Origin of the sequence: Burkholderia sp. JPY481 (assembly GCF_038900515.1) — a bacterium.
Taxonomy (GTDB): Bacteria; Pseudomonadota; Gammaproteobacteria; order Burkholderiales; family Burkholderiaceae; genus Paraburkholderia; species Paraburkholderia youngii.
This window is the reverse complement of the sequence record NZ_JAYMRT010000002.1, coordinates 344,164-570,840: the sequence shown is the minus strand read 5'-3', so window position 1 is coordinate 570,840 and position 226,677 is coordinate 344,164. Positions and strand designations below refer to the sequence as shown.

At 62.3% G+C, this 226,677-nt stretch carries 230 protein-coding genes, 1 tRNA gene and 2 pseudogenes (2 of these 233 cut by a window edge); 94 read left to right on the top strand and 139 right to left on the bottom strand.

All coding sequences use genetic code 11. The features are described 5' to 3' along the window. Together VSR82_RS08060 and VSR82_RS08055 are read right to left on the bottom strand one after the other, a co-directional pair. Positions 1 to 508, bottom strand: the beginning of a protein-coding gene (locus tag VSR82_RS08060; protein ID WP_429456063.1) for an ABC transporter ATP-binding protein. Its footprint begins 575 nt before the window's first position; 508 of the gene's 1,083 nt are visible here — the first part of the coding sequence; its start codon is at positions 506 to 508; the stop codon falls past the left edge of the window. 64 nt (positions 509 to 572) lie between these two features. Beyond that, on the bottom strand, positions 573 to 1,358 hold the full coding sequence (locus VSR82_RS08055; RefSeq protein WP_429456064.1) for an SDR family oxidoreductase: 786 nt from the start codon (positions 1,356 to 1,358) through the stop codon (positions 573 to 575). A 320-nt stretch (positions 1,359 to 1,678) separates the two neighbouring features. Between VSR82_RS08055 and VSR82_RS08050 the strand changes: the two genes are divergently transcribed. From VSR82_RS08050 to VSR82_RS08040, 3 genes are all read left to right on the top strand, one after another. Beyond that, complete coding sequence (locus VSR82_RS08050) at positions 1,679 to 2,911, top strand: ABC transporter substrate-binding protein (protein ID WP_018435768.1); 1,233 nt, start codon at positions 1,679 to 1,681, stop codon at positions 2,909 to 2,911. A gap of 174 nt (positions 2,912 to 3,085) precedes the next feature. Beyond that, positions 3,086 to 3,976, top strand: a complete 891-nt coding sequence (locus VSR82_RS08045; RefSeq protein WP_176121060.1) for a carbohydrate ABC transporter permease — start codon at positions 3,086 to 3,088, stop codon at positions 3,974 to 3,976. Then, a complete protein-coding gene (locus VSR82_RS08040; RefSeq protein ID WP_368583022.1) occupies positions 3,973 to 4,824 on the top strand; it encodes a carbohydrate ABC transporter permease in 852 nt (283 codons plus the stop codon). The genes VSR82_RS08045 and VSR82_RS08040 overlap by 4 nt, the downstream gene beginning before the upstream one ends. Before the next feature lie 46 nt (positions 4,825 to 4,870). Here the strand turns inward: VSR82_RS08040 and VSR82_RS08035 are convergent, their stop codons facing one another. Both VSR82_RS08035 and VSR82_RS08030 read right to left on the bottom strand, forming a co-directional pair. Next, positions 4,871 to 5,164, bottom strand: a complete 294-nt coding sequence (locus VSR82_RS08035) for a DUF1330 domain-containing protein (protein WP_176106837.1) — start codon at positions 5,162 to 5,164, stop codon at positions 4,871 to 4,873. Positions 5,165 to 5,265: 101 nt separating this feature from the next. Then, on the bottom strand, positions 5,266 to 6,270 hold the full coding sequence (locus VSR82_RS08030) for a nitrilase-related carbon-nitrogen hydrolase (protein WP_429456065.1): 1,005 nt from the start codon (positions 6,268 to 6,270) through the stop codon (positions 5,266 to 5,268). Between the two features lie 100 nt (positions 6,271 to 6,370). Between VSR82_RS08030 and VSR82_RS08025 the strand changes: the two genes are divergently transcribed. Together VSR82_RS08025 and VSR82_RS08020 are read left to right on the top strand one after the other, a co-directional pair. Beyond that, positions 6,371 to 7,276: a LysR family transcriptional regulator gene (locus tag VSR82_RS08025; protein ID WP_429456066.1), complete on the top strand. Its 906-nt coding sequence runs from the start codon at positions 6,371 to 6,373 to the stop codon at positions 7,274 to 7,276. A 105-nt stretch (positions 7,277 to 7,381) separates the two neighbouring features. Further along, positions 7,382 to 8,533, top strand: a complete 1,152-nt coding sequence (locus tag VSR82_RS08020) for a peptidyl-alpha-hydroxyglycine alpha-amidating lyase family protein (RefSeq protein WP_429456067.1) — start codon at positions 7,382 to 7,384, stop codon at positions 8,531 to 8,533. Between the two features lie 66 nt (positions 8,534 to 8,599). Here the strand turns inward: VSR82_RS08020 and VSR82_RS08015 are convergent, their stop codons facing one another. The 8 genes from VSR82_RS08015 to VSR82_RS07980 form a co-directional block, all read right to left on the bottom strand. Then, positions 8,600 to 9,040, bottom strand: a complete 441-nt coding sequence (locus VSR82_RS08015; RefSeq protein ID WP_368583028.1) for a hypothetical protein — start codon at positions 9,038 to 9,040, stop codon at positions 8,600 to 8,602. 435 nt (positions 9,041 to 9,475) lie between these two features. Beyond that, positions 9,476 to 9,700 (bottom strand): hypothetical protein, encoded by a 225-nt coding sequence (locus VSR82_RS08010; protein WP_429456068.1) that lies wholly within the window; start codon positions 9,698 to 9,700, stop codon positions 9,476 to 9,478. Between the two features lie 115 nt (positions 9,701 to 9,815). Then, on the bottom strand, positions 9,816 to 10,238 hold the full coding sequence (locus tag VSR82_RS08005; RefSeq protein WP_429456069.1) for a hypothetical protein: 423 nt from the start codon (positions 10,236 to 10,238) through the stop codon (positions 9,816 to 9,818). A 29-nt stretch (positions 10,239 to 10,267) separates the two neighbouring features. Continuing rightward, on the bottom strand, positions 10,268 to 12,217 hold the full coding sequence (locus tag VSR82_RS08000; RefSeq protein WP_429456070.1) for a putative bifunctional diguanylate cyclase/phosphodiesterase: 1,950 nt from the start codon (positions 12,215 to 12,217) through the stop codon (positions 10,268 to 10,270). Positions 12,218 to 12,547: 330 nt separating this feature from the next. Further along, entirely contained in the window at positions 12,548 to 13,489 is a 942-nt protein-coding gene (locus tag VSR82_RS07995; protein ID WP_368583036.1) for an ABC transporter substrate-binding protein, read from the bottom strand. Between the two features lie 119 nt (positions 13,490 to 13,608). After that, the gene (locus VSR82_RS07990; protein WP_013092574.1) at positions 13,609 to 14,637 is read right to left on the bottom strand and encodes an ABC transporter permease; all 1,029 of its coding nucleotides are present in this window, start codon (positions 14,635 to 14,637) and stop codon (positions 13,609 to 13,611) included. Between the two features lie 13 nt (positions 14,638 to 14,650). Then, positions 14,651 to 16,168, bottom strand: a complete 1,518-nt coding sequence (locus VSR82_RS07985) for a sugar ABC transporter ATP-binding protein (RefSeq protein WP_368583040.1) — start codon at positions 16,166 to 16,168, stop codon at positions 14,651 to 14,653. 90 nt (positions 16,169 to 16,258) lie between these two features. Further along, on the bottom strand, positions 16,259 to 17,020 hold the full coding sequence (locus VSR82_RS07980) for a GntR family transcriptional regulator (protein ID WP_368583041.1): 762 nt from the start codon (positions 17,018 to 17,020) through the stop codon (positions 16,259 to 16,261). A 192-nt stretch (positions 17,021 to 17,212) separates the two neighbouring features. Here VSR82_RS07980 and VSR82_RS07975 point away from each other — a divergent pair, with 192 nt between their 5' ends. The 7 genes from VSR82_RS07975 (at position 17,213) to VSR82_RS07945 (ending at position 23,863) form a co-directional block, all read left to right on the top strand. Next, the gene (locus VSR82_RS07975) at positions 17,213 to 18,508 is read left to right on the top strand and encodes an L-fuconate dehydratase (protein WP_429456072.1); all 1,296 of its coding nucleotides are present in this window, start codon (positions 17,213 to 17,215) and stop codon (positions 18,506 to 18,508) included. A gap of 80 nt (positions 18,509 to 18,588) precedes the next feature. Continuing rightward, the gene (gcvA, locus tag VSR82_RS07970; protein WP_368583044.1) at positions 18,589 to 19,500 is read left to right on the top strand and encodes a transcriptional regulator GcvA; all 912 of its coding nucleotides are present in this window, start codon (positions 18,589 to 18,591) and stop codon (positions 19,498 to 19,500) included. Positions 19,501 to 19,604: 104 nt separating this feature from the next. Next, complete coding sequence (locus VSR82_RS07965; protein ID WP_429456073.1) at positions 19,605 to 20,078, top strand: RidA family protein; 474 nt, start codon at positions 19,605 to 19,607, stop codon at positions 20,076 to 20,078. 27 nt (positions 20,079 to 20,105) lie between these two features. Then, positions 20,106 to 21,302, top strand: coding sequence for an aminotransferase class V-fold PLP-dependent enzyme (locus tag VSR82_RS07960; protein ID WP_429456074.1), 1,197 nt, complete (start codon positions 20,106 to 20,108; stop codon positions 21,300 to 21,302). 78 nt (positions 21,303 to 21,380) lie between these two features. Continuing rightward, positions 21,381 to 22,400 (top strand): D-cysteine desulfhydrase family protein, encoded by a 1,020-nt coding sequence (locus VSR82_RS07955; RefSeq protein ID WP_410850196.1) that lies wholly within the window; start codon positions 21,381 to 21,383, stop codon positions 22,398 to 22,400. A 207-nt stretch (positions 22,401 to 22,607) separates the two neighbouring features. After that, positions 22,608 to 22,886 carry a hypothetical protein gene (locus VSR82_RS07950; protein WP_498857618.1) on the top strand — a complete coding sequence of 93 codons (279 nt, stop codon included), beginning with the start codon at positions 22,608 to 22,610 and terminating at the stop codon, positions 22,884 to 22,886. A gap of 17 nt (positions 22,887 to 22,903) precedes the next feature. Then, positions 22,904 to 23,863, top strand: a complete 960-nt coding sequence (locus tag VSR82_RS07945) for a class I SAM-dependent methyltransferase (protein WP_498857617.1) — start codon at positions 22,904 to 22,906, stop codon at positions 23,861 to 23,863. Position 23,864: 1 nt separating this feature from the next. Here the strand turns inward: VSR82_RS07945 and VSR82_RS07940 are convergent, their stop codons facing one another. The 44 genes from VSR82_RS07940 to VSR82_RS07725 form a co-directional block, all read right to left on the bottom strand. Then, positions 23,865 to 24,446 (bottom strand): lipase family protein, encoded by a 582-nt coding sequence (locus VSR82_RS07940; protein WP_498857616.1) that lies wholly within the window; start codon positions 24,444 to 24,446, stop codon positions 23,865 to 23,867. Next, complete coding sequence (locus VSR82_RS07935) at positions 24,446 to 24,901, bottom strand: hypothetical protein (protein WP_498857615.1); 456 nt, start codon at positions 24,899 to 24,901, stop codon at positions 24,446 to 24,448. Before VSR82_RS07935 ends, VSR82_RS07940 begins: the two co-directional genes overlap by 1 nt. Before the next feature lie 31 nt (positions 24,902 to 24,932). Continuing rightward, positions 24,933 to 25,133 (bottom strand): hypothetical protein, encoded by a 201-nt coding sequence (locus VSR82_RS07930; protein ID WP_184142631.1) that lies wholly within the window; start codon positions 25,131 to 25,133, stop codon positions 24,933 to 24,935. Continuing rightward, positions 25,130 to 25,603, bottom strand: a complete 474-nt coding sequence (locus tag VSR82_RS07925; protein ID WP_498857614.1) for a lysozyme — start codon at positions 25,601 to 25,603, stop codon at positions 25,130 to 25,132. Before VSR82_RS07925 ends, VSR82_RS07930 begins: the two co-directional genes overlap by 4 nt. Then, positions 25,600 to 25,881 (bottom strand): hypothetical protein, encoded by a 282-nt coding sequence (locus VSR82_RS07920; RefSeq protein WP_498857613.1) that lies wholly within the window; start codon positions 25,879 to 25,881, stop codon positions 25,600 to 25,602. Before VSR82_RS07920 ends, VSR82_RS07925 begins: the two co-directional genes overlap by 4 nt. A 79-nt stretch (positions 25,882 to 25,960) precedes the next feature. Beyond that, entirely contained in the window at positions 25,961 to 26,176 is a 216-nt protein-coding gene (locus VSR82_RS07915) for a hypothetical protein (protein ID WP_498857612.1), read from the bottom strand. After that, positions 26,169 to 26,468, bottom strand: coding sequence for a hypothetical protein (locus VSR82_RS07910; protein ID WP_498857611.1), 300 nt, complete (start codon positions 26,466 to 26,468; stop codon positions 26,169 to 26,171). Before VSR82_RS07910 ends, VSR82_RS07915 begins: the two co-directional genes overlap by 8 nt. 10 nt (positions 26,469 to 26,478) lie before the next feature. Then, complete coding sequence (locus VSR82_RS07905; protein ID WP_498857610.1) at positions 26,479 to 26,940, bottom strand: hypothetical protein; 462 nt, start codon at positions 26,938 to 26,940, stop codon at positions 26,479 to 26,481. Beyond that, positions 26,937 to 27,758, bottom strand: a complete 822-nt coding sequence (locus VSR82_RS07900) for a tail fiber domain-containing protein (RefSeq protein WP_498857609.1) — start codon at positions 27,756 to 27,758, stop codon at positions 26,937 to 26,939. Before VSR82_RS07900 ends, VSR82_RS07905 begins: the two co-directional genes overlap by 4 nt. 215 nt (positions 27,759 to 27,973) lie before the next feature. After that, positions 27,974 to 29,989: a hypothetical protein gene (locus VSR82_RS07895; protein ID WP_498857608.1), complete on the bottom strand. Its 2,016-nt coding sequence runs from the start codon at positions 29,987 to 29,989 to the stop codon at positions 27,974 to 27,976. After that, positions 29,986 to 31,968, bottom strand: a complete 1,983-nt coding sequence (locus VSR82_RS07890) for a hypothetical protein (RefSeq protein ID WP_498857607.1) — start codon at positions 31,966 to 31,968, stop codon at positions 29,986 to 29,988. Before VSR82_RS07890 ends, VSR82_RS07895 begins: the two co-directional genes overlap by 4 nt. Position 31,969: 1 nt before the next feature. Continuing rightward, entirely contained in the window at positions 31,970 to 32,350 is a 381-nt protein-coding gene (locus VSR82_RS07885) for a hypothetical protein (RefSeq protein WP_498857606.1), read from the bottom strand. Positions 32,351 to 32,361: 11 nt separating this feature from the next. Beyond that, positions 32,362 to 33,579, bottom strand: a complete 1,218-nt coding sequence (locus tag VSR82_RS07880; protein WP_498857605.1) for a tail fiber domain-containing protein — start codon at positions 33,577 to 33,579, stop codon at positions 32,362 to 32,364. Then, positions 33,576 to 33,980 (bottom strand): hypothetical protein, encoded by a 405-nt coding sequence (locus tag VSR82_RS07875; RefSeq protein ID WP_498857604.1) that lies wholly within the window; start codon positions 33,978 to 33,980, stop codon positions 33,576 to 33,578. Before VSR82_RS07875 ends, VSR82_RS07880 begins: the two co-directional genes overlap by 4 nt. Positions 33,981 to 33,985: 5 nt before the next feature. Beyond that, positions 33,986 to 34,318 (bottom strand): hypothetical protein, encoded by a 333-nt coding sequence (locus tag VSR82_RS07870; RefSeq protein ID WP_498857603.1) that lies wholly within the window; start codon positions 34,316 to 34,318, stop codon positions 33,986 to 33,988. Then, a complete protein-coding gene (locus VSR82_RS07865) occupies positions 34,315 to 35,829 on the bottom strand; it encodes a hypothetical protein (protein ID WP_498857602.1) in 1,515 nt (504 codons plus the stop codon). The genes VSR82_RS07870 and VSR82_RS07865 overlap by 4 nt, the downstream gene beginning before the upstream one ends. Next, positions 35,829 to 36,512 (bottom strand): phage adaptor protein, encoded by a 684-nt coding sequence (locus VSR82_RS07860; RefSeq protein WP_498857601.1) that lies wholly within the window; start codon positions 36,510 to 36,512, stop codon positions 35,829 to 35,831. Before VSR82_RS07860 ends, VSR82_RS07865 begins: the two co-directional genes overlap by 1 nt. A gap of 4 nt (positions 36,513 to 36,516) precedes the next feature. Continuing rightward, positions 36,517 to 37,548, bottom strand: a complete 1,032-nt coding sequence (locus tag VSR82_RS07855) for a hypothetical protein (protein ID WP_498857600.1) — start codon at positions 37,546 to 37,548, stop codon at positions 36,517 to 36,519. 32 nt (positions 37,549 to 37,580) lie between these two features. Beyond that, positions 37,581 to 37,919, bottom strand: coding sequence for a carboxypeptidase-like regulatory domain-containing protein (locus tag VSR82_RS07850; RefSeq protein ID WP_498857599.1), 339 nt, complete (start codon positions 37,917 to 37,919; stop codon positions 37,581 to 37,583). 2 nt (positions 37,920 to 37,921) lie between these two features. Beyond that, positions 37,922 to 38,251 carry a hypothetical protein gene (locus tag VSR82_RS07845; RefSeq protein ID WP_498857598.1) on the bottom strand — a complete coding sequence of 110 codons (330 nt, stop codon included), beginning with the start codon at positions 38,249 to 38,251 and terminating at the stop codon, positions 37,922 to 37,924. Positions 38,252 to 38,259: 8 nt separating this feature from the next. Further along, positions 38,260 to 38,571: a hypothetical protein gene (locus VSR82_RS07840; protein ID WP_498857597.1), complete on the bottom strand. Its 312-nt coding sequence runs from the start codon at positions 38,569 to 38,571 to the stop codon at positions 38,260 to 38,262. 66 nt (positions 38,572 to 38,637) lie between these two features. Then, on the bottom strand, positions 38,638 to 39,297 hold the full coding sequence (locus tag VSR82_RS07835) for a hypothetical protein (protein ID WP_498857596.1): 660 nt from the start codon (positions 39,295 to 39,297) through the stop codon (positions 38,638 to 38,640). A 111-nt stretch (positions 39,298 to 39,408) separates the two neighbouring features. Continuing rightward, a complete protein-coding gene (locus VSR82_RS07830) occupies positions 39,409 to 40,389 on the bottom strand; it encodes a DUF5309 domain-containing protein (RefSeq protein WP_498857595.1) in 981 nt (326 codons plus the stop codon). A gap of 32 nt (positions 40,390 to 40,421) precedes the next feature. Continuing rightward, positions 40,422 to 41,489, bottom strand: a complete 1,068-nt coding sequence (locus tag VSR82_RS07825) for a hypothetical protein (protein WP_498857594.1) — start codon at positions 41,487 to 41,489, stop codon at positions 40,422 to 40,424. Positions 41,490 to 41,597: 108 nt separating this feature from the next. Then, the gene (locus VSR82_RS07820; RefSeq protein ID WP_498857593.1) at positions 41,598 to 41,879 is read right to left on the bottom strand and encodes a hypothetical protein; all 282 of its coding nucleotides are present in this window, start codon (positions 41,877 to 41,879) and stop codon (positions 41,598 to 41,600) included. Then, positions 41,869 to 44,013 (bottom strand): portal protein, encoded by a 2,145-nt coding sequence (locus VSR82_RS07815; protein WP_498857592.1) that lies wholly within the window; start codon positions 44,011 to 44,013, stop codon positions 41,869 to 41,871. Before VSR82_RS07815 ends, VSR82_RS07820 begins: the two co-directional genes overlap by 11 nt. A 12-nt stretch (positions 44,014 to 44,025) precedes the next feature. Then, complete coding sequence (locus VSR82_RS07810) at positions 44,026 to 44,217, bottom strand: hypothetical protein (RefSeq protein ID WP_498857591.1); 192 nt, start codon at positions 44,215 to 44,217, stop codon at positions 44,026 to 44,028. Further along, a complete protein-coding gene (locus VSR82_RS07805; protein ID WP_498857590.1) occupies positions 44,214 to 45,710 on the bottom strand; it encodes a terminase in 1,497 nt (498 codons plus the stop codon). Before VSR82_RS07805 ends, VSR82_RS07810 begins: the two co-directional genes overlap by 4 nt. Next, complete coding sequence (locus tag VSR82_RS07800) at positions 45,707 to 46,135, bottom strand: terminase (RefSeq protein WP_498857589.1); 429 nt, start codon at positions 46,133 to 46,135, stop codon at positions 45,707 to 45,709. Before VSR82_RS07800 ends, VSR82_RS07805 begins: the two co-directional genes overlap by 4 nt. A gap of 1 nt (position 46,136) precedes the next feature. Beyond that, entirely contained in the window at positions 46,137 to 46,268 is a 132-nt protein-coding gene (locus VSR82_RS07795; RefSeq protein WP_498857588.1) for a hypothetical protein, read from the bottom strand. Next, a complete protein-coding gene (locus VSR82_RS07790; protein ID WP_498857587.1) occupies positions 46,258 to 46,578 on the bottom strand; it encodes a hypothetical protein in 321 nt (106 codons plus the stop codon). The genes VSR82_RS07795 and VSR82_RS07790 overlap by 11 nt, the downstream gene beginning before the upstream one ends. A 172-nt stretch (positions 46,579 to 46,750) precedes the next feature. After that, complete coding sequence (locus VSR82_RS07785; RefSeq protein WP_498857586.1) at positions 46,751 to 47,173, bottom strand: hypothetical protein; 423 nt, start codon at positions 47,171 to 47,173, stop codon at positions 46,751 to 46,753. Positions 47,174 to 47,185: 12 nt separating this feature from the next. After that, on the bottom strand, positions 47,186 to 47,698 hold the full coding sequence (locus VSR82_RS07780) for a DUF2829 domain-containing protein (RefSeq protein ID WP_498857585.1): 513 nt from the start codon (positions 47,696 to 47,698) through the stop codon (positions 47,186 to 47,188). Positions 47,699 to 47,901: 203 nt separating this feature from the next. Next, a complete protein-coding gene (locus tag VSR82_RS07775) occupies positions 47,902 to 48,084 on the bottom strand; it encodes a hypothetical protein (RefSeq protein WP_498857584.1) in 183 nt (60 codons plus the stop codon). A gap of 23 nt (positions 48,085 to 48,107) precedes the next feature. Further along, positions 48,108 to 48,368, bottom strand: a complete 261-nt coding sequence (locus VSR82_RS07770) for a Gp49 family protein (protein ID WP_498857583.1) — start codon at positions 48,366 to 48,368, stop codon at positions 48,108 to 48,110. Further along, entirely contained in the window at positions 48,365 to 48,619 is a 255-nt protein-coding gene (locus VSR82_RS07765; protein ID WP_498857582.1) for a hypothetical protein, read from the bottom strand. The genes VSR82_RS07770 and VSR82_RS07765 overlap by 4 nt, the downstream gene beginning before the upstream one ends. Continuing rightward, complete coding sequence (locus tag VSR82_RS07760) at positions 48,616 to 48,828, bottom strand: hypothetical protein (protein ID WP_498857581.1); 213 nt, start codon at positions 48,826 to 48,828, stop codon at positions 48,616 to 48,618. Before VSR82_RS07760 ends, VSR82_RS07765 begins: the two co-directional genes overlap by 4 nt. Then, complete coding sequence (locus VSR82_RS07755) at positions 48,825 to 49,340, bottom strand: RusA family crossover junction endodeoxyribonuclease (protein WP_498857580.1); 516 nt, start codon at positions 49,338 to 49,340, stop codon at positions 48,825 to 48,827. Before VSR82_RS07755 ends, VSR82_RS07760 begins: the two co-directional genes overlap by 4 nt. Continuing rightward, positions 49,337 to 49,963, bottom strand: a complete 627-nt coding sequence (locus tag VSR82_RS07750; RefSeq protein WP_498857579.1) for a hypothetical protein — start codon at positions 49,961 to 49,963, stop codon at positions 49,337 to 49,339. Before VSR82_RS07750 ends, VSR82_RS07755 begins: the two co-directional genes overlap by 4 nt. Continuing rightward, the gene (locus VSR82_RS07745; protein ID WP_498857578.1) at positions 49,944 to 50,987 is read right to left on the bottom strand and encodes a DUF1376 domain-containing protein; all 1,044 of its coding nucleotides are present in this window, start codon (positions 50,985 to 50,987) and stop codon (positions 49,944 to 49,946) included. The genes VSR82_RS07750 and VSR82_RS07745 overlap by 20 nt, the downstream gene beginning before the upstream one ends. Next, positions 50,984 to 51,214, bottom strand: a complete 231-nt coding sequence (locus VSR82_RS07740; protein ID WP_498857577.1) for a hypothetical protein — start codon at positions 51,212 to 51,214, stop codon at positions 50,984 to 50,986. Before VSR82_RS07740 ends, VSR82_RS07745 begins: the two co-directional genes overlap by 4 nt. Before the next feature lie 74 nt (positions 51,215 to 51,288). Continuing rightward, entirely contained in the window at positions 51,289 to 51,486 is a 198-nt protein-coding gene (locus tag VSR82_RS07735; RefSeq protein ID WP_498857576.1) for a hypothetical protein, read from the bottom strand. Then, complete coding sequence (locus VSR82_RS07730; protein WP_498857575.1) at positions 51,483 to 51,710, bottom strand: hypothetical protein; 228 nt, start codon at positions 51,708 to 51,710, stop codon at positions 51,483 to 51,485. The genes VSR82_RS07735 and VSR82_RS07730 overlap by 4 nt, the downstream gene beginning before the upstream one ends. Before the next feature lie 26 nt (positions 51,711 to 51,736). After that, complete coding sequence (locus tag VSR82_RS07725; RefSeq protein ID WP_498857574.1) at positions 51,737 to 51,952, bottom strand: helix-turn-helix domain-containing protein; 216 nt, start codon at positions 51,950 to 51,952, stop codon at positions 51,737 to 51,739. A 76-nt stretch (positions 51,953 to 52,028) separates the two neighbouring features. Between VSR82_RS07725 and VSR82_RS07720 the strand changes: the two genes are divergently transcribed. The 20 genes from VSR82_RS07720 (at position 52,029) to VSR82_RS07625 (ending at position 63,144) form a co-directional block, all read left to right on the top strand. Further along, on the top strand, positions 52,029 to 52,523 hold the full coding sequence (locus VSR82_RS07720; protein WP_498857573.1) for a helix-turn-helix domain-containing protein: 495 nt from the start codon (positions 52,029 to 52,031) through the stop codon (positions 52,521 to 52,523). Positions 52,524 to 53,234: 711 nt separating this feature from the next. Continuing rightward, complete coding sequence (locus VSR82_RS07715; protein ID WP_498857572.1) at positions 53,235 to 53,399, top strand: hypothetical protein; 165 nt, start codon at positions 53,235 to 53,237, stop codon at positions 53,397 to 53,399. Positions 53,400 to 53,409: 10 nt separating this feature from the next. Further along, entirely contained in the window at positions 53,410 to 53,781 is a 372-nt protein-coding gene (locus tag VSR82_RS07710) for a hypothetical protein (RefSeq protein ID WP_498857571.1), read from the top strand. Between the two features lie 135 nt (positions 53,782 to 53,916). After that, positions 53,917 to 54,249, top strand: coding sequence for an XkdD/Y8K6 family phage-associated protein (locus tag VSR82_RS07705; RefSeq protein WP_498857570.1), 333 nt, complete (start codon positions 53,917 to 53,919; stop codon positions 54,247 to 54,249). Positions 54,250 to 54,322: 73 nt separating this feature from the next. Beyond that, the gene (locus tag VSR82_RS07700; protein WP_498857569.1) at positions 54,323 to 54,448 is read left to right on the top strand and encodes a hypothetical protein; all 126 of its coding nucleotides are present in this window, start codon (positions 54,323 to 54,325) and stop codon (positions 54,446 to 54,448) included. A gap of 76 nt (positions 54,449 to 54,524) precedes the next feature. Next, positions 54,525 to 54,671, top strand: coding sequence for a hypothetical protein (locus tag VSR82_RS07695; protein WP_498857568.1), 147 nt, complete (start codon positions 54,525 to 54,527; stop codon positions 54,669 to 54,671). After that, positions 54,668 to 54,943, top strand: coding sequence for a KTSC domain-containing protein (locus VSR82_RS07690; RefSeq protein WP_498857567.1), 276 nt, complete (start codon positions 54,668 to 54,670; stop codon positions 54,941 to 54,943). Before VSR82_RS07695 ends, VSR82_RS07690 begins: the two co-directional genes overlap by 4 nt. Positions 54,944 to 54,978: 35 nt before the next feature. Then, a complete protein-coding gene (bet, locus tag VSR82_RS07685) occupies positions 54,979 to 55,965 on the top strand; it encodes a phage recombination protein Bet (protein ID WP_498857566.1) in 987 nt (328 codons plus the stop codon). Beyond that, positions 55,965 to 56,555 (top strand): hypothetical protein, encoded by a 591-nt coding sequence (locus VSR82_RS07680; protein WP_498857565.1) that lies wholly within the window; start codon positions 55,965 to 55,967, stop codon positions 56,553 to 56,555. The genes bet and VSR82_RS07680 overlap by 1 nt, the downstream gene beginning before the upstream one ends. Beyond that, complete coding sequence (locus VSR82_RS07675) at positions 56,533 to 57,363, top strand: hypothetical protein (protein WP_498857564.1); 831 nt, start codon at positions 56,533 to 56,535, stop codon at positions 57,361 to 57,363. The genes VSR82_RS07680 and VSR82_RS07675 overlap by 23 nt, the downstream gene beginning before the upstream one ends. Positions 57,364 to 57,508: 145 nt before the next feature. Further along, the gene (locus tag VSR82_RS07670) at positions 57,509 to 58,321 is read left to right on the top strand and encodes a hypothetical protein (protein ID WP_498857563.1); all 813 of its coding nucleotides are present in this window, start codon (positions 57,509 to 57,511) and stop codon (positions 58,319 to 58,321) included. 82 nt (positions 58,322 to 58,403) lie between these two features. Further along, a complete protein-coding gene (locus VSR82_RS07665) occupies positions 58,404 to 58,757 on the top strand; it encodes an Lcl C-terminal domain-containing protein (RefSeq protein ID WP_498857562.1) in 354 nt (117 codons plus the stop codon). A gap of 29 nt (positions 58,758 to 58,786) precedes the next feature. Beyond that, entirely contained in the window at positions 58,787 to 59,272 is a 486-nt protein-coding gene (locus VSR82_RS07660; protein ID WP_498857561.1) for an Lcl C-terminal domain-containing protein, read from the top strand. 14 nt (positions 59,273 to 59,286) lie between these two features. Next, positions 59,287 to 59,661, top strand: a complete 375-nt coding sequence (locus VSR82_RS07655) for a four helix bundle protein (protein ID WP_498857560.1) — start codon at positions 59,287 to 59,289, stop codon at positions 59,659 to 59,661. Then, positions 59,654 to 61,006: an RNA-directed DNA polymerase gene (locus VSR82_RS07650; RefSeq protein ID WP_498857559.1), complete on the top strand. Its 1,353-nt coding sequence runs from the start codon at positions 59,654 to 59,656 to the stop codon at positions 61,004 to 61,006. The genes VSR82_RS07655 and VSR82_RS07650 overlap by 8 nt, the downstream gene beginning before the upstream one ends. Next, on the top strand, positions 60,990 to 61,415 hold the full coding sequence (locus VSR82_RS07645; protein ID WP_498857558.1) for a hypothetical protein: 426 nt from the start codon (positions 60,990 to 60,992) through the stop codon (positions 61,413 to 61,415). Before VSR82_RS07650 ends, VSR82_RS07645 begins: the two co-directional genes overlap by 17 nt. After that, entirely contained in the window at positions 61,412 to 62,074 is a 663-nt protein-coding gene (locus tag VSR82_RS07640) for an ASCH domain-containing protein (RefSeq protein ID WP_498857557.1), read from the top strand. The genes VSR82_RS07645 and VSR82_RS07640 overlap by 4 nt, the downstream gene beginning before the upstream one ends. Before the next feature lie 2 nt (positions 62,075 to 62,076). Further along, the gene (locus VSR82_RS07635) at positions 62,077 to 62,340 is read left to right on the top strand and encodes a hypothetical protein (protein WP_498857556.1); all 264 of its coding nucleotides are present in this window, start codon (positions 62,077 to 62,079) and stop codon (positions 62,338 to 62,340) included. An 11-nt stretch (positions 62,341 to 62,351) separates the two neighbouring features. Continuing rightward, positions 62,352 to 62,882 (top strand): hypothetical protein, encoded by a 531-nt coding sequence (locus VSR82_RS07630; RefSeq protein ID WP_498857555.1) that lies wholly within the window; start codon positions 62,352 to 62,354, stop codon positions 62,880 to 62,882. 52 nt (positions 62,883 to 62,934) lie between these two features. After that, entirely contained in the window at positions 62,935 to 63,144 is a 210-nt protein-coding gene (locus VSR82_RS07625) for a helix-turn-helix transcriptional regulator (protein WP_498857554.1), read from the top strand. Here VSR82_RS07625 and VSR82_RS07620 read toward each other — a convergent pair. Together VSR82_RS07620 and VSR82_RS07615 are read right to left on the bottom strand one after the other, a co-directional pair. After that, entirely contained in the window at positions 63,141 to 64,184 is a 1,044-nt protein-coding gene (locus tag VSR82_RS07620) for a tyrosine-type recombinase/integrase (RefSeq protein WP_498857553.1), read from the bottom strand. The genes VSR82_RS07625 and VSR82_RS07620 overlap by 4 nt on opposite strands. Before the next feature lie 153 nt (positions 64,185 to 64,337). Then, positions 64,338 to 64,422: transfer RNA gene (locus tag VSR82_RS07615), tRNA-Leu, on the bottom strand. 195 nt (positions 64,423 to 64,617) lie between these two features. Here VSR82_RS07615 and yfcF point away from each other — a divergent pair. Next, the gene (yfcF, locus tag VSR82_RS07610) at positions 64,618 to 65,250 is read left to right on the top strand and encodes a glutathione transferase (RefSeq protein WP_429456075.1); all 633 of its coding nucleotides are present in this window, start codon (positions 64,618 to 64,620) and stop codon (positions 65,248 to 65,250) included. A gap of 107 nt (positions 65,251 to 65,357) precedes the next feature. Here yfcF and VSR82_RS07605 read toward each other — a convergent pair whose 3' ends face one another. Further along, on the bottom strand, positions 65,358 to 65,516 hold the full coding sequence (locus tag VSR82_RS07605; protein WP_368583052.1) for a hypothetical protein: 159 nt from the start codon (positions 65,514 to 65,516) through the stop codon (positions 65,358 to 65,360). A 326-nt stretch (positions 65,517 to 65,842) separates the two neighbouring features. On the opposite strand from VSR82_RS07605, the gene VSR82_RS07600 reads away from it, so the two are divergent. Together VSR82_RS07600 and VSR82_RS07595 are read left to right on the top strand one after the other, a co-directional pair. Further along, positions 65,843 to 66,568 (top strand): cytochrome c oxidase assembly protein, encoded by a 726-nt coding sequence (locus tag VSR82_RS07600; protein ID WP_429456076.1) that lies wholly within the window; start codon positions 65,843 to 65,845, stop codon positions 66,566 to 66,568. Beyond that, the gene (locus VSR82_RS07595) at positions 66,565 to 67,077 is read left to right on the top strand and encodes a HemJ family protein (protein ID WP_429456077.1); all 513 of its coding nucleotides are present in this window, start codon (positions 66,565 to 66,567) and stop codon (positions 67,075 to 67,077) included. Before VSR82_RS07600 ends, VSR82_RS07595 begins: the two co-directional genes overlap by 4 nt. Here the strand turns inward: VSR82_RS07595 and VSR82_RS07590 are convergent. Continuing rightward, positions 67,041 to 67,553, bottom strand: a complete 513-nt coding sequence (locus tag VSR82_RS07590) for a DUF2231 domain-containing protein (protein ID WP_368583058.1) — start codon at positions 67,551 to 67,553, stop codon at positions 67,041 to 67,043. The genes VSR82_RS07595 and VSR82_RS07590 overlap by 37 nt on opposite strands. Before the next feature lie 51 nt (positions 67,554 to 67,604). On the opposite strand from VSR82_RS07590, the gene coxB reads away from it, so the two are divergent. The 5 genes from coxB to VSR82_RS07565 all read left to right on the top strand — a co-directional run bounded on the left by coxB (position 67,605) and on the right by VSR82_RS07565 (position 72,840). Beyond that, a complete protein-coding gene (gene coxB, locus VSR82_RS07585; RefSeq protein WP_429456078.1) occupies positions 67,605 to 68,291 on the top strand; it encodes a cytochrome c oxidase subunit II in 687 nt (228 codons plus the stop codon). Next, the gene (gene ctaD, locus VSR82_RS07580) at positions 68,288 to 70,825 is read left to right on the top strand and encodes a cytochrome c oxidase subunit I (protein WP_498857552.1); all 2,538 of its coding nucleotides are present in this window, start codon (positions 68,288 to 68,290) and stop codon (positions 70,823 to 70,825) included. Before coxB ends, ctaD begins: the two co-directional genes overlap by 4 nt. Beyond that, a complete protein-coding gene (locus VSR82_RS07575) occupies positions 70,822 to 71,157 on the top strand; it encodes a hypothetical protein (protein WP_429456080.1) in 336 nt (111 codons plus the stop codon). Before ctaD ends, VSR82_RS07575 begins: the two co-directional genes overlap by 4 nt. A gap of 193 nt (positions 71,158 to 71,350) precedes the next feature. After that, entirely contained in the window at positions 71,351 to 72,121 is a 771-nt protein-coding gene (locus tag VSR82_RS07570) for a tetratricopeptide repeat protein (RefSeq protein WP_429456081.1), read from the top strand. A gap of 20 nt (positions 72,122 to 72,141) precedes the next feature. Further along, entirely contained in the window at positions 72,142 to 72,840 is a 699-nt protein-coding gene (locus VSR82_RS07565; RefSeq protein WP_429456082.1) for a hypothetical protein, read from the top strand. Between the two features lie 411 nt (positions 72,841 to 73,251). Here the strand turns inward: VSR82_RS07565 and VSR82_RS07560 are convergent, their stop codons facing one another. After that, positions 73,252 to 73,494, bottom strand: coding sequence for a hypothetical protein (locus VSR82_RS07560; RefSeq protein WP_368583069.1), 243 nt, complete (start codon positions 73,492 to 73,494; stop codon positions 73,252 to 73,254). A 22-nt stretch (positions 73,495 to 73,516) separates the two neighbouring features. Here VSR82_RS07560 and VSR82_RS07555 point away from each other — a divergent pair, with 22 nt between their 5' ends. Both VSR82_RS07555 and VSR82_RS07550 read left to right on the top strand, forming a co-directional pair. Then, a complete protein-coding gene (locus VSR82_RS07555; protein WP_429456083.1) occupies positions 73,517 to 75,295 on the top strand; it encodes an arabinofuranosidase catalytic domain-containing protein in 1,779 nt (592 codons plus the stop codon). 267 nt (positions 75,296 to 75,562) lie between these two features. Beyond that, a complete protein-coding gene (locus tag VSR82_RS07550) occupies positions 75,563 to 75,946 on the top strand; it encodes a YunG family protein (protein ID WP_429456084.1) in 384 nt (127 codons plus the stop codon). 67 nt (positions 75,947 to 76,013) lie between these two features. Here the strand turns inward: VSR82_RS07550 and VSR82_RS07545 are convergent, their stop codons facing one another. Beyond that, complete coding sequence (locus VSR82_RS07545) at positions 76,014 to 77,369, bottom strand: MFS transporter (protein ID WP_368583075.1); 1,356 nt, start codon at positions 77,367 to 77,369, stop codon at positions 76,014 to 76,016. 266 nt (positions 77,370 to 77,635) lie between these two features. Here VSR82_RS07545 and VSR82_RS07540 point away from each other — a divergent pair, with 266 nt between their 5' ends. Further along, positions 77,636 to 78,748, top strand: coding sequence for an extracellular catalytic domain type 2 short-chain-length polyhydroxyalkanoate depolymerase (locus tag VSR82_RS07540; protein ID WP_498857551.1), 1,113 nt, complete (start codon positions 77,636 to 77,638; stop codon positions 78,746 to 78,748). A 27-nt stretch (positions 78,749 to 78,775) separates the two neighbouring features. On the opposite strand, the gene eutA is transcribed toward VSR82_RS07540, so the two are convergent. From eutA to ehuA, 5 genes are all read right to left on the bottom strand, one after another. Further along, the gene (gene eutA / locus VSR82_RS07535; protein WP_429456086.1) at positions 78,776 to 79,549 is read right to left on the bottom strand and encodes an ectoine utilization protein EutA; all 774 of its coding nucleotides are present in this window, start codon (positions 79,547 to 79,549) and stop codon (positions 78,776 to 78,778) included. Positions 79,550 to 79,552: 3 nt separating this feature from the next. Continuing rightward, positions 79,553 to 80,212, bottom strand: coding sequence for an ectoine/hydroxyectoine ABC transporter permease subunit EhuD (gene ehuD, locus VSR82_RS07530; protein ID WP_429456087.1), 660 nt, complete (start codon positions 80,210 to 80,212; stop codon positions 79,553 to 79,555). Between the two features lie 4 nt (positions 80,213 to 80,216). After that, the gene (gene ehuC / locus VSR82_RS07525; RefSeq protein ID WP_368583082.1) at positions 80,217 to 80,876 is read right to left on the bottom strand and encodes an ectoine/hydroxyectoine ABC transporter permease subunit EhuC; all 660 of its coding nucleotides are present in this window, start codon (positions 80,874 to 80,876) and stop codon (positions 80,217 to 80,219) included. A gap of 74 nt (positions 80,877 to 80,950) precedes the next feature. Then, the gene (gene ehuB, locus VSR82_RS07520; protein WP_429456088.1) at positions 80,951 to 81,793 is read right to left on the bottom strand and encodes an ectoine/hydroxyectoine ABC transporter substrate-binding protein EhuB; all 843 of its coding nucleotides are present in this window, start codon (positions 81,791 to 81,793) and stop codon (positions 80,951 to 80,953) included. 83 nt (positions 81,794 to 81,876) lie between these two features. After that, a complete protein-coding gene (gene ehuA, locus VSR82_RS07515) occupies positions 81,877 to 82,779 on the bottom strand; it encodes an ectoine/hydroxyectoine ABC transporter ATP-binding protein EhuA (RefSeq protein WP_368583085.1) in 903 nt (300 codons plus the stop codon). A gap of 332 nt (positions 82,780 to 83,111) precedes the next feature. Here ehuA and doeA point away from each other — a divergent pair, with 332 nt between their 5' ends. From doeA to VSR82_RS07490, 5 genes are all read left to right on the top strand, one after another. Then, complete coding sequence (gene doeA, locus VSR82_RS07510) at positions 83,112 to 84,332, top strand: ectoine hydrolase DoeA (RefSeq protein WP_368583087.1); 1,221 nt, start codon at positions 83,112 to 83,114, stop codon at positions 84,330 to 84,332. A gap of 65 nt (positions 84,333 to 84,397) precedes the next feature. Next, entirely contained in the window at positions 84,398 to 85,489 is a 1,092-nt protein-coding gene (locus VSR82_RS07505) for an alcohol dehydrogenase family protein (protein ID WP_429456089.1), read from the top strand. A gap of 224 nt (positions 85,490 to 85,713) precedes the next feature. Beyond that, on the top strand, positions 85,714 to 86,085 hold the full coding sequence (locus tag VSR82_RS07500) for a hypothetical protein (RefSeq protein WP_429456090.1): 372 nt from the start codon (positions 85,714 to 85,716) through the stop codon (positions 86,083 to 86,085). A 49-nt stretch (positions 86,086 to 86,134) separates the two neighbouring features. Beyond that, positions 86,135 to 86,641, top strand: a complete 507-nt coding sequence (locus tag VSR82_RS07495; RefSeq protein ID WP_368583091.1) for a lysozyme family protein — start codon at positions 86,135 to 86,137, stop codon at positions 86,639 to 86,641. Positions 86,642 to 87,782: 1,141 nt separating this feature from the next. Then, positions 87,783 to 88,217, top strand: a complete 435-nt coding sequence (locus VSR82_RS07490) for a hypothetical protein (protein WP_429456091.1) — start codon at positions 87,783 to 87,785, stop codon at positions 88,215 to 88,217. A 56-nt stretch (positions 88,218 to 88,273) separates the two neighbouring features. On the opposite strand, the gene VSR82_RS07485 is transcribed toward VSR82_RS07490, so the two are convergent. The 13 genes from VSR82_RS07485 to VSR82_RS07425 all read right to left on the bottom strand — a co-directional run bounded on the left by VSR82_RS07485 (position 88,274) and on the right by VSR82_RS07425 (position 107,361). Further along, positions 88,274 to 89,671: an aspartate aminotransferase family protein gene (locus tag VSR82_RS07485; protein ID WP_018433302.1), complete on the bottom strand. Its 1,398-nt coding sequence runs from the start codon at positions 89,669 to 89,671 to the stop codon at positions 88,274 to 88,276. Between the two features lie 44 nt (positions 89,672 to 89,715). Beyond that, the gene (locus VSR82_RS07480; RefSeq protein WP_410850179.1) at positions 89,716 to 91,239 is read right to left on the bottom strand and encodes an NAD-dependent succinate-semialdehyde dehydrogenase; all 1,524 of its coding nucleotides are present in this window, start codon (positions 91,237 to 91,239) and stop codon (positions 89,716 to 89,718) included. Positions 91,240 to 91,407: 168 nt separating this feature from the next. Continuing rightward, positions 91,408 to 91,899 (bottom strand): Lrp/AsnC family transcriptional regulator, encoded by a 492-nt coding sequence (locus VSR82_RS07475; RefSeq protein ID WP_368583099.1) that lies wholly within the window; start codon positions 91,897 to 91,899, stop codon positions 91,408 to 91,410. A gap of 7 nt (positions 91,900 to 91,906) precedes the next feature. Further along, positions 91,907 to 92,932, bottom strand: coding sequence for a N(2)-acetyl-L-2,4-diaminobutanoate deacetylase DoeB (gene doeB / locus VSR82_RS07470; protein ID WP_429456093.1), 1,026 nt, complete (start codon positions 92,930 to 92,932; stop codon positions 91,907 to 91,909). A gap of 53 nt (positions 92,933 to 92,985) precedes the next feature. Next, entirely contained in the window at positions 92,986 to 93,990 is a 1,005-nt protein-coding gene (locus tag VSR82_RS07465; protein ID WP_429456094.1) for a cyclodeaminase, read from the bottom strand. Further along, positions 93,987 to 95,024 (bottom strand): hydroxyectoine utilization dehydratase EutB, encoded by a 1,038-nt coding sequence (gene eutB / locus VSR82_RS07460; protein WP_429456095.1) that lies wholly within the window; start codon positions 95,022 to 95,024, stop codon positions 93,987 to 93,989. Before eutB ends, VSR82_RS07465 begins: the two co-directional genes overlap by 4 nt. A gap of 182 nt (positions 95,025 to 95,206) precedes the next feature. Next, positions 95,207 to 96,604 carry a MocR-like ectoine utilization transcription factor EhuR gene (gene ehuR, locus VSR82_RS07455; RefSeq protein ID WP_176106902.1) on the bottom strand — a complete coding sequence of 466 codons (1,398 nt, stop codon included), beginning with the start codon at positions 96,602 to 96,604 and terminating at the stop codon, positions 95,207 to 95,209. A 197-nt stretch (positions 96,605 to 96,801) separates the two neighbouring features. Then, positions 96,802 to 97,338 carry a chromate transporter gene (locus VSR82_RS07450; protein ID WP_429456096.1) on the bottom strand — a complete coding sequence of 179 codons (537 nt, stop codon included), beginning with the start codon at positions 97,336 to 97,338 and terminating at the stop codon, positions 96,802 to 96,804. Positions 97,339 to 97,382: 44 nt separating this feature from the next. Further along, a complete protein-coding gene (locus VSR82_RS07445; protein ID WP_429456097.1) occupies positions 97,383 to 98,006 on the bottom strand; it encodes a chromate transporter in 624 nt (207 codons plus the stop codon). 9 nt (positions 98,007 to 98,015) lie between these two features. Beyond that, on the bottom strand, positions 98,016 to 99,629 hold the full coding sequence (locus VSR82_RS07440) for an efflux transporter outer membrane subunit (protein ID WP_429456098.1): 1,614 nt from the start codon (positions 99,627 to 99,629) through the stop codon (positions 98,016 to 98,018). Further along, entirely contained in the window at positions 99,626 to 102,937 is a 3,312-nt protein-coding gene (locus VSR82_RS07435; protein WP_429456099.1) for an efflux RND transporter permease subunit, read from the bottom strand. Before VSR82_RS07435 ends, VSR82_RS07440 begins: the two co-directional genes overlap by 4 nt. Next, positions 102,934 to 106,074: an efflux RND transporter permease subunit gene (locus tag VSR82_RS07430; RefSeq protein ID WP_429456100.1), complete on the bottom strand. Its 3,141-nt coding sequence runs from the start codon at positions 106,072 to 106,074 to the stop codon at positions 102,934 to 102,936. Before VSR82_RS07430 ends, VSR82_RS07435 begins: the two co-directional genes overlap by 4 nt. Before the next feature lie 15 nt (positions 106,075 to 106,089). Further along, positions 106,090 to 107,361: an efflux RND transporter periplasmic adaptor subunit gene (locus tag VSR82_RS07425; RefSeq protein WP_429456101.1), complete on the bottom strand. Its 1,272-nt coding sequence runs from the start codon at positions 107,359 to 107,361 to the stop codon at positions 106,090 to 106,092. Between the two features lie 442 nt (positions 107,362 to 107,803). Here VSR82_RS07425 and VSR82_RS07420 point away from each other — a divergent pair, with 442 nt between their 5' ends. Next, on the top strand, positions 107,804 to 108,694 hold the full coding sequence (locus VSR82_RS07420; RefSeq protein ID WP_410850170.1) for a 2OG-Fe(II) oxygenase: 891 nt from the start codon (positions 107,804 to 107,806) through the stop codon (positions 108,692 to 108,694). A gap of 131 nt (positions 108,695 to 108,825) precedes the next feature. Here VSR82_RS07420 and VSR82_RS07415 read toward each other — a convergent pair whose 3' ends face one another. From VSR82_RS07415 to VSR82_RS07380, 8 genes are all read right to left on the bottom strand, one after another. After that, positions 108,826 to 109,833: a response regulator gene (locus VSR82_RS07415; protein WP_368583119.1), complete on the bottom strand. Its 1,008-nt coding sequence runs from the start codon at positions 109,831 to 109,833 to the stop codon at positions 108,826 to 108,828. After that, entirely contained in the window at positions 109,833 to 110,957 is a 1,125-nt protein-coding gene (locus VSR82_RS07410; protein ID WP_368583121.1) for an ATP-binding protein, read from the bottom strand. Before VSR82_RS07410 ends, VSR82_RS07415 begins: the two co-directional genes overlap by 1 nt. 8 nt (positions 110,958 to 110,965) lie before the next feature. Continuing rightward, positions 110,966 to 112,321, bottom strand: a complete 1,356-nt coding sequence (locus VSR82_RS07405; RefSeq protein WP_410850168.1) for a sensor histidine kinase — start codon at positions 112,319 to 112,321, stop codon at positions 110,966 to 110,968. 22 nt (positions 112,322 to 112,343) lie between these two features. Further along, positions 112,344 to 113,735, bottom strand: a complete 1,392-nt coding sequence (locus VSR82_RS07400; protein ID WP_368583123.1) for a class I SAM-dependent methyltransferase — start codon at positions 113,733 to 113,735, stop codon at positions 112,344 to 112,346. A 576-nt stretch (positions 113,736 to 114,311) separates the two neighbouring features. Then, positions 114,312 to 114,719, bottom strand: a complete 408-nt coding sequence (locus VSR82_RS07395; protein WP_013092622.1) for a DUF2000 domain-containing protein — start codon at positions 114,717 to 114,719, stop codon at positions 114,312 to 114,314. Between the two features lie 44 nt (positions 114,720 to 114,763). After that, positions 114,764 to 115,609, bottom strand: a complete 846-nt coding sequence (locus VSR82_RS07390) for an AraC family ligand binding domain-containing protein (protein ID WP_429456102.1) — start codon at positions 115,607 to 115,609, stop codon at positions 114,764 to 114,766. A 115-nt stretch (positions 115,610 to 115,724) separates the two neighbouring features. Beyond that, positions 115,725 to 116,252, bottom strand: coding sequence for a hypothetical protein (locus tag VSR82_RS07385; protein WP_429456103.1), 528 nt, complete (start codon positions 116,250 to 116,252; stop codon positions 115,725 to 115,727). Between the two features lie 82 nt (positions 116,253 to 116,334). Next, positions 116,335 to 116,931 carry a cysteine hydrolase family protein gene (locus tag VSR82_RS07380; protein WP_368583126.1) on the bottom strand — a complete coding sequence of 199 codons (597 nt, stop codon included), beginning with the start codon at positions 116,929 to 116,931 and terminating at the stop codon, positions 116,335 to 116,337. 175 nt (positions 116,932 to 117,106) lie between these two features. Between VSR82_RS07380 and VSR82_RS07375 the strand changes: the two genes are divergently transcribed. Further along, positions 117,107 to 118,102: an aldo/keto reductase gene (locus tag VSR82_RS07375; RefSeq protein WP_368583127.1), complete on the top strand. Its 996-nt coding sequence runs from the start codon at positions 117,107 to 117,109 to the stop codon at positions 118,100 to 118,102. Between the two features lie 93 nt (positions 118,103 to 118,195). After that, positions 118,196 to 118,594, top strand: a complete 399-nt coding sequence (locus VSR82_RS07370; protein ID WP_429456104.1) for a hypothetical protein — start codon at positions 118,196 to 118,198, stop codon at positions 118,592 to 118,594. Positions 118,595 to 118,604: 10 nt separating this feature from the next. Here VSR82_RS07370 and VSR82_RS07365 read toward each other — a convergent pair whose 3' ends face one another. Further along, positions 118,605 to 120,245 (bottom strand): DHA2 family efflux MFS transporter permease subunit, encoded by a 1,641-nt coding sequence (locus VSR82_RS07365; protein WP_429456105.1) that lies wholly within the window; start codon positions 120,243 to 120,245, stop codon positions 118,605 to 118,607. A gap of 203 nt (positions 120,246 to 120,448) precedes the next feature. On the opposite strand from VSR82_RS07365, the gene VSR82_RS07360 reads away from it, so the two are divergent. Continuing rightward, a complete protein-coding gene (locus VSR82_RS07360) occupies positions 120,449 to 121,690 on the top strand; it encodes a cystathionine gamma-synthase family protein (RefSeq protein WP_429456106.1) in 1,242 nt (413 codons plus the stop codon). 66 nt (positions 121,691 to 121,756) lie between these two features. Here the strand turns inward: VSR82_RS07360 and VSR82_RS07355 are convergent, their stop codons facing one another. Further along, complete coding sequence (locus VSR82_RS07355; protein ID WP_368583131.1) at positions 121,757 to 122,125, bottom strand: NUDIX hydrolase; 369 nt, start codon at positions 122,123 to 122,125, stop codon at positions 121,757 to 121,759. A gap of 241 nt (positions 122,126 to 122,366) precedes the next feature. On the opposite strand from VSR82_RS07355, the gene VSR82_RS07350 reads away from it, so the two are divergent. After that, positions 122,367 to 123,278 (top strand): CHAD domain-containing protein, encoded by a 912-nt coding sequence (locus VSR82_RS07350; protein ID WP_429456107.1) that lies wholly within the window; start codon positions 122,367 to 122,369, stop codon positions 123,276 to 123,278. 36 nt (positions 123,279 to 123,314) lie between these two features. Here the strand turns inward: VSR82_RS07350 and VSR82_RS07345 are convergent, their stop codons facing one another. Continuing rightward, a complete protein-coding gene (locus VSR82_RS07345; protein WP_429456108.1) occupies positions 123,315 to 123,668 on the bottom strand; it encodes a hypothetical protein in 354 nt (117 codons plus the stop codon). Between the two features lie 350 nt (positions 123,669 to 124,018). Next, complete coding sequence (locus tag VSR82_RS07340; RefSeq protein WP_429456109.1) at positions 124,019 to 124,660, bottom strand: glutathione S-transferase family protein; 642 nt, start codon at positions 124,658 to 124,660, stop codon at positions 124,019 to 124,021. A gap of 230 nt (positions 124,661 to 124,890) precedes the next feature. On the opposite strand from VSR82_RS07340, the gene VSR82_RS07335 reads away from it, so the two are divergent. Next, complete coding sequence (locus VSR82_RS07335; RefSeq protein ID WP_429456110.1) at positions 124,891 to 125,157, top strand: hypothetical protein; 267 nt, start codon at positions 124,891 to 124,893, stop codon at positions 125,155 to 125,157. A gap of 218 nt (positions 125,158 to 125,375) precedes the next feature. On the opposite strand, the gene VSR82_RS07330 is transcribed toward VSR82_RS07335, so the two are convergent. Next, the gene (locus tag VSR82_RS07330; RefSeq protein WP_498857550.1) at positions 125,376 to 126,980 is read right to left on the bottom strand and encodes a hypothetical protein; all 1,605 of its coding nucleotides are present in this window, start codon (positions 126,978 to 126,980) and stop codon (positions 125,376 to 125,378) included. 843 nt (positions 126,981 to 127,823) lie between these two features. On the opposite strand from VSR82_RS07330, the gene VSR82_RS07325 reads away from it, so the two are divergent. Beyond that, a complete protein-coding gene (locus tag VSR82_RS07325; protein WP_429456112.1) occupies positions 127,824 to 129,242 on the top strand; it encodes a UbiA family prenyltransferase in 1,419 nt (472 codons plus the stop codon). Positions 129,243 to 129,362: 120 nt separating this feature from the next. On the opposite strand, the gene VSR82_RS07320 is transcribed toward VSR82_RS07325, so the two are convergent. The 5 genes from VSR82_RS07320 to VSR82_RS07300 form a co-directional block, all read right to left on the bottom strand. After that, entirely contained in the window at positions 129,363 to 129,779 is a 417-nt protein-coding gene (locus VSR82_RS07320) for a plastocyanin/azurin family copper-binding protein (RefSeq protein WP_498857549.1), read from the bottom strand. A gap of 284 nt (positions 129,780 to 130,063) precedes the next feature. After that, complete coding sequence (locus VSR82_RS07315) at positions 130,064 to 130,780, bottom strand: O-methyltransferase (protein ID WP_429456113.1); 717 nt, start codon at positions 130,778 to 130,780, stop codon at positions 130,064 to 130,066. 22 nt (positions 130,781 to 130,802) lie between these two features. Continuing rightward, a complete protein-coding gene (locus tag VSR82_RS07310; protein ID WP_368583140.1) occupies positions 130,803 to 131,099 on the bottom strand; it encodes a 4Fe-4S dicluster domain-containing protein in 297 nt (98 codons plus the stop codon). A gap of 2 nt (positions 131,100 to 131,101) precedes the next feature. Next, a complete protein-coding gene (locus VSR82_RS07305; RefSeq protein ID WP_176120997.1) occupies positions 131,102 to 131,410 on the bottom strand; it encodes a hypothetical protein in 309 nt (102 codons plus the stop codon). A gap of 12 nt (positions 131,411 to 131,422) precedes the next feature. Continuing rightward, positions 131,423 to 132,004 carry an RNA polymerase sigma factor gene (locus VSR82_RS07300; protein WP_410850155.1) on the bottom strand — a complete coding sequence of 194 codons (582 nt, stop codon included), beginning with the start codon at positions 132,002 to 132,004 and terminating at the stop codon, positions 131,423 to 131,425. A gap of 105 nt (positions 132,005 to 132,109) precedes the next feature. Between VSR82_RS07300 and VSR82_RS07295 the strand changes: the two are divergent. After that, a pseudogene (locus VSR82_RS07295) lies at positions 132,110 to 132,640 on the top strand (type 2 periplasmic-binding domain-containing protein); the annotation flags it as partial. 54 nt (positions 132,641 to 132,694) lie between these two features. On the opposite strand, the gene VSR82_RS07290 reads toward VSR82_RS07295, so the two are convergent. Further along, complete coding sequence (locus tag VSR82_RS07290) at positions 132,695 to 133,882, bottom strand: TIGR03118 family protein (RefSeq protein ID WP_429456115.1); 1,188 nt, start codon at positions 133,880 to 133,882, stop codon at positions 132,695 to 132,697. A gap of 332 nt (positions 133,883 to 134,214) precedes the next feature. On the opposite strand from VSR82_RS07290, the gene VSR82_RS07285 reads away from it, so the two are divergent. Next, positions 134,215 to 134,547 (top strand): hypothetical protein, encoded by a 333-nt coding sequence (locus tag VSR82_RS07285; RefSeq protein WP_429456116.1) that lies wholly within the window; start codon positions 134,215 to 134,217, stop codon positions 134,545 to 134,547. Between the two features lie 219 nt (positions 134,548 to 134,766). On the opposite strand, the gene VSR82_RS07280 is transcribed toward VSR82_RS07285, so the two are convergent. Further along, the gene (locus tag VSR82_RS07280) at positions 134,767 to 135,984 is read right to left on the bottom strand and encodes an FAD-dependent monooxygenase (protein ID WP_498857548.1); all 1,218 of its coding nucleotides are present in this window, start codon (positions 135,982 to 135,984) and stop codon (positions 134,767 to 134,769) included. A 171-nt stretch (positions 135,985 to 136,155) separates the two neighbouring features. Between VSR82_RS07280 and VSR82_RS07275 the strand changes: the two genes are divergently transcribed. Next, a complete protein-coding gene (locus VSR82_RS07275) occupies positions 136,156 to 137,100 on the top strand; it encodes a LysR family transcriptional regulator (RefSeq protein ID WP_152853990.1) in 945 nt (314 codons plus the stop codon). Between the two features lie 510 nt (positions 137,101 to 137,610). Then, on the top strand, positions 137,611 to 138,615 hold the full coding sequence (locus tag VSR82_RS07270; RefSeq protein WP_498857646.1) for a DMT family transporter: 1,005 nt from the start codon (positions 137,611 to 137,613) through the stop codon (positions 138,613 to 138,615). 31 nt (positions 138,616 to 138,646) lie between these two features. Here the strand turns inward: VSR82_RS07270 and VSR82_RS07265 are convergent, their stop codons facing one another. The 6 genes from VSR82_RS07265 to murJ form a co-directional block, all read right to left on the bottom strand. Then, positions 138,647 to 139,714, bottom strand: coding sequence for a rhodanese-like domain-containing protein (locus VSR82_RS07265; protein ID WP_410850149.1), 1,068 nt, complete (start codon positions 139,712 to 139,714; stop codon positions 138,647 to 138,649). A 57-nt stretch (positions 139,715 to 139,771) separates the two neighbouring features. Then, positions 139,772 to 140,428 carry a peroxiredoxin gene (locus VSR82_RS07260; RefSeq protein WP_429456119.1) on the bottom strand — a complete coding sequence of 219 codons (657 nt, stop codon included), beginning with the start codon at positions 140,426 to 140,428 and terminating at the stop codon, positions 139,772 to 139,774. 377 nt (positions 140,429 to 140,805) lie between these two features. Further along, positions 140,806 to 141,705 (bottom strand): UTP--glucose-1-phosphate uridylyltransferase GalU, encoded by a 900-nt coding sequence (galU, locus tag VSR82_RS07255; protein WP_368583150.1) that lies wholly within the window; start codon positions 141,703 to 141,705, stop codon positions 140,806 to 140,808. A gap of 718 nt (positions 141,706 to 142,423) precedes the next feature. Continuing rightward, complete coding sequence (locus tag VSR82_RS07250) at positions 142,424 to 143,602, bottom strand: glycosyltransferase family 2 protein (RefSeq protein WP_429456120.1); 1,179 nt, start codon at positions 143,600 to 143,602, stop codon at positions 142,424 to 142,426. Positions 143,603 to 143,684: 82 nt separating this feature from the next. Continuing rightward, complete coding sequence (locus VSR82_RS07245) at positions 143,685 to 144,767, bottom strand: glycosyltransferase family 4 protein (RefSeq protein WP_498857645.1); 1,083 nt, start codon at positions 144,765 to 144,767, stop codon at positions 143,685 to 143,687. A gap of 56 nt (positions 144,768 to 144,823) precedes the next feature. Then, a complete protein-coding gene (gene murJ, locus VSR82_RS07240) occupies positions 144,824 to 146,188 on the bottom strand; it encodes a murein biosynthesis integral membrane protein MurJ (protein ID WP_410850145.1) in 1,365 nt (454 codons plus the stop codon). 353 nt (positions 146,189 to 146,541) lie between these two features. On the opposite strand from murJ, the gene VSR82_RS07235 reads away from it, so the two are divergent. Then, positions 146,542 to 147,819, top strand: a complete 1,278-nt coding sequence (locus tag VSR82_RS07235) for a hypothetical protein (protein ID WP_368583154.1) — start codon at positions 146,542 to 146,544, stop codon at positions 147,817 to 147,819. Positions 147,820 to 147,881: 62 nt separating this feature from the next. On the opposite strand, the gene VSR82_RS07230 is transcribed toward VSR82_RS07235, so the two are convergent. The 4 genes from VSR82_RS07230 to VSR82_RS07215 form a co-directional block, all read right to left on the bottom strand. Then, positions 147,882 to 149,069, bottom strand: a complete 1,188-nt coding sequence (locus tag VSR82_RS07230) for a glycosyltransferase family 4 protein (protein ID WP_429456122.1) — start codon at positions 149,067 to 149,069, stop codon at positions 147,882 to 147,884. After that, the gene (locus VSR82_RS07225; protein ID WP_429456123.1) at positions 149,066 to 150,286 is read right to left on the bottom strand and encodes a glycosyltransferase family 4 protein; all 1,221 of its coding nucleotides are present in this window, start codon (positions 150,284 to 150,286) and stop codon (positions 149,066 to 149,068) included. Before VSR82_RS07225 ends, VSR82_RS07230 begins: the two co-directional genes overlap by 4 nt. 21 nt (positions 150,287 to 150,307) lie before the next feature. Next, entirely contained in the window at positions 150,308 to 151,417 is a 1,110-nt protein-coding gene (locus VSR82_RS07220; protein ID WP_429456124.1) for a glycosyltransferase family 4 protein, read from the bottom strand. A gap of 225 nt (positions 151,418 to 151,642) precedes the next feature. Further along, entirely contained in the window at positions 151,643 to 153,880 is a 2,238-nt protein-coding gene (locus tag VSR82_RS07215) for a polysaccharide biosynthesis tyrosine autokinase (RefSeq protein WP_498857547.1), read from the bottom strand. Between the two features lie 278 nt (positions 153,881 to 154,158). On the opposite strand from VSR82_RS07215, the gene VSR82_RS07210 reads away from it, so the two are divergent. The 5 genes from VSR82_RS07210 (at position 154,159) to VSR82_RS07190 (ending at position 160,034) form a co-directional block, all read left to right on the top strand. Further along, positions 154,159 to 155,364: an MraY family glycosyltransferase gene (locus VSR82_RS07210; protein ID WP_498857546.1), complete on the top strand. Its 1,206-nt coding sequence runs from the start codon at positions 154,159 to 154,161 to the stop codon at positions 155,362 to 155,364. 144 nt (positions 155,365 to 155,508) lie between these two features. Beyond that, positions 155,509 to 156,711 (top strand): carboxylate--amine ligase, encoded by a 1,203-nt coding sequence (locus VSR82_RS07205; protein WP_429456127.1) that lies wholly within the window; start codon positions 155,509 to 155,511, stop codon positions 156,709 to 156,711. Beyond that, positions 156,711 to 157,973, top strand: a complete 1,263-nt coding sequence (locus VSR82_RS07200) for a SidA/IucD/PvdA family monooxygenase (protein ID WP_429456128.1) — start codon at positions 156,711 to 156,713, stop codon at positions 157,971 to 157,973. Before VSR82_RS07205 ends, VSR82_RS07200 begins: the two co-directional genes overlap by 1 nt. A 78-nt stretch (positions 157,974 to 158,051) precedes the next feature. Beyond that, positions 158,052 to 158,933, top strand: coding sequence for a polysaccharide deacetylase family protein (locus VSR82_RS07195; RefSeq protein ID WP_429457736.1), 882 nt, complete (start codon positions 158,052 to 158,054; stop codon positions 158,931 to 158,933). A 72-nt stretch (positions 158,934 to 159,005) separates the two neighbouring features. Continuing rightward, positions 159,006 to 160,034, top strand: coding sequence for a glycosyl hydrolase family 28-related protein (locus tag VSR82_RS07190; RefSeq protein WP_429456129.1), 1,029 nt, complete (start codon positions 159,006 to 159,008; stop codon positions 160,032 to 160,034). Positions 160,035 to 160,490: 456 nt separating this feature from the next. On the opposite strand, the gene katG is transcribed toward VSR82_RS07190, so the two are convergent. The 5 genes from katG to VSR82_RS07165 all read right to left on the bottom strand — a co-directional run bounded on the left by katG (position 160,491) and on the right by VSR82_RS07165 (position 169,203). After that, a complete protein-coding gene (katG, locus tag VSR82_RS07185; RefSeq protein WP_498857545.1) occupies positions 160,491 to 162,749 on the bottom strand; it encodes a catalase/peroxidase HPI in 2,259 nt (752 codons plus the stop codon). Between the two features lie 48 nt (positions 162,750 to 162,797). Then, the gene (locus tag VSR82_RS07180) at positions 162,798 to 163,460 is read right to left on the bottom strand and encodes an HD domain-containing protein (protein WP_410842407.1); all 663 of its coding nucleotides are present in this window, start codon (positions 163,458 to 163,460) and stop codon (positions 162,798 to 162,800) included. 44 nt (positions 163,461 to 163,504) lie between these two features. After that, positions 163,505 to 165,391, bottom strand: coding sequence for an amidohydrolase (locus tag VSR82_RS07175; RefSeq protein WP_368624116.1), 1,887 nt, complete (start codon positions 165,389 to 165,391; stop codon positions 163,505 to 163,507). A gap of 134 nt (positions 165,392 to 165,525) precedes the next feature. Then, positions 165,526 to 166,161, bottom strand: a complete 636-nt coding sequence (locus tag VSR82_RS07170) for a hydrolase (RefSeq protein ID WP_013092691.1) — start codon at positions 166,159 to 166,161, stop codon at positions 165,526 to 165,528. Between the two features lie 186 nt (positions 166,162 to 166,347). Continuing rightward, positions 166,348 to 169,203, bottom strand: a complete 2,856-nt coding sequence (locus VSR82_RS07165) for an ATP-binding protein (protein WP_429456131.1) — start codon at positions 169,201 to 169,203, stop codon at positions 166,348 to 166,350. A gap of 413 nt (positions 169,204 to 169,616) precedes the next feature. On the opposite strand from VSR82_RS07165, the gene VSR82_RS07160 reads away from it, so the two are divergent. From VSR82_RS07160 to VSR82_RS07145, 4 genes are all read left to right on the top strand, one after another. Continuing rightward, complete coding sequence (locus VSR82_RS07160; RefSeq protein WP_368583167.1) at positions 169,617 to 170,525, top strand: AraC family transcriptional regulator; 909 nt, start codon at positions 169,617 to 169,619, stop codon at positions 170,523 to 170,525. A 262-nt stretch (positions 170,526 to 170,787) separates the two neighbouring features. Further along, positions 170,788 to 172,218, top strand: coding sequence for an ATP-binding protein (locus VSR82_RS07155; protein WP_429456132.1), 1,431 nt, complete (start codon positions 170,788 to 170,790; stop codon positions 172,216 to 172,218). Between the two features lie 105 nt (positions 172,219 to 172,323). Then, the gene (locus VSR82_RS07150) at positions 172,324 to 172,707 is read left to right on the top strand and encodes a response regulator transcription factor (RefSeq protein WP_368583169.1); all 384 of its coding nucleotides are present in this window, start codon (positions 172,324 to 172,326) and stop codon (positions 172,705 to 172,707) included. Between the two features lie 53 nt (positions 172,708 to 172,760). Then, positions 172,761 to 173,432: a response regulator transcription factor gene (locus tag VSR82_RS07145; protein WP_368583170.1), complete on the top strand. Its 672-nt coding sequence runs from the start codon at positions 172,761 to 172,763 to the stop codon at positions 173,430 to 173,432. 42 nt (positions 173,433 to 173,474) lie between these two features. Here the strand turns inward: VSR82_RS07145 and VSR82_RS07140 are convergent, their stop codons facing one another. Continuing rightward, positions 173,475 to 179,006, bottom strand: coding sequence for a trifunctional serine/threonine-protein kinase/ATP-binding protein/sensor histidine kinase (locus tag VSR82_RS07140; protein ID WP_498857544.1), 5,532 nt, complete (start codon positions 179,004 to 179,006; stop codon positions 173,475 to 173,477). 283 nt (positions 179,007 to 179,289) lie between these two features. Between VSR82_RS07140 and VSR82_RS07135 the strand changes: the two genes are divergently transcribed. Continuing rightward, the gene (locus VSR82_RS07135) at positions 179,290 to 180,333 is read left to right on the top strand and encodes an MBL fold metallo-hydrolase (RefSeq protein ID WP_429456134.1); all 1,044 of its coding nucleotides are present in this window, start codon (positions 179,290 to 179,292) and stop codon (positions 180,331 to 180,333) included. Between the two features lie 68 nt (positions 180,334 to 180,401). Here VSR82_RS07135 and VSR82_RS07130 read toward each other — a convergent pair whose 3' ends face one another. The 11 genes from VSR82_RS07130 to VSR82_RS07080 all read right to left on the bottom strand — a co-directional run bounded on the left by VSR82_RS07130 (position 180,402) and on the right by VSR82_RS07080 (position 189,192). After that, the gene (locus VSR82_RS07130; RefSeq protein ID WP_368583173.1) at positions 180,402 to 180,719 is read right to left on the bottom strand and encodes a DUF3331 domain-containing protein; all 318 of its coding nucleotides are present in this window, start codon (positions 180,717 to 180,719) and stop codon (positions 180,402 to 180,404) included. Positions 180,720 to 180,872: 153 nt separating this feature from the next. Beyond that, a complete protein-coding gene (locus VSR82_RS07125) occupies positions 180,873 to 181,697 on the bottom strand; it encodes an alpha/beta fold hydrolase (RefSeq protein ID WP_429456135.1) in 825 nt (274 codons plus the stop codon). Between the two features lie 57 nt (positions 181,698 to 181,754). Beyond that, entirely contained in the window at positions 181,755 to 183,233 is a 1,479-nt protein-coding gene (locus VSR82_RS07120; RefSeq protein ID WP_429456136.1) for an alginate export family protein, read from the bottom strand. Between the two features lie 5 nt (positions 183,234 to 183,238). Further along, positions 183,239 to 184,132, bottom strand: a complete 894-nt coding sequence (locus VSR82_RS07115; protein WP_410842412.1) for a VOC family protein — start codon at positions 184,130 to 184,132, stop codon at positions 183,239 to 183,241. Positions 184,133 to 184,227: 95 nt separating this feature from the next. Continuing rightward, positions 184,228 to 184,974, bottom strand: a complete 747-nt coding sequence (locus VSR82_RS07110) for a YoaK family protein (RefSeq protein ID WP_368583177.1) — start codon at positions 184,972 to 184,974, stop codon at positions 184,228 to 184,230. Then, a complete protein-coding gene (locus VSR82_RS07105; RefSeq protein ID WP_498857543.1) occupies positions 184,956 to 185,204 on the bottom strand; it encodes a DUF1427 family protein in 249 nt (82 codons plus the stop codon). The genes VSR82_RS07110 and VSR82_RS07105 overlap by 19 nt, the downstream gene beginning before the upstream one ends. A gap of 59 nt (positions 185,205 to 185,263) precedes the next feature. After that, complete coding sequence (locus tag VSR82_RS07100) at positions 185,264 to 185,671, bottom strand: BON domain-containing protein (protein ID WP_429456137.1); 408 nt, start codon at positions 185,669 to 185,671, stop codon at positions 185,264 to 185,266. A gap of 41 nt (positions 185,672 to 185,712) precedes the next feature. Continuing rightward, entirely contained in the window at positions 185,713 to 186,138 is a 426-nt protein-coding gene (locus tag VSR82_RS07095; protein WP_429456138.1) for a DoxX family protein, read from the bottom strand. A gap of 45 nt (positions 186,139 to 186,183) precedes the next feature. Beyond that, positions 186,184 to 186,819 carry a hydrolase gene (locus tag VSR82_RS07090; protein ID WP_498857542.1) on the bottom strand — a complete coding sequence of 212 codons (636 nt, stop codon included), beginning with the start codon at positions 186,817 to 186,819 and terminating at the stop codon, positions 186,184 to 186,186. 157 nt (positions 186,820 to 186,976) lie between these two features. Next, positions 186,977 to 187,984, bottom strand: a complete 1,008-nt coding sequence (locus tag VSR82_RS07085; RefSeq protein WP_368583181.1) for an alpha/beta fold hydrolase — start codon at positions 187,982 to 187,984, stop codon at positions 186,977 to 186,979. 290 nt (positions 187,985 to 188,274) lie between these two features. Further along, on the bottom strand, positions 188,275 to 189,192 hold the full coding sequence (locus tag VSR82_RS07080; protein WP_429456140.1) for a LysR family transcriptional regulator: 918 nt from the start codon (positions 189,190 to 189,192) through the stop codon (positions 188,275 to 188,277). 330 nt (positions 189,193 to 189,522) lie between these two features. Here VSR82_RS07080 and VSR82_RS07075 point away from each other — a divergent pair, with 330 nt between their 5' ends. Next, a complete protein-coding gene (locus VSR82_RS07075) occupies positions 189,523 to 190,737 on the top strand; it encodes an MFS transporter (RefSeq protein WP_498857541.1) in 1,215 nt (404 codons plus the stop codon). A 357-nt stretch (positions 190,738 to 191,094) separates the two neighbouring features. On the opposite strand, the gene VSR82_RS07070 is transcribed toward VSR82_RS07075, so the two are convergent. Genes VSR82_RS07070 through glnH form a run of 5 tightly spaced genes read right to left on the bottom strand, consistent with a single transcriptional unit; the run spans position 191,095 to position 195,292 of the window. Next, a complete protein-coding gene (locus VSR82_RS07070; protein WP_429456142.1) occupies positions 191,095 to 192,093 on the bottom strand; it encodes a MurR/RpiR family transcriptional regulator in 999 nt (332 codons plus the stop codon). After that, complete coding sequence (locus VSR82_RS07065) at positions 192,029 to 193,114, bottom strand: C45 family autoproteolytic acyltransferase/hydrolase (protein WP_429456143.1); 1,086 nt, start codon at positions 193,112 to 193,114, stop codon at positions 192,029 to 192,031. The genes VSR82_RS07070 and VSR82_RS07065 overlap by 65 nt, the downstream gene beginning before the upstream one ends. 13 nt (positions 193,115 to 193,127) lie before the next feature. Next, positions 193,128 to 193,865: a glutamine ABC transporter ATP-binding protein GlnQ gene (glnQ, locus tag VSR82_RS07060; RefSeq protein ID WP_368583186.1), complete on the bottom strand. Its 738-nt coding sequence runs from the start codon at positions 193,863 to 193,865 to the stop codon at positions 193,128 to 193,130. Further along, positions 193,862 to 194,518 (bottom strand): glutamine ABC transporter permease GlnP, encoded by a 657-nt coding sequence (gene glnP, locus VSR82_RS07055; RefSeq protein WP_498857540.1) that lies wholly within the window; start codon positions 194,516 to 194,518, stop codon positions 193,862 to 193,864. The genes glnQ and glnP overlap by 4 nt, the downstream gene beginning before the upstream one ends. 27 nt (positions 194,519 to 194,545) lie before the next feature. After that, a complete protein-coding gene (gene glnH / locus VSR82_RS07050) occupies positions 194,546 to 195,292 on the bottom strand; it encodes a glutamine ABC transporter substrate-binding protein GlnH (RefSeq protein ID WP_368583188.1) in 747 nt (248 codons plus the stop codon). A 443-nt stretch (positions 195,293 to 195,735) separates the two neighbouring features. Between glnH and VSR82_RS07045 the strand changes: the two genes are divergently transcribed. The 15 genes and pseudogenes from VSR82_RS07045 to VSR82_RS06975 all read left to right on the top strand — a co-directional run bounded on the left by VSR82_RS07045 (position 195,736) and on the right by VSR82_RS06975 (position 210,464). Beyond that, positions 195,736 to 196,317, top strand: a complete 582-nt coding sequence (locus VSR82_RS07045; RefSeq protein WP_429457738.1) for a cytochrome b/b6 domain-containing protein — start codon at positions 195,736 to 195,738, stop codon at positions 196,315 to 196,317. A 3-nt stretch (positions 196,318 to 196,320) separates the two neighbouring features. Beyond that, complete coding sequence (locus VSR82_RS07040; protein ID WP_429456145.1) at positions 196,321 to 197,115, top strand: molybdopterin-dependent oxidoreductase; 795 nt, start codon at positions 196,321 to 196,323, stop codon at positions 197,113 to 197,115. A 49-nt stretch (positions 197,116 to 197,164) separates the two neighbouring features. Next, a complete protein-coding gene (locus VSR82_RS07035) occupies positions 197,165 to 197,779 on the top strand; it encodes a hypothetical protein (protein ID WP_429456147.1) in 615 nt (204 codons plus the stop codon). A gap of 282 nt (positions 197,780 to 198,061) precedes the next feature. Next, positions 198,062 to 200,446, top strand: coding sequence for a bifunctional salicylyl-CoA 5-hydroxylase/oxidoreductase (locus tag VSR82_RS07030; protein ID WP_429456149.1), 2,385 nt, complete (start codon positions 198,062 to 198,064; stop codon positions 200,444 to 200,446). Beyond that, positions 200,443 to 201,216 carry an SDR family NAD(P)-dependent oxidoreductase gene (locus VSR82_RS07025; RefSeq protein ID WP_368583193.1) on the top strand — a complete coding sequence of 258 codons (774 nt, stop codon included), beginning with the start codon at positions 200,443 to 200,445 and terminating at the stop codon, positions 201,214 to 201,216. Before VSR82_RS07030 ends, VSR82_RS07025 begins: the two co-directional genes overlap by 4 nt. Continuing rightward, positions 201,213 to 201,767 (top strand): MarR family winged helix-turn-helix transcriptional regulator, encoded by a 555-nt coding sequence (locus tag VSR82_RS07020; RefSeq protein ID WP_368583194.1) that lies wholly within the window; start codon positions 201,213 to 201,215, stop codon positions 201,765 to 201,767. Before VSR82_RS07025 ends, VSR82_RS07020 begins: the two co-directional genes overlap by 4 nt. Positions 201,768 to 201,786: 19 nt before the next feature. Next, a complete protein-coding gene (locus tag VSR82_RS07015) occupies positions 201,787 to 202,638 on the top strand; it encodes an enoyl-CoA hydratase family protein (RefSeq protein ID WP_429456152.1) in 852 nt (283 codons plus the stop codon). Between the two features lies 1 nt (position 202,639). Then, positions 202,640 to 203,851 (top strand): acyl-CoA dehydrogenase family protein, encoded by a 1,212-nt coding sequence (locus VSR82_RS07010; RefSeq protein ID WP_429456154.1) that lies wholly within the window; start codon positions 202,640 to 202,642, stop codon positions 203,849 to 203,851. After that, complete coding sequence (locus VSR82_RS07005; RefSeq protein ID WP_429456156.1) at positions 203,848 to 204,288, top strand: acyl-CoA thioesterase; 441 nt, start codon at positions 203,848 to 203,850, stop codon at positions 204,286 to 204,288. The genes VSR82_RS07010 and VSR82_RS07005 overlap by 4 nt, the downstream gene beginning before the upstream one ends. Then, the gene (locus tag VSR82_RS07000) at positions 204,288 to 204,683 is read left to right on the top strand and encodes a RidA family protein (RefSeq protein ID WP_013092722.1); all 396 of its coding nucleotides are present in this window, start codon (positions 204,288 to 204,290) and stop codon (positions 204,681 to 204,683) included. Before VSR82_RS07005 ends, VSR82_RS07000 begins: the two co-directional genes overlap by 1 nt. Before the next feature lie 84 nt (positions 204,684 to 204,767). Then, entirely contained in the window at positions 204,768 to 206,408 is a 1,641-nt protein-coding gene (locus VSR82_RS06995; RefSeq protein ID WP_368583199.1) for an AMP-binding protein, read from the top strand. Between the two features lie 33 nt (positions 206,409 to 206,441). Further along, complete coding sequence (locus tag VSR82_RS06990) at positions 206,442 to 207,665, top strand: dienelactone hydrolase family protein (protein ID WP_429456160.1); 1,224 nt, start codon at positions 206,442 to 206,444, stop codon at positions 207,663 to 207,665. Between the two features lie 33 nt (positions 207,666 to 207,698). Next, a pseudogene (locus tag VSR82_RS06985) lies at positions 207,699 to 207,962 on the top strand (glutathione binding-like protein); the annotation flags it as partial. 129 nt (positions 207,963 to 208,091) lie between these two features. Beyond that, a complete protein-coding gene (locus VSR82_RS06980) occupies positions 208,092 to 209,585 on the top strand; it encodes a DHA2 family efflux MFS transporter permease subunit (protein ID WP_429456162.1) in 1,494 nt (497 codons plus the stop codon). 45 nt (positions 209,586 to 209,630) lie between these two features. Beyond that, entirely contained in the window at positions 209,631 to 210,464 is an 834-nt protein-coding gene (locus tag VSR82_RS06975; RefSeq protein WP_410850114.1) for an AraC family transcriptional regulator, read from the top strand. A 58-nt stretch (positions 210,465 to 210,522) separates the two neighbouring features. On the opposite strand, the gene VSR82_RS06970 is transcribed toward VSR82_RS06975, so the two are convergent. Beyond that, a complete protein-coding gene (locus VSR82_RS06970; RefSeq protein WP_429456165.1) occupies positions 210,523 to 211,887 on the bottom strand; it encodes an MFS transporter in 1,365 nt (454 codons plus the stop codon). A gap of 354 nt (positions 211,888 to 212,241) precedes the next feature. Further along, positions 212,242 to 213,114, bottom strand: coding sequence for an AraC family transcriptional regulator (locus VSR82_RS06965; protein WP_368583204.1), 873 nt, complete (start codon positions 213,112 to 213,114; stop codon positions 212,242 to 212,244). A gap of 150 nt (positions 213,115 to 213,264) precedes the next feature. On the opposite strand from VSR82_RS06965, the gene VSR82_RS06960 reads away from it, so the two are divergent. Beyond that, positions 213,265 to 213,648, top strand: a complete 384-nt coding sequence (locus VSR82_RS06960) for a hypothetical protein (RefSeq protein WP_368583205.1) — start codon at positions 213,265 to 213,267, stop codon at positions 213,646 to 213,648. A gap of 5 nt (positions 213,649 to 213,653) precedes the next feature. Here the strand turns inward: VSR82_RS06960 and thrS are convergent, their stop codons facing one another. After that, the gene (gene thrS / locus VSR82_RS06955) at positions 213,654 to 214,871 is read right to left on the bottom strand and encodes a threonine--tRNA ligase (RefSeq protein WP_429456168.1); all 1,218 of its coding nucleotides are present in this window, start codon (positions 214,869 to 214,871) and stop codon (positions 213,654 to 213,656) included. Positions 214,872 to 215,560: 689 nt separating this feature from the next. Between thrS and VSR82_RS06950 the strand changes: the two genes are divergently transcribed. Then, the gene (locus VSR82_RS06950; protein ID WP_429456170.1) at positions 215,561 to 217,033 is read left to right on the top strand and encodes an outer membrane protein assembly factor BamB family protein; all 1,473 of its coding nucleotides are present in this window, start codon (positions 215,561 to 215,563) and stop codon (positions 217,031 to 217,033) included. A 137-nt stretch (positions 217,034 to 217,170) separates the two neighbouring features. Next, on the top strand, positions 217,171 to 217,668 hold the full coding sequence (locus VSR82_RS06945; RefSeq protein ID WP_013092731.1) for a GNAT family N-acetyltransferase: 498 nt from the start codon (positions 217,171 to 217,173) through the stop codon (positions 217,666 to 217,668). A 6-nt stretch (positions 217,669 to 217,674) separates the two neighbouring features. Here the strand turns inward: VSR82_RS06945 and VSR82_RS06940 are convergent, their stop codons facing one another. The 3 genes from VSR82_RS06940 to pdxR form a co-directional block, all read right to left on the bottom strand. Continuing rightward, entirely contained in the window at positions 217,675 to 218,256 is a 582-nt protein-coding gene (locus tag VSR82_RS06940; protein WP_368583361.1) for a flavin reductase family protein, read from the bottom strand. A gap of 173 nt (positions 218,257 to 218,429) precedes the next feature. Beyond that, on the bottom strand, positions 218,430 to 218,765 hold the full coding sequence (locus VSR82_RS06935) for a hypothetical protein (protein ID WP_176106988.1): 336 nt from the start codon (positions 218,763 to 218,765) through the stop codon (positions 218,430 to 218,432). Positions 218,766 to 218,958: 193 nt separating this feature from the next. Continuing rightward, a complete protein-coding gene (gene pdxR / locus VSR82_RS06930; protein ID WP_429456173.1) occupies positions 218,959 to 220,563 on the bottom strand; it encodes a MocR-like pyridoxine biosynthesis transcription factor PdxR in 1,605 nt (534 codons plus the stop codon). Between the two features lie 92 nt (positions 220,564 to 220,655). Here pdxR and VSR82_RS06925 point away from each other — a divergent pair, with 92 nt between their 5' ends. Beyond that, on the top strand, positions 220,656 to 221,390 hold the full coding sequence (locus tag VSR82_RS06925) for a GNAT family N-acetyltransferase (protein ID WP_429456175.1): 735 nt from the start codon (positions 220,656 to 220,658) through the stop codon (positions 221,388 to 221,390). Between the two features lie 209 nt (positions 221,391 to 221,599). Further along, a complete protein-coding gene (locus VSR82_RS06920) occupies positions 221,600 to 222,262 on the top strand; it encodes a VC0807 family protein (RefSeq protein ID WP_429456177.1) in 663 nt (220 codons plus the stop codon). 146 nt (positions 222,263 to 222,408) lie between these two features. Here VSR82_RS06920 and VSR82_RS06915 read toward each other — a convergent pair whose 3' ends face one another. Next, a complete protein-coding gene (locus VSR82_RS06915) occupies positions 222,409 to 222,714 on the bottom strand; it encodes a LysR family substrate-binding domain-containing protein (protein WP_498857539.1) in 306 nt (101 codons plus the stop codon). Positions 222,715 to 222,987: 273 nt separating this feature from the next. Here VSR82_RS06915 and VSR82_RS06910 point away from each other — a divergent pair, with 273 nt between their 5' ends. The 3 genes in view from VSR82_RS06910 to VSR82_RS06900 are tightly spaced (at most 54 nt apart) and all read left to right on the top strand, a layout consistent with a single transcriptional unit that may run on beyond the window. After that, the gene (locus VSR82_RS06910; RefSeq protein ID WP_429456179.1) at positions 222,988 to 224,505 is read left to right on the top strand and encodes an efflux transporter outer membrane subunit; all 1,518 of its coding nucleotides are present in this window, start codon (positions 222,988 to 222,990) and stop codon (positions 224,503 to 224,505) included. Positions 224,506 to 224,559: 54 nt separating this feature from the next. Continuing rightward, positions 224,560 to 225,711: an efflux RND transporter periplasmic adaptor subunit gene (locus VSR82_RS06905; protein WP_368583366.1), complete on the top strand. Its 1,152-nt coding sequence runs from the start codon at positions 224,560 to 224,562 to the stop codon at positions 225,709 to 225,711. Positions 225,712 to 225,727: 16 nt separating this feature from the next. Then, positions 225,728 to 226,677, top strand: the start of a protein-coding gene (locus VSR82_RS06900) for an efflux RND transporter permease subunit (RefSeq protein WP_429456182.1). 2,125 nt of this gene lie beyond the right edge of the window; 950 of the gene's 3,075 nt are visible here — the first part of the coding sequence; its start codon is at positions 225,728 to 225,730; the stop codon falls past the right edge of the window.

Genomic DNA, 226,677 nt, shown 5'->3' with positions numbered 1-226,677 from the left:
CGCGCAGCTTTGCGTCGAGATTCGACAGCGGCTCGTCGAACAGGAACAGCGACGGCTCGCGCACCACCGCGCGGCCCATCGCGACGCGTTGCCGCTGACCGCCCGACAGCGCGCGCGGCAAACGGTCCAGATAGCCGCTGAGGTTCAGCATCTTCGCGGCCGCATCGATACGCGGCTTGAATTTCTCCGACGACTCTTTGCGGATTCTCGGACCGAACGCGATGTTTTCATACACCGACAGATGCGGATACAGCGCGTAGCTCTGGAACACCATCGAGATATTGCGCTGCTGCGGCGCGAGCGTATTCGCGCGCGTGCCGCCGATCATCAGATCGCCGCCGCTGATTTCCTCGAGCCCCGCCACCATCCGCATCAGCGTGCTCTTGCCGCAGCCCGACGGACCGACCAGCACGACGAACTCGCCGTCGTCGATGTCGAGATCGATGCCGTGCACGACCTGGGTGTCGCCATAGCGTTTGAAGATGCCGCTCAGTTGCACTGCTGCCATGCTGTCCTCATCGTCTTGCTGCGTGTTGTATTGCGGGTGTCGTGATGCGCGCGCCGTGCGCCGCTCAGAACGACTCGAGCGTCAGCTCCTGCGCCATTAGCCGGTTGCCCGCCATCAAGCCGCCGTCGACCGGCAACGCGACACCGGTGATCACGCGCGCTTGCGGCGACGCGAGAAACAGCACCGCGTCGGCGATGTCGTCGGGCGTCGCGAAGTCGCGCAGCGGGTACCACTTCTTCAGTTCCTCGAACACCTGCGGATTCTTGTCGACGCGGGCCTGCCACGCCTGCGTCTTCACGGTGCCCGGACACACGATGTTCGCGCGAATGCCATAGCGGCCCAGCTCGATCGCGAGCGACTTCGTATAGCTGATGAGGCCGGCCTTCGCAGCGCTATATGCCGGGTGACCGAGCGCTGCAAGACCGTTCACCGAGCCGATCAGCACGAGCGCGCCGCGCTGCCGTTCGATCATCGACGCGCGCACCGCCTCGACCGTGTGATACGTGCCGTTCAGATTCAGATGGATGTCGCGGTGCCAGCTCGCGGCGTCGGTGGTCGCGAGCGACGCGCCGAGCGCGGCGCCCGCGTTCGCGACCAGCACGTCGACCGGTCCGCGCTGCGCGACCGCCGCTGCCACCGCTTGCTGCACCGCCGCGGCGTCGCCGAGATCGACCGCGACCGGCACGATTTTGTCTGCGCCCCGTTGTGCGCCGAGACGCGCGCTCAGCGCTTGCAGCGCGGCCACGTCGATGTCGAGCGCGAGCACGGTATCGCCCGCCTCGACGAAGCGCTCGCATAACACGCTGCCAATACCGCCGCATGCGCCCGTTACCAATACGACACGATCCATGTATTCCTCGCTCGTTCGTCCGGCCGATTCGGCCGTCTTGCCGTCGCCCTCCGCCACCCGGCTCGCGCCGCGCACACCGCTGTAAATTTCTTACAAAACGCGTTTTGCGAAAACTGTCCGGTCATCCCGAAGAGTGGGTTTTCGTACCATCGCGCACTGCAGAATACCCCATGCTTTCCAGCATCTTATGCACAAAATCAGCGAGGAAAAAATATCGCAGACCCTACGTGACAAGCTATTTTGCGTCATGTAGGATTTTTTCAAACAATGTACCCAAGGCGGCCGGCGACGGCAGCAAACCACCCACAGGAGAGAGAAAAATGTCGTTGCATGCCCGTGCTTCCCTCGCGCTAGGCAAAGTCGCCGTGGCGCTCGCGTTTGCAGGTATCGCCGTGTCGGCTCACGCCGAAACGGTCCGCGTGACGGTCGCTCACTACAGCGACGCGACCGCGCCGTACTTCGAGAAAATGGCCCGCAACTTCGAGAAGGCCAACCCCGGCACGACCATCAAGATCGAAGACGTGAACTGGGATACGCTGCAACAGAAGCTGCAAACGGACATCTCCGGGGGCGCCAACGCGGACCTCGCGATCGTCGGCACGCGCTGGCTGCTCGACTTCGTGAAGGACGACGTCGCCGAACCGCTGGACGGCTACATGGACGCGAACTTCAAGGCCCGCTTCATCGGTCCGTTCCTGGCGCCTGGCCAGATCAACGGCAAGACCTACGGGCTGCCGATCGCCGCGTCCGCACGCGCGCTGTACTACAACAAGGACATGCTCGCGAAGGTCGGCTATCCCGACGGCCCGAAGACCTGGAACGACGTGATCGATGCATCGAAGAAGCTGAAGGCGCAAGGCATCGCCGGCTTCGGTCTGCAAGGCAAGGAAATCGAAACCGACGTCTACTATTACTACGCGCTGTGGACGATGGGCGGCGACGTGGTCGGCAAGGACGGCAAGGCCGCGTTCAATTCGCCGGCGGGCGTGAAGGCCGCGACGATGTACAAGCAGATGATCGACCAGGGTCTCACGCAACCGGGCGTCACCGGCTATAGCCGCGAAGACGTACAGAACCTGTTTAAGCAGGGCCGCGTCGCGATGGTGATCTCCGCGCCGTTCCTCGCGAAGCAGATCAAGAAGGAAGCGCCGAACCTGAAGTACGGCATCGATCCGGTGCCGATGGGCACGACGCACGCCACCTACGCGGTCACCGACTCGATCGTGATGTTCAAGAACTCGAAAGCGAAGAAGACCGCGTGGAAGTTCCTCGACTATCTGTTCACGAAGGAGCCGCGCGTCGAGTTCACGACGACCGAAGGCTTCCTGCCCACGACGAAGGCCGAAGCGGCGGACCCGGCGTTCAACGATCCGGACATCAAGGCGTTCATCGCGTTGCTGCCCACGGCTCACTTCGCGCCGACCGTGACCGGCTGGGAAGACACCGCAAAGGCCGTGACCGACTCGATGCAAGCGATATATCTGAACAAGGCGCAACCGGCTGACGCGTTGAATGCGGCGGCTGCGCAGGCGAACAAGTCGCTCGGTCATTGATGCGCGGCTTGCGGCAGTAACGAGACGAACAGGGGACGCGCGGCGCCGTAGCTAAAGCGCCGCGCGTTGCGCCACGCCACCCCAACATTCGAGCCTATGCAGCACGATGCACCCACCGGCCCATTCCGTCGCGCCCGCCGCCAGAAAGCGGGCGCGTCTCACGATCGAGCACGCATGAGCCGTTCCGTTTCTCCGCGCGCGCATGCGCCCTGGTTGCTGATTGCGCCGAGCCTCGTGCTCGCGCTGTTCATCATCAGCTACCCGATTTTCAACATCGTGTGGCAATCGCTGCATGAGGTGTCGCGCTTCGGCGCGATTCGCGACTTCACCGGCGCGCAGAACTTCATCAACGTATTCCAGGACCCGGTGTTTGTCGCTTCGGTACGCCGCACGATCATCTGGACCGTGTGCGTGGTGGGTGGCACGGTGCTGATCTCGGTACCTGTCGCACTGATTCTGAATCAGGACTTTCACGGCCGCGGTGTCGCGCGCACGATCGTGATGCTGCCGTGGTCCGTGTCGCTGACGATGACCGCCGTCGTCTGGCGCTGGGCCTTCAACGACGACTACGGCATGGTCAACGTGACGCTGCAGCGGCTCGGCCTGATCAGTGGCCCGATTCACTGGCTCGCGACGCCCGAGTTCGCATTCCCCGTCGAAATCGCGGTCGGCATTCTGGTGTCGATTCCGTTCACGGTGACGATTTTTCTTGGCGGCCTGTCTTCGGTGCCGAGCGATATCTACGAAGCTGCGCGGATCGACGGCGCGAGCGCGTGGCAGCAGTTCCGTCAATTGACGATGCCGCTGCTGCGCCCGTTCATCAACATGGCGATCCTGCTGAACGTGATCTATGTGTTCAACTCGTTTCCGATCATCTGGGTGATGACGCAAGGCGGGCCGGACAACAGCACGCACATCCTCGTCACCTATCTGTACGAACTCGGCTTCCGGCTCGGACGCCCCGGCGAAGCGGCCGCCGTTTCGCTGATCATGCTCGTGATGCTGTTCGCGTTCTCGATCGCTTATCTGCGTCTGCAACGCACGAAAGAAGGAGTGCCGTCATGAGTCTCAGCGCGAAGACCAAACGCTCGCTGTGGTGCTGGATCGCGCTGACGCCGCTCGTGATCGTCATACTGTTTCCGTTCGCGGTGATGTTCTTCACCTCGGTCAAACCCGCGTCGGAGATCTTCGTCTATCCGGCGCGCTGGCTGCCGGTGCAGTGGCAGTGGCGCAATTTCGTCGACATGTGGGAGGCGGCCAACTTCGGCGTCGCGCTGCGCAACAGCGCGATCATCAGTTGCCTGTCCACCGCGCTCGCACTCGCGGTGAGCCTGCCCGCCGCTTACGCGCTCGCGCGCTTTCCGTTTCGCGGACGCGGTCTGTACAGGCAGTTCCTGCTCGTCACGCAGATGCTGTCGCCGATCCTGCTGGTGGTCGGCCTGTTCCGGCTCGCGGCGATGATTCCGTGGGGCGACGGCAACCTGGTCGATTCGAGGATCGGCGTGATCGTGTCGTACGCGGCGTTCAATATCGCGTTCGCGGTGTGGATGCTGTCGTCGTACTTTCAGACCGTGCCGCAGGATCTCGAGGAATCCGCGTGGCTCGAAGGCTGCAGCCGTACGCGCGCGGTGTTCAAGGTATTTCTGCCGCTCGCGGTGCCGGCGATCGTCGTCACTGCGATCTTCACGTTCATCAATGCGTGGAACGAGTTCGCGGTCGTCTATACGTTGATCCGCTCGCCGGAAAACAAAACGCTGACCGTGCAGGTGACCGATATGGTGGCGGGCAAGTACGTGGTCGAATGGCATCTGGTGATGGCCGCGACCTTGGGCGCGACGCTGCCGGTTTCGATCGTGTTTGCGTGGTTGCAGCGTTATATGGTGAAGGGGCTCGCGCTCGGCGCGGTGAAGTGAGTGGCTGCGCGGCGCATGCCGCGCAGTGTGGACATCGGCTTGCGCGTCAGTCGGCGCCGCGCACGATGCGCAGATCACGCTCGACGCCATCGCCCAATGCGGCCAGCGCCTTCTTGTACTCATCGCTTTCGTAAGCGGCCACGGCCGCTTCATAGGTCGGGAATTCGATCACGACCGTGCGTTCCTTCAGGCCCTGCTCGCGCGCCTCGTCCGCCACACCTCGCACGATGAACTTCCCGCCCGCCGCCGCCACCGCGGCGGGGGCGAGTTGCGCGTACGCGGCCAGTTTCTGCGGATCGTTTGTCTTGCGGTATGACGTCACCCAATAACCTTTGCTCATTCGAATCTCCTTGTGTGATGGAACAACGCGGGACGAAAGCGGACCATATCGGTCGCTGTCCTGCATGGTAGCAAAGCGGGCTGGCTCGCGATGCCCTGCCGTCACCGCACATTCCATCTGACTGTCAGCCGGTCGCGACCCACCACGGCGACGCTGAGCGGTACCGCGCCGCCGCGCGCCGCGACTGCGGTATGCGGTGGCATGGCCCGCGCTGCGCCAGCCGCCCGCGCCAGCGGACCGTAAAGTTCCGGGCGGCGGCTTTCGAGCCATCGGCGGCCGGCGCTCTCACCGATCAACGCCGTGTCGAGTTCGGCGGACACGAATGCGCTTTCACGGCCGACGCTGTCGGCGAGAACGCGGCCGCAAGGGTCGACGATCAACGCGGCGTCCGTTTCGCCGATGTTCTCGTTGCCTTTCTCCTTGTCTTTCTCGTTGCCTTTCTCGCAGCCGCCCTCGGTCGCTCCGCTGAATGCGACGAACATGCCGTTATCGGCCGCGCGCGCTGGCATCCAGCGGCGCAGCGCGCCAATCGAATCGCGCTCGTCGGATTGACTCGCGCTCAGATAGCGCCGGTGCGGCGCGACCAGCAGCGTTGCGCCCATCAGCGCGTTCATGCGCACGTTTTCGATCAGATAGTTGTCGGCGCCGATCAGCACGCCGATGCGCACGCCCCAGGCCGTGTCGAAGACGGTGAAGCGGTCGCCGCATTCGACGCGCCGATGCTCGAACGCATGCAGCTTGCGATGACAATGACGGATGCCGCCGGGCAGGCAAATCACGTAGCTGTTGAAAATACGCCCGTCCGGCGCGCGCTCGAACAGGCCGACACCGGCGGCGACGCCCGTCGCTTCGACCGCCTCGGCGACCGCGCTGACCGACGGTCCATCGAGCGGCTCGGCCAGCGCTTCGACCTCACGCCGACGCAGCTTCGCCAGACTCGCGCACTCGACCAGACACGCTTCGGGAAACACCGCCAGCCCGATCCCTTCGCGCGCGGCACGCGCAAGCCGCTCTGCGACAAGCGAAACGCGAGTGACCTGTGGCGGAATCCCCCGGCACGACAACTCCAACGGAACGGCGGCAACACGCAGCATCGAAGCAGACACGTCAAATACCTCACAAACGGTGATTCCGGATAGCCTCATTGGACCCGCCGTACATCGATAAGTAAAATGAATATTTCGATCCGTTCGATAGGCGAAGAGAATGGAACTGAAGTTATTGCGCGCTTTCGTGACGGTGGCCGAACAACGCCATTTCGGTCGCGCTGCGGACCATCTGTGCTTGAGCCAGCCCGCGCTGAGCAAGCAGATCGTTGCGCTCGAATCGAGCCTCGGCGCGCGCCTGTTCGTGCGCGGCCGGCATGGCGCTGAACTCACCGCGTTCGGCGAAGCGTTTCTGGCCGATGCCATCGCGCTGATCCGGGATGCCGATGAGGTTCTCGCGCGCGCACGCGAGGCGGGCAGCGGCAAACGCGGCGCATTGCGCATCGGGCTCGGGCTCTCCACTCTCGACTTCGCGCCCCCGTTGATCGCCGAGTTCCGGCGGCTCAATCCGAATGTTTCCGTCACGCTCAACGATCTGTCGTCGGCGGAGCAAAGCAGACGGCTGCTGGCCGGCAAACTCGACGTCGGCTTTCTACGCTTGCCCGCCGAGGGCGGACTGGCATCGTTCGCCGTGCTCGATGAACGACTGGCGCTCGCGTTGCCGCAAAACGCCAGCGTCAAGCGCTTGCCTGCCAATCTGGACCGGTTGAACGAGCCGGGATTCATTGCGCTCGCGCGTGGACGCGGGCCGGGTCTGGCTGCGCAGATCGATCGGTGGTGTGGCGCGCATGGTTTCGTGCCGCGCGTGATCCAGCAAGCCGACGACATCCAGACGGTGCTCGCGACCGTCGCCGCTGGCGTCGGCGCGGCGTTCGTGCCGTCGCGGGTGCAATCCCTGCTGCGCGATGCGACCGTCATACCGCTACGCGATGTGGCGGCACGCTGGCGCGTCGGACTCGCATGGGAGCCTACACGCGACGATCCGGTGACCGCGCGTTTCGTCGAGTTCGTGCGTGGCGCGGCGAAATCGACAGGACGCGCCGCAAAGAGCATGGGACGCGCATAACGGGAATTGTCTCTTCCAGCATCGCAAAACGACTTAGCTATTAAGCGTTTTGTGCACTAGGCTTGCCTTTGCACACTTCAAGCGATGGATCAAAGGAGACAAACAATGAGCGAGCGATACGAGTCGTTTTGTGCGTGCTGCGGCAGTCCCGACCACCGGGCGATGAGCCGTCGGACTTTCATGAGCCTGCTTGCGGGCAGCGCCGCCGGACTCGCGATGCCGTCCGCGTTCGCCGCGGACGCACCCGACGTCCGCACGATTGCTTATGACTCGATTGCCAATCCCGTACGTTTGCCGAACGACACGTATTTCGGCGAATGCTCGGGCGTCGCGCTCAATTCGCATGGCCATATCTTCGTGCTGTCGCGCGGCAACACCACCGGCCCCGCGTATGGCGCGGCCGCCGCGCAATTGCTCGAGTTCGCGCCCGATGGACGCTTCGTGCGCGAGATCGGTCACAACCTGTATGCGTGGTCGTTCGCGCACACGGTGAAGGTAGACCGGCATGACAACATCTGGGTCACCGACAAGGGCTCGGACATGGTGATCAAGTTCACGCCGGAAGGACGGGTCGCGATGGTGTTCGGCCGCAAGCAGGAAGCATCGGACGAAGAGACCGCGCCGCTCAAGCATCCCAACCCGCCGCTGCCGTCCGAACCCGGACGCTTTCGCCAGGTGACCGACGTCGCGTGGGACAAGGCAGGCAACACCTATATCAGCGACGGGTACATCAACTCGCGCGTCGCGAAGGTCGATCGCGACGGCAACTGGCTGAAGTCATGGGGTGATCGCGGCACCGGACCAGGGCAGTTCCATACACCCCATAGCATCGCAGTCGATGCGCACGACCACGTGTACGTGGCCGATCGCAGCAACCGGCGCATCCAGGTGTTCGATACCGAGGGCACGTTCCTGCGCCAGTTCACGATCGACGTGCCGGTGCCGCCGGACGCGCGCCCCGCGATCGGCAACATGCCGAGCGAAGCGGAGCTCGCCGCGGGCACGTTCGCGCCGGGCTCGCCTTGGGCGATCTGTATTTCGCCGGGACCGAATCAGGTGCTCTATAGCGCCGACGCGTTTCCGGGCCGCATCTACAAGATGACGCTCGATGGCAAAGTGCTCGGCGTACTCGGCAAAGCGGGCAAACAGCCGAAACAGTTCGGCTGGATTCACGAGATGGCGTGCCCTTCGGAAAACGTCTTATTCATTGCCGAGTTGCTGAACTGGCGTGTTCAGAAACTGGTCTTGCATGCGTGATAGACGAGGGCCGGCGCGTCCGCTTTTGATGCGCACGCGGACCGGTCCCGTCGATGTCAAGCCATCTCAGTCGTAATGGCGATGCTTGTGATGGCGCTTGCCCGAATAGTAGCCGCGCGAGTAGTCGTCGGCGTACGAGTTCGAGCGGGAGATGTTGCCGCCGAGCGCCGAACCCGCGCCACCGCCCAGCGCCGCGCCGACGAGGCCGCCTGTGCGGCCGCCCATCGCGTTGCCGGCCGCGGTGCCCGCGCCGCCACCGAGCGCGCCGCCGATGATCGCGCCGGTACGTTCGCGACGATTCGACGTGACCGCGCCGCCCGCACCACCGCCCACCGCGCCACCGATCACCGCGCCGGTGCTGCCGCCAACCGCGCCGCCGACTGCCGCGCCGGCCACGCCACCGAGCGCGCCGCCGAGCATGTTGTTCATATCACCGGCGAGGGCCGGCAACGACGCCGCGGCGCTCAATGCGGCCACGGCAACCATCTGGATGATCTTCTTGGACATATCGGGTCTTTGTTTTAGTGAGACGGCGCCGAGTATAGCGGGGCTTTCGAAAGGCCTTTGTAACTGCGACAGTCCATCGCGGTAAGACGTGTAACAAAATGAATGGGGTATTGTTTTTTGCGGTGACCGCGAAAAACAAGGGCCGCTCGTGGTGAGCGGCCCTCGTCGGCAGGCGTTGTCTTGACGATTTTTCTGTTCGACATGTCCGGATGGTTGTTCAGGTGGAAGAATGCCAGCGCAAAACAACGCCCCGCGGGGCGAGCGCGGAAGTGAAGCGACGGACGATCGTAGCCGGACGGCGATGACAGCCCGATGAAAACATCGGGAGAACAGCGGGAGCTGGGGATTGAGATTGAACCGCTCATAAAAACGAATTGCCGGTGCAGCGCGCAATTCGATCACGCGCATGCAACCGGCAATCCGCCTGAGCGCCGCTCAGGTTTGCGAACTCGTATCGTCCGCGGCTTGAGCGTTGTCGGCGTCGTCCCGCTTCTCCTCTTCTTTCTTTTCCACCAGCTCTTCGAGCTTGCCGGCGCCTTCGAATCCAGCGATAGCGGCGATGCCTTTGGTCAGCAGACCCGCTTGCGGATCGACTTTCTCCGCGGCTTCAACGGCGGCGACCGCACCGGCGATCTTGCCCACTTCGTCCAGAAGTCCCATGTCGCACTCCCACAAAAATAAGTGAAATGGCATCGTCTCACGAACTTCGTGGCGTGTCGTCAAATGTTAAGTCGCTTGACCGTGAAGCTTTCAGAGTGAAATTTAAACGGCCGCCTCACATGCGCGCGGGCGGCTGTGGATTGTTGGCGGGATTCGTGTCGAACCTCGACACACGAACAATGCCGTTCGCGTCGATCAATTTCGACAAGCCGACTTCGAGCGCATCGGCGACATCCTTGTCATACACTTCGTCGCTATTCACATAGAGCGTGAACGACTGCAGGTATTTCGCTTTCTTCTCCGGGTTCTCGATGGTCTGCCGCGTCCATTGATAAAGCGGGTAGTTTTCAGCGCCCATTCTTTCCGCTTCGCTCACGTAGTCGGCGAATGCATCGAACTGGCATTTGAGCGTTGCTTGATGCGTTTGCAAAAGGGCACGAAGTGCGGGATGCGCTGCGCACGAAGGGTCCGCGCGCAGCGAGTCGGCGAGCGCCGCCGACGCAGTGATCCGCAATTGGAATTGCAAGGGAGATGACATCACGACCTCGATCGCATCGGTAACGGTTATCAAAAGTCCGCGGGCGCGGCCTTGTCGGCGACACGCGCATCGAGCACGGCTTCGCACTGCTCGATTTCTTCGCTGCTCATCGGCTTGCCCAGCAGATAACCCTGCGCATGCGTGCAACCGCATACGCGCACGAAGTTGAGCTGTTCCTGGGTTTCGATGCCCTCGGCCGTGGTCGGCATGCCGATCTCGCGCGCGAGCGCGACGATGCCGCGCACCACGGCCGCGGATTCGCGACCATGCACGGCCTCGCGCACGAACGAGCTGTCGATCTTCAGCTTGTCGAACGAGAAGCGCACCAGCGTCGACATCGTCGAAAAGCCGGTGCCGAAGTCGTCGAGCGCCAGCCCGATACCCAACGCGCGCAACCGGGTGATATTGCGGCGGGTCACTTCGTCGTCGTTCAGCAGTGCCGTTTCCGTGACTTCGAGATTGAGCCGCGTCGGCGGTAGCCGCGTTTTCCGAAGTATTGCCGTCACCGTCGATGCGAACGATTCCTCGCGCAACTGCACCGGCGATACGTTGACCGCAACGATCACCTTGTCGCGCCACGTCGACGCCGCCATGCACGATTGCAGCAGCACCCATTCGCCCAACAGGAGAATCAGGCCGGTGCGCTCGGCGGTTGGAATGAACGCCGACGGCGACAACTCGCCGCGCGTCGGATGAGCCCAGCGAATCAGCGCCTCGCGGCCCGCCACCGCGCCGGTGTGAAGATCGATGATCGGCTGATACTCCATGCGCAAACCATCGAACGACTTCAGCGCGCCTTCGAGGTCGCTGCGCAGCAGGCTCAGGCTTTCGTCGGATACGTGCTTCTCGGCATCGAAAATCGCAAACGCGCTTTTGCCGCTGCGCTTGACGCCATACAGCGCGCGGTCGGCGCAGATCAGCAATTGCGGACCCGTTTTGGCATGCTCCGGGTACAGCGCGATGCCGACGCTCGCGCCGATATGCACGAGCGCTTCGCTCAGCACGAACGGCCGCGCCAGCGTTCTGACGATGCGATCGGCCAGCACGCGCACGTCGCGAAGCTGCCCGGTGTCGTCCGAAATCGCCACGAACTCGTCGCCCGCGAGGCGGCCAACCTGGTCGCCGCTTGGCAGCAGGTCGCGCAAACGCGTCGCCGTTTCCTGCAGGATCTGGTCGCCGGCGGCATGACCGAGGCTGTCGTTGATCGCCTTGAAGCCATCGAGGTCGATCAGCAGCACCGCAAACGCTCCGCCCTGCCCGGTCGAACTCTCGCCGGTGCGCTCGAGCAGCAACTCGCTGATGCGCGCGCGATTCGGCAAGCCGGTCAGGCTGTCCTGGCGCGCGAGGCGATGGCTGTTTTCGCGCGCGAGCAGCAGCGCGACGGTGTCGCGATTGCTGCGCAGCGCAACCGTGAAAAAACCGGCCGCGCAAAACGGTGCCTGAAACAGCAACACGAGCTTGCCATTGCCCGGCGACATCGCCGCACCGATACTCAGAAAGCTCAGAATAAAAACGATCTGCAATAACGCAAGCCGCGGTGTGCTCGCATTGCGTCCGGCCAATCCGCCAATCACACCGACCGCGCAAACGTTTCCAAGCAGAAAAAGCGTGGGACTCCCGCTGATATTGCACAGAAATGTGCCGAAACCGAATAGCGCGCTCCACAACAGACTCGCGAAAAGAAACGCGGAAGTCGGTGTGGGTAGCCCTTTTGCGGCGCGCGTGCGGCATAGCCAGATCAACAGGAGCCGCGCGATCAGCAATGCGACGACCGCAATGCCCCACGCGGCATACAGCGGTATTGGATAGAGATAATACGCAGTCGCGCAAACGCTGATTTCGCAAATCGATGCGAATATGATCGAAGCGGTTCGCGTAAACAGATTAGCAAGCAGAATCTGCCGGTTGTCCGGACTCAGGTTCTGAGCCGAGGACACGAGCCACTTGAAAAATGGAGACCTTGGTTCGGTAAAAGCCATGACCTGCGCATTCGACGGTTAGTGGGTCCGAATCGGCATGCGAATGGACGGCTCGTGCGGCGATTACATAAACATAAAATATCAGATTAATGCGGGCAATGGCGTGAAATGACTATTAGCCGCGTTTTTAAAGCACTGGACCGCCGCTATTGCGCAGTCGCGCGACCGGTGCGGTCGTTTCGGATAGCACGTTGTTGCGGCGCAGCGCCCTGCTCGGTGCGACGTCATTCCGATGTTGCGCAAAGGCAATAAAAAAGAGGAAGAGCGTGGCTCTTCCTCTTTAATGATTTCCGCGTTCCCGGCTTCCCGAGTCGCGATCGCCGGCCTTGCTTAGTCGTACAGCACGGCTGCGATCTTCGGATCGTTTATGTTGGTCTTGTCGTACCAGTAGAAACCGGTATCGATCTTCTTCGGCAGCTTCTCGCCATGCAGTGCCTTGACCGCCGAGTCGACCGTGCACTTGCCGATACCGACCGGATTCTGCGTAATCGCGCCGGCCATCAAGCCCGACATGATGTTGTCCTTCTGCTCCTTGCCGGAGTCGAAGCCGATCAGCACGAGTTTCTTACCCGACTCCTTGATGCCAATCGCCGCGCCATCCGCGGAACCTTCGTTCGCGCCGAAGATGCCCTTCAGGTTCGGATTCGCCTGGATCATGGCCTTGGCGATTTCCGCCGACTTCAGGTGGTCGCCGGCGCCGTATTGCACGGAGACGATCTTGATGTTCGGGTGCTTCGACTTGATCTGATTGACGAAACCGTCGCGACGATCGACACCGGTGCGGCTGGTCTGGTCGTGCACGATCACACCGACTTCGCCGGAATTGCCGATGAACTCGGCCATCTTGTCCGCGGCGAGCGCGGCGGCGGCGACGTTGTCCGTTGCGCAGGTCGTCAACGGAATATCGCTGTCGACGCCAGAGTCGAATGCGATCACCGGAATCTTGTCGTTCTGGGCGCGCTTGAGCAAGGGGATGGCCGCTTTGCTGTCGAGCGCCGCGATACCGAGCGCCTGCGGTTTCTTCGCTAGCGCGGCCGACAGCATGTCGATCTGCTTGTCGACCATCGCTTCCGTTTCCGGTCCCTCGAACGTGATCCTGACGTTGTTCGCTTTCGCGGACTGCTCGGCACCCAATTTGACGGCTTGCCAGAACTGATGCTGGAAGCCTTTCGAAATAAGCGGAATATACGGCTCATCCGCATACGCGAGACTGCTTCCGCCAACGAGCGCACCGACACCGACCACGATACCGATTAGTCTTCTCTTCAACATGGGGCCTCCTCCAATGGTTGGGCTTTCAAGCCGCTATCGAGCTTTCGAGGGAGCCTTCACGTGCCCTCTCTCTGCTGCTCCTGCGTTCCCTGCTTATTTGCTGCTTCCTTGCTGCTACATCAACTTCCCCGGCTGCGCCGCAGGATGTCCGCGTACACCGCCAGAATGATGATCAACCCCGTCACGACGATCTGCCACTCCTGCGCGACCGACATGATGCGCAGCCCGTTGGTCAGCACGCTCATGATGAAAGCGCCGATGATGGTTCCGAGTATCGTGCCCGAACCGCCGCTCAACGACGTGCCGCCGATCACGACTGCGGCGATCGCATCGAGCTCGTAGCCCTGACCGAGCGCCGGCTGCGCGGAATTGAGCCGCGACGCGATCAACAGACCCGCGATGCCGCAGATCGCGCCGCCCACGCCGTAAATTGCGATCTTCCAGCGATCGACATTGACGCCCGAGAGCCGCACCGCCTCTTCATTGCTGCCGAGTGCGAACGTATAGCGGCCGAGCGCGGTGCGATTGAGCGTAATGGAACTGACGATCGCGAGAAAGAACAGGATCAGTACCGCATTCGGAATCGGCACGCTCGGCAGAAAATAGCCGATCAGCGAGTCCTGGGAAATACGGTAGAAGTTCTCGGTATCGGTGAAATAGATCGGCTTGTCGGCCGACACGACGAGCGAAAGCCCCTTGAGCAGCATCATCATGCCGAGCGTCGCGATGAATGGCGGGATCTTCATTTTCGCGGTCAGCGTGCCCGAGATCGTGCCGCACACCGCGCCCGTCGCCAGTGCCGCGAGTACGCCCATCCACATCGGCAGATGCCAGTACGTGAGAAATACACCGCAAATCACGGCGGTGAACGTCATCAACGTACCGACCGACAGATCGATACCGCCCGTGATGATCACGAACGTGGCCGCGATCGCCAGCACGCCGTTCACGGCAGTCGCCTGCAAAATGCCGAGGATGTTGTCCATCTGCATGAAGGCCGGTGACGCGAAGCTGAAGAACACCAGCAGCAGAATGAGGCTCGCGAACGCGAGCATCTTTTGCACGGCGGTTGGCGCAAAGATTCGCGCTTTCAGCCCGGAAGTGCGCCGTTCGTTGTCCAGCGCCGCGGTATCCGTTTGCATTGTCATGTCATAGACCTCTTCAGGCTTGTGCCGTTTTCAGGGATTCGCGCTGCGTCGCGAGATGCATGATGCGCTCCTGCGTCGCTTCGCTGGCAGACAGTTCGCCGGTAATGCGCCCTTCGCACATCACGACGACGCGGTCGCTCATGCGCAGAACTTCGGGCAGCTCGGAGGAGATCATCACGATCGCCTTGCCTTGCGCCGCCAGCGAGCGCAGCAGCTTGTAGATTTCGCTTTTCGCGCCGACGTCGATGCCGCGCGTCGGTTCGTCGAAGAACAGGACATCGCAATCGCGCTCGAGCCATTTCGCAATCACGATCTTCTGCTGATTGCCGCCCGACAGGAGCCGAACCTGCTGCGTCGCCGAAGGCGTGCGAATCGCAAGCAGCTTGATGAAGTGCTGCGCTCTTTTGCGAATCTGCCCGCTGCGCAGGAACATATTGAGCGACAGGAACTTGCCGAGATCGGACATCACGATGTTCGATTCGACATCCATTCCCGTAGCCAGGCCGAAGCGCTTGCGATCTTCCGACAGGTAGCCGATGCCACGCTTGACCGCATCACTGGGCCTTTTGATCGACGCCTTCACGCCCTTCACAAAGATCTCGCCCGATTCGATCGGGTCGGCGCCGAACACCGCACGCGCGACCTCCGTACGGCCCGCACCCATCAAGCCGGCAAAGCCGAGTATTTCGCCCTTGCGCAATTCGAAACTGACGTCGCGCACGAGCGGACCCGCGACGAGATTCTTCACTTCGAGTGCGACTTCGCCTTTTACCGGCGCGCTCTCGACCGGCGTCATGTCGCCCAACGTGCGTCCGACCATCATGCCGATGATCGTCTGGACGCTGGTGCCCTCGGTCGGCACGGTGGCCACATACTCGCCGTCACGCATCACGGTGACGCGATCGGTGATCTGCTTCAGCTCGTCCATCTTGTGCGAGATATAGACGACGCCGACGCCGCGCTCTCTCAATTGACGGATGATCCGGAACAGCTCGGCGATCTCGGCATCGTTGAGCGCGGAGGTGGGTTCGTCCATGATCAGCACGCGCGAATCGAAAGACAGGGCTTTCGCGATCTCGACCATCTGCTGACTCGCGACGGTCAATGTGCCGACTATCGTGCGCGGATCGAGCTTCACGTGCATGCGGGCCAGGATCTCGCGTGCCTGCGCATTCAGCTTGTCTTCGTCGAGGAACAGACCGAGACCCTTGCGCGGCTCCCGGCCGATAAAGATGTTCTGCGCGATGCTCAGATGATTCATCAGTTGCAGTTCCTGATGAATGATGCCGATGCCGACCGCTTGCGCGTCGCGCGGACCTTGAAAGTCGACGGGTTTGCCGTCGAAGAGAATTTCGCCGGAATCGCGCGTATAGACGCCGGCAAGAATCTTCATCAGCGTAGACTTCCCCGCGCCGTTCTCGCCCATCAGCGCGTGGACCTCGCCGGCCATGAGTTCGAAGCGGACGTCATGAAGTGCTCTTACGCCCGGAAAGCTCTTGCAAAGCTTGTTGACGGAAATGAGTGGGTTCATGTGCTGATCTGTCGACGGCTGCCTATATCACCAACGCTTTTTCGGTGGAGCTTCTTACGACTCGACAACGGCTTTCATTGCAGCTTTCATTCAAGGCGCGAACAGGTCGGGCCTCTCTTTTGCGGACCGGTGCAATTCGGCGACCACCTGGTCGAGATGATCGTGCATCGCTTTGGCCGCCGCATCGCCGTCGCCGGCGCAAAGGGCCTTGAAGATGCTCTCGTGCTCTTCCAGCGTATGCACGAGCCGTTCCGGACTTGCGAGCAATTGCCGCGCGCGATCCAGCGCATTGCGCGACACCGCGACGATTTCCTTCACGCGCGGCAGCTTCACCGCGTCGAGCAGGATTTCATGGAAAGCCAGATCGAGCGCATGAAACGCCAGACGTTCACCACTTCCAGCCAGACTGCGCTGCTGGTCGAGATTGCTGGCCAACGCGTCCAGCGTCGCCCGGTCGTGCATTCGCGCCACGCCGCGCACCGTCTCGACTTCCAGTGCGCTGCGGATGAACAGATGCTGGCGGATGTCGTCGAGCGCAATCGGTTTGACGCGCGTGCCGCGCTGCGGCAATACCTCGACGAGACCCGCATGCGCAAGCCTTGCCAACGCGGACGACACCGGAAAGCGCGACACGCCCATCCTTTCGCACACGGCCATCTTGTCGATCATCATGCCGGGTTCCAACGCCAAGGTAACAATCGCTTCTCGCAACGCCGCCTCGACCGCGTCGGTCAAACTGCCGCGCTCGCCGCCGCCAACTTTTTGCAGTGCGACATAAGGACTGCCGGCGGCATTCTCCAGTTCGGCTGACGAGTTCACGGAGGCCTTGATTTCGAGAGAACATGCTAGCATGCTAGAAAGTGAATGCCGCGTTGTCAACGCGTACAAATGCCTGGGGAATACCTAGGGATGCCTGGTATCTGGGAACCGAGGGCTTACCCGTACACGCGGCAGAAACGCGCGCATGGAGACGTGCGCAGGTAGCCGATCCGTCTGCGTCCGCAGACGGACAAGCCGATAGCCATAGCCCCGGAGGGTGCGCAGATGACGACGATCACAAGGCTGTCCGTTCGGGACATCCGGTTCCCCACCTCACGTTCGCTGGACGGTTCGGACGCGATGAATGCCGCGCCGGACTACTCCGCCACCTACGTCACGCTCGAAACCGACACGCCGAATCTAACCGGCCACGGCCTCACGTTCACGATTGGCCGCGGCAATGAAATCTGCGTGACTGCCGTGAATGCACTCACGCCGTTGATCGTCGGCAAAAAGCTCGAAGATATCGCCGCGAATATGGGCGCTTTCTGGCGTGCATTTACTTCGGATAGCCAACTGCGCTGGATCGGCCCGGACAAAGGCGCGATTCACCTTGCCACCGCGGCGGTCGTGAACGCGGTGTGGGACTTGTGGGCAAAATCCGTCGGCAAGCCGGTCTGGAAGCTGCTGGTCGACATGACTCCGGAAGAACTCGTGCGCTGCCTCGACTTTCGCTATGTGACCGATGCGATCACACCGCACGAAGCACTTGCGATGCTGCATCGTCATGCGAAAACCAAAGGCGAGCGTGAAAAGGAGATGCTCGCGCATGGCTATCCGGCCTACACCACTTCGGCGGGCTGGCTCGGCTACGACGACGAAAAGATTCGCCGGCTCGCGCGCGAAGGCGTCGCGCAGGGATGGACGCATTTCAAGCAGAAGGTCGGCGGCGACCTGGAAGAAGACGTGCGGCGCGCGCGCATTCTGCGCGAAGAGATCGGCGAGAACCTGAAGCTGATGATGGATGCGAACCAGGTATGGGACGTCGATGAAGCGATCGCGAACATGCGTCGTCTCGCCGAGTTCGACCCGTGGTGGATCGAGGAACCCACCAGTCCCGACGACATCCTCGGTCATGCGGCGATTCGCCGGCGGCTCGGCTCGATCGGCGTCGCAACCGGCGAGCATTGCCACAATCGCGTGATGTTCAAGCAACTGCTGCAGGCGCAAGCCATCGACTTCTGCCAGATCGACAGTTGCCGGCTCGGCGGACTCAACGAAGTGATCGTCGTACTGCTGATGGCCGCGAAGTTCGGAGTGCCGGTGTGCCCGCATGCGGGTGGCGTCGGCTTGTGCGAGTACGTGCAGCATATTTCGCTGTTCGACTATATCTGTGTGTCGGCGTCGCTCGAAAATCGCGTGCTCGAATATGTCGATCATCTGCATGAGCATTTCGTGGACCCCGTGGTGATCCGCAACGGGCACTACATGCCGCCGCAACGGCCGGGCTATAGCATCGAGATGATTCAAGGGACGTTGGACAAGTACTGGTATCCGGAAGGCGCGGCGTGGCAGGAATGAAGGTCGACGGTAAGGGTTCTAATTGCGTCGCATCAGGCGTATAACGGCAGACTTCGCTCACGCTGTTATCGCCCGATTCGATGCGCACCGCCCGACCCTTGCCGCCTCTGCTTTCGCTGCGCGCCTTCGAAGCCGCCGCGCGCCACCTGAGTTTCAGCCGCGCGGCGCAAGAACTGTTCGTCACGCAAAGCGCGGTGAGCCACCATATCCAGAAGCTCGAAGCCGATCTGGGTATCGCGCTATTCGAGCGCCAAACGCGCGCGATTGAACTCACCGGGACCGGCCGCGCGTACTATGCGAAAGTCCACGCGGCGTTCGAACTGCTGCGGCTCGGCACCAGCGAAGTGCGCGCATTCTCCACCGAACGCAAAACGCTGAACGTGGGCCTGCTGTCTTCATTCGCGAGTCGCTGGCTCGCGTCGCGTCTGCATACGTTCCCGCTCGCGCATCCGGACATCGAACTGCAATTGCGGCCCGACATCGCACTCGCCGATGTGCCGGGCGGCGAAGTCGACGTGGCGATTCGTTATGGACGCGGCGGCTGGCCGGGTGTCGCTTCGCAAAGGCTCATGTCCGAGCGTCTTTCGCCGGTGTGCAGTCCGTCGCTGCTTGCCGGCAGAAAGCGTCCGCGCAAAGCACTGGACCTGCTGCGTTTCCCGCTGCTGATTTCGTATTCGACGCATTCGTTCGAATGGGAAGCATGGTCGCGTCATGCCGGCCTCGCTCTCGGCGACGCGCAACGCGTGCAATTGCATGACTACAACATCGTCGTCGAAGCGGCGCTGGCCGGACAGGGCATCGCAATGGGCCGCCATCGGCTGATCGCGCAGCAGCTCGCGCAAGGCTCGCTGGTGCCGGCATTGCCCGACGCGGTGCTCGACGATCCGCGCATCGGCTGGTGGCTCGTCACGCGCAAAGGCAAGCTCGACGCCGCCGCGACCGCGTTCCGCTCGTGGATCATGCAAACGGCGCAGCAGGACCGGCTCGGCTGAACGCATTAGTTTGGCTCATGCGTCGGGCACGATAATTCGTTGGTCGGGTGCGGCGCGAATCGATAGCATCGAAGCTTTCCCGTCACTAACACGGTACCCTTCCGATGACCTCCTCGATTAGCTCCCGCGCCGCCAGCCTCGGCCTGACGCTCGAATCCGCGACCGCACCCGCCGCCAATTACGTGCCCTTCGTGCAAGAAGGCAATCTGCTTTACATTTCCGGTCAGATTTCGCGCAACAACGGACAGCCTGCATATCTCGGGCGTCTCGGCGACAATATCAGCGACGCCGAAGGCGCTCAGGCCGCGCGGCTGTCTGCGCTCGGTGTCGTCGCGCAGATCGTCGCGGCGACAGGCGACCGGCTTGAACGCGTGGCCCGTGTTGTGCGCCTGAACGTGTTCATCGCGAGCACACCGGCATTCACTGCGCAGAGCACGGTTGCCAATGGTGCGTCGGACGTGATGGTGCAAATCTTCGGCGACGTCGGCCGTCACGCACGCAGCGCGGTCGGTGTCGCGTCGCTTCCGGCGGGAGTCGCCGTCGAAGTCGAAGCGGTTGTCGCATTGAAGAATGCCTGAATTCCACTCATACACTCGGAGCCGCCAATGTCCTCTCCGCTGTCGCCCGCAGCCATCGACGCAATACGTGCCCGCACACCCGGTGTCCTCAGTACCACGCATTTCAATCATGCGGGCGCGTCGCTGCCGTCGGCCGCCACGCTCGAAGCGATTCACGTGCATCTGTTGCGGGAAGCGTCGATGGGACCCATGGAAGCAGGCGCGGCTGCCGGCGAACAGACCGAGCGGGCGCGCACGCTCGCCGCGCGACTGCTTAACGCTCAGCCTGCCGAGATCGCACTGACGACCGGCAACTCGTCGGGATGGGGCGCAGCTTTCGCGGCGTTTGGTCCGTGGCGCGAGGGGCAACGCATCCTCGTCGCGCGGCACGAATGGGGCGGCAATCTCGCGACGATGCGTCTTCTGGCGCAGCACGCGGGCGCATCGATAGAGACGATTCCTTCCGATGCCAGCGGCAGGGTTGATCCTCGCGCACTCGAAGCGATGCTCGACGACCGGGTCCGACTGATTGCACTCACGTGGCTGCCGGCCAATGGCGGACTGATCAATCCGGCTGCCGCGATTGGGCAGGTAGCGCGCCGTCACGGCATTCCGTATTTCATCGATGCGGCGCAGGCCATCGGGCAACTGCCGATCGACGTCGTCGAAGTCGGCTGCGATGTGCTGGCGGGCGTGGGCCGCAAGGCACTGCGCGGACCGCGCGGCACCGGACTGTTATACGTCCGGCGGGATTTTCTGCCCCGCTTGACGCCGGCCTTCGTCGACACTTATTCCGCGCCGCTCGACGCCAATGGCGAACCGGTACTGCGCGACGATGCCGCGCGTCTCGAATCATCGGAAGCGTCGATTGCACTGCATTGCGGATTGGCGAATGCATTGGACGAAGCGCTGGAAATCGGCATCGACAACATCCGCGCGCAGATCGATCGGACCGCGCAGACATTGCGCGAGCGGTTGGCCGCGATGCCGGGCGTGTCCGTACTCGACCAGGGTGTCGAACGATCCGGTCTGGTGTCGTTCAACGTCGCCGGACTCGACGCCATGTCGGTGCGACGCGCATTGGCTGCGCAGGGCATCACGATCGGCTCGAATGGCGTCGCATATACACCGTTCGATATGACGATCAGAGGGCTGACGCAGATCGCGCGCGCATCGGTTAGCTATCTGACCACCGACGCCGAAGTTGATAAATTGCTGGCTGGAATACGGACGTTGACGCATTGAGTACTGTACTCAATGCAAACTTTGCGTCGGTCAAGTGAATAGAAGCGTCTCTTTCAACCCTCTCGCCCGCCCACGACCATGAACTCCGCCTCATCGCACCGCCTCGATTTATCAAGGTTTCCGCGCCACGCGCTTCTCGAAGGCCCGACGCCAATTCAGCACCTTGCGCGTCTGAGCGCTCGCCTCGGCGGCGCGGACATCTACGTCAAACGAGAAGATCTGACGGGACTGGGTGGCGGCGGCAACAAGCTGCGCAAGCTCGAATTCCTGATTGGCGAAGCGCTCGCGTGTGGCGCGGACACCATCATTACCGTCGGCGCACGTCAATCGAACCATGCGCGCCTGACGGCGGCCGCGGCGGCTCGCGTCGGACTTCAATGCGAACTGGTGCTGACGAGAGCCGTGCCCCGTTCCGATCACGACTACATGGAGAACGGCAACGTGCTGCTCGATGCGCTATTCGATGCGCGCGTACATGATCTTCCCGGCACGGCCAACGCACTGCAATTCGCCGAGGAACGCGCGAGCGAATTGCGAGCGCAGGGCCGTAACGTGTATGTGTGTCCGTTGGGTGGTTCGAGCCCGGTCGGCTGCCTCGGCTATGCAGACTGCGCCGCTGAAATCGTCGCGCAATCGCACGCGCAAAACGTGGCTTTCGATCGCATCGTGGTGCCGAACGGAAGCGGCGGCATGCATGCGGGACTGGTTGCGGGTTTTGTTGCGCTGGGCCTCGATCCGTCACGTCTTGCCGCATTCACGGTGTATGGGAATGCCGGCCATGCGCGCACGGTTACTTTGGAGAAAGCGAATCAGACGGTTCGACTGATCGATCGAAGCCTTAGCGTGAGTGATGACGCGATCTCGATCGACGAAGCGCAGCTTGGACCCGGCTATGGCATTCCGACCGATAACATGCGCGCTGCGGTTCGGTTGATGGCAGCGACGGAAGGTCTACTGCTTGATCCCGTGTATAGCGGCAAGGCATTTGCGGGTGTCGTCGAAAACGTGAATACGGGCAAGTATTCTGCGGGACAGAAGATTCTATTCGTGATGAGCGGCGGGCTTCCGGGGCTATTTGCCTATCGGAACGAGTTCTGAGCGATGAAAGTGAGCCGCAGAAGAAGCAGAGACAACGCGATGGTCTGGTACGGGCCGCCGTTGTCTGAAGAAAGCGCGAAGCGCTTGAAGATTCGAACCGACGATTCGAAATGGTGCCCAGGGCGGGATTTCAGTTCCTTATCTGGCGGTGCTGCGACGACCCGTGGGTAATCCATGGGTAATCCACACGCCAATTGGGGAACCCAAATGAAATCCGTAATCTTCGCTTTGATGCTGTTCGCATCCCTTTCCGCTCACGCCTCGACCGCTTCGGCCAACCATGGCCACCACGGTGGCGGCAACAATGGCGCAGTCGGCGCCGCCGCTGGCGCATTCGGCGGCTCGTCGAGTTCGTCAGCCGGCGCAGCGGCGGCCGGCGCAAGCGGCATGGGCGGCAGCTACTGGTCGCCAGATCCGAATGCCTCGCTGATCGACGGCTATCAACCTTGGCCCCAACGGGAAATGAAGCAGTTCCAGAAACCGTAGGAACGCGGCGGCTATAATTGGCGCCCTATCCCTTACACCACATTACGACGATGATTACAAGAGACGACGTGGTTTCCGCATACCGGCTCATGCTTGAGCGCGAACCGGAAAACGAGCAGGCTATTGCATCGTGGGTCGAACGGTGCGACAGCACTTACGATCTCGTTATGGGTGTCTCCGGTTCTGAAGAATTCCGGGGTCGCGCGCCGCATCGCAGGATCAGCGGCGAGTCGAGCACAAATCTCAGTCCGCGAGCGGTGGCATGGCTAAGGGATCTCGATGGGATAGAAGGATGGCTATCGCCGACGGCGGCGCTCATGTCCGCAGCGCTGGCGCAGTATCAGGCCGGCAAAGGCTATCGCGGCCACATCGCGGAGATTGGGGTCTATCACGGGAAGTATCTGACTGGGCTCGCCACGGCGGTTCAGACCGGTGAGAGCGCCATCGCCATTGACGTGTTCGACGAGCAGGCGAAGAACCTGGATCTGAAGGGATACGACGAAGTCGGCTCGTCAGCGATTCACAGCCTGACGGAACGGTCATTCCTGGAGAATGCGCGGAAGTACTGCCCGGATGCTCCTGTTCGCATCATCAAGCGGTCATCGCTCGACGTGAAGCCGGCAGACATTCTGGAGATGGGCCGCGTGCGGTTTTTCTCTATTGATGGCGGCCACACGCGCGACGTGCTGTTGAACGATCTGGCGCTCGCGGAAGCGACGCTCACGCCAGAAGGCATCATTTCGATCGACGACATCCTGAACCCGCAATGGCCCGGCATCATAACCGGAGCCGTGCGGTTCATGGATGGCCCGACGAAGCTGCGCCCGGTCGCATTCATCACGAACAAGCTGCTATGCGCTTTCGAGCCGTTCGCGAAGGAATACCGGGATGTGTTGCTCGATATCGCGCCGAAAGCGCTACAGCGGCGCGACGTCGAGTTCTCCGACCATACGGCCGATCAGTACGTCGAGGCCTGACCTACGACAGCGCGGCAATCACGCGCTCGATTGCATGGTCGCGCGCGTTGGGAAACGGCAGCAGCGGCGTCCCGATGCGCGTGAGCAGCGCGGCGTGCTGCCAGCCGAGCGGGACGTCTGGAACAACGTCGTTGCCGTTGCGGTAGAGATGCAGCGGCACGCCCTCCAGCAGCGTGCGCACGCCGACACCGGGACTGACGCGCGGCGGCTCGAACGCATACACCGCGAGCGGCTGCTGCCCGTTTAGCATCAGCGAGACAGCGGCGCAGATCGCGATCGCAGCGCCGAGGGAGTGACCGACGAACGTCACCGGCTCGCCGCTAATCGCCGCTGTCACGTCGCCCGCGATAGCCTGCCATGCCTGCCAGAACCCGCGGTGCACGTCTCCGGCGCCGTCGACGGCCGTCGGGACAGCATCGAGATCCGTGAGCCAGCAGGCGACGTTGTCCGTTCCCGGAAAGGCCACGACGAGCCCGGCTTCGGTCTGGCGCACGATGGCGCGCGAGGCGCTATCCGCTTTGCCGATGTCCGGCGCCGCGGTATAGGCCTCGCTGGCCAACAGCGCGAAGTCGCGCGCGTTCATTACTGGCTCGCGGCTGCTCGTGCCGAAGCGGCTGCGGGCGCCGTGGGTTGGCCATAGACCTGCAGGCCGATCGCGAGCGTCGTGTTGACGAGCGTCAGGATGCCGCCGACCTGCTGGATCTGCGCCGCAGTGATGCCGGGTAGCGATGCAAGCGCCTTGATAGCCGCAGGCAGCGTCGTATCCGACAGCGTCTGCACCGACGTCGGATCGATCGAGGCATTCGCAACGCAGAGCGCCTTCACACCGTCGATCGCCGCGTCGACCTTCGGATTGAGCGCATACAGCGCGGTCACGTCATCTGCGACTGGATTGAACACCGAGCAGGCCTTCTTCACCTGAGCGTTGATCGCGGTCGCGGCGCTTGCGACCTGAGCCTGTTGAGGGGGCGTGCAGCCGGCGAACATGACAAAGCAAGCGGACAGGGCCAAGCCTGCCGCAATACGCAGCATCTTCATGGTGAGTTCCTTCGGGAGTGGTGAGGGAGGGTTACTGCTTCGGGGTGTTGCGGGCGTTGATGAGATTGACGACGTAGTGCGCGGCCGTCAGCACGATTGCGCCCATGGTTCCAGCAACTTCAGAGGGAGGCGCCGGGAGCTTCGCCGCCTGGCAGATCCAGACGATGCAGCCGCCCAGCATTGCACCGGTAACGGCCGATGCGCCCGTTGAAACGGGTGAGGTCTGATTCATTGCGCGGACTCCGGTTGAGGTTGAACCTCCTTTGAGAAATCGGCTCCGAGCGTGAACAGCGCGCGCTCGGCATTGCGCCGGCGCAGCAGGCCGGCCACGACCTTCCCGTCGCACTGGTCCCACTTCTCGAACTCGTCGATCGCGCCTTGGATGTCGTTCGTGTTCAGCTTCGCGAGCAGCGTCGAGCGCTGGAAGTTGCCGATGCCGCAGTTGAAGGTGAAGTCGACGAGGGCGTCGAACTCATCCTGCGTCAGGCCGACCTTGACCAGCAGGTTCACTGCGTTCTCGGCGGCGGAGACGTCATCCATCAGCCAATCGATCGCCTGTTCCTGCGTGCAGACCATGCCGGGATGCACGGCGACGGTATGGCCATAACCTATCGTCCAGATACCGCCCTCGTCCTGATATGCGGTATCGCGGAACCCCTCGAACTGCTCGGTCAGGTGCAGTCCGTCCTGTGAGTACTTCATTGCTGTTCTCCTTCGGTGAGAATCTTCAGGAGGCGTTCATCGGCCTCCTTCATGGAGCGCATGAGCGCGAGCTGCTCGGCGTCGCGCTCGCGCGCCGCTTCAGCCATAGCGAGCAGGCTTTCGAGCATCTGGCGCATCTGTTCGGCGATGCGTTGCTGCATCTCCGCAGCCTTCTCGGCCATCATCGTGAGTACTGCACTCGCGATCGAGGCTTCGATCGACAGCGTCAGGTTTGTGGCGCCCCAGTCAGCGTCGTAGCCGCGCACGAAGTGCAGCACCAGCGAGACACCAATGAACGTCACGAGCGCAACAAGGAATACGCGGGGATGGCGAAACGAGAGATACAGGCGCGAAAGGCTAGGCATGATGCATTCCCCACCAGACCTGAAATGCGCCGGTCAGCACCTCGAGCACGAACAGCGCGACGACGAGCCAGTTAAGGCGCATCCCTTCGGCGTGCTTCTCTTCTGCGCTCTCGTCTGCCTCTGCGGACTCCAGCGCATCGAGTCGCTGATCGTGGAAGTCAAGCCGACTTTCGAGCAGCTCGAGGCGGCCTTCCGTGATTTCATCCATGGTGCGAGACGAAGAGAGCCACGATTGGCGCGATCAGCGCGGCTGCCGCGATCAGCAGGCCGATCTTCGCGGGGATCGAGCTGTGCGCTTCCTTCAGCTGCTGGTAGAACGTCTCGTTGATGTCTTTGCGCAGCGCGGCGACGTCGTCTTTAGTCGCGACCTTGGCAACGGCCTCACGCAACTCGCCGATGATCTCGTCATGGCGCGTGACGCGCGCGTCGAGCTTTTCAATAGCGCCGTCCGCAGCGTCCTGACGCGCGCGCAGTTCTGCAATGAGCATGGCCTGATCCATTAGAACCCCGTTAGCTGGTAGGTTGAATAGTGAACGCGTCAGCGGTAGCGCCTGTGCGAATAAGATTGGCGACTGCACCGCTCAAAAACCAACTGCCAGAACCAACATATGGAACTCTTGCCGAAACGCCGCTCGAGTGATTTGTTATCAGAATCGGCCCGGTCCAATTTGGAGTAGTGTTAAAACTTATATCTGTCTCGTTGACGCCAAAATCGGTTCTAATAAAGGCGATAGTCCCGCCAAAAAATGGCGCATTCGATATAAACGCGACGTTCACATTATTAGCTGAAGTGGTCGCCAGGTTGCCGTCAAACCGACCCGTCTTGCCAAGCAGATCGCTAAAGCTCACCGGCAATCCGCTTTTCTGCGCGAGCGCGAGCACCCACGCGTGATTCATCGATAGTGGCAGCGACAGCCCAAGTTCGGTCGCGACCTGATCCATGCGCAATGGAAAACTCGCCGGCAGCGTCATTTCGCCTCCACGAGCGCGCGCAGACGAACGACTTCCTTCGCCAGCTCAACGCACGCTGCGAGAGCGGCGTGGCCGTATGCAACGGAGAGCATCCCTTTAGCGTCCGACAACACCGCTTCAGGGAGAAACGCGTGCAGCGATTGCGCGCCGACGCCGACCTGCCGTTCGTTCGTGTCGACGCGGGTATAGGTGCCGCTCTTGAGCCCCGCCAGGCAGTCGAGAAAGTCAGGTGCAAGCTGTTCCCAATCGCACTTGAGGCGTTCGTCGGAAGACGCGGTGAGATTGCTGCCGCTGAGAGTTCCGGTTGCCGTCGTATTGCCGCTGTCGTCTATGGTCAGAAGGCCCAGATTGTGGGCGCTATTGACGATCTGAAAGACGCCGTTGAGAACCGTGAGGTATTTATTCGGCGCCGTGGCACCGTTGCCGATCATTTTGATGTGCGCGCCGATCGAGTCGGTCGCACCGTTGATCGTCAATGTGCTGTTGCCGTTGCCCGGTTCATTGAGCGTCAGCGTCTGCAACGAGAAGTTCTGGTGCAGCGCCGGATTGACGATATGGATATCGACTTCGGACAAGCCGCTGTCGAGCGCTCCGGAATCCCAGGTCACCCCGACCGCTGTAGACGACGTGTAGACGACTGATGCGATCGTCCCGTAGATCGCGCCAGCGGTCACAATAGCCCGAACGCGGCGCCCGACCGTGAATGTCTGACGCTGGTCGCCGGCCGTAGAAAATACTGTGCTGCTCACGTAGGACAGCGTGAAGCCGTAGTTCAGCCATTCCGGCGCTGCAAACCATACCGCGACGTCGGCCATCATCTGCCGCGCGCTGTCGTTGACGGTCGACGGCGCTTGACCTTCCGCCCAATTTATCGATCCGGCCGTCGCGTTATTGGCCGGCGTAGTGGACCACTGAGACATCGCCATTTCGGATCACCTATAATGAAAAACCCCGCACGCGGCGGGGTTCGGAGGTTTTAATGCACGACGTTCTGATCGTCGGACTGGTCAAGCTGGGCATCGTGGCGCTCGTGTCATTGGTTGGGGGCATTCTGGAAGCCGCCAAGAAGCCCGTTCACGGCGGCTGGACGACCGTAGTTCAGGAGCCCTTGCATACGCGCGCCTGGAACCTGCTGACCCGCCGCGGCGGCACGAGCGTCGAGGTACGGCAGAACCGTGTCCGGGTTCATCAGAAGACCCGTTAGCCGGTCCTGAAGCCGGTTCCCTACCATCTGGCCAATCCTGTTCCCACCGCCGAGAATCCCGAGTCCCACCATTGGATGACCAAGCGCGAACGCGCCGATCGCGCCAGCCGCTTTCCCTACGTTCCCCGCACCACCGAATGTCGGCCCGTAAAGCTGCCGCGCGAGCCAACCATTAGCCGCGAGGTTGTATGCGGTGTCGCTGCCGGGTGACTTGATCGAGTTCGAGACCGTCGCGCGCTGCAGGTCCTGGCCGATGCCCTGAAGCGTGTTCAGCGCGTTCGCGTCGATTCCATATGTCGCCGCGTTGCCGGTGCTCATGGCCCGCGTAAGCGCGCTGCGGAACGGCATCATCTGGATTTCGGGAGCGCCGCCGGCATTCATCGCGCGCGTGCCGAGGCCGTTGGCGATTTGCTGGCCGACCTCCATCGTGTTGATCGGCACGCTACCCTGCGCGTATGCCTGCTTCGCAGCCTGAACGCCAGGAATGTAGCGCTGCGTCCAGTTGTCGACGTTGCTCTTGAGCGCTGACAGCGACGCCGCGCGCGAGGTCGCACCATTGCGTTGCGCGTCACTGATCATGTCGCCGAGCGCGCGCGAGGTGTAATCGAGCGCGGAGCCGTTGATCTGACGACTGCCGCCTTGCTGCGGCCACACTGGCGGTACGCCACGCCCCACAGCGGCATCCAGAGCGGCATTCTGCTGCGCCGTCTGCATGGCCTGCTGCATCTCGGGGATCTGCGCGTAGCGCATGAACGCGGGCCCGACGTTCGTTGTTGCCTGGTGCGCCTGCTGATAGAGCGGCGTCGCAGCGGCGTCGCGCGCGGCCTGCGCCGCTTCTATCGCGGTCTGAGGCGTAGATGAAGCCGCCGCTATAGCTTGCCAATGCGGATCCTGCGCAACGCCCATAAGCGCCTGCCAGCGCGCGTCGTTGTTATCAATCGCCCGCTGCGCCATTGCCGTCTTGAAGGCGGGAATGTTGCCGGCCGCCTTCTCCGTTTGCACCATGACCGGCGTTTGCGCCACTTGCGCGGTGGTCGGCACGCTGCCGGGAACGAAGGTCTGCGCGCTGCGGATGTTCTGCGCCGCCGTCGCGGCTTCCGCCGGATCCATCGCGCCGGCCAGCCCTTCGCCGACGAAGCGCCCCGGCTGGATGACCGGGCGCGCGACGTTCCACACGCCGTTGCCTACCGCACGTGCGCCAGCAGCGACGAGCGGCGTCGCGGCGCCGAGCACACCCCCGAGACCAGCCTGCTCGGCCTTCTGCGTCCAGAAGTTATCGCCCGGATTCTCGACCGGCATCATCGACGCGCCTGCAGCGCCTTGTGCCGCGCCAAGGCCGAGACGGCCAGCCATCGACAGCCCGGCATACTCCGGGCCGACCATCATCGTCGGCGCGGTGCCCGCGATCTGGCCGGCCACATTGCCGACGCCAGTCGCGATCGGGTGCGCGGCCTCGGCCGCTGCCGTGCCGCTCTTGATCTGCCCGAGCTGCCAGTTCGCGTCGTTGTTCAGGTAGTTGCCGGCGCGCTGGAGCAGGTTCTGAGGCTGCTGCCCAGTGATTAGCCCAGACATCGTTGGCGCGGGCGCGAACATGTTCCCGACTGCGCCGATCCCCTTCCCGGCCAGTTGCTCGAGGCCCGCGACGGTGTTGCCAAGCCCTTTGCCGAAACCGATCAACCCTGATGCAAGCATGCCGGGCTGCGAGGTCGGCGCAGTGGTCGTTTGCGCGGCTCGCGGTGGTGGCGCCGCCGGTTGTGCCGCAGGTGCGGACGCGCCGAGATACGAGTCGAACGACTGCGCAGGCCCCTTCGCAGGCGCGGCGAGGTAATCGTCGAACGCGCTCATTTCAGCATCCCGGCGTTGAACAGCGTTTCGAATGCCGGCTTCAGCGCAGGATTGGCCTTCACGGCCGCTTGAACAGCCGCTTGCTGTTGCGGCCCAGTCATCTGCATGATGGGCGCAATCGTCGGCATCATCTCCGGCTTCACCGTCGTATCGAACTGATTGGCCAGTCCCGTATAGGCTTTTGAGTCACCGGACTGAAAGAGCGGCGTCATCACATTGGCGCGTAGCGCAGACATCGCGACCTGGTTGCGCCCCTGCATGATTCCGTCCAGTTTTGCCTGCGTCGGCTTGCCAAATTCCGGGATCATTCGATCGAGGTTTGCGCGCGCCGCGTCGGTATTGTGGTCGCCCATTGCTGCGCCCCCTGCATTAATCAGGAATGCGCGCGTCTTGTCGTATTCGGCAGCGGCAGGCGAAGCATATGTCGCCGCGTCGGTGCTCATGAGCTTGCCTGTGAGCCCACCATTTGCAGCCCATCCCTGCCATCCTCCCGTTTTTGCAAGGTCGAGCAGGTGATCGTAGGCTTGCAGCACGGTCGGAGCGTTCTGCCGCACTCCCTGCATGTTCTGATAGTCATCTGCCATAACCTTAGCCGATGCTGCTTGCGCCTCGTTTGACATGGACGTCTGGCCTAGCGGAGGCTGCGCCGCCATCGGCCCGTGCGCGGGCGCTCCCTGCGCCGCTGGTGCGCCGCCGCCCATCGCGTTACGCCAGCCCGGCGTCTCGGTGTCGAACAGCGCCGGCAGGATGCGCGCGCGCGTCGCGGGGTCGCTGAGGTTGATCGGCTGATTGACGCCGACGCCGCTCGCGGCCGAGATCGCTGCGGCTTTCGCGGCCGGGTCATTGTTGCCATCGCCCTTCGGTGCCCATCGGTTGGCGATGCCCGCGATCGTATTGATGCCGTGCTTTGCTCCGTACGTCGCGAGCGTCTGATCAGCCGCATTGATGCCATCCTGCGGCGTCGCATACGTCGCGAACTGGCCGTCGGCTCCCTTGATGTTCCCGAAGTTGTTGTTGCGGATGCCCACCGGTACAGTCGGCGCCGCGCCGTTGCCGCCCGTGGCATCCGCGACGTTCGCGGTCGACTGGTAGACGAAGCCACCCTGGCCGCCGTTCGCAGTCGGGTCCCAGACCTGCTGAAGGTTGTATTGCGCCTTGCCGCCGGCTTGCGCCGCCGCGCTGCCGCGCACCGCCTCGGCGCCGCCTTGGACCGGAACGACGGACCAACTACCATCCGGCCCCTGCTGGTTCATGTAGCCCGCCGGCGCCGCTCCCGGCATCGTGACGAACCGGTTGCCGATCAATACACCGCCGCCTGGGCGGATCGACAGCGCGTTGGTCTTCGCGAGCGCATCAGCGTTGGCCTGCTGGATCTGCGGCCCGGTCATGCCTGCCTGCGTGCCCATCTTCGTCGCGTCGGTCGGCAACTGCGCCTGCAGCGTCGGATCGTACTGCGCGGCCATCTTCATCATTTCCGCGCCGACCGGCAAGCCCGCGAGAGACAGTGCATAGCCCTGCCGCCAGAGTTGCTGCGGCGAGTTACCGAAGATCGAGCCCGCGGCGCCCTGCGGAGCGGCCGGATACGCCGCCTGTGCGTTCTGCGCGGCCGCCTGCGGCATCGGTGCGGCAGAGCCCATGCCGGCCATCAGACCGGACATCGGGCCTGTGTTGCTCGCACCGGTGACGGCCGGCGACGGCGTCATGGTCGGCGCGCTCGCCGGTTGGCCACCTTGACCGCCCAAGGCTCCCTGAAGCGCCTGCATCATGAGCATCTGCCGCTGGTTCTGCACCGCGTTACCGATGCCCTGCTGCAGGCCCTGAACGCCGCTGCCCAACGCCTGCCCCATGCTGACCGGGATGCGCGAAGGGCCAGAGGCCGCGAGAAGCCCCTGACCGAGTCCGAGCAATCCAGCCGTCTGCGGATTGGCGTAGAGACCCATCAGACCCGCGCCCTGCGATCCGTCGAAAAGATCTGCCATGTCAGCTCCCTGCGCCAGCAAACAGATTGCCAATGTTGCCCATCAGCCCCTGAAAGCCTTGAGCACCCTGCTGCATGAGTTGCGGGTTCTTCATCATCAGACTCATGGCTGCCGGTGCCAGAGCCTGCCCCATGTTGACCGGTTGATTGTGGTTCTGCGATTGCGCGAGCAGACCTGCTCCCATGCCCGCGAGCGGTCCCATCAGGTTCATGTTCGCCGTCGCGCCCTGTTGAACCGAGCCGCTCGGCGATGCGCCGACACCGAACAGTCCGGCGGGCATCGCGCCCTGATACGACGTCGCGGGATTGAACATCGGGTTCGGTTGCATCTGCGCCTGTTGCATTGCGGCCGGCGTCTGGAAGCCAAAGTACGGATAGTTCATGGTTCGCTCCTTCACAGCGCGCCGATCGCGGCGTAATCAACGCGGTCGAAGCCGCTCTCTGCGTGGCGCGATACCGCGCTCGGCATGACGATGCGCACGTCGTCCGACATGACGCCAGTGCGACGCACGTGCGGCGCGTCCCACACATACCGGAAGCGATAGAGCGGCAGGCCGTTCACGAGGCGCGAGCCCGTGCTTTCGATGTCCAGCTTCAAACGACGATCGGAGAACGCACCCATCAGGCCGCCCGCGACCGCACCGACGCCGGTTCCCCAGGGCCCGAACATGCTGCCCATCGCCGCGCCGCTCGCCGCGCCACCGAGCGCGCCGGCCGCCTGATTCGAGTAATACGGCTGACTCGATGTCGTCGTGCCACCGTAGTTGCCCTGAATCAGGTTCGAGTAGTTGCCGAGCTGCTGCCACGGTGCATTGATAATCTGCTGCTGCAGCGCCTGCTGATTGCCGCCCATGTTGTAAAGGTTGGAGATCTCCCCATTGACCGAGTTGACCAGGTTTGGAGCGTTGAAGGAGCCCTGCAACTGCTGCTGCGCTGCGGTGTTGTAGTTGCCGCTGAGACCCGAGAGCGCGCCGAGCTGCTGGCCTGACTGCGTGCCCGCGGCCGACAGCATGTTCCCCATGTTCGTCTGGTACATGTTGTTCAGCATGCCCGCATCGACGTTGCCGAGCTGCTGCGTGAGGTTCTGCTGGTTCTGATCGACCGCGTTCTGATAGGCACCAGATCCATACCGGCCGGCCGCTTCCATCGCGCTCGCCGTCTGCGGCGCTGTGGCGGTCTGATACGAGCGCGTGATCGCGTCATTTGCCGCACCAAGCGCCTGCGCCATGTAGGGGTTGCTCATCATCGACCCGTTGGCAAATGAGGTCAGAGAGCTGTTACCAGCGTTATTGCCGCCCAGTGTTGAAAGCTGCGCATTGGACGGATTCGAATTCAGGTAGCTGCCGTTCAGCAGGTTCGTCGTGTAATCTCCGGCCGAGTTGTTCACTGTTGAGGCGTTACCGAAATTCGTCCCGTTCGCGACGCCCTGCGTGATCCCCATCGCCTGGCTTTGCAGCGGCGAGAATCCCGCGACCGTGCCCGCGAAGTTGTTCCCGGAATTGTTGCCGTAGAGGGTCGCCGCCTGGTCGAAAACGCCCGAGATATAGGGCTGTTGCCCGGACCACGGGGTAGCGTTCGTGGTCGTCGTGGTATTGCCGCCGCCGTTGCTCATAGCGACTTCTCCAGATAGAGGTGTGTGTTTTCAAATCCCCGGGTGCGGAGTCGTCTCCACCATCCGGGTCGCGCACAAAGCTCCATCGCGTGACATCCGTTCGCCTTGGCCCAGCGTTCGATGGTCTCCATCGCTTCGCCTTCCCACTCGGCCGCATTCCTGCCGGTGACGATGCGAAGTGTGCAGACCCGCTGCTTCGGGTAGTTCGCGAGTCGGGTGATGCCAACGGCAAAAGCTGTTGGCGACTTCCATATCCAGAGCTGGTCCTCACCCGTCAAAAGACCTGCCCTAATGTCTTCAGCGTCGTACTTGCCCCGGTTGCGCCTGCACGCCGCTTCGATCCACGGGCGCACCTCTTCCCACACCGCATTGATCTCGGTGGGTTGTATGCCGTAGAGCATGGGAATTAGCCGATGAGAAGAACGTTGTAGGTGCGGTCAACGCTTGCTGAGCTGGCGTGCTGCAGCGTCGCGCTTCCCTTGGTCTGCGCTGCCGCGTTCACATAGAGCCCAGAGAGTGCCGCTGCTGCATCAGATGTCAGAGGCGAGAAGAAGAGGCCCGTGCTCGCGCCGATCCGGTTATCCGTCACTGTCGTGCTCGTCGCGTTCGCCGCGAGCGTCACCTGAATCACGACATTCAGCTTGCCCTGCAGCTGGTTGTTGAGCGCCTGCGCGAGCTGGCGCCGATGCTCTTTCTCGTTCGAGAGCGCCAGGACGACGCCCGGATAGCCCTTGCTCATCGCGAGCCCGTCATATCGAGCGCGTCCTGCGGGATCTCGATTCCCTGCAGGTGCGTGAAGCTGCCGGTCGTCTGGATGCGACCGCGCAGATAGCGCGCGTCGGCGCGCACCGGACATTCACCGTTCTCGTTTATCGCGCTCGCGGTCGAAAACGTCGGCGCGTCCATCAGGCGATTACGCATGCCGATCTGCACCGTCGGCGAGCCGCCGTCGATCATCGGCCGCGTGGTCTTCAGGAACGCGCGCTTGCCGGTGCCCCCGAACGGTTCGAGTTCGACCGTGTCGGCCGTCGCATTGGCCGGCGAGCCGGTGAAATACGCCAGCTTGTGCGAAGGCGTGAATGCGCCCATCAGCACCTGGCCGCCGGTCCACACTCGCGAGTCAAGCGAAAATGGCAGCGTGTCGAGGCTGTAACCGGTGCTGTCAAGCGAATCGAGCGAATAGCCCTGCGTGATCGCACGCATGATGTATTCCGCGTTGACCTGCGCGAAGCCCCACTTGTTGAGCGCCCAATTGAACGCGATCAGCGAATCAGGAATGCCGCTCGGTGCTGAGTTCGATGGATACAGCCACATGACGAGGCGGTTAATCGGGTCGACGGCGCCGACGACGTTCGCCAGATACGCATCGTTCACGTTGGCCCAGAACGTCTTGTCGACGCGATCAACGCCGATTGGCTGCGAGACCGCACCGTCGAACGCATAGAAGCCATCCTCGCCGATGTAATAGGCCAGCGCGCCAAGCTGCACGATGCTCTTCGGGCACGGCGTGCCGCGCACACCTTCAGCCGGGTAGAACCCGAACACCGTCGGCGAGCCCTGAAAGACGACGCGGAAAATCCCGCGTTCGAAGAAGACCGCACCGTCGGCGTTACCGAGGTTGCCGACGCCTCCCATGATCCAGCCCTGATCGCCGGGAATAATCTGCGAGCCGGCGAGCAGTTGCGCCTCGGCGTTGCTTCCCGCGACGGGCCAGGTCGTCGGATCGTCGATCGCGCACCACTGCAAGCGTTGAGGCTGCGCGCCATTCGTGCCGTCGAAGGTATTGCCGACCATCACGAAATCCTTGATGGTCCAGATATAGCGGGCTTGCGGCGCCGCGGCCGCGAGATCAGCAAAGGCGCTGCTCGAGTTGAGCACGAACGACTGAAGGTTCTGCCCCTCGGCCGCGCCGATGACGCGCTGACCGTACTGCGTGAACGCCCAGCGCTCGCCGCTCGGCAAAGAATAGCCACCGCCCTTGCTCACATCGGTAAATCCCGTGTTTCCGGGTGCTAGTTCATAGAGCTTGTCGGACGTGCCGGCGAACAGGTAGTTGTTCGCTCCCGAATCGATCGCGGTGATCGCGCCGAGGCATTGCGAGTCGAGCGCGTTGCTGCTGAACGTCGAGAGCGTGCCGACCGGTCCCCAGGATTCCCTCGTGCGCGGGAACAGGTTCACGATGTTCGCGGACGCGCCGCTCGAATTGTTCGGCGGCAGGTCCGGTGCAAAATCAGCGATAGGGAGCAGCATCAGGCGGCCACCATGGCGAGAGAAGAACCGGAAAGCTCTTCGGCCTTATCGGCCAGGATGAAGCTCGCGATCTGCTGCTGATAGAGGGTCTCCCACAGGGCGAACGCTTCCTGATCCTTATTGAAGCGCGCCGCGGCGCGGTTGACGGCGGCCAGCAGGATCGTCGGAATCGTGTTGGTCATCCACGTGACGCTGTTCGATACGGTGAGCTGCGCGGACTTCTGCCAGTACGTGCCGGTAAGCGTGTAAGCCGAGTCCGGATAAGGCCCGAACACGAATTTCTGCCCAACGCGCGCGAAGTACTGCGGTGCGCCCGCGCCCGTCTGGTCTGGATACTGCGTATAGATGAACTCCGGCGTCTTGCGCTCGACTTCGAACGTCTGGCCGCCGCTCGATAGCAGCATGATCTTCATGCCGACGTAGCCAGCAGGCAGCGGCGTTCCGGTTCCGATGGTCGTCGAATTGAACGTAGCCTCCATCGGCTGGACGCCTTTGCCCTGGTTCTGCGTGAAGACGTCGCGGTAGATATCCGCTTCCGCGATCTGGATGAAATAGTCGATAAAGTTGCCCAGATCCGAGCGCGCGAACCAATCGTTGACGGCCTGCTTCAGCGAGCTGTAATCGTAGACTCCGGCTACGCCTGCTGGCGTGCCGCTGCCTATTGCCGGGACAAAGAAGGTCATGGTCTTACCTCACCCGGCGGGCGCGAATGAACCCGTCTTCGGTCATAGTGCTGGCCGAGAAGACGCAAAGACCAATCAGATAGACGGTTGTCGTTGTGCTCAGAGAAATCCTGACGGTCGGCGCCAGAACGGCGCTGTTTCCGCCCGACACGCTGCCAAACGGGATCAAGTTCGCAGTGAATGTCCCTAACGCGCCGATCGTCGCGCTGGTGGTGGAAATCCCCGCGGTCATGTTCGATGTCGTCGCGGACCCGCCTGGATTGAAGCGGATCACTCCTGAAACGTCCCAATCGCCAGCAGTCAGGGAGATCGAAGTCGCGTTGGCTGCCGTCGCAGTCGTGAGGCTCGTCCCTGAAGTGGTGTTTGTCTGATACTCGCCGACGCTCCCCGCATTAGCGTTGTCGTTCGTCGTCGTGCCGACAATGCCCGCCGTGCTCGACGGCGTGATCGTGCTCGTCGCCTGCAGCGTGGTGAACTTGCCAGCGGCCGCAGTGGTACCTCCGATCGCCGGAGGCGACGCAAGGTAGTTGGAGAACCCCGTCCCGCTTACTGTGCTTGACGCGGAAAGAGTGGTGAAAGAACCGGCCGCGGCTGCGGTGCCACCAATAGCCGGAGGTGAAGCGAGATAGGTGCTGAATCCGGTACCGCTGACGGTGCTGCTTGCGGCGAGCGTCGTGAAAGATCCGGTGCTCGGCGTCGTGGCGCCAACGCTCGCGTTGTTGATCGTGCCGCCCGGGATCGTCACCGTCCCCGTAAAGTTAGGAGACGCAAGCGGCGCGAATCCTGTAATGCACGCGAATCCCGTCCCGCTCGTGTACTGAAGGGCGCTCGTCGACGTGCTGCACGAAGGCATCGCGAACGCGGTCGGCGATGCGCTTGAACCGGTGACGTTCGCGACGACCGTATTCGCAGCCTGCGCGGCGAGACTCGGGAGCCCGACCTTTCCTGTCGCGGTGAACGTGCCGTTGACGGTCAGGTTGTTGAACGTCGGAGACGGATAGCTCTGGGCAAGCGCCAGAATCGGCGCAATCAGCACCGCAATGAGGAGTTTTCTCAGCATGGTTCGCCTCAGGAGATCGACAGGACGCCGCCGTTGTTCCAGATCTGACCGGCGGAAGCGGGAAGCGTGGTCGGCAGATCCGCTGGCAGGTGATCGACGAGCAGGATGTCGTTGATCGTCTGCGTCTGGATGTTCGTGCCGCTGATGACGAGCTGGTAATGACCGTCGGCCGCGTAGAACGCGAACGCGCCGTTCGTATCGGTCGTGATCGGGTTGGCCGCGACCGTCACGCCGTTGTCTGAATAGATCGTTGCGGGCGTCGCGCCGGGGAACACGTTCACCTGCACGGACGCACCCGCCACCGGCGAGCCGGACGCCGAAGCTATGCTATTGATGAACTTCTGCATGATCAGATCGCCTTGTTGGTCGTGCGCCAGGCAGCGTATTCCGGGCCCTTGAGGATCTTCTTCACGTACGGCCAGTGATCCGGGTTCTGATAGTCCCAGCCGTACTTGATCCTGATCTCGAGCATGATCACTTCCGGCACGCGCAACGTGTGCTTGAACTCGCCCATGCGCTGGAACGCGCCTTCGGCCGCGCGTTGCTCATGGTTGATCTTCATCACGGTTTCGACGTCCTGCGAATAGTTCAGGATCACCTTCCCGTCTTCTTCGTGATACGTGATGCGCTTGCCATCCTGCGGCTCGATCGCGGCGCCGTGTGCGGTCGTCTGTTCCATGGCGGCCCTCAGTGCGTCATCTCGATGATATTGAGCGTGCCGGTCGACGAGCCGTCCTGAATCGCGGCCAGTTTCTCGCCCGGCGCGATGCGGATCATCAGCGGAGGATCGCTCGCTTTCACCAGCATGTCGGTCGCGGCCGCGGTCGGATTCATGCCGATCGCCACGTGGCAGTTACCGCCGATGGCGGAAATCTGGATCGCCTGCGAGCCTTCATTGTTCGCGTCGAACGCGGTCGATTGTGTCGACGAAGCGCCGATCGTGACGTTCTGGCCAGTTCCGGCCATTGGCCGCCATGGGCCGATTAGCAGCCATTTCATCGTGTGACCTCGAATAAAAAAGGGCGACCCAAAGGCCGCCCAAACACCCACCGCATGGAGAACGTATTACGCGCTAAGGATCGAATGCCACTGACCGGCGTTCGTGCAGTAGAACTCGACCGACTTGCCGGCTGCTACTGCGAATGCAGCGCTTGCGCCCAGCGCATTGATCGCGTCCGTACCGTTCGGGAACACGTTCATCGAGTTCGTCGCGGTTGCATTCACCACCATGATCATCAGCCCCGGCGCCGAAGCGGGCAGCAGCACGCTGTCACCAGCGCTCGCCACCGTCGTGACGCGGTTAATCATGGCCGGGAGAGGCGTCGCGCTACCCTGACCGCCGCCAGCGTGCGCCGTGATGCCGTTTAGCGTCAGCATCGTCTGCAACTGGCCGGAGCTGCCAAAGCCTGCATCGACCGACCATGCACCCGGCGCGGCCTCGATATACACGTCCGCCGAGTTCGGAGCCATTGCGATACCGGTCGAGCCGGCAACGCCGTTGATCGTGTCCGAGCCGAAGCCGTACACTTGAACCGGGTTCGCGGTGTTGTTGATGAGGAACACCTTGTCGGTGCCCGTGCCTACCTGCGGGAGCAAAACGCCGTCGCCGAGCAAAGAGCCAGCCGCCGGGGCCGTAGAAGTGTTGATGGTGGTGACGTCCGCGGTGATCTGCGTGGCGCCCGCTTGCGTGCGGGTAGTACCCGCAGTGATGACTGAGCCTGCCATGATCGATACTCCTTCAACTATCCAACAGTTCGAGATAAGCCACATGCCGTGGCCACCAGCGCGAATACAAGCGACGTTGCGTCCATTGATATACGCGCTGGTAGGCCACGATTAGCCGTTCGTGTCGGTGATCAGACCGAGTGCGTGTTCGTTGCCGACCTCGAGCGTGTACTCGACGAGCAGCTCCTTCTTGTCCGAGTCACCCGTCTTCGCGAGCGGGATCGTCTGGAACGGACGCAGATACGCGACGCGCACGTAGTTCGGGTTGATGAAGAAGCAGTCGGCGGAGTGCGCGAGGAAGATGTCCGGCACGATCTTCACGTCACCGAAGTCGGTCTCGTACACGTCGACGACCGTGCGGAGCGTCTTGTCCTCGACCTTGATGAAACGCGTGCCGGGACCAGCGAAGGCCGAGATGTTCTGCTTGTTGGCCGGCGACACAAGCGCGTATTCCGGGCAGTCGCCGGAATTCTTGAACACGCTCTGCACGAGGCTCTTCACCATCGCTTCGGTGATCGCCACGGTCGTACCGTTATAGACGCGCGTGTTCGAGCCATCGGTCCAGCCGTTCGCAGCAACAGCCGGGTTCGCACCCGACGGCGAGCCGCCAGTCTGGAACACGACATTCGATGCGAGGTAGGCAGGCAGGCCAGCCATCAGCGAAGGGACCGTCGACGAACCGGCGCTCTTTGCCTGGTTGTAGGTCAGGATACCTTCCATGTCGCGCTTCAGTTCCTTCGACTTCTTGAGGAGCTGATAGCCCATCTTGTTCGAGCCGCCGGCAGCGACAACAGCCTGCGACGTGCCCGAGATCTGGACGACCTTCGTCGAGATCTGCGTGTAGTTGCCGATACGGGCCGTCGGCGCGAGGACCTGCGCGGTCGGGTCGTCACCCTGGACGGCCGCGTTATTCAGGTTCTGCGCGTCGAGCTTATCGGTGTTCCACTCGTGGTTGGTCTGCTTCGCCTCCGTCTTCTTGCACATATTCAGGAAAGGCGTTTTGAACGGATCGACGTTGTAGATCGCGTTGATCAGGTCTTCACGGATGTTCTTCTGCGTGAAGGTCTGAAAAGTATTTGCAGGTACGGACATTTTCTACTCCCGAAGGAATTGGGTTTAGCCGGTTACCCGATCATGTCGAACAGCGCCGCTGCGGCGTCGTCGTCACGTGGGTTGCGGTTGAATCGGTCGATGACGGCCTGACGGCGCGCGTCGTTGGGATTCGCATTCGTCCGTGATCCCGGGGCGACCACCTTGGGTGCTTGCCGGACCTGCTTCAGTACTTCGGGCTTGGCTGCTTGGAGCGCCCGATAACGCGCCGCGTCGTGCAGAACCTGCATGTAGCGGTGGTCGTATATCTGGTTGAGCTCGGCATCCTTGAAGCCCAGACTGCGGGCGTATTGCGACATCACATCGCGGTCCTGATGAAACGTTGCTTCGTTGCGCCACTCGGGGATCGCGGTGAAGAGCTTTTCGCGCTCACCTTGGAGGGCCTGCTGCATTTCCTGTTGCTGGCGCTGCTGCTGTTGCTGGGCTTCCTGCCGCTGCGCCTCATTGATGGCGGCCAGATAGTTCTGGATCTGCTGGCCGCGCTGCTGGTATTGCGTGTAGAGCGCCGCGTATTCGCCCGGGTTGTTCGCCCGCAGCGCATTCCAGTCGACGTTCTGGAATTCCTGATTGAGCATGTTCAGCGCGAGATTGCCCATCGCCTGATGCTGCCGATAGACCTGCTCCTGAGCCTGACGCCATTCGGTTTGCTCTTTCTCGAATGACGTCCTCAGGTTGGAGAGCTCGATCGACTTGTTATTGACGTGGCCTTCGAGCTGGTAGGACTTGAGCACGTCGGCGAGCGGAACCTGCGTTTCCTTGCCGTCGATCTTGGCGGTGACGTGCAGGCCCATGACCGACTCGGGGTCGATTTTGTGCGCGGTCAGCAGCTCGGAGAGGCTCGAATACGTCGGCGTGTTATTGTCGTCCTGCTGGCGTTGCTGCTGACCCTCCTGCCCTTCCTGACCCTCGACGTTCTCCTGCCCCTTGCGTTGCGCGCCATCGTCCTGCGCACCTTCCTGCGAGCCCTGCTGCTGCGATTGCTGCTGCTGATGGTCCTGTCCACCTTCCTCGCGCGGCGGGATGCCCTTCGGATCGAATGCGCCCGAATCCCACAAGCCCTGGAACTGGCTTTCGGCATCCATTGATGCGGCGCCCACGTCAGTCGGGGTAGTCGCTTGTACGTCGCTCATTTGCTGGCCTCAAATAAAAAAGGCCCGCCGAAGCGAGCCTGTTGTCGAAAGTGGGAGTGGTTAGCCGAAAATGCGGAACCGCTTGCGCTGTTCCTCTTGCTGGTTGAGCTGGAACTGCGCGATATCGCCGGTCTGCTTGACCTGCTCGAGATACGACTCGAGCGTGTTCCACAGTTGCAGCACGGTGATCAGTCGCGTGTGCATCGTCTGGTCGGACAGCGGAACAGCGGCCATCTGCCGATGGATACCATCGAGCACGGCCTTCTTCGCCTCGACGAAGATCTCGTTATCGAGCACTTGCGCGGCTTTGCCGCCGCGGATGATTTCTTCTTCAGGAGCCACGCTGCACCTCGCTCACGTCGTGATTGACCATCTGGCCAGCATCGGCCGCCGCGTCCTGCTTGAGCTGCGAGGCCACGATCTGGCCGATGATCTTGACGACCGTCTGCCACTCCTGCGAGCTGATTTGTGCCATCTGCATATCGCGGTCCTGTGAGCTCTGCTGCGCGCCGTGCACGAGCTCGGCCTGAGACTGCTGCAGCTCGCCTTGCGCCTTGACCTGTTCGGTCTGCAGGCGCACGTTCGCGATCGCCTGATCGGACTTCGCCTTGATCTGTGCCGACGCGATGCGCGGGTCCTGCGGCTGCTGCGCGCGCTGCGCCATTGCCTGCTGATACTCCTGCGAATCCGGATCCATGGCGAATTCGGTCGGATTCTCAAAACCGAGCAGGTGCGTCACGCGCCGGAACGTGTTGTACGCCTGCTTCGGACCCACCAGACCGAACGCTGCCAGTTCCTTCTGCGCCTGCCCGAGCAGCATCACGTTCGCGCGCGCTTCCTCGCGGTTGCCGGAACCGAGGCCGACGTTCACCACCAGCTCGGTGCGCTCGCGCCACTCGGCCGGATTGGCCCGCAACCAGTCGTCGCGGTTGGTGAGCTTGATCACCATCTCCTGATCCTGATGGCGACGCAGAAGGTTGTGGATCTTCTGGAAGATGTCTTTCACGCCCTCGGCCAGCAGCCGCGCGACGAGCTCGACCTTGGCCGCAGCGGCCGACATCGCGGCGAGCTGGCCGCCCTTCGTCACGTCCTGCAGCGCGTCGGCGTCGACGCCCATCGTGTCTTTGCCGATACCCGTGCGCATCTCGCGCTGCAGGTCGCAGTACTCCATCGCTGGCAGGATCTGGTCCATCAGGTTCGACGGCTGCTGGAACGGCATGATGTTGTCGCCGGGCGCGCCGTCCACACGAACGATGCCGCCGGGGCGCGATACGAGCAGATCCTGCACGTTCACAGTGCGCCAGTTCACCGCGGTGCGCTGGTTGTTCGAGATGTAGATGTTGTCGAGCGCCTGACGGAAGAGCGTCGTCTTGATGACCTGCAGATCGTTGAGCAGGTCGTAGTAGCTGATGCCGACGTGCCGGTGCGGCATGCGGATTGGCGAGCACGACGAGAACGAGCCTTCCTCGATTTCCTCGTCTTCGAGGATCTTGTCGCCACCGATCACTACGCGGCGGAATTCCGCGATGCCGTCGCCGTCCCGGTCGACCTTCAGGAAGTTCGTGCGCACGTCGATGAGCTGGCTCGCGGGATCGCTCGGATTCTCTTCGGAGAGCTGGTCCGTTACTTCGTTACGCGCGAGGCTGATCAGGTCGAGCCACTCGGGCCGCGCGACGGTGATCGAGTCGATGATCGCCGGATCGAAGTCCAGCTCCTTCGCCTCGGTGCGCGACATCGTGCGCATGTGCTGCACGAACGGTGCCTCGTCGAGGCGGCCCTTGCGCGCCTGCGGCGAGATGCGCATTTCCTCGGGCGGTGTGCATTCGACCCGCACGCAGCCTTTCTTCGACGTGCGCCGAATCTTGATGTCAAAGCACGTGTACTGCTGCTGGGATCCATCCGGGCCGACGATGACATCGACCTTCTCTTCCTGCTCCAGAATCTCGATCTCGTCTTGAGTCTGCAGCAGCTCCGTCACTGCGATCTCGCTGAGGCCCGTGTACGACTCGACGCTCGTCTTGGTCTTCTTCGCCCAGTACGACGTCACGTAGCCGTTACGCAGCAACAGCGCATCCTTGAACATATCGTGCAGGATGAAGAAGCCGTCGTTCTGCTTCATGAACACCCAGTTGACAACTTCCGTCTCGGACTCGGCCTGGTCTTCGTCGCCTGGCGTCTCCGGATCGAAAACGACCGGTTTGCCAGATCCGACGAACATGCGCATGAGCGTCGGCATGATCCATTCGATGGTATCGCGAAGCTCGGGCAGCACGATCTGCGAGCGGTCCTCGACCTCGTTGCCAAGTGGACGACCGAAATACGCGTTCAGCGCGTTGTAGCGGTCGATCTCAAGCGTGGTCATCGTCTGGCCGGCCGGCTTGATGTTGCCGCCAACAGACGGGCCGACAGCGGTGGATGAGCCGAGGCTCGCGCGCTCGTACTGGCCGATGAGCGCGAGCAGCTCGTCGTCGGACATTGGGCGCGCCATTTACGCGGCTCCCTTCTTCGTGGCTGCTGGTTTGGCCGGTGTCGGATTTTCGAGATTCAGGATGCGTTCGCGCGCGATCAGCAGATGCTCGCGCGTCTCGATAAGAACCGTTCTCATCTCGATCAACGTGCGTTCAAGCTGCTCGATGCGGACCTGCAACGCATCGACCTTCGCGTTCAGTTGGATGCTCATACGACGCCGCTCCGCCCATAGTTGATGTCGCCGCCCCAGTCATTGCGCGCGGCGATTTTCTTGAAGTGTTGGCCCCACTGACGCAATGCGTCGGCGCCGTTCGAATGCTTGTCGTGCTTCGGATAGTTCTTCCACGTGGCGCCGCGCTCGTCCCACTCCTTGGAGTACTTCTCGAGGTGGTCGAGGCCTTCCTTGCAGCCCTCGGCATCGAAGTAGGCCGAGGACAGCGCCATGCGTGTCTGCGTGATGCCGAGCGTCACGTCGTCGATGCGCGGCACGATCTCGATGTCGTGCAGTTGCAGATCCTGCAGCATCTCTTTCACCGATCGATTCTTGAAGCCGGTGCCGAGGCGCTTGTGATCGCCGTCGTGCGGCAGGAAGTGTTTGCCGAAGTTGTAGCCGGTGTCGCGCAGCTGCTGCACGAAGTGATCCAGCGTGCGGCCGTTGGCCTCGTAGAACTTCAGGAAGCGATGCTCGGGGCCGACCAGCTGGTGAAACCAGATGGCCGTTGTGTCGTTCGCGCCCAGGTCCCAGAACGTATTGACTGGCGCGTTGCGCTCGTACGGCACGCGGCAGATGCGCTGATCGCGGCGAAGCATGTCGAACTGCTCGCGGTACCACGCGCCCTCGTTGGATGCTTCGAACGCTTCATCCGGCGTGCTCGGGTACTCGCGCTTCATGTCCTCTTTGAGAATCATGCGCGTCGCGATGTACCAGGCGCGCTTGCGCATCGTGATCTCGGCGCCCGTCTTCTTCTGGATCTTGTCGAAGTACTCGTGATCCTTCGACGACAGCACGATGTTGGTCGGGTCCAGCTCGTACTCGGCGCGGCCCCACCATGGAAAGAAATGGAACTTCTCTTCGACCGGCAGATGATGCTGGCCGATGCGCTTGCGCGCGCGCTCGACCATGTCGTAGAACGCGCCTTCGCGGCCTTCGGCCGTCGACTCGACGAACAGGAAGCCATCGGGCGCGACAGCCGGTATTGCGCCCGTGATGACCTCGCGCGCCTTCTCCGGATGCTTCGCGCAGATCTTGCCGAACTCGGACACGTGCAGGTATTGCAGCGTGCCGGAGCGCATCGACGTGCCCACGCGCACGCTTGAGTTGTTCGACAGCAGCAGCTCGGACGTGCTGTCCTGCAACGGATAGCGTTCGTTGCGAATGCCTTCGGGCAGGCGGTCGTATGCGAACTTGATTTTGTCGCGGAAGATGACGGTGACGTTGTCGAGCGAGTCCGCGATTACGCCAGCGCGCACGTTGGAATTGAAAACGCACGCGTCGAGGAACACGAGCTGGATCAGCGTCGAGAAGCCAAGCTGCCGGGCCTTCAGGATGACGTTGCGGTAGTGCAGGTCCTCGATGAACGTGGCCTGCTCGGCGTTCGGCCTGAACTTGACGATCTGGCCGGACTTGTCGGTGATCCAGTAGAGGTTGTGAAGCCTCCACAGCGGATCTTTCCACTGGTCGACGTTGACGCGCGAATCCATCATGCCGGCACCGCCTCAGGATCGTCGCCGGTTTTCTTCGGCTTGAGCTGCGAGCCCTCGACCTGCGAGAGCAGCAGCGTGATCGGATCGACTGCCACCTTGCCGCTATGGTCGATCGCATGGCTGTCGCGCCATGCGTGCTTCTGCCGGTTCTTCAGCCAGAAGATGCAGGCGGTTGTATCGGCGTCCTGCATCGTGCCGTTGTTCGTGGCCTTGTTGTAGAGCGAGCGCGCGACCATCGCGTCGGCCATCGTCTTGCCTGACTCCATCGCAGCGAGGAAGTCGGGCTGCTGCTTCTTCCATTGCCTGATCGTGCGATCGGTGACGTGGAAGAACCCGGCGAGATCGACGTCGGTCGCGCCGAGCAGGCAGTAGTTGCGCGCGAGCTCGGCGAACTCCGGCTTGTACGCGGACGGACGGCCGGCCATGTCAGCGATTCCTGATGACGTGCCAGAGGTACACGGCCCACCGCACGCCGAGCGCCAGCAGCAGCACAAGCACGGCCGCGCCGAAGAAACCGGACGCCCAGCCGAGCAGGCGATACAGCAGGTCAGTCGTCACGGCCGAGCGCCTCGAATTCGGCATGGCTCTGCGGGTGCCGAACTTCGCCGCCCGGACCGTTGCCGCGCGTGCGCTTGTTCGTCGCGGTCCGCTCGCCGCGCTCGGGCTTCGTGCCGATGACGCGATCAGCCTTGGCGTCGATCTTCGCCTCGGTGCCCGTGGACATGCGGCCGGCGTTCACCGCCTGCGACGCGCGAGCCTTGGCATTCGCCGCATGACTGGCGTCTTCCATCGGGTAGGCGCGCTTGCCCGGGAGCCCGAATTCGGATTTCGGCAGTTGCTTGCGTGCCGCGCTGCTGAGCTTTGCCATTTCAGGCTCCAGAAAGAAAAATGCCCCAGCCGTTGCAGCGACTGGGGCGAACCTCGACGAAGGGCCGAGAGGAGACACGGTGAAAAACAAAAAGCCCGCGAGGCTTGTGGCCTGCAGGCTTCGGTCGGATTTGGAGTGAGACTGGCCCGGACCTTCAGGCCAGTTCACTCGGCTATGCCGGATTCAGTAATCTGCGCGGAGTATATGCCGATTTCGGCGAGTTTACAAATTCCCCCTCGATTTTCTCCAAACGCTGTGCTATGGCGTTCTGGGCGTGGTATAGCGCGAACTCCCATACGTGCGAATGCCCGCGGCCCTGCTTGAGCTTCAGCCGACGGCAGATGAACGATGAGTGCGCGCGCCACACGTAGTGCAGCATCAGCACGTCTTTGTCGAGCGGCATGAGCAGACGCCACTCAGCCTGGACGATCGACGCGTCGACGTAGTCGGGCGCAGGTGGCACAGCGCGAGCTTCGCGCCAGCCGCCGCCGCGATACATGCCCTCTGCCGATGTCGCGCGACCCGGCGCATATCCGCTCGAGCGCTGCGCGCGCGCCCAGTTCTCAAGCCTCGGTTCGAGGGTTCGGAGGTCCATGGTCCGCCTGGGTTACTCGACGATCTGCCAGTCGTCGGCCAGCATGTCGGTCTGCGATGCGAGCCAGCCCATCAGGATCTCGCCCGTGGCAGTCTTCATCGTGATGCACGGCAGCACCTTGGCCGAGCCGCCGTTGAGGCGCGCATATTCGCTGTTGTGGTGCGACCAGAAGTTCTCGAAGGCGATTTCGCGCGGGCCATTCGGGCCGCTAAGCGAGAGCCACATGCCCTTGCCGTTCCAGCCCGCGCGTGAGACGCGATGACCTTTCTTCAGGGCTTCGATCGCGAGGCCGAACGGCAGGCCCGACGTCTCGCGATACGCGCCCTCGAACTGCTCTTTCGGCGACCAGCTTATGTAGCCGGCGAAGTCGTGGTGATTCGGCTTGCCGCCGTCGGTGTATTCGACGAGATAGCCTTCGTCGCCGGCTTGCTCGTCCAACGGCAACGTCCAGCCGCGGAAGATGTTGTACGCGCCGCGCGTCATGGGCTTGGCGTTGATGATCTTCGTGCCGATGAAAGTTTTCACTGCGTGTTCTCCTGGTGCTTGCGGGACGAATGGGTCAGATTTCGAGACGGGAGTCGGTATTCGCGAGACGGCTGATGGTTGACGCGAGGTCATCGCATAGAGACTCGATGTGATCCGCCAGCGGACTCCTGCTCGGACGGATCTCCGCTGTCCTCTCGCTGGTGCCTTCGTCACATGCTGGACGCAGGACGGGGGCGAGATGCTCAACGAGACTCTGGGTCACGCATTCGAGGTTCTTCAGCAGGTTCTCGAATCGAATGACGGCAGCGTTCCACTTCGGGCTGACGCTGGACTAGTTGGTTGGCGCCCAGATCTGCCTGACCGAGAGACTGTCCGGCCTGGTTGATGCCCATGTTGCGGGCGGCTTCGAGAAATCCGTGTTTCATGCTGGCTCCTATGCTGGTTGGTGTTACGGGTTGTTGCGCAGCACGAGCACGCAGAAGGTGAGCAGCCGCAGATCCGAGTGGTCGTATGGGATACCGCTCTGCAGGAAGGTGGCGAGCGATTCGGCCGTGCCGCGCATGCCCTGCTCTGCCGTGAAGTAGTGCTCGCTTGCGATCGCGGCCTCGATGTCGGCCGGCGTCACGCGCGGTGCGGTCTTGCCCTTGCGCTGGATCTCCTCCTCGATGCTCTCGTCGCCGTTGCGCGGCGTGATGACTGCGGTGTTCATGCTGCCCTCCTCGTGGGTTGATGCTGCTGATCTCGCCAGGCGATGAACGGCCGGCGAATGAAACGATGAAGCCGCTCGACAGCGGCGGGATTGGTGGCCAGCTCGCGGCGCGATTCGATCTCGCACGCGACGCGAATGAACGCCGCAGCCTCGTCGACGGTCGGCTCGCGCGGCGGGACCATGTACTGCGAGACGAACGCGCGGAACTGCGGGTCGCGGGGGAGCATGCCGGCGAGCTGGAGGATGTTCACGTCGCCTCCCAGACGACTTGCTTGATCCTGTCGACGCTGACGACATCAACGCCCCGCGTCGACTCGCACCACCTCTCGACCTTCTCGCGAGCACAACGCTCGGCGACCTCGTAGACCTCGCGCGTGGGTGTGTCGCCTGTGAACCCCCCGATGCGCACGCGGATCGTGATCGACACGTCGGCGAACGTGTGAACTTTGCGTTTGCTCATACGACCTCCAGCGGATCAGCCAGCACCAGCTCGGCCTGCGCTGGGCCTTCCTGCGCGCTCAACGGCGTGATCGTCAGCACGACGCGCGCTTCACCGTCGGGCTCTGCACGCTCGAGCAGGATGCGACGCACAGGCCAGCCGTCCTCGAGGATCGCGATGCCCTTGATCGAGTCCATCAGCACCTTCACGGCGTTGTCGAGATCGATGCACATGACGCCGTCGTCCCAGTTCGCGCCGAGCTTGCGCTTACGCGACTCCCAGTCCTGCGGACGCTTCGGATAGAGCTTGAGCGCAACGTCGACGCGGCCCGCGATGGGTTCATGCACGCCACCGGCGCGGAAGATCCAGCCGACCTGCTCCTTGTAGGCCTTCGCTTCGGGCGTGACGTAAGTCGAGACGAACGATGGGCCGCTCTTCGGCTTGACGATGCGCGAGGCCCAGTAGCGGTTGGCAGAGATCGGATAGGGCAGCGTCACGACGATGGCTTTGGGGGCGGAAGAAATCGGGCTCATGGCGTCTCCCACAGCGGTTGGCCAGCAGCTCGTGCACCATCAACGCAGGACTGGTAAAGCTCGGTGAAGGCCTCGCGATCTTCGTCCGCGCAGTTCTCGACCACGCGCCGACCGGCGCTCGACACGACCGCGTCGTACGCGCAGCGCACGGCCTCGTAGCCCAGCTTTCCGCCCGATGCGGTCGCGCCGCGAATCAGGAGCCTGAACGCCCATTCCGCCGTCGGTTCCTTCGCTTGCGTGAACGCCGAGTTGATCCGACGCATGCGCTCGAGGTTCGATTCGACGGTGGCGGCGTCCGCTTTCGTCTGGTCCGTCACCGCTTGCGCTTTCGGCAGCTCGACAAGGCGCATCTGCTTGCACAGGCCGTAGAACTCGGGCAGCGACGGCGGAAACTTGAGCCTCATCAGCGCATCGACACCAGCCTTCAGCTCGGCCGTCGACAGCTTGCGCAGTCCGCGCGCCCATTCGATCTTCACGCCGCGCAAATCGTCCTGCGGCCACTTCTCGAGGAACGCATTGCCCCACATGCGGCCCATGCGTCGGAAGAGCTCGGTTACCCACGATTCAGGAACGCCGTCCTGAGGCCATGCCTCGGGCGCCGGCTCAATCAATGAGCTTTGCATGTCCATCGACTACCTCTGCGGATTCGGTTGCGGATTGAGGCGACTCGCTTGAGCCGGTGAGTTCTGCCCAGCCGGCGCGTCGGCGCGCGTCGCGGGAATTGATCGGAATTGCGGCTGGACGGCCAGCGACAGGAAGCGCCGCGGCCTCCTGTGTCCATCCTTCGGCGATCGAGAGCACGTAGCCAGCGGTAACGCGTTGGCCCTTCTTCTTCGCCTTGGCGTGGATACACGCGGCCTCGATGGTTTCGACGGTGACACCCGCGTTCGCGGCTTTGGTGACGCGCGGGTCTCCGGGCTGTGATTCGACGCTGTGCTTGCGCATGGCCACTGTCAGCTCGGCGGGTTTCGCCCGCTCGCGCGGTGGTGTACCGATAGCGTGTGTAGAACCACTGGGGTTAACTTCTCCCTCTCCCTTCCCTTCCTTTCCTTTAAGAGCGTTTTCCGGTGGAATTTCTCCACCATTCCGGTGGAAGTCTCCGGAATTTCCGCCGGAACATTTTTTATTTCCGGCGGAAGGAGTACTAAATTCTGAGGGAAAAAGAGATTTTTCCAGCGGACGACCCATGTCAATCCACTGTTCAAGTTCCGGTACTTCCAGCGGAACGAGGCCGGAATCGACACGGATCTTGTTGCGCTTGCGCACGCGTTCGCATAGTTTGTCGTGCGCCTGTCGGTGCTTGGCGAACCATCCCTCGTTCGCTTTCTCGGCGACGACCGGATGATAGAGGCGACCATCCGAGCACTTGATCCAGCCGCGCAGAGCGCCTTCACGGATAGCCATCCACGCTTCGGGAGCGCGCTGATAGCCGGTGAATTTCGCCAGCACGCGATCGTCATCAGGCAGTGACCCGGTCGGCACTTGGTGCCATGCCTTGCACCAGAGCAGCAATGCGGCCCAGCACGCTTCAGGAGACTCGAGCGCGGCCAGATCGCTATCGCATAGTCGCTGGACATCCAACGGCATATACGGAAAGTCGCGCAGGTCGCAATCTTCCGGGGTCAGGGGATTCGGGAGATCTGTCACGCAGCCCTCCGGATCCAATTCGTCCAGAACCCGCGTGCCCATGAGAATGCGTAGAGCCAGCAGACGGCCCAGATCCCGTACTGCTGCGCGCGCCACGTCGTGTAGAACCAGAACGGCTGCGCGGCCAGACCGAAGAGACACGCATAGCGGCGCCAGCTCGCGCGCCGATCCTGCGAGAGAAACACTGCGGCCACTCCACAGAGGCCGATCGCGATCTGTTCGATCACACGCACCTCCACGCGCCAATGAACGCCAGCGCGATCACCGCGGCCATGCCAAAGACGAGCAGATCGCTCATGTCCTACTCCGACTTATCCGTCCCAGCTTGTCCCTGGTTGGGGAGCATGCCGATTGCGTAATTGATCCCAAACGAAAGCGCCCGAACGCAGTACGCCATGAAGTCCGGCGTCGAAATGCCTTGTTTTTGGGCCCGCTCATCGATCCTTTGCACTTCCCCCGCGGTCAACTCGACCGCAACCTGCTTTTTTTCGTCATTCATGCAGCGTCCCGGATCGTCCCGAGTGGGGATCGATGGTCAGAATCGTCACTGACGGTCATGCGCTGCGCCGGGACAATTCCGCACAACAGCATTTCGGCCAGTCGAGCGAGAGCGGCCGAATCGCTGTCGATGAAGTTGAGTGTCTTGAAGTCCTGCAAACGCGTGTAGACCTCGTCGCGCAGGCGTGTTTTGACTTCGTTTCGGAATTGAGCACGGCGTGCCATGTGATGTCCCCGACAGGAAAAGTTAGTCAGGCAGGCGAGATTTCCTGAACCAGGATCTCAAGCCCGCGAACAAGCCGGTAAGACGGCTTGGCTTTGCCTACCTTCCCGGTCGCAATGTCAGAAATGTTGGCCTGACTGCAGCCAAGGCGATCCGCGATCGCTTTCTGTGTACGTCCGGCCGCAAGGAGTTTTTGCACCAGCGCTTGCAGGTTGGGCTCTTCGATCTGAAGGATTGGTTCCATGGTCTCGGCAATAGGGTTAAGCGCCTTGAATATAGATGAATCTATATCAGAAGGCAATAGGAACAACTATGCCAACATGAATAAGAATTCCTATATGGACAAACTCGATACCTTGGGCGCCCGGCTTCGATGGGCGCGGCGCAACTCGAAACTGACGCAGGCGGCGGCAGCGAAAACTGTCGGCCTTTCGCAACCGACTCTTTCAGATCTGGAGAACGACAATACGAAGGGGACGACCAGTCTCGTCGAACTGGCGACACTCTATTCGGTCGATGTCCGCTGGCTGAAAACGGGGCGCGGGCAACCGACCCCGCAAGCAGGTTCAGCGGAGAATGTCAAATTCCCGAATAGTGAGCAGGAAGGGCCTCTTTCCCTGGATTCGGTCAGAGAATCCCGCGTTAGATTGCTTGCAGAAGATTTGATGGACGTCTCCACAGAGATGCGGAACTTAATCGATAAGCTGGTTGAAGCCGATCGGGAGGGGGGTGTGGTTCGGGAAATGACGATTGCCGGCATTGGCTACACCCTTCAATCTGTCCCCGTCGCAAAAACTCATAAGAAGGTGAAATAAATGGCGCAGAACGATCCCTCTCATGGAGACCCGGACGGCATACGGAGGGCCCCTAGCAGTGACCCTCCGTCGCCAATTTCCATGACTATGAGGGGGCTTTCTAGAAATGACTGCCAGACAACAAAAACCGCTTCGACTGGTTACCGAGTCGACAACTTCACACGCGGCTGACGGGGGCTGCAAAGTTTGCGAAGCGAGGCAGCGCCAGCTCGAGCACGTAAAGATGCTTCTGAACGCTGCCCTGCTCGCGGCCTCGCAGACGAACAAGACACCACCCCGGGGGAAGCGATGAGGCCAGTTTTCATTGTCATCGGCGCCGCTTGGGCCTTAGGTGCCTGCACGACCGCGACGCAGACATATGGGCCCGATGGGCGCCCGGCCTATACGCTGAATTGCTCCGGCGTTCAGCACTCGTGGGGATCTTGCTACGAGAAGGCAGGTGAGCTGTGCGGCGAGCGCGGCTATGACGTTCTGGGCGGCGGCGCAGAGGGAGGCGCCGCGATGGGCGGCGGCTCGTCGGCGTTTTTCGGGACCACCACGGTCACCCGCTCCATGCTTATCGCCTGCAAGAAACCAGCGTAGTAGCAGACCGCAAAGAGGTCCCCGCTTCGGCGGGGATTTTTTTCGCCTCGAATATCGATTTTCCTATTGACGTCTATATCGGCGCGCCTATAATTCACCTCACAGCAACACCACACCCGAGGTGACCAGATGGAACGGACCTACCAGTACAAGACGATCAGCGAAGACCACGGCGTTTTCATGATCGCGAAGTTCTACCGCAGCCCGAACCTGGGCGAATGCCACGTTGGCTATCTGAAGATCGCAGCGCAGAGCGAGGAAGCAGCTCTCGCGGTCGCTCGCCAAGCAATGTGAGGTGAACCAGATGAGCACCCTTCCCTACTGCGCCAAACAGGCGACCGCGATGGCCGAGTTTGCGACCGATCGCGCACAGGCAAAACTCGACGCGGCGATCGACGCCGAGGAATCGCGCGACGAGCTGATCGCGGCGCGCAAGGCTGAACTGATCCAGCAGCGTATGGCAGCGATGACGGCTGACGACGTGCAGGCTGGTTTGCAAAGCTGCGGCGCAGGCTTGGCCGCAATGCTCAGCGAGAGTCTGCGCAAAGGCGATCACGAGATGGTCGGCATCTACGTCCGTTCGCTGATCGGTGTCTACATCGAGCAGGACTCCGAGGTCATGGCGAACGATTGGATGGATCGCATCGACCGTGAACTTGCGCAATGGGAGCACTGATCATGGTCTCCCATTCCTACTGCCGCGGCCTGCGGTACGCAACGGTCGAGAGCATCGACTGGATTTGCAGCACAGGGCACCGGATTCACCTGGCATTCCGGACCATCTATTTCGACGACGTGGTGTGGTGCTGACATGAGCGAATTCAAAGGAACGCCAGGACCGTGGCGCGCGGAAGAATGGACGCGTCATGCGCCGACGACCATTCTCGTCGACGAACCTCACCAGGTCACCGGCAAGAGAATCATCGCCGAATTCTATTCCGTGGTGGACGCACGCCTTGGTGCTGCGGCGCCCGAGCTGCTCAACGCACTCGAGCAGCTTCTCATCGACATGACGATCGCGCAAGGAAACATGCGCGATGCGGCCAAGCGCGACCCACGGTGGGAGGGATGCGCAGAAGCGATTCAACCGCGTGTAGACGCTGCCCGCGCCGCGATCGCGAAAGCCACCGGGAGCCAGTCATGAGCGGAATCGTGATTCTCGGCCTCATCTGGGGCTTCCTCTTTTTCTGCGCGTACGCGTTTATGCGGGGGTGCGCATGAACACGCCGACCGACGCTGATCTTCACCTGGCCGACCTCGCGCTCGCCTTCACTGCTGGCGTGTGTTCCGCACTCGTCGGTGTGATGGTTATCTTCACGTTCTATCTGAGGTTCTCATGCTGAGTCGCTTACTCGATTGGGCAATCGCGATTGTCTTCGGGGTTCTGCTCGCCTATAGCGCCGCTTACGGATGGACCTCATGAAACTCCTTCGTTCCGTGCTCGAGCTGCTTCGCATCTGGTTCTACATCGTCGTCGTCCTTTGCGCAGCAGCCGTCACCCTCGTGGTGCTCGATCCGTCGGGCGCCGATCGTATCTCCCACCACTACTCGAAAGGTGCCGTATGAACACAGTGACCAAGATCCCGATGCAGCAGGTCGGGTCCTCTCAAATCCATAGCATCGGCCACGACGCGAACACGAACACGCTCGCGATCCGTTTCAAGAGCTTCAAGACGGGTGAGCCGACGTCCCTCTATCACTACTCGAACGTGCCGGCCGAGGCGTTCGAAGCGTTCCGCAACGCTGAGTCGTTCGGCTCGCACTTCGGCAAGCACATCAAGCCGTACGACAAGAAATACCCGTATACGCGCATCGAAGACGCACCGGCCGCCGAGTAACACCAGCTCACACCTTCCAACAGCCAGGGGAATACATGTCCACCGCAGTCACCACACAACGCCAGAGCCTTGTCGCGAAGTTCGCCGAGAAGTACTCGGTCGAGCCCGGCAAGCTGCTCGACACGCTCAAGTCGACCTGCTTCAAACAGCAGGGCGATCGCGAAGTCTCAAACGAACAGATGGCCGCGCTTCTGATCGTCGCCGACCAGTACGGCCTGAACCCGTTCACGCGTGAAATCTATGCCTTCCCGGATAAGGGCGGCATCGTGCCGGTGATCGGCGTCGACGGCTGGGCCCGGATCGTCAACGAGCATCCGCAATGCGACGGCTTCGAGTTCTCGTATGCCGATGAAGTCGCGGAGTTCTCCGGCAAGAGCGTCCCGGTCTGGATGGAGGTGCGCGTCTACCGCAAAGACCGTCAGCGCCCAGTGATCGTGCGCGAGTACTTTGACGAAGTGGTTCGCCGCAGCATGCAACCGTGGCAGTCGCACCCGAACCGGATGCTGCGCCACAAGACGTTCGTTCAGGGCGCTCGCCTCGCGTTTGGCTTTGCTGGTGTGTTCGACGAAGACGAAGCGCAGCGCATCGTCGAGCGCGACATGGGCGCGGCCGACGAAGTGCAGCCGGTACAGCAGCCGCAATCACGCAGCGCGCGCGCCAGTGCGCAGCCTGCGCCTGCAATCGAACAAGCCGATGCAGACGGCGTCGTCGAGATGCCGGCGCAGCGCCAGCGCGAAACGGTGCAACAAACCGAGCAAAAACCGCAACGCGCGACGCGCCGAGCTGCACCGCAAGCACAGCAGCAGGCGGAACTTCAGTCGCGCGAACCGGGCGCCGACGATGAAGAGTTCGAAGGCGAGCCCGCGAGCGAAAGCGTCATCCGCATCCTCAAGACCAAGATGGAAGCCGCGGCGCTCGGCGAAGCCGACATGCGCAGGAAGTTCGGCTTCGGTTACGACGGCGTGACGACCGCGAACTATAACGCCGTCGTCGCTTGGATCGACGATCCGATGGGTGCGTGATGCTGACTTTCGATCCGGTCGGGCACGTCTACACGGTTGGCACGCGTCGCGTGCCGAGCGTGACGCAGACGCTCGCGCCCCTCGTCGACTACTCCGCGGTGCCGGCGAACGTCCTCAAGCGTGCGCAGGACCTCGGCACGGCCGTCCACAAGATGACCGAGCTGTACGACCTCGACGATCTGGACATGGACAACCTGTCCGACGAGCTGCTGCCCTACCTCACCGCGTGGATCAAGTTCCGCGCTGAAACGGGGTTCGTGCCCGAGCTGATCGAAAAGCGGTTTTACCACCCGGCGCTCGGCTTCGCCGGGACTCTCGATCGCACCGGCCTCGTCAGTGGCCGGCGATCCGTGATCGACATCAAGAAAATGCTGCGCCTCGAGCCCGTCGTTGGGGTGCAGCTGGCTGCCTACAAAGAGCTTTGCATCAAGAACGGCGTCGACGTCCAAGACCGCTACGGCCTAGGCCTGCGCGCCGATGGCACCTACCGGCTGGTGCCGTTCACGGATAAAGGCGACTGGCCGGTGTTCCTGTCGCTGCTCACCCTCCGCAATTTCAAGGAAAAACATGGCATCCACTCAGAAGCCTGAGACCGACGAGAAACCGCTGGTGAATCTTCGGTTCGAGAATCCGCCGCCGACTCTCAACAAGAGCGCGCTCGGCATGCTCACGCTCGCGAAGGCATACACGATCGACAACGTCGAGACGCGCGAGCTCGCGGTGAAAGACCTGATGAAGATCAAGACGCATCAGAAGAGCGTCGAGGATCAGCGCACCGCGATCACGCAACCGATGAACGCCGCGCTGCGCGCCGTCAATGCGCTTTTCAAAGTGCCGACCGACTACCTCGAGCAAGCCGAAGCGCTGCTGAAGCAAGCGATTTCGAAGTATGACCGCGAGCAGGAACAGATCCGCCTCGCCGAACAGGCGAAGGCCGAAGAAGCCGCACGGCAGGAACGCGCGCGCCTCGAGGCCGAGGCTGCCGCACGGGAAGCAGCCGCACAGGCCGAGGCGCAGGCGATCCAGCAGCAGGCCGACCAGGCCGCCGCTGCTGGCGACGTCGAAGCCGCTGCGCGACTGAATGCGGAGGCAGAGAGCCGCGTCGAACAAGGCGCCGCCGAGGTCGAGACGCTGCAGCAGACGGCCACGCTGGTGACGGCACCTGTCATCGCGGCCGCTCCACGATCGCGCGGCGTGTCCTCGCGCAAAGTCTGGAAAGCGGAAGTCGACAACAAGATCGAGCTCATCAAGTACGTCGCCGAGCATCCGGAATACGTCGATCTACTCGACGCGAACATGCCGGCGATAAACAAGATCGCGCTCGCGCTCAAAGCGAACTGCCCGCTCAAAGGCGTGCGCGTGTTCGAAGACAGCGTCATCGCAGCGAGGGCAGCATAACCATGTCCGCAATCATTTTCGACACGGAAACGACCGACGCCGTCGACGGCGATCTGATCGAGGCTGCGTACCAGGCCCGCATCCGCGATATCGCGGCGCGTCAACCGAAGCAGTAACCGCCTCACAACCATCAGGAGCACGACCCATGTATGTCGAAATCGAACAGACGATGGCGAAGATCACTTCGGTGACGCCGATCATGGAGAAGCACGGCAAGAAAAAGAAACGGCCCGCGCACTCGATCATCTTCGAGTTCGCGATGAGCAACACCGTTCTCGACAAGATGGACGGCAACGGTCTGCGCGAGGCCTTCTATCGTAAGCCGCAGTCGGCCAGCGTCGACCCGAAGACGAAGCAGACGAGCATCGACACGTCGAATGTGCCCGACGGTATCTCGCAGTTGAAGTTCTCGTGGTGGCAGCAATGGGTTGATATTCCGGGCGAGCTGATCGGCTGGCTTCTCACGCTGCACACCGGCAATACGGAACGGTCGCACATTGTGCTTGATGACGCGAAGGTCAGCGCGTTCGCAGTGCTGCCAAAGGATCTCGGCATTGTGCTCGTCAAATGCAAGGCGATCGTTCATCCGACGGCTCACGAGAAAGGCAAGATCGACGAGCTGCTGCAGACGGACGTGAAGATCTCGATCATGCCGCCGGAGCAGCCCCAGCAGGGCGAACTGATCGGCAGCGGCGAGCAGGCGCAGGCCGACGATGAGGACGGCGACGAAGGCACCGACGAACCGGCGCAGGACGAGACCGAGCAGGAGCCGCAAGCGGCCAGCGCCGCGCCCGAGGCATCTGTTCTCGGCGAGCCGCCGCGCGAAGATCCGTTCGCCGATACGCCGCTCGCGCGAGGCAAGGTCAACAGCGACGCGAAGGTCACGACGAAGAAGTCGCGCAAGGGTGGCCCGCAGCCCGATGGATCGTGGCCCTTTCCCAGTTCCGTCCGTCCCTAGTTACCCCTGATCCGTGCGGCAAGCGCGGCGTGTGTTGGCCGGCGCCTGTATGGGCCGGTCCTTTTTCAAAAACGGAGAAACCATGCAACAGATTCAACTCCCACCGCTCGCGGAAGGCGAGATCTACCTCGGTGGTTTCGTCGACTCGAATGGCGATGTCACGCACACCATCCTGCTTCCGGGCGACAACGCTGACGCATCGTGGCAAGCGCAGATGGACTGGGCGAAGAGCATCGGTGGAGATCTGCCCACGCGCGTCGAGCTCGCCCTCGCCTATGCGAAGCACCGCGACAAGTTTGAGCGCGATTGGTACTGGTCGAACGAGAAGGAAGGTTCCGGCTGGGCCTGGTGTCAGGACTTCAGCGACGGCGACCAGGGCTACGGCGCCCCCAGCGGCGAGTTCCGCGCTCGCGCCCTCCGCAGATTGTCGATTTAACCCTTCATCCATTTTCAACGGAGCAGTCAATGATGATCACGCTTGAAGAAATCGAAGAGCAGCACGCACAGATCAGCGAACAACAGTCACGAATTGCCGCGATGATCGAGCAATTCAAAAAGCAGCCGAAGGCAACCGAGTACGTGGTCGCTGGCGCAAAGATCCCGCTCGCACCCGGCGAGCGCTACGCGGGTCTCGTTCTCGCCGAAGACGGCACTGCCGACTATCACCTGATCCTAATCCCCGGCGAGATCGAGGATGCGCAATGGGGTCGCGCCGTCGAATGGGCCGTCGAACAAGGCGGCGAATTGCCGACGCGGCGCGAGCAGTCGCTGCTGTTCGCCAACATGAAGAGCGAGTTCGAGAGCGCCTATTACTGGTCTGGCGAGCGTCACGAGACCAACTCCGGCTGGGCCTGGTGTCAGTACTTCGGCAGCGGCTACCAGTACTGCATCGACCGCGACAGCGAGTTCCGCGCTCGCGCCGTCCGCAGATTTATTCCTTCTGCAATTTGATCATTTAGAACGCCGTGGCTCTGCACACCCAACTCCCCATTTATCGAGCGGCTTACGCGCTGCTCGATCGCGTGACCGACGTGGTCAAGAACATGCCCCGCGACTTCAAGCGCAGCATCGGCGAGAAGATCAGCGCGGAATGCATCGAGATCATGGTCCTCGTATTTCGCGCCAACGTGGCGACTGACAAGTCGCCGCACCTCGCCGAGCTGCTCGAGCGCCTGCAGGTTATCGAGTTGCTGCTTCGGCTTGGGATGGACAAGCGACTGATCGCGCGTCAAGCATACGCAGGCGCGATCGAGCAGACGACGAGCATTGGGAAGCAGGCCAACGGCTGGAAAAACGCCGCAAGTCGCCCGCACCGTGGAGGTCAAGGCTCCCATGGCTGAGCGATCTTTCAATCTGGTCGTGCCGCTGGCTCACAAGGCCACCGCCATGCGCAAAGAGGAAACCGACCGCCGGTGTGCGGAAAGGTCCTGCGCAGTTTCCGGGCTGAGCAATCGGTCCGGCGACGTAGATAGCACGATTCTTCCGGCTGGGCCTGGTATCAGAACTTCAACAACGGCAACCAGAACTACAACGACCACAACAACGAGTTCCGCGCTCGCGCCGTCCGCAGATTGGAAAAATGGTTTCACGTTCGCCGAGCTGGTCGAAGCTTACCTCGACTGCCGGCGCACGAAGCGCAACACCGGCGCCGCACTCGCCTTCGAACTGAACCTCGAGCGCAACCTGCGTCGCCTTCACGACGAGCTCGCGTCCGGCACTTACACGCCGGGCCGCTCGAAGTGCTTCGTCATCACGCGACCAAAGCCGCGCGAAGTATGGGCGGCAGAGTTTCGCGATCGCATCGTGCACCACCTGCTGTACAACCGCATCGGGCCGCGCTTCGAGCGCTCGTTCATCGCCGACTCGTGCGCCTGCATCGAGGGGCGCGGCACGCTTTACGCGGCGCAGCGCCTCGAAGCGAAGGTGCGGTCCATTACGCAAAACTGGGCGCAGCCCGCGTACTACCTGAAGTGCGACATCGCGAACTTCTTCGTCAGCATCGACAAGCGCGTCGTGCTCGAGCTGCTGTTCGCGAAGATCCACGAGCCATTCTGGCGCGCGCTGACCGAGCTCGTGCTGATGCACGATCCACGGGCCGACTTCGTCTACCGCGGCGATCCGGCGATGATGGAGCGCGTGCCGTCGCATAAGCGCCTGCTGGACCAGCCGGCTCACCTCGGCCTGCCGATCGGAAACCTGTCGAGCCAGTTCTTCGCGAATGTCTACCTCGATGTTCTCGACCAGCGCGCGAAGCACGTGCTCGGCGCGCGCCACTATATCCGATACGTCGACGACTTCGTGTTCCTGCATGAGTCGCCGACACGCCTGAGCGAAATCCTCGCCGACGTGACGGCATTCCTGCATAAGCGCCTCGGCGCGCGGATCAATCCGAGCAAGACGATTCTCCAGCCGATCGACCGTGGCGTCGACTTCGTCGGACACCTGATCAAGCCATGGCGGCGATCGACCCGCAAGCGGACGCGCAATGAAGCGCTGAACCGCGTGGCTGCCACCCCGGCCGCCGACCTGATGCAGGTCGCCAATTCCTATTTCGGGCTGCTTCGCCAAGCCACGGCGAGCCATCACGATCGCGCGCAGCTCGCGAACGTGATCAGATTCCGCGGCCGCGCCGTCGACGCAGCATTCACCAAAACCTTTCGAGGTTCTTATGCCAATAAAGCCTGAGAACAAATGCCGTTACCCGGCCAACTGGAAAGAGATCCGCGCGCAGATCCTCGAGCGCGCCGCGCACGCGTGTGAGCAATGCCGCGTCAAGAACCACGTCGTCATTCAGCGTGGATTCGGTACCGACAAAGGCACGTTTCGCGAGCCCGACACCGGCACGGTGCGCAACGCAGAGAACGGCTGGTGGCTTGGCTATGCGCACGAATCGGACTATTGCGGCACTGCTGTGCGCATCGTTCTGACCGTTGCGCACCTAGACCACGTCCCGGAGAACTGCGACCCGTCGAACCTGAAGGCGCTGTGCCAGCTGCACCACCTGCGCTACGACGCGCAACCCCACGCGAAGAACGCCGCCGCGACGCGCCGCGCGCGCAAAGCGATCGCAGATCTTTTTGAGGTCCAAGAATGAAAGAACGTCCGATTCTCTTCAGCGGTGCGATGGTCCGCGCGATCCTCGACGGCCGCAAGACGCAGACGCGGCGCGTCGTTACGCGCGAGCTCAAAAATCCGGGCTGGACATCCTACGTCTATTTCCCTCCTCACCCGAGCTACCCGGATCGACGCGGCGTGGCCATCGAATGCGGCCCGGACTATCCAGACGATGACAGCGACAAGGTGTATTGCCCTTACGGCGACCCGGGTGACCGTCTGTGGGTGCGCGAGTCGTTCTGGGGCTGCGATGCGCCTGGCTATGGCGATACGCCATGCGTGGTCTACGACGACGAATGGCATGGCAAGGAATATCGGCCCGAGGAGATCCGCCCGTGGGCACCGAAGTTCGGCCGCATCCCGTCTATCCACATGCCGCGCAGCTGCTCGCGCATTACGCTCGAAGTCATCGGCGTGCGCGTCGAGCGGCTGCAGGACATCAGCGAAGACGACGCGCGCGCCGAAGGCGCTTACCTGTTCCCAGGCGAAGGCGGCGGCTGGAAGTTCGGCCGCGGCGAGCAGGAATATGACAGTGCCGTCGAGGCGTATCAGCACCTATGGGACAGCCTCAACGCCGAGCGCGGCTTTGGGTGGGACAAGAACCCATGGATCTGGATCATCGAATTCAAGCGAGTCTGAAGATGCCCTGCACACCTTTCCGCTTTCCCGACGGCGTCACCGGAATCATCTGCACGCGTGGCCGCAAGCGCACGCACCGCTGCTCGGTCGATGGCTGCAACGCGCCGAGCGGCTTCCAGTGCGATCACCGCATCGGCCACGGCAAGACGTGCGACCGCCATCTGTGCGCGGTGCATGCGCACGAGGTCGGCGCCGACGTCCACTTCTGCCCCGCGCACTTGGCTGCGTCGAGCAGCAACAAGCAAGCGCAGAGCGAACTCTTCTGAGGACCATACCAATGAGAAAATCGCATAACCAGTGGACGAATCATGAGGTCGAATTGCTGCGCACGCACTGGCCGACGAAAATGCCTCTTGCCGAGCTGCTCGCGATGCTGCCGCGCCATACGGAGAATTCCGTTACCGGCTATGCCAATAGGGTGTTGAAACTGAAACGCCCGGTCGTGAGGAAGAAGCCAACGTGGACTGCAGTGAAGGCGCTGCTAGAAGAACGCTTTCACTCGGCAGCGGAGATTCAGACAAAGATGCGCATCTCTCGCGCTCGCGTGCATGAGCTGCTGCAAGAGAACCCGGGCGAATGGTACATCGCTGACTACAAATGGCCCGAGACGTTCGGCAGCGTAATACCGCTGTATGGACTCGGAAACTTGCCAGACGCCATCAAACCACCCGGAGCGCAGCGCCAGCGGTCGGTCAAGCGAGTGAATCCATTCCTTGCCGCCGCCGGCCTCGTGCAAGCGCCGCAAGCCGCGCAGACCGGGCGAATTTATCGGCAATCGATGGAAGTAGAAAGCGAGGCAGTAGCTTGAACGAAGCAGCCGAACGGATAGTTGCCACAACCAAGCATGCATGGGGTGTGAAATGAGCGAAATCGAAATTGCAGCGCGTGCGGTGCAGCTCTACGCGGAACGCAAGCCGCGGCCGCCGCACGTGACGATGAAACAGGCCGCCGAGATGCTCGGGCTGAGCCGGCAGACCATAGCGAAGATGGTCCGCTTCGGGACGTTCAAGCTGAACCACTGCGGCATGATCCCGATCGAGCAGATCGATGCCGCTCTCGAGCCGCACTAAAGCCGCGCTGCGATATCTTCTGCAGACTCGCGGTAATAGGTGTTCTGCAATATGTTCAGGTCGGTGTGACCGCTGATTTTCGCCAGCGTCATCACATCGACCTTTCTCGATAGCCGCGTGAGAGCTTCCGCGCGCGCGTCATGAAAATGTAGATCCGCGATTGACGGATACGCGACGGCGAGCCGTTCGCGGACCTTCCTGAATATCGTGCTCAGCGAATCGGCCTTCACGGTGAAGCAGTACTCGCGATGCGCGACAGGCTTCAGCAGTCGCAAAGCGTGACGCGTCAGCGGAACTTCGCGCGGCCGGCCGGTCAAGTGCTGCATCTTGTGCGGCACTCGCGCGATGCGGCGCCGTGTGTCGAGCGTGCGTTTTCCCAGCGACACGATCTCGCCAGCTCGCATCGCCGTGCGCAGCGCGACGAGAAACGCGAGCGCCACTTCCTGATAGATCGTCTGCGGCGCAACACCACTGCGATAGTTCAGCGCGCGGCACATCAGGCGGACTTCGGACGGCAGCACGCGGCGATCGCGCGCGGGCGTCACCTGCGGAAGCCTGAACCCCTCAAACGGGTTCGACTCCATCCAATGCCATTCCTTGCGGGCGATGTTGAACGCGTTTCTCAGCCAGCTAATATCGCGCGTGACGGCCGCGTTGGTGACTGGTGGAACCTTCTCCCCATCTTTCCCCACGAAGCCGCGCAAGCGCGCGTCTCGCCATGCCGCAAGGTCAGGCGTGTGGACGTCGTCGAGATTCTTCGCAGCGAGATCGGGAAAGTGCTTCAGAAACGATCGCAGCCGCAGCGATTCGAATCGCGCGCCGCGCTTGTCCGGAATGATGTCTTCATCATAGCGTTCGAGCATCTGACGCAGTGTGTGCTGTTTGGAGGAATGCCGGATCGCTTTCTTGCGCAGCTCTTCCTCGCGCGCTGCTGCCCATCGGGTAGCGTCGCGCTTATTGCGGAACACCTGCGAATCGCGCGTGCCCTTCACATACACCTGGGCGCGCCAGCCTTCCTTGTGGGGGGTGATTGAAGCCATCGTGCGTAATCCCGTGGGGAGCAAATGGGGACTTCATTGTACACATTTGGTCGAATGGGGATTATTTGAGCCTAAACCGGCTGAGATGGGCGCTGCGTAAGGCTTTGTTTTTACTTGTATACGCCTTGGAAATATATTATTGTTAATGCGTCGTGGTGCCCAGGGCGGGATTTGAACCCACACGCCTTTCGGCGCTACCCCCTCAAGATAGTGCGTCTACCAATTTCGCCACCTGGGCAGAGGGGCGCCATTGTATCAGCTAAATTATTTTTTTGAAGCCCCTCGCGCGATTTTGTTCGGCGGCTCCGTGTCGGCGTTAGGCTGTCTGCTGGCCTGCGAGATGGCCAATCCGCACTGGTGAAACGCCGCACAGCGCGCAACGGGCGGTTAGTATTCCAATCTCGACATCGTTGACTAACGAAACGGAGCCCGTATGCCACAAGACCGCCTCCACCTGTACACCGACACCCAATTCGCGAGCCCCTACGCGATGTCCGTCTTCGTGACGCTTCACGAAAAGCGCTTGCCATATGACCTTTCGACCATCGATCTCGCTAGCAAAGCGAATCTCGCCACCGACTACGCGACCCTTTCCTTGACACGCCGTGTGCCGACGCTGATACACGAAGACTTCGCGCTATCCGAGTCGTCCGCGATCACCGAGTACCTCGACGAGACTTTCCCGGATCCTCCGGTCTATCCGCAGGATCGGCGTCTGCGCGCGCGAGCGCGCCAGGTGCAGGCCTGGCTGCGCAGCGATCTGCTGCCGATTCGCGAGGAGCGTTCCACCGAAGTTATTTTCTACGGATCGCGCAGCGGCCCGCTTTCGTCGCGCGCACAGCAAGCGGCTCAAAAACTCTTCGCCGCCGCCGACGCATTGCTTCCAGCCGATTCGCCAAATCTGTTCGGCGAGTGGTGCATAGCCGATATGGACCTCGCATTGATGCTCAATCGCCTCGTGCTGAATGCCGATCCCGTTCCGCACAAGCTCAAGGACTACGCCATGCAACAATGGCAGCGCGCAAGCGTGCAGCAGTGGGTCCAACTGGAGCGTCCAGCGCTATAACTCGATCGGCGTGGCTGCATGCCACGTCGAAAAACCGTCAATAGAAGTGGCAAAGATCTGCAACATATCTGAATAGAGAAGCATTAAAGATGCAGTAAAAGCGAATATTACATTCGTGTTTTATCAGACCGTCGCTTCTCCGCCATTGCCCGGTTTCGCGCCCGCTCCCTTTGCTGCCTCACGCGCAGGATGCTGACAACGATCAGCACGATCGCAAGCAATGACAATTCGATGATTGCGGGAATTCGAATGGGATCATGAAACATGGCGGGTCTCCGTCACATGATTTCATCATAGTATGCTGGGCAGACTGCGCGTGAAGTATTGCGCCGCACCATTGCAATCTTATCGCCGCCATTACATTAGCCTTTATCCCGCTGGCAAAAAACGAGTGCGAGCGACAAATTGAAAACATTCTGTCACGCAAAAACTTGCACGAATCAGATAGCCATCCCTAAACAGGTTATTTGCGCTAGAGTACACAAGCGATCAGTTGGATCGTGAGCCGTCCCGACATTTCAAAGGTGTTATCTGTCACGCTTTTGCTTGCGTGTACTAAAGAAGCACCTGGACTCGTTGAAGACATCGCGCCATGCCATATTTTCCTGTCGCCTACTGTGGTCCCGCGGCTGTCCCCGAAAGCCTGTGGTTGCGCTGGAATACGGACCCGCCATTGCTGATCGCGCTCGCGGCGCTCGCATGGGTCGTGGCAAGCGGCCGCTCGGCGAATGCACGGGCGGGATGGGGCGCCGTCGCGCTGATGGCTCTCGTGTTCGTGTCGCCGCTTTGCGCGTTGTCCTCGGCATTGTTCTCCGCGCGCGTCACTCATCACGTCATTCTGATCGCCGCAGTAGCGCCGCTGCTCGCCGTTGCGTTTCCGCTGCCGCGCCTCGCGCATCCGCCGCTCGTGCCGGTGGTCGCAGCGCATGCGGTGATCATCTGGCTGTGGCATGCGCCGGGACCTTATGCGTGGGGACTGTCGAGCGTGCCGGGCTACTGGCTGATGCAGATCAGTTTGCTTGGCAGTGCATGGCTCATGTGGCGCAGCATCTTATCGCCGTTGCTGCCGACCGGCCCCGCGCTGATGGCGCTCGTCGCGACCATCGGCCATATGGGTTTGCTCGGCGCGCTGATCGTGTTCGCGCCGGTGCCGCTCTATGTCGCACACTTCGCGACCACCGCCGCATGGGGGCTCACGCCACTCGCCGACCAGCAACTCGCAGGACTGTTGATGTGGGTACTGGCGATGATCCCTTATCTCGCGGCAGGACTTTCACTCGTCTGGTCAAGCCTGCGCGTCAGAGAGCCGGCGCTGTGACGACCCTTCTGAAGTTCATTCATCTGGCCGCCATCGCGATCTGGTCGGCCGGTTTGCTCGTGCTGCCGTATCTGTTCCGGCAGCGTCGCGGGCTCGCGGCCGGCACCGAGCTCGACCGGCTGCACCGCATCACGCGTTTCGTGTTCGTGGAACTGACCTCGCCCGCCGCTTTCGTCGCGATTGCGAGTGGCACCGCGCTGATTTTTCTGCAAGCTACCTTCGTTGAATGGTTCACCGCGAAGATGGTGTTCGTCGGCATCATGGCGATGCTGCACGTGCTGGCCGGGCTGGTATTGCACGATCTGTATCTGCCCGACGGCCGGTTCGGCCGTGCCTCGGCGATTGCGCTGACCATCGCTTATCTGGTCGTGATCGTCGCGATCATCTGGATCGTGCTGGCCAAGCCCCATATCGACTCGAACCTGCTGGCCCCGCATCTGTTCGAGCCCGGGGGACTTGGCCGCTGGCTGCATCACTCCTTTGGCGAAACGAGAATCCCCACGCCATGATCGAACACGAGCTTGCCCCCATGCCAGCCGGCGAAGCCCGTCATCACCGAGCTGAGCACCGACAGCACGAGCCCATGCGGCAGGATCTCATCGGGGTAGTAAAGGCGCACACCCCAGTTCGCGCCCGCGAGCGCGACGAGCGTCATCGCGGCGACCGCATGCGACCAGCTCGCTTCCTTCAGGCGGATGCCGCGCACCAGCAGCAGTTCGGCGGTACCGACCACGCTCGCGGCGACGCCGCTCCAGAACGCGAAGCCGGCGGCCCACAAGCCGGCGCGGATCCAGAACGGGTCGCCGGTCCACCAGTAGATCACGTCGATGCCCAAGGTCGCGACGACGAACGCGATCGGGAAATGCACCATCATCACGTGAATCGGATGACCGACGAGCGCCACCGCCGAGCCCTTGTCGAGCCGCAACAGCTCGAGCATCACTTCGCTTCGCGTCTCGTTTCCAGCATTACGTTTGTTTGCCATGGTGGCGTGCCCTCGCATCGAATGCCTGGTGCTGCAAACCATCATAGCTGCTTGCGTCTGGCGGTCCAAGCCGGATCGCTCGCCGCGTTGTCCGGCTGCACGGGGCCGCTGTCGACGCTCGAACCATCGGGTCCGGCCGCCGCATCGATCGCCGGGCTATGGTGGGTGATGCTGGCCGGCGCCGCGATCCTGTTCGCGATGGTGCTCGTGCTGTTTCTGCTGACGGTGTTCCGGCCCGGCTGGGGCTCGCATGTGCCGCCCGCGCGCTGGATCGTGCTCGGCGGTCTCGTGCTGCCCGCGGTGATCCTGATTCCGTTGATCTGCTACGCGCTGTACGCGGGCGAGTTGTTGCTGCCGCTGCGTGCGCATGCGCCCCCGCGCATCGAGGCGATTGCGCAGCAATGGCGATGGACCTTCCGCTATCCGGAACTCGGCAACGTCGAAACCGACAACGTTCTGCATCTGCCCGCTCGCACGCCGGTCGACATCACCGTGACCAGCATGGACGTCGTGCACGCGTTCTGGATTCCGCGTTTCGCGGGCAAGATCGACGCCGTGCCGGGCCACCACAACCTGCTTCGGATCGAGGCCGACGAACCCGGCCGGTACGCCGGACAATGCAACGAGTTTTGCGGCATCGGTCACGCGGGGATGCACTTCACCGTGATCGTCGATCGTCCGGAAGATTTTCCGGCTGCGGTCAAGAGCGCCGCCGCCAACGGGGAGGTGAAGAAATGAGTGTGCCCGTCGAGCCGCCAACACAGGGCATCACCGCGCTGCGGCTGCATCGCCAGCTTGCCGCGATCTGGGGCACCGGGCCGGGCGTACAGAAGCTCGCGGCGGTCAACCATACGATCCTCGGCATGCGCATGATGATCACGTCGTTCGTGTTCTTCGCGATCGCCGGGATTCTCGGCATGCTCACGCGTGTACAACTCGCGACACCGCATGCGGCCTTCATGGATGTCGAGACCTATAACCAGGTCTTCACGATGCATGGATCGATGATGCTGTTCCTGTTCGCGATCCCGATGGTCGAAAGCTTCGCGGTCTATCTGACGCCGAAGATTCTCGGCACGCGCGATTTCGCGTTTCCGCGCCTGACCGCTTACGGCTACTGGTGCTATCTGTTCGGCGGCACGATCCTGACCGTGTCGCTGATTCTGCGCAGCGCGCCCGACGGCGGCTGGTTCATGTACACGCCGCTCAGCTCCAATGTGTACACGCCCGGGTTGAACGCCGACGTATGGCTGCTCGGCATCACGTTCGTCGAAATTTCGGCATTGTCACTCGCGATCGAGATCGTCGTGTCGATCCTGAAGATGCGCGCGCCGGGCATGTCGCTCGATCGGATGCCGATCTTCGCGTGGTACATCCTCGTCACCGCGATGATGATGATCGTCGCGTTTCCGCCGCTGATTCTCGGCTCGATCCTGCTCGAGGTGGAGCGCGCGTTCAACCTGCCGTTCTTCGATCCGACGCGTGGCGGCGATCCGCTGCTGTGGCAGCACCTGTTCTGGCTATTCGGCCACCCCGACGTCTACATCATCTTCCTGCCGATGGCCGGCGTGCTATCGACGATGATCCCCGTATTCGCACGACGCCGCCTGATCGGCTATCGCGCGATCGTCGTCGCGATCATCGCGCTCGCGTTCCTGAGCTTCGGCATCTGGGTGCACCACATGTTCACGGTGGGCATTCCGCATCTGGCGCTCGCATTCTTCTCGGCGGGCTCGGCGATCGTCGCGGTGCCCACCGCGATCCAGTTCTTCGCGTGGCTCGCCACGCTGTCGCACGGCCGCCCGCGCTGGGATGTGCCGATGCTGTACATCTTCGGCTTCTTCTTCGTTTTCACGTGCGGCGGGCTCACAGGCGTGATGCTCGCGATCGTGCCGTTCGACTGGCAGGCGCACGACACCTACTTCGTCGTCGCGCACATGCACTACGTGGTGGCCGGCGCGCTGGCGTTTCCGATGCTCGCCGCGTTCTATTACTGGCTGCCGCTGCTGACCGGGCGCACCGCCGTGCATAAGCTTTCCGTGCCGGCGTTCTGGCTCGTGTTCATCGGCTTCAATATGACGTTCTTCATGATGCACCTGACCGGCCTGCTCGGAATGCCGCGGCGCGTCTTCACATATAGCGGCGACGAAGGCTGGAACGGGCTCAATCTGCTGTCGTCGGTGGGCAGCTTCGTGATGACGATCGGCTTTGCGCTCGTCGTGATCGACATCATCGTGCAATTGCGTTTCGGCCAACGGGTGCGGCGCAACCCGTGGCAATCGACCACGCTCGAATGGGCGATGCCGATTCCGCCCGCGCCGTATGCGTTCGCGTCGATCCCACACATCGACGCCGAATCCGAAAAGGTCCCGCCCGGCCAGCTGGCTACCTCGCTCGCGCGCGGGGAAGGCTATCTCGGCTTCACGCGCAACGGCTGGCAGGAGGCGCTAGGCGTGCATATGACTTCGGGCGTGCCCGAGCAGCTGATCGTGCTGCCGAACTCGACGTATCTGCCACTCGCCACCGCACTCGTGACCGCGGCGGCGGTGCTCGCAATGCTGTTCAAGTTCTATCTGCTGTCGGTTGCATTCGCGTTCGCGACGTTCGGTCTCTTCATCTACGCAGGCCAGAGCGCGGGGCACGCGCGCGATTACGGCGCGCTGTCAGTCGGGCGCGGCGTCAGCGTCCCGCCGCATACCGAGGTGGCCGGTGCGCCGTCATGGCTTTCGATGATCTGCGCGCTGGTCGCGGACGGCACGCTGTTCACGTCGCTGGTCTTCGGCACGTTCTATCTGTGGATCGCCGCGCCGAACTGGCCAGCCGCGGTCGCGCCGCATCCGAACCGTCTGCTCGCACTTGTCGCAGTCGTCGCGCTCGCGGTGGCCGCAGCCGCCACGCGTGGCTCGTTACGCGCGGCCGCCGCCGAACGCAAACCGCACGGCACGATCGGGCTCTCCGCGATCGCGCTGATCGTCGCGCTCGTCGCCTGCGTGATGCTGATCGACGGCGTGACACCGAATCCGCGCGAGCATGCGCTCGGCGCGACGGCCGCGGCGCTACTCACGTATATCGCGGTTCACGCGGGCGTCGGGCTGCTGTTCCTGATCAGCAACGTGCTGCGCGTCGGCGCGGGCTTCGTTTCCGCGCGGCGCCTGACCGATCTGCGCCTCACGCGCCTGTGGGTCGATTACACGCTGGCGACGGGCATCATCGCGCTCGGACTCGTGCTCGCGTTGCCAAGCCTCGTCGCCATGCTGGGAGCCAGACCATGAATGCGCGTCCGCTTTCGCCACGTCGGTTGTGGTGGCTCGCTGTCGGCTTCACGATCTGGTGCCTCGCGTTCGTGATCCTGTATGCGCTGCATGCGATCGGCTGCGCGTTCGCGTGGCCGGCCGGCCCGCTGCGCGCGAGTCTTGCGATCATTCTGCTGCTGCATTTGGTCGCACTCGGCTGGCTATGGCGCTATCGCGCCGTGACCCGCGACCCTGGACCCGAACGTATCAGCTCGTTCATGCATACCGTCGTCGTCTCGACCCTGATCGCGGCGCTGGTCGCGAGCGTGATCACCTTCGGGCCCGCGCTGCTGCTCACCACCTGCGTCTGAACGTGGACTGAAAAGGGCGAGTGCGGCTGCGAACCGGGTAAGGACGAGCACCGAGGCAGTCCGCTCGTGCTACTGTACGGCGGCAAGACCTGGGACTCGTTGACGCTCGGCGAACTGAATGTGCCGCGCATCCGCTACCATTCCGAGCGCTATAGTTTCGTCGCTTTTCTTCATGCTCGAAGGTTGAATCGATATGCCCTACTTCTTTGGAATTGGACTTCACGTTTTCATTGCGATCTTTTTCGCTATTCACGCGATGCGCAATAACCAGGGCATCTACTGGCTATTCATTCTGTTTGCCTTTCCGCTGCTCGGCAGCGTCGTGTACTTCTTCGCGATCTATCTGCCGGGTCTGCGCCATACGCGCGGCGCGCGAGTGGCCACGCAGGCGATCACCCAATTCGTCGATCCGAATCGCGCGCTGCGTGAAGCACGCGCCGCTTTCGAGCGCTCGCCGACCGTGCAGCATCGGATGCGGCTCGGCGAGGCCTTGCTCGCGGCCGGCAATCCGCGTGAAGCACTCGAACATTTTCAGGCCGCGGCGAATGGCCCCTTTGCGAACGATCCAGCGCTACTGATAGGTCTCGCGCGCTCGCAGTTCGCGCTCGGCAACTACACGGCCGCCGATACAATATTGGCGAATCTGTTCTCGATCAATCCGCACGCGCGCAATCAGGGCGAGCCGGCGCTGCTGTACGCGCGCACGCTGGCTGCGCTGAACGCGCCGGGTGCGCGAGCGGCATTCGAACACTCGCTGACCTGCGCAACCGATGTCGCGCCGCGCTGCGTGTTCGCCGACTGGCTCGCCGCGCAACCGGAAGACGCGGACCGCCGCCGCGCCGGTGCGCTCTACGCGGAAATCGTGCAGGACGCCAAACATTGGCCGCGCCACGCGCGCGAACACAATCGCGAGTGGCTGCAGCGGGCGCAGGCCGCGTTGGCAGCCGGTGCGGCTCGAACGTGAGCATGCCGAGGAGAACATCGATGCGACGCGCAACCCGGTCTTTCGCTTTGGCGCTGTATGCCGCGATGGCGGCGACGGCTTTCGGTAGCGGCGGCGCGTCGACTTCCGCGCAGGCCGCTGGCACCGGCAAGCCGTTCAAATGGCCCGCCTCGTTCGTCGTGCTCGGCGATGGCTATCCGCACTCGGGCGATGTCTGCCGGCGGCTCGGCGAGTCGGCCGCGACCGCGAACTATCTCGATCATATGGCGATGCTGGTCGGTTGCCCCGGTCCGCGCGACAGCGCCGCCGTGCGCGCGATCGTCGAGCACCAGCGGCGCGCGCGCGTGGTCGGCGCAGCGGATGGCGTGACGCTGATTTCGATTTCCACGGAAGGCGCTCAGACCAGCTCGCAGAATGGCCACGTACCCGCGAAGGAATCGGCGATCAGCGCGAGCGGCACGCTGCCGTGCGAGCGCGGCAACGGACAGACCAGAACGATGTGCAAGTTCGGCGTCGTGCATCACAGCGATCGATCGACAACGGTCGTGGTCTACTGGCCCGACGGCATGACGCGAGCCATTTTCTTCGGCGTAAACGGCCGCGTGATGGGCACAGCCGCGTCCGCGAGCGATCAGCCGACGCCCGGCGACACGCTGACGCGCAAACATGCCGGCATCAATCTGATTTCGGTCGGTAACGAACGCTATGAAATCGAGGACACAGTTCTGTCCGGCGGTTGAATTGCGTTGAAGTACATCGGCGCAAGCCATGCGCGGGTGAAGTTCTGATTCGCCTCGCGTCACTTTCACTTCTATTCCCCTCGCTTCACGGCGTCGCGCTGATTCGACACGGCGGGCGCAATCACGTCATCGCGGCAGCACGCCGCGTGTCGCACGGGTCAAAATATTAGTAATAATTTCGTAAAGTCCCGCACGTATGCGCAATGCGTATGCCGCATACAGCCTAGATTCTTTCATTCTGCCGATGCTCGCATGCGGGATTACCCCATGCAAGCAAATCGATATTCTTGACTAATATTATTACCTGCCAGGTTCGACGCCAGCCCCACGGGCTCCCTTGCGAAGCAACCAACACCATAACGACTCTTTATCCCGATCCGTACGCCTAAGTATTTCCAACCAATCAGCGGTTCAACAGGAGGAGGTCATGATGTCGAGAAGAATAGGATTAGTGGCGGTCTGGCTGGCGATGGCCGTCGGACTCGCCGCGTGCAATGGCGACAATAGCGGCGTATCGACATCGCCGGTGGCGAACGCAGCCACGTCGAACGCGGCGGTATCCAGCAACGCATCGCAATCGAATTCGAACGCATCGGCGAACAACAACTCGACGACTCCCCCACTGCCCTGCGACGCCGCCGCGACTGCCAACACGCCCTGCTCCGCCGCGCACAGCGTGACCCGGCTACTGACCAAGAACTACACCGGCCCGCTGTTCCAGATTCAACGCGCGTCCGACAACACGACGCTCGACGTCTATCCGTACACCAACAGCACGCTGAAGGGCGGCGACCGCTCGCTGGTCGGCTCGGCGAATGTGCAGAGCGCGCAATCCTTCTGCAACAACACGACCTGCTCGGTTACCTACATCTACGATCAGATAGATCTGGTCGCGCCGCTGAAAAACGGCGCGTTCGGCAATGTCCCGGCGACGCTGACGCTGAACCAGGACGGCACTGAATCGCTGACGGTACAGAACGGCAGCAAAACCACCACCGTGCCGGTCCTCAACGGCTTCGCGACGATCACGCTGCCCGGCACCGCCGGCACCCTGACCGTGCAACTGCTGCAACCGCCGACCGCGTTGACCGCACAGGCGCCGACGCAGCAACTGACGATCGGCAACGACTTGCCCGCGCTCCCCGGCACACCGGCCAGGCTCGGGTTCGTCACGACGAACGGCGTGCAGATTGCTGCTCTCGGCACGCTCGCCGGGCAGGCCTATCGGAAACGCTTCGGCACGGTGAACCAGTCGATCGGCGATAGCGAAATCGCCGAGTACATGGTCGCTGGCGCGCACTACAGCCAATCGTCGACCTGCTGCGGCACCTACGGCAACATGGAAAGCAGCGCGAATCCGAGCACCTATGCGCACGGCGAAATCGAAGGCGAAATGTTCGCGCTCGCGTTCTCGAACGGCAATGCGGCCGTGTTCGGCTATTGCGACGGCGACTCGATCCAGCCGTCGAACGTGAAAGACCCGGTGTGCAATGCGCTCGACACCAACTGGCCGGGTGTGGACGCCGAAGCCGGCGTCTATCTGTACGGCCCGCAGCAGCCCGCGCAAGAGAAGTTCGTTACGGTGCTGTCGAAGTACTCGCCGATCAACGCGTCGAATCTGTTCGCGGTCAAAGGCGGGGCAGCCTCGCAAAACGTGTTGACGTCGCTGTACGATCAGGCGCCGCCTGAAGCGCTGATCTTCGGCAACGATGCCGGTCACGCATTCAACGGCCAATGGCAAGGCGGTCTGTCGCTCGGCGAAGGCGGTGATGGCAGCGCCGCGCCGATCCAGTTCTTCGAAGGCGCGATCATCACGAAGGCGACGTCCGATACGACCGATAACGTGATCCAGTCCAGCATCGCCAGCTTCTACGGACCGCCGGCCGACGCAGCCGCGTCGGCCTGCTATGCGAACAACCTGATCAATTCGCCACTCAGTCTCGCGACGCCGGATGCGTGGTTCCAGTCGAACGGCGGCACCGCCGTGCCCGCTACCGACATCTCCGGCGTCAATCGTGGCGCCGCGACGGTCACGAGCACGAATGGTTCGTCCGTGTCGAACATCCACGAAGTGATCCGGGTACAGGGCGGCCAGTCGTACACGTTCACCGACTATGTGCTCGCCACCACCAACGCAACGGTGTTCCCCGGCGGCTCGATCCAGACCGACGACCCGAGCGGCACCGAGTTCGGCTGGGTACTGAACACGAACACCGGCGCGATCGTGCGCGGCACGTGGGGCGCGGGACAAGCAACGGCGCTAAGCGCGGTCAAATCCGGCAACTGGTGGAAAGTGACGATGACGCTGACCGCACCGGCGGGATCGAACAATGCACAGGTGTTCATCGATCCGCCGACGTCGAACAGCGCAGGCGTGCGCTCGCAACAGGCCGCGTATCTGAGCGCGACGCACTACTGCCCAAGCCTCACGATCCTGAGCGGCGCGAAGTCGTAAGCATGATCAGTGCGACGCAGTTATCGGTGATTCGTTGACGCGTCGCGCGATCGAAGGCACACTCGCTCTCTATGCAAGCCCTCACGACCCACCCGATCGCAAAGCATCATCGTGCGCATGCCCGCGTGGGACTGCCTGTGGGGACTCGCATACGCATACGCCGCTAGACATCATTCGCAGCGACATGCGCCAAAAAGCTCCGCCGGCAACGACGGGGCTTTTTGTTTTTCACGACCTTATCCGCTCATCGAACGAAGGATTGCCGCCATGACACAGGAAGCACAGACACCTGCCGTATCGAAGAACTTTGCGACGCCCATCGACCTTTACCGCGCCCTTGCGCGCGTATGGGCCGGCGATACGTCGAGCCCGACCCACGCTTGGTTGTCGACGAATCCGGCACAGAATCATTGCAGCGTGACGTCTCTGATCGTGCAGGACTGCTTCGGTGGCGAGATTCTGACGACGCGAACGTCCGGCGGCACACACTTCTACAACCTGATCGACGGCAAGAGATGGGATCTGACCGTCAGTCAGTTTGCCGAGCCGATTCCATTCGACGATACGCTTTCGAGTCGCGAGGCGGCGTTCGCGGATACGTCGCGTGAGAAATATGAACTGCTGAAGTCGAGGCTCGCGAAAGCCAGCTGAAATAAACGCTCAATCGAACATGCGTGGCCAAACCGCGTCGATATGCGGCTGGCCACGCTAGCTGACTTCAACCTACCACTTCCTGCTTCCCCGGAATGCCCTGTCCGCGCAACGAACAGCCGCGCGTTTCAGGCACGAAGACGAGCGCAATCGCACCAACGACGCACGCCGCCATCATGTAGTAGGCAGGCACCAGCGCATTGCCCGTATGCGCGACCAGCCATTCGTTCGCCATCGGCGCCGTACCGCCGAAGATCGACGTCGACACGTTATACGCAATCGCCATCCCCGCGTAACGGACCTGCGTCGGGAACATTGCGGGGAACATCGCCGAGATGCTGGCCAATTGCGGCACGTACAACAGCCCGAGCACCGCAAAGCCGATGAACGCGCCGGTTACGCTCAGCTTCATCAGCAGGAACATCGGAATCGCCGCGACGAACAGGCCGACCAACGAAAACCACCACACGTTCTTGCGTCCGACGCGATCCGAGAACGTGCCCGCAAACGGCAGGAACACCATCATCGCGAGCATGCCGATCAGCGGCACGAGCAGGGACATGTTGTCGCTCATACCAAGCTGCTTCTGCATGAAGGTCGGCATATAGGCGAGCAGCACGTAGTTGACGACATTCAAAGCAACCACGAGCCCGCCGAGCTGGATCAGAGGTCTCCAATAGTCGCTCAGCAACGCCTTCAGCGTGACGCAGCTATGCTGCTCCTTGTGCATCGTTTCTTCGAGCTCGCGAAAGACCGGCGTGTCTTCGAGCTTGGAGCGCAGATAGAAGCCGATCAGGCCGAGCGGTGCCGCAATCAGAAACGGCAAACGCCATCCCCATGCATGCATCGCCGTGTTGCCGAGTACGACCGAGCAACCGAGCATCAGAAACGCGCCGAGCGAGAACCCCGACAGCGTCGCGAATTCGAGGAAGCTGCCGCAAAAGCCGCGCTTCTTGTCGGGCGCGTATTCGGCCATGAAAGTCGCCGCGCCGCCATATTCGCCCCCCGTCGAAAAGCCCTGGATCATTCGCAGCACGACGAGGATCGCCGGTGCCCACCAGCCAATGCTCGCGTAAGTCGGCACGAGTCCGACCAGCAGCGTTGCCACCGACATCAGGATGATCGTCAACGCGAGCACGTGCTTGCGGCCGAGGCGATCGCCGAGCGGCCCCCAGAACAGGCCGCCTAACGGACGCACGAGAAACGAAATGGCGAACGTCGCGAGTGCGAACAACGTAGCCTGCGAAGTGCTGCCGGGGAACAACGCGGCCGAAATGTAGCTGAGGCCATAGGCGTAGATACCGTAGTCAAACCACTCGGTTGCATTGCCGAGCGCCGATGCGGCGATCGCGCGCCGCAGCAAGCTGCGCGCTTGCGCTTGCGGTTGCGCGCTCTGCGCGGTCCATGAATGTGCGTAATGCATGTCTCCTCCTGGGATGTCTCTATGCGACACAGGCAACGTCGCCCGAATCCACGATACCGGCGGCACACTTCTGCAACGATGTTCTAGGACGATGCAGGCATCGGGGTTTTCCATAAAGCCCGCACTGGATGCGGTAATCCGTACGTGTGCGTTGGCGATGAGTCGCGCGCGATCGGGAAAAACAACACGATTCGGATGCACTGACGCTTTAAAATTTCGAGCCGTCGTTCGTTCTACCGATAAGCATTCGAGTGCGAGGCCACCCGGTGAAAGCAGCGCTCCGCATATGTGTCACCGCTTTGTCGATGCCGTCGGCAGGCTGTTACGCCGAAGCTGCCAGCTATCCGCCATTGCCGGCGCTCAACATCGATATCTCGCAGACCTCCGTCTCCGGCCTCTCGGCGGGAGGGTTCATGGCGGTGCAACTGGCGCTCGCGTACTCGTCGATCATCAAGGGCGTGGGCGTCGTTGCGGCCGGTCCGTACTATTGCTCGCAAAACAGCCTTCTGATTGCCACGACCCGGTGCTCATGCACCATCGGACCGGCGAGCGCCTGCCGGGTCTCGCCTGACAGCACCAATGTGCCGCGGCTCGTCTCGATGGCCAGGACGTTTTCCGCCAATCGGCTGATTGACGATATCTCCCGGATCGCGGGCCAACGAATCGTCACGATATCGGGAGCGAAAGATGCGACCGTGCCTACGCCCATCGTCGCTCAGTTGCAGGCGTTCTATGCGGCGCTCGGCGTGCCGGCACAGAACATGACTCGAATCGGCATCGCCGATGCGGGCCACACGATGCCCACCCTCGACTACGGCGTGGCCTGCGCGAAAAGGGAATCGCCGTTCATCGGCAAGTGCAACGTCGATGGCGCGAAGCAGATACTGGGCTGGATCTACGGACCTGCTCCGCTCGCGCCGCCTGCCGCGGCAACGCCACCGGGACGCTTCATCCGCTTCGATCAGAGCCGTTATCTACCGGCCAACCGGCCAGCGGGCTTTTTGCGCAGGACGGGCATGGACACCACCGGATGGCTGTATGTACCGGGCACATGCGATGCGGGTGCGCCGTGCCGGCTGCACGTTGCGCTGCACGGCTGTCGGCAGGGTCAGGCCTATGTCCCGCTCGGCTCGCCGACCGGCCTCTCCTACGGCACCACGTTCGTCCGGCACGCGGGCTATACGCAGTGGGCGGACAACAACCGTATCGTCGTGCTATATCCGCAGGCGGTATCGATTCCAATAACCAACCCGAACGGATGCTGGGACTGGTGGGGATATACCGGCCGACATTTCGCCGATCAGCAAGGCGTTCAGATGCGCGCGATCCGCAACATGATCGAACGGCTCACGTCGGGAACGTCGGGCGCAAGCCACTGAGTGGCTGAAAGCCCGACGTCATTCGCATCAGCGCATCAGCAACGGCAGCGTCATCAAACGCCCCTGCTCCGGCCTCGCGTCGTTCTCGCCGCACAGCCGCAAACACATCCATGCGGTCGCGAGATTGCTGCTCACCACCGGCTTGCCCGTAGCCTCTTCGATTCGCGCGATGATCCGCGCGGCTCGCACCGCGGTGCACGAGATAAACAGCGCGTCGGAGTCCAGCGCCGTCGCCTCGCGCGCAAAGGCGACGATATCGTCGTGCGAAATCCGTGCCATCTCCCGGTCGTCGGTCAAACCGACGCATGAGAAGCGATCGATCGCGAAGCCTTGCGCGGCGAAGTACTCCGCCATTGGCCCGCTCGTTTGTGCCGTGTACGGCGTCAGCACGCTGATACGCCGCGCGCCGAGCGTGTCGAGCGCGGTGACCGCGGCCGCCGTTGGAGTGACCACTCTGGCCGATGGCTTCGCCGCATGAATAGCGCTCTCGATCTGCGCATCACCAATCATCACGGACGCCGACGTGCACGAATACATTACGACGTCGAGCGTTTCGTCGGGCAGAATCAGCGCCGCGCCCGCGGTCAGTGACGGTTGCATCGCGCGCAGATTGTCGGGCGTGACCGGGTTCGCATACGGCACGCGATTCACGTAAATGCCGATATGCTCGTTCGCAACGAGTGCCGCGAAATCCGGCTCGGTGGTGTGATCGGTCGCGAGAATCACGAGGCCGATACGTTTGTCGAAAGCGCGTTCGACCAGATGCGGCGCTCGCTCGAACCGCCGAATAGTTATTTGCATCGTTCAATGCCCCGGAGCCGGAAACCGCTTTTCAAGTACGCGCACAAAGGCTACCGCAATCAGGCTGATGATCAGGAACAGCACCCCGACCAGCGTCATCGGCTCCAGATAGCGGTAGTCCGTATTCGCGATGATCTTCGCCTGATTCATCAATTCGAGGACCGTGATCGCCGACAGCAACGGCGTTTCCTTGAACATCGAGATCAGGTAATTGGCGAGCGCGGGCACCATCGGCGGCACCGCTTCGGGCAGGATCACGTGCTGCCAGGTTTGCGCAGGGCTCAGATTGCAGGCCTTCGCGGCTTCCCATTGCCCGCGCGGAATACTTTCGATGCCGGCACGATAGACCTCGGCCGCGTATGTCGCGTAATGCACGCCAATTGCGAGCACACCGGCCGCGAGCGCCGGCATCCGGATGCCGATGTCGGGCAGCACGTAGAACACGAAATACAGCTGCACGAGCAGCGGCGTGCCGCGAATAAAGCCCGCAACCGCCGACGTGCCGCGCGACACCACGCGATTCGGCGCCAGCCGCAAAATGGCAATCACCATGCCGACCACGGCCGCCACCACCGCGCCCAGCAATGTAGCGAGCACGGTGATCTCCAGGCCTTGCAGCAGGATCGGCAGAATCTCGCGCACGAAGCTCCAGTCCCATTCCATTCGTCTATCTCCTGATGCGGTCGAGACCGAAACTCATCCGGCTTTCCAGCTTGCGCATACCGAACGAGATCAGACAGGCCATGCCGAAGTACAGCGCGAGAATCGTCGCGAACGGGATCAACGTATTGCCGGTTTGCGAGCGCACCACTTGCGCCTGGAAGGTCATGTCGCCGAGCGAAATCAGCGATACGACGGCCGTGCCCTTCAGCAGCTCGATCGCGTTGTTGCCGAAGGTGGGCAGCATCAGCGGCAACGCTTGCGGCAGGATCACGTGCCGCATGCGCTGATAGCGGGAAAGATTCAAAGCGATGCACGCGCTGCGCTGCTCATGGCCGATCGCGGCGACCGCGCCGCGCACCACTTCGGCGCCGTACGCGCCGACGTTCAGCCCAAGCGCGAGCACGCCGGCCTGCAGCGGCGTCAGCGTGAGGCCGGCCATCGGTAACACGAAATACGCCCAGAACAGCTGCACGAATATCGACGTGCCGCGAAAGAACTCGATATACGACGTGGCCAACGCGCGCACCACGAAGAAGCGCGACAGGCGCCCGAGCCCCGCGACGAACGCCATGACGAGCGCGAGTACCGCGCCCATCAGCGTCAGTTCGACGGTTGTCCGCGCCCCCTGCAAAATCAGCTGCAAATAACCGGACCAGTGGTTCATCGACGTACCTCGCGCGCAATGTATCGGAGGCCATGCGCGCGACCGTGCCGCGCGCATGGCGTGCTATCGCGGCCTCAGTTCTTCGCCGCGCACTGTTGTTCGCGGCTCGCCGACATCGCCGCCTTCGCCGAGAAGCCATAGGGCTCGACGATCTTCGCGAACTCGCCGGAATCCTTCATCTTCTTCAGCTCGACATCGAACGCATCGCGCAGCGCGGTGTCCTGCTTGCGAAACGCGACGCCGTCGCATTGCACCGGCGTGTTCTGCACCGGCGCGATCGAATCGAGGTTCGGGTCTTTCGCCTTTGAAAGCAGATCGGTGATCGAAAGAAGCGGCAACGCGAATACGTCGATGCGGCCGTCCTGCAGCATCTTCAGACCGCTTTGCCCGTCCGGCACGATGATCACGCGATCGGTCGGAATATTCGCGGCGGTCGCGAGCTTCTGCTCGGTGGTGCCCCCTTCCACACCGATCACCGCTTTCGGATCTTTCGCGATTTCCTCGTAGGTCTTGATGCTCTTCGTATTGCCTTTCTTGACCGCGAACGCTTCGACCGCGCACAGCACCGGCTGCGAATAGGCGACGGCCGCGCAACGCTGCGGCGTCATGAACAGCCCCGCCGCAATCGCGTCATGCCGCCCGGCCGCGAGGCCCGGAATCATCGCGCCATACTCGGAGACCGACGCGACGACGTCGTTGACGCCCAGCTTCTTGAACCCCGCGCGCGCGACATCGGGCGCCGCGCCCGTCACTTTGCCGTCGGCGCCGACTGCGGTGAACGGCGGTTCGTTCGCGATCGCGATGCGCGCGAACCCTTGCTGGCGCAGCTGCGTGAGCTTGTCGTCGGCGGCATATGCGACGCTCGCGAGCGTCAGCAGAGACAACCCTCCCGCAATCAGAATCCCCTTCAGTTTCATGATCTCTGGCTCCTATGGCGTAGTGGTATGACGTAGTAGTGGGTGATGTGCAGCATGGGAAAAACAATCTGTTGCGGCTCGGCTCAGATTCGATGCCCCGCGGCGAGGATCTTGCGCAGGAAGGTCTGGGTCCGTTCGTGCGTGGGATGCGTGAAGATGTCCTCGGGCTTGCCTTCCTCGACGATCCTGCCGCGATCGAAAAACAGCACGCGGTCGGCGAAATCGTGCGCGAAGCCCATTTCGTGCGTGACGAGCAGCATCGTCATATCGGTTTCGCGCGCGAGCCGTTGCATCACGTTCAGGACTTCCTCGACGAGTTCGGGGTCGAGCGCGGACGTCACTTCGTCGAACAGCATGATTCGCGGCGCGAGCGCGAGCGCCCGCGCGATTGCCACGCGCTGCTTCTGCCCGCCCGAAAGTTGTGCGGGACGGCTTTTCGCCTTGTCGGCCATGCCGACCATGTCGAGCAGTTCCAGCGCGCGCTTCTCCGCCGACTCGCGGCTCTCGCCCTTCGTCAGCATCGGCGCGAGCGTCACGTTGTCGAGCACGCTCTTGTGCGGAAACAGATTGAAGTGCTGAAACACCATGCCGATCTTTTCGCGCATCTTCTGCAGATGCCTTTCGTTCGCGGGCACCATCTGGCCGCCACGCGGCATATGAAACAGTTGTTCGCCGTCCACCTCGATATGGCCGCCGTCGATCGTCTCGAGCGTCATCAGGATGCGCAGGATCGTCGTCTTGCCCGATCCCGACGGACCGATCAGCGCCAGCTTCTCGCCGGGCATCACGTCGAGCGATAGTTCGTCGAGCACGGTCAGCGCGCCATATCGTTTCGTGATCCGGTCGAGTCGGATCAACGGCTTATTCGCTGGGCTTTGGTCGCGGCGCGCCTGAGTGTTTGCGGGCGTCGCCGTACGCTCCGAGGAAAGACTTGCCGGGGCGATGCCTGAAGCGCTCAATAGATCGGTAACTCGCGCAGTGTTCATATCGATTCGATCCCGTTCGTCGTACGTGATTTGACTCAATGGAATGCGGCTGCGGCGCCGGAAATGCCAGTGATGCGAACCAGAATACGCAGCCATATTTGCAAACCAGATTGCTCTAGAACAATTCTTTTTTCCGCGCGGACCAAGGCGAGCGAAGGGTGCACTGCAACAAGACCACAAGCATGCTTCGATAACGTCACCAACATTGAACTAGCACATTCGGAGGCGTTTTTTCGCGGCATTAGACTGCGGCGAGAAATACCCGTGGCGCCGCATTCACGTGCACCGCGCGCCACTTCCCGCAACGACGTCACGCTCAGAGAGAGGGGAAGATGTCAGATACGACGCAACAGGAATCGCGAATTGAGGTGCCCGTCGTGCGCCTGCCGTTCGAACGCGACGAATATGCCGCGCGTCTTGCCAAGACGCGCAAGGCGATGCAGGCGGCCGGCATCGAGCTATTGATCGTGTCGGACCCGACCAATATGGCCTGGCTCACCGGCTATGACGGCTGGTCGTTTTACGTGCATCAGTGCGTGCTGCTCGCGCTCGATGGCGAGCCAGTCTGGTTCGGCCGCGGTCAGGACGCGAATGGTGCAAAGCGCACCGTCTTCATGCAGCACGACCAGATCGTCGGCTATCCGGATCACTATGTGCAATCCACCGCGCGGCATCCGATGGACTATCTCGCGCGCGACGTGATCGCGGCGCGCGGCTGGGCCAACGCGAAGATCGGCGTCGAAATGGACAACTACTATTTCAGCGCCGCCGCTTATCGCTCGCTCGTCGCGCATCTGCCGGACGCGAAATGGCAGGACGCCACCGGCCTCGTCAACTGGCAGCGCGCGGTCAAATCGCTACGCGAGATCGAGTACATGCGCGTGGCCGCGCGCATCGTCGAGAAGATGCACGCGCATATCGTCGAGCGAATCGAGCCGGGCATGCGCAAGAATGACCTTGTCGCGGAGATCTACTCGGCAGGCATTACCGGCATCGACGGTCATGGCGGCGACTATCCGGCGATCGTGCCGCTGCTGCCGACCGGCGCCGACGCGGCCGCGCCGCATCTGACCTGGGACGACACGCCGTTCGCGAAGGACGCCGGCACGTTCTTCGAAATCGCCGGCTGCTTCAAGCGCTATCACTGCCCGCAGTCGCGCACCGTGTATCTGGGCAAACCGCCGAAGCATTTCATCGAGGGCGAGCGCGCGGTGGTCGAAGGAATCGAGGCCGGGCTTGCCGCGGCGAAACCGGGCAATACCTGCGAGGACATCGCCAATGCGTTTTTCGCGGTGCTGCATAAATACGGCATCGAGAAGAACAGCCGTTGTGGCTATCCGATCGGCGCGAGCTATCCGCCCGACTGGGGCGAGCGCACGATGAGCCTGCGTCCCGGGGACAAGACCGTCCTCGAACCCGGCATGACGTTCCACTTCATGCCGGGCCTGTGGCTCGACGACTGGGGCCTCGAAATCACCGAGAGCATCCTGATCACCAGGACCGGTGTCGAGACCTTCTGCCGGACGCCACGCAAGCTGTTCGTCAAACCGTAATCGCACGGGCGTCGTGCCCGCATCGACTCGCGAAGCACGATGCCCGTCCAGACAAGAGGGGAACCATGCTTCCGAAAACGATGAAGGCCGTCGTGCTGACCGGGCACGGCGGTCTCGACAAACTGGTCTATCGCGACGACGTGCCGGTGCCGTCCTGCGCGGCCGGCGAGGTACTGATCGATGTGACCGCCTGCGGTCTCAACAATACCGACGTGTGGGTCCGCCAGGGCGCCTACGGCACCGACGACGACCCACAAGCGGTCTCGACGTGGCGACGCGGCCGCTCGACGCTGACGTTTCCGCGCATTCAGGGCGCGGATATCGTCGGACGCGTGGTCGCGGTGGGTCGCGGCGTCAGCGATGCGCGTATCGGCGAGCGCGTGATCGTCGACGCGTCGATCTACAACCGCGACGACGACAGCCTCGCCGATATCGACTACATCGGTCACGGCCGCGACGGCGGCTACGCCGAATACACGGCCGTGCCCGCGGAAAACGCACATCGCGTCGACTCCACGTATTCCGACGCCGAGCTCGCGACGTTCTGGTGCGCTTATCACACCGGCGAGCAGATGATCGAGCGTGCAGCCGTGAAGCGCGGCGAAGCGGTGCTGATTACCGGTGCGTCCGGCGGCGTCGGCTCGGCCATCATCCAGCTATGCCGCGCGCGCGGCGCAATTCCGTATGCGGTGGTCAGCAAGGGCAAGGAAGAAGCGGTGCTCGCGCTCGGCGCGCAAGGCGTGATGCTGCGCGACAGCGGCGACTTCATCGCGGACGTCGAACGGATGACCGGCGGCCGGCCCGTCGACGTGGTTGCGGATCTGGTTGGCGGGGCGCTGTTCGGCAAGCTGTTGAACGTGCTGCGGCCAGAGGGACGATATACGACCGCGGGCGCGATCGCCGGGCCGGTCGTGCAACTCGACTTGCGCACGATGTATCTGAAGCAATTGCAGTTGAATGGATCGTCGCAGGGCACGCGCGGCGCGTTCAGACGCGTGCTCGACTATATTCAGAGCGGTACGATTCGGCCGGTTCTCGCGGCGACTTATCCGCTGTCGAAGTTTCATGAGGCGCAGACGCGGTTTATGGAAAAGCGCTTCGTGGGGAATATCGTTGTTGTTCCGGATCGGCATTACGGCGACGAAGCTTCACATTAACTCTCATTGCGATTAAAGCACCGGCCGATGCATTACGGCCCTTCCCAGCTCTAGCCGCATACTGTCACCCTCCGAGCCCGCCCCTCATGGCGGGCTTTCTTTTTCGCGCGTAGCAGTCGTCGTCAATGTTTTTCAAGACAGTCTTATCTCGATTTAAAGCTGTTGACGTGGTTCGTTTCGATGGGTAAGTATCCGACATCGCCTGGAAATTCATGAGGAATCCAATGGAGAAGCAGATTCGGGAAGGCACTGGAAAGCAGACCCAAGACGAGGAGGTCTGTGACCTTTGTCGCATTACCTATTCGATCTACGCCAACTTCCCGCCGATGCCGTCGGCACAGGCTTTGAATGCAGAAACCGGAGAGTTCTTTCCCTTTGACCGGCTGCGTTCGCTATCAACCGGTTATGACGAGCAATTCCAACTCCTCGACACTCACACAAGTAAGCCTTTAGCAAGCGTTGAATATGCGATCGAACGGGCAAGCGGCGATATAGAACATGGAATGACCGACGCGAGCGGCTATACGCACCGTCTTTCCATGACCAGTTCGGCTGAAGAAATCAATATCTATTGCAACGGGGCGAAACATGCCTAAGACCGTAATCTCCCCGTCGGGTAAGCATCTCAACCATGCCGCGCGAAGAATGACGACGAGTACCGCCGACAGCGCCGCGAAACAGGTTCGCGTTGCGTCACGACAGAAGACGCGCCTCGAAGAGAACGAGGAATATTTTAAAGATGCCAACGTCAAGGCGTTCCTCTATATGATTGGGAAATCTGAAGGCGGCGACTATCACGCGAAGTACGGGTGGTATCCGGGAAATACGACGTGGACCTTTACCGACGAATCAACTCACCCGGGGCCGGGTAAAGATGGGCACACTACCGCTGCCGGTCTGTACCAGATTAACAGAGCCGCGTGGACCGAACATGGCAAGAAGGCGATGGGTCTCGACGATTTTTCCCCGCACACTCAGGACCTTATCGCGGTTGAAGACGTTCGCGTCCACAATGTAATTGACTCGGTGATGGCCGGGAACATTAAGCATGCCATTGAGAAGCTAAAGCCTCATGAATGGGTGTCCTTTCAGGTTCATGACTTTACGACTCTGAAGGCTTGGTTTATTGCGGGCGGTGGGACACCAAAATGAAAAATACTGCTATCGCGCTACTACTCGCAGGCCTTACGGCTGGTCATACAGTTGCCTCAGAAATCTTGTTCGAGAATCGAACTGAAGACCCAACGAGCGGATGGGATCACGTCACTCATGCGTTCGCAAGCGCATTGATGAAACATGAAGAGCGAGCGCAGGATTTAACTGGCTATGCACAAGCGGGCGAGATACCGAAGGACCCAAGCACAAGGCTCGTATGGAAGACCGTCCCAATTAGCCTTAGGGGGCGGGAAATCCGATTCGTGCGGCCCACCTTGGACCCATATTTCGCACCTTTCTATGGCGCCCATCAATTCCAGCACTGGCTTGTTTCTAACGGGCGTATCCTGCATGAAGGAAACGCTGATGTTTTTCAGATCTTGCAAGTGGAGCATGATGGAATGCGAGACATCGCAGAGACGGCTTGTACGGCGATAACGTGTTACACAACCCAGTTTCGCTTCAATCAAAGAAGCGGTCGCTACGAAGCAGCATCTTGCCGAGCAAGCACAATTTCCAGCGGTTCTGATGCGGGTCCATGTACCTACAGCCGTCAGTGACAAGGCGGCGCGAAGCCGCCGCTATCCGAGGAGGAGCGTGCCAATGCATCGTCACAACGCTGTCGGCTCTCGCCGGGTCAAATTTTCTGGGCTATGAAATGAAAAGACTGCTTCCGCTCTTGTCGTGTCTCCCGCTTGCTGCTTTCGCACTAGATGGTACGGGCTCAGTCGATTTTGATTCATCTATCATGCCGCTATTAAATCAGAGCGCAGACTTAAGAGAACTCGTTCGCTGCAACTTCGATATCGTCAGCGATTCAATGGGAACGCGAATTGGAGACGTTCAATCTAAAGCTTTAGGAGGTTCCAGAATCGGGCCTTACTCGATGTGGGCAAACTGGCGCAAGAATTCAGGTTCAAAACCAGTAGTTCTGACGATAAACACGCGTATAGATTTCATCGACTCGCGCGGCAGGAAGGTCAATGGAAGTTTGCTTAAGGCAGTCCGCATTGAAGAGCATATCGATAGCGTGACGATAGGACCCGCGGAACAAGGGCAACCGGAGTCCGTTCCGGGAGGACTAAAGCACGGCATAGATTTAAAGGCATGCTCTTCCAGATCTTCCGGATCCTGAATCGTGAATAAAAGGATCTGTGTTCAAAGATTTATGGCTACGCTCGTCGGAGCGCTATTGATTCCGACCGCTTATGCGGATGGATCGGTCAGTTTTCACGGCGACATTGTTCCAATGCTCAAGCCGCGCGCTCAATTTGAACAGTTCATAACTGAAAACTTTTCAGTTACGGATACGGGATGGGGAGACAGGATAGATAGCGCGACAATGCCGCATATGGGCGGCGCTCGGATGGGACCGTATAAATTTCAAGCCGTGTGGCATAGCTCCCACGGTGACGTCCCAGTTACGTTGATAATCGACACGAAGATCCGATTTCTCGACAGACACCGGCACGAAATCGTGGGCGGTGATCTGCGCGAAACACGATCGGTCAGCGAAACCTTGGATTCTATCGAAATTGAACCGCCTGACATCAATTCCGCCCGAAGTAAATAAAAGCCCCGACCACCTACCGCATAACGGCAGCCGGGGCTTTCTCACACCTCAGTTCATCAAAGCGAAGCAGCCGGCGCAAACACCTGCGACGCCACCTCATCCACCGCCTCGCGCGTCAGCTTCACAATCTCGTCCACATCACTGCGCGATGTCACCAGCGGCGGCGCAAAGCCGAGAATGTCGCCATGCGGCATCGCCCGCGCGATCAGTCCACGCTGCATCGCCGCAGCCGACACCCGCGGCCCGACCTTCAGCGCCGCATCGAACGGCGTGCGAAGATCCTTGTCGGCCATGAACTCCAGCGCGGCCAGCATGCCCTCGCCGCGCACTTCGCCGACGAGCGGATGTGAGTCGAACGCCGCATGCAATTGCTGGAGCAGATAAGCGCCGGTTTGCGCCGCATTCTGCGTCAGGTTCTCGCGCTCCAGAATGTCGAGGTTGGCGAGCGCCGCGGCCGCACAGATCGGATGGCCCGAATACGTCCAGCCATGCCCCAGCGCGCCCGATTCCTGCGATGCCTTATCGATCACATCCCACACGCCTTCGCTGACGATCACGCCCGACAGCGGCGCATACGCACTCGTCAAACCCTTCGCGACGGTGATCAGATCCGGCTGAATGCCGTAGTGCTGCGCGCCCATCTTCGAGCCGAGCCGGCCGAAACCGCACACCACCTCGTCGCAGATCAGCAGAATGTCGTGCTTCTTCAGGACCTGCTGGATCGCGGGCCAGTAACCGGCCGGCGGCGGTACGATGCCGCCCGTGCCCATCACCGGTTCGCCGATGAAGGCCGCGATCGTATCGGCGCCTTCACGCGCGATCAGCTTTTCGAGTTCATCGACGCAATACGCGACGAACTGCGTTTCGTTCATGCCCGCCGGCGCGCGACGATACCAGTGCGGACACACGGTGTGCTTGACGCGCTCGACCGGCAGATCGAAGAACTGATGGAAGCTCGGCAAGCCCGTGAGACTGCCGGTGACGATACCCGAGCCGTGATAGCCGCGGTCGCGCGAAATGATCTTCTTCTTGTTCGGGCGGCCCTTCACGTTGTTGTAGTACCAGACGAGCTTGATCTGCGTTTCGTTCGCGTCCGAACCCGACAGGCCGTAGTACACCTTCTTCATGCCCTTCGGCGACCAGTCGATGATGCGCGACGACAGCTCGATGATCGTATCGGTCGAGTGGCCGACATAGGTGTGGTAATAAGCGAGCTTCTTCGCCTGCTCGTAAATCGCGTCTGCCACTTCGGTGCGGCCGTAGCCGATGTTCACGCAGTAAAGGCCGGCAAATGCATCGATAAACGACTTGCCTTGATGGTCCTCGATACGGATGCCTTTCGCGCCGGTCACGATCCGGCCCGGCAGTGCGCCGCTCGCGTGATCGTGCGCGTGCGTCGACGGATGCATGAAGTGCGCGCGATCGGCGCTCAGCAGTTGATCGAATTTAGTCATGGGTCGCTCCTTCGTGTGATGTCTCGATGAATGAATCAGTAGGTTCAGGCCGTTGCGTCCGTCGCCATCGCGTGTGCCGCGGCACGAGCGGGGGCGCTGTCGCTGACCGGCAAGCCGAGCTGGCCAAGGCAGAAATAGCGTGTCTCGACGAACGGCTCGAAGCCTTCGACGCCGCCTTCGCGTCCAAGCCCCGACGACTTGATGCCGCCGAACGGAATCGGCGCGCCGGTAAACTTCGCGCCGTTGATGGACACCATTGCGAAGTCGAGCCGGCGGATCAGTTGAAACACGGTGTTCAGATCTTTCGCGCAGACGTAGGCGGCGAGTCCGTACTCGGTGTCGTTCGCGCGTTCGACCACTTCGTCGAGCGAATCGAACGGCGAGACCGCCGAGATCGGCGCGAAGTTCTCTTCGTCGTAGATGCGCATGCCGGGCGCAGCATCGGCCACCACGGTCGGCTCGAAGAACCAGCCGCCGCGCTCGTGCGCCGCGCCGCCTACCGTGATGCGCGCGCCTTTCTCACGCGCGTCGGCGACGCGCTGCACGGTCGAGTCGAACGCGGCCTGGTGCATCAGCGGGCCCACGTCCACGTGCGGGTCGAATGCGCTGCCCACTTTCAACGCCTTCACGGCATCGCTGTATCGCGCAACGAATGCTTCATACAAAGGACGCGCGACGAAAATCCGGTTCGCCGCGCAGCAGTCCTGGCCCGAGGTCTGGAACTTCGCTGCGACCGCGACGCGCACGGCCTGTGCGAGGTCCGCATCTTCCGTCACGATGAAAGGCGCGTTGCCGCCCAGTTCTAGCGCGGTCTTCTTGATGCCTGCCTGCGCGGCCGTTTGCATCACCAGCGCACCGACGCGCGTCGAACCGGTGAAGCTGACCGAGCGCACGCGGCTATCCGAAACCAGCGTTTCCATCGCCATTTGCGGCTCGCCGAGCACGACGTTGAACACGCCCGCCGGAAAGCCCGCTTCTTCGGCGAGTTGCGCGAGCGCGAGCGCGGAGAACGGCGTCTCGTGCGCGGGCTTTGCGACCACCGTGCAACCTGCGGCGAGCGCGGCAGCGGCCTTGCGCGTGAGCATCGCGCACGGGAAATTCCACGGCGTGATCAGTGCGGCGACACCGACCGGCTCGATGATCGTGCCAAGATGCGCGCCATCGATATGCGTCGGAATCGTGCGCCCATTCAAACGCCGCACTTCATGCGCGAACCATTCGACGAAGCTCGCGCCATACGCGATTTCGCCGCGCGCTTCGGCAAGCGGCTTGCCCTGTTCGAGCGACAGAATCGCAGCGAGATCCTGCTGATGACGCAGGATCAGCTCATGCCAGCGCAATAGCAGCGCCGAACGTTTGGCGACCGGCACCCAGCGCCACGTGTCGAACGCGCGCTGCGCGGCATCGACCGCTGCGGTAATCTGCGCCGCATCGAGCATCGGCACATGGCCGAGTACTTCCTGATTCGCGGGATTCTGCACTGCGACGCTCGCGGCGCTCGCGCTATGAACCCAGCGTCCATCCACGTAGCACAGCGATTTGAATAGGACCGGATGACCCAGCAACATGACGACCTCCTGTGTGCGATGTTTCTGCTATCACTGTAGGTCCTGAGGCACTGCGGATTTTTTTGTTGTCGCGGTTGGAAGACCGCGTTTTTTCTGCAATTCGCCGTGTGATTGATGTTTTTTCGGGCGGGACTTTTGACCGTGTTTCGACCGCATTTACCGCGCCATTCAACCGTTCTCGCCAATCGATTGTTCCGCCCAATCAGGCAGTCCTTCGGCGCCGCTTTTCACTACCTTCGTGACGATATAGGTGAAGTACTTTTCGATGCCCAATTCGTCGGTGAGCAACGCATCGATGAAGCGCTGATAGTGGTCGATATCGCGCGACAGCACGTGCATCACATAGTCGACGCCGCCGCCCGTCGCGAGGCATTGCACGACTTCCGGCGCGGCCGCGATGCGCTCCTCGAAGCGCCGCATGTCCGGCGCGGTATGACGCGCGAGTGTGACCTCGACCACCACGCGGCTGCCCTTGAACGCGCGCACCCAATCGATATCCGCGCGATACCCGCGAATCACGCCCTCTTCTTCGAGGCGCTTCACGCGCTCCCATGCCGGCGAAATCGACAGATTGATTTCCTCGGCGAGGCGCGACTTCGTGATGCGTCCGTCGCGCGCGAGAATGCGCAGAATCGCGAGATCGTAGCGGTCGAATTTCATCGCGCGTTCAGACCGTTACCGGTATGCCACGTTCGAGCACGTCTGCGACCACCGCAACCGTATCGCCGATCCGCACGAGCCCCGGAAAATGCCGCGCGGCCAGCATGCCCGCGCGTCGCGCGCGATATTCGACCGGCGCGGCGCCGGTGCGATTCGCATCGTAGACCCGCGCGATCACCTCGCCGTTATCGACCATCTCGCCGAGGTCCTTGCACAATTCGAGCAGACCATCGTGCTCGCTCGTCGTGTAGCAGGTGCCGTCGGGCATATCGAGCAGCGTCGTCGTGCGTGGTGCGTTACGACTCGACTCGTCATGCTCGATGATCCCCGCATGCTGCAGAAAGCCGCGCACACCGCGCTCGGTAATCGCCACGCTCTGCACCGTGGCCGTGCCACCGCCGCCAAGCTCGGTCGACACGAACACCTTGCCGGCTTCCTCGACGGCCGTGTCGTAAAGGCCGACGCTATCGAGTTCGAGCATTCGCATCGAGTACGGCGCGCCGAACGCGCGCATCGCCGCTTCGCAGCGCGCCTGCTGCGTCGCATCGGGCAGTACGTGAATCGCGGCGAACGGCACGAAGTCGAGCGTGCGGCCACCCGCGTGCAGATCGAGCACATAGTCGGCGAGCGGCAGCAGATAGCGCTGAAAATAATCGGCGATCTTCTCGGTCACGGTGCCGTCCGGCTTGCCCGGAAAACTGCGATTCAGATTGCCGCGATCGATCGGCGACGTGCGCGTGCCCGCGCGAAACGCCGGGAAATTCATGAAGGGCACGATGATCACGCGCCCGCGTACGTCTCTCGCCTTCAAGGTGGCGGCGAGCTTCGACAGCGCGATCGGCCCTTCGTATTCGTCGCCGTGGTTGCCGCCCGTTAGCAGTGCGGTCGGTCCCTCGCCGTTACGGATCACGGTGATGGGGATCATCTCCGCGCCCCACGCGGAGACGTCGTGAGAATGAGGCAGCTTCAGGAAACCATGCTGTTCGCCGTCGGCGTTGAAATCGACCGTCGGTTGAATCGGGGATGCCCGCATCTGTGCTACTCCTTCGTGAGCCGCTTGTGCGGCGTTTTACCGTTGATCGCGCGTCATTGCAGCGGCGCGCCGTTGCCAAATGTCGTTCCCGCCTTCGCGGCACGCGCGCGCTGCAAGGCGAGCGCGGCAATCGCGGTGTCCTGCGCGCCGGTTCCGGTCAGATCGCAGATCGTCACGTCGGCGTCGCTCGTGCGGCCCGCCGCCTGTTTCGCGATCACCTGACCCAATTCGACGATCGCCGCATCGGCACGCATCGTGCCCGCGGCGAGCGCGTGATGCAGTTCGCCGAGCACGCGCGTTTGCTGCGCGCGGTCGCACACGTAGCGCGCCGCCGCGAGCGCCGCCGGCGCGATTTCGTTCTTGTGTTCGGCGTCCGAGCCCATCGCGGTGATGTGCAGGCCCGGATGCAGATCGGCGGCTTCGATGAGCGGCGTGCGGCTCGGCGTCGTCGTGATCGCGACGTGCGCTTCGGCGAGCGCGTCGTGAACGCTGGCCGCGACGTCGCAGCGCACGCCGAGCGTGTTGTTCACTTCGGCGGAGAAACGTAGCGCGCTCGCCGCGTCGCGCGCCCACACGCGTACGTGTTCGACGCGGCGCACCAGCATCAGCGCCCGCAATTGCAGGCGCGCCTGCTCGCCAGCGCCGATCACCGCGACCCGCGGCGTGTGCGCTTTCGCGAGCCAGCGCGCCGCGACCGCGCCGGCGGCCGCCGTGCGTATCGCGGTCAGATAGCCGTTGTCGAGCAGCACCGCTTCGGTCAATCCGGTCTTCGCCGACAGCACCAGCATCAGGCCGTTCAGGCTCGGCAAACCAAGCGACGGGTTATCGAAAAAGCCCGGACTCACCTTGATCGCGAAGCTGTCGAGGCGCGGCAACCATGCGGTCTTCACGTCGACTTCGCCGTTATGCGCGGGCAGATCGAGCCGCAGGATCGGCGGCATCGCAACCGCTTCGGTCGCGAGCGCGACAAAGGCCGCTTCGATCTGGTCGATGGCCGCGAGATCGAGCGGCACGAGTTTGCGAAGCTCGGCTTCGCCAAGGAGCGTGATCGAGGTCATGATGCGGATGCGGTATGTGGGTTCGGTGACGGTAGGGCTTGCGAATTTTCGTTGCCGACGATCCGCCGATGCAGATCCATATCGATGTTCGCGCCCGTCACGACGAGCACGAGCGGCCCGCGCGCGATGCGCTCAGCGGGCAGCGCGCGATCGAGCACCGCGGCAATCCCCACCGCCGCCGCGCCTTCGACGACGAGCCGTTCCTGCCGATACGCATGCGCGATACCGCGCGCGATCGACGCCTCATCCAGCAGCACGGTTTCATCGATCAGATCGCGCGTCAGCGCATACGTGTAGCGGTTTTCGAGTCCGATACCACCGCCTAGCGAATCGGCGAGCGTATCGACTTCCTCGACCAGCACCGGCTGACCGACCGCTAGACTCGCGTGCATCGCGGCGCCGCGCGCCATCGTCACGCCGGTCAAACCGATCGTGGCACTCGTGCTTTTCGCGGCGAGCGCGATGCCTGCAAACAGCCCGCCGCCCGACAACGGCACGACGATGTTCGCGACATCGGGCAACGCCTCGACGATTTCGAGCCCGATCGTCCCTTGTCCGGCGATCACGCGCGGATCGTCGAATGGCGGGACGTAGGCAAAACCTTCTTCGCGCGCGAGTCGCAATGCTTCGTGCTCCGCCTCGTCCTGGCTTTGGCCGGTAATCCGTACATGCGCGCCGAGTGCGCGCACCGCATCGACCTTGTTGGCGGGCACGAGGCGCGACAGACACACGGTTGCGTCGATACCGAGCGCGCGCGCCGCATGCGCGACCGCGCGGCCATGATTACCGGTCGATGCGGTCACCACGCGAGTGCAGCCTTCGTCGGCCAGTTGCGCGAGCGCATTGGTCGCGCCGCGCACTTTGAAGCTGCCGGTCGGCTGCACGGTTTCGAGCTTCAGATAGACCGGCGTGCCGGCGTGCGCCGACAGGCTCGGTGATTCGACGAGCGGCGTACGGCACACGCGGCCGTCGATACGGCTGCGCGCGCGGTAAATGTCGGCTAACGACAGATCGGCTGACGGTGGAACGGACATGCGCGAGGCCCTGCATCAAAGTGGTCGATTCGCTATTCGATGCGGGCACGGCTGTCGCAGATAAACGCAGTGATTCGCGGCCGCATCGCTTTCCATGCAGCCCAGTCTAGTGTTCTAAAAAAGGATTTTTATTGTCCTAGTTCATTTCGGTCAGCGCGCACGCAATTCGCGCACCCGTGCGATCAGGTGAAATCGTGCACCTGCGGGTATTGCTCGAACACATCGTGCATCGTTTCGAGCGCGGCTTTATAGGTGTCTTCGCTAACCTCGGCGCCGACGCAAACGCGCACCGCATTAGGCCGGTCCGCGTCGCGCACGAGGAATGGATCGGGCGACGTCACCGCGATGTCGCGGTTGCGCAGCTCGCGCACCAGCCGGTCGGTGCGCCAGTGATCGGGCACCCGCAACCATGCCGACAGCGCCTGCGGGTGCGCGCCCAGGACATATTTACCGAGCGTCTGCTGCAATTGCGCCTGACGCCGCCCGAGCCGTTCACGCTGAATTTCGACGAGCCGCGCGGCCGTGCCGTCGACGATCCAGCGCGTGGCGATCTCAGCCATCGGCGGCGTCGCCATCCAGCTGCTCACGCGCAGCACGCTTTCGGCGCGCAGCGCGAGCCGGCGCGGCGTCGTCATATAGCCGATGCGCAAACCGGCCATCACCGACTTCGTCAAGCTCGTGCAATAGAACGAGAGATCTGGAATGAGGCTCGAAATCGGCGTGGAATGTTTGGCGGGCAACGGGCCGTAGACGTCGTCCTCGATCACGTAGACGCCATAGCGTTCGGCGATTTTCGCAATCGCGCGACGCCGCGAATCGGGCATCAACGCGACGGTCGGATTGTTCAGCGTCGGCGTGCAGACGAGCGCCGAGATACGCTCGCTGTCGCACATCTCCTCGAAGTGTTCGGGGTGTATGCCGTACTCGTCGATTTCGAGGCCCTTCAGCGTGAAGCCGAGCACGTTGGCCGAACCTATCACGCCGTGATCCGTCAGGCTTTCGCACAGTACGGTATCGCCCGGGCCCACCAGCGAAGCGAGCGCGAGAAAGATGCCGTGCGCGGCGCCATTCGTGACGAGCAGCGTATCGGCCGAAGCCGGCATGCCGAGCGACGCGAGCCACGCAATGCCCGCCTGGCGATGATGCTCGAAGCCCGCGATCGGCCGGAACGCGCGAATCCACGGCTGATCGTCGAGCGTCGACAGCGTCGCGCAGACCTTACGCCACATCGCATCGTGCTCGGACGTGTGAATGATGCGCGCGATCGAAAAGTCGACCACCGAGCGCTCGGCCGTATCGAGCATGTAGCTCGACATCGTTTCGGTGACGCGCGCCGCGACGAAGCTGCCGCGCCCCACCTCGCAGCGGATCAGCCCTTGCCGCTCCAGTTCCTTGTACGCATTGGTCACGGTCTGCACGCTGATCGCGAGTTCGGCGGCGACGTCGCGCTGCGGCGGCAGGCGCGCGCCCGGCGGCAGCGACGTATTCTCGATGTCGCCGGCAATCGCCTTGACCAGCCGCTTGTATTTCGATTCCACGCCGTGCACCGCGCGCACGGCCTCGCGCCATTGCTCGATCACCGTTGCTCCTCCGTTTATCGCGACGCCGGCTCCGTTTGAAGTCGTGTCGTCTTGCCTGATCTCCCATAGTGAGGCAAAAACGGGGCGGAAAATAATTGTCCTAGAGCAATCGGGCCGAAAAAATGTGGGGCTGGATAGCGAAGTTCTCTCGTGTGAGTCCGATCAGAGTTTCACGCGCACCGTCGCCACACCGCGCGCTACAGCAACCCCACAAAATGCATCAGCACGAACACGATCGCCCCTCCCGCGATCAGCACCAATGCATTGATACGCGTCCTCATCACGAGCACGGTCGCGATGGCCGCGGTGAGCCACGCAATCCATCCGCCTTCCAGGTCCTTGATCAGCACATAAACGGCCGCGAGAATCAGCCCTGCGGCCACGGGGCGCAATCCAGCCTGCAACGCATTCAGCCAGCGTGCGCCTTCGTGCCGATTCCAGATGTGCACGACGCCATACATCAGAAACGCAGTCGGACCGAATAGCGCGACGGTCGCGACGAGCGCGCCGCCGACGCCGCCGACCTGATAGCCGATCAGCGTCGCGAGCAATGAGCCGGGACCGGGCGCGAGCCGCGCGATCGCGAAGTCGCTGAGAAATTGCGCATGGGTCATCCAGTGATGCACGTCGACGACCTGGCGCTGCACTTCGGGGATGATCCCCTGCCCGCCACCGACGGTGACGATCGACAGCGGCGCGAAAACCGAAAACAGCGCGATAAGAGTTCTGAGCACGGCGGAAGCTTTAGTGGAGTTTGACTTGTGGCGACACAAGCCGATCAGGGCTGGCGCGCCTCGCGCACGTACTCGTAGCCAACGCTCAACGCGCCGGCGATCAGCACGGTCCACACCAGCGACACGCGAAACACCGCGGCGGCCGCGAACGTCGCGAGCAGCACCAGATAGGGAAACCCGCGGCGCGGCAGCCGGCGCGCGGCGGTGATCGCCATCGACAGCGACAGCCCGATCGCACCGGCCGCGGCGCCGGCGAGCGCGATATGCGTGAGCGGAAACGACGCGATCGCCGAGAAGAACGCGCCGAGCAGAATGATCACGACGGCCGCCGGAAAAATGATGCCGCAGAATCCCGCGACGGCGCCGCGCCAGCCGAGCAGCCGGTAGCCGATCCAGATCGCCAGATTCTTCACGTTGACGCCGGGCAGAGCCTGCGACAACGCGAGGCCGTTGAGAAATTCGTCTTCGCTCATCCAGTGCCGGTCGTGCACGAACTCGCGCATGAACCAGCCGCTCAAGCCGCCGCCGAAACTCGTCAGACCGATGCGAGCGAAGATCAGAAAGAGGCCCAGCGAGGTCACTTCGCGAGGCGGTGTTTGGCGTGGCGCGTCGCCTTCATGTGTCGATACCGGGTCGCCGACGTGGTGCCCGTGGATGCCTTTGGCCAATACTCGTCCCTAGTCGTTTTGGTCGTGCCGCGCTTGCCGCGCACCCGGCATGATAGCCGCAGACGTCGCCGGTGACGTAGCCGATGGAACAGACGCGGCCGCAGGCGAGGAAGCTGCTAAAGCAGCCGCCGGATGCCGCGGATCATGCAGCTCATCGGCCGACCACCCGCCGCCCAGATCGCCAAACAACGACGCCGCGTGTAGCAAGCGCGATTCCTGCACGTTCAGCGCAGTCTGCCGCGTAGTCAGTTGCGTCGCTTGCGCGGTCGCGACCGTGGTGTAATCGACGGTGCCCGCCTGGTACTCGTTGAACGCGATCTCCGCGCCACGGTCCGCGTCGCGCACCGCCGTTTCGAGCACGACCGCCTGCTCGGCGAGAATGCGCAGGCCGGACAGATCGTCCTCGACGTTCTGGAACGCGCCCAGCACCGTGCCGCGATAGTTGGCAACGGCCGAGTCGTAGGCCGCCTTCGCCGCGTCGACGTCGGCGCTGCGCAGGCCGCCGTCGAACAGCGTCTGGGTCGCGCTGCCGCCCAGCGACCACACGTAATTCGCGACCTTCAGCAGACCGGACAGCGGCGACTGCGTGAAACCCGCCGCGGCCGAGAGCGAGATGTCCGGGTAATACGCAGCCACCTGGACGCCGATCGCCGCATTCTGCGCGGCCATCCTGCGCTCGGCGGCGGCGATGTCGGGCCGGCGTTCGAGCAGCGTCGACGGCACGCCGACCGGCACCGACGGCAGCGCCGGCATCGCGGTGCTATGCGTGATCGACAGCTCCTCCGGGTTCTTGCCGACCAGCACCGCAATCGCATGGGCTTGCTGCGCGCGCGCGACGCCGAGCGCGATCAGATTGGACTTCGCGGTATTCAACTGGCTGCGCGCGGTGATCACGTCGCTCGGCGGAATCGTGCCTGCGCGGTCCTGCTCGGTAACGACGTCGAGAGCATGCTGATACGCGACGACCGTTTGCTGCAGCAGGTCGATGTTCGCGTCGCTGGTGCGCAATTCGATGATCGCGGTGGCGAGCGCAACCTGCTCGGAGAGCGTCGCATTCGCGAGCGTCGCTTCGCTCGACTGCGCGCTCGCGGCGTTTTCCTCGACGGTGCGGCGTACCTGGCCCCACAGGTCCGGCGCCCAGCTCACGTTGCCTTCCACCGAACCCGAATTGACGATGCGCGTCGACGTGCCATTGACGAAGCTTCCCGCTGCACTGACCGAACCGCTGCCCGCGCGCTCGCGCGTCGCCGAGCCGGTCGCGCCGATCGTCGGGAACAGCGCCGCATGCGCGGCGCGCACTTCGGCGAGCGCTTGCTGGTAGTTCGCGTAGTCCGCGCGCACGGTCTGGTTCGACACCGCGACCAGCGGTTCGAGTTCGTCGATCAGCGGATCGTTGAATGAGGTCCACCACGTGCCCTTCGGGCCGGTCGCGTTCGGCTCGGCCTGGGTCCAGCCCGGCAGCTCCGAGTACGTGGCGGGCACGCTGACCTGCGGCCGGTGATAGTCCGGGCCGACCATGCAGCCTGAGTCGAACAGCGCGAGCAGCGCGACGGCGAGCGTCGCGACGCCCGGCAACCTGGCGCTCGGCCCTGTCATTCGTTGAGAAGAAATCTTCATCGTCATGCCTTCGTATCCGGTTGTCCCGGCGTCGCGTCGCGGTTCCAGCGCAGCCCCGCGGACCATCTGACCAGCCGTGCGCGCAGACGGTCGAGATACAGATAAATCACCGGCGTCGTATAGAGCGTGAACATCTGGCTGAGGACCAGCCCGCCCATCACGGTGATACCGAGGGGCTGGCGCAGCGAGCCGCCCTGGCCGATGCCGATTGCGAGCGGCACCGCGCCGAGCACGGCCGCGAACGTCGTCATCATGATCGGCCGCAGACGGATCAGCGCGGCCGCGTGGATCGCGTCGCGCGCGGGCATCCGCTCCTGGCGCTGCAACTGGATCGCGACGTCGACCATCATGATGCCGTTCTTCTTGACGATGCCGATCAGCAGGATGATGCCGATCATCGCGATCACCGAGAACGGCGTGCCGAAGATCAGCAGCGCGAGCGTTGCGCCGATGCCCGCGGACGGCAGCGTCGACAGGATCGTCAGCGGGTGGATCGAGCTTTCGTACAGCACGCCGAGCACGATGTAGACGACGCCTAGCGCCGCGAGAATCAGCAGCGGCACCACGCCCATCGATTGCGAATAGGCCGCCGCCGCGCCCGCGAACGAGCCGTGAATGCTCGCGGGCACGCCGATGTCGCGGATCGTTTCGTTGATCGCCGCGCCGGCCTGGCTCAGCGATCCGCCGGCCGGCAGATTGAACGAGATCGTCGCGGCGACGAGCCCGCTCTGGTGGTTCACCTGCGTCGACGTATGGCTGTTTTTGTACGACGTCAGCACCGAAAGCGGCACCATCGTTTCGGCCGCCGTACTATCCGCGCTGCCGGTCGAGCTGCCGCCCTTGCTGTTGGCGATGCTGTTGTTGGTCGCGTTCGACTGCGCGTCCGAGTTGCGCGAATTCGTGTTCGACGATGCGCTGGCCGTGGTCGCGCTAGTCGCCGACACCGTGCCGTGCGGCATCTGCGTCGCGGCCGTGCCGGTCGGATTGCCCGCGGACGTGCTCAGATAGATCTGGCTCAGCGTCTCTGGATACTGCCAGTACTCGGGCGCGACTTCCATCACGACGAAGTACTGGTTCAATGGGTTATAGATCGTCGACACGGTGCGCTGGCCGAATGCGTCGTACAGCACATTGTCGATCTGGTTCGGCGCGAAGCCAAAGCGCGCGGCGGTTGCACGATTGATCGTCAGGTAGGTTTGCAGGCCGTTCTGCTGCAAGTCGGAGTTCACGTCGAGCAGCCGCCCGCGCTCCTTCGACAACGCGGCGACGAGTTTCGGCGTCCACGCGAACAGTGCGGCGGAATCGTCGCTCGTCAGCGTGTACTGGTACTCGGCCGCCGATTGCCGCCCGCCGATGCGCAAATCCTGCTGCGCCTGCAGAAAGAGCCGCGCGCCCGACACTTCGTCGAGCTTCGGACGCAGGCGGTTCACGACCTGGGTGGCCGTCGCGTGCCGCTGCGACAGCGGCTTCAACTCGATGAACACGTTCGCGGTATTGAGCGCGCGCCCGCCGGTAAAGCCCGCAACCGACTGAACCGCCGGATCTCTCTGCACGATCGACTGTAACTGCGCGAGCTTCTTCTGCATCGCCGAAAACGAGATGCTCTGGTCGGCGATGATCTGCCCGATCACGATGCCGGTGTCCTGCTCGGGAAAGAAGGTGGCGGGCACCAGCTTCAGCATGAACACGTTGCCGACCAGCAGCGCGAACAGCAGCAGGATCACCAGCAGCGAATGATCGAGCACGGCCGTCAGCGAGCGTGCGTAGATGTCCTTGAAACGATCGAACTGCCGCTCGACCCACTGCGCCCAGCGCGCTTTCGAATGACCGGCGTTGTCGCGGCTCAGCACGTACGCGCACATCGCGGGAGTGACCGTCAGCGAGATCACCAGCGAGATCAGGATCGCGATCGACAGCGTGATCGCGAACTCATGAAACATCAGTCCGACGATGCCCGGAAACAGAATGATCGGCAGAAACACCGCGATCAGCGACAGGCTCATCGAAATCACCGTGAAGCCGACTTCGCCCGCGCCCTTCACCGCGGCCTCTTTCGGACTCAGTCCCAGCTCCATGTGCCGCACGACGTTTTCGAGCACGACGACCGCGTCGTCGACGACGAAGCCGGTGCCGATGGTCAGCGCCATCAGCGACAGGTTGTCGATGCTATAGCCGAGCAGATACATCGGCCCGAAAGTACCGACGATCGACAGCGGCAACGCGACCGCCGGAATCAGCGTCGCGCGCGGCGACTGCAGGAAGATGAACACGACGCCGACCACCAGCAGCACCGCGATGAACAGTGTGCGCTCGGTATCGCCGACCGACGACGTGACCGACTGCGAGCGATCGATCGCGACTTCCACGTGCACGCTGCTCGGCAGCGTCGCTTCGATCGCCGGCAGCACGTTGCGGATCTGCTGCACGGTGCGGACCACGTTGCTGCCCGGCATCGGATAGACGATCACGAGAATCGCCGACTTTCCGTTGAAGAGCCCCGCATTGCGGATGTTTTCGTTCGAGTCGCGCACTTGGGCGACGTCGCGCAACTTCACCGGCGCGCCGTCGCGATACGCGACCACCAGATCGCGATACGGCGCCGCGTGCGTGATCTGATCGTTCGACGTGACAACGTAGCGCTGATCGCCGACGTCGATATGCCCCTTCGCGCTGTCGGCGTTGGCCGCGCTGATCGCCGCGCGCACGTCTTCCATGCCGATGCCGTAGCTATTGAGCTTGCCCGGCTGCAACTCGACGCGCACGCTCGGCAACGCGCCGCCGCCGAGCGTGATCTGGCCGACGCCCTGCACCTGCGACAACTGCTGCTGGATCACCGAATCGGCGGAGTCGTAGAGCTGCGCTTTGGTCAGCGTGTCCGAGGTCAGCGACAGCACCACGATCGGCGCGTCGGCCGGGTTGTACTGGCGGTAGCTCGGATTGCTGCGCAGCGTGGTGGGCAGATCGGCGCGCGCGGCCTGGATCGCCGCCTCGACGTCGCGCGCGGCGCCATTGATGTCGCGCTTCAATCCGAACTCGACGATGATCATCGACGAGCCGACGTAGCTGATCGAGGTCAGCTCCTCGACATCGGCGATCGTCGCGAGCCGCCGCTCGAGCGGTTCGGCCACCGTCGACGCCATGATGTTCGGGCTCGCGCCGGCCATGTTGGCCTGCACGACGATCACCGGAAACGCGATGTTCGGCAGCGGCGCGACCGGCATGCGGAAATAGGCGAGCGTGCCGGAGATCAGGATCGCGATCGCGAGCAGCGTCGTCGCGACCGGTCGCCGGATGAAGATCGCCGGGATGTTCACCGCGTGCCCTCCGCGCCGCCTTCCGGCGGGCGCCCGCCGTTGCGCTTAGCGCGCTCGGCGCGCCAGCGGTTCACGCGCGTAGCCATCCGGTCGAAGAACAGATAGATCACCGGCGTCGTGAACAGCGTCAGCACCTGGCTCAGCGTCAGACCGCCGATGATCGCGAGACCGAGCGGGCGGCGCAGTTCCGAACCGGTGCCGGTGCCGAGCAGCATCGGCAGTGCGCCGAGCATCGCGGCGAGCGTGGTCATCAGGATCGGCCGGAAACGCAGCAGCGACGCCTCGAAGATCGCCTCGCGCGGCGCCTTGCCGTGATTGCGTTCGGCGTCGAGCGCGAAGTCGACCATCATGATCGCGTTCTTCTTGACGATGCCGATCAGCAGCACGATACCGATGATGCCGATCACGTCGAGATCCATCCCCGCGAGCATCAGCGACAGCAATGCGCCGATGCCGGCCGACGGCAGCGTCGACAGGATCGTGACCGGATGGATGAAGCTCTCGTATAGCACGCCGAGCACGATATACACGGCAACGAGCGCGGCGATCAGCAAATAGACCTCGCTCGATAGCGAATCCTCGAACGCCGCGGTCGCGCCTTGCAGCGACGAGGTGATCGACGGCGGCAGGTCGATCGCCTGCTCGGCCTCGCGAATATCCTTGACCGCGGTGCTCAGCGACGCGCCCTTCGCGAGATTGAACGACACCGTCACCGACGGAAACTGCGCGAGGTGACTGATCACGAGCGGCGCCTTCCTGATCTCGATCTTCGCGATGCCGGACAGCGGCACCTGACCCGTGCTGCTGGTCTGGCTCGGCAGATAGAGATTGCCGATCGATTGCACGGTCGGCATCGACTCCGGCTTCGCAACCAGAATCACGCGGTACTGGCTCGACTGCTCGAAGATCGTCGACACGATGCGCTGGCCGAGCGCGTCGTACAGCGCGTTGTCGATCGTCGCGGGCGTGATGCCGAAGCGCGCGGCCAATTGCCGGTTCACTTCGACATTCACGCTGAGGCCGTCGGTATTGAGATCGCTCTGCACGTCGGACAATGACGGAATCTGCTTCAGACGCGCGACGAGTTCCGGCACGTACTTCTGGAACGCTTGCTGGCTCGGTCCGCGCAACACGAAGCTGTACTGGTTCGGCGACACGGTCGTGTCGAGCGTCAGGTCCTGCTCGGGCTGCATGAAAAGCTTCACGCCCGGCACATGCGCGACTTCCTGCGCGAGCCGGCGCGCGATTTCCTGTGCGTTGTCTGAACGCTGATCCTTGTCGCGCAGATTGATCAGGAAGCGGCCGTTGTTCAGCGTCGCGTTGGTGCCGTCGATGCCGACGTACGACGTCAGCGACACCACGTCCGGGTCCTTCAGGACCGCATCGGCGAGCGCGCTCTGCCGCTTCACCATCGCCGCGTACGACACCGAGTTGTCGGCGACGCTGATGCCCTGGATCACGCCGACGTCCTGCACCGGAAACAGGCCCTTCGGAATCACCACGTACAGGATGCCGGTCAGCACGACGGTGGCGACCGCGACCATCAGCGTCAGCGTCTGATGGTCGAGCACCCAACGCAGGCCACGCTCGTAGGCGGCAAGCGTCTTGTCGAACAGGCGCTCGCTGATGCGCTCGAAGCGGCTCGGATGCCGCTCGGCCTGCGCGCGCAGCATCCGCGCGCACAGCATCGGCACCACCGTCAGCGACACGACCGCCGAAATCACGATCGTAACCGCGAGCGTCACCGCGAACTCGCTGAACAGGCGCCCGATCACGCCGCCCATGAACAGCAGCGGAATCAGCACCGCGATCAGCGAAATGGTCAGCGACAGAATCGTGAAGCCGATCTGCCCCGCGCCTTCGAGCGCGGCTTCGAGCGGCGACATGCCCTCTTCCAGATAGCGCACGATGTTCTCGATCATCACGATCGAGTCGTCGACGACGAAGCCGGTCGCGATGATCAACGCCATCAGCGACAGGTTGTCGATCGAATAGTTGAGCTGGTACATCACCGCGAGCGTGCCGATCAGCGAGACCGGTACCGAGATGCTCGGAATCACGGTGGCGGGCACGTTGCGCAGGAACACGAAGATCACCGCGACGACCAGCACGATCGCGAGAATCAGCTCGAACGCGGCGTCCGCGACCGACGCGCGAATCACGCCGGTACTGTCCGACACCACCGTCACTTTCATGCCGGCCGGCAGCGTCGATTCGAGCTGCGGCAGCACCTTCATGATCTGGTTGACCGTCTGGATCACGTTCGCGCCGGGCTGGCGCTGCACGTTCAGCACGATCGCGGGCGAGCCGTTGTACCACGCGCCGCGCTCGACGTCCTGCGCGGCCTGGCTCACGCGCGCCACATCGCGCATGTAGACCGGCGAGCCGTTCTGATACGCGATCACCGTGTCCAGATAGTCCTTCGGGTCGGTGATCTGATCGTTGCCGTTGATCGTGTAGTCGAGATCGGGGCCGTCGAAATTGCCCTTCGGCTGGCTCACGTTCACGTAGCTGAGCAGCGTGCGCAGATCGTCGATATTGAGGCCGTAGGCGGCGAGCTTGTGCGGGTCGGCTTCTACGCGGATCGCGGGCACGTTGCCGCCGCTCGTCGTCACGACGCCGACGCCTGACACCTCCGAGATCTTCGTGCCGAGGCGGTTGTTGGCGACGTCTTCGAGTTGCGTCAGCGACATCGACTTCGACGTGACCGCGAGCGTCAGAATGGGCTGGTCGGCGGGATTGACCTTCGCGTAGGTCGGCGGCGCCGGCAGGCCCGATGGCAGATAGCTGTTCGCCGCGTTGATCGCCTGCTGCACGTTCTGCTCGGCGATGTCGAGGTTCAGCGACAGATCGAACTGCAGCGTGATCACCGACGCGCCGTCCGAGCTGTACGAGGTCATCTGCTGCAGGCCCGGAATCTCGCCGAGCTGCACTTCGAGCGGCGCGGTCACGGTGGTCGCCATCACCGTCGGGCTCGCGCCCGGGTAGAAGGTCTGCACCTGAATCGTCGGATAGTCGACGTTCGGCAGCGACGACACCGGCAGCACGCGCATCGCGATCAGACCGATGAGCACGAGCGCGATCATCAACAGCAGCGTCGCGACCGGGCGAAGAATGAACAGGCGGGAAATGTTCATCGGCGCGGCGGTCCGTTACGACGAAGCGGCTTCTGACGCGGCCGGCGCAGGCGCGGCCGGCGCGCTCGACGCCGGCGCTGCTTCGGACGCCGCGGCGGGCGCCTTCGGGCCGTTGCCGGCCGCGCCGCTTGCCGCGGCGGCGGACTTCGGATGCGCCGGCTGGATCTTCGCGCCGTCATTCAGACGATCCGTCCCGTCCGTCACGACCTGGTTGCCGGCCGCGAGACCCGACTCGATCACCGTATTCCTGCCGTCGCTCGGGCCCAGCTTGACCTTGTGCACGGACACCGTGCTGTCCGGATTGACCAGATAGACGAAGTCGCCCGGCGCGCCGGACTGCACCGCGGCGCTCGGCACGAGCACCGCGTTCTGCATCGTGTCGACGAGCAGCTTCACGTTGACGAACTCGTTGGGGAACAGCGCCTCGTCGTCGTTCGCGAAGGTCGCGCGCAACGTGACGGTGCCGGTCGCGGTCGCCATCTGGTTGCTGACCGCGTAGAGCGTGCCGGTTGCGATCTCGCGCGAGTTGTCGCTCGAATACGCGGTGACCGGCAGCTTCGCGCCGGTGGACAGACGCTGCACGATCGACGCGAGCGAATCCTGCGGCACCGTGAACTGCACCGTGGTCGGCTTCACGGTCGTGATGACGACGATGCCCGTCGTCGACGACGCGGTCACGTAATTGCCCGGATCGACGAGCCGCAAGCCGACCTTGCCCGCGATCGGCGCGGTGATGCGGCAATACGCGAGGTCGAGATCGAATTGGGCGATGTTGGCGAGATCGACCTTCACCGCCGCTTCGTCCTGCTGCACGAGGAACTGCTGATCCGCGTAGGTCTGCTGCGCAATCGACTTGCGCTCGTTCAACTGTGTATAGCGCTCGAGATCGGCGCGCGCCTGCGCGAGCAAAGCGCGGTCTTTCGCGAGCGTCGCCTCCGCCTGCTGCTTGCTGATCTGATACTGGCGCGGATCGATCTGCGCGAGGAATTGCCCTTTTTGCACCTCCTGGCCTTCGTGATAGCCAACTTCGGTCAGATAGCCGCTCAGCTGCGGCAGCACGGTCACCGTCGCGATCGGAATGACGGTGCCGAGTTCGCTCAATGTGACCGGCATCGAACCGAGCGTCGCCTGCGCGACGGTGACGACGATCGCCGCGTTCTCGCGCGCCGGCTTCTTGCGCGTCAGCAGATGAACCACGACGAGCGCGACCAGCACGAGCACGACAACCGAGAAGATGATGAGCCCGCGTCGCGAGCGCTTTGGCGGCGGGGACACGGTTTCGCTCATGTTGATCTCCGGGAACGGATATTGGTGTCGAGCTTCGGCAGGAAGCTCGCCCTCTGACGGGACTGCGCAAAAGTGACACGGTTCGCGCGCGTTGTCATCAGTCGAAGCCCTCGGGTCCTGCTGTTATGAAGACGTAAGAAACCAGGACGCGGCTTCGGTGTGGGGCATGCGTGAATGTAGCCGGCTTGCGCCGGGCTTGAGTTACAGGGGTGCAACATGTTGGCGGGTGAAAGGATCGGGGGTGTCGATCACGCGGCGCGCGGGCGGCGGACATCCGCATCGGCCGAGGGTTGAGCGCGGCGCGGCATCGCAACATGCGGTAACAGACGACAGCCAAACGAAAACCGGTCCGTCCGTGCAGAATCGTCACATTCGTCCGATATGATCGCGAGCCAACGTTGCGCGCGCCGCGACTGTCACGACACCCCACTATCTCGCCCCGATGTCCATCACCGTCAATTTCCCCGCCGAAGTCCGCGACTGGATTGCCGCCAATCTTTCGCGCGGCGTCGCGCCGCAAGCGATCGTCAACGAACTGGTGAGCCGCAACAACGCGGCCGAGCTGGCCGCGGCGATGGTCGAGGCGGTCGCGTCGGCATTCGTGCACGGCATGGCGCTGCCCGGCGACAAGCTCGAAGTCGGCGGCGCGCCGCTCAGCTACCAGCCCGAGCCGCTGCGCGTACCCGACGGTCCGCTGATCCAGCTCGGCGAGCGCAAGGTGCGCGTGCTATCGCGGCTGCAACGGCCGGCCGCCGTGCACCTCGCCAACTTCCTGAGTGCCGACGAATGCGAGCAGCTGATCGCGCTGGCACAGCCGCGGCTCGACCGCTCGGCCGTCGTCGATCCGGTGACCGGCCGCGATGTGATCGCCGCTCATCGCAGCAGTCACGGGATGTTTTTCCGTTTGGGCGAGACGCCGCTGATCGCGCGCATCGAGGCACGCATCGCGGAACTGACGGCGACGCCGGTCGAGAACGGCGAGGGCCTGCAGATGCTGCACTATGAGGAAGGCGCGGAGTCGACGCCGCACGTCGACTATCTGATGACGGGCAATGCAGCGAATCGCGAGTCGATCGCGCGCAGCGGCCAGCGCATGGGCACGCTGCTGATGTATCTGAAGGACGTGGAAGGCGGCGGTGAGACGGTGTTTCCGCAGCTCGGGTGGTCGGTGGTACCGCAGCGCGGGCATGCGCTCTACTTCGAGTACGGCAACCGCTACGGGATGTGCGATCCGAGCTCGCTGCACGCGAGCACGCCGCTGCGCAGCGGCGACAAGTGGGTGGCGACCAAGTGGATTCGGACGCGGCGGTTTGTGCCGCGCATTCAGGCTTGAGAAGGATCGACCGAAGTCCGAACGGCTCGCGCGAGCCTTGGTCAGCTTCGCGCTGCTAGCCGAGGCAGGCTGCAGCGCGAAGCCAGTGCGAGTAGGGGCACGTCAGACGCCGCGCCCTCGAAGCAAGCTAATCAGAACTGCTCGATCCATGTGGCGAGGCGGTCAGCGGCAAACTCGCTACCGCGTTGCGCCGGCCGGAACGCGATCGCATTGCCTTCGCGTGCCGGCTGCAATGCACCGTCAGTGCCGTCGAGCCACAGCAGGCTCGCCAGCCATGCCGCGTGTCCGCTCGACACCGCGTTGTTGCCCGGCTCCGCGAGAAACTCCGCGAGCGTGGCCGGCTGGTCGCACACGAGACCATCGCCTGCGCGGCGCACATTGATGCCAGCCTCGGAAAACGCCCCGGCCAGCGCCGTCAGCGCGTCACTCGCGGTCACGTTCGCGCCGCCGTGCCGGTTGCGCAGCGTGGCGAGATGCGCCGCGACGGCATGACCGAACGCGCCGCTGCGGGCACTCTCGGCCGCGATCAGGTCGGAATAGTCCTGCAGCAGCCAGTCCGGCTCGGAGTTCGGCACTTCGGCGAGCACCGCCGCCGCAAGATACGTCTCGACCGGCTGGAAGCGCTCGGGCCCGATCAGCGTAGCCGACAGCGAACGCACCAGACCAATCCGCGTGGCGACCACCTGCTTTTGCAGCACGCCCAGCTTCTCGCGCACCAGCGTGTCGCGCTCCTTGCGCAGCTCGGCCAGTTCGAGCGCCTGCTTCAGCTCCATGCGCAGCGCCGTGATGTCCCACGGCTTCTTGATGTAGCGATGGATATGGCCGAGGTTGACGGCCGCGACGGTCTGATCGATTTCCGAATACGCGGTGGTCAGAATCCGCACGACATGCGGAAAGCGCTCGCTCGCATAGCGCAGCAGCTCGTTGCCGAACTCGCCCGGCATGCGCTGGTCGGAGACGAGGACGCCGACCCGGTCGCCGTGCTCGTCGAGCAGCGCCTTGCCCTCTTCCACCGAGCCGCCAGTCAGGACCGGCGCCAGGCTTCCGATGGCACGCTGGAAGTACTTTACGGCAGTAGCTTCGTCATCGACGAAGATGATCGCCGGCGCCAACTCCTCTGTGGCTTTTGCTTCGTTCATCAACAACTCCTGTGCGTTTGACCTTTGATATGGGGGAAATCCAGCACTACGGTGGTGCCTCCCCCCGACGTGGACTCGATCCTGAGTCCGCCGCCACAGGACTGCATGACACGGTTGCATAGAATCAGGCCCAAGCCGTTCCCCCCGGATTTCGCGTGCGTTGTAATTGGGTCCGTCAACAGGCGGTCTTTGATCTCGGGCGGAATTCCGGGCCCGTTGTCACAGATGCCGATGCTCGGGTGGGGTTCCGTTGTTACGGTAAAGCGCACCGACGGCGACGGCACATCCGCGAGCGCGCGCAACGCGTTGGACAGCAGCGACGACAGCACGAGCGCCACGCAATTCGGCTGCGTGAGCACGGCAAAGTCGCTTTCGACGTCGACCTGCACCCACGAGCGCTGCGCGGTCGTAAACGGATACGTATCGAGCAACGCCGAGATCAGCCCATGCGCGGTGCTCTCGATACGCGCCTCATCGCCCTCCTGTTGCCGGCGCCGCCCGTTGTGCACCGAGCGCCAGAACGACGACACCACCGCCATGCAGTACTGCGCGCTCTCGCGCATCGATTTCGCGGCGCCGAGAATTTCGCCTTCGGCATCGCGCTCCGCGTCGGTGCGATCTTCGATGCTGTGCGCGTTCAACGCGATCGCCGCGAGCGGCGTGTTCAGTTCGTGCGCGATGAACGCGAGGGTTTCGTCGATCGCGATCAGACGCTGATTCTGCATCGCGCGTTCGTGGTAACGATCGAACGCCAGTTGCAGCGTATCGCGCACCGCCGCCGGCTTGAGCGGCTTTTCGAGGATGCGGAACACTTCGCCGGTATTGACCGTCTGCAACAGCATCTCGACGTCGGCATAAGCAGTGACCAGAATCCGCACGATGTGCGGATATTCCAGCGCCACCTGGCGCAACAGTTCGCCGCCGTCGCGCCCCGGCATGCGGAAGTCCGTGACCAGCACCGCGATGCGCGCACTGTCCTGCTCGAGAATAGCGATGGCCTCGTCGCTGCTGGTCGCGAGCAGGACCTCGTAATCGGCACCGACGGTGCGCGCGAAATATTTGCACGCCAACTCTTCGTCATCGACGTAGAGAAGAGTGGGCTGGGTCTGTCGGATGTCGTTCATGGTGTTTCTCAGGGTGCGGGCGACAAATCGAAACTGAACGCAGCCCAACTTCCCAGCTCGCTCTCAGCAAACAGCAGGCCGCCATGGCGCTCGATCACCGCATAGCTGATCGACAATCCGAGGCCCAGGCCCTGTCCCACTTCGCGGGTGGTAAAGAACGGTTCGAACACGCGCGCGATATTCTCCGGCGCGATGCCCGGCCCATTGTCTTTTACCGTCACGTGCAGGCGCTCTTCCGTCCATCTGACGTTGACGTGAATCGCCGGCGCGGGCGTGCCCGCCTTGCGCATCGCCAGCACCGCGTTCGACAGCAGGTTGATCAGCACGCCGATGATGGCCGCCTCGTCGCCCTGCACCAGCGTATCCGCGGGCAGCTCGCGCGTTACGGTGACGCCGCGCAATTCATGCCCGACGAGCCGGATCGCCGAATCGAGCGCTTTTTCGAACAGGAATGGTGTGCCCAGCTCCGCCTCGGCGCCGGGCTTGCGATACGCGAACGTCTTCAGGTCCGACACGATGTGCTGGATGCGCTGCATGCCCTGCCGCGCATCGACCAGGCATTCCTGCAGCGTCGGCTCCTTCTTCGCGATCGGCTCCTCCAGCGCAACCTCGATCGCCATCAGGCAGAAGTTCACCGGGTTGTTCACTTCATGCAGCAGGCCCGCCGCGAGCGTACCGATCGCCGCCATTTTTTCCTGCTGCAGCAGTTGGCCCTTGATGTCGAGCAACTGCCGATTGATCACTTCGAGCTCGGCGTTCTTCGCGGAGACCTCCGCGTTTTTCTCGGACACCTCGGCCTTCAGGCGAAACAGCATGAAGCGCACGCGTTCGTTGAAGAACGTGTAGACCGCACTCGCGGCCGCGGCGAACAGAAGCAGCAGAACATTGACGGTCATCGTGCCGAGCGGCACACCGCCATGCGGAGGCAACAGGCAGGCCAGCAGATACAGCAAGCAGGACAGCACGCCGAACACGAGGTTTTGCCACAAGCCGAATGGCAACGCAATCCCGGACGCGAAAATGGCCAGATTCAGGCCCATGTAGTAGGGCGACAGAACACCGTCGGTGCGCCAGATCATCCATGAAATCATCGCCTGCGGCAGCAGCAGCCAGGACAGCGTCAGCCATGGAGTAAGCCGTCGCCCCATGTCGGTGTCGAGCAAGGCGACGATACCGCCGATCATCAACGACACGAGCAGTCGCGCGAGCGCGAACGACGTCTGATACTGCGGATACTGCGCGTAATCCAGCCCCACGCCGAGCAGCACGAGCGCAATCGCGGTGCACGCGCCGCCCCGGCTGAACGTGACGCGAAAGTCGGCCAGCTCGGTTTGATAGCCGCTCTGCAGGGGACTGGTAGTCATGGACAGGGATGTCGACACGGTTTCAGAGGATCGTTGCTTCCGCGAACACATTCACCCCGGTCTCGTCGACGTAGAGCTTCTGGTCAGTGGAGTTGGGGGGAAGCAGCGAGCTCATGCCGCTCTCGTTCCGATAGATCAGGTACCACTCGAGCAGATGCTCCATCCCGTACTTCTCCGGATTCGCGGAATGGACGTTGGTGACCAGCAAGTGGCCGCCGGGTCGCGTGCGTGCGGCGAAGTAACTGAGCAGACGTGCGCAGACCTTGTCCGACAGATAGTCGAACAGACCGGCGCAGTACACCGCGTCGAATTCGCGCGCGGACGGGTCCGTTGAAATCTTACGCTTGAGCAGGTCGTGCACCGACTGATGCACCATTTGCACCGAGACTTTATGGCCCGCGGCGTGTGCCGAGCTGTCGATCGCGTCCTTCGTAAAAGCGAGCGTTTCCTCGCTGAAGTCGACCAGCTCGAACGACAGCAGCTCCGGATGCGGATACTCACGCACGAAGCGCTGGATCTCGAAAGCGGGCCCGCAACCGACGTTGAGGATGCGGAACGGTCTGCCGGCCGCACGCGCCGCCTCGGCCTGCCGCGTCAGAAAGTCGATCAGCAGCTTGATGCGGTTGCGGTGCGCGGTTGCGACCGCCGCCTGCAGGAACGCGGTATTGACGATCTGGAAGTAAGTGGTCGGCCCCTGCTGCGGATCGCTGAGGATCTGATTGACCATCTCGTAGTCGCCGGCATAGCCGAGCGGCTTCGTGAAGGTGCGGTAGACGAACGGCGCGCGCAGCAGCAACGGATGCAGCGCTGATTGCGCGTACGTGCGATGCACGGGTGCGATCTCCGCGTCGACGCGCTCGGCCTCTTCCTCGAGACGGTCGAGATAGAACTTGATCTTGAGCATGATCGGCGTGGCGAGCTCGTAGAACAGGTCCTCGCGCAGCCTGCCGCCTTCGCTCTTCGGCAAGCTCTCGGTCAGGTCGACCTGCTCCACCCAGCGCGACACTTCCGACAGGAACGCGCGCATCTCGTTCACGACGATCTGATAGTCGCGGCGGATATTGAAGCGCGCGTCCCAGTCGCTAATAAAGAGTTCTGCTTCCCGGCCGACCGACTTCGCTTCATTGGGCAGAACGCTCAGCTCGCGCCATTCGTCGATGAGTGCCAGTGAAACCACCGCGGTCAGACCGGTGTTCACCAGACTCACCACCACCGCCTTGCCGAGATAGGCATTCTTGGTGCCCATGCGCACGCTCAGCTCGCTTAAGACCTCGCTGACCTGCACGATGGAATAGGGGTTATAGACCTCCATGACCAAAGACTTTCTCTGGAGGTTAATGATCGTCCCACGCACATGCTCGCGCTGCGAGTTGCGGAAGCTGACCACCGGGTCGATTTGCGTTTGAGAGTACACGGTATTAGTACCTGAGGAATCCGGGAACGCAGCAGGGTGTTGGAGAAGTCCAGTGAATGGCTGCCGCACGCACGACACCAGCGACAAGTCGTGGACGCGTTTCAAACCAAAATTGAGCCGGAAACACCAAAGCCCTTTGCCAGAATGGCTCCAGCGGCTTGCAGTGTAACATCAACAGATTCAATTCTCACTGAGGTTAAATTCAGGTTGAAACGTATACGCAAGGTTTTCTTGCGAGCATGTCCATGCTATAGAAAGCCGTTTTTGCAAAGAATAGTTTGAAACGAGTTGGCGACCGCATTGGCGCAATCGCCGACAATTCGTTTCCCGACAAAGACTTGCAATCGCATTACCACGACGGCGACACGATCCGCTATAGAGGGGGTGCGTTACTTGCGCCTTTCCGATCTATGCCCGTTGGATAGACCGGCGCTTTGACGCAATACCGCTTCGAGACTCGAAACGATGTGAAATGAAGCGGCAATTGATGCCTTGTGCATTCGCCGAATAAGCTTTTTTTTGTTTTAACGCAATTCACGTCCGGCGCGGCAAACGTTTCTCTTTTCACTCGTCGACTCATTCGTGCAAGGCCAAACCTTTCACGGCCTTGTCGACGGCTTTCTTCGGTCCGTGCAGCGCAAGACCGACGAGGTCGAGATTCGCCGCGTCCTCGGCGCGAAACACTGCGCGGTTCGCCGCGTCATGCCCCGTCGAAAACATCGCGTGCACATACGGCACGATTCTGAGCTCGCGCGACAGCGCCTGCCGATGCGCACCTTGCAGACCGGAGCGGTCGGCGGCGAACACCATCATCGGCTGGCCGAGCATGCGGCCGTAGCGGTGCCCGGCGGCATCCTCGTAGGGCTCGCCCAGCGCATCGGGCGCCGCGGCCGCGACGCCGGTCGCGAGAAACGCGACCACATTGAGCTTCTGCCAGACCGCGAGATCGCTGCGCACGATCAGCGCCACTTTGGTATCGAACATGATGACTCCTCGTTGAGCCGCTCATGATCGACGATGCCGCGCGATCAGTCTGGAACGTTTGTGCACATCTGCCGGTACGCGGCTGGCGTCATCCGGTACGCGCGACGGAACCAGCGGCCGAGATGGCTCTGGTCGGCGAAGCCGACTTCGGCCGCGACCTGAGCGGGCGTGCGCCCGGCCGCGAGCAGGCGCCGCGCGGCGCGCAGGCGCAGGCGCACCAGATACGCGTGCGGCGACGTGCCGAACGCGCGCTGAAACAGACGCGTCAACCTGAACCGGTCGATGCCGGCAAGTTCGGCGAGTTCGTCGAGCCCGAGATTGCCGTCCATCTGTTCGTGCAACAGATCGCGCACCCGCGCGATCGCGGGCGACGCGGCGGGGTCGCCGGTGAGCGGCGCGTCGCGCAACTGTGCGCCGAGTCGCAGCAGCAGACGATCGAGCGCCTGGTCGCGCGCGAGCCGGCCCTCGTTGCCGTGAATCGCGACGAACGCCTGGCGGATCGCATCGACGAGCGCACGGTCATCGACGAGCGTATGGCCGAATGCCGCTTCGACGCCGGCCAGCCCCGGCAAGTCGAGCCGGCGCGCCGCGCGCTCGACCCAGGCTTGCGGCAGATACAGCATCGCGTACGTGAAGCCGCCCGCCTCGGGCGCGTGGCCGTCATGCAGTGCGCCGGGCTCGATCAGGATCGCGCGGCCCGGCACGCTCGTGTGCAACGACCGATGACATTGGAAGCGTTGCACGCCCTGCTCGGTGTAGCCGATCAACATGTCGTCGTGATCGTGCGGATCGTACGCATGGCCGCTGAAATGCGCGCGCAGACTTTCGATGCCGGTTTCGGCATCGCGGCAGGCGGTTAGCCAGTTGGCGGGATCGGGTGGAGTGAGCATGGGTTTGCGCTGGCCGGCCGCGGGCGATGCGGCCAGCGGATAGTGTACGGCAGCGTGGGAATCGGGATCGAGGCTCGCCAGCGCCAGGCGCTTGCGAAGCGAGCCGCGCCCGGGTTCACGGCTTCTTCGTGCGCGGCGGCCGGGCGTTGACGAACGGGTTGTAGCCGTGCGGGCTCGCGGGCCGATCCGGTTGTTGGTTCGCGCGGCGGCGCTTGCCGGATGGTTCGTTGCCGGACAATTGCGCAAGCAGTTCTTGCGATTCCGCTGCCGTTTCCGTCCGCGTTTCCGCCTGCGTTTCCGCTTCCGTTTCATCCGCCGGCGGTACGGCTTTTCTACCGCGTCTCGCGGGCTTCGGTTCGGCTTGCGAGGCGACGCCCGCGATGTGTTCGATCACGGACATGAAGGATGCCGATGCCGATCGAAGCGGCTGTCCGGGCAGCATCGTCAGCGCGACGATTTCGTGCAGTGAACGGCCATCTACGGAACGGCCCTGCACGGTGCCACGCCAGTCGACATTCGCTTGTGCGAAAGCGCCGACGACACGTTCGAGCACGGCCGGCGATAGCACCCCGCCGTCGTAGAGGCGGATGACGACGCCCTCGAAAATCTGAAACGAGCTGATGTCCGATGCTTTCGGCGCCACGGTTTGTCGCCTGGTGGTTGGTCTTGCGGTTTCGATCAGCAAATCACATGCCGAGGCGACGGGCCGAGTCGTCGGTATCGGTCTACGCGAGCAGCAGTAAAGCGTCCGCCAGTGACAGCACCGTGGTGCGTGAATCGAATGCGGTTGCAAACAGATGTTCATGGACCACCTGGTCCGGGTCGTAGCAGCAATCCTTGACCGTGTACAGGCGGAAGTCGGCGTCGCTCGCGTACGCGACCGAGGAAAGCACGACTCCGGTCGACGCGATGCCGACCATGATCAGCGAATCGATACCTTGCGCGGAAAGTCTCGCCTCCAGATCAGTGCCGAAGAACACGCTCGCACGATGCGCGATGACGAGCGGTTCGTTGGCCTGCTGGCCCAACTCCGGCGCGGTCCGGTCTTCGAGGAACAGGCCAAGTCTTTTGATTCCCTGCCCATTCCTGTTCAACGGGCTGACTTCCGGATAGCCCGGACTGAACCGGAGATTGGCGAAATAGACGCTGACGCCTTTGGCGCGGGCCGCGTCGCATAACCTGCGCGTATTGGCGAGCAACGCCGGCGCGACCGATGGAAACAGTCCGAGAATGTCGGTCTGGTAGTGCATCACGATGAGCGCGGTTCCCGATGGCGTGATGGCCTCGTTCGCGATGTGGTCAGAACCTGCGTTGGTTGTCATTGCGCCACCTTTATTCCGGTTCCACGTCCTGTTGTCAGAGCGGCCGTTTCGATGCCGTGGCAATCATACGCCCCCCGTCCGCTTGCTACACTACGTACCAAGGTCGCCGGCACTCCCGCAAGGGTAATGAAGCACCTGCGACGTAACTTCGCAAATACAGAGGATGAGCATCCAAATGACGCTTTCGACGAGAAAATTTGGTCGTACCGGCTGGAATGTGTCTGAAATCGGTTTTGGGGCATGGGCGATCGGCGGCTCGTGGGGCAGCGTTGCGGAAGATGACGCCAAGGCCGCGCTGAACGCCGCGCTCGATAACGGTGTCACGTTCATCGACACCGCCGATGTCTACGGCGACGGTCGCTCGGAACGGATCATCCGGGACGTGCTGCGGCAACGAGGCGGCGAACGTCCCATCGTCGCCACGAAGCTCGGGCGCCGACTCGACCCGCATGTGACCAGCGGCTATCTGAACAAGCGCGAACTCGAAGCGTTCATCGACCGGAGCCGCGCGAACCTCGGCGTCGACACGCTCGACCTGGTGCAACTGCATTGCCCGCCGACCGAGGTCTACTACCGTCCCGAAGTGTTCGACGCGATGGACGACTTCGTCGCCGCCGGCAAGATCCGCTATTACGGCGTGTCGGTCGAAAAGGTCGAAGAAGCGCTGAAGGCGATCGAATATCCGAATGTGGTTTCGGTGCAGATCATCTACAACATGTTCCGTCAGCGTCCCGCCGATCTGTTCTTCAGGCAGGCGCAAAAGAAAGACGTTGCGGTGATCGCGCGAGTGCCTCTGGCGAGCGGCATGCTCACGGGCAAGCTGTCTGCGGAATCGGTTTTCGCGTCGGACGATCATCGGGCATTCAATCGGCATGGCGAGGCGTTCGATGTCGGCGAAACGTTCTCCGGCGTGCCCTACGACGTCGCGTTGAAGGCGGTCGACGAACTGCGCGGCCTCGTACCCGTGGACGCCTCCATGGCGCAGCTGGCCCTGCGCTGGATCCTGATGGAGGATGCCGTCTCCGTCATCATCCCTGGCAGTAAAAACGCGGCACAGGCGGCGTCGAACGTCTCGGCCGCGAACCTCGCGCCGCTGTCCGACGAGCTCATGCAGCGGGTCCGGGAAATCTATCAGCACCATATCGCGCCCCACGTCCACCAGCGCTGGTAAAGGCAACGCGGTGGCGGCTTCGCCGCGGGCGCATTCGACATGCCGCGAGCACTCGGAGTAAATTGTGCTGGCACCTCGACTCTGGAGAACCTCATGACAGACATCGCACTTGCACGCAAAGATGCTTGCCTCGCAGTGGTTCATGCGGTATTGACGGACTTGAGCGACGACAGCAATCTGATCGGCGCGGCGCTACGGGTTGCGGATTACCTCGTCGATGATCTCGAAGGCAAGATCACCGAGACCGACGCGATCCTGCTCGCCGTCACCGCGCTAACCAAGGTCAATCGCGCGATTCGCGAGTGGAACGACGTGGATGGCAACGAGATGGACGCGATGAGAGTCGCGGACTTCGTCATCGATGAACAAATGAACGGGTACGACAGCGCAACCATTCCGCATCAGCCTACTTCGTCAGCGGAAAGAATCGAGGCGCGAGCGGCCGCGGTGATCCGGCCGACGGGGTCGCCGGCACGGCCCGTTCACCACTGAGTTTCGACTTTCACTGCGGGCGTGCTACCGCCGCCCGATTCATCGGCTGGAGGGTGGCCATCGCCAGCCCCGCTCCGGCGAACGCACACGCGGCGCAGACGAGCGCGACGGCGCGCAGCGCGTCGGTCATCGAATCGGCTTGCGCACGCGCCACGGCTGCGTCGCGCGGCGCAGGCGAGGCGCCCGCTGGCGCTCCCGCTTGGTCGACCGGCGCCAGCAGTTGACCGCTCTGGCGCGCATCTTGCGGTACGTGCAGTTCGTCGAGGCGCGCCGATAGCGCCGCGTGATGCGACCACACGAAGACGATGCCGAGCACCGCAATCGCCAGCAAGCCCGCCACGCGCGCAACCGCGTTGTTGATGCCGGACGCCACGCCTGTGCGGTCGCTCGGCACCGCGCCCATCACGGTCGTGGTGAGCGGCGCGACGGTGATCGTCATGCCGAGCCCGAGCACGACGAGCGCGGGGAAAAATCCAGTCAAGTAGCTGCCGCGCACGAACGGCAGCGCCAGCAGCGTGAAGCCCATTCCGGCTACGGCCGGGCCAACGGTCAGCAGCGCACGCGCACCGAAGCGGCTCGTCAGACCGCCGGTGAAGCGCGATAGCAATCCGATGATGAAAGGCACCGGCAACAGCGCCGCGCCCGCTTGGGTCGCGGTGAAGCCATGCGCGCGGATCAGCGTGAACGGCAGGAAGAAGAACGCACCGCCAAGGCCGAAGTAAAGCAGCAGGGTGACGAGGTTGGCACCGGTGAAGTCGCGCGAGCGAAACAGGTCGAGCGGAACCATCGGGTTGGGGCTGCGCGCTTCGATGATCACGAATGCGGCGAGTATCAGCACGCCGGCGCCAATCGCACCGAATACGAGCGGATGCGCGAAGCCACGCGCCGACGCCTCGGTCAGGCCGAAGGTCAGCGCGGCGAGTCCCGTGGCCGCGCTCAGTGCGCCGGGCCAGTCGAGCTGTCGAGGCGCATCGGCCCGGTGGCTGTTGGGCACCGCCAATATCGCGAGCGCGATGGTCAGCGCCGCAAGCGGGACGTTCAGGAAGAAGATCGCGCGCCACGACCACGCGTCGACGAGCCAGCCGCCCGCCACCGGCCCCACGGCCGACGTGCTCGCGCCGACGCCGGCCCAGGTGCCGATCGCCCGTCCGCGCGCGGCGTCGTCGAACACCGCGCCGATAATCGCGAGACTGCTGGGCACGAGCAGTGACGCGCCGATGCCCTGAACCGCGCGCGCGGCGACCAGCGCAGACGCATTCGGTGCAAACCCGCAAGCGGCCGACGCCAGCGTGAAAAGCCCGACGCCCGCAATGAACACCGTGCGCCGGCCGAGTTTGTCGCCCATCGATCCGCCGACCAGCACGAGGGAGCCGAGAAACAGCAGATACGCGTTGACGACCCACTGCATCGCCGCGACGCTCGCGCCGAGTTCGCTTTGAATGGACGGCAACGCGACGTTGACGACGGAGCCATCGATGAACGCCATGCTCGAACCAGCGATGGTCGCGGCGAGCGCGAGCCGCTTGCGCCGGCACGGCCGGTCAATCGTGAGGGGCTGTGTGCGGATGACGAGCTCGTCGCACGGACTCGCCTGTGCGGCAATGATGCGCGCCGTATTCGGCTTGCTGCCTGGATGATCCGGCATGGCCACGTTTCCTCCAGTGCTGATCCATGGAGACTTAAAGCCTGTGCGTGCCACCGGGGCTAGTCAACCCCGCAGCGCAACATCGCCGAGCGCGTTTTGCCCATTCGGAGCGCCCGGCGCCGCCCGGCGGGACGCTAAAGACTTCGCCGGCGCACGGTTACAGGCGATAATCGGTCGGAAGCAATCGATCTGAAAAAGGCGGAGAAGGAATGGACAAGCAAGGTTTCACCACTGGCATCGTTCACGGCGACAGAATCGCGGGCACTGAGCACGGCGCCTTGCGCCAGCCAGTTCATACGTCCGTGCAATATGGTTTCGAGCGCGTCGAGGACCTGATCGGCGTGTTCCAGGGCACGAAGAAAGGCGGCTTCAATTACGCACGGCAGGGCACCCCCACCACCGCCGCGCTCGAGCGCAAAATCACCAGCCTCGAAGAAGGCGTCGGCACGGTGTGCTTCAGCACCGGCATGGCCGGCATCACCGCGACGTTCCTCACGCTGCTGCGCGCGGGCGATCATCTGGTGTCGAGCCGCTACGTGTTCGGCAACACCAACAGTTTGTTCGGCACATTGCGGGCGCTCGGCGTCGAAGTCACGACCGTCGACGCGTGCAACCTCGACGACGTGAAGAACGCAATCCGGCCGAATACGCGCATGGTGTTCGTCGAGACCATCGCGAATCCGGGCACCCAGATTCCGGATCTGCAAGGCATCGGTGACGCGTGCCGCGAGCGCGGCATCGCATACGTGGTCGACAACACGATTACCTCGCCCGCATTGTTCAAGCCAAAGGCGGTCGGCGCGAGCCTCGTCATCAACTCGCTGACAAAGACCATCGCGGGTCATGGCGCCGCGCTCGGTGGCGCGGTGACGGATACGGGCCTGTTCGATTGGAGTGCGTATCCGAATATCGCCGACGACTATCGGCGCTCGGCGGCGAAGGATCAGGGGCTTCTGCAGATCCGCAAGAAGGGCCTGCGGGACATGGGGGCGTCATTGTCGTCCGAGCAGGCGCACTCGATCGCGATGGGCGCGGAAACGCTCGCCTTGCGCGTGAAACAGAGCAGCGACAATGCGCTCGCGCTCGCGCAGTTTCTCGAGGGGCACGAAGCGATCGGCAAAGTGTTCTATCCTGGCCTGAAGAGCCATCCGCAATACGAGATCGCTCAGACGCTGTTCAAAGGCGCGTCGTGGCTGTTGTCGTTCGAGTTGCTCAACGCGGATCGCATGATCGAAGTCGTCAACGCGCTCAAGCTGCCGGTCAAGGCGACCGGTCTCGGCGACACGCGCACGCTGATCATTCCCGTTGCGCCGACGATCTTTTTCGAAGCCGGGCCGGAAACGCGCAAGGCGATGGGCATTTCCGACGGCATGCTACGGCTCTCGGCAGGCATCGAGGATATCGACGACCTGATTGCCGATTTTGCGCAGGCGCTGAAGTTGGCGGCGTAGTTGGCGGGACTTTGAAATTGGAGCGAGGCTGGTGCGCCGGTCTCGCTCGCCTGACTGCCGGCAGGGCTACTTCCTGCGCCGCTGATTCATCAGCTTCACGATATCGGTTGTCGGCCCGCTAGTCACGAGGCGAGGAATATCATCCAGGTGAAACCAGCGACACCTGGATATTTCGTTACTCGGGCGAGCTTTGGCGCGATTTGGAATTTCGCAGAAAAACACGTGATGGTGCTTCTGCTTGCCGCGGAAGTCGAATAGGTGCTTCGCCGACTTCCCGGAGAGTTGTGTTTCTTCCTTGAGTTCCCGAAGTGCGGCGTCGGTGCGGTGCTCGCCGCGCTTAAGAATCCCGCCCGGCAAAGCCCACTTTGATGCACTACGTGCGACCAGAAGGATTCGCTTACCTCTGCGACAGATCACGGTGGCGCGCTTCTTCAAACCGAACTCCCACTTATGCCCTGGATGCTCTCAAGACGCTCACGACGCGGCGGCGTATCGGGCGTTATCAGACATAGTTGAGCATGCTAATACAGAACCGCAGAATGCGGTGATGTTTTCGAAGCGAGGACTGTGAACGCGCGGCACGTCAAAGCCTGTCATCAGCGCGTCACAATCGCGGCGGTCGAAGCTCCCTGTGGTAAGGTCTCGGCAGTATATTTTTTTCCGACTCGAGGCTGCAATGGATATGGATGGTGACTGGTCCTTGCCACGGCCGAATGCGCTCTTCAAGGTCAACCGCCGGACGGCCGGTTCATCACTGTCTAAAACCAGTTCCATCGCCAGTACCTTCTCCTCGCTCGCGACGCCGGTGGTGGCTGAAGCCGTGCAAAGGGCAAAAGAGCTATCCACGCAGAGCGACGCAGAAGGGTTTCATCAGCTTCGCGTTGCTTTCAGAAAGCTTCGGGCTTTGTACTGGGCGTACTCCCCGTACCTCGGAGACGAATCGACCGCTCGAGCCACAGAAGAATTCAAGCGTCTTGCGGCCGTCGCAGGCGGAACGCGTGACTGGGACATAGCAGGCGATCTGTTGAAAGCCGCCCAGCAGTCCGGCGCCTCGATCGAACCGCTGGTGGCCGCGGCGCGCGAGAGGCGAGCGCAGGCGGTAGTGCATAGTCAAACAATGATCAAAAGCGACGATGTCGAAGCGTTCCTGAACGATGCCCTGCTTCGCGCGCAAACCACACTGCTGTCGCGCTGCGACGGTCTACCCATTCGGGCGTTCGCCGAAAAGCGGGTCCGTTTAGCGCAGCGCGCACTTCAAAAGCGCAGCAAACGCGCTGCACTTAGCGTGGAAACCCACGAGGAGGATCTCCACGATGTCAGAAAAGCAGGCAAAAAACTGAGGTACCTGCTGGAGTTTTTTCAACCGGTTATCAAAGGCGGACACGGTCGCACCATCAAGGAACTGACGTCCGTGCAGAACCAGCTGGGGCAGTTCAACGACATTGCCGCAAGCGAAGCGCTGATTCGCAACGCGTCCTTTAATGAAGTTCCGCCCGAGGTCGTGCAGGAATCGCTGCAATGGTTGGAAAAACAGAAGTTACAACGGATGCAGGCGGCATCGCGACAGGTACGAGCTATCTCTAGCTGAGACGGGCCTAATCAGTTCGTTGACGATCGCTTTGCGTCATCTCCCGAATAGCTGCGATTTGCGCCACGCTGCAAACGCGTCTTTGATGTAGGCATTGCCGGGTTTGTCGGCGAGCGCATATGCCTGCTGTTCGGTCATCCAGTACCGCTCGCTAGCGGCATCGTACTGGAGATAGTCAGAAGCGGCGAAGTCGGCCAACCACCCGCGCACGCAACAGACTTCTGTTTTGGTTATGTCTGCAAGCTCTTCTGCCGACGACGGATTTTCAGCAAGCGCTGCAAAGAGTGCCAGTCTATTGCTGGCATCTATCGTGGATGCGTAGATGACCGGTTCACGGCGATGATGAATTGCGCTATAGAACCTGGCAAACTTCCCGGTATAGATAGCCATGACGGCCTCCTCACCTTGCATAGGTGCAAAGACGGGTCGACGGGATCGTCCACTGGATCAGATCAATTGCGGCGTCGGATCGGGGACATGAAAAGTCGGATGTCGCAAGTGTGCGGGCAACGGCGGAATGAGAAAAGCTAATTTAGCTAAACTCAACTAAGAAACGTTAATGTGCTGGTCTGCGTGTCGCTGTGTCGCCCAAAGCGCTTCCACGGACTTCCTTTCGATCCAGATAGACACTACCCGCGAAGAGCCAAACGCAATCCACCGACACGCGAGACTAAAAGGCAACAGCCCCAGCTGATGACAATACGAACATTGCGTTCGATGCCGCGGACGACAGCGTCCTGTCAAGACGACTCGACCGGGGGCAGTTCAGGCGCGTCGAGCCCGGCGAATGGATCCTTCCAGGCGGGAATCTCCATGAGCCGCGCGTGCCACGCTTCCACGCGTGAAAAATCGGCAAGCGGCAGGCCGGCGAGATCGGCGAACGGGAGTACGCATGCGAGGCGGAAATCGGCATAGGTGACTTCATCGCCGACGAGCCAATCCCGGGCCGCCAGATGCCGCTCCAGAATCGCAGCCGACGACGCGAATTCGCTCAGCCCCGCCTCCACCACGTCGCGCCGAACCGGACCGAGGCCGTAACGCTGCTTCGTCACCCGTTCGAAATGAACCTGATCGCAGGCACGCACGAAATTCCAGTAGCCCCAACTGATCCAGCGGATCACGTCCGGCATGGTGTCGCCGGTCGGCCAGAAGTCTGACCCGGCGAAGCGCGAAAGCCGGCAGGCAATCGCGTCCGCTTCCCACAGCGTCGCCTCCCCTTCGACAAGAATGGGAACGCTCAGGTTTGGATTGAGCTTGATGAACTTTTCGCGCTCGCCGGGCGAGAACGGAGAAGCGAATTCATACTCGACCGGCGAGTTCAAATAGCGCGCCACGGCAACGGCCAGACGTGGATTGTAGTTGCGGCTGAAATAGAGCTTCATACGCGTTTGTTCGCTTGAAGAATGCGGTAGGAGTGAATTTCTCTTGCTTTGTTGAAATGCGATTGGATTGTAGAGCCCTAAATCCGATTGACAAAGAAGCCCCGCGGGCAGGCTGAATCGGACGGCATCGGACTCAGCCCGGCCAGGCGCGAGCGTTCGACATCTATTGTCGCTGGAATGAACTATGATCTTTGCATATCCGCAAAACGAGCATTGGAGGCCCTAACACCATGGCTCAATATCGTTCAGTAGGCGGGCTTTTTACTTTGGAGCCAGAGCAAACGATCACCTGGACCACGGCAATCGGCGGCGGCCTCGACGGAGGTGTCGTTGTGCAAGCGCCAAATATCATCGACGATGTGATTGGCAGCGACGTGCTTGTGACCGTCAATCAGGGCGTGATCGCGACTAATAGCGGTCTGAATTATACGATTACGATCACAAATCCCGGTCCGCGTCCGGTTCCGCACAATCTGAATATCCAGGACTGGAGCTGAAATGTCGAAAATCTCGGTCATCAGCCAAAAAGGCAGATTAGTAGGAACCTGGATACCGCCGCACAACGCAAGGTCCGGGGTGCCGATTTCAGTCCCCGTAGCCGGGCCCGATCAGACTCTTCACGAAATCGACATCGAGGACCCGGAATCCTTCGTGCGCCGGAAAGCTCTTCCTGAGTTGCATAAGTTAGTAAGGCAGCGTTTGGGGCTCAAATAGCCTACTTCTTCATTACCATCATCTCGTCGAAGTTAACGGGACAACCCGAATCGGCCGGATGCCTTCCCGCCGCGATAACAACTAGACGGTCGTCACGCAAATCCGCTTCCCAATTCATCTCCGAAGATGCCAGCAATACTGGTTCTTCACCGCACATCGTGCGCACCGCAGCCACCTGGTTTTTGTAGTGCGACTCCTTCAGCAGGAGGTAGCCCGTAACGCTTGCCGCAGCGAGGAGCGAGTTCGCTATGCCGAAGGCGACTACTATATGAAATGGCTTTCGAGCGGATGAAAATCCCGCAATGACCAGAAATGGGACCAAATAAAACATCGGGACGTAGCGGGCCCACCACGCTTGCGGATGTAGCAGGACGCTCGCCAACGTTGCGAGAAGAAATATCTTCACAATTTCACCGCCGCCTCTCTTCCTCCAGAACAAAGAAGCGATGCATGCAATAAACATAACTCCGAAGAAGGGCCCAAATGCTCCGAAACGTGAAGCAGTCGTATGCAGTGCGATAAACGCGTCGCGTAAGTGGGTGTATGACGGGACAAAGGTAGGCTCCGCGTTCTCACACGGCCTGCAATCCAGCGGCAGCGAGAAATACGACAGGAAAATCCTCTGCAAAGGATCCATCGCAAGAAAGTCTGCTGACACTTTTCCACCGATGATATCGACCTTGTCGCTGCCCAGCACGGGGTAGAAAATGTGTTTTCCAGCGACTATGTTCTCCACGTACGGCGAATAGCCGATCACTGCAACAGCGACAAGAGACCAGATGGCCAGCTGTCCGATAACTCCGCGGTTCTGAGTCAGAAAGCGTCTCTTTTCGCCGCCAATAAACGCCGCAGTGAAGAGAACAGCAATCGAGATGGCGGCGAAGGCGGGCCCTGTCAGCTTGGAGCCGATTAGAAGCACGAGTGCGATACCTAGTTGAACTCTGGAATAAGGCCTTTGCTTGAGCGCGAAAAGCAAATGGACAGAAAAGATGACCCAGCAGAAGTAATGTGCAGCGTCGACATAGAAACTCGTCACCTGGCCGAGCACTACCGGGTTATAAACGCAGCAAGCCGAGGCAATCAGCGAAGCTCTCGCAGATATTCCCGCCGACTGGAGCAAACGCATTAGAGCAACGCAGGCAGGAACACTGAGCAATAGCGTAAATGACTTTCCACTATTGAATCGCGAAGCCAGAACCTTGGCCGTGTACGCAAAATACTCAAATGCTTTGGGGTAGTGTTCGGCCCAGAAGCTTCCGCCCAGTGCGTCGGTATCGGCAATGCCGTTGAGGGTGTGGTCTATCGATAGTGGTGTCGCGACGTGGTAGTTCAAGCCGTCGAAACTGAATTCTCGCAGGAATCCGAACGCAAACAACACCACCGCGATGAATAGTATCGTAACGATCGTGGTGCGCCATTCGAAACGGGAAACATAGCCGTATATGACTACGGCTACAACGATGGCAAAGGCCCAGATTCCTGCCAGCACGCCGCTATTGATGTCGAAGTTGTAGAGGATAGCTGCGTATAGTGACGAGCCGAATACGAAGATGAGAATCTGGTCGCACAGCTGCGTCCAGTTCACACGTTCGAGGGCGGCTTGCATCCTCATCGATCTCCGCGTGGAGTTCACACGCTGAATGGCGTCTTTCGTCATCGTGGAAATACGGGCCTTCTCTGGTTGATGGAGACCCTCGTTCGTCGACGCATGCTCGCCCTCTACCAAGGTCACCACTCTGAGCGTCGAAGCATGCCCACGACAACACAAAAGGCCGGGGTTGGGATGAACGAAGTAGAAGAGAAACGATAGCGATGTCGAACAATGCCGATTATGGGCACTTGTATGGCGCTGCACAAGCTCGCATTGCGCGAACAGCCAAGGCACTTTCCTGCTGTCTGAGCGCCGCACAAGTAACGAAAATCGATGGTGGTCGCTCGAAGTCGAGGCGTGCACCCGCACGTGGAGTGTGTTCCACGTTATCGGCCAATATCACCACATTCCAGGCCCCTGTCACAACGCTTAGAGCCGGCGGGTCTATGCTCGCTGCAGGTTCTAACGTTTCGCTGCGGCGCAGCGAGCAGGCGATAGCCTGTGATTGGCTTCATTGTCCGCGCACGAATCTGTCGTGCTAACGCTATCGACAGGTCGATGCGATCAGACAACGGTCGAGTGCATGACGATCACGATCTTCATGCAGGGAGCATTCGCCCGCCCTTCACTGCAGCATGCCGGGTTCCAGGCGGAGTTGCGCTTCTCAAATCGAAAAATTCACTGGAATCAGTAGATCTTCGTGGCTGGCAGAGCCGACGATTTGGCCCGCGACTCCTCTACAACGCCATGAAAGTTGAGAACCCGACCGAGCGGACGACGACGCAGAAATGGGTCGCGCGGCTTTGCATTGCTCAAACTTAGGAAGGTTGATGCAGATTCAGGTCCATCGAGGTCACCATGGCTGCCATTCCACTTTGTGTTGACCTGGACGGGTCACTGACGTACAGCGATCTTCTGATCGAGTCGTTTCTCGCCCTCGTCAAACGAAATCCGCTCTATCTGCTTTATTGTTTGGAATGGATGCTGCATGGAAAGGGTTATCTGAAAGCGCAGATAGCCGAGCGGGCCGCAATCGACGTGTCACTCCTGCCATACAACCGACGCCTGATCGACTTCCTGAAGAAAGAGAGCGCGTCCGGCCGCGACCTCTATCTCTGCACTGCAGGGAATCGACGGTTTGCCGAACAGATCGCGTGTCACCTCGGATTCTTCAAAGGGGTGATGGCGTGTAACGAGTCGATCAATCTGACAGGCACGAACAAGGCGTCGGCTTTGACGGCCGAGTTTGGCGTACAAGGGTTCGACTATTGCGGAAACGCGCGAGCCGATCTGCCGGTGTGGAAGCAGGCGCGCACGGCGATCGTCGTTGGAGGAAAGAGCATTCAGTCGGCCGCGCGGAAGGTGAATCAAACCACGGTCATCTTCGATAACAAACGGTCTCTCTTCAGACTGACCGTACGGGAAATGCGCGTCTATCAGTGGGTGAAAAATCTGCTGATCTTCGTGCCGCTTCTTGCGTCGCATCGCTTCACGAACTTCGACGCACTGAAGGTTTCCGGCATCGCATTTCTTTCGTTCTGTTTATGCGCGTCTTCGGTATATATATTGAATGACATGCTCGATCTCGACGCGGACAGGCGCCATAGTCGCAAGTGCAAACGTCCGTTTGCCTCAGGCGAGTTGCCGCTGGTTTGCGGCATTGGCATGTTGTTCGTCCTGTTGCTGGCGTCGGCGAGCCTCGCGGCGGTTTTCCTGCCGCCGTCGTTTCAGCTCGTGCTGGCGTGTTACGTCGCGATGACGCTCGCTTATTCGTTCCACCTGAAGCGGGTGATGCTCGTGGATGTCTTCACGCTGGCTGCGCTCTATACCACCCGCATCGTGGCTGGGGGCGCGGCGGTCGATGTCGTGCCGTCAGACTGGCTAATCATGTTCTCGGTGATGATATTCCTCAGTCTCGCGTTGGTGAAGCGCTATACCGAACTCGACAAAATGCAGCGGGAGGGCACGGACTCCACGTCTGGCCGAGGCTATCTCACGGCGGACATGAGCATCGTGCGCTCGTTTGGACCCGCAGCGGGCTATGTGGCGGTGCTCGTTCTTGCGCTCTACATGAGTTCTGACGCCGTCACGGGGTTGTATCGTCATCCCCACAGGCTTTGGATCTTCTTTGTTCTCGTGCTGTACTGGATCAGCCGCGTCTGGATGGTAGCGTTCCGAGGACAGATGCATGACGACCCGATCGTGTATGCGTTCAGGAACCGTGCTAGCCTGGTCATCATGATACTTTGCGTAGCCGCAGTCCTTTTTGCGATTTGATCAAACGCTGGCTCTTTATTCTGCGCCCAGCCATATATGCACAGAACCACGGGTCCGCAGCGGCTGTCACCTAATGAAGGCGAACACGTTTGCGGTGGCTCGCTCGTGAGTAAGCATGCTCTACGGCGTGACGACGAGCGCCGTGTGCATTCCCGCCGCATAGTGTCCCGCCTTATTGCAGATTAACGCGTAGTGGCCAGGCGCAAGCCTGAAGGACACGCGCTTGCTCTTGCCCGGCGCGATGTCTTCGACTTCCCCGATCTTATTCAGCCTGCGCTCCAGCACCTGTCCTTTGCTGACGGGGAGTGCATCGTCCGAGAGATCTGTCTTGAGCACGACGAGTTCGTGTTCCATGTTGTTGCCCGCAGCATTCTTGACTTCAAGCGTGATGCGACCCGCCTTGACGGTGTGCGTCCCGAGCTGGATCGAGTCCGATAGCAATGTTGCGTCAACGGTTTGCTCCGCCCAGCTTGCATGCGATGTCATCCCGAGCACGAACACACCTGCGAGGATGGTGATTCTGTAAGTGGCATACATGGCGCCCTCCTTTTCAGCGATATATCGCGCGTGCCCGACGTCGAACGATTGCCGCGGCCAATTCATCGGACAAGCAGATACCCCTGCCTGTGCGATGGCATGAGCGCTTTGTGCATTGCGCGATACGTGCAGTAAACGTGTGCGGTGGGAGGCTTATTCCGTAAGCCCGCTGGCGTGTGTTTGAGTAAGGCGTCCGCGGAATACCCGGCAAAGCCCTTTCCGCGCCGGGAAAGAGCGTTTTCGCCTGCATGCCTTTTCGTTCAAGCACATGAACCGAAGTCCGCCTAAGACACGACAACGGTAAATTCGACCCCCGATTCAAAGTTCAACGTCGTGGTCGAAAAGCGCGAATCGTCGTCGAGGTAGCGCTTGTATGGCCGAACGGCGTCCTCGGCTGTGTACATATTGTCGGCGAGAACGATCGACCCCGGCCTCAGTAGGCGCTCGATCCGCTTGAACAGATTCAGATAGCTGTCGGCCCATACGTCGATGAACACCATGTCGAAAGTACCATCCAGTCCGGCAACGGTCTCGAATACATCGCCCTCCCGCACGTCGACATAAGCGTCTACGCCCGCCATTCCGACATGGGCCCGAAGTTGTGCGCACTTGCCAGCATCGAGTTCAGTCGCGACAACCATGCCACGGCCTAACATGCGAAGAGCCTCGGCGAAATACAGCGTGGACACCCCGCAGGAACTGCCCAGTTCGAGGATCCGAACTGGTTTGTGCGAAAGCACCATGTTGCGTAAAAACCTTCCCGTTTCCGCCGACACTGCTAACGATAAAGGCGTGCCTTGCGACGATTCGAAATCTTCGCTGGATAGTCCGAGCGTTTCGAGAAATCGTCCACGGAGTCGCGGCGCGAGGGTTTCATAATCCTCCGACAGAGTCAGAAACTCCTCACTCGATCCCCGGAATTGCGCGCGTGCGTGCGCCATCACCTCTGTCTGACTCTGTTCGTGAAGCCGTCGCAGAAGATCTGTGGTTGATGAAACCATATGCGCTCCTTGACGTGTACCGCTATGCCGTTCTGGCGAGCTTGATTGCACCTTCAGGGCACGCCGCCACACATAGACCGCACGACCGGCAGGCCTGTGCGTTCGGTGTATAGGCGACTTTCATTCCATGCACGCGTAGCTTGAGGCGATGCATCCAGTCGAGGCCGAGATAGTCGATGTCATCGATGCGCCGGACCTCGAATACATTCTCGGGGCAAACCTCCAGGCAATCGCCCTTGCCTTCGCAACGCTTCAGGTCGACGACCGGCGCAATCACGCCCGGCTGCTGTTTGCAGTCGACCGTCGATTCCTCGCGCATGTTCAGTCTCCGTCGCGCCGGTCGCGGCCCGATCGCCAGGCCGCCTGGAAATGCTCGCGCTCTTCTGGCGTCATCGCTTCCCATTTTCGCCAGTGACGCCGTCCGCGCCAGCCGCCATGTCCGCGGAATCCGCCAAACAGGATGCGGCTCAAAACCAGCAAGCCCAACGCATGCGCGAAATCGATCGCGCGGGCGCCCACGAATAGCGCCGGCATCACCCAGTTCCATAGCGTCATGACCACCAACCCGAGCACGGCTATGGCGACCACCACGAGCAGCGCTTTACCCACGCATCTGATTCGAAACTTCATCCGTCGACTCCTCTAAATATCCAGTTCGTCGTAAATGGCCTGTAGTCGGGCGCGCAGATGCAAGACCGCGTAGCGCTTGCGCGCGAGCAGCGTGTTGAGCGCGACGCCGCTTTCCGCCACCATGTCTTTGAAGGACCGCCCCTCCAGTTCGTGCGCGATAAATACCTCACGTTGATTCGGCGGCAATTCATCGAGCGCATCCTGCAGAGCCTTTAGCAATACAGCGCGAGCGTAGAGGGCTTCGGGACCTGCATCGTGCGCCGGTAGCGCGAGGTCGAGGCGATATTCACCGCTGGCGTCGTCCTCCGCCTCCGACAACTCCGCCAGCGGTTGCTCTTTCTTCTTGCGAAAACGATCGATGATGCGATTGCGCGCCGCGCGGAAAAGCCACGCGCTCGCCTGTTCGATTGGAGCGGGAAGCCGGTAAGCCTGCACGAATTCGTGGAACACATCCTGCAGGATGTCCTCGGCATCGTCCGGGTCGCGGATCCTACGCCGGATAAAATTGACGAGCCTCGTGCGCTCACGCACCACGGTCGCGGTGATGTCGCTGTCTCGGTCGGTCATCGGGTGCGAGGTGGGTGGCGGTTCCATGCGCTTGAAGACGTTTCAGCAGCGCGAATATTGTGGCGAGCGCGAAAAGTTTTTCCCTGAGAAACTGCCGATTCACGCGATGCAATGCGTAACAGGTTTGCGACCACGCGTGAACGCGCCGATAGGGTCGCGTTCAGCGTCCCCGTATGGGGAATCGCAGACGGTTTTCTGGTTCGGACTGGAAACCCGAAAGCGCTCGACAGCTACGCGTCACTCGCCAAACGCGCTGACGCGCGCCTTGGCATCATAGCCGGACAGGTTCAGCACGACTCGGCGAGAGCATCTGGCGTCAGCGAGGATAAGATTACCGTCTTCGAGCATCAAGCCGGTGCTATCGAAGCGGTGCTCTCCGGCGCCATCGATGCATATGCGAGCACGGCCTTGGGGAATCGGATAGTGGCGAACCGGATCGGAGGCTCGATGCTGGAGGCCGTCGAGCACGAACCGGCAACCAAGGGCCAGCAGCAGAAGCCGCCGCTCGGGGCATTCTCGTTCAAAAGAAGTAACGTCGATCTGATCCGGGCGGTAAACCAGGCACTTCGTTCATATCTTGGCTCACCGGACCATCGGGACCGCATGGCCGCATTCGGCCTGACACACAACGAGATCGAGCCCGCTCTCGCGGGTCGAGGATAAAGAATCCCGCCGCTCCCGCATCAAGAGCGGCGCCTGTGTATTGCGCGCGTGGCACTACATTCCAACGCTCATCCCTCCGCCCGCGCTTGTGCCCGTCCCCGTGCCCCCGGTCGTGCCCGAGCCCGACGTTGTTGCATTCAGATCGATTCTTCCGTAGACGCCATCGGCTTCGTCATTCGGACCCGCCGCGAAGAAGAGGGTGCTGGAAGGCTGATTGCTGAGGTCGTTGCCGAACCCGATGCCCCACACGCCGTGTTCGACGATCGGGCTGTTGTTCGGTCCACTCATCGGTCCCATCGACTGGCCGGTCGATGCGTTGAACGCATTGATCATGCCGTCGCCAAAATTGCCGATTATGATCGCGCCGCTCATCGAGCCGAAACTCGCGGGCGCCTGCGCAATGCCCCACGGCGCATTCAACGGACCGCCTGTCGCGAAGCGTTGCTTCAGATTGCCCGCCGTGTCGTACACATCGACCATGCCGAGCCCCGCGCCCGCGACATCATCGTGTTTGGCTGCGTCTTGCATCGCGTAGGTGACGAACAGATTCGAACCGATCGCCTGAATGCCGAACGGCGCGAAGCCCGCTGGCATCGCCGGGTCCGTGAAGGCGCCGGGCATCGAGACCTTCGTGAACGAGCTATCGAAGACGTCGATCTTGTTGTTATGGAAGTCCGTCGCGTAGAGAAAGTTGCCGTTGTTCATTGCGGCGAGCGCGAGGCCCTTATAGACGGCACCACCGGCGCCATCGTCGTACATGACGAACGCATTGGTCGGCCCGACGGCGGGCGCCCAAGCGGTGATGGTGCCGCCTTCGCCCGTGAAGATGAACGCAGCGACTCCGGACTTACCGTTTTCCGTGACGAGGAAGCTTTGTGTTCCGTTGAAAACGATGCCCGTCGGCGATGCCGAGCCGTTCTTGCCGTCGGGTATCGTGACGACCAGCGATTGCGGCACGCCATTACCGTCATAGAGCGTCGCGACATTGGTGCCATTGTCCGCGACCCAGGCGAAACCTTTGGGATTGAACGCGACGCCCCAAGGGTTTTTCAGATTTGCGTCGGTGTGTGCGGCCGGCACCGCGCCATCGGATACGAGCGCCGTCGCTGTGAACGACGACTGGACGGGCGGGCTCGTGCTGCTCGAATTCGAGCTACCGCCGCCCCCGCCGCCGCATGACACCAGAGTCGCGACGGCCGCGCCGCATGCAACGACGCCGAATATAGCGAGTAGAGACTTCATGACCGCACTCCTTGTTGTGCCCCAAAGGACCTAACGCTCAATGAACGGGCACGGCATGGGGTTTATTCCGGCGGAGCGGCTGATTTCGCGGCAGATCTGGTGCGATCGCAATGGTCGAATTCGTCGAGACAAAAGCGATTAGTACGCAACGAATACGGGGCGTGACTATTCCATGCGTGCGGCCAAAAACTTGGATCGAGCCGTCATTGCGTGAAATTCAAGCGTCGATTCGGCGCGTACGAAAGCACGCGGCACGCTGATTGCGACATTCCTGTAGCGCAGGCGACAACCGTCTGCGTCTATCTTCCAGTCCAATCAAGGAGGGGCGGATCATGAGCAAGGCAACCATCACACTCGTCGCGGCCGTCGCCGCACTCTCGCTGTCGGGCGGCGCTCTCGCGCAGATGGCCGGAGGTCAGAGCGGCAGCGGTTCGACCGGAAACGCAGGCAGCACCGCGAGTCCGTCGAATCAGATGAACGGCACGTCGTCGGGCGGCTACGGCATGCCAGGCAACACGAACTCGGACAGCGGCATGGGCGCCAAGGCGCCGAATTCGGGCCTGCCGAGCAACGACACCGGCTCGACGTCGGCCACCCCCGCGCCCAAGAGCAACAACACGCTGGCGACCCCGAGCGTGGTATCGCCGGCCGCTACCGGCCATTAACAGCTGGCAAAAATGACCGTGAGGCTAGCTGATACGACAGATCTACGCGGTCCAATGCTGTGCGGGTTTTAAGGCAACGCGTGTACGCCGGGATTTACGGCTCGCATCTGGAAGCCGCAGATCGGCGAAGTTGCGCGTTGCCTGAGACTCGTTGCGGTGGATGAGCGTATGTCCGTCGCACGCGGCCACCGCGTCACTATCGAAGCCTAAAAGACAGCCTCAAAGCCACGTGCCCCCTTGCCGCTCGCTCGGCTCCTGCGCGAGCGCATCGAAGTCGTGAATCCAGTCGAGGTGATGCAGCATGCTATCGCGCGCCCCAAGCCGCGCGTTGCGCTCCTGCGCGGCGGGGCCGTCCGGCAGATGCAGCACGTCCGCGGTACTGATCGACGCGTACTGCACCTTGCGCGTGCGGCCTCGGCGCAGACGCTCGTAGCCCTCCTGCGCTTCCCGCCAGTTGTCTGGGCCTGCCTTGGCCAGTTGCGCGGCCAGCACCACCGCATCTTCGATCGACTGATTGGCGCCCTGGCCGTGATGCGGCACGAGCGCATGCGCGGCGTCGCCGATCAGCGTCACTCGACCCTTGCTCCAGCGGCCGAGCGGCGGACGGTGAAACAGGCCCCAGCGCTGACTGATCGGCACCGCCGTGATCATCTGCACGACAGCCGGATGCCAGTCCTTGAAGAGGCGCAGTTGTTCGCCTTCGGTCGACGGCATGACCCAGTCGCGCGACGGCCACGGCGACGGATGACGCTCGACTAGCAGGAAATTCTGATCACCCTTGTCGCCGATCGGATAGTGCAGCAGATGGCCGCCGGGCCCAACCCAGAACTGGATCGTTTCCGGATCGGGCAACAGGTCCATGCGCCCGGCCGGCACGATGCCACGAAAGCCCGAGCAACCGGAATACAGCGCGTCGTCGTAGCCGAGCATCCAGCGTCGCGTGATCGAGCGGGCGCCGTCGGCGCCGATCACGAGATCGGCATCGATGCGCCGCCCGTTGTCGAACGCGAGGCTCACGCGATCGGGATGCTGCACGAGATCGACCAGCCGATGGCTGAGCTCGATGTGCTCGAGACCGACCGCCTTCGACAGCACCGCCTGCAGATCGGCGCGATGAACGCCCCAGTACGAGCCGCCGAACTGCTCGCGATAGCTGGGCATGCCGCGATGATGGCCAATCACGCTGCCGCTGCGGCCGTCACGATAGATGAGCCCGGGTACTTCGGAGCACACGTCGTCGAACGCGGCGCGTAGTCCCATGCGCTCGTAAAAGCGCGTCGCGTTGGCCGACAGCGCGACGGCCGCGCCCACTTCGCGCAACTCGTCGGTCTGCTCATAGAGTTGCGCATCGATGCGATGCTCGCGTAGTGCGAGCGCCAGCGTAAGGCCGCCGATGCCGGCGCCGACGATCGCGATGCTCAGGTCCATCCGGGTCATGATTGTGTCTCCGATATGCGGGTTATCGATTCGGCTCGCTCCGGCGCGCGCTCGGCGCGTCGCAATGCGGATACCGTGTCGGTATTTTCAGCACTAGACCTTCATTGCTCAATAAGATGAAATGAATCTCCTTCATCACCCCAATGAATGACCTTAAGTCATGCCGAAGCCATGGAACTGAGCGATCTCGACCTCAACCTGCTGCTGCTATTCCAGCGGCTGATGCAGGAGCGCCGCGTGGCGAGCGTCGCGGAACAAATGAACATGAGCCAGCCGGGCGTGAGCAATGCGCTCGCGAAGTTGCGCCGCCTGCTGGGTGATCCGCTGTTCGTGCGCGCGCCGGGCGGTGTGGTGCCTACCCCGTTCGCGCTGCGTCTCGCGGAACCGGTCTCGCAGGCGCTTGCCACCTTGCACGCCGCGCTCAATCCGGTGACGGGCTTCGATCCGCTGCGCGCAATGCGAACGATGACGATCGGGATGACCGACATCGGCGAAGTCGTGTTTTTGCCCGCATTGCTGGAACGACTGTCGCGCGTCGCGCCGGGCGTCGCGATGAATACGGTCCGCAATACGAGCGTCAATCTGAGCAACGAAATGGCCGACGGCCGCGTCGATCTGGCGATCGGACTGTTGCCGCAGTTGAAGGGTGGTTTCTATCAGCGGCGTCTGTTCGATCAGCGCTATGTCTGTCTGTTCAGACGCGGCCACCCACTCGAGGACGCGCCGCTCACGCTTTCCGCGTGGCGCGAAGCCGAGCATCTGGTGGTGGTGTCGGCCGGCACCGGCCACGGTCAGGTGGACGAGTGGCTGAAACGGCGCGGCGTGCGGCGTCAGGTGCGCCTGACGGTGCCGCACTTCATGAGCGTGGGCTACATCCTGCAACGTACCGACCTGATCGCCACGGTGCCCGAGCGCCTCGCACTCGAGCTGGCCACGCCGTTCTCGCTCAGCCTGCGCGCGCTGCCGATGACGCTGCCCGCCGCGCCGATCCATTTGCTGTGGCACGAACGGGTCCATCAGGACGAAGGCAATCGCTGGCTGCGCGAAGTCGTGATCGACCTGTTCGCGGATACGGCGACGAGTGGCAGGCGAGCGCGGGACGTGAAGAAGAAGTAGGCTTCGTTCGGACGCGTTGATCGGAAGCTTCGCGCATACTCGAACGTCGATGAACCTGATCGGTTTATCTCTATGTCGAGCGACACGCACGCGTATCGATAGTCGGCGTGCGGACTGCGTGGAACCGCGCAAGCGGGCATCGCGCGATCAGCGCAGAATGAACAGACCCACGGGCGCCTGCGCCGCAGGTGTGAAGGTGCGCACCACTCGCCAGCGTATGGTCGGAAGATCGCCCGACACAGTGATGCGAACATAGCAGCCGGCGTAACGTCCGGTCGCCCGTGGCCTTTCGTGCAATGGACGATGAGTATTAGCACCGTATTTAGTGTCGACGTGCGACGCATGGCGAGACGCGACGCAGCCGCTCCTCCCTGACATTACAATTGCATTTGCGTATAATTTCACAAAGCCTTCATCCGGTATCACTGAAAAGCAAATAAGCGATACCGCAATAAAAAAGCACTGCTGTTGCCTGCCCACACAGTGCACAAAGACAACATCACTCGAAAAATGTCCGTGCCTTCAGCCACAACAGGATCGCGCGATTCCGCGCGGTTTTTCACTCAACCGAAAGTGCTCGTCATCGTGGCGACGCTATGCTGCCTGCTTTGGGGCAGTTCATACCCGGCAATTAAAATCGGCTACGCGTTACTGAGAATCACACAAAACGATATTCCTTCGAAGCTGATTTTCGCGGGCTACCGGTTCGTGCTCGCAGGGCTGTTGTTGTTGATTCTTGCTGCCTTTTCGAAGAAGCCTGTTTTCGAATTGAATCGGCGCAATAGCGGACAGCTGATGCTATTGGGCTTCACGCAAACGGCCATTCAATATGTTTTCTTCTATATCGGTCTCGCCTACACTACCGGCGTTCGCGGTTCGATCCTGAACTCGACGACGACCTTCTTCAGCGTGCTGCTTGCCCATTTCATCTATAAGAACGATAAGGTCTCGCCACGCAAAGCGCTTGGATGCCTGCTCGGATTCGTCGGCGTAATGGTCGTCAATTTCGGCGACGGGCTGTTTGAATTTGCGTTCACCTTGCTTGGCGAAGGCTTTATCGTGATTGCCGCATTCGTGCTATCCGCTGCATCGATTTACGGAAAGCGCATTTCGCAGAGCATGGACGTCATGGTCATGACGGGTTATCAGCTCGGGTTTGGCGGCGTCGTTCTGCTTGCGGCGGGGTACGCGACCGGTGGTTCGTTGCACGCGTTCACGCTAGGATCGATGGCCTTGCTGGCCTACCTCGCGTTGCTGTCCGCAGCGGCCTTCACGTTGTGGAGTCTTCTGCTCAAATATAACCAGGTCGGCAAAGTCACCGTTTTCAATTTCCTGGTGCCGGTGTTCGGTACCGTGCTGTCCGCGATTTGTCTGAACGAGAACATCATGGAATTGAAGAATCTCGTCGCGCTGGTGCTGGTATGCGGGGGGATCTGGCTGGTTACGCGCTCGGCGCAACGGGGCGCTGGCTATTCGAAGGGCGGTGTCGCAGTGGGCTCTCAGGGTCGAGGCTGAGTTTGCGGGGCTCGGTAGCGTCGGCTTCGCGTCAAACGCTGTCCGACGCAACCGGCAACCCCTCCGTCCGCCACCGCAGCATCCCACCGGCAAGATTCGCCACCTTGCCGAACCCGGCTTTCGTCAGCAACACGCTCGCCTGCGCCGAGCGCACGCCGGACCGGCACACCGCGACCACCGGCCGCTCGCGATCCAGTTCTTCGAGCCGCCCTGTCAATTGCGACAGCGGCACCAGCTTCGCGTCCGGCAGATGCCCCAAACGATCGATGAACTCGGGCGCCTCGCGTACATCGACGATCTGAAACTTCGCGCCATGCTCGAGCAGCGCCATCGGCTCGATTTCCCACACGCCGCTAAAGCGCAGCGTCAACGGCGCCCAATCCGGTGTTTCGGTCGCAACTTCGGCGCCGCCTTCCGGCTGCCCGCAACGCATGTTCGCGGGCACCGCGACCGCCATCTGCTTCGGATGCGGCAAATTCAGGTTGTTCATGTACCCGGCAAAATCGCCAACGTCGACGTCGCCGCCCAGACGCGGATTGAAGCGCCGCTCCTCGGTCACGCTCGTCACTGTGATGCCGCGATAATCGTGCGCCGGATAAAGGAGGCAGCCGTCCGGCAGCGACAGGATCTGCTCGCGCACGGACGCGAACAACTGCTGCGGACTGCCCTGCTGGAAATCGGTGCGGCCACAGCCGCGAATCAGCAGGCTGTCGCCGGTAAAGGCCATGCTCTGATCGTCGAGCACGTAGGTCAGGCAGCCATTCGTATGGCCAGGCGTCGCGCGCACGGTCAGATGACGCGTGCCGAAGTCGATCCGATCGCCATGCGCGAGCGGCCGCGTCACGCCTTCCGCCTCGACGACCGCGGCAAGCCCGATCTCGCTGCCGCAACGCAAACGCATGCGCCATGCGCCGGTTACGTGATCGGCGTGCACGTGGGTATCGAGCGTAGTGAGCAGCCAGAGGCCCAACTCGCGCAGCAGCGCCTGGTCGCGCGGCACCTGCTCGTAGACGGGATCGATCAGCACTGCCTCGCCGCTGTCGCCGAGCAGGTACGTATAGGTCGACGAAACAGGATCGAACAGCTGACGGAAAATCATCTGTATCTCTTAAGAAGATCGGCGAGGCGGCCGCGAACGGCCGCCGCACCGGACCTATCAGCGCGGTTGCTTGGTGGTGCGCAGATACGGTTTGATGGTCTTGAAACCAGGGAACACCTGCTGCGCCTCTTCGTTGCTGACCGCGGACGTGATGATCACATCTTCGCCCTGCTTCCAGTTGGCCGGCGTCGCGACCCTATGTTTGGCGGTCAGTTGGATCGAATCCAGCACACGCAGGATTTCGTCGAAGTTGCGGCCGGTGCTCATCGGGTAGGTCAGCGTCAGCTTGATCTTCTTGTCGGGACCGATGATGAAAACCGAGCGCACGGTCGCGTTGGTCGCGGCGGTGCGGCCCTCGCTGGTATCGCCCGCGTCGGCCGGCAGCATGTTGTACAGCTTGGCGATCGAGAGGTCGGTGTCGCCGATCATTGGGTACTTGACGGCGGCGCCTTGCGTTTCCTCGATGTCCTTGGCCCATTTTTCGTGGTCTTCGACCGGATCGACCGACAGCCCGATCAGCTTCGCGTTGCGCTTGGTGAACTCCGGCTCGATTTTCGCCATGTAGCCCAGTTCAGTCGTGCAAACCGGCGTGAAGTCTTTCGGATGAGAGAACAGGACCGCCCATTGGTCGCCGATCCAGTCATGGAAATCGATAGTGCCCTGCGTGGTCCGCGCGGTGAAGTTGGGCGCGGTGTCATTGATACGAAGTGACATATTGCCGTCCTGTGAAGTCGTGGTTAAGCGGAAGACCCGAGCGAGGCCAGTCTGCAACGGTCCAACACGAGCCCGGTTAATCTCGGGGATTGGAAATCACCAAGGCTCACAACGATAGATGAAGCTTTCGCGGCGCATACTCGCGCGGCAAGTAGCGCACCGCCGCATCGCGCAGTGAGAATTCAAATATAGCGCGTTACGCGCAAGCCCATGCTGACACCCATCGAAATCAGTCCGGCTGGCAGCTCCGGAACGGCTGACAGGAATGACGTTCATCGGTAAATCATGGACATGCGATGCGCCGGCGTGGGTGCGATAGTGCACAGATTTACCGGGCGCTACTTTGATCAGACCGTTCGGTCGTCGAATGCGCGGCGCTAATGCTCAGTGCCCGGCGCGGCCGTCTCGCCGTCGAGCCGCTTGCGCAACCAGGCACCGAATGCATCGTGTACTTCGTTATGCCGCAGCGCGAAGTCGACGGTCGCCTGCAGGTAACCGAGTTTGGTCCCGCAGTCGTAGCGTTTGCCGACAAATTCATAGGCAAGCACCTGCTCTTCCTCGAGCATCGAATGAATGGCGGGCGTCAGTTGAATCTCGCCGTGAAGGCCGGGCCGCTGCGCGCGCAAATGGTCGAACACCGCTGGCATCAACACATAGCGCCCCGCGACGCCGAAGCACGAAGGCGCTTTTTCCGGCGCGGGCTTCTCGACGATGCTCGACACATTGATCACGCGCTCGTCCCAATGTCGTCCGCCGACCACGCCGTGGGAACAAGCGCCGTCCGCTTCGAATTCCTCGACCCCGATCACCGACGAATCGTAATGGCTGAAGATGTGCACCATCTGCTCGAGAACGGGCGGTTGACCCTCGAGCAGATCGTCGGCGAGAACGACCGCGAACGGGTCGTCGCCGATCAGCTTTTGCGCGCACAACACCGCATGCCCGAGTCCGAGCGGCTCGGCTTGCCGGACATAGATGCAGTTGACGTTCGGTGGTTTGATGCTTTGCACGAGTTCGGCGAGGCTTTGCAGCCCGCGCGCCCGCAGCACGTGTTCGACTTCGTAGGATTTGTCGAAATGATCTTCGATCACGCGCTTACCGCGACCGGTGACGAAGATCAGCTCGGTGATGCCCGCGGCAACCGCTTCTTCGACCGCGTATTGAATCAGCGGTTTGTCGATGACCGGCAGCATCTCCTTCGGACTCGCCTTCGTGGCCGGCAGAAAGCGCGTGTCGATTCCCGCGACCGGAAACACCGCCTTGTGAACTGCGAGCATGATGACCTCCTCGTCCGGCTGATAGACGGAGCAGCGCGGCTGTAGAGCATGGCAGGATGCCGCCGGCTGGGCATCCCGCTTTGGCTGGCCAGTGCTGCGCGTCGGAGCGTGCGGTACTGATGAAGCGCTTGCAACAAACGTGGCTTCCGTCCGCTCGCAAACATCTGCTGAATGCTCGCCATGATGGCACGGTTTGCCACGGGTGTGGATGTTCGCCGTTGTGGCGCGTCAGTGCACAGCGGCGGGCGACTCGGGAGAACCCGGGGTCGTCAAGGGGACAGGCTCGGGATAAGCGGCTTTTAAGCTTGCAGGGCGTAACTTCGTATCCACGCGGAATGCCCGAATCCCTGTTCACATGCGGACGTCGCACGTCCGATCCGACTTTGATATGAAAAAGCTAGCGCGCTCGATTGACTTCATTCTGTTGACCGCCGCATCGGTGGGCCTCGTCATGTTTGTCGTCTGGCGAGTGGCGACGGTAAAGGGTTGGCTTTAGGGGTTCGCCCAAGCTCGGCGACACCATCGATCTGATCGATGGCAACAGGGCGACCAAGCGGTGCACTACGATCACGATCGACGGCCGGAAGGCGACACCCGTCTATTCGGCTATCGGAGTGTCGGTGCACATCGATTCATAAGCCGGCCGGATGCCGGGTTGGATCGCGATGCGCGTCAACCGTGAGGTACAGACCGCGCAACGCGAGACATGATCGCCAATTTACAACTCGAAAAAACAAAGCAACTTCCAAAGCAGGAAATTTCGTGTGCGGAAAGCGCAATCGAGCTCATCGCCCTTGCCGCTGCTTGTGCCAACGCTGCATTCCCTTCGCAACGCTTCCAGTTGAAGGCAGCATAGATAGAAGACGGCTCGCTTTACCTCATTGTCGAAATTGGCGAGCCTCCCGTAGAGCAGTGCGCCGAAATGACTCTTGACTTGCCCGAGGACGCGGTTGTCAGTCGGCAGGCCCAATGAACGTCTGTCCGACAGAAGCTTCAACACGATCCAATAGGCATCCAGTGTCTTTGGATCCCTGGTCAAGACAGCCGTCAGGCCGCGCGGGTTCTCGCGATAAAAGTACACCGGATGACTGAGGCTCACATAGCCATTGGCCAGCGGAAGCAGGACCAGCGCGACGAGCGAATCTTCATACGCCATGCCCACCGGAAACTGCACGCTTTTGAAAAGCTCGCGCTTGATGACTTTTCCCCACGGATAACCCGACAGATCGAAGACATCCGGATCAGCGCGAGTCGCGACCGAATCGCCGAAGACCTGCGTCCTATGTATTCTGTCCGTCACGTCGACGACCCAGTAACTGCCTTGCACGATATCGACGTCGTGTCGAAGTGCGGGAACGAGTAGGGTCTCGACGCAGTCCGGCGGCAGGTAGTCGTCCGCGTCGACGAACATCACGTATTTGCCTTTTGCGTGCCTGAGACCTTCGTTGCGGGCAAGGGCCACGCCGCTGTTCGCGATGTGCACCACGGTCACGCGGGGGCGATTCGCGTAGCGATCGAGAATGGCCGAAGAATCGTCCGTTGATCCATCATCGACGGCAATCAGTTCGTAGGCGAGTGAGGTGTTCTGGGTCAGAATCGAGTCAATGCACTTCAGCAGATAGGCTTGCGCGTTGTACACGGGCACGATGATGGAAAGCCATAGGCCCTCGTCCTCGTTCGTGCAGGCCAACTGCTGAGGAACTGACGGTCGATACGGTCTCAGTTTCTGTATGCGTGCCTCCAAAGACACTTTGTCCATTGGCTTTTTTCTGCCGTCGGCTGTCAGCTTGAGGGCCATGGCGACACAGGAAAGAGGGAATCGGGAGACCACATCGAGGCTCCTGGCAACGGCGTCCGAACCGGTCGCCCTGGCGACGTACCTATAGACCTTGCTCATCCGTCCTCCGAGTCAAGCAGTGCCTGATACAGCCGTGGAGACCGATTTCGTTCATCGGCATCCTGGTGCTCCAGAAAACTCTTCAACCGAGGCGCAGCTGACCGAACAGGCGGTCCCAGATCGCCAGAACATGGGCAACGGAATAGCGATCCCGGATCGAGCGCGCGCCCCTGACGCCGAGCTCTTCGCGCAGCGCCTGGTCCGACAGCATGCGCCGCAGCCCGGCGGCAAGCGCGGTTGCATCGCCCGGTGGAATCAGCAGACCGTCCTGCCCGTCGCGCATCAACTCGCGCGGCCCGCTCGGGCAGTCGAACGAGACCGCCGGGACACCGAGCGCCATGCTCTCCATCAACGCCACCGGCATCCCTTCGAAGCGGGACGACAGGACGAAAGCATCCGCGGCGGCCATCTCATCCCATGCAGCCTGGGTGCTGCCGGGCAGAAATATCCGCCTGGACAGATTGAGCTCGGCTATCTTCCGGGTGAGCATCGGCCGCTCGGGGCCTTCGCCCCAGATCCACAGATCCCAATCCTCGAAGTCGTGCGCGACCTTCGCGAAGGTTTCGATCAGCAGCTCGTAGTGCTTCTGGGGTTGCAGGCGACCAACCGAAATAAGGCGCTTTCTGCCTTCGACGCGCTGCGGCCTGGTCATGCTGAAAAGCTCGTCCGGAATCGGATTCGGCATCACGGCAATGCGAGGCGTGTCTCCCGAGCGCATCTTCTCGAACGGCGTTGCCATCGACTGGGAAAGGAACGTGAGCGCGGTGGCCCGCGGGTAGGTGAGCCGGCAAAGCAGCTTCCACAGCAACGGGCGGCCATCGGCCACCGGATCATTGTGCTCGCAGGCGATCACCGGAATGCGCAGGCCCCGTGAAGCCAGGATCACGTTGATGTTCACGTTGGTCAAAAACGACACGATGACGTCGGGCTGCTCTTGCACGAATAGCTTGCGCAACTCCGCCAGTCTCGCGATGTAGTTGACCCGTCGCAGCGGGCTATGCTTGACGCGGTCAGCCAGATAGACCATCCGCACCTTCTCGTCGATCGGAAAAAAACATCCACCGTGTTTGCTGTAGGTCGGCACGAGCGTAACGGTGTGATTGCGCTGGGCCCACGCGGCCGACAGCACCGCGGCAACCCGTTCGGCGCCGCCCGGCTCACCCATTGAGTTGACAACAAGAACAATTTTCACGTTTCGTAGTCTCTTGAACGGTCGATGGCCTAGCGCATTTCGCTGTCGTGCCGCGAAGTTGAACTGCCCCGCAGCATGCAGATCGCCAACACGAATGCGGTCACGTACATCAAAGCAAGTGAAATCTGCACACCTACGACCCCGAATAGGTGAACTAGCATGAAGCTGGCCCCTGCCTTCACCGCGAACGCCAGCAACGAGATATTTGTCACCAGCCTGAAGCGTCCTTCGCTGGCAAAGAGTTGCCACACCACCATCAACGCAAAATAGAACGGCACTTGCAAAAGCCCCCAACGAAATGCGCTTGCCACCCTCACCGTGTCTTCTGGCGTGAAGGCACCTCGCTGAAACAGAACGGCGATCGCAGTCGGAGCGAGGAACCACGACACCACCGCACAAACGAGACCCGCAGCGAGCGTAGCGAGCGCCCAGAAAAGGGCCGTTCGGCGCGCACGCCGCACATCTCCCTGCCTGCGGATGTCGGAGAAGATGGGCAGGGTGGCGCGCGCGGCAGCCATCGCCCCGACACTGAGCAACAACGCGAGTACGCGGTTCGCATAGCCAAGCGTGCTATTCGACCCCGCTTCGAGATTCGCCACCAGGTATTGGTCGAGCGGTCCGGCGAAACAGACGGCGACCTGGCCGACCATGAGGGTGCGCATGGACAGCCACGCTTCGCCCAGATGCGGAGAGCGCATGGAGAGTCTGACCCGGCTCGACACGCCGTCGGTGCGTCCCGCAAGCCACCTGAGACAAAGCATCTGTAGCGCCAGGCCGACGACAGTTCCGAAGACGATCGACACGAGGCCCGCGCCGGGCGAAGCCACGAGCACGCTCACCAGAATCACGGCGGCAGGCAGCCCCTCGAGCAATGTATTCACATGCTTTTCGTTCGCCTGAAGCCGCGCGGCATAAATGCCTGCGCCGAGCGTCAGTAAACCTGTGGGCGCAAGCCAGTACATCATTTCCCGGGACAAGTCGCGCGTCGTCGACGGCGCATCCGACCCAAGGTGCTGCATCACGAACGGCCAGCAGAGGTATAGGACGATAGCAACCAGAAGACCGCTCACTAGCGCCGCCCCTTCCAGCTCGCCGACGAACTGCGCCACGTCTTCCTTCTTTTGCGCGCGCAGGTTGACGAACATCGGAACGAGCACCACACCTGCCACGGACAGCAATGTGGTTGGCAGCCAGTTCACCATCGAAAACGTGAACTGATACGCATCGACAATGCTGCTGACTCCATACTTGTACGCAATCGCCACTTCCTTCAGCGCGCCGGCACATTTCCCGATGAGCACGAACGCGGAGACGCGCGCCAGGCTTCGTGCGATGCGTGCATGGTCAGGATGCGTATTGAGTACGCGCTCGCGCCAGCGAGTCAGTTGGAACATCAGTGCGCTCACCATCGTCTGGGCCGTCCAATTGCGTGTGCGGAAAACTTCGCAGTGGCCAGTATTTCCGCTGGCGCTTGGTTGCGCGGCGCCGACGACGCCGTGGACACCTTCCTTTCGCTCATGGAGTTCCTCAGGGCGCGAAGACCGAAGCCCACATGCTTCGCACCTAGGGGTCTTCCGAATCGCAGGATTTAGACCGCCGCGGCACGCGTCCGGCCACGCAAAACGTCGGTGAAACATAGCAGTCACTGCGTCCCTATTAATGTTTGACAACGCACATTGACAGGTACCTATTTCCTCTACATTCACCCGGGTGCGCAGAAAGTACCGGAATAGCGAATAGCCATAGCATGAGTACGCAAATAACGATGCGGTCGAACGCAATTCATCGCAGCGCGTTGTTCGTCGCGCTGCTGCTGTGCTCACTGACGAGCCATGGACCATATGTCGTGATGACAGGCATTCTGCTGCTTATGGCAATGTGCATGAGCGACGCGAAGGCCCGCGAGGCATTGTTCAGTATTCGATGCGTGGCTCTTGTGTCGCTTTCCGCAACTGTCATTACCGCGTGCTATCTGTGGTTTCTCGCAGTACCACACGGGAACGCTTCGTACAATCTCGAGAAATCCGCGACGAACAACTACATTTTCTTCTTGCTTGACATCGGGTTTCTTGCGTCATTCGCTGCGTTGATTTCAACACGCATCGGCGAAGTCACGACAGCTGTCTCGAGGTTGCTAGTGCTCAATTGCTCCGTGCTGTTCCTGCAGACAGCAACGCTGCTCATCAGCGGCCAGTACATCGACTTTACCAAGCCGATTACGGGTGACGCGTCGCGGTACCAGAATTGGGAGTCCGTGCATCCCGTTTTCGCATTCCGGCCGACGGGTCTGTATATAGAACCTTCGACGTTCGCCGCGGCCGTGGGAACCATGGCTATCGGCTATATCCTGCTTTCCAGGGCGAGAGGAAAGACGCCGTCTACGCTGCCCATCGCGCTGACCGTGCTATCCATGCTCATCACGCAGTCAGCTGCGGCGGTTGTACAGGCGGTGGTGTTGATTGCAGCCTTGATGGTCACGCACTCGCGCCGCACGAGAGCGTGGGCGACGGCAATACTCGCATTGATCGCCGTGGCCTCGCCGGGATTGATTGCGGCTTACGTCAATAGCTTCATGCTCAAAATCGACGCGGATTCAGGACTGCGATTGCGGCTGCTGTCGTACGTCTACGAAGTGCGCCATGGATGGGATTTTCTGCTGGGCTACGGCCCCTTCTCCGTCGAATACGACCTGTTCGATGTCTCGGAACACACATCGACTTTTGTTGCATCGCTTAACGACGCAGGATTGCTCAATTTCTTCGTCGTGCAGCTTGGCATCGTAGGACTCGCAATTCCTATCGGCATATTCCTGGTCATGAAAAAGGACATTGCCAATCTGTGCTTTTTCGGTCTGCTGATGTCATCAAAGCTGTCGTACACCTCGCCGCTTCTCTACTTCGGGCTCCTGCCCCTTGTATTGCGACTGGGGGCATCGCAGGACAATACCCATTCGGCTGCCGGCCATCGGGATGTCGATGTTGAGGGTGGAGAACCGGATTTGCTACTTGCGCCGCGCTCGCCATAAGTTTCGATCTGCGGCCGGTACTCGATCTTCTCGCGTCCCGGCCTGCGAGGTTTGTGTTGCCCTCACGTGCGATCAAACCCGAACCCGAACGCCTGGCCGCGCGTCGAGTAGACGTGCCGGTAGCTTGCCCAGCAGCGCTCGATTGAAAAGCGTGAGGCCATTCGCGTACGCGCCTGCCTGCCGAGCTGTTCGCGTCCCTCGCGGTCGAGTGAAAGCAGGCTAACGATACCAGCGGCAAGCGCCTCCGGATCGCCGCTCGGCACCAGACGGCCGGTTTCTCCCATCAATGCCGCGGTATCGCCCACATCGGTCGCCACGCAGGGGACACCGCATGCCATCGCTTCGCCGACCACCGTCGGCAGTCCCTCGCTTCGTGACGATAGACAGAAGACGTCCAAAGCGGACATCAGCAGGTGCACGTCGTTGCTTGCGCCCGTAAGTCGACAAACGTCCCTGATGCCCGCGCGGTCGATCATCGCCGTGAGTTCCCGATTGCTCTCGTCAAGGCCCCGGCCAATCATGACGAAGCGGCAATCCGGCTCCATTGCAGACACCCTCGCTACGGCATTGATGAAAGTGCCATAGTCCTTGGCAGGATCGTAGCGGCCGACTATGCCGACAATCTTCGTCGCGGGATCCAGTCCGAGCGCCTTGCGCAACGGATCGCTGTCGCGCCGGCGCGGCTTGAACAGTTCGAGATCGAACCCGTTGAAAATCACCTGCATCCGCGTACTGCAATAGCCGCCTCGGACGTGCGAGATGCGCGCCGCTTCAGCGCAGCAGATGATCACGTCGGGCAGGTGCGTGGACAGCCACGCACAGAACTTCGCGACGATTGCCAGCTTCGTGCCCGAACGCAGCGATGGGAACTCGGTCTGATGCACCCCCCAGGCGAGCCTGAAGGTACCGCCTCGTGGTTCGCCCCGCCCCGCGACGATCCGGGCGACCCGCGCAGCGATTCCGCCAAACAGGTCCGCGTGATACATCCAGGTTTGCACAACGTCAGGACGCAGTTCGACCAGCCAGCGCACGAGGCGAAACAGCATGAGCGGATTGGGCAAACTTCGCGACATGCCGAGTATCCGCACTTCGACACCGAGCGATCGTATGCGCTCGCTCATCGTGTCGAGTGACGACATGGAGATCACCGTGTGCTGGACACCGTCTCGCTGCGACGCCTGGATCAGCCGATAGAGCATCATTTCGGCTCCGCCTACCCGCAGCCCGGAGATGACATGGACGATTCTCATGGCGATGTCCCCTCCGGCGGTGTTGCCACCAAGCCTGCAACCGGCACCGGCACCGGCGCCGGGACCGGCGAGGCGGCGCCCAACTCCTGATAGATCGACAGCAACTTGCCGAGCACGATGTTCTCGTCGAACTCGGTTTGCACCTTCGCTCTCGCGGCAAGGCCCAGCTTGACGCCGAGCGCGCGATCGTCGTCGAGCATGCGGATCGCGTCGGCAAGCGCTTTGGGGTCTCGCGCCGGAATGAGAATGCCATCGTCGCCGTTGCGGCTCACCACTTCGCGGCAGCCGGGCGCATCGGTCGTGATGAGCGGTAGTGCGCACGCTGCGCCTTCGATTAGCGTCGTCGGCAAACCTTCCCGATAGTAGCTCGGTAACACGACCACATCGACCTCCGAAAGCAAGGCGGGCATATCGCTGACGTGCCCCAGCCAGGTAAGCAGGTTGTCGCGGTGCCATTCCTCGATCTGGTTGCGCTGAATCGCGGCTGGATTGCCCTCGTCGGGAGAGCCCGCCAGCAGGAAAATCACCGAACGGCCTTCGCTCTTCAGTATCCGAGACGCTTCGACGAATTCGCCAATGCCTTTTTCCCAGATCAGCCTCGCCGCCAGCACGATGCGCAACGGCGCACCTTTTTTCGTCTCGGCCGGCTCGCGCGGCCGGTAGCGTGTCAGATTCACGCCCGCGCCCCTCACGAGCCGCACCGCCCGGTCCGCAGCGATGCGCGACTGCTTAAAGAGCGCGACGTCCGACGAATTCTGCAGAACGACGGCGGAGTGTTTCCCATTGAAGGCGAAGCGCATGAGATTGCTCACCACGGGACGCAGCATGCGAGCGCGCAGCTCATCGCTCGTGAACACGTAACCGAGGCCATCGATGCCGTTGACGCGAATCGTCACGCCAGCCAGCCGCGCCGCAAGCGAGCTATAGACTGCGCCCTTGATCGTAAAGCCGTGGACGAGCAGCGGACGCTCGCGTCTGAAAACCCGTGCGAGCCACAGAATGAGGCCGATCTCGCGCCATGGATTGAGGCTGCGCCGTTCCATCGGAATCGCCTCCCAGGTAAAGCCGAGAGCGCGAAGCTTCGGGCCATAGCTGCCGTCGGGCGATAGCAGAATCACCTCGAAGCCGCGCTCTCGCAGAGTTTGTGCGAGTGACAAGCGGAAGTTGAACAGATACCAGTCCGTGTTCGCGAGAAGAATGACTTTATTCGTCGGCACTATCGTCCTCCGGAAAAATGATTAACCCAGCCGCAACTGGGCGAACAGGCGGTCCCAGATCGTCAGAATATGGGCAACGGAATAGCGATCCCGGATCGAGCGCGCGCCCCTGACGCCGAGCTCTTCGCGCAGCGCCTGGTCCGACAGCATGCGCCGCAGCCCGGCGGCAAGCGCGGTTGCATCGCCCGGTGGAATCAGCAGACCGTCCTGCCCGTCGCGCATCAACTCGCGCGGCCCGCTCGGGCAGTCGAACGAGACCGCCGGGACACCGAGCGCCATGCTCTCCATCAACGCCACCGGCATCCCTTCGAAGCGGGACGACAGGACGAAAGCATCCGCGGCGGCCATCTCATCCCATGCAGCCTGGGTGCTGCCGGGCAGAAATATCCGCCTGGACAGATTGAGCTCGGCTATCTTCCGGGTGAGCATCGGCCGCTCGGGGCCTTCGCCCCAGATCCACAGATCCCAATCCTCGAAGTCGTGCGCGACCTTCGCGAAGGTTTCGATCAGCAGCTCGTAGTGCTTCTGGGGTTGCAGGCGACCAACCGAAATAAGGCGCTTTCTGCCTTCGACGCGCTGCGGCCTGGTCATGCTGAAAAGCTCGTCCGGAATCGGATTCGGCATCACGGCAATGCGAGGCGTGTCTCCCGAGCGCATCTTCTCGAACGGCGTTGCCATCGACTGGGAAAGGAACGTGAGCGCGGTGGCCCGCGGGTAGGTGAGCCGGCAAAGCAGCTTCCACAGCAACGGGCGGCCATCGGCCACCGGATCGTTGTGCTCGCAGGCGATCACCGGAATGCGCAGGCCCCGTGAAGCCAGGATCACGTTGATGTTCACGTTGGTCAAAAACGACACGATGACGTCGGGCTGCTCTTGCACGAATAGCTTGCGCAACTCCGCCAGTCTCGCGATGTAGTTGACCCGTCGCAGCGGGCTATGCTTGACGCGGTCAGCCAGATAGACCATCCGCACCTTCTCGTCGATCGGAAAAAAACATCCACCGTGTTTGCTGTAGGTCGGCACGAGCGTGACGGTGTGATTGCGCTGGGCCCACGCGGCCGACAGCACCGCGGCAACCCGTTCGGCGCCGCCCGGTCCTCCCATTGAATTGACGACAAGAACAATCTTCACGTTTCGTTGTCTCCCCGGAACGGTCAAACGCTTAGCGTGTTGCGCGGTTGAAAACTGCAAACCCACTGGCCCGAATTGGCGGCCCAGCACGAAGTCGCCCGCCACCTTTACGGCGAACGCGAGTAACGAGATGTTTGTCGCACGAGCACGAGACCGGCTAAAGAGAGCAACGTCGCGAGTAGCCGGTTCACCGTCGTGAAGTCGAACTGATAGGTGTCGACGATGTCAGTTCACGCGGTCCGTGTGCTGGCTCGTCGCATATATGTGGCTGCCGTAGCGCCCCGGATGCAGGTACTTCACGCTGCGTACGGCGAAGCCGTTAAGCATCACGCCATGTATCCGGGTGCCGACCTGGGCAAAGCGCCTTGCCGTTTCCTCGATTTCCGCAAGACGGGTTTCCGAGAACCGTGCCACCAGAAAGATCGATCCTGCGTGCGGCGCGATAATGCCGGCGTCCGAGACGGCAAGCGCCGGCGCCGAATCGAGCAGTACGATGTCGTAACGCGCCGACGCATCCCGCATCAGGCTGTCGAAAGCGACGCTATTGAGCAATTCGGCCGGATTGGCGGGATAGTCGCCACACGGCAAAATGTCGAGATTCGGTAAAACCTCTCGAGTGGCACGCTCGACAGTCAGTGACGGGTCGGCGAGAACTTCCGCGAGTCCGTGGCCGGACGGAAGTCCAAAACTGCGATGCAGCGCGCCCCTGCGCAAGTCACAGTCGACGAGCAGCACGCGTTTTCCGGTCATCGCCAGGATCACCGCAAGGTTCGCGGCGACGAACGACTTTCCGACCTGTGGCATCGGACCCGCCACCAGGACGATGTTGTTGCGCGCACTCGCCAACATATATTGCAGGGCGGAGCGGAACGAACGCAGGCTTTCCGCCGCCGGATCGGACGGGTGCCGGCAGGCGAGAATCAGGTCGCGCGCGTCGGTAGCATTCGCTTTGGCCTGAAGCTCGTCCTGCTTTGCGCTATGCGGCACCATTCCGTACACCATCAGACCGGTGCGAGCTTCGACTTGTTCAGGCTCGGTCACCCCAGCGAAAAGCAACTCGCGGACAAACGAGATCGCGACGCCCGCAAGCACGCCGAGCAACAACGACGCAGCGAGTACTAGTGAACGCACGGGCCGCACCGGATGTTCGGGGATGATCGCGGGATCGATGATCTGCGCGAAGCCCGCCTTGCTGGCCTGAATGAGCCGAAGTTGCTCGACATTGTTCCGCGCCGCCGTGTAAAGGTCGGTCGTCATTCTCACGTCGCGCATCAGGGCAAGCGCGTCCTGTTGCTCCGTCGGCATGGCATTGACGCGCGCTCTCCCCGCTTCAAGGTACTGCTTCGTCATCGCGATCTGCGCATCGAGCGACGCTACGGCTGGATAGGACGGCGCGTATCGCGCTGCCAGATCGGCACGGGTGCGCTGCAGCGTGAGCAACTGCGCCTCGGCATCGGAGACTCTCTGCAGATTTAGCCGGCCTTCTTCAGTCGCATCGACGAGACCGAGCGAATTGCGATACGCAGTGTAGCGGTGCTCGGCCGCAACCATTTGCGCTTGCATAGCGGGCAACTGGCTCTCCAGGAACCTCAGCGAATTTGCCGCGATGGTCGCATTCCGGTCGTTATTTTCACGCACGTATTGCGCGCCGAGCGCGTTCAACGTCTGGCTAAGCAGCTCCGGATCACTGCCGCGCATGGAGACGCTCACGACGTTCGACTTTTCGCCTTGCTCCGTGATCTGCAGATTCTTCTGCATATCGTCAATCACGTCCTGGCGCGACAAGCGCTTCAGATCGAACCGGATACCGGGCGCCGCCGTGATCGTGTCGATGCGCAACGTCACATCGCCTTTGGTCGTCGCGACGGTTTCGGTCTGACCCACGGTGCCGACGAAGGGCCTGTCGAGCTCACTACCGCTCAGCTCGTATCGGCCCGCGGACAGCGCGGTCAGCGTTAGCTTGCGGTCTTCCAGCTCGCGAGGAACTTTGAATGCGCCAATCTTGACCTGTTCTCTACCCCACGCGTAGCCGCCAATGGAGCCAAAGACCGATTTCGAGAGATCACTTGCATGGCTCGCGAGCCACGCGCCGATCACAGGAAAGCGACGCGGTCCTGAAACAACGTCGAGCTCGAGCTCGTCGACCACATGTGCGACGGTCTGGCGCGACTGGATCACCTGCATCTCTCCCGTCGTCTTCGACCTTGCATCGAACGCAGGCGAAACCATCGACATCAGTTCCGGACGCGAGGAGGGCTGCGCTTCAGGCAACTGATCGATCTTGACGAGAATGTTCGACTGATAAACCGGCGACGTGAGCGCTACGACGCCACCGACAAAGAGGCAGACAACCGTTGTAACTGCAATCGTCAGCCGGCGTCGCGAAATCACATCGAGTATTTGCGAAAGATTGCCGTGGCTGGATAGCGCCGACGACGGCATCGATATCTGCTTTTCGTTCATGGAGATCCCCAGGACAGACAGACACCATAAGTCACTGCTTCGCGCAGAAACACTCCGTCCGTTGTGAAGCATCAGATCAGCCGCGCAGCAGGCCTACGGTAGCCAAAATCGTTTCGGTAGAACGTACCAGTGGGCCGGTCCCGTTTGTGTATGGAAACGAACATTGATGGGTACCTTTTTCCCGTACCTTTTGTACCCGTCGGTAGCAAATGCCGGACTAATAAAAAGACTGCTCGCCACAAAATGGCTTTAATCGTCGAGGAATTCGCGTTTTGTGTGTGAGAGACAGTCATCAGGTCAACACCATCGAGGCGAGAGAGATGCCGAACTTAATATTTGGCCTATTAGTGTGCTTTCTGATTACTTTTATCGTCGTCAAAAGCGCTCGGCTAGGTGGCGGCATTGGTCTCGACAACCAACTCGATGGCGTGCAAAAGATGCACGCTACGGCGGTGCCCCGCGTGGGTGGGATCGCGGTCGCGCTCGCGGTCGCGCTAACACTAGCGCTCGGCGCATTGCTCGGCAGTAATCCGCGCATGGAGGTTTTTAAATTGCTTCTATGCGCATTGCCAGTTTTTCTCGGCGGTATCATCGAGGACTTCACCAAGCAGGTAAGTCCAGCGGCGCGATTGCTATGTGCAATCGTTTCTGCGGCAATTGGCGATTTTGCGCTAGGGGCCGTCGTCGATCGTGTGGATCTTCCACTGATAGATTCCCTTCTTGTCTATTCGCCGATCGCGCTGGGCCTCACTTTGCTCATGGTGTCCGGCTTGACCAACGCGTTTAATCTAATCGACGGCTTCAACGGATTGGCCGGTGGAGTGGCAGTTCTGATGCTGGCCTCGATTGGTTTCGTCGCACATCAGGTCGACGACTGGCTGATTCTCAGCGTGTCCCTGACGATGATCGGCGCCATCCTGGGCTTCCTCGTGTGGAACTACCCATCCGCGGCGATCTTCCTCGGCGACGGGGGTGCCTACTTCATCGGCTTTACGATTGCCGAACTCGTCGTTCTCCTTATAGCGCGTCATCCGAATGTCTCCGCCTGGTACGCTGTCGTCGTGACGATTTATCCGATCTTCGAAACCGTCTTCACGATCTACCGGCGGCGCATTGTGCGCGGCTGCGCGGCAGGCGAGCCTGACGGCATCCATTTGCACACGTTGATCTTCAGGCGGATGGTGCGCCGCGCAGCTCATCCCGAAACGACACGCCAGCGCACGAGGCGCAACGCGAGAACGTCGCCATATCTTTGGACGATTAGCCTCATCAGCATCGTGCCGGCGACGTTCCTTTGGAATAACGAAGTAGCGCTCTTTGCGACCGCGATAACCTTCATGGCGGTCTACGTCTGGCTGTATGTATCGATCGTCAAATTCAGGGCACCGCGCTGGCTCGTGATTTACATGCCGCGCGATTCGTTGCCCGCTCCAAGCGAAACACCGGCTAATCACCCCGCTGAGCAGCCATCCCAGGCAGAATAAATTCGCATATCAACTGGACAGAGCGGACCAGTCTTCCATCAAAAAATTCTCATTGCAGTCGGCTGTGCACTCCTCATCGTGCAAAGCCGAATGTGCGAATGACCTAGTCATTTTTTTCTGTAGGCAATCGTACCCGGAGCGATTATGGCGCGTATGGATTCACGCAGTGCAAACGTCAGCGCAGTTGTCGTTGGCGGCGAATTGAACGGCCTTGGCGTCGTAAGGTCGCTCGCCCGGCACGGTATTCGGACCTTGACTGTCGACATGGAAAGTAGAGCTGCCTTCTGGTCTCGCCACACGCAGGGCCGGCTAATCAGAAATCTCGAAGGAAGAGAATTCATCGACGACATGATTGAAATAGGCAGAAGAATGAGCGAGCCGCCGGTTCTGATGTTGACGGCCGAACCAGCGGTTCATGCTGTTTCAGAAAACATCGACGAAATATCGAAGTGGTTTCGTGTTCGGATTCCGACCGACGAGAAGGTAAAGCTTCTGAGCAGTAAGGCGAGTTTCCACGTGTTCGCACAAGTCAACGATTTTGAGGTTCCGCGTACTGTCGTTCTTGAAAGTGTCTCCGATATGGCACTGCTGGCTGTGCTGCAATTCCCATGTGTGATGAAACCCGATGACAAGCGAAGCGCATTAAGCGGAAAAAAGGAACGCGCGCTTCGCATCGAAACGCTAAAAGAGGCCCGCGAGCAAGCAGCCGTCATGCTCGAGACTCCGGGAGGAATCGTGGTGCAGGAATGGATCGAAGGGGCGGATAGCAACATCTATTTCACGCTCTTTTATCGTGGTGCGGATGGACGGCCAATCGCAACCTTCACCGGCCGCAAGCTCTCCTGCTATCCCCGCAACGTAGGTAGCACAGCGGTATGTGTTGCCGCGCCCGACGCGCACAAAGTACTCGAGCCCATCACGTTGGCTTTCGCGGAATGCGCGAGCATGGCCGGCATGGGCAGCATGGAATACAAGTGGGACGATCATCGCCGGAAGTTCGTGATGATCGAACCCACCGTTGGAAGAACGGACTGGCAGGAAGAAATCGCTACCTTGTGCGGGACGAATATCCCAGTCGCGGCCTACCAGCACGAGCTAGGACTACCTGTGACAACGGCCACTGCAAACCGTGTGAGCGTCGCGTGGCGGGCGTCAATCGCCGACAAGCCGCCACCTCAACTGCTGACGGGCATCACGGAGATCGTGGACGGCTATTTTCGCACCGAGGACCCGTTTCCCGCTTTGAGACAGTACTGCATGGGAAATCCGTTGCGCCGACTGCGGCAGATGATGCAGAGAGATGTGATCACAAATCGACCCGAAAATCTGTTAAGTGGGAGGAACTAATGGCAACGACCGATACCGCAATCATTGGTGCAGGACCTTATGGCTTGTCTCTCGCGGCTCACCTGGATGCGGCGGGCGTGCCTCACCAGGTATTAGGCACGCCTATGGAAGGCTGGAGAAACTTCGCGCCACCGGGCATGCTGATGCGCTCCGACGGCTGGTCCACGAGTCTCTATGCACCGCAGCGCGGTTATGCGCTTCAGGACTATTGCGCGCTGAGGGGCATCCGCTACCAGCCGATCGGCATGCATCTGACACGCGAAACATTTATTGATTACGGACTGTGGTTTCAACAACAGCTCGTCGACGATTTAAAGCAGGTCGATGTCGTCGATATGCGCCGCGTGGACGGGATGTTCCGTCTGGCGCTGAGTGACGGCACTTCCATCGTCGCGCGCCGCGTGGTGCTTGCGCTGGGGCTCAAGGGTTTCGAAAAGACGCCCCCGGTTCTGCAAGGGCTGCCACGAGAATTCGTCTCCCATTCCTGCGAGTACGGAAACCTCGATTGGGTGCGAGGAAAGGATATCGTTATCGTGGGTGGCGGACAGTCGGCACTCGGCCTCGCCGCGCTCATGAACGAAAACGGTGGTCGTATCCGCGTGCTCGCGCGTGAACCTGTCGTGACGTGGAACAACAAACCACAGAACAACCGGAGCCTTATATCGAGGCTGATCAGGCCGGATGGGCGAATCGGCCCGGGTTGGCGCGCCCATATCATCGCGGAATGGCCGTTCGTGTTTCGCGCATTTGGCGCACAGCGCCGGAAGCAGGTCGTAAATTCCACGTGGGGCCCGTCTGGCGCATGGTGGCTGCGCGATCGCGTCGTCGACCAGGTGGACGTGACGGTCGGCAGCCAGATACGTCACGCGGTCATTGATGGAAATCGCATCGTCCTGCAGGTCTCCATGAAAGACCAGCAATCGCAATTAGAGGCCGACCACGTGATCGCGGCGACCGGGTTCAAGACCGACCTCAGTCGACATGCATTTCTTTCAACGGAAATCGTCCAGTCGATGTCCCTTCAAGACGGTGTGCCGGAGCTTACGCGCCATTTCGAGACCGGTGTTCGCGGTCTCTATGTGATTGGACCCGCATCCGCATACAGCTTTGGTCCTGTGATGCGATTCATCTACGGAGCGAAATACGCTGCGCCGCAGGTTGCACGGCATATCCTGAAGCGTTATCGGCACGATAGCCCTGCGCCGCGAACGACGCCCGCCGCAGCAGCCACGGAAGCAATTCCGAATCAGGCAGACCATTAAACGCCATCCATGCGGATCGTGTCGAGCTCAGGTTCATCGATACGCCAACTGTCTACTCAGTGAGTGTGCCCAATGATGATGCCCCAGCGAAACAGCGCCGTGAAAGAAATCATGGCTCGCTGCTTGTCCTTTTCCGGTATGACGTGGCTAACGCGAACTTTGCTATGGCGTGACAGAGTCGCGATCCTGCTGTATCACGATCCGGACCCTGCAACGCTCGATGTCCATTTGACCCATTTGCGGAAGATCTGCGATGTGATTCCGCTCGCGGCTCTCAATGAGCCCAGCAAAGGCCGACCTCGTGCAGTCGTTACTTTTGACGATGGCCACGCAGGTAATGCTGATCTTCTGCCGGTTTTCATAAAACATAAGGTTCGCCCGACCATTTTCCTATGCAGTCGAATCGTCGCGCGCCGGCGCAGGCATTGGTGGTTGCATCCGTCAGCGGAACAGGCCGGTATCGAGCGGCTGAAGCGACTAGGGAATTCGCGCCGGCTGGCCGAACTCGAGGTGAGAGGATTCGCGCAGGACGGTGAAGACATGCCGTCGGGACTGACCCATGAGCAGATCCAAACGATGAAACCTTACGTGGACTTTCAGGCGCACACGCGGTTTCATCCGATATTGACGCGCTGTGAGGCATCCGAATGTGAGGAAGAAATCGCGGGTTCGCGGCACGAGGTTGGAGCTTTACTGAATAGCGAGTGCACTCACTTCGCGTATCCGAACGGCAACTACGGCGCGCGGGAGATCGAATACGTGAAGGCGGCGGGATTCAAGACCGCGCGCACCTGCGACGTTGGCTGGAACGATAGCCAAACCGACCCTTACCGTTTGCGCACGATCATCATTACCGACGACGCGTCACCCACCTGGTTCGCCGCCCAATTGACAGGCATCCCGGTTTTTCTGCGCTACTTGCGAGGTGGCTCGTGGGATGGACGCTTTCCGCAGTTCTAGTTGGCGGAGGCCGAATGTCCGTCCGGCTGTAACCTGGTTGCGGCTATTAAACGAACGCTGGAGTCAACTTTCATGAGGTTCGCTTACTGGGTCTGCGGCCTGTTGGTCACCGGGCTCATTGCAGCGCAGTCATTGCGGCTACTCGCGGATCGCGGCGATGCGGCAGTCAGCGAGCCGCCAGCCAGCGATCTGCTGGGTGCGCCCCCGGCTGCGCGCACTATCGTCACACCAGCCCTCGTTGACCCAGTGAATCCGTTTGACTTTGGTGCGAAGTGCGATGGCGTGTCGGACGATTCGTCAGCGTTTCAGGCCGCGCTGGATGCCGGCGACGTACGGGTGCCGGCTGGGACCTGCGTGATCGACCACACGGTCAAAATTACGGTCAGCCATCGGCACATGGAATGTGCGAAAGGCACGACGCTCAGGCAGACCAGGCCGGTATTCAGCATGTTTTCCGTCGTCGCACCGGACGGGAAAACGCTGACTGGCGACAGCATCGCCAATTGCGTATTCGAAGGAACCAATTCCGCTGCTCCACGTTTTATTCTCGACGACGATGCGCTGCACTACAACATTCCCGTCGAGACGCGGGACAGGGTCAGCGACTTCACGCTTGTCGGCAACACCTTCAAGCGATTTTTTGGCCAGGCGATGTTTCAGACCTACGGGGAAGTGGACGGCGGCAGCGGCGACATCATTGCATATAACCGTTTCGAGAGCTGCGGATACTATGGCGCCGTATTCGTCGCGCATCGGCACGGATACATTGGACATAATGTTCTGATAGATTGCGCGGTAGGTGTCGAGAACGACAATGCGCAGCAACTGGGCGGCGATAACGTGATCGAATACAACGACGTGAGGGCAATTCACGGCTATGGAGCGCCCGATATGGGCGCCTCGGTGCTGCTGACGGGTGGCACGGCCGGCGACGCAGACTACTCGACCAACATCGTGCGTTACAACACCGTAATGGGAGTTAGCAAAAAGGCGTACTATTCGTTCGCAATACGGCCAAGTATCATATGGCAAAAGGCGAGCGGCGGCGCCGCACAGTATCGGCAAAACACCTGCGTGAGAGGATGCAAAGTCGTTCAGTAACAAGCGCAACTGTGCTGCATTGAACGGAGGTGCGCGGCCGGGAGTTGGGAATCCCGACTGATGGATCGGTTTTTCAATCGAGCCAACTGAGGTCGCGTTACTTAAGTGAGGTTCAAGATGACGACTCTTATACGAATAATCGGTACGATCGCGTTTCTATTCGTGGTCTACCTTGCTCTCAGAGCCGTCGCGGACGTCCTGTTTTCGGATACGTCGAAGAATGGCCGGCTCCGCCAGCGGCGCTTGCGCTCCTCGAGTAGCGCCGATCGAGAGGCAAATATTGAAAGCCAGCAGAAAGCGGCGGATCACAACGGCCGCGGCTAGCGAGCCGCATATGCGCTGCACCTACCTCCGCACGCCAACCTGAAGTCCCCCGCTAAGCTTGATCACGACGCACGCCAACCGTGATCTACGCGCCGCGCTGCCGAACCCACAGGGTCCGACAGCGCTCCATCGTCAAACGGCCTCGAAGCGGTCCAGATTCATCACCTTGACCCACGCAGCGACGAAGTCGCGCACGAACTTCTGCTGTCCATCCTCGCTCGCATAGACCTCACTGAGCGCGCGCAGAACGGAGTTCGCGCCGAACACGAGGTCCACGCGCGTGCCGATCCATTTCGGCTTGCCGGTCTTGCGCTCACTCCCCTGGAACACGTCGCTGGCAACCGTCAGCGGCTTCCACTGCGTGTCCATGTCGAGCAGGTTGCGGAAAAAATCGTTCGTCAGTGCGCCCGGGCGATCCGTGAAGACGCCGCGCGCTTCGCCGCCAGCCTGGACGCCCAGCACGCGCAGGCCGCCCACCAGTACCGTCATTTCGGGCGCCGTGAGCGTGAGCTGTTGCGCCTTGTCGACGAGCAGTACCTCAGCCGGCACACGGTAGCTGCCTTTCACGAAGTTGCGGAACCCATCGGCGAGCGGTTCGAGCATGCCGACAGATTCGACGTCGGTCTGCTCCTGCGACGCGTCCATGCGACCCACCGCGAATGGCACCGTGATTTCGTGACCCGCCTTTTTCGCGGCCGCCTCGATGCCGACACCGCCCGCGAGCACGATCAGATCAGCGAGCGAAATCTTCTTTCCGTTCGACTGTGAACGGTTGAACCCGGCCTGAATGCCTTCGAGCGTCCCGAGCACCTTCGCGAGTTTCGCGGGCTCGTTCACAGCCCAATCCTTTTGCGGAGCGAGGCGGATGCGCGCACCGTTGGCGCCGCCGCGCTTGTCCGATCCACGGAACGTCGACGCCGAAGCCCACGCGGTCTGTACGAGTTCAGCAATCGACAGCCCCGAGTCGAGAATCCTTCGCTTCAGCGAGACGACGTCCTGTTCTGCAACGAGCGGGTGATCGACGGCCGGAATCGGGTCTTGCCAGATCAATTCCTCGGCAGGCACTTCCGGACCGAGGTAGCGGGCGCGCGGCCCCATATCGCGGTGCGTCAGCTTGAACCAGGCACGCGCGAATGCATCGGCAAACTCATCGGGATGCGCCATGAAGCGCCGCGAGATCTTCTCGTAGGCCGGGTCGAAGCGAAGCGACAGATCGGTCGTCAGCATCGTCGGCTTGAGCTTCTTCGAGGCGTCGTGCGCGTGAGGAATCGTTTCCTCCGCGTCTTTTGCAACCCATTGGTGCGCGCCGGCCGGACTCTTCGTCAGTTCCCATTCGTAAGCGAAAAGGTTGTGGAAGAAGCCTGTGCCCCATTGGGTCGGCGTGCTGGTCCAGGTGACTTCGAGTCCGCTCGAGATCGCGCCGGCACCCGCGCCGGTTCCGAAGCTGCTGTTCCAGCCGAGCCCCATGTTCTCCAGACCGGCGGCTTCGGGCTCGGGCCCGACGTTGCCGGCAGGGCCCGCGCCGTGCGTCTTGCCGAACGTATGGCCACCCGCGATCAACGCGACGGTTTCCTCGTCGTTCATGGCCATCCGAGCGAAGGTTTCCCGAATGTCGCGCGCGGCTGCGACAGGATCGGGGTTGCCATCCGGACCTTCCGGGTTCACGTAGATGAGCCCCATCTGCACCGCCGCGAGCGGATTCTCGAGATCGCGGTCGCTGTCGGTATGGCTCGTTTCCTGGCCGCGCAACGCCGTGGCGGCCACGACCACGCGTTCATCGTCATTGGCAGGCGCGCCCTTGCCATAGCGCACGTCGCCGTTCAGCCATGTCTTTTCGTTGCCCCAGTACACGTCCTGATCGGGTTCCCATGTGTCCTCGCGGCCGCCGGCGAAACCGAAGGTCTTGAAACCCATGGTCTCCAGCGCGACGTTCCCGGTAAGGATCAGCAGATCGGCCCACGAAATCTTCTGGCCGTACTTCTGCTTGACGGGCCAAAGGAGGCGCCGGGCCTTGTCGAGGTTTACGTTGTCGGGCCAGCTGTTCAGCGGCGCGAAGCGTTGCTGTCCGCGGCCGCTACCGCCGCGACCGTCGCTCGTGCGATACGTGCCTGCGCTATGCCACGCCATGCGGACGAACAGCGGTCCGTAGTGGCCGAAGTCGGCCGGCCACCAGTCCTGCGAGTCGGTCATCAGCGCGGCGAGGTCCTTCTTTAGCGCCGCGAGGTCGAGCGTCTTGAAGGCCTCGGCGTAGTTGAAGCCGGGGTCGAGAGGATTGGATTTGTGCGAATGCTGGCTCAATAGATCGAGCCGAAGCTGCTTGGGCCACCAGTCGCGGTTGGTCGTACCACCGCCAGCGGCGTGATTGAACGGACACTTGCCTTTGTTCGGCATGAATCTTCCTGCTTTGGTTGATTGGTTTTGACGGCCGCGCAGCGCCTGCTAGTCCTGCCACCGTGAGCCGAGAATCTGCCCGCAGAAATTGCTCCTGCAATATTCCGGATCGAGGCGATCGAGAATGTCAGCGCTCCGCGTACCGAAGGTCGTCTGCGGACGGTGAGCAACGCCACGCCCGATCGCACCGATGATCTCCTGCCTGAAGTGCTTGCCGCGCGGATAAGCGGCCAGCACTCCCGCGCGCTCCCCATCCGTGTGGGTTTCGAAATGCGCTGCGACGAGATCCGTACATACCGCGGCTGCCAGCACCTTCGCGAGTGGCGACACGCGCTCCGGGATGCCCGGCGATGTGTGCAGCGCGATGGCGTTCCACGCATCGTCCTGTGCGTGAATACTCGCGCCGTGATGACGCAGAAGCCGACGCGCCGCATCGGCGCCGTCCAATTCATAGCGCGCGGTCGAATGGGCATACGCCGCGCTCAGTCCCATGTTCGCGTACATCGAACTCACGTAGAGCGCATCCATATCGCATACGATGCCGACTCGGCGGGCGTTCAGCGCCGCGAAGACGAACACCCGGTGCGCATGGCCGAGCAACACGGCCGGCAGCGCTGCATGAGCGCTCTCGGCAGCGGCGAGCGCCACCGATGTGCGCGGAATGCGGATACCCACGATATTTGCGTCCGCTCCGGATGAGCGTGGTCGCATGTCCATTTCCTTTGCGTCGATATGAGGTGTCGCGCGCGGTCCACTCAGAACGCGAAGCAGCTACAGCCGAGCGCGCCCCAGAATGAGTTGGCGTCGCCGGCCGGCACATTGCTGCGCCATGCCCAACCGTGCGCATGGCTGTGCACGCCGCAAAGGTTCACGCACGCGTCGGTGCACGACTGCGCGAGCACGGCGTTCGTCACGACGGGCTTGTAGCGCGCATAGCCACCGAACTCCGCGACCGGCGACCACACGGGACTCACCGGCAGCGCAGGTGGATTCAGCGAGTCGAACTCCGCGTCGGCATACACGACGCGGCCGTTCACGACCGTCAGCACCGACTCGAGATGTTTGATCGACTCTTCGTCGATCGTGAAGAAGTCGTCGCTCAGGACCGCGAAGTCGGCGTACTGGCCGGGTACCAGCGCGCCCTTCTTCGTTTCGTCGTTGGAGAACCACGCGCTGCCCACCGTGTAGCGGCGCAACGCTTCCATGCGTTCGAGACGGTCGCGCTGCGCGTACATCGGCGTGCCGCCCACGGTGCGCCCGGACACGAGCCAGTACAGCGACACGAACGGGTTGAAGCTCGCCACGCGGGTGGCGTCGGTGCCCGCGCCGACAGGCAACCCGGCTTCGAGCATCTTGCGCACGGGCGGTGTGTGCGCCGCGGCCCCGGCGCCGTAACGCGCGATGAAGTACTCGCCCTGATACGCCATCCGATGCTGGATGGCGATGCCGCCTCCGAGCGCCGCGATGCGCTCGATGTTGCGCTCCGAAATCGTCTCGCAGTGGTCGAAGAACCAGCGCAGGCCGTCGAACGGCGTGTCGGCGTTCACGCGCTCGAACACGTTCAGGAAGCGCTCGATCGACTCGTCGTAGGTCGCGTGCAGACGCCACGGCCAGCGGTTGCGCACCAGCAGGCGCACGACCTCTTCGAGTTCCTTCTCCATGCCTTCCGGCAGGTCGGGACGCGGCTCGAGAAAGTCTTCGAAGTCCGCCGCCGAGAACACCAGCATTTCGCCCGCGCCGTTGACCTTCAGGAAGTCGTCGCCGTCGCCGGGACGGGTGGCTTTCACCCACTTCGCGAAGTCCTCGATCTCGCGCTTCGCGTTCTGCGTGAACAGGTTGTAGGCGATACGCACGGTGAGCTGATCGCGCTTCGCGAGTTCCATGATGACCGCGTAGTCGTCGGGGTAGGCCTGATAGCCGCCGCCCGCGTCGATCGCGCTCGTCACGCCGAGGCGGTTGAGTTCGCGCATGAACTGGCGTGATGAATTCATCTGGTCGTCGAAGGGCAGCTTCGGCCCCTTCGCGAGCGTCGCGTAGAGCAGGCCCGCATTCGGACGCGCGATCAGCATGCCGGTGGGATTGCCGCGCCGGTCGCGCTGGATCTCGCCGCCGGGAGGATTCGGCGTGTCGCGCGTGTAGCCGACCGCACGCAGCGCCGCCGCGTTGAGCAGCGCGCTGTCATACAGATGCAGAATGAAAACCGGCGTGTCAGGTGCGATCGCGTTGATTTCATCGAGCGTGGGACCGCGCTTTTCCGCAAACTGAAATTCGTTCCAGCCGCCGACCACGCGCACCCATTGCGGCGCCGGCGTGCGCGCGACCTGCGCGCGCAACATCTCGAGCGCGTCGGCAAGCGACGGGACTCCGTCCCAGCGCAATTCCATGTTGAAGTTCAGGCCGCCGCGAATCACGTGCAGATGCGAGTCGTTCAGACCCGGAATCACGGTGCGGCCGTTCAGATCGATACGGCGCGCATCGTCACGCGCCCATTGCATGACATCGCGCTCACTGCCGGTCGCCACGATCTTGCCGTCAGCGACGGCCAGCGCCGTGACGAACGAACGACGCTCGTCCTGGGTCGCAATCTTGCCGTTGTAGATCACCAGGTCGGCGATGCGGACAGGTTGATTGGGTGCGCTCATCGACGCCCTCCTATGTGCTCTATTCGATTTGCCCTTTGCGCCTCATGACGGCGCAAAGGGTGTGAGATGCGGGCGAGCGTGCGGAACGACGCTCGCCTCGCATCGCTTCGCTCGACTGCGGCCCAGCTTCAAGGTCAGGCTGCTTCGCTCGCGTGTTCGCCGAGGATCTGCTTCGCGTAGCGCACGCCGATGCCGTACGCGCTGTGCGCCTTGAAGATGTCCATGCAGCCTTCGTAGGTCTCGCCACGGGCCCAGTCGCGTTGCAGTTCGCACATGAACTGCAGCGAGGTCATCGGCACCGCGCCGGCCTGGATCACGCGCTGGATCGCGCGCTCGTGCGCTTCTTCCGTGATGTCGCCGCATGCGTCGGTCGGCACGTAGATCTCGAAGCCTTCCGCGAGCATCTGGACGGTCGGGAACGCCACGCACACTTCCGTCCACAGACCGGCGATCACGATCTTCTTGCGGCCCGTGGCCTTGATCGCCGCGCGAAAGCCCGCGTCTTCCCACGAGTTCATCGAGGTGCGATCGACCGGCTTGATCTGCGGGAACACCTGCTGCACTTCGGGCAGCAGGTGGCCGCTGAACGAGTCCGCGGCGATCGTGGTGAGGACCGTCGGCACCTTGAACAGCCTGGCGGCCTTCGCGAGGATCTGCACGTTGTGCAGGACAGTGGTGCGCTCGTGCGAGTGCGTGCCGAAGAACATCTGCGGCTGGTGGTCGATCAGCGCGAGTGCGCAGTTCTCGGGGGTCAGCAGTTCAAAAGCCATGGTTGCTCCAGTGAAGGACAGGTACGGACAAGCGATGCCGCGCGCAGCGGTCATCGAACGCGTGCAGATTACGGATCGCGCGCCTTAAAGTCCTTGGGAAAACCTGAAGCGTTATGAAAGGTTCGGCTCGCCTGAAGCGAGCGCGCAAGAGTGGACGTCAGTCCGGGAGGAAGGGGAGTAGGGCGGCTACCCCTGAAGACGTTCGGCCAGACTCACGAGACGCTGAAAATCCGGCGCCTTCGATGCGACGTCGATCTGGCTGATCCGTTCACTGAGCAGATCTCTGGCAGCGGCAACTTCTCCGCGATCGAGCAGGTGTTCCGCAAGCTGATATTCGGCGCGCATTGCCCAAAGCGGGGCGCCGTCGGAATTCGCCTGCTCGATCGCCGCTCTGAGCAGGCGTTCCCCTTTCTGTCGACGTTGTGCGATTTCGGCTGCGGGTGCTTCACCGAGTGCGGCACACTGCAATTCGAGCCAGCCCCGAACACGCGACAATTCAGGCACGTTAAAGCGATTGCCATTCACCTTGGCAAACGCGAGCGCCTCATCCAGCCGTACCCGGGCCTCTTCTATGCGGCCACCCCGGCCCAGCGCTTCCGCATATAGCACATAGATTGGCATGACCACCCGCTGGAATCCGCGAGCAACGAGCCGCTGCAGTACGGGCTCCAACCGTTCCAGCACGTTGTCGTCTCGCCCGGCCATCACGTCTGCCTTGACGGCAAGATACTCCGCATAGTCCCGCCAGTTATCGAGTCGGTGACTTGCAGCTTGCGAGCGCAATAACGCCAGATAATTCGACGCCGCCTGGTGCTCTCCCGATTCGAGCGCGACGGGTACGGCAATGAGTGCGAGTACGTGATTGAGCGACGGTTCGAGCATATCGCCGCGAATCCGGTCCAACGAACGTTCAACGAGCCGCATTGCGCGCTCGGGCTTGCCCTGCAGCAGCGCGATCCGTGCCAAGGTACCGGTCGCCCAGATCAGCGGGTCGATGGTCAGCCATGTTCCCGCCGAGATCGGCAGGCTCTGTCCGGCGATAGATTCGATTGCCTGCTCCAATCGCTCACCGGCCTGCTCCTGTTCGCCCAGGTAGTGCAACGAAATCGCAATCATCTGCTCCGCGAGGGACTGTCGCCACGGTGAATCACCGCCTGAGACCGCATGCTGATACCGCATTGCGTAGCGCATCGAGGTATGGATGTCGCCTGTTGTGAGCATGGTATTCCACAGCCCCCAAAGCGCATCGATGGCAAATTCGTCGTTGCCGGTCGCGCGTGCGAGCCGTAGCACGCGCTCCCACAACAAAGGCGCCCGAGCGACGTCCTCGCCGGTGTGGATCAGGGACGCCGCGTACGCAGCGCATAATTTCATCTCGCACTCGGCATCGACGGCGCCGGCAGGCAGGCCATCCAGCACAGTCAATGCGCGTCGCGCCCGCTCGCAGCACTCTCTGACATGCGAAGCCCCGAGCAACCGGCCGACAAGTGCGCTGGCAAGAGCTACGCCGAGAGCCGGGTCGCCTTCCGCGGAAAAAGCCCAGTCGTATGCGCTGCGTGCGTCATCCAGTGAAAACCGTGGGCTCGCGCCAGGCTCTTCGTCGTCGCCGCCCGCAACGAAGGGCCCATTCCCTTCGATATAGCTGCGCATATAGCGCACGTGACGCGCTGCAATGATCTGGGACTCGCCTTCGTCGCGCAGCTTCTCGAGCGCATAGGCGCGGGTACTTTCGGTGAGCCGATAAAACGCGATGGCCCCGCGAAACTCGACGTTCAGCAAAGACTTGGTAGCCAGCTCCGACAGGCTCGAGATGATCACCGCAACCGACATATCAGGTTCAGCCGCGACTGCACACACCGCCTCGAAACTGAATGTGCTGAAAAAGCAGCCGGTTCTGCGAAACAGCGCCTGCGACGCGCTGTCGAGCATCATGTAGCTCCAATCGAAGGTTGCCCGCAAGGTCTGATGGCGCGGCAAACCGGATCGCAAACCGCCGGTGAGCAGGTTCAATCGGTCGTCGAGCCGTGAGGCAACACCTTTGAGGCCGAGCGTTGCCACCCGCGCTGCGGCGAGTTCGATTGCGAGCGGCAGCCCGCCGAGACGGCGGCAAATCTCGGCGACGAGCGTAATGCTCGCCTCGTCGTGCGCACACTCGGGTGCGAGGATAAAAGCGCGGCGCAGAAACAGTACGACGGCCGAGCAACCGAGTATCGCATCGGTCATTTCTCCGCTCGCTGGGACCGCAAGCGGCTCGAGGCGCAGCACGGTTTCACCCCAGATATGCAGAGGCTCGCGACTGGTCACCACGAAACGCGCCAGAGGGTTGCGCGCTACCAGCGCATCGACGAGGCTCGCGACCACATCGATCACGTGCTCCGCGTTGTCCAGGATCACAAGGCAATTGGACGCTGCGATCGCGGCCGCGATCGCAGCCTCGTATGTATCGTCCGGGCCCATGATCACGCCAAGCGCTTCGGCCAGCGTGGCGAGCACCGTATCGCGCGATGATGCCTTCCACAGCTCGACGAAACATACGTGCCGTCCGTATCGGCTTTCCATTTCACTCGCCACGTAGCGAGCGAGGCAGGTCTTGCCGATACCGCCCGCCCCCACCAAGGTGATGACGGCCGTCGAGCCGATCTGTTCGATTATTCGTGCAACCTCGTCTTCACGTCCGATGGGAAATTCACCGCGCATTTGCGCTGCCTTCCCAGCGACTGCAAGGCTGTCCGTGCCGCGGGCCGGAACGCCCTCGGTCGGCCGAACAAGCACATAGCCGCGGCCGGGTACCGTTTTGATCAGATCGCGATCGGCACCCAGCAGCTTGCGCAGCGCAGCCATATGAACCTGAAGGCGATTCTCCTCGACGATGACGCCTGGCCAGACGGCGTCCATGATTTCATCCTTGGAGAGTACCGCGCCGCGCGCCCGGTACAACTCTTCGAGAATCGCAAACGCGCGTGCGCCCAGCCGTACAGGCTGCCCGTTCTGTCTGATTTCGCGCTGGTCGAAATCGACACTCAAAGTGCCGATCTCAATCATGGTCATCTCCAGGCAGTGGGGTCGTGGCTGAGCACTGGATGACTTGCATCAGGTTGCATTTCCATTCCGGGGAACAACAAACACATAGGCTTCGAAACCAGTCCGTACCCGTGCTCTCTGCATTTTCGCCAACAAATTGTAATCAATCGTCGAAGCGTACGTATTGAACAAAAATCCACTCTAAACCCTGTCTTTGAGCGCTCACATCTCGACGACTCATCTGCGCGCCATTTCGGAACGGGTACACCGGCCGCCTCCAAAACACCCGTTGACACGCCGAATCCCCCACGGCCGTCGATCGCCGGCGCTTTTGTCATGGTATAAATGTCACCCTTTTGATGGATTCGACGGAGCCCGATTCGCGTTTTCCCGGACGATCTTGCCCAGGTTTTATTGCTATCTACTCGCCTCCCATGATTTCGCGCGAATCTCCCGCCAGCGTTCCGCAACTGCCAAAGGACAATCTGGGTTGCGTCGCGGGTAAGCTCAGCAAAGACTTCGAAGCGGTCGGCAACGATATCTCCTTCTACCGCAAGTGCATGGCCGAGCCTGACTTGAGTCGCATTGCCATGCCGGCAAACGAGCGAGGCTTTCTGGTAGGGGTGTCGCTCGGCAACGGTCATCAGAGAAGGATTCTTCGAGGCGCACGCTCATTCGTCAGCCGGTTCGACCTTGACTCCATCTACATCCGGGATTTCTCCGAAGACTATCAAGCGGATATGTACGGCAATTTCGATTTTGTCCTCGTCGAATTATCCCGCTCGTTTTTTACACGACTCGAGAATGAACACCACGCACCGGGCATCTCGGGCCTAATCTGCGCCAACGGGCAGAAAGATCCCGTATTAGGGCATCTTTCGCGCGCACTCACGGCAAGTCTCGAAGCGACAGGCCCGCTCAGCCGACTTTTCGTCGAGCAGGTGGGGCTTGGCCTCGGCACGCATATCGCGAGGCGGTACGGAAACTTTGCTTCGGCTGACGTGCGCGTCAGCCGCGGATTATCCAGCGCCATCGAGGCTCGTGCCAAGGAGCTTTTGCTCGACAGCAACCGCAGCGATATCTCCATTGCCGACATTGCGCGCGAATGCAACCTGTCGCGCGGCTATTTCATCCGGGCGTTTTCCAAGTCCACCGGCCGCACGCCACATCAGTGGTTGCTGGAACAACGCGCGAAACAGGCGCGCCAACTCCTGGAAGAGACCGATATGACGCTATCGGAAATCGCCGCGATTTGCGGGTTTGCAGATCAAAGCCATCTGAGCCGCGTGTTCGTCAGGCTAATCGGCACAACGCCCGGAGCGTGGCGTAATCGCGCGATCTAGGAAGCCATCGGCGCCGCTGACCGGAGAGCCGGACGCGCGATCAGGAAGAATTCAACGGGGCTTCAGAACAACGGCGAGCGGCCGAGGCGGCTTATTGCCGGCCGTCTTCTATACCTATAGATAATGGCGTCTTTCCCGGTGCCACCCTACGATTCGGTGCGACGTTCGAGAGCAGCGTGATTTCCACGATCACGCGCAAATCTGAAGTTCACCGCGGTTTGGCGAGATGCGCCATCCGGGCCTGCTGGAGGGAGGACGCATCATGTACGTTTTTGATCGAGTTGCGGTCTCCCTCGACGGACGTCAGGTGTTTCGCGACGGTCAGGCTCAGCCGATCGGCGCGCGAGCATTCGATATTCTCGAACTGCTGATCCGGTCCGCCGGAAAACTGGTCACGAAAGACGAGATCATGCGTCTCGTCTGGCCCACCACGTTCGTGGTCGAGAACAACATCCAGGTTCATATTTCGGCACTACGCAAGCTCTTTGGCGACGGTTGGATTCGCACTGTACCAGGCCGGGGCTACCAGCTTCGCACGCCGTCCCATATGGCTGCGCCTCATGCACCGAGTCAGGAGCTTGCCGCCGAAAAGGCGGTCGAGAGTGTCATCAGGCAGCGGTCGTGGCGGCTCGTTGGCCGCGATGACGACGCCAACATGCTGTACGAGATGCTACAGCGCGGATCGTTCGTGACGGTAAGCGGCCCGGGCGGCGTTGGAAAAACACGGCTCGCGTTGAGTGTCGCGAGAGCATGGGTCGACAGCAACCATTTCGAGCTATGCCACGTCGACTTCGCCGGGCACGACACCCAGCACTCGTGTCTACTCGCAGTACTCGAGAAGCTTGGCGGCGCTCCGGGCAGTCATGCGCCGACGATCGCCGATGTCGTGCAGACGGTGGGCAACCGGCAAATCGTCTTCGTATTCGATCACTGCGAAAGAGTCCTCCAGGCCATAGCCTCGCTATGCGAATGCATCGCGGCATCGAACGGCCATGCCGTCATTCTGACGACGAGCCGCGAACCGTTGCGCGCAATGGGCGAACGGGTCTACTCGATCTCGCCATTGACACTGCCCGACGAAAACGCCGGCGGAGCGGAGATGCTCGCGAGCGGCGCTATCAGGATGTTCTTCGAACATGCGCAGGCGTCCGGAATCCGCTTTCCCGCCGACCCGGGAACGCTCAATGTGATCGCCGATATTTGCCGGCGTCTCGGCGGCTTGCCGCTCGCGATCGAACTTGCCGTCGCGCGGGCCGCGCTACTCGGCGTGCAAGGACTACTTCGCGAACTCGAGAAATCGATACTGTGGCTTTCGGGCGGACTCAGAACCGCCCATCCGCGTCAAAAGACGCTACGCGCAACGGTCGAGTGGAGCTACGCGCTGCTCAGCGAGGCTGAGTGCGCGGTATTGCGCCGGCTCGCCGTATTCCCTCGCAGGTTCAATCTCGCGGGTGCCTGCGACGTCATTTCCTGCGCGGACATTGGACGGGACGCCGCACTTACCAGCGTCCTTAGCCTCGCGAAAAAATCATTGCTTACTTTGCATACCGAGGGTCCGGTCAAGAGTTATTCGCTGTTGCCGGTCGTGAAAGCCTACGCGATCGAGCGGCTAATGGAATCCGGCGAATGGCCGTCCTTCCGTTTCCGCTACGTGTCCTCGAAAGACAACGCACCCGCCAATTTCGCTTCCTGAGCCCGCCGGAGCGCAAGAACACCACTGTCCATAGGATAATGGCGCCGAAGTGAAACCCGCTGTTGTTTTTTCCGCCTATTGAATGGGCTCAAACCTCTATAATTCATGGCCATTGTGTACATCGTCGACGACGATGCGTTGATCCGTAGAAGTCTGGCGGGCTTGCTGAAATCCGCCGGTCATACGGCAACGTGTTTCGAGTCGGGAGAAGCCTTCCTCGCGTCGGAGACCGTGGCGCAAGCCTGCTGCATTCTTCTCGATCTCAAGCTCGGCGGCATGAACGGCCTCGACGTGCAACGGGCGCTGATCGAGCGTGGAACGTCGATCCCTGTCATTTTTATATCGTCGCACGGCGAAGAGGAAGTGGTCGACAAAGCGCTCCGGCAAGGGGCAATCGCCTTCTTCCATAAGCCGTTTTCGGTCGACAGGATATTGGCGTTGATTGATGAAACCGGAACGCGCCAACGTTCCGCTGCGAGTCCATCGTGAGCGGATCTCTGGCGCCCTGTGATAACGGGTCCATCCTCTCGGGCAACACGACTATGCGCGTTTCCGAATCTGCCGCGCGAACTGACCATGTGAAGCAAAGCGCCGAATCCATCGTTTATGTGATCGACGACGACGCAATCCTACGACGCTCGCTGAGTTCGCTATTGCGCTCGTACGACCTTCGCGTCGAGACTTTCGCGACGTCCAGCGAGTTCCTCGCATTTCCCCGCCCCGCTGTGCAGAGCTGCCTGATCCTGGACATGCGGCTCGAAGACGAGGACGGACTGACCGTGCAGCAGAAGATCGGCAACGCGGGGCTCGGCATTCCCGTGATCTTCATGACCGGCTACGGCGACGTCGCAAGCTCGGTGACCGCGATGAAAGGCGGAGCGTTGGACTTTCTGACCAAGCCGTTCGAGGACCACGAACTGCTCGATGCGATCCAGCGCGCGTTCGCGATCGACAAACAACGCCTCGAGCGCGAGCGTTCGCTCGCCGACGTATCGCGTGCTCATCAGTCGCTTACGCCAAGAGAGCGCGAAGTGATGACTCTCGTGATTTCCGGCCTGATGAACAAGCAGATCGCGGCAACCCTGAACCTTCAGGAGATCACGGTGAAGGTTCATCGCAGCCAGGTCATGAAGAAGATGAAGGCGAGAACATTGCCCGATCTCGTTCGTATGGCCGAAGCGCTTGGCATCGAGCCCGCGGAAAAGACCTTCTGACCTTCTGACGGCCGGGTGAGCGTTCAGCGCCCACCGGCCGGATCACGCCCCGGCCGTGACCGGATGGCATATCTCCGCAGGCAGAGAGAACCGGAACAATGCACCGCCTCGCTGATCGGTACTCGCCCACAACCGTCCGCGATGCGCGCCGATGATCAACCGGCAAATCGCGAGCCCCATGCCGAGACCCTCGGCCTTGCTGGTGTAAAAAGGCTCGAATACCCGCTCGCAAATCTCCGGCGACAGACCCGGTCCCGAATCCCGCACCTCGATCAGCACAGAACCGGCACTGTCGGTTCGGGATCGAATCCACAGTTGGCGCGGCGTATACATCATGTCCTTCATCGCCTCCATTCCGTTCATCAGCAGATTGATCAGCACCTGCTGCAGTTGCACGCGATCTCCGGTCACCAACGGCATCGACGGTTCGAGTTCGATACGAAGCTGAACGTGGTGGCGGACTATTTCGCCTTGAAGCAGTACCAGCGATTGCTCGATCAGATCATTCAGATCCACCAGCGTGGCGTCCGGCGAGCTCTTCTTCAGCAGCGCGCGCACGCCCGCGATCACCGCACTGGCGCGGTGACCGCCTTCGACGATCCGCTCCACCGTCTCCTTCAGTTCGCCGAGATCGGGCGGCGTGCGGGCCAGCCAGCGCAGCGCCGCCTTCGCGTCCGTGATGATCGACGCAAGCGGCTGATTGACGTCGTGCGCGATGGAGGCGGTCAGCGCATTCAGCGTGGTCACGCGCGTGACGTGCGCCAGATCCGCCTGCACCTGCTGCAAGTCTTCCTGAGCGCGCTTGCGCTCCGTCAGATCCAGCACGAAGGACACACCTTGCTCGCCGCTCTCGTCGAAATTGGCCGAGCCCAGAAGAACCGGTACATGGCTGCCATCGCGATGAAGGAACTCAGTCTCGAATGGCGGCACGGTACCGTTCAGCTTGAACGCCTCCGCGATGCGCGTGTCGCCGTTCAGCCAGCCCGGCGCGGTCAGGTCGGTCCAGCGCAGGCGCTGCGATAGCAGATCGTCGCGCTCGTAGCCCACCATGCGCAGAAACAGGTCGTTGGCTTCGAGAATCCGGCCGTCCAGATGCCAGATCCAGATGCCGATGATGTTCGCCTCGACAAGGCGATGAATCCGCGCTTCGCGTTGCCCCAGGTCCCGGTATAGCCGGGTATTTTCGACTGCGATCGCGGCCTGTGAAGCAAGCAGCTTCAGCACGGCCGTCCGCGCTGGTACGAAAAGCCGCGCCGCGAGATTGTTCTCGAGGTAGAGCACGCCGATCAGCTTGGCTTGCGTCAGAAGCGGCAGGCACAGCACGGATCGGGCGCCATGCCGGCGGACGTACGGATCGCCGACGAACAGGCCTTCGACCGACGCGTCGTCGAGAATGATGTTCTCATTGGTCCGCAGCACGTAGTTGAGAATCGCCACGGGTATCGTATCGGGTTCGATCGGGCCGTCGCGCAAGGATACGATCACGGCATCGCCGGCCGTGGTCGCCTCGGCCGCGACGCGCGGCTCGCCGTCGCGGATCAGGAGCAGCAGGCCGCGCTGTGCGCCGGCCTGCTCGATCGCGGTACGCATCAGCGTATTGAGCAGGTTTTCGAGGATCACCTCTTTCGACACCGCCTGCGAGACGGCAATGACCGTCGCCAGATCGAGATGTTCGACCGGCGCGCCGATCGCGCCGCCCGCGGTGCTGATCCGCCCGGTTTCCCGCAGATAGGGGTAGCGGGCTTCCAGCTGCTGGACTTTCCCCAGCGCTCCCCAGCACAGATAGCCCTGCCGGGCATCCTGCATATAGACGCGGGCGATCTTTTCGAAGCCGCGCTCCGCATAGAACAGTGCCGCCAGTTCGTTGGCAAGCGCCTGATGATGGATCAGGTCATGGTCGCGCGCGAGACCGATTGCCTCTTCGTAGAGCTGCATCGCGTCGGAAGACCGCTGTTCGAGGCGAGCGATCTCCGCGCCGACCAGCGCGGCCTGGCTGCCGAAGTTCGGCTTGCAATGTTCCGCCCACAAAGACAATTGCTGATGATGGGCCGCCAGAATCCGCAGGTTATCGGACCCGGGCTGCTGAAGTTCGGCGTGGCAAAAGGCTGCACGCGCGAGTGCCGCATAAAACTGATACTCGGCCTGCTCGTAAAACGACGGTGACGTCCAAAGCAGAGCCTCGGCGCGTTCGGCCGCGGCGCGAGCCGAAATCGCATCGCCCGCGAAGTAGCGCGCCTGCAGCTTGCGAATCCAGTACCAGCAGAACGCAAAAGACAGACTCGGATTGCTGCCGACCCGGCTCTCGAACTCCGCCTCGCTGAAACTCGCGTCGTCGAACACACCGAATGCCGGCGTGAGGCCCGCCAGCGTCCGCACCAGTTGCAGTTGCGGAATCATCCGATCGACGCCGAGACCGAAAGCCGTCTGACGCGCGAATTCGACGCTCGCCTCGGCTTCGCGTTGCACCTCTCCGAGCGGCTCGCCGCTTGCCAGCGAATGAGTCAGCAGGTTGTTGCGAATGAAGCACGCAAAGGTTCGGTCCGCGAGCTTCTCGGTCACATCGATCGCACGCTGCAGGATGTCCCGGGCGTTTCGGATCGGCTCCGTCCATTGCATCACGTGCCCGCCGAACACCTGATAGACGCGCGCCCGGATACGATCCTCGCCGTCCCGCTCAGCGAGCTGGAAACCGAGCCGGCCAAACCGGAAATCCGCCTGGCTATGCTCGCGTTGCGGGACCAGAATCATGCTCAGCCAGGCGTACCCGAGGCATGACGCCTCGCCATTGCCGTATTCCAGACTGAGGTTGACCATCCGCCCAATGACCAGCGCGCGCAGTGAAGCGTCCGTGTACCAGGCGGGCGGCATCAGCGCGGTCAGGACCGCCATGGTGCCGGCGGCAACGGGATCGGTCATCTTCGGCAAATCGAGCAGAGACTCGATCGGCCGCTCGCCGAGCCGGCTCCAGATACTGTCGTATTCTCGTTGCACTTCGCCCGCGGACGGCTGCGAATCCCATGCAACGCCGGCACACCGCAGATATTCCAGGCCCACCTCGACCGCGCGCTCGCGCCGCCCCAACGCCATCAACAGTTCGAGTCGCAACTGCGTGACCGCGGCGAGATCGGGTAGCCCGATTGCCCTCTGGGAAAGCGCGTGAAGCCGCCCTTCCGCCGCGTCGGAAGCACCCGTCAGGAACTCGCTCTCCGCGCGCCGCAACTCGAGCATGAAGACGAGTTCAGGGCGGGTTTCCCACGCGTTTTCCCCCAACAGCGCGCTGCCGGTGGTGAAATGCGTCAACGCCGCGAGGTAAGCCGCGGATGCCATTGCGCGGCTGCCAGCGAGAAGATTCAGTTCGGCGAGCCGCTCCCGCTCGCCGGCCTCGGTAATCAATGCCGCGCCCCGGTTCAACTGGCCGACGATATCGAACACCAGCTCCCGCGCATGGTCGGGCGACAACTCCGCCACGAGGCGCCGGCCAATCGCGAGATGCGCTTCGGCGCGCGCCCATGGCGCAATCAAGGCGTAGGCCGCCTCGTGCACGCGGTCGTGCAGGAATCGATAGGACGCGTCTTTGCGCAACACGAGCCCCGCGGTAACCGCTGGTCGCAGCGCCTCATCGAGATCCGCGAGCGTCCCGTGACGCGCGATAACGAGAACGTCGACCGGCACTTCGTTGCCAACGCACGCCATCAGCTTCAACACGTCCTGGGTTTGCTCGGGAAGACGTCCCAGCCGGGTCAGCATCAGGTCCACGACGTTGTCGGTGAATCCCTTCGCGCGAATCTGATCGAGATCCCAGGACCAGCGGGCCGTCCGGTGGTCGAACACGAGCATGTCCTCGTCCAGCAGCGTGTTCAGAAAATGAATCGCAAAGAACGGATTACCGGCCGTCTTCTGCTGCATCAATTCCGTCAGCGCCGCGCTGCTTTGCACGTCGCAACGGAGAACATCCGCGACGATCTGGCTCATCTGATCGCTGCGAAGGCCTTCGAGCGCGATCGCGCTGACTCGGGTTCCAGCCCGGCGAATCGAGGCCAGGCATCGTGGCAATGGATGATCCGCTGCAATTTCGTGGTCGCGGTACGCGCAGACGAACAGCACGTGTCTGAGTTGCGGATGCGTCGCAAGGTGCTCGATAAGATCGAGGGTCGCCGCGTCGAGCCACTGCACATCGTCGAGAAAGAGAACCAGCGGAGACTCGGCACGCGCGAACGCGCCGATCAGGCTGCGGAACGCAAGCTGAAAACGATGGCGGGCGTCCTGCAAAGGCAGATCGTTGACGATCGGCTGTTGCCCAAGGATCAGTCCGATTTCGGGAATCAGCGTGGCCAGCAGACTCGCGTTGGGACCCAGCGCGTCGTCGAGCACGGCGCGCCACGAAGCCAGTTCGGTTTCGCTGCATGCGAGCAGCGGGCGGATCAGCGTCTGCAGCGCTAGCGCGAGCGTCGAATAGGGTATTTCACTGCGGTACTGGTCCACTTTCCCGCTGGCAAACCGCACGCGCTGCGTGGCGATCTGCCGCTGAAATTCGGTGACCACGGCGGTCTTACCGACTCCCGCATAGCCCGAAATCGGAACGAGTTCCGGCCAGCCTTCCCGCTCGACGCGATCGAAAGCCGCGAGCAGCGTTGCGATTTCCGGCTCGCGTCCATAAAGGCGCGCAGGAGCCATCAGGCGATGCGCGAAATCCTGTTGTCCGAGCGCAAAGGTTTCGATGCCTCCATCGGCGGTCTGGCTCGCGCGGCAGCGGCGCAGATCCGCTTCAAGACCCGCCGCGCTTTGATAGCGTTCATCGGGCGTTTTGGCGAGAAGCTTCAACACGATGTCCGACAGAGCGACGGGAATCGTCGGCACACGTACGACTGGCGAGGCTGGCTGCCGGGCGAGATGGCTGTGCACCCAATCCGCCGTATCGCCGGCGCTGAAGGGCAATATTCCCGTCAGCATCTCGTAGAACATCACGCCGAGAGCGTATAGATCACTGCGAGCGTCCACCGGCCGGTTCATACGTCCGGTTTGCTCCGGCGCCATGTAAGCGAGGTTGCCCGTGACCGCACTGATTTGTGAATGCGCTTCGGCACCGCGGGAAAGCCGCGACGCGACGCCAAAGCCAGTGATGGCTGTCGTTCCGGCCGCCTCGTCCGTGAAGATATGTGCGGGTTTCAGATCCCGGTGGATCAGGCCGCGCTGATGAACCTGGCTCAGCGCCGAAGCGATGCCGATCGCACGGTCCAGAAACCGGTCCGTCTCCATGGCGGTGCCCAGCAGCGCCGTGAGCGGCTCACCGCCCGGATCCCTCAGCAGCAGCACGGTGTGGCCATGTTCTCGCAGCAGCTTCAGTGGCGTGGCGGCCCAGGCGCCGGCCAGATCGTCCCTCAGTTTGTACTCGTGCGTCAGGCGCGCGGCGCTGGAAGGATCGGCGCGCGATGCGGAAATCCACACGGCCAGCACCTCTTCGCGGCGACCGTCGGGCGCGAGATGCCAGCCGCGGCCAAGCGCGCGATCGCCCTCTTCGAGCACGAACTGCAAATACACCTTGTCGCCGGAATTGAAAAAGAAGGACGGGCTCATCAACGGACTCTCGCACCTTACCGAGGAAGCTCACGCACTCGATCGGGTGCGATCGGGAAGTGGCGTGCCGAAATGGTCTTCGGGAATGTCGGCGGCATTATGCCAGCCGGCTTCAATTCCCAAGCGCAGTCCAGTCCAGAACCTGAAGAGTTCTGAACGGCAGCTTAAACGTCCTGCCCGCGACGAAACTTTAAGAACGCTTCATTAGGCATCGAGCCAGTTCGAATTCGAGAATGAGTAAGGCGCACGTTGCGCAACCTTCAACCACCCCGAAGCAACCACTATGGATACCCAATCTTCAGTCTTCCCTGCCGCTCGACACCGCGAGCGCTGCCGCGCGGCGCCGACCGTCTTCGCATGGCTCGCCGCACTGCTGGTTGCCCTGCATGCCGCGCTCGCGCATGCGGCCGCGCCGCAGGTCGGCACGCAAGGCCCCGGCTTCTATCGCATGATGCTGGGCTCCTACGAAATCACGGCGCTGCTCGACGGCACACATCCGTTTCCCGTCGATACCGTGATGACGGACGTGCCGCGCCGCGTGATCGACCATGATCTCGCGGAAGACGATCTCGCGTTGCCGCTACAAGGTTCGATCAACGCGTTTCTGATCAACACCGGCAGCCAGCTGATCCTGGTCGATACCGGCGCGGGCGTGCTTTACGGCGATTGCTGCGGCCATCTGCTCGCGAACCTGCGCGCCGCCGGCTACCAGCCGGAACAGGTGGACCAGGTGCTGCTCACGCATATGCACAAGGACCACGTTGGCGGCGTGATTCGCGACGGCCAGATGGCATTTCCCAACGCGGTTCTGCGCGTGTCGCAACGGGAGGCCGATTACTGGCTCGACGCCGGCAACAAGAAAACCGCGCCGTCGTTTCTGAGTTCGTTCTTTGATTCGGCGGCGCAATCGGTGGCCCCCTATATCGCGGCGGGACGTTTCCGGCCGTTCGACGGCAACGCCGCGATCGCGCCCGGTATCAGCGCACTCGCCACGCCGGGTCACACGCCGGCACATACGGGCTATGTCGTGAAAAGCGGGCAGCAGACGCTGATCGTGTGGGGCGACATCATCCATGTCGCGGCCATCCAGTTGCGCGACCCAAAGACTTCCGTCGAGTACGACTCGGACGCCGCCGCGGCCAGGCAGTCCCGCCTCGCGTTGCTCGACCGTGCGGCGCGCGAACATGACGTGATCGCGGCCGCACATATTTCGTTTCCGGGTCTCGGGCACGTGCGCAAGGAGGGCGGCAGCTACGTGTGGATTCCGCTGAATTACGATGCGGACCCGGCGAGCCACGCCGCGACCGCCGTCAAGGCGGCGCCCTGAAGTCGACGCGCGAGCGCGCGTCAGAGAAAGCGCCCGGGACGCTGGCATCAGCGCCCGGCGCACGGCGCTCAGCTATTGCGCGCCGGGTAAGCCCGCATCGCGGACGTGCGGATCATCGCGTCCGCATTGACCGCGTCGGTGCGACCACATGGTTTGAAGATTTCGTCCCCACGGCTGATCGGCTCACCGCTCAGCGCGCAAACGCCCGACTTGCGGGCGCGCACCAGACGCCACAGCTGTGCGCCGTAATAGCAATTCGTCGAATCGCGCCACTCGATCGTGGCGCTCGTCATGGTGGGCCGTTCGACCACGATGATGGTCGCGTGACCGCCCCCGGCTCGCGTGGCCGAGCGATCGGCATCGCGAAGCTTCCTCGAGAGAGACATCTGCTGTTCATCGTCAGTCCGCTCGGCTCTCGCGAGCGATCCTACGATTCGAGCCCACGTGTCCTGTACTTTCATTTCTACGAACATCGTCGTCACTCCGTCTCCGAACGTCTACCGGGGGATCAAATGCGCGGCTGAAACCGGACCGCCAGCTCAGGCGGTCGCCGCAAACGCGAGCAGATCGCGGTTCAGGCGTTCCGCGTGGGTCAGCATCAACGCATGGGGAGCGCCGTCATAGATGTCGAGCGTGGCGCCTTTGACGAGCCGCGCCGCCGCGCGCGAAGTCAGATCGAGCGGCGCGGTCTGATCGTCGCCGCCGTGAACGAACCACGTGGGGATATCGATCCGCGCGAGATCGGCGTGGAAATCCGTGGCCGAAAATGCCGTCACGCAGTCGATCGTCGCCTTCAGTGAAGCCTGCATCGCCATGTTCGAGAACCAGTCGTGCACCGGCTTCGTCACCATCGAATCGGGCCGGTTGCCGCCCGTCACGAGCGGGTTGAAGGCATCGACGAAACTCGCGCGGTCGCGGCGCAGCGCGTCGCGCATGCCTTCGAACACCGCCGGGTCGACGCCCTCCGGGTTGTTCTCGCTACGCTGCAGGCCCGGCGTCACCGATCCGATGAACACCGCCCTCGAGACGCGGCGGGCCCCATGTCTTGCGATGTAACGCGCCACTTCGCCGCCGCCCATCGAAAATCCGACGAGCACCGCATCCTCGAGCGCGAGCGTCTCCAGCACCGCGTGAAGATCGTCGGCGAGCGTGTCGTAGTCGTACCCTGTCCACGGCTGATCCGAGCGGCCGAAGCCGCGGCGATCGTAAGCCACAGCACGAAACCCGTGCGCGGCGAGATGCAGCATCTGCGGGTCCCACATGTCGGCATTGAGCGGCCAGCCGTGAATGAACACCACGGGACGTCCCGCGCCCCAATCCTTGCAGTAGAGCGACGTGCCGTCGGCCGTGTCGATAAATTTCATCTGCGTTCCCTCATTCGTTTGAACGTGCTCGCGGCAAGCTGTGCGCGAGCCGCGTGCTTACCAGCTAAACTTTGCTTCCACGCCGACGTAGTCCGCGTTGCGCGCGCCGAGCGCGCGGATCGAATCGCCGACTTCGAAGTGCACCGCTTCGAGCGCGAGCGCGACGTTGTCGTTGACGCTCCAGTCCGCTCGAACCTGCCCGTACATGCCGGTCCAGAGATTGCCCTTGCCTGCCGTGCCCGGCACCGTCGCCATGCCCTGGCCGTAGATCGCATCGGCCGTGGTGTCGCGCCACTGGAAGCCGAGCGCGGTGAGCAGCGTCACCTTCGGCGCGAGCCTGAAAGTGACCGACGGCTTCACATGAATCAGGTTGCTGTAGCCGGTGTAGCCCGCGAGCGTGAAGTAGTAGCCGTTGGGAAAGAGCGGATTGAACGTCCCGACGCGGCCGTCGCCGGGATGCCGGTCGCCCGACGCGCCGTCCACCTGCACGCCGATGCGCGGCTTGCCCGGCAGCGCGGCGAACGTGTAGCCGCCCAGCGCGCCGAATGCCCACGCGCCGATCGTGTCGGTGCCCACGTGGCCGGTTTGCAGCATCGCTTCCACGTCCCAGTCGAGCGACGCGTTTTTGCCCGTGTAACGCGCATCGAACACATCGCGCCGCTCGGTGCCGGCCGCGTCGAGAAACCGTGCGTTGTCGCGCGTATAACGCGACCAGTAAGCGGACAGATCGCCCGGCCCCACGCTCGCGCGCTCCACCCGCACGCCACTGAACGTCAGGTGACCGTTCGACACGTCGTCGAAAACCCGCTCGTCGCGATATTGGACAGGCTGCGTCAGATAACCGATGAAGCGCCACTTGCCTAGCTCGTAGTCGGCCCACAGCGCATCGAACGCCTGGCGCACGTTCGGACCGTCGCGCACCGAAACGAAACGCTGCAAGTCGAACGCCATTTCCTGCCGGCCGACGCGCGCCTTGAAGGTACCGCCCCCCACGCCACCGACGAACGCGATGAACGCCTGCTCGGTGTCGAGCGGATTGCGGTCGACGGGCGTGACTGAATCCTTGCCGAACGGCCGCGCGTCGACGAACTGGAAGAAGGCCTGCACGTGCGAGCCGAAGCGCGCGTCCGCATGCACCTCGGCACGCTGGATCACCCAGCTGTCCGGCGTCTGGCTCCCGAGGCCGAACAACGGGGTGTTGTTCAGTTCGAAGCGCTCGCGCAGATTCGCGCCCAGCGACAGATACCAGCTTGGGTCGCCCGACAGCGGGATGTACTTCAACGCATCGAGCGGCTTGCGCGGCACGCACGGATTCGCGAGCGCACCCCAGTCCTCCTGCCAGCGATTGAACGATGGAACCGGCCGTTGCGCATCGCAGGCGACGGACGGTGCGGCCACCGCCTGCGCGGTTTGCGCATGCGCCGCGCCCGCCTGCAACCCTGCGCAAGCGGCGAGCGCGGCGAACATGACGTTCGTGCGCACCGCACGCGCGAGCGCCGTCCTGCGTTTGGCGCGTGATAACTCGCGAGTTCTCATGCCAGTCACTTCACGCGCTGATGCAGCTCCGCGACGTAGCCGCCCGGAAACTCGACCATCGCCGTGCGGCCTTCGACGTTTGGTGCCGGCGCCGCCAGCACCTTCACGTTGGCGGCCTGCGCCTTTGCGAGCGTGGCGTCGAGATCGCCCACCTCGTAACCGGTGGTTTCGCGGCCATACGGGTACGGCAATTTGCCGTCGGTCACGAACACCAGCATGTTGCCGAAGCCCGACCGGATTCGCGCCCGGCGGATCGTCTCGCCCGGCTTGCCGATCTCCGCGCCATCCGCATGGCGGTTATCGGAAACGATCTTGCCGTGCGAGAAGCGCACGAAGCGCTTGATGAAGTCCTGCGCCTGGTACTTCGACACATAGACGCGGTTGTCCGGCACGTATTCGAGCGCCGCATACGACGGCGCCCTGGTGTGCCAGTACAGCTGCATCGTCAGACCGCCCGGCCACTGAATGATCGCGTCCTTGCCGATCGGATCGTCGAACGGTTCGACGACTACGTCCGCGCCCGCTGCGTGCGCGGCACGCACGGCCTTGTCGATATCGGTCACCAGGTAGCCCGTGCGTTCGTTGCCGAACGGGTAAGGGACCGCCGTCTGGAACGCGAATACCGACAGCATGCCGACCGGCGTCTGCACGTATTGCGAAGCGGTTTTGCTCGCCGTGGGCGTGACCGTGAACACCGCGCGCGGCGAGGCCTTGCCGCCGAAGGTCGCGACGAAGCTGCTGACGAATGCGTCGATGTCTTCGTTCGACACATAGACGTGCGTGGTGTCGTATTGCGGACCCACCGAGACGACCGGCGCAACCGCCGACGTGGGCGAAGCGAGCGGATACTGGCCGTCATCGGCGAAAGCCGGAGCACCGGGCAGCGCCGCGCCGAGCATCGCGAGCGCAATGGTTAGCGCTCTCAAGGGACGATCGAGACGAATGAGTTTCACGTGAGGTTCCTGTTGAAGAAAATGTGCGGTCGGCCGGGCGCTCAGAGCGTGCCTTTCGAATCGGCCTTGCGGCATGCGAGCGTCGCCACCAGCGCGAGCATCGCGAGCGGCAGCAACAGCGCCCAGAACGACGCGGCGAGCCATCCCGCCGCCCCTGCTCCCGCGCCGGCCGCGAATGCGAGCACCGGCGGCAGCGTGGTCGCGAGGCGGCCCCGCGCGATCGCGCGTTCCGCCTGGCTGGTGCCCGGCGCGAACAGATCGAACACGTCGATCACGGCCTGTGTGACATTGCCGGTCATCACGGTATTGGCGACCACGCTGCGCGCGGTCAGCCGGCCGTGCGCGTTCTGCACGCCCATCGAGGCCGCGCCGAGCAGGCCGCAGGCAATCGTCAGCGGCGCGTCCGCGTTGACGATCGGTACCGCAAAGAGACCCGCGCCCATGAACGCCGCGAGCAAGACGATTTGCAGAAAATAAAGCGCGCCCACGCGCACGCCATGCGTGCGCTGACGCAGCCTGTCATCGAACAGGCGCGCGCCGACGATACCCGCCACGAAGGCGGGAAACGCGAGCCACTTGATCAGCAGTCCGCTGCCCGCGCCCGCGAGCCCCGAACCGATCAGAATGAAATTGCCGGTGACGTGCGCCGTGAACAGCCCGAACAGCGCGACGAATCCGAGCGTGTCGACATAACCGGCTACGAAAGCGAGCACGGCGTTTTCGCCGCGCAGCGGCTCGAGCGCCGCCTTCGCCTGCGGCGAGCCCAACTCTATGGCTGCTTGCTGCATGACGAGTCGACCTTGTTGGCGCAAGCGGCGGCGGCCTCGTGCGGCGCGCTCGAAGTTTGCGCCTGCGGTGCGCGCCATTGCGCCTGTACGAATGGAATCGCGTGTTCACCGATCACGATGCCGAGCAGGCCGGCCAGCGCGATCAGCGGCGGTGCGGGCGACTGCACGCGCGCGATGTAATAGAGCAGACCGACCACGAGGCCCGCTCCCAGCGAGATCAGATATGTCATGTTGCGATCCTCGTGCTTCGCGTCCGCGCGAGGCGGACGCGCGCTATACAGCCGTTGGCTTAATGACCCGCGGTCGCGATGCTCAGACGGTTGGTCACGCCGGTGACGCCCGCGACCTGCTGCGCATGCTGCTGCGCGAGGTCGATCTGCGCCGCTTCGGGCACGGAACCTTCCAGCGTGATGGCGCCGGACTTCGCGACAACCGTCATGTGCGAAGCGTCCACGCCGCCTGCCTTGACGATCGCCTTGCGCACGTTGGTGGCGAGATGGCGGTCGACGGCACGCTCGGCCTTCCTTTCGGCCTTGCGCTGTGCGTTGGCCGGATCTTTCGGCGCGGCGGGATGCACCTGAACGGACGGTGCGTAAGCGACTGCCGCGTCGTCGGCGAACACGCTGCCCGCGTAGCCCGTGAACAGAACGATGGCGGCGAGTGCCGCGGCCGGCTTGAGTTTCGAATGCAGTTTCATCGAGTCGATCTCCTTGTTGTTGGGCGAACCATTGGTCGCCGTTAAAAGTTTGACGTGCGCGCGTCCGCGGGAACGTCCCGGCCCAACGTGATCCGGTAGCGCCCCGCTCCGCCGATCGCGACCGTGCCGAACAGGATCAGCAGCATCCACGCGAACTGAGCCTGCTCGAGACTCCAGTCAGGGTGCACGAGCGTGAGGGCAACCACGGTGACGACGAGAATCGGCAGCGCGGCGAGCCGCGTGAAAACGCCGACGATCATCAGCACCGGACACACGACCTCCGCGAAAATCGCGAAAGCCAGCGTGAAAGCGCTGCCCAGGTGCAGCGGATCCTCGATCGCGCCGAGCTGCGCCCCGATGTGCAGCACCTTTGGCAAACCATGCACGATCAGCAGAAGCACGCTCGCGCTGACGCGCAAAAACAGCAGCGCGACATCGGCGGCGTTGGAAGTATCAGGACGTTTCATCGTAGTTTTCATCGCAGGTCTGCGCGGCCCGGAACGCGAAGCGGCTCAAGCCGCTTCGCTTGCGTGTTCGCCGAGGATCTGCTTCGCGTAGCGCACGCCGATGCCGTACGCGCTGTGCGCCTTGAAGATGTCCATGCAGCCTTCGTAGGTCTCGCCACGGGCCCAGTCGCGTTGCAGTTCGCACATGAACTGCAGCGAGGTCATCGGCACCGCGCCGGCCTGGATCACGCGCTGGATCGCGCGCTCGTGCGCTTCTTCCGTGATGTCGCCGCATGCGTCGGTCGGCACGTAGATCTCGAAGCCTTCCGCGAGCATCTGAACGGTCGGGAACGCCACGCACACTTCCGTCCACAGACCGGCGATCACGATCTTCTTGCGGCCCATGGCCTTGATCGCCGCGCGAAAGCCCCCGTCTTCCCACGAGTTCATCGAGGTGCGGTCGACCGGCTTGATCTGCGGGAACACCTGCTGCACTTCGGGCAGCAGGTGGCCGCTGAACGAGTCCGCGGCGATCGTCGTGAGGACCGTCGGCACCTTGAACAGCCTGGCGGCCTTCGCGAGGATCTGCACGTTGTGCAGGACGGTGGTGCGCTCGTGCGAGTGCGTGCCGAAGAACATCTGCGGCTGGTGGTCGATCAGCGCGAGTGCGCAGTTCTCGGGGGTCAGCAGTTCAAAAGCCATGGTTGCTCCAGTGAGGTACGAGTGCGGATAAGCGATGACGCGCGCAGCGGTCATCGAACGGGTGGAGATTACGGATCGCGCGCCTTAAAGTCCTTGGGAAAACCTGAAGCGTTATGAACGCTTCAGGTCAGCCGAGGCGAGCGCGCGAGAGCGGGCTTCAGCCCTTCAGGAAGGCGAGCAGGTCCGCGTTGACCTGGTCGACGTGCGTGCTGCACATGCCGTGCGGAGCGCCCGCATAGACCTTCAGCGTGGCGTTCTTGACGATCTTCGCGGAGAGCTTCGCGGAATCGTCGATCGGCACGATCTGGTCGTCATCGCCGTGCAGAATCAGCGTGGGCACGCTGATCTTCTTCAGGTCTTCCGTGTAGTCGACTTCCGAGAACTGCTTGATGCACTCGTACTGGCCTTTGATCGAACCGGCCATGCCCTGGCGCCAGAAGTCCTGCACCAGACCTTGCGAGACCTTTGCGTTGGGACGGTTGAAGCCGTAGAACGGCGTCGCGAGATCCAGATAGAACTGCGAGCGGTTCGCGGCCACACCCGCGCGGATGCCGTCGAATACCGACATCGGCAGACCGTTCGGGTTGTTCGCGGACTTCACCATCTGCGGCGGCACCGCACCGATCAGCACGGCTTTGGCAACACGCTTCTCGCCATGGCGACCGATGTAGTGCGCGACTTCGCCGCCGCCCGTGGAGTGACCGACCAGCATCGCGCCCTTCACATCGAGCGCGTCGAGCACGGCGGCCAGATCATCGGCGTAGGTATCCATGTCGTTGCCCTCGGAGGGCTGGCCCGAGCGGCCATGGCCGCGACGGTCGTGCGCGATCACGCGGTAGCCCTGATTCACGAGGAACAGCATCTGTGCGTCCCACGCGTCGGCGCTCAGCGGCCAGCCGTGCGAAAACACCACCGGCGTGCCGGTGCCCCAGTCCTTGAAGTAGATCGGCGTGCCGTCCTTGGCGTTCACATAGCCGCCGCCATGATGATGGCCCGTGCCATGCGCGTGCGATGCGCCTGCCGCTCCCGCGTTGCTTGCCGCGCCGGCCGCGTTGGCGGAAAAGCTGGCCATGGCCGCCGCGGCACCCGCCATGCCGGCGCCGGCGGAAAGCAGGCGACGGCGTGTGGTCGAAGGAATGGACTTATCGATGTTCTGCGTATTCATGGTGCTTCTCCGTCGTTGCATCGCTGTGCGTGTGGTTAGCGATGAGGTTCGCATTTGCGTGGAAAGCGACGCGGCGCGGACCTCGACTGGATCGAGGAGCGCCGCATGCAGGACGAAGCTTAAGAACGCGACTCTTCAAAGTCCTTGTGGCGATCTGAAGAGTTCTGAAAATGCGAAAACGCGCGGTGAATGCGGCATCGAAGGTGCGACGACTCTAACTTTTGTCATCGCATGGAAATATTTTTGCGGGTGAGAGCCGACTGGCGGCCGTGAACTCACCACCGCTGCGGCTAGATCGGGTGCTGCCCGATGCGCGCTTCAAGAAACTGCAACAAGGCCCGCACTTTCGTCGAATGCCTGCGATTGGGCAGGTATGCCGCATGGACCACGACATCGCCACTCTGCGGCGTCACCTTCCAGTCAGCGAAGCATCGCATCAGGCGGCCGGAATCGATGTGTTCGTTCACCAGCCAGTCGGGCAATAGTGCGAACCCCTGCTCCGCGAGGACTGCTTGAAGGAGCATATCGAGGCTGTTCGATATCAGTCGCCCGCGCACGTTGACCTTTTCAATTTCCTCCCCGCGCCCGAAGGTCCAGATCTGGCGTGCCCGATAGCTTCCGCCATAGGCGATGCGCAGACATTCGCGTTCGGCGAGCTCGGCTGGCTCCTCGGGCATTCCTGCCTTTTTCAGGTACTCGTGGGCCGCAACCACGAAGCGCGGATTGTCGGCCATCTTCCTGACGATGAGATTCGGATCGCCGCTGGGCAGCCCGATCCGCACAGCCACGTCGATGCGATCGAGCGCGAGATCCACGAAATGATCCGCAACGACGACGTCCAGCGCAACGCGAGGATATTCACGCAGGAAAGCGGCGAGGTGCGGCGCGAGGACGATGCGGTTGTACGTGGACGGCACCGTCACGCGCAATGCGCCAACGGGCGCCGCGCCGCTGTCCAGCACGCTTTCGTCGGCCCCGGCAAGCTCGTCGAGCAGCCTGGAAATCTGCTCGACATACGTCGCGCCAGCATCGGTCAGGCTGACACGCCGCGGTGTTCGCGTCAGCAGCGCGGTGCCGAGCGAGTCTTCGAGTGCGTCCATCAAACGCGTGACCGACGATGTTGCCACGCCCAGACGCTGGGCGGCTTTCGCGAAGCCGCCGGCATCAGCCACTTCGAGCAGGGTGTTGAGCGCGAGCAATTTGTCCATGCGGGGGATTATGCCAGCGGAAATCGGGCGGTTCGCACTCTGCGTGCCTTCATCAAGCGCAAGGATTAATGGCGGGCTCAGGACTTTTCAGGTGCGTGATGGCAGCCTACCGTCATCATGACCTTGGCTGTCGAGCGCCGCTCCTCGCGTTGCGTAGCGCGCAATGGGGGATTGCGCGCCGATCGTATTCCGGATGCACCGGCTCGCGCCTAACCTTGGTGCAGTCGCGAACACCAGTTTGGCTGTCGCACAACCCGACGCCAAGCCGCGGACTGCATAGCAAGTCGAAAGGCCCAGTCGTCAAATAATTTCTTCGCTCAAGGAGCCATCATGTCCACTCCCTCGCGCACGCTCGGCGGCAACGAGCGGCCCGTCAAGCTCACCCAGGGACTCATTGCACTATTCGCATTCAGTTGCGGCGCGATCGTTGCAAACCTGTACTACGCGCAGCCGATTACCGAGCTGATCGGTCCGGCGCTGCATATGTCGGGTGGCACGGCGAGCCTGATCGTTTCGCTCACGCAGATCGGCTACGCGCTCGGTCTGTTTTTCATCGTGCCCTTGGGCGACCTGCTCGAGAACCGCAAGCTGATGATTACGACCGCGGTCGTGTCGATCGCGAGTCTCGCCGCCGCATCGCTGATGCACACGCCCAGCTGGTTTCTGCTGATGTCGCTGCTGATCGGCTTCAGTTCCGTGGCCGTGCAGATCCTGATCCCGCTCGCGGCGCACCTTGCTCCTGATCATTCCCGAGGCCGTATCGTCGGTACGATCATGGGCGGTCTGCTTCTCGGCATCCTGCTGTCCCGACCGCTGTCGAGCATCGTCGCGGACCACTTCGGCTGGCGCGTCGTGTTTGCCGCGGCCGCAGTCGTGATGGCGCTCGTGACGACCGTGCTCGCGCTGACGATTCCGCGCCGGCAACCGGACCATAGCGCCACGTATTCCGAGCTCATCGGCTCGCTGCTGGTGCTCGTGCGAACCATGCCGGTACTGCGCCATCGTGCGCTCTATCAAGGTTTGATGTTCGCGTCGTTCAGCCTTTTCTGGACTGCGGTTCCGGTTGAACTCACGCGCCAGTACGGCCTGTCACAGTCGGCGATCGCGCTGTTCTCACTGGTCGGCGCAATCGGTGCGACGTCGGCTCCCGTCGCAGGCCGCCTCGCGGACGCGGGACATTCCATTCGCGCCACGTTTGTGGCGCTGATCGTGGCCGCGTTGTCTTATCTGCCGGCACTCGTCCATCCGGCGTCCGGAGTGTTCGGCCTCGTGGTTACCGGGATTGCGCTCGACTTCGCCGTGCAGATGAACATGGTGCTCGGCCAGCGGGAGATCTACGCGCTGCACGCGGCAAGCCGTAACCGCCTCAACGCGCTGTACATGACGAGCATCTTCGTTGGCGGCGCGATCGGGTCCGCGCTTGCGAGCACGCTCTTCGAGCGCGGTGGGTGGCCGTTGGTCGCTGGCGTTGCCCTTGCATTCCCGCTGCTTGCGTTCGTCCACTTTCTGCTGGTTGGACGGCCGCACGCTCTCGGCGAGCGCTAGATCCGGGCGCGTTTCGCCGAGACCGCACCAGCGGCGCACCAATGACAAAACGCCACGAAAATCGCTTTTCGTGGCGTTCTTCTTTGTACCCTGTGCGCGTCGCCCTATGGCGCGACGACGCATCGAGCCCTGCAGCTTCCTGACCCAGTCCCCGCCGTCGTCCCACAAACTATTCTCGTTTTTATCCATCGTTCCTGCGATGAAATCGACTGCACCTGCGGACGCAAGCGCTTTGTAAGCATACAAGGGCGTCTCGTCCCGGCGCCCATACTAGTGTCCTTAGTTGCGAGTAAAACTCGACGCGGCAGTCACGTCAGCGGCCACTCGCCGATCTCGACAATCACCATTGACCGGATATCAGTCCGTCTCGATCCCCAACGCGGTAATCAACCGTTCGCGCCGCGACAGCGCCTGCAAAGATCGCTTCCCCAGATGCGTCGCCACCAGATTGAGCAGGCCTTCGCAAAAGATCAGATAAGCGCCCATGCTGTTGCTGAAGAAACTGCTGTCGTGTGGAATCAGGAACGCGTGCCGCGCGGGCGGCACCAGTGGAGACGCGAGCGTATCCGTGATCGCGATGACTGTCATACCCGCCTCGGCGGCGGCCTTTGCAGCTTCAGCGACGCTGCGCGTATAAGGCGAGACGCTCGTGACGACCACCACATCGCCCGGTTGCAACTGCGCGAGTCCTTCAGCCACGCCGAGCCCTTGTGCATCGAGCAGCGCGACGTCGGTGCGGATCATCCCGAGCCCATAGCAAAGAAAGCTGGCGAGCGCGCTGAACTGCCGCAAGCCGTGCACGCGCACGCGCGGCGCCCCCGCCAATAGCGCGGCCGCACCGCGCAGATCGTCAGCCGATAGCCGCGCGAGGAACGTCTCCACATTGACGATCGATTCGTGCGCGAGTTGCACGACGACCTCGACCTCGGGCGAGGTTCCGCTATTGACGGGCGTGTGCGCACGCTGCTTTTTCCCTGCAACGAGCCGCTCCGCCTGATTCGTATAGAAATGCCGGTGACGCTCCGCCAGCGAATCGCGAAACACGCTCTGAAAATCCGCGAACCCTGCATAGCCGAGCTTCGTGCTGAGCCGTGTCAGCGTCGACGCATTGACGTCGAGTGCCGTCGCCAGATCGGTGATGGTCCGCACGGCCACTTCCTCCGGCCGTTCGAGCAGCCACGCGAGCACTGCGTGCGCCTTGCCGCCGAGCGACAGACCGGCCTCGTCGCGACCGATGCGCACCACCAGTTCGCGCAGCGCATCGACGCTGCGCGGCGCGTCGGCGACGGCTTCAGGCGCGCTCGCCTCGTCCTTGTTCGCCGGCTTGCGGCGCTTCGTGCGTAGGTTTGTGTCCATTGATCAATCGATATCGCGGCGGCGCCCCGGGTTGCTCATAAACGTCCCATTCTATGTGAGACGCCCTGATCACGATATCAGCGGTTGCGAGCGTGTTTTCGTCGTCGGGATCGGCAGGGTCGGCGCGGTAGATCGGCAGCGATGCGTCGTGCGTGTCGGCGAGGATCGCGAGCGGCTCAGGCGCATGCCCCGCTTCGCGTGCGTCCCGCAACAGCCGATCGCCGCGCGTCTGCCGACTACGCGATGAATCGGTCACGCGCTGGGCGAAGCCGCGCATCGGCGGATGAATCGCGTGATTCGCATGCAACGACGGCTGCGTGATCTCCTGCACGGAACAACCGTGCGCGCTGTACTCGACGCTCAGCAACGGCGCGCTCGCCTGATGCGCAAGCGTCAGATGGAAGCCGCCCGCGCGGGGATTGTCGCGTACCACGGCAACCGCCGCATCGAGATCGCGCGCATCCAGTAACGCGCGCGTGAGCACCATGCGCGGCACGCCCGCCTCGGTCTGGCGCACCCGCAGATTATTCACGGTGACGGCAAGACCCGCGTCCGTCACGGCGAACGTATGGCCCGGCAGCGAGCCCGGATACACGAACGCCGCAAAGCCCGGACTGCCGTCGATCCGACACGCGGCAATCGCGCAATGCCCGGCGAAGCCGGGGTCACCGTCTTCATTGTGAGTGATGCGCTTGCCATCAGCCGATGGCAATTGCACCGTCGTGCATCCGTCGGTCGACGCAGCCCACAGGTCGCCGCGACAGTTCCACAGGAACACATCGTCGAAGGGCAGTTCGAGGCCATTGGCAAGCCCCTGCAATTCCGCCCAGATACGCGGAAAGCGCTGCTGCGTATGTGCGCAAAGCGCGGCGGCGAGCGGCGTGCCACGCCATTGCATGACGTCGCGCCAGGCGGCCGATTGCACCAGGTGGCGATGCACGGCCAACGCGCCGAAGCGCCCTAACGCCTCGCCCGCGTCGAACGGCGAGCCGGAGATTTCGATGAATCCAATTGCAGACATGAGTTCGAGATGATCATTCGACGTGTTGAAGGAAATCGCGCAGACGCTGATTCGGCGGATTGTCGAGCAACTGCGCGGGCGGCCCATCGACCGTGATGTGGCCGTGCTCCATGAAGATCAGACGCGTGCCGACCTTGCGCGCGAACGTCATTTCGTGCGTCACGACGACCATCGTCATGCCCTCTTCCGCCAGCGACTGCATCACCCGCAGCACTTCCTGCCGCAGTTCGGGATCGAGCGCCGAAGTCGGCTCGTCGAACAGCATCAGCTTCGGCTTGACGGCCAGCGCACGCGCAATCGCGACGCGTTGCTGCTGACCGCCCGACAACTCGCTTGCATAATGCCCGACGCGGCCCGCGAGGCCGACTTTCGTCAGCAACTCGTGCGCGAGCGTTTCCGCGTCGGACTTGCTCATGCCACGCACCTGACGCGGACCGAACGCGACGTTTTCGAGCGCCGTCAGTTGCGGGAACAGGTTGAACTGCTGAAACACCATGCCCGCTTCGCGGCGAATCTCGCGCACTTTCTTCGAGCCGCCGTGCACGCTGATGCCATCGACGATCAGATCGCCGCCGTCGATTTGCTCCAGCGCGTTGATACAACGCAGCAGCGTCGACTTGCCCGAACCCGACGGACCGATCAGCACCACGACTTCGCCCGCGCGAATGTTCAGGTCGACGCCGTCCAGCACGGTGGTCTGCCCGAAGCGCTTCGTGACCTGCTTGAACTGCACCATATCGAGCGCGCTCATAGTATCCGCATCCTCTTTTCCATCGTGCGCAGACAGAACGTCAGCACACCGATCATGCACAGATAGATTGCGGCCACCGCCGTCCAGATTTCAACGGCCCTAAAATTCGCCGCCATGATTTCCTGACCCTGACGCGTGAGTTCACCGACGCCGATCACGATGAACAGCGACGTATCTTTCAGGCTCACGATGAACTGGTTGCCAAGCGCAGGCGTCATGCGGCGAATCGCAACGGGCCCGACGACGAATCCGAGCACGCGCCACATCGGCATGCCCAGCGCGAGTCCGGCTTCCTTCAATCCGCGCGGCACCGACAAAAACGAGCCGCGCACGATCTCGGCGATATACGCGCCCGAATTGACGATGATCGACACGATCGCGGCCGTCAACGCATCGACGCGCACGTTAAGCAGCACGGGCAGAGCGAAGTAGATGAACATCACCTGCACGACGATCGGCGTGCCGCGCACGAACTCGACGTACGCGAACGCGATTTTCTGCATCAATGCGTTGCCGTACGCGCGCATCAAGCCGAACAGAAAGCCGACCGCGAGGCCTCCCGCAAGGCCCGCGATGGTGATGAGCACCGTCAGCTTCGCGCCCTGCAATAGTGCCGGTAACGCATCGACGACGACTGACAGATCGAACTGCATGACTTGCCTCCCGCAGCCGTTGCGTTATCAGGACTTCGTCGGCTCGACGCCGAACCACTTCTTGTAGATCGCCGCATAGCGGCCGTCAGCCTTGATCTTCGCGAGCGCCGCATTGACCTTCGGCACGAGCGGGCTGCCCTTCGGGAAGCCGATGCCGTATTGCTGCGCCATCATCTGCGGACCGACCGCCTTCACGTTGCCCTTGCCCGCCGTATTGATGTAGTAGAGAACGTTCGGCGTGTCGTGCATCGCCGCATCGACGCGTCCTGTCTGCAACTCTAGATACGCGTTGTCGATGTTCGGGAACTGGCGCAGATCGGTGCCCGCGAAGTGTGCCTTCGCGTAATCCGCCGCCGACGTCCCCGTCTTGATCGCGAGCGACTTGCCCTTCAGGTCGTCCGGGCCCTTGATCGCGCTGGTGGCCGGCACCATCAGCGTGAAGCCGCTGTCGTAGTAGCCATCCGAGAAGTCGATCACTTTCTTGCGCTCGTCCTTGATCGTGATGCCCGCGAGCGCGACGTCGACGTTATGGGTTTGCAGCGCCGGCAGGATGCCGCTGAAATCCATCGGCTGCAGCTTGTAGTCGAGCTTCAGGTCCTTCGCGATGGCTTCCCAGAGATCGATATCGAAGCCGACGTATTTGTCGCCCTGCTTGAATTCGAACGGCACGAACGCCGTATCGCAGGCGACCAGCAAGGTCTCGGCCCGCGCGGCATGACCGAGGACGGAAACGGCGACGAGTGCAGCCGCGACGAGCTTTGCTACGAGTTTCATGACGACCTCTGCGAGGTGGGGTTGAGGAACGACAGCAAACCGATTTGCGCCGAGTATCTTACCGCAAATTTATTTGCGCAATAGCTAGGCACGCAAATCTGCTTGCAAAGCGGGTATACCCCGATGGGAGATGTCGGACGGAAGGCGCTGGGAGCGGACGCGTGTCTTTGCGCAGAAGTGCATTTGTCCGACGCAATAGGGCATGCGGGATGCTGCGATGCTCTGGGGCGGGACGGCTTTCGCGCGCGGTGCGTGTCGCTAATGAAAGTCGATTGCAAGGGAAAATCTTCACGCGCGACGGAATAATGGTCGATCAATCGCGTTAGCCCTTGTGTTACAGGTGGCAGCCTGACGAGCGGAGCGCGGTTCGCTGTCCGACCCGTCTTGCTCCCGCGCTACTGGCATGAATGCCACCGAATCTGGAGTGATTTTTGAGTCACAACATGGTTCAGCCCGGGTGGGTACGGATTACGCACTGGATCAATGCTGTCGCGGTCGTGCTGATGGTCATGAGCGGCTGGCAGATTTACGATGCGTCGCCAATCTTTCCAGCCATTCAGTTTCCACCTTCGATCACACTTGGCGGTTGGCTCGCCGGCGCGCTGCTATGGCATTTCGCCGTGATGTGGCTGCTGGTCGCCAATTTCCTGGTCTATCTCGCGCTGAATCTGGCGTCCGGACGCTTTCGACGCAAACTGCTGCCCGTCAGGCCGAAACAGCTGGCCGCCGATCTGCTCGCCGCGCTGCGCGGACGCCTGAAACACGACGACCTCGCGCACTACAACTCGGTGCAGAAGTTCGCTTATCTCGTCGTGATCGCCGACATCGTGCTGATCGTGTTGTCGGGGCTCGTCATATGGAAGTCGGTGCAGTTCCCGCTGCTGCGCACGCTGATGGGCGGATATGACAATGCGCGCGTCGTGCACTTCGTATGCATGAGCGTACTGGTGGCGTTTTTCATCGTTCACGTCGCGATGGCCGCGCTCGTGCCGCGCTCGTTACTGCTGATGATACGGGGACGGTAAATCGTGACGATCCGCAAACGCACCGCACAACCAGGCACTTTTCTCGCGACGCATGGCGAATCGATCGTCCGCGACGCACAGCGCGAACTCAAATCGCCAGCGCGCCGCCTGTTCGGCCGGCGGCTGCTGACCCTAGGCGGCATCGCGATGCTGTCCGGTTGCGATCTGACCAACGACAAATCGGTGAACACCGCGCTGCGCCGCATCTCGTTCTTCAACGACCGCGTGCAGGCGCTGCTGTTCGATCCGAACAAGCTGGCGCCCACGTATCCGGAATCGATGATCACGCGGCCGTTTCCGTTCAACGCGTTCTATGAGATCGACGATGTACCCGAGATCGATGCCGCGACCTACCGTCTGCAGGTCAACGGTCTCGCGCACGGCAAGCGCACCTGGTCGCTCGACGAATTGCACGCGCTGCCGCAGGAAAGCCAGATCACGCGTCTTGTCTGCGTCGAGGGATGGAGCGCGATCGGCCGCTGGGGCGGCGTGCGCTTTTCCGAATTCCTGCGTCGCGTGGGTGCGGACACGACCGCAAAGTACGTGTCGCTGCATTGCGCGGACTACAACTACTGGACCAGCATCGACATGCCGACGGCGCTCCACCCGCAGACGCTGCTCACGCTGACTTACGACGGTGACGTGCTGCCGCCGAAGTATGGCTTTCCGATGAAGCTGCGCGTGCCGACCAAGCTCGGCTTCAAGAATCCCAAGCATGTCGTCGCAATCGAAATCACGAACCAGTATCCGGGAGGCTATTGGGAGAACCAGGGCTACAACTGGTTCAGCGGCTCGTGAAGCAATGAGGTCTTTCCCCCGTCCTTCAACCATCCAGTTGGGAGGTTCTATGACACTCCGCATCAAACTTGGCGCAGCCTTTATGGCTGCCGCGTTCGCGAGCGCTGCTTTCGCGCAGGCGCCCGCCACGACGCCCACGCGCATCCGTGGCGAAATCGTGTCGCAAAACGGTGACACGCTCAAGGTCCATCGTCGCAGCGGCGATACCGTGTCGGTCGATGTGAAGCCGGATGTGCGTGTTTCGGCTGTGAAAACGATGCAGCTATCGGATATCAAGCCGGGTACGTTCATTGGCACGGCTGCAACCACCGGCGCCGACGGCAAGCTGACGGCAACGGAAGTCGTGGTGTTCCCCGAGTCCGCGCGCGGCACGGGCGAAGGGCATTACGCGTGGGACCTGGGCCCGAAGAGCTCGATGACCAACGCGAACGTCGACTCCGTCGTGCAGAGCACCAACGGCCGCGACCTGAAGCTGTCATACAAGGGCGGCAGCAATGTGGTGACGGTGCCGCCAAACGTGCCCGTCGTCACGTTCACGCCCGCGGAGCACAGCGATCTTACCGCCGGCAAGAAGGTGTTCATCGTCGCAACGCCTGCGTCGCAGGGAAGTTATGTTGCGCAACGCGTCGTGGTCGAAAAGGACGGCGTAGTTCCGCCGATGTGACCGCTGAGCTTCGGCTCGGCGAGCGCCACGCACGGCGTCATGTGTCGACGCCGCGCGTGCCGACTGCGTTCGCATACGCATTCAGAATGATCTCAATGGCGTAGCGCCAATAGGCGACGACCTTCGCCCCCCGGCGAAGACCCTAGCTCGCCTGACGCCGCCACGCGCCGGACAGCGACTGACTTCCGAATTCCTCTAGACGGCACTCCCCAAATTTACTTGACATCTAAACTATCAAAACCTAAATTAATCGCAACGCGGCGTTCATTTTGGGGAACCAGCATGCGCATAGTCTGTATCGGGGGCGGTCCGGCCGGTTTGTACTTCGGTCTGTTGATGAAAAAACGCAACCCCGGCTATGAAGTCACGGTGATCGAGCGCAACCGCCCCTACGACACCTTCGGCTGGGGCGTCGTGTTCTCCGATCAGACGCTCGGCAATCTGCGCGCCGCCGACGCCCCGAGCGCCGAGGCGATTCTCGACGCGTTCAATCACTGGGACGACATCGAGATCCACTTCCGCGGCCGCAGCGTACGTTCGTCGGGCCACGGCTTTTGCGGCATCGGTCGCAAACGCCTGCTGAATATCCTGCAGGCGCGTTGCGAAGAACTCGGCGTGAAGCTCGTGTTCGAAACCCAGGTCGTGGACGACAGCGCATACGACGCGGACCTGATCATCGCGAGCGACGGGCTGAACAGCGCCGTGCGCCAGAAATACGCGCACACCTACCAGCCGGACATCGACCTGCGCGACTGCCGCTTCGTGTGGCTCGGCACGAAGAAGCTGTTCGACGCGTTCACGTTCGCGTTCGAGCAAACCGAATTCGGCTGGTTTCAGGCGCATGCCTACCGCTTCGACGATCAAACCTCGACGTTCATCGTCGAAACACCGGAACGCGTGTGGCGCGCCGCCGGTCTCGACGAAATGAGCAAGGAAGACAGCATCGCGTTCTGCGAGAAGCTCTTCGCGAAATACCTCGACGGCAATGCGCTGATGTCGAACGCCGCGCATCTGCGCGGCTCGTCGCAATGGATCCGTTTTCCGCGCGTCGTCAACAAGGAGTGGGTGCATTGGCGCCGCAACGCGAACGGCACACGAACGCCGATCGTGCTGATGGGAGACGCCGCGCATACCGCGCACTTCTCGATCGGCTCGGGCACCAAGCTCGCGCTCGAAGACGCGATCGAACTCGCGAACAGCATCAGCGCGCATCCGGGTTCGCATCCCGACGATCTGGCCGCAGCGTTGAAGCACTACACCGAAGTACGCAGCGTCGACGTGCTGCGCATCCAGAACGCCGCGCGCAATTCGACCGAATGGTTCGAGCACGTCGATCGCTATACGTCGTTCGAGCCGGAACAGTTCGCCTATTCGCTGCTCACGCGCTCGCAGCGCATCTCGCACGAAAACCTGCGCGAGCGCGATTCGCAATATCTGTCCGGCTTCGAAGACTGGCTCGCGAAGCGCGCGGGCGTCGAGCGCGCGGCGGACAAACCTTCGATTCCGCCGATGTTCACGCCCTTCAAGGTGCGCGGCGTCACGCTGAAAAATCGCGTGATGGTGTCGCCGATGGCGCAGTACTCGGCGGTAGACGGCGTGGCCGGCGACTATCACCTGATGCATCTCGGTGCGCGCGCAATGGGCGGCGCCGCGCTCGTGATGACCGAGATGACCTGCGTGTCGCCCGAAGCCCGCATCACGCCGGGATGCCCCGGCATGTATGCGCCCGAGCATCAGTCCGCGTGGAAGCGCATCGTCGATCTGGTGCATCTGCAGTCGGATGCGAAGATCGGCATCCAGCTCGGCCATTCGGGCGCGAAAGGTTCGACGCGCGTCGCGTGGGAGGGCATCGACCAGCCACTCGACGAAGGCAACTGGCCCCTAGTCTCGGCGTCGCCGCAGCAGTATCTGCGCGGTATCAGCCAGCATTCGCGCGAAGCCACGCATGACGAATTGCACGAAATCGAGCAGCAGTTCGTGAAGGCGACCCGCATGTCGATCGAAGCGGGTTTCGACTGGCTCGAATTGCACTGCGCGCACGGCTATTTCCTGTCGAGCTTCCTGTCGCCGCTGACGAATCACCGTACCGACGAATACGGCGGCTCGCTCGAAAACCGTCTGCGCTATCCGCTGCAGGTGTTCAGCGCGATCCGCGCGGTGTGGCCACAGGACAAGCCGATCTCGGTACGGATTTCCGCGCACGACTGGGTCGAAGGCGGCAACACGCCCGACGACGCCGTGAAGATCGCGCAAGCTTTCAAGGCGGCCGGCGCGGACATGATCGACGTGTCGTCGGGCCAGGTCAGCAAGGAAGAAAAGCCCGTGTTCGGCCGCATGTTCCAGACGCCGTTCGCCGATCGCGTGCGCAACGAAGCCGGCATCGCAACGATCGCGGTCGGCGCGATTTCCGAAGCGGATCACGTCAACAGCATCATCGCCGCTGGCCGCGCGGACCTGTGCGCGATCGCACGTCCGCATCTCGCGAATCCGTCGTGGACGTTGAATGAAGCGGCGAAGATCGGCTATCTCGACATCGCGTGGCCGAAGCCCTACACCGCCGCGAAAATGCAGCTAGAGCGCAACCTCGAACGCGAGCGCGCGCAGGCCATCGCCAACGCCGGCCTGACGGCACAACAACGCGCGCAACGCGCCGAAGGAACCGTGTGAACACGTTTGACACCTCTCTCGCCGGACAACACGCGGTCGTCACCGGCGGCGGCAGCGGCATCGGCGCGGCCATCGCGCAGGCGCTGCTGCGCGCCGGCGCGCGCGTCACGCTGATGGGCCGCAATGCACAACGCCTCGAAGCGCAGCGCGAACAATGCGCGGCGCTCGGCGACGTCGCGTGCATCAGCGTGGACGTCACGCAGGAAGAGTCGGTGGCGCGCGCATTCGGCGAGGCGGGCGCCGTCGATATCCTCGTCAACAACGCAGGCCAGGCGCAGGCCGCGCCGTTCACGCACACCGATATCGCGCTGTGGCAGCGCATGCTCGACGTGAATCTGACCGGCGTGTTTCTCGGCACCCGCGCTGTACTGCCGGGCATGCTCGAGCGTGGCTATGGCCGTATCGTCAACGTCGCGAGCACCGCGGGGCAGATCGGCTATGCGTACGTCGCCGCGTATTGCGCCGCCAAGCACGGCGTGATCGGTCTCACGCGCTCGCTCGCGCTCGAAACCGCGACGCGCGGCATCACCGTCAACGCAGTGTGCCCCGGCTACACCGAAACCGAGCTGCTGCATGCATCGCTCGAACAGATCACGAGCAAGACCTCGCGCACTGAAGCACAGGCGCGCGAAACGCTGCTGCGTTCGAATCCGCAGCGCCGCTTCGTGAGCCCGGAGCAGGTCGCGAACGCAGTGTTGTGGCTGTGCCGCCCCGGCTCGGATGCGATCACGGGGCAATCCATTTCCATTTCGGGTGGGGAAGTAACGTGAGCAAATCAACGCAAGCAAAAAAGTCTGTATCGGATGCGAAACCGTCGCGCAAAGGCGTCGCCCAACCCGCGGAGAACGTCGTGGACCTCGAAATGAGCACCGGTGCGGACAGCCACATGGGTCTGCGTCTGTGGTTGCGCATGCTGACCACCACCAATCTCGTGCAAGCCGAATTGCGCAAACGTCTGCGCACCGAATTCGACACCACGTTGCCGCGTTTCGATCTGATGGCGCAACTCGAACGACATCCCGAAGGCCTGAAGATGACCGAGTTGTCGCGCCGTTTGATGGTGACGGGGGGCAACGTCACCGGCATCACCGATCAGCTCGAAAAAGAGGGGCTCGTCACGCGCGACACCGATCCGAACGACCGCCGCTCGATCAGCGTGTGCCTGACGCCCGCTGGCCGCAAGGCGTTCGACAAAATGGCCGTCGCGCACGAGCAATGGGTCGTCGAAATGTTCGGCGGCCTGAGCCTCGACGAAAAGATGAAGACCCATCAGGACCTCGGCAAACTCAAGCGGCATCTGCTCGACAGCCTGAAAGGCTGACTTCGCACTGGAGGCATACATGACACGATCCACCGCCGACGCACTGTTGGCCGGCAACCGCCTGAGCCTGGCAGGCTACGAGGCGAAGCACTTCGGCTGGTCGGTGACCAGCAAGGTCGCGACGATCACGCTGAACCGCCCCGAGCGCAAGAACCCGCTGACCTTCGAATCGTATGCGGAGTTGCGCGACCTGTTCCGCGACCTCGCGTATGCGACAGACGTGAAGGCCGTCGTGTTGCACGGCGCGGGCGAAAACTTCTGCTCGGGCGGCGACGTGCACGACATCATCGCGCCGCTGATCGATCTGCCGATGCCCGAGCTGTTGCTGTTCACGCGCATGACCGGCGACCTCGTCAAGGCCATGCGCCATTGCCCGCAGCCGATCATCGCGGCCGTCGACGGTGTCTGCGCGGGCGCCGGCGCAATCCTCGCGATGGCTTCCGATCTGCGCCTCGGCACCGCGCGCAGCAAGCTCGCGTTCCTGTTCACGCGCGTCGGCCTCGCCGGTTGCGACATGGGCGCATGCGCGATGCTGCCGCGCATCATCGGCCAGGGACGCGCGGCCGAGCTGCTGTTCACCGGCCGCTCGGCAAGCGGCGACGAAGCTCACGCATGGGGCTTTTACAACCGCTTGTGCGACCCGGCCGCGCTCATCGAAGAAGCACAGAAGCTCGCCGCCGATCTCGCGTCCGGCCCGACCTTCGCGCACGGAATGACGAAGAAGATGCTGCACCAGGAATGGAGCATGAGCATCGACGAAGCGATCGAATCCGAAGCGCAGGCGCAGGCGATCTGCATGAGCACGCGCGATTTCGAGCGCGCGTACGATGCATTCGCAGCGAAGTCGCGTCCGGTGTTCGAAGGAGACTGAGTTGAGCGCCGATCATCAGAACACGCCGGTCGATTTGCATAGCCCGCTCGCGTGGCCGTTTTTCGAGCCGCGTCATCGCGAACTCGCGGCCGGCATCGACGCGTGGTGCCGCGCGAATCTCAAGCATCAAGACCATCGCGACACCGACGCGACCTGCCGCCTGCTGGTGCGTGAACTCGGTGAGGCCGGCTGGCTGAAATACGGCGTCGGTGGCGTCGCTTATGGCGGCCACGGCGACACGATCGATACGCGCGCCGTGTGTCTGCTACGCGAAACGCTCGCGCGCTACTCGGGCCTCGCCGACTTCGCACTGGCAATGCAAGGCCTCGGCTCGGGCGCGATCTCGCTCGCCGGCACGCATGAACAGAAATCGCGCTATCTGCCGCGTGTCGCGAGCGGCACGGCGATCGCCGCGTTCGCGCTGTCGGAGCCGCAAGCGGGCTCGGACGTCGCGGCGATGGCGCTGGCCGCGCGCGAACAGGGCGACCACTACGTGCTCGACGGCGAGAAGACGTGGATTTCGAACGGCGGCATCGCGGACTTCTACGTGGTGTTCGCGCGCACCGGCGAGGCACCAGGGGCGCGCGGCATCAGCGCGTTCATCGTGGATGCAGAAACGCCGGGCCTCGACATCGCCGAGCGCATCGACGTGATCGCGCCGCATCCGCTCGCGCGTCTGCGCTTTGCGAACGCGCGCGTGCCGAAGAGCCAGATGCTCGGCGCACCCGGCGAAGGCTTCAAGATCGCGATGCGCACGCTCGATATTTTCCGCACCTCGGTGGCGGCCGCATCGCTCGGCTTTGCGCGTCATGCGATGGCCAAAGGTCTCGCGCGCGCGGCGTCGCGCAAGATGTTCGGCCAGACGCTCGGCGACTTCCAGTTGACGCAGGCGAAGCTCGCGCAGATGGCGCTGACGATCGACAGCAGCGCGCTGCTCGTCTATCGCGCCGCGTGGCTGCGCGACCAGGGCGAAAGCGTCACGCGCGAAGCCGCGATGGCGAAGTGGCACGCGAGCGAAGGCGCGCAGCGGGTGATCGACGCAGCCGTACAGCTATACGGCGGCATGGGCGTGCAAAGCGGCAGCGCAGTCGAGATGCTGTACCGCGAGATCCGCGCGCTGCGCATCTACGAAGGCGCGACCGAGGTGCAGCAGTTGATCGTCGGCCGCGATCTGTTGAAGGCGTATGCCGCGGCGAACGGGAGCGCGCAATGAGCACATCGTTCGAGCGGCCCGTGCGCATCCGCTTCTCGCACTGCGATCCCGCGGGCATCGTGTATTTTCCGCAGTACCTCGTGATGACCAACGCGCTCGTCGAAGACTGGTTCAACGAGGGCCTGCGCATCGACTATGCGCACATGATCGCGCGGCGCCGCATCGGCCTGCCGATCGTCAAGCTCGACTGCGAGTTCTCGCGGCCGAGCCAGATGGGCGAAACCATCCTGCTCGCGCTCGAAGTCCACACCATCGGCCGCAGTTCTCTCCGCATCGAGATTCACGGGCATTGCAACGGCGAAACGCGCTTTCGTTCGAAACAGGTGCTCGTGTTCATGTCGTTCGAAAGCGGCAAATCGATCAACATTCCCGGAGACATCGCGAGCGCGCTCGCGGCGTACGCTCCATCGCCCTCCTCCATCGAGGCTCAGCGCTGATGAAAAAAGCTCTCCTTCCGGCCGGCTGGGTCAAACCGCGCGGCTATGCGAACGGCGTCGCGGCGAGCGGCACACAGGTGTTCATCGCCGGCCAGATCGGCTGGGACGAACAGGCGCAGTTCCATTCGGATGACTTCGCGCAGCAGTCCGAGCAGGCGCTGAAGAATCTGCTCGCCGTGCTGCGCGAAGCGGGCGGCAAGCCCGAACATCTGGTGCGCCTCACGTGGTACGTGACCGACAAGCGCGAGTACCTCGCATCGCTGAAGGACATCGGCCGCGTGTTTCGCGAGCTGATCGGCGACTACGACATCGCGATGAGCGCGGTACAGGTCGTCGCGCTGATGGAAGACCGCGCGAAGGTCGAGATCGAGGCCACCGCGGTGATTCCGCACTGAACGTCCCACAGGTACCGAACGCACAGGCAAGCCCCTCACACCGAACGAAGCGCATTTTCCGGCTCAACGCCCCGGGAGACCATGATGGAACCGTCAGCACACGTCGATACTTTCGCGCGCGACAATCTTCCGCCGCAGGATCAATGGCCCGTCTTTCTGCTCGACAATCCGGACGTCGCCTATCCGTCGCGGTTGAACTGCGCGACCGAACTGCTGGAGCGGACCATCGAGGCGGGGCATCGCGACCGGCCGGCGATCTGGTCCGACGTGGCCGGCAAGCCACAAGCGACCACGTACGGCGAACTGCTCGCGCTGGTCAACCGCAGCGCGCATGTGCTCGTCGATGAAATGGGCTTGCGGCCCGGCAACCGCGTGCTGCTGCGTGGACCGAACACCTTGCAGATGGCCGTCGCCACGCTCGCGGCGCTGAAGGCCGGGCTCGTCGTCGTGCCGACCATGCCGCTGCTGCGCGCGAAGGAGCTCAAGCAGATCATCGACAAAGCGCAAGTCAGCGCCGCGCTTTGCGATGCGCGCCTGACCGCCGAACTCGAGCGCTGCACGAATCCGCGCGACGAGTTCTACTGCGCGGTGCTGAAGCAGACGCGCCGCTTTCACGACGATTCCGCCGATTCGCTCGAGACTCTCGCCGCCAACAAGCCCGAGCACTTCACCGCCTGCGACACCGCCGCCGACGACGTCTGCCTGATCGCGTTCACGAGCGGCACGACCGGCGCGCCGAAAGGCTGCATGCATTTCCATCGCGACATGATCGCGATGTGCGATCTGTTCCCGCGTCATGTGTTGAAGCCTTCCGCGAGCGACATCTTCTGCGGCACGCCGCCGCTCGCGTTCACGTTCGGCCTCGGCGGGCTGCTGTGCTTTCCGCTGCGCGTCGGGGCGTCGACGGTGCTCGTCGAAAAGCTCACACCGCAGACCTTGCTCGACGTGGTCGAACGTTTTCATGCAACCGTGATGTTCACCGCACCGACGTTCTATCGGCAGATGGCGCCGCTCGTCGCGCAACATGACGTGTCATCGCTGAAGAAGACCGTGTCGGCGGGCGAGGCGTTGCCCGATTCGACGCGGAGTTTGTGGCGCGACGCGACTGGCATCGACATGATCGACGGCATCGGCGGCACCGAGCTGATCCACATCTTCGTTTCGTCGCAAGGCGCGGAGATCCGGCCGCACGCGATCGGCCGCGCGGTGCCGGGCTACGTCGTGCAAGCCGTCGACGACGACATGCAACCCGTGCCGCCCGGCACGATCGGCAAACTGGCGGTGCGCGGCCCGACCGGCTGCCGTTATCTGGCGGACGAACGGCAGCTGCGCTTCGTGCGCGACGGCTGGAACCTGCCGGGCGATTCGGTCTATCTCGACGCGGACGGCTACGTGTTCTACCAGGCGCGCGCCGACGACATGATCGTGTCGGCCGGCTACAACATCTCCGGTCCTGAGGTGGAAAGCGTGCTGATGCAGCACGAGGCGGTGGCCGAATGCGGCGTGATCGGCGTGCCCGACGAAACGCGCGGGCAGATCGTGCGGGCCTTCGTCGTGGTGAACCCCGGCTATACGGCCGACGACAAACTGGTCGCGCAACTGCAGGATTTCGTTAAGAATAACGTGGCGCCGTATAAATATCCGCGCGTCATCACGTTCATCGGCGCGCTGCCGCGCACCGAAACCGGCAAGCTCAAACGTTTCGAGTTGCGCATGATGACGTAACCCGTATCTATCATAAGACTGGAGACAGACCGCATGGCCGGCTCTTTCATCGAAGTCGTCGCCCACGATGGCGGCCGTTTCAACGCTTACGTCGCGCGCCCCGCGCAGGGCTCGGGCCCGGGGCTCGTGCTCCTGCCGGAAATCTTCGGCGTCAATGACACGATGAAGGCGACCGCCGATCGCTACGCCGAAGAAGGCTACGTCGTGCTCGTGCCCGATCTGTTCTGGCGCATCAAGCCGGGCATTTCGCTTGGCTACGGCGACGCCGATATGAAACAGGCGCTCGGCTATCTGGGCCAGTTCGATGCGGATGTCGCCGTGAAGGACATCGCCGCCACGATCGCCACGTTGCGCGAACTGCCCGAGCAGGCCGGCAAGGTGGGCGTGGTCGGCTACTGCCTCGGCGGCAAGCTCGCGTTTCTGAGCGCGGCGCGCACCGACGTCGATTGCGCGGTCAGCTATTACGGCGTGGGGCTTGACGCGCATCTCGACGAAGTATCGGCAATCAACTGCCCGATGGTGTTCCACTTCCGTGAAAACGACGCGCACTGCCCGCCCGAAACGCGCGAGCGCATCAGCGCCGCACTGCGTACGCGGCCGCAGATCGAGCAATACGTGTATCCCGGCTGCGATCACGCGTTCGCCGCGCCGCAGCGCAAGCAGTACGACAAGCCGGCCGCGATGATGGCGTACTCGCGCACGCTGGCGCTGCTGCGCAAGGTGCTCGGTCCGGTCTACGATCTGAACGCGCTGTGGGAAGCGCATTGCTATCACGAGTTCGCGACACGCGACGTCGATGCGGTGATGCCGACGATGGTCGCCGAGCCCTACGTCAATCACGTGCCGACGATGACAGGCGGTGTCGGGCATGACAATCTGAAGCGCTTTTACACGCATCATTTCGTCAACTCGAATCCACCCGATACGAAGCTGATTCCGATTTCGCGCACGATCGGCTCGGATCGCGTCGTCGATGAATTCATTTTCAGCTGCACGCATAGTTGCGAGATCGACTGGCTGCTGCCGGGCGTGGCGCCGACCGGCAAGTACTTCGAGGTGCCGATGCTCGCCGTGGTGTGCTTCCGCGGTGACAAGCTTTATAACGAGCACATCTATTGGGATCAGGCTTCGGTGCTCGTGCAGGTGGGACTGCTCGATCCGAATGGCTTGCCGGTGACGGGGATTGAGAGTGCGAGGAAGTTGCTGGATGAGACGTTGCCGTCGAATGGGTTGATGGGGGGAAAGTCGAAGGTTTGAGAATGTGGTGCTGCCATCGCTGTGTATCATCCGATGCAGGCGAACTTCGTCGATCCGCAATTGAAGCTGCATTTCGGCTATATCGACAACGAACTCGGCGCGACTGGCTGGTTCGCCGGCAACGACTTCACCGCCGCCAACGTGCAAATGCGCTTCCCGCTCGAAGCCGCCACCGCGCGCGGCATCACTGCGCGATTGCCCGCGATAGGCGCGTTTTTGCAGCGCATTCGCGCCCGGCCCGCATATCAGCGCGCGCTCGAACGCGGCGGCAAATACGAAATCCTCACCGGCGATTGATGCGCAACCGCGCGACGCTTAGCGCGCCGGCGCCGCCCTGGATTTCGTAGTTGGACCCGAAATGCACGGGTGTTAGACTCGAAAACCCATCGTCGGCGATCGACCGAATCCGCGTAAAGGGGCACCCGCATGACCCATTCCCTCCACGGCAAGCAACGTTGGCTCGCACTGATCGTGCTCTGCCTCGGCGTGCTGATGATCGTGCTCGACACCACCATCGTGAACGTCGCGCTGCCGTCCATCGCCGCCGATCTCGGCTTTAGCGAAACCTCGCTCGTGTGGGTCGTCAACGCCTACATGCTGACGTTCGGCGGCTGTCTGCTGCTCGGGGGACGGCTTGGCGATCTGTACGGACACCGCAAGCTGTTCCTGTGCGGCATTACGCTCTTCACGCTCGCTTCGCTCGCCTGCGGCCTCGCGAATTCGCAAGTGCTGCTGGTCGCCGCGCGCGCCGTGCAGGGGCTGGGTGGTGCAATCGTCTCGGCGGTCTCGTTGTCGCTGATCATGAATCTGTTCACCGAACCCGGCGAGCGCGCGAAAGCGATGGGCGTGTATGGCTTCGTCTGTGCGGGCGGCGGCAGCATCGGCGTGCTGCTCGGCGGACTGCTCACCAATCTGCTGAGCTGGCATTGGATCTTTCTGGTCAACCTGCCGATCGGCATTGCGGTGTACGCGCTGTGCCTCGCGCTACTGCCGGCCGCGCGCGGACACGCGCACGGCGAGCGGCTCGACGTGGCCGGTGCGCTCAGCGTGACCGCATCGCTGATGCTGGCGGTCTATGCAATCGTCAACGGCAACGAAGCAGGCTGGACTTCGGCGCAGACGCTCGGCCTGCTGTGCGTCGCGCTCGCGCTGCTTGCCGTGTTCCTCGCAATCGAGGCGAGAGTCGAACATCCGTTGATGCCGCTCGGTCTACTGCGTTTGCGCAATGTCGCGACCGCGAACGTGGTCGGCGTGTTGTGGGCAGCCGCGATGTTCGCGTGGTTCTTTATTTCGGCGCTTTATTTGCAGCGCGTGCTCGGGTATCGGCCGTTGCAGGTGGGGCTCGCGTTTCTGCCCGCGAACCTGATCATGGGACTCTTTTCGCTGGGATTGTCGGCGCGTGTGGTGATGCGCTTCGGGCTGCGCCGGCCGCTCGCGGCGGGCCTGCTGATCGCCGCATGCGGGCTCGCGTTGTTCGCGCGTGCGCCCGTCGACGGCAGCTTCGTGCCCGACGTGTTGCCCGGCATGTTGCTGCTCGGCTTCGGCGCCGGCATCGCATTCAACCCGTTGCTGCTCGCCGCGATGAGCGACGTCGATCCCGCCGATTCGGGCCTCGCGTCGGGCATCGTCAATACGTCGTTCATGATGGGCGGGGCGCTCGGGCTCGCGGTGCTCGCGAGTCTTGCCGCGGCGCGTAGCGAGGCAATGCAGGCGTCGTCGAGCGCGGCGGCCGCGCTGAACAGCGGGTATCACGTCGCGTTTCTGTTTGGGGCGGTTTTTGCGGCGGCGGCCGGCGTGCTCGGTGGGCTGTTGCTGAGGCCGGGGCAAGCGGGTGGCGCTGCGGGCGCGCATAGTGACGTGGCGGAGTCGGCCCCGCCTTCCGTCGCGACTGCAAAACCGCAAGCGCGATCAAACGCCTGAGTTCGCCGCTGACTATGCTGGCTTCATGCTGACATGAGAGCTGAGATGAACCCGGTTGGAAAAGCGCTCTGGTATATCGAAAGCCACTTCGCGGGCGAATTGACGCTCGACGACATCGCCCGCGGTGGCTGCGTATCGCGCTTTCATCTCGCCCGCGCGTTCGAAGCGGCCACCGGGATGCCGGTGATGCGCTACGTTCGCGCACGGCGTTTAAGCGAGGCCGCACGACGTCTCGCCGATGGTGCCCCTGACATTCTCGCGGTCGCCCTCGACGCCGGTTACGGCTCTCACGAAGCATTCACGCGCGCGTTTCGCGACCAGTTCGGGCTTACGCCCGATGCGTTGCGCGCACGAGGTCATCTCGACAACCTGAGCATCGTGGAGCCGATCAAAATGGACGAAACCCTTCTGACTCATCTGGAACCGCCGCGCTTCGAAGACGGCAAACCGCTTCTCATCGCTGGACTGAGCGAGCGCTATACGTGCGAGACCAGCAAGGCGATTCCCTCTCAATGGCAGCGCTTTGGCGCCTGGTACGGCAGGGTGCCAGGACAGATCGGCAAGGTGGCTTATGGCGTTGGCTATAACGCCGATGAACTGGGCAACTTCGACTATATGTGCGGCGTCGAAGTCAGCGATTTTTCCGCACTGCCGCCGGAGTTGAGTCGCGTACGCATCGCCGCGCAACGCTATGCGGTGTTCAGTCATCGCGAGCACATCTCGGGCATTCGTCGCACGATGAATACGATCTGGAATCAGTGGTTGCCCGCATCAGGGCACGTGCCTGCCGATGCACCGCATTTCGAACGGTATGGCGAGCAGTTCGATCCGGCGACGGGAATGGGTGGAGTCGAAGTCTGGTTGCCGCTGAAAAGCTGAGGCCTGATTCGGCGGCCGGCCGCGGATGGCCGCTGCGACCGGCCATCCGCCTGATCGATCACGGAGTGGCGTGTCCCTGGTCATGCAATGCATGCACGTCGTCGTATTCCCGCGAAATGTCCTTATTCGTGTAATCGCCGAGTCGCATAGCGGCGGCCACGCTAATCACCGCGCACGCGAACACATACCACGCCACCGCGAATCCCGAATGGAAATAGGCATAAAGCGCGGTCGCAATCAACGGTGCAGGACCGCCAGCGATGACGGAAGCCAACTGGTAGCCCATCGACGCGCCGCTGTAGCGCAAGCGCCCCGTGAACGATTCGGCGATCAATGCGGCTTGGGGACCATACATCATCGCGTGCGGCACCAGCGAAAGCACGATTGCCGCGAAGATCCATCCGGGGTTATGAGTTCCGACCATGAAGAAGTACAGGAAGCCGAATAGCCCGACTGCAGCGGCGCCGATCACGTACATGCGTCGACGTCCGATCAGATCGGACACGTGACCGAAGAAAGGAATCGTGAAGAATTCCAGCACCGAAGCGGCCAGCACCGCGGTGAGCAACAGATCGCGCGTAACGCCCAGACTCATCACGCCATAGGTGAAGATAAAAGCCGTGAAAATATAGAAAGGCGCCTGTTCGGCCATACGCGCAAGAGCCGATAGAACAATGTCTTTCGGCTGCCGGCGCAATACTTCACGCATTGGCGCCTTTTCGATCCTGCGCTCAGCGAGAAGCTTCGCGAAGATCGGCGTCTCGAGGATACTCAAGCGGATATAAAGGCCGATCGCGACCAGCGCAATACTGAGGAAAAACGGCACCCGCCAGCCCCACGTGAGAAATGCGCTGCCGGAGATCTGACTGGTGGCAAGCACCACCAGATTCGCGACGAACAATCCCGCCGGTACGCCGAACTGCGGCCACGACGCGATGAAACCACGATGCTTGTTGGTGCGTGCCCATTCCATCGACATCAGCACCGAACCGCCCCACTCGCCTCCCACGCCCACCCCCTGAATAAAGCGCAGCGCCGTGAGCGCAATGGCCCCCCAGATGCCGATCGACGCGTAGGTCGGAACGAAGCCGACGGCGAATGTCGCGAGTCCCATCAGCAATAGCGTCACGATCAACGTCGCTTTACGTCCGATGCGATCGCCATAGTGGCCGAAAATCGCCGCGCCCACCGGCCGCGCGATAAAGCCGACGGCGTAAATCAGAAAAGCCTGGAGTGTGCCAACGAGCGGGTCCGATTCAGGAAAAAACAGCTTCGCGAATACCAGACCAGTGACCGTGCTGTACAGGAAGAAGTCATACCATTCGATCGTGGTACCGATCGTGCTGGCGATGACAGCGCGGCGCAACTGGCGCCGTGCCTCCTCATCGGAGAGGGGCATAGCCCCAGATTGCGTGGCAGCCATTTGATATCTCCCCAAAATGGACGGGTGACATCCTTAGTTGACACTTAGGGTATTGGGTGGTTCCGGTGATTACGCGAGTAGCCGAAAGTGAAACGGCCTTTTCGGCTTCTGTCATGGGCGAGAGCCTGGAATCGATAAAAACCCCTATCTGAACCACTATTCGCAGAGATAGGGGCTTTGTTTAAGGACACATTCCGCAATTGCATTTTTTGCCGCATCTACAATCGGCAATCATCGATTCAGTGCAATTGATACCGACGCGAAAATTGGATCGGAGCCCGAATGAAGCGCATCCTCCGATATTCGCGCAGAATGGATCAGGCATTTTATATGCTCATCTCCCCCGTTCCCTAATCACACCAACGGAATGTAGATATCCGTCTGCCACTGATCCAGCGGCGTCTCAGGATAGACGCTCAGGTACTGGAAAAACAGCGGAAGATCTCGCAACTCTTCTCCACTCGAAGGCAGCCAGTCGCGATAGATCGGATAGATCGTCTCGCCGATGTGATCGGTCGATCCCGTGTGCCGCACCACCGCGCACCGTGCACCCGGCATGACGAGTTCGCGCACGCCATAGTGATTCGGTGCGACCGGCTCGTCGATCTCTCCGCAGATATCGAAGCGGAATTCCTCCGCTGGCACCGTGTCCGGATTGCCGTGCGGAATGCCGAAGGTCCTGCTCGACGCCACCGGCGATTGTCCGCTTTGAATACGCCAATCGATGAACTTGCGCGCACTCTCGTTGACGAGTCCAGGCGAACCACAATGCTCGAGCGCGGCAACCCGGGTTTCCGCAAAGTCGACGATTTTCACTTGCATGGTCAATTTCCTCGAAAGATAGGGAACAATAAAACTCGCACTCCAGAATTGCCATGCTGGATGCCGTCGAAACGCGCTCGGCGCCATGCCGAATGCACGCTTGAACGCGCGGCTGAAGGCTTCGGGACTGTCGAAGCCGGCGTCGAGCGCCGCATCGAGAACCGAGCACGACGCCTGCGACGCGAGGCGGTGAGCCGCGCGACGCAAGCGCATCAACTGCACGTAGCGTGCGACCGGCACGCCGACATACGCGACAAACTGTCGATGGAAATGGAACATCGAGAAGTTTGCGATACGGCTTAGCGCGTCGACCGACAGATCGCCCTCGAGGTTTGCGTCGATATAGGCGAGAACGGCTTCGAAGCGTTTAGCGTAAGCGGCGGTGGCGTCTGTGTGAGTTAGCATGGTCTGGATCGTGCGAGCTCCGATATGGTCGCCGAGGTTGGACACATCTTACCTAGCCGGACTTGCTCGATCTTCGATCGGCTCGCTGCCGAGCCTTGAGAATTTGCGTAAACTTATTCACTTGCCCTCGCCTCCTGAGATTTTCCGCCGATGCCCTCTTCGATCAGCAATTCGCTCCTCTGGATCTTCGACGCGTTCGAACGCGATCCGACTTATGTGCGCCGGCGGATGTTTGGCAGCGATGCCGCGTATATCGACGGCCTGTTGTGTCTGGTTGCCGCCGATCGCGATAAGCCGTGGAATGGGCTGCTCGTCTGTACATCGCAGGAACGCCATGCTGCTCTGATTACCGATCTGCCTGCATTGCGGCCTCACCCGGTACTCGGAAAGTGGCTTTATGTGCCGCAGGAGGACCCTGCGTTCGAAGACACTGTCGAGCAGTTGACGGCGCTCGTTCTGGAGCGGGACCCGCGAGTGGGGGTGGAACCGAAGCCGAAAAAGCGCCGCGGTAAGTCGGTATTGCCGGACGCTTGAAGCGGTCAGACTCTTGCCGGCGAGCCCGGCAAGCCTCCTTTGCCCTTCAGATATCCCACTCCCTCCGCGAGACCAAACTCCCGCTGTGCCCCATCCCTCGACCAACGCACACTAATCCTCCTGTCTGCCGCCTCCCTCTTCCCTACGACAACGAGAAACGGCACCCGCTTCTCCCTCGCATCGACAATCTTCTTCTCCAGTCTCTCGGGCCGTCCATCGACCACCGCCCGAACCCCGGCATCTTCGAGCGCCTGCAAGACTTCTTGCGCGTAACCCAGACTCGCATCGCTGATCGAAGCAACGACGGCCTGCTCGGGCGCGAGCCAGGCCGGCATCCATCCTTCGTCATGTTCAAGCAGCATTGCGATGAACCGCTCCATGCTGCCGAGCACCGCGTGATGAATCATTACCGGACGCTCGCGTTCATCACGCTGATTGACGAACTCGGCATCGAGCCGCTCTGGCAACACAAAGTCGAGCTGGATCGTGCCGCACTGCCAACTCCGTGCGCGACTATCCGTCAATTGAAATTCGAGTTTGGGCCCGTAAAAAGCGCCCTCTCCAGCGAGTACAGCGAATTCGAGCCCCGCTGCGTCGGCGGCATGGGCCAACGCCTCCTCGGCCCGATCCCACGTCCCCTCGCTGCCAGCACGCAATGCGGGCCGCGACGCCAAAGCAACGCTGAACTCCGGAAATCCTAGGTCCGCGTACACGTCGCGCAGCAGCGCACAGAAGCGCCCCACCTCCGACTCGATATCCGCCGCCGCGCAGAACACATGCGCGTCGTCCTGAACGAACGCGCGCGTACGCTTCAATCCTTCGAGAGATCCCGACGGCTCATCTCGATGACATGCCCCAAACTCGCTATAGCGCAACGGCAGCTCGCGATACGAACGCACACGCTGATTGAACACCTGCACGTGGCAAGGACAGCTCATCGGCTTCAGACAAAGCGCGCGTCTTTCTTCCGCATCGGCGAGCGAATACATCGCGGCGCCGAACTTTTCCCAGAGCCCGCTCTTTTCCCACAGCGAGCGCGCCAGCAATTGCGGCGTGCGAATCTCGCGAAAGCCCGCGCGACGCATGCGCGACCGCACGTAATCTTCGAGCACGCGATAAAGCGTCCAGCCGCGCGGGTGCCAGAAAACCATGCCGGCACCTTCTTCCTGCTGGTGGAAAAGATCGAGCTTATTGCCTAGTACACGATGGTCGATGTCGTTCACGGTCATGCTCCGTCGGTTCGAAATTCGCGATACCACGATGGATGCCGCAAACGGAGAGACCAGAAACGCCAAAGGCCCCATCCGTTTCCGGCGGGGCCTTTGGGGATTTGCCACTGCTGCTCGTACTTTCCGTACTTCCGGCTAGCGCGCGCAATCTCCAGACGACCCGCCTATGAAGGTGGTCGTCGCGGTGGTGGCGGCAAAGAGTGAAAGAGAGTCGAAGTGCATGCAGCGACAGTAAACCATTTCGATCGGAAGCGTCAATCGCTGGGAGTGCGTCGCGATTGGCGTACCTGCCTTTCATAAATCATCGAATGCCGCAATGAGCGAACTCATTTGATTCAAATAGCATAGATACTCGAAATAACTTCGCAATGTATAAATCAGAATTTGATTCGGTGTGCCTGACATGAAGCACTTGGTGCGATTCCGCACATTGCGCCAATGCGCGCTGATTAGACGTTCACTATATTTCGATTGCCCCACCTCACCGCAATAAAACTGTTTGCCCAGTCCTCTTAATAATCTTTATCCCCGCTTCGCAAAAGCGCAAACGCAGCTTTCCAAATAATCACTGAGGAGACGACATGAGAACTAACACGTTGTATTTAACGTGTGCGTTGCTATTCGGTTTGACAACGAGCAGCATTGCCTATTCGACCGATTGGAAGACCTCGGGAAACGACTCGATGAACTCCCGAAACCAGGCTAGTGAATCGGCGATCAGTCCGAAGACAGCGGGTGCCCTTCACAAGCTCTGGTCAACTGACACGAGCGGAAACGTCACGGCGACCCCTGCCCTCGATGACAGCTATGCCTATTTCCCGGATTCCGCGGGCTATCTTTACAAAGTCGACAGGAAGACCGGTCACGTTATCTGGAAGAACCTCGTGTCGTCCTACACGGACATCCCTAACGACTACGCGCGTGCAACGCCCGCTATCTCCGGAAACGTACTGATACTCGGCAATCAAAGCGGCAAACTGTCGAGTCCGCAACCGGCCCAGGTCTTTGCCGTCGACAAGAACACCGGCCAGCGGCTTTGGCACACGCAAGTCGATCCAACCACGTATTCAATGGTCACGCAGTCTGCGGTCATCGCGAACGGTACGGCTTTCGTAGGAACGACATCGAACGAAGAATTGATGGCCGCCTATATTTCCCCGCCTGCATGGCAGTGGAGTTTCCGCGGCAGCGTCGTCGCGCTCGATGTCGCGACCGGCGCAATCAAATGGCAGACGTACACAATACCGACGGGCTATTACGGCGGCTCCGTCTGGGGAAGCACCGGCGCCGTCGACGTCGATCGCAATACGGTATTCATGGGTTCCGGCAACAACTGGGCAGTACCTCAGGCCGTACTCGACTGCATGAACAGCGGCGGCACGCCGACATCGTGCATCGACCCGAACGACCACTTCGACTCGATCCTTGCGCTGGACATGACCACGGGCGCAGTCAAATGGTCCGCGCGCGGACTGCCGTACGATACGTGGAATGTCGGCTGCGGCCTCAACGTGCCGGGCGTCTTCACTCTTCCGTCGAACGCCAACTGTCCCAATCCGCAGGGTCCGGACTGGGACTTCGCGCAAGGACCGATGCTCTTCGGCGGCAATGGCAATGCCGGCCGACTGGTCGGCGCGGGACAGAAGAGCGGGATGTTCTGGGCCTTCGATGAAGAAACAGGCGAACTGCGTTGGTCCACCCAGGTCGCCCCCGGCGGACTCACAGGCGGTCTGCAGTGGGGATCGGCCAACGACGGCCAGTTTATTTACGTTGCGGTAGCCAACAGCGGGGTGACCGGCTCGGGCACGACGCCAGGCGTATGGCAGTTGGCGAACGGCGGCGGCACTACCACGTCGGGCGGCTGGGCATCGCTCAACGCGAATTCCGGCGCGGTGAAGTGGACCACTCCGGACCCACTGGGAAGCCGCGCGGAGGCAGCGGTCAGTGTCGCGAATGGCGTGGTGTTCGGATGCAATCTCGACTACACGAAAGGCACGATGTACGCGCTCGATTCTTCCAACGGAAAAGTACTGTGGTCATTCGACAGCGGCGGCGCATGCAATGCCGGACCGGCCGTTGCGGACGGCGTGGTGTTCTGGGGCTCCGGTTCAACGAACGGACCGGGGCCGCAAAAATTATTCGCCTTCGGCCTGTAGGAAACGCCAAAGGCCTCGTCCTCTCAGGGCGGGGCCTTTGGCTCTTTGCTACGATGTGAGTCTGTTCCGAAGCCGGCGCTTTGGCGCGTATCGCCAGCCGGACCGGAATTGCCACCGAACTCACCGAGCACCAGACCTTGACGATCCACATCCGCCCCGCCACCGCCTCCGACGCCCCCCTGATCCTGCGCTTCATCACCGAACTTGCGATCTACGAGAAAGCCGAGCACGAAGTCGTCGCCGGTGTCAAAGACATCGAGAAAAGCCTGTTTTCCGAGGGCGTGCCCGCGAAAGCGCTGATCTGCGAAATGAACGGCGAGCCCGTCGGTTTTTGCGTGTACTTCTTTTCGTATTCGACGTGGCTCGGCAAGCAGGGGCTTTATCTGGAAGACCTGTACGTGTCGCCCGCATCGCGTGGCAGCGGCGCGGGCAAACAGATGCTGCGCCATCTCGCGCAAATCGCCTGCGAAACGGGCTGCGGCCGCTTCGAATGGAGCGTGCTCGACTGGAACGAGCCGGCCATCGGCTTCTACAAATCGATCGGCGCGAATCCGCAAAGCGAATGGGTGCGCTACCGTCTCGCGGGCGACGCGCTCAAGGCATTCGCCGAAGGCGAAACCGAACCGAACACCTAAGCGCGGTCACTGCGCGGAGGCCGCGACGGGCGCCACCTCGAACGCATCGCCCGTTGCGAAGAAAGTGCCGCCTGCGACGTAATGGCACGTGCGCAGGTCGGGATCGTCGCCGAAATGCCAGCGGTTGTGCGAATACACGCGGCTATCCGCATACGCGGCGACCACCTCGCCGATGATCAGATCGTGCCGCTGGCTGTCATCCGGAATCACCTTGCATTCCATCCACGTGATGCAGCCGGCCAGCATCGGCACGTCGATTTTTTGCGCGCGGAAAGTCTCGAGATCGAACGCGGAGAACTTGTCGAGTTCGACGCCCGCGTGCGTGCCGACCGCAAGTGTTTGTGCGGCGAAACCGCGGCTCGGCAATTGCAGCCCGAACACGCCGCTCGCTTCGATCAGGCTACGCGTCAGCGTGCGGCTATCGACGACCACCACCACCTTCGGCGGATCGAAGTCGAGCGGCATCGCCCACGAGGCGGCCATCACGTTCGAACGACCAGCGTGCGCGCTCGTGATCAGCGTAACGGGTCCGTGATTGAGCAGTTGAGTCGCGCGCGACAATTCCACGGGTTCTCGGGTGGCGGTCATAGCATCGTGATGGCGTCGAAAGGGTGACGCTGATTGTAGCGGGGCGGGAGAAATGAGGCGCGCGATGTGCGGAAGCCGCCGTGCGGAGCGATAGAGCGGGCGAATCGAACTGCCAGACGGCAGCCCACAAGCCGCCGCCTGACAGACTTCAAACGAAAAACTTCAATGGCCGCTCAATGATGCGGCGCCTTGCCATTCGGCACCACATTGTGCGGCTTGTGCTGCTCTTCGCCGAGTCCCGGGAAGAACGCGTTCCAGGCGGCGCGCACACCCTGCGCCGCGGTCGCTTCGGCGCTGACCGATTCGGCCGCGCCATCCGCGGCTTTCGACGGATCGGCGGACAGGCCGCGCCAATGCGTGAATACGAGCAACGGCTTTTCGGTCCACACGCCGTCGCCAAATTTCGCAAACGCCGTGTCCCCGCTCGCCAACTGCACCTCGTACCAGCCTTCGCGTACGGGCGTATGGATGGCCAGCTCAAACCACGGGGTCGGTTCGATTTCCTTCATAGCGTCTCCGGTCGGATAAATCGTCATCGAAAACCACACTTAACGCATTGTTCGTGCCCATCGGCGGCGCCAAACCCGCGGCGCGGCGGGCCGGGCAACCGTGGCACATGCGGGCAGACCCGGCACTTCGGAGCGAAGTCGCCGCGCATACGACACGATAGCGCGACATGGGCCGGGCGGACAAACGTAAAACTTACATGTCCTGGGTGGCAGGCGTACGGCGTTGCGGGATGGGCTTTTTGCGGGACCGGGCGGCGGGTTTTCCGGCAGGCGTTCCGGCCGGTTTTGCCGCGCCCTTCGCAGCCGGTCGCGCCTCGCTCTCCATCTCCCGCACCAGCTCCGCCAGCGCTTTCACCGCCGGCCCCAAGCGCTCCGCCTCCGTATTCCCATAGCCGATCACGAGCCCGTTGGTCTGCTCCGACGCCCCGATCGCGAACCCCGACAGCGCGCGCGGACCGAGCCCCAACGCCTGCGCCCGCGCCGTCAGTGCGCGATCGTCGAGCGACGCGGGCAGCCGCAGCGTCAGATGCATGCCGCAATCGCCGCCAAGAATCGTCGCCGCCGGAAAATATTCGGCCAGCGCGTCGCGCAGCGCCTGCTGGCGCTCGCGGTACAGCCGCCGCATCCGCCCGAGATGTCGCCCGAACTCGCCGCTTTCGAGGAAATGCGCGAGCGCCAGTTGCTCCAGCCGATGCCCGCCGCGCAGCAACTCTTGCAGCGCAACAGCGGCATGCGCGGCGATCGTCCGAGGCAGCACGACGAAGCCGATGCGCAGCGCCGGAAACATCGTCTTGCTGAACGAACCGACGTACAGCACGGGCGCCTCGTCGACGAGGCCCTGCATGCTCGCGATCGGCTCGCCGGTGTGGCGCACTTCGCCGTCGTAATCGTCCTCGATCAGCCAAGCGCCGCAGCGCCGCGCCTCTGCAATCAGCTCGAGCCGCCGCGCCACCGACAACACCGCGCCGGTCGGATACTGATGCGCGGGCGACGTGTAGATCAGCTTCGGCGGATGCGTGCGCCACGCGTCGGCCGGCACGGCCATGCCTTCGGCGTCGACGGGAATCGGCAGCAAGCGCAAATCGCCCGCGTTGAAAGCGGCCTTCGCGCCGCGGTAGCCGGGGTCCTCGGTCCATGCGATATCGCCGGGATTGGTCAGCAGCCGCACGCACAGGTTCAGCGCCTCCTGCGCGCCCTCGGTGATCACGACCTGCGAGCCGTCGCAGCGCACGCCGCGCGCCATCCGCAGATGCGCGGCGATCGCGTCGCGCAACGCCGGTTCGCCGGCCGGCGTGCCGTAGCCGAGCGCGCGCGGTAAGGCGCGCTCCATCGCACGTTCGAGCGCGCGCCGCCAGGCGGCTAGCGGGAAGCGGTCTAGCGCGGGTGTGCCCGGGGTCAGCGCATAGGTGTTGTCGACGTGCTTGTGCGGCGCCGCGAACTGCTGGACGCGCCTCGCGTACACGACTTCTGGCGCCGCCGTAGCCGTCGCCCGCTCGCCGCGCGCGGCGGGACTCGACAGCGGACTCACGCGCGTGCCCTGGCGATCGGCGATGACATAACCGACCGCGGCGAGATGTTCGTAAGCGATCACGACGGTGTTGCGCGACACGCCCATTTCGGCGGCGAGCAGCCGCGACGACGGCAGCAACGACCCAGCCGGCAGACGGCCCGCGAGAATGGCCTGTTGTAGAAGTTCGATCAGCTGCTTTTGCAGCGGCGCGGGCCGCTTGGCCCCGCTAGCGCCGCTCGCGGCGAAAACGTCGTCGGCATGGACGAGCGGTCCGATGATTTCGATCATGGTGGTTGGACCTATCGAATAAGCGTGTCGTGGATCTTTTGAACATACCACGTTTGCCGTATCGTTCCTGCATCGAAGACAGGAGAAAGGACATGGAACCCATACGCAACGTCTACGGCCAGCCGATCGGCAAACCCGTGCCCGGCTGGCGCGGCGCGCAGCCGCCGGGCCGCGAGCCGCTGAGCGGCTGCTATTGCCGGCTCGAAGCGGTCGACGTCGAGCGCCACGCGGCCGACCTGTTCGACGCGTATCGCTCGGCCACCGACGGCCGCGACTGGACTTATCTGGCGATCGGCCCGTTCGACAGCCTCGCAGCCTATCGCGAGCACCTGACGCGGATGGCGGCATCGAAAGATCCGCTGCACTACGCGGTGATCGACCTCGCGACGGGCAAGGCGGTCGGCACGCTGTCGCTGATGCGGATCGATCCGGCCAACGGCGTGATCGAAGTCGGCCATGTCACGTATTCGCCGCGGCTCAAGCGCACGCGCATCGCGACGGATGCGATGTACCTGCTGCTTAGCGAAGTGTTCGACAAGCTCGGTTACCGCCGTTTCGAATGGAAATGCGATTCGCTGAACGAGCCGTCGCGCAAGGCCGCGCTGCGCTACGGGTTCACGTTCGAGGGGATCTTCCGGCAGGCGATCGTCTACCGTGAGCGCAATCGCGACACGGCGTGGTTTTCGATCATCGACAGCGAATGGCCGGCGTTGCGCTCGTGTTATCAGCGGTGGCTCGACGCGGGCAATTTCGATGCGCAAGGGCAGCAGATCGAGCGGCTCGCCGATCTGATCGCGCAGCAGCGAGCGGCGGACGACGCCCGGTAAAGCCAGACGCTCGCATCAGCGCGCCGCCGATGCCATCGCACGCGGCGCGCTTGCGCCAGCCCTTCGCTGCGCGCCGCCAACCCCGGCAGCCGGCGCAACTTCGCCCTAAACTGCCTCCATACGTTCGCGCGCCGCTGCCGAAGCGCGATTGTCACAGCGCGCCAGCATGTGCCACGCGTGCCTCGTTCCATGCCGTTACAGCCCAGCCGATGAAATCCCGTCTGCGCTACCTGAGCGCATTGCTCGTCAATCTCGCACTGCCCTTGCTTGTCTACCGGCTCGCGTTTCCGCACTGGGGGCAAACGGGCGCGCTCGCCGCGTCGGCGTTGCCGCTGATCGCATGGATGACGGTGGATCTGCTGCGTTACCGGCATTTCGACGCGCTGAGCGCACTCGTGCTCGCGGGCGTGCTGCCAGCGCTTGCCACGAGCCTCGTATTCAGCGACGCGCGTCTGCTGTTGATCGAAGACCCGATGGTGTCGGGCTTTATCGGCATCGCGTTTCTCGCGTCGCTCACGCTGCGCAAGCCGATGGTGTTCTACCTGGCGCGCTCGACGATGTCGCGCGAAGATCATCGCAGCGTGGAATTGTTCGAGCGACATTGGCGTGATCGTCCGATGCTCGCCAGCTATATTCGCCTGATGACACTCGTGTGGGGGATCGGCATGATCGGCGAGAACATCGTGCGCAGTGCGATCGTGCTGCATTGGCCGAACGACCCGCGCTCGGCGCTCGCATCCACTGCGCTGCGTTATGGCGTGTACATGGCGCTGACGGTGTGGACGATCCTGATTCGCCGGCGTATCAAGCGGGACGCGCAGCGCTATCCGGCGGATGAGCAGGCGGCGGAGAGTTCGGCGGCAAATGTGTGAATGACCGCGCCGGCGGTCCGTTCATGCCAACTCCAAAAATCTCCCCAAACAAGGATTCCGGTTCGCCGGCGACCGGGCGAGCACCTGCTCGATCAGCGGCGCGTCGGCAAGCGGGCGGAACACCACGCCCGCCAGCTGCGCAATCTTCAACCGCCGCGCCGCGCGCGCGGATGGCTGCGCGATAGCGCGACGCACAGCGGCTCGCTGAGCACCGTGCGCGTCGTGAGTGACTTGTCGGGCACGGTCGGGAACATGATCGCCGCGTCGATGTGCCCGGTGAGCAACTGCGCGGCCAGATCGTTCGACACGACCTCGCGCAATTTCAGCTCGACCTGCGGATACGCGGCGCCGAACGCTCGCGCATAGCCGGGGACGACGCTGTAAGCGGAGCACATCGTGAAGCCGATTTCGAGCTTGTGACGCTGTCGGTGCTGCTGATGGTGATGGGGCATTAAAGCTGAGGGGTCGACAGTACGCCGGTGTCCCAATCTATGAAACTTGCATGAATGCCGCGACGGCCGCGGCAGACTGCGGGGAGCGCCGCGCGTTTTCACCGCCCTCCTACGTGATCTCGTATCCGCCTTCGGCGGTTAGCGAACGCGAGGCCAAGCGCGGCTCGCGTCGTGCGTGGTAAATTCCAGCGTCGGCAAGACAACTCCAAGAACGTTCGGGTGCCCTGAACATCTTCGTCCGGTCCACCCGCCCCTGGCGTACAAGGTAGATCGATGATCGACGTGAGTCAGCGTATTGTCTGGCGGCGCCTCTACGTTGCGCTGTGCAGTTGCGTCGCGTTGGCCGGCTGCATGGTCGGCCCCGACTACCACGAGCCGCCCGCGCCGGCTACCGACACCTTCACCGCCCGGCCGCTGCCCGACCAGACCGCCTCCGCGCCCGGCCCCGCCGGCCTGCCGCAGCGTTTCGCGCCGGCCCAGGACATCCCCGCCGCGTGGTGGACGCTGTTTCACTGCGAGCCGCTCGACGCGCTGATCCGCGAGGCCATCGCCAATAGCCCGAACATGACCGCGGCCCAGGCCGCGTTGCGCCAGGCGCGCGAAAATTACACCGCGCAGGCAGGCGGCACCTTGCTGCCGAGCGTCGACGCGCAACTTAACGCCACGCGCGAAAAGATCAACGGCATCGCGTTCGGCGAGCCGGGCCTCGTCGAAGAATTCAATCTTTACAACGCGTCGGTCAACGTCTCGTACAAGCTCGACGTGTTCGGCGGCGCGCGGCGCGAACTCGAAGCGCTGCATGCGCAGATCGACTATCAGCGCTTCCAGCTACAGGCCGCCTATCTTACGATATCGGCCAACATCGTGACCGCGGCGGTCAAGGAAGCGTCCGTGCGCGCGCAGATCGACGCGACCGAGCGGATCGCCACCGAGGAAGAGCAGCAGCTGAACGTGCTCGACCAGCAACTCTCGCTCGGCGGCGTGAGCCGCGCGGCCGTGCTCGCGCAGGAAACGCTGCTCGCGCAGACCCGCGCGACGCTGCCGCCGCTCTACCAGCAACTCGATCAGGCGCGCCATCAGCTTGCGGTGCTCGCCGGCAAGCTGCCGAGCGACACGGGCGTGCCCGAATTCACCCTCGACATGTTCTCGCTGCCCGACACGCTGCCCGTCAGTCTGCCGTCGTCGCTGGTGCGCCAGCGCCCCGACATCCTCGCCGCCGACGCCACGCTGCATCAGGCGAGTGCACAGGTCGGCGTCGCGACCGCGGCGATGTATCCGCAGATCACGCTGTCCGCGAGCTACGGCGCCGAGGCGCTGACGCCCGCGCAAGTGCTCAGGGCCGGCAGCACCATCTGGAGCATCGGCGCGGGCTTGCTGCAACCGGTCTTTCACGGTGGCCAGTTGAGCGCACAGAAGCGCGCGGCCGAGGCCGCCTACGAGCAGGCCGGCGCGCAATACCGCGAGACGGTGCTGCTTGCGTTCCAGAACGTCGCGGACACGCTGCGCGCGCTCGAACACGATGCGACCGGCCTGAAGGCGCAGACCGACGCGTCGCGCGCCGCGAGCGATTCGCTCGAACTGACGCGCGGGCAGTATCGCGTCGGCGGCGTGAGCTACCTCGCGCTGCTCGACGCGCAACGCCAGTATCAGCAGACCGTGGTCAGCCTCGCGCAGGCGCAGGCCGCGCGTTACGCAGACACGGCCGCGCTGTTCCAGGCGCTCGGCGGCGGCTGGTGGAATGGCGCCGCGCCCGAGTCGGCCGCCGCGGCCGCCGCCGCAACGCCACATTGACCGTGCCCTGACACAACCCTCAGCCCTCGCCCCAAGCCGAGCAAGGACATCACGATGGCCGAAAGAAAACCGATGACGAAGCGGATGGTGATCATGTTGATCTGCGTCGGCCTGCTGCTCGCCGCGCTGGTCGGCTTCAACCTGTTCCGCGCGCACATGTTCGCGAAGTTCATGGCGGCCAACACCACGCCGCCCGCGACGGTGTCGGCGGTGGTGGTCCACTATCAGTCGTGGCAGCCGCAGCTCGCGGCGGTCGGCAGCCTGCGCGCGGTGCGCGGCGTCGACGTGACGACCGAAGTCGCCGGCCTCGTGCGCCAGGTCGCGTTCGTGTCGGGGCAGGAAGCGAAAGCCGGACAGATCCTCGTGCGACTCAATGACGACAGCGACGTCGCGCTGCTGCAATCGCTGCAGGCCGCGGCCGACCTCGCGCAGACGGTCTACGAGCGCGACCGCGCGCAGTACGACATCAAGGCGATCGCGAAAGCGCAGCTCGACGCCGATGCGGCGGACCTCAAGGGCAAGAAGGCGCAGGTCGCGCAACAGCAGGCGCTCGTCGACAAGAAGACGATTCGCGCGCCGTTCGCGGGGCGCCTCGGCATCACGACGATCAATCCGGGCCAATACCTGAATCCGGGCGATACGATCGTCACGCTGCAAGCCATCGATCCGATCTACGCCGACTTCTCGGTGCCGCAACAGCAGCTCGGCCAGCTCGCGATCGGCGCGACCGTCAGCGTCGATACCAACGCGTACAGCGGACAAAGCTTCACCGGCAAGATCCAGTCGATGAGCCCGAAAGTCGACAGCGCGACACGCAACGTGCAGATCGAGGCAAGCGTCGACAATCGCGAGCGCAAGCTGCTGCCCGGCATGTACGCGAACGTGAAGATCGACTCGGGCGCCGAGGAGCGCCACCTGACGCTGCCGCAAACGGCGATTACCTACAACCCGTATGGCGCGACCGTGTTCATCGTGAAGCCCGGCACGCAGCCCAACGCGCAGGGCAAGACGCTGCCCGTCGCGCAGCAGGTGTTCGTGACGCCGGGGCCGACGCGCGGCGACCAGGTGGCGATTCTGAAGGGCGTCGACGATGGCACGCAGGTCGTGACTAGCGGCCAGCTCAAGCTGAAGAACGGCACGCCGCTGATCATCGATAACCGCGTCCAGCCGTCGGACAGTCCGAATCCGACGCCGCAGGAACAATAAGCGAGGCCGCCCGATCATGTTCACGGACATCTTCATCCGCCGGCCGGTACTCGCTTCGGTCGTGAGCCTGCTGATCCTCGTGCTCGGGCTGCGCGCGCTCGCGGTGCTGAAGGTCAGCCAGTATCCGCAGACCGAGAACGCGGTCGTCACGATCACGACGGCCTACTATGGCGCGAACCCGGACACCATCGCCGGCTTCATCACGCAGCCGCTCGAAGCGGCGATCGCGCAGGCGCAGGGTATCGACTACATGTCGTCGACGAGCATCACGGGCGTGTCGACGATCGTCGCGACGCTGCGTTTGAACTACGACGCGAACCGCGCGCTGACCGAGATCAACACGCAGATCGGCTCGGTGCGCAACCAGTTGCCGCCGCAGGCGCAGCAGCCCGTACTGACGGTGCAGACCGGGCAGACCACCGACGCGATGTACATGGGCTTCTACAGCAGCGTGCTGCCGAGCAACAACGTCACCGACTACCTGTTGCGCGTGGTCAAGCCGAAGCTCGATTCGATCCAGGGCGTGCAGACCGCCGAAGTGCTCGGCGGGCGGCAGTTCGCGATGCGCGCGTGGCTCGATTCGGCGCGGCTCGCAGCGCACGGCGTGAGCGCGAGCGACGTGTTCACCGCGCTCGGCAACAACAACTATCTCGCGACGCTCGGCACGACGAAGGGGCAGATGGTCAGCGTCGACCTCGAAGCGGGCACGGACCTGCATACCGTCGACGATTTCAAGCAACTCGTCGTCAAGCAGAAGAACGGCTCGATCGTGCGTCTCGAGGATGTCGCGAACGTCGTGCTCGGCGCCGACAGCTACGACTTCAACGTCGCGTTCAGCGGCAAGCGCTCGGTGTTCATCGGTATCAAGGTCGCGCCGGACGCGAACATTCTCGATGTGGCCAAGCGCGTGAAGACCGTGTTCCCCGATCTGCAGAGGCAGTTCCCGACCGGCATGACGGGCGACAT

Bases quoted from the DNA above. Each gene is read 5' to 3' on its own strand.
- VSR82_RS08055 (WP_429456064.1), bottom strand. From the start codon at position 1,358: ATGGATCGTGTCGTATTGGTAACGGGCGCATGCGGCGGTATTGGCAGC.
- VSR82_RS08050 (WP_018435768.1), top strand. From the start codon at position 1,679: ATGTCGTTGCATGCCCGTGCTTCCCTCGCGCTAGGCAAAGTCGCCGTG.
- VSR82_RS08045 (WP_176121060.1), top strand. From the start codon at position 3,086: ATGAGCCGTTCCGTTTCTCCGCGCGCGCATGCGCCCTGGTTGCTGATT.
- VSR82_RS08040 (WP_368583022.1), top strand. From the start codon at position 3,973: ATGAGTCTCAGCGCGAAGACCAAACGCTCGCTGTGGTGCTGGATCGCG.
- VSR82_RS08035 (WP_176106837.1), bottom strand. From the start codon at position 5,164: ATGAGCAAAGGTTATTGGGTGACGTCATACCGCAAGACAAACGATCCG.
- VSR82_RS08025 (WP_429456066.1), top strand. From the start codon at position 6,371: ATGGAACTGAAGTTATTGCGCGCTTTCGTGACGGTGGCCGAACAACGC.
- VSR82_RS08020 (WP_429456067.1), top strand. From the start codon at position 7,382: ATGAGCGAGCGATACGAGTCGTTTTGTGCGTGCTGCGGCAGTCCCGAC.
- VSR82_RS08015 (WP_368583028.1), bottom strand. From the start codon at position 9,040: ATGTCCAAGAAGATCATCCAGATGGTTGCCGTGGCCGCATTGAGCGCC.
- VSR82_RS08010 (WP_429456068.1), bottom strand. From the start codon at position 9,700: ATGGGACTTCTGGACGAAGTGGGCAAGATCGCCGGTGCGGTCGCCGCC.
- VSR82_RS08005 (WP_429456069.1), bottom strand. From the start codon at position 10,238: ATGTCATCTCCCTTGCAATTCCAATTGCGGATCACTGCGTCGGCGGCG.
- VSR82_RS08000 (WP_429456070.1), bottom strand. From the start codon at position 12,217: ATGGCTTTTACCGAACCAAGGTCTCCATTTTTCAAGTGGCTCGTGTCC.
- VSR82_RS07995 (WP_368583036.1), bottom strand. From the start codon at position 13,489: ATGTTGAAGAGAAGACTAATCGGTATCGTGGTCGGTGTCGGTGCGCTC.
- VSR82_RS07990 (WP_013092574.1), bottom strand. From the start codon at position 14,637: ATGACAATGCAAACGGATACCGCGGCGCTGGACAACGAACGGCGCACT.
- VSR82_RS07985 (WP_368583040.1), bottom strand. From the start codon at position 16,168: ATGAACCCACTCATTTCCGTCAACAAGCTTTGCAAGAGCTTTCCGGGC.
- VSR82_RS07980 (WP_368583041.1), bottom strand. From the start codon at position 17,020: ATGCTAGCATGTTCTCTCGAAATCAAGGCCTCCGTGAACTCGTCAGCC.
- VSR82_RS07975 (WP_429456072.1), top strand. From the start codon at position 17,213: ATGACGACGATCACAAGGCTGTCCGTTCGGGACATCCGGTTCCCCACC.
- gcvA (WP_368583044.1), top strand. From the start codon at position 18,589: ATGCGCACCGCCCGACCCTTGCCGCCTCTGCTTTCGCTGCGCGCCTTC.
- VSR82_RS07965 (WP_429456073.1), top strand. From the start codon at position 19,605: ATGACCTCCTCGATTAGCTCCCGCGCCGCCAGCCTCGGCCTGACGCTC.
- VSR82_RS07960 (WP_429456074.1), top strand. From the start codon at position 20,106: ATGTCCTCTCCGCTGTCGCCCGCAGCCATCGACGCAATACGTGCCCGC.
- VSR82_RS07955 (WP_410850196.1), top strand. From the start codon at position 21,381: ATGAACTCCGCCTCATCGCACCGCCTCGATTTATCAAGGTTTCCGCGC.
- VSR82_RS07950 (WP_498857618.1), top strand. From the start codon at position 22,608: ATGAAATCCGTAATCTTCGCTTTGATGCTGTTCGCATCCCTTTCCGCT.
- VSR82_RS07940 (WP_498857616.1), bottom strand. From the start codon at position 24,446: ATGAACGCGCGCGACTTCGCGCTGTTGGCCAGCGAGGCCTATACCGCG.
- VSR82_RS07935 (WP_498857615.1), bottom strand. From the start codon at position 24,901: ATGAAGATGCTGCGTATTGCGGCAGGCTTGGCCCTGTCCGCTTGCTTT.
- VSR82_RS07930 (WP_184142631.1), bottom strand. From the start codon at position 25,133: ATGAATCAGACCTCACCCGTTTCAACGGGCGCATCGGCCGTTACCGGT.
- VSR82_RS07925 (WP_498857614.1), bottom strand. From the start codon at position 25,603: ATGAAGTACTCACAGGACGGACTGCACCTGACCGAGCAGTTCGAGGGG.
- VSR82_RS07915 (WP_498857612.1), bottom strand. From the start codon at position 26,176: ATGGATGAAATCACGGAAGGCCGCCTCGAGCTGCTCGAAAGTCGGCTT.
- VSR82_RS07910 (WP_498857611.1), bottom strand. From the start codon at position 26,468: ATGGATCAGGCCATGCTCATTGCAGAACTGCGCGCGCGTCAGGACGCT.
- VSR82_RS07905 (WP_498857610.1), bottom strand. From the start codon at position 26,940: ATGACGCTGCCGGCGAGTTTTCCATTGCGCATGGATCAGGTCGCGACC.
- VSR82_RS07900 (WP_498857609.1), bottom strand. From the start codon at position 27,758: ATGATGGCCGACGTCGCGGTATGGTTTGCAGCGCCGGAATGGCTGAAC.
- VSR82_RS07895 (WP_498857608.1), bottom strand. From the start codon at position 29,989: ATGAGCGCGTTCGACGATTACCTCGCCGCGCCTGCGAAGGGGCCTGCG.
- VSR82_RS07890 (WP_498857607.1), bottom strand. From the start codon at position 31,968: ATGGCAGATCTTTTCGACGGATCGCAGGGCGCGGGTCTGATGGGTCTC.
- VSR82_RS07885 (WP_498857606.1), bottom strand. From the start codon at position 32,350: ATGAACTATCCGTACTTTGGCTTCCAGACGCCGGCCGCAATGCAACAG.
- VSR82_RS07880 (WP_498857605.1), bottom strand. From the start codon at position 33,579: ATGAGCAACGGCGGCGGCAATACCACGACGACCACGAACGCTACCCCG.
- VSR82_RS07875 (WP_498857604.1), bottom strand. From the start codon at position 33,980: ATGCTCTACGGCATACAACCCACCGAGATCAATGCGGTGTGGGAAGAG.
- VSR82_RS07870 (WP_498857603.1), bottom strand. From the start codon at position 34,318: ATGAGCAAGGGCTATCCGGGCGTCGTCCTGGCGCTCTCGAACGAGAAA.
- VSR82_RS07865 (WP_498857602.1), bottom strand. From the start codon at position 35,829: ATGCTGCTCCCTATCGCTGATTTTGCACCGGACCTGCCGCCGAACAAT.
- VSR82_RS07860 (WP_498857601.1), bottom strand. From the start codon at position 36,512: ATGACCTTCTTTGTCCCGGCAATAGGCAGCGGCACGCCAGCAGGCGTA.
- VSR82_RS07850 (WP_498857599.1), bottom strand. From the start codon at position 37,919: ATGCAGAAGTTCATCAATAGCATAGCTTCGGCGTCCGGCTCGCCGGTG.
- VSR82_RS07845 (WP_498857598.1), bottom strand. From the start codon at position 38,251: ATGGAACAGACGACCGCACACGGCGCCGCGATCGAGCCGCAGGATGGC.
- VSR82_RS07840 (WP_498857597.1), bottom strand. From the start codon at position 38,571: ATGAAATGGCTGCTAATCGGCCCATGGCGGCCAATGGCCGGAACTGGC.
- VSR82_RS07835 (WP_498857596.1), bottom strand. From the start codon at position 39,297: ATGGCAGGCTCAGTCATCACTGCGGGTACTACCCGCACGCAAGCGGGC.
- VSR82_RS07830 (WP_498857595.1), bottom strand. From the start codon at position 40,389: ATGTCCGTACCTGCAAATACTTTTCAGACCTTCACGCAGAAGAACATC.
- VSR82_RS07825 (WP_498857594.1), bottom strand. From the start codon at position 41,489: ATGGATGCCGAAAGCCAGTTCCAGGGCTTGTGGGATTCGGGCGCATTC.
- VSR82_RS07815 (WP_498857592.1), bottom strand. From the start codon at position 44,013: ATGTCCGACGACGAGCTGCTCGCGCTCATCGGCCAGTACGAGCGCGCG.
- VSR82_RS07810 (WP_498857591.1), bottom strand. From the start codon at position 44,217: ATGAGCATCCAACTGAACGCGAAGGTCGATGCGTTGCAGGTCCGCATC.
- VSR82_RS07805 (WP_498857590.1), bottom strand. From the start codon at position 45,710: ATGATGGATTCGCGCGTCAACGTCGACCAGTGGAAAGATCCGCTGTGG.
- VSR82_RS07800 (WP_498857589.1), bottom strand. From the start codon at position 46,135: ATGGCCGGCCGTCCGTCCGCGTACAAGCCGGAGTTCGCCGAGCTCGCG.
- VSR82_RS07790 (WP_498857587.1), bottom strand. From the start codon at position 46,578: ATGGCAAAGCTCAGCAGCGCGGCACGCAAGCAACTGCCGAAATCCGAA.
- VSR82_RS07785 (WP_498857586.1), bottom strand. From the start codon at position 47,173: ATGGACCTCCGAACCCTCGAACCGAGGCTTGAGAACTGGGCGCGCGCG.
- VSR82_RS07775 (WP_498857584.1), bottom strand. From the start codon at position 48,084: ATGAAACACGGATTTCTCGAAGCCGCCCGCAACATGGGCATCAACCAG.
- VSR82_RS07770 (WP_498857583.1), bottom strand. From the start codon at position 48,368: ATGAACACCGCAGTCATCACGCCGCGCAACGGCGACGAGAGCATCGAG.
- VSR82_RS07760 (WP_498857581.1), bottom strand. From the start codon at position 48,828: ATGAGCAAACGCAAAGTTCACACGTTCGCCGACGTGTCGATCACGATC.
- VSR82_RS07755 (WP_498857580.1), bottom strand. From the start codon at position 49,340: ATGAGCCCGATTTCTTCCGCCCCCAAAGCCATCGTCGTGACGCTGCCC.
- VSR82_RS07750 (WP_498857579.1), bottom strand. From the start codon at position 49,963: ATGCAAAGCTCATTGATTGAGCCGGCGCCCGAGGCATGGCCTCAGGAC.
- VSR82_RS07735 (WP_498857576.1), bottom strand. From the start codon at position 51,486: ATGAATGACGAAAAAAAGCAGGTTGCGGTCGAGTTGACCGCGGGGGAA.
- VSR82_RS07730 (WP_498857575.1), bottom strand. From the start codon at position 51,710: ATGGCACGCCGTGCTCAATTCCGAAACGAAGTCAAAACACGCCTGCGC.
- VSR82_RS07725 (WP_498857574.1), bottom strand. From the start codon at position 51,952: ATGGAACCAATCCTTCAGATCGAAGAGCCCAACCTGCAAGCGCTGGTG.
- VSR82_RS07720 (WP_498857573.1), top strand. From the start codon at position 52,029: ATGAATAAGAATTCCTATATGGACAAACTCGATACCTTGGGCGCCCGG.
- VSR82_RS07715 (WP_498857572.1), top strand. From the start codon at position 53,235: ATGGAACGGACCTACCAGTACAAGACGATCAGCGAAGACCACGGCGTT.
- VSR82_RS07710 (WP_498857571.1), top strand. From the start codon at position 53,410: ATGAGCACCCTTCCCTACTGCGCCAAACAGGCGACCGCGATGGCCGAG.
- VSR82_RS07705 (WP_498857570.1), top strand. From the start codon at position 53,917: ATGAGCGAATTCAAAGGAACGCCAGGACCGTGGCGCGCGGAAGAATGG.
- VSR82_RS07700 (WP_498857569.1), top strand. From the start codon at position 54,323: ATGAACACGCCGACCGACGCTGATCTTCACCTGGCCGACCTCGCGCTC.
- VSR82_RS07695 (WP_498857568.1), top strand. From the start codon at position 54,525: ATGAAACTCCTTCGTTCCGTGCTCGAGCTGCTTCGCATCTGGTTCTAC.
- VSR82_RS07690 (WP_498857567.1), top strand. From the start codon at position 54,668: ATGAACACAGTGACCAAGATCCCGATGCAGCAGGTCGGGTCCTCTCAA.
- bet (WP_498857566.1), top strand. From the start codon at position 54,979: ATGTCCACCGCAGTCACCACACAACGCCAGAGCCTTGTCGCGAAGTTC.
- VSR82_RS07680 (WP_498857565.1), top strand. From the start codon at position 55,965: ATGCTGACTTTCGATCCGGTCGGGCACGTCTACACGGTTGGCACGCGT.
- VSR82_RS07675 (WP_498857564.1), top strand. From the start codon at position 56,533: ATGGCATCCACTCAGAAGCCTGAGACCGACGAGAAACCGCTGGTGAAT.
- VSR82_RS07670 (WP_498857563.1), top strand. From the start codon at position 57,509: ATGTATGTCGAAATCGAACAGACGATGGCGAAGATCACTTCGGTGACG.
- VSR82_RS07665 (WP_498857562.1), top strand. From the start codon at position 58,404: ATGCAACAGATTCAACTCCCACCGCTCGCGGAAGGCGAGATCTACCTC.
- VSR82_RS07660 (WP_498857561.1), top strand. From the start codon at position 58,787: ATGATGATCACGCTTGAAGAAATCGAAGAGCAGCACGCACAGATCAGC.
- VSR82_RS07650 (WP_498857559.1), top strand. From the start codon at position 59,654: ATGGCTGAGCGATCTTTCAATCTGGTCGTGCCGCTGGCTCACAAGGCC.
- VSR82_RS07645 (WP_498857558.1), top strand. From the start codon at position 60,990: ATGCCAATAAAGCCTGAGAACAAATGCCGTTACCCGGCCAACTGGAAA.
- VSR82_RS07640 (WP_498857557.1), top strand. From the start codon at position 61,412: ATGAAAGAACGTCCGATTCTCTTCAGCGGTGCGATGGTCCGCGCGATC.
- VSR82_RS07635 (WP_498857556.1), top strand. From the start codon at position 62,077: ATGCCCTGCACACCTTTCCGCTTTCCCGACGGCGTCACCGGAATCATC.
- VSR82_RS07630 (WP_498857555.1), top strand. From the start codon at position 62,352: ATGAGAAAATCGCATAACCAGTGGACGAATCATGAGGTCGAATTGCTG.
- VSR82_RS07625 (WP_498857554.1), top strand. From the start codon at position 62,935: ATGAGCGAAATCGAAATTGCAGCGCGTGCGGTGCAGCTCTACGCGGAA.
- VSR82_RS07620 (WP_498857553.1), bottom strand. From the start codon at position 64,184: ATGGCTTCAATCACCCCCCACAAGGAAGGCTGGCGCGCCCAGGTGTAT.
- yfcF (WP_429456075.1), top strand. From the start codon at position 64,618: ATGCCACAAGACCGCCTCCACCTGTACACCGACACCCAATTCGCGAGC.
- VSR82_RS07605 (WP_368583052.1), bottom strand. From the start codon at position 65,516: ATGTTTCATGATCCCATTCGAATTCCCGCAATCATCGAATTGTCATTG.
- VSR82_RS07600 (WP_429456076.1), top strand. From the start codon at position 65,843: ATGCCATATTTTCCTGTCGCCTACTGTGGTCCCGCGGCTGTCCCCGAA.
- VSR82_RS07590 (WP_368583058.1), bottom strand. From the start codon at position 67,553: ATGGCAAACAAACGTAATGCTGGAAACGAGACGCGAAGCGAAGTGATG.
- ctaD (WP_498857552.1), top strand. From the start codon at position 68,288: ATGAGTGTGCCCGTCGAGCCGCCAACACAGGGCATCACCGCGCTGCGG.
- VSR82_RS07575 (WP_429456080.1), top strand. From the start codon at position 70,822: ATGAATGCGCGTCCGCTTTCGCCACGTCGGTTGTGGTGGCTCGCTGTC.
- VSR82_RS07570 (WP_429456081.1), top strand. From the start codon at position 71,351: ATGCCCTACTTCTTTGGAATTGGACTTCACGTTTTCATTGCGATCTTT.
- VSR82_RS07565 (WP_429456082.1), top strand. From the start codon at position 72,142: ATGCGACGCGCAACCCGGTCTTTCGCTTTGGCGCTGTATGCCGCGATG.
- VSR82_RS07550 (WP_429456084.1), top strand. From the start codon at position 75,563: ATGACACAGGAAGCACAGACACCTGCCGTATCGAAGAACTTTGCGACG.
- VSR82_RS07545 (WP_368583075.1), bottom strand. From the start codon at position 77,369: ATGCATTACGCACATTCATGGACCGCGCAGAGCGCGCAACCGCAAGCG.
- eutA (WP_429456086.1), bottom strand. From the start codon at position 79,549: ATGCAAATAACTATTCGGCGGTTCGAGCGAGCGCCGCATCTGGTCGAA.
- ehuD (WP_429456087.1), bottom strand. From the start codon at position 80,212: ATGGAATGGGACTGGAGCTTCGTGCGCGAGATTCTGCCGATCCTGCTG.
- ehuC (WP_368583082.1), bottom strand. From the start codon at position 80,876: ATGAACCACTGGTCCGGTTATTTGCAGCTGATTTTGCAGGGGGCGCGG.
- ehuB (WP_429456088.1), bottom strand. From the start codon at position 81,793: ATGAAACTGAAGGGGATTCTGATTGCGGGAGGGTTGTCTCTGCTGACG.
- ehuA (WP_368583085.1), bottom strand. From the start codon at position 82,779: ATGAACACTGCGCGAGTTACCGATCTATTGAGCGCTTCAGGCATCGCC.
- doeA (WP_368583087.1), top strand. From the start codon at position 83,112: ATGTCAGATACGACGCAACAGGAATCGCGAATTGAGGTGCCCGTCGTG.
- VSR82_RS07505 (WP_429456089.1), top strand. From the start codon at position 84,398: ATGCTTCCGAAAACGATGAAGGCCGTCGTGCTGACCGGGCACGGCGGT.
- VSR82_RS07500 (WP_429456090.1), top strand. From the start codon at position 85,714: ATGGAGAAGCAGATTCGGGAAGGCACTGGAAAGCAGACCCAAGACGAG.
- VSR82_RS07495 (WP_368583091.1), top strand. From the start codon at position 86,135: ATGACGACGAGTACCGCCGACAGCGCCGCGAAACAGGTTCGCGTTGCG.
- VSR82_RS07485 (WP_018433302.1), bottom strand. From the start codon at position 89,671: ATGACTAAATTCGATCAACTGCTGAGCGCCGATCGCGCGCACTTCATG.
- VSR82_RS07480 (WP_410850179.1), bottom strand. From the start codon at position 91,239: ATGTTGCTGGGTCATCCGGTCCTATTCAAATCGCTGTGCTACGTGGAT.
- VSR82_RS07475 (WP_368583099.1), bottom strand. From the start codon at position 91,899: ATGAAATTCGACCGCTACGATCTCGCGATTCTGCGCATTCTCGCGCGC.
- doeB (WP_429456093.1), bottom strand. From the start codon at position 92,932: ATGCGGGCATCCCCGATTCAACCGACGGTCGATTTCAACGCCGACGGC.
- VSR82_RS07465 (WP_429456094.1), bottom strand. From the start codon at position 93,990: ATGACCTCGATCACGCTCCTTGGCGAAGCCGAGCTTCGCAAACTCGTG.
- eutB (WP_429456095.1), bottom strand. From the start codon at position 95,024: ATGTCCGTTCCACCGTCAGCCGATCTGTCGTTAGCCGACATTTACCGC.
- VSR82_RS07440 (WP_429456098.1), bottom strand. From the start codon at position 99,629: ATGACGATGAAGATTTCTTCTCAACGAATGACAGGGCCGAGCGCCAGG.
- VSR82_RS07430 (WP_429456100.1), bottom strand. From the start codon at position 106,074: ATGAACATTTCCCGCCTGTTCATTCTTCGCCCGGTCGCGACGCTGCTG.
- VSR82_RS07425 (WP_429456101.1), bottom strand. From the start codon at position 107,361: ATGAGCGAAACCGTGTCCCCGCCGCCAAAGCGCTCGCGACGCGGGCTC.
- VSR82_RS07420 (WP_410850170.1), top strand. From the start codon at position 107,804: ATGTCCATCACCGTCAATTTCCCCGCCGAAGTCCGCGACTGGATTGCC.
- VSR82_RS07415 (WP_368583119.1), bottom strand. From the start codon at position 109,833: ATGAACGAAGCAAAAGCCACAGAGGAGTTGGCGCCGGCGATCATCTTC.
- VSR82_RS07410 (WP_368583121.1), bottom strand. From the start codon at position 110,957: ATGAACGACATCCGACAGACCCAGCCCACTCTTCTCTACGTCGATGAC.
- VSR82_RS07405 (WP_410850168.1), bottom strand. From the start codon at position 112,321: ATGACTACCAGTCCCCTGCAGAGCGGCTATCAAACCGAGCTGGCCGAC.
- VSR82_RS07395 (WP_013092622.1), bottom strand. From the start codon at position 114,719: ATGTTCGATACCAAAGTGGCGCTGATCGTGCGCAGCGATCTCGCGGTC.
- VSR82_RS07390 (WP_429456102.1), bottom strand. From the start codon at position 115,609: ATGCTCACTCCACCCGATCCCGCCAACTGGCTAACCGCCTGCCGCGAT.
- VSR82_RS07380 (WP_368583126.1), bottom strand. From the start codon at position 116,931: ATGACAACCAACGCAGGTTCTGACCACATCGCGAACGAGGCCATCACG.
- VSR82_RS07375 (WP_368583127.1), top strand. From the start codon at position 117,107: ATGACGCTTTCGACGAGAAAATTTGGTCGTACCGGCTGGAATGTGTCT.
- VSR82_RS07370 (WP_429456104.1), top strand. From the start codon at position 118,196: ATGACAGACATCGCACTTGCACGCAAAGATGCTTGCCTCGCAGTGGTT.
- VSR82_RS07360 (WP_429456106.1), top strand. From the start codon at position 120,449: ATGGACAAGCAAGGTTTCACCACTGGCATCGTTCACGGCGACAGAATC.
- VSR82_RS07350 (WP_429456107.1), top strand. From the start codon at position 122,367: ATGGATATGGATGGTGACTGGTCCTTGCCACGGCCGAATGCGCTCTTC.
- VSR82_RS07345 (WP_429456108.1), bottom strand. From the start codon at position 123,668: ATGGCTATCTATACCGGGAAGTTTGCCAGGTTCTATAGCGCAATTCAT.
- VSR82_RS07340 (WP_429456109.1), bottom strand. From the start codon at position 124,660: ATGAAGCTCTATTTCAGCCGCAACTACAATCCACGTCTGGCCGTTGCC.
- VSR82_RS07335 (WP_429456110.1), top strand. From the start codon at position 124,891: ATGGCTCAATATCGTTCAGTAGGCGGGCTTTTTACTTTGGAGCCAGAG.
- VSR82_RS07330 (WP_498857550.1), bottom strand. From the start codon at position 126,980: ATGCAAGCCGCCCTCGAACGTGTGAACTGGACGCAGCTGTGCGACCAG.
- VSR82_RS07325 (WP_429456112.1), top strand. From the start codon at position 127,824: ATGGCTGCCATTCCACTTTGTGTTGACCTGGACGGGTCACTGACGTAC.
- VSR82_RS07320 (WP_498857549.1), bottom strand. From the start codon at position 129,779: ATGTATGCCACTTACAGAATCACCATCCTCGCAGGTGTGTTCGTGCTC.
- VSR82_RS07315 (WP_429456113.1), bottom strand. From the start codon at position 130,780: ATGGTTTCATCAACCACAGATCTTCTGCGACGGCTTCACGAACAGAGT.
- VSR82_RS07310 (WP_368583140.1), bottom strand. From the start codon at position 131,099: ATGCGCGAGGAATCGACGGTCGACTGCAAACAGCAGCCGGGCGTGATT.
- VSR82_RS07305 (WP_176120997.1), bottom strand. From the start codon at position 131,410: ATGAAGTTTCGAATCAGATGCGTGGGTAAAGCGCTGCTCGTGGTGGTC.
- VSR82_RS07300 (WP_410850155.1), bottom strand. From the start codon at position 132,004: ATGGAACCGCCACCCACCTCGCACCCGATGACCGACCGAGACAGCGAC.
- VSR82_RS07290 (WP_429456115.1), bottom strand. From the start codon at position 133,882: ATGAAGTCTCTACTCGCTATATTCGGCGTCGTTGCATGCGGCGCGGCC.
- VSR82_RS07285 (WP_429456116.1), top strand. From the start codon at position 134,215: ATGAGCAAGGCAACCATCACACTCGTCGCGGCCGTCGCCGCACTCTCG.
- VSR82_RS07280 (WP_498857548.1), bottom strand. From the start codon at position 135,984: ATGACCCGGATGGACCTGAGCATCGCGATCGTCGGCGCCGGCATCGGC.
- VSR82_RS07275 (WP_152853990.1), top strand. From the start codon at position 136,156: ATGGAACTGAGCGATCTCGACCTCAACCTGCTGCTGCTATTCCAGCGG.
- VSR82_RS07270 (WP_498857646.1), top strand. From the start codon at position 137,611: ATGTCCGTGCCTTCAGCCACAACAGGATCGCGCGATTCCGCGCGGTTT.
- VSR82_RS07265 (WP_410850149.1), bottom strand. From the start codon at position 139,714: ATGATTTTCCGTCAGCTGTTCGATCCTGTTTCGTCGACCTATACGTAC.
- VSR82_RS07260 (WP_429456119.1), bottom strand. From the start codon at position 140,428: ATGTCACTTCGTATCAATGACACCGCGCCCAACTTCACCGCGCGGACC.
- galU (WP_368583150.1), bottom strand. From the start codon at position 141,705: ATGCTCGCAGTTCACAAGGCGGTGTTTCCGGTCGCGGGAATCGACACG.
- VSR82_RS07250 (WP_429456120.1), bottom strand. From the start codon at position 143,602: ATGAGCAAGGTCTATAGGTACGTCGCCAGGGCGACCGGTTCGGACGCC.
- VSR82_RS07245 (WP_498857645.1), bottom strand. From the start codon at position 144,767: ATGGGTGAGCCGGGCGGCGCCGAACGGGTTGCCGCGGTGCTGTCGGCC.
- murJ (WP_410850145.1), bottom strand. From the start codon at position 146,188: ATGTTCCAACTGACTCGCTGGCGCGAGCGCGTACTCAATACGCATCCT.
- VSR82_RS07235 (WP_368583154.1), top strand. From the start codon at position 146,542: ATGAGTACGCAAATAACGATGCGGTCGAACGCAATTCATCGCAGCGCG.
- VSR82_RS07230 (WP_429456122.1), bottom strand. From the start codon at position 149,069: ATGAGAATCGTCCATGTCATCTCCGGGCTGCGGGTAGGCGGAGCCGAA.
- VSR82_RS07215 (WP_498857547.1), bottom strand. From the start codon at position 153,880: ATGAACGAAAAGCAGATATCGATGCCGTCGTCGGCGCTATCCAGCCAC.
- VSR82_RS07205 (WP_429456127.1), top strand. From the start codon at position 155,509: ATGGCGCGTATGGATTCACGCAGTGCAAACGTCAGCGCAGTTGTCGTT.
- VSR82_RS07200 (WP_429456128.1), top strand. From the start codon at position 156,711: ATGGCAACGACCGATACCGCAATCATTGGTGCAGGACCTTATGGCTTG.
- VSR82_RS07195 (WP_429457736.1), top strand. From the start codon at position 158,052: ATGCCCCAGCGAAACAGCGCCGTGAAAGAAATCATGGCTCGCTGCTTG.
- VSR82_RS07190 (WP_429456129.1), top strand. From the start codon at position 159,006: ATGAGGTTCGCTTACTGGGTCTGCGGCCTGTTGGTCACCGGGCTCATT.
- katG (WP_498857545.1), bottom strand. From the start codon at position 162,749: ATGCCGAACAAAGGCAAGTGTCCGTTCAATCACGCCGCTGGCGGTGGT.
- VSR82_RS07180 (WP_410842407.1), bottom strand. From the start codon at position 163,460: ATGCGACCACGCTCATCCGGAGCGGACGCAAATATCGTGGGTATCCGC.
- VSR82_RS07175 (WP_368624116.1), bottom strand. From the start codon at position 165,391: ATGAGCGCACCCAATCAACCTGTCCGCATCGCCGACCTGGTGATCTAC.
- VSR82_RS07170 (WP_013092691.1), bottom strand. From the start codon at position 166,161: ATGGCTTTTGAACTGCTGACCCCCGAGAACTGCGCACTCGCGCTGATC.
- VSR82_RS07165 (WP_429456131.1), bottom strand. From the start codon at position 169,203: ATGATTGAGATCGGCACTTTGAGTGTCGATTTCGACCAGCGCGAAATC.
- VSR82_RS07160 (WP_368583167.1), top strand. From the start codon at position 169,617: ATGATTTCGCGCGAATCTCCCGCCAGCGTTCCGCAACTGCCAAAGGAC.
- VSR82_RS07155 (WP_429456132.1), top strand. From the start codon at position 170,788: ATGTACGTTTTTGATCGAGTTGCGGTCTCCCTCGACGGACGTCAGGTG.
- VSR82_RS07150 (WP_368583169.1), top strand. From the start codon at position 172,324: ATGGCCATTGTGTACATCGTCGACGACGATGCGTTGATCCGTAGAAGT.
- VSR82_RS07145 (WP_368583170.1), top strand. From the start codon at position 172,761: ATGCGCGTTTCCGAATCTGCCGCGCGAACTGACCATGTGAAGCAAAGC.
- VSR82_RS07140 (WP_498857544.1), bottom strand. From the start codon at position 179,006: ATGAGCCCGTCCTTCTTTTTCAATTCCGGCGACAAGGTGTATTTGCAG.
- VSR82_RS07135 (WP_429456134.1), top strand. From the start codon at position 179,290: ATGGATACCCAATCTTCAGTCTTCCCTGCCGCTCGACACCGCGAGCGC.
- VSR82_RS07130 (WP_368583173.1), bottom strand. From the start codon at position 180,719: ATGTCTCTCTCGAGGAAGCTTCGCGATGCCGATCGCTCGGCCACGCGA.
- VSR82_RS07125 (WP_429456135.1), bottom strand. From the start codon at position 181,697: ATGAAATTTATCGACACGGCCGACGGCACGTCGCTCTACTGCAAGGAT.
- VSR82_RS07120 (WP_429456136.1), bottom strand. From the start codon at position 183,233: ATGAGAACTCGCGAGTTATCACGCGCCAAACGCAGGACGGCGCTCGCG.
- VSR82_RS07115 (WP_410842412.1), bottom strand. From the start codon at position 184,132: ATGCTCGGCGCGGCGCTGCCCGGTGCTCCGGCTTTCGCCGATGACGGC.
- VSR82_RS07110 (WP_368583177.1), bottom strand. From the start codon at position 184,974: ATGCAGCAAGCAGCCATAGAGTTGGGCTCGCCGCAGGCGAAGGCGGCG.
- VSR82_RS07105 (WP_498857543.1), bottom strand. From the start codon at position 185,204: ATGACATATCTGATCTCGCTGGGAGCGGGCCTCGTGGTCGGTCTGCTC.
- VSR82_RS07100 (WP_429456137.1), bottom strand. From the start codon at position 185,671: ATGAAACTGCATTCGAAACTCAAGCCGGCCGCGGCACTCGCCGCCATC.
- VSR82_RS07095 (WP_429456138.1), bottom strand. From the start codon at position 186,138: ATGAAACGTCCTGATACTTCCAACGCCGCCGATGTCGCGCTGCTGTTT.
- VSR82_RS07090 (WP_498857542.1), bottom strand. From the start codon at position 186,819: ATGGCTTTTGAACTGCTGACCCCCGAGAACTGCGCACTCGCGCTGATC.
- VSR82_RS07085 (WP_368583181.1), bottom strand. From the start codon at position 187,984: ATGAATACGCAGAACATCGATAAGTCCATTCCTTCGACCACACGCCGT.
- VSR82_RS07080 (WP_429456140.1), bottom strand. From the start codon at position 189,192: ATGGACAAATTGCTCGCGCTCAACACCCTGCTCGAAGTGGCTGATGCC.
- VSR82_RS07075 (WP_498857541.1), top strand. From the start codon at position 189,523: ATGTCCACTCCCTCGCGCACGCTCGGCGGCAACGAGCGGCCCGTCAAG.
- VSR82_RS07070 (WP_429456142.1), bottom strand. From the start codon at position 192,093: ATGGACACAAACCTACGCACGAAGCGCCGCAAGCCGGCGAACAAGGAC.
- VSR82_RS07065 (WP_429456143.1), bottom strand. From the start codon at position 193,114: ATGTCTGCAATTGGATTCATCGAAATCTCCGGCTCGCCGTTCGACGCG.
- glnQ (WP_368583186.1), bottom strand. From the start codon at position 193,865: ATGAGCGCGCTCGATATGGTGCAGTTCAAGCAGGTCACGAAGCGCTTC.
- glnP (WP_498857540.1), bottom strand. From the start codon at position 194,518: ATGCAGTTCGATCTGTCAGTCGTCGTCGATGCGTTACCGGCACTATTG.
- glnH (WP_368583188.1), bottom strand. From the start codon at position 195,292: ATGAAACTCGTAGCAAAGCTCGTCGCGGCTGCACTCGTCGCCGTTTCC.
- VSR82_RS07045 (WP_429457738.1), top strand. From the start codon at position 195,736: ATGGTTCAGCCCGGGTGGGTACGGATTACGCACTGGATCAATGCTGTC.
- VSR82_RS07035 (WP_429456147.1), top strand. From the start codon at position 197,165: ATGACACTCCGCATCAAACTTGGCGCAGCCTTTATGGCTGCCGCGTTC.
- VSR82_RS07030 (WP_429456149.1), top strand. From the start codon at position 198,062: ATGCGCATAGTCTGTATCGGGGGCGGTCCGGCCGGTTTGTACTTCGGT.
- VSR82_RS07015 (WP_429456152.1), top strand. From the start codon at position 201,787: ATGACACGATCCACCGCCGACGCACTGTTGGCCGGCAACCGCCTGAGC.
- VSR82_RS07005 (WP_429456156.1), top strand. From the start codon at position 203,848: ATGAGCACATCGTTCGAGCGGCCCGTGCGCATCCGCTTCTCGCACTGC.
- VSR82_RS07000 (WP_013092722.1), top strand. From the start codon at position 204,288: ATGAAAAAAGCTCTCCTTCCGGCCGGCTGGGTCAAACCGCGCGGCTAT.
- VSR82_RS06995 (WP_368583199.1), top strand. From the start codon at position 204,768: ATGGAACCGTCAGCACACGTCGATACTTTCGCGCGCGACAATCTTCCG.
- VSR82_RS06990 (WP_429456160.1), top strand. From the start codon at position 206,442: ATGGCCGGCTCTTTCATCGAAGTCGTCGCCCACGATGGCGGCCGTTTC.
- VSR82_RS06980 (WP_429456162.1), top strand. From the start codon at position 208,092: ATGACCCATTCCCTCCACGGCAAGCAACGTTGGCTCGCACTGATCGTG.
- VSR82_RS06975 (WP_410850114.1), top strand. From the start codon at position 209,631: ATGAACCCGGTTGGAAAAGCGCTCTGGTATATCGAAAGCCACTTCGCG.
- VSR82_RS06970 (WP_429456165.1), bottom strand. From the start codon at position 211,887: ATGGCTGCCACGCAATCTGGGGCTATGCCCCTCTCCGATGAGGAGGCA.
- VSR82_RS06965 (WP_368583204.1), bottom strand. From the start codon at position 213,114: ATGCTAACTCACACAGACGCCACCGCCGCTTACGCTAAACGCTTCGAA.
- VSR82_RS06960 (WP_368583205.1), top strand. From the start codon at position 213,265: ATGCCCTCTTCGATCAGCAATTCGCTCCTCTGGATCTTCGACGCGTTC.
- VSR82_RS06950 (WP_429456170.1), top strand. From the start codon at position 215,561: ATGAACTCCCGAAACCAGGCTAGTGAATCGGCGATCAGTCCGAAGACA.
- VSR82_RS06940 (WP_368583361.1), bottom strand. From the start codon at position 218,256: ATGACCGCCACCCGAGAACCCGTGGAATTGTCGCGCGCGACTCAACTG.
- VSR82_RS06935 (WP_176106988.1), bottom strand. From the start codon at position 218,765: ATGAAGGAAATCGAACCGACCCCGTGGTTTGAGCTGGCCATCCATACG.
- pdxR (WP_429456173.1), bottom strand. From the start codon at position 220,563: ATGATCGAAATCATCGGACCGCTCGTCCATGCCGACGACGTTTTCGCC.
- VSR82_RS06925 (WP_429456175.1), top strand. From the start codon at position 220,656: ATGGAACCCATACGCAACGTCTACGGCCAGCCGATCGGCAAACCCGTG.
- VSR82_RS06920 (WP_429456177.1), top strand. From the start codon at position 221,600: ATGAAATCCCGTCTGCGCTACCTGAGCGCATTGCTCGTCAATCTCGCA.
- VSR82_RS06915 (WP_498857539.1), bottom strand. From the start codon at position 222,714: ATGCCCCATCACCATCAGCAGCACCGACAGCGTCACAAGCTCGAAATC.
- VSR82_RS06910 (WP_429456179.1), top strand. From the start codon at position 222,988: ATGATCGACGTGAGTCAGCGTATTGTCTGGCGGCGCCTCTACGTTGCG.
- VSR82_RS06905 (WP_368583366.1), top strand. From the start codon at position 224,560: ATGGCCGAAAGAAAACCGATGACGAAGCGGATGGTGATCATGTTGATC.